General features: G+C 71.6%; 208 protein-coding genes, 4 tRNA genes, 1 other RNA gene and 1 pseudogene (2 of these 214 running past the window's edge). 88 read left to right on the top strand and 126 right to left on the bottom strand.

Annotated features, from left to right (window positions below):
• From FB382_RS06765 to FB382_RS06750, 4 genes are all read right to left on the bottom strand, one after another.
• Positions 1-1000, bottom strand: the 5' portion of a protein-coding gene (locus FB382_RS06765; RefSeq protein WP_182537848.1) for an ABC transporter permease. The gene continues 20 nt to the left of window position 1, outside the view; 1000 of the gene's 1020 nt are visible here — the first part of the coding sequence; it begins with the start codon at positions 998-1000; its stop codon lies off the left edge, out of view.
• 145 nt (positions 1001-1145) lie between these two features.
• Positions 1146-2924, bottom strand: a complete 1779-nt coding sequence (aspS, locus tag FB382_RS06760) for an aspartate--tRNA ligase (RefSeq protein WP_182537846.1) — start codon at positions 2922-2924, stop codon at positions 1146-1148.
• Complete coding sequence (hisS, locus tag FB382_RS06755) at positions 2921-4288, bottom strand: histidine--tRNA ligase (RefSeq protein WP_182537844.1); 1368 nt, start codon at positions 4286-4288, stop codon at positions 2921-2923. The genes aspS and hisS overlap by 4 nt, the downstream gene beginning before the upstream one ends.
• A 6-nt stretch (positions 4289-4294) precedes the next feature.
• The gene (locus FB382_RS06750) at positions 4295-5005 is read right to left on the bottom strand and encodes an MBL fold metallo-hydrolase (protein WP_182537842.1); all 711 of its coding nucleotides are present in this window, start codon (positions 5003-5005) and stop codon (positions 4295-4297) included.
• A gap of 158 nt (positions 5006-5163) precedes the next feature.
• Here FB382_RS06750 and FB382_RS06745 point away from each other — a divergent pair, with 158 nt between their 5' ends.
• Positions 5164-6393 carry a DUF349 domain-containing protein gene (locus FB382_RS06745; protein ID WP_182537840.1) on the top strand — a complete coding sequence of 410 codons (1230 nt, stop codon included), beginning with the start codon at positions 5164-5166 and terminating at the stop codon, positions 6391-6393.
• A gap of 249 nt (positions 6394-6642) precedes the next feature.
• Here FB382_RS06745 and FB382_RS06740 read toward each other — a convergent pair whose 3' ends face one another.
• The 21 genes from FB382_RS06740 to pgsA (FB382_RS06640) all read right to left on the bottom strand — a co-directional run bounded on the left by FB382_RS06740 (position 6643) and on the right by pgsA (FB382_RS06640) (position 25807).
• Positions 6643-8865: a RelA/SpoT family protein gene (locus FB382_RS06740; RefSeq protein ID WP_182541386.1), complete on the bottom strand. Its 2223-nt coding sequence runs from the start codon at positions 8863-8865 to the stop codon at positions 6643-6645.
• Between the two features lie 129 nt (positions 8866-8994).
• Positions 8995-9534 (bottom strand): adenine phosphoribosyltransferase, encoded by a 540-nt coding sequence (locus FB382_RS06735; protein WP_182541385.1) that lies wholly within the window; start codon positions 9532-9534, stop codon positions 8995-8997.
• Between the two features lie 8 nt (positions 9535-9542).
• A complete protein-coding gene (gene secF / locus FB382_RS06730; protein ID WP_182537837.1) occupies positions 9543-10790 on the bottom strand; it encodes a protein translocase subunit SecF in 1248 nt (415 codons plus the stop codon).
• A complete protein-coding gene (secD, locus tag FB382_RS06725) occupies positions 10790-12481 on the bottom strand; it encodes a protein translocase subunit SecD (RefSeq protein ID WP_182537835.1) in 1692 nt (563 codons plus the stop codon). The genes secF and secD overlap by 1 nt, the downstream gene beginning before the upstream one ends.
• A gap of 1 nt (position 12482) precedes the next feature.
• Complete coding sequence (yajC, locus tag FB382_RS06720) at positions 12483-12773, bottom strand: preprotein translocase subunit YajC (RefSeq protein ID WP_343055509.1); 291 nt, start codon at positions 12771-12773, stop codon at positions 12483-12485.
• A gap of 136 nt (positions 12774-12909) precedes the next feature.
• Positions 12910-13986 carry a Holliday junction branch migration DNA helicase RuvB gene (gene ruvB, locus FB382_RS06715; protein ID WP_182537833.1) on the bottom strand — a complete coding sequence of 359 codons (1077 nt, stop codon included), beginning with the start codon at positions 13984-13986 and terminating at the stop codon, positions 12910-12912.
• Positions 13987-13989: 3 nt separating this feature from the next.
• Positions 13990-14586 carry a Holliday junction branch migration protein RuvA gene (gene ruvA, locus FB382_RS06710; protein WP_182537831.1) on the bottom strand — a complete coding sequence of 199 codons (597 nt, stop codon included), beginning with the start codon at positions 14584-14586 and terminating at the stop codon, positions 13990-13992.
• The gene (gene ruvC, locus FB382_RS06705; RefSeq protein WP_220481581.1) at positions 14583-15098 is read right to left on the bottom strand and encodes a crossover junction endodeoxyribonuclease RuvC; all 516 of its coding nucleotides are present in this window, start codon (positions 15096-15098) and stop codon (positions 14583-14585) included. The genes ruvA and ruvC overlap by 4 nt, the downstream gene beginning before the upstream one ends.
• Before the next feature lie 97 nt (positions 15099-15195).
• Entirely contained in the window at positions 15196-15963 is a 768-nt protein-coding gene (locus FB382_RS06700; protein WP_182537829.1) for a YebC/PmpR family DNA-binding transcriptional regulator, read from the bottom strand.
• Positions 15964-15988: 25 nt separating this feature from the next.
• Positions 15989-16588, bottom strand: coding sequence for a pyridoxal 5'-phosphate synthase glutaminase subunit PdxT (pdxT, locus tag FB382_RS06695; RefSeq protein ID WP_182537827.1), 600 nt, complete (start codon positions 16586-16588; stop codon positions 15989-15991).
• Between the two features lie 32 nt (positions 16589-16620).
• Positions 16621-17994, bottom strand: a complete 1374-nt coding sequence (locus tag FB382_RS06690; RefSeq protein WP_182537825.1) for a signal peptidase I — start codon at positions 17992-17994, stop codon at positions 16621-16623.
• Positions 17991-18665: a SipW-dependent-type signal peptide-containing protein gene (locus FB382_RS06685; protein ID WP_182537824.1), complete on the bottom strand. Its 675-nt coding sequence runs from the start codon at positions 18663-18665 to the stop codon at positions 17991-17993. Before FB382_RS06685 ends, FB382_RS06690 begins: the two co-directional genes overlap by 4 nt.
• Complete coding sequence (locus tag FB382_RS06680; protein ID WP_182537822.1) at positions 18662-19168, bottom strand: hypothetical protein; 507 nt, start codon at positions 19166-19168, stop codon at positions 18662-18664. The genes FB382_RS06685 and FB382_RS06680 overlap by 4 nt, the downstream gene beginning before the upstream one ends.
• Positions 19165-19764, bottom strand: a complete 600-nt coding sequence (locus FB382_RS06675) for a signal peptidase I (RefSeq protein WP_182537820.1) — start codon at positions 19762-19764, stop codon at positions 19165-19167. The genes FB382_RS06680 and FB382_RS06675 overlap by 4 nt, the downstream gene beginning before the upstream one ends.
• A gap of 64 nt (positions 19765-19828) precedes the next feature.
• A complete protein-coding gene (locus tag FB382_RS06670; RefSeq protein ID WP_182537818.1) occupies positions 19829-20407 on the bottom strand; it encodes an alternate-type signal peptide domain-containing protein in 579 nt (192 codons plus the stop codon).
• A 160-nt stretch (positions 20408-20567) separates the two neighbouring features.
• A complete protein-coding gene (locus FB382_RS06665) occupies positions 20568-21356 on the bottom strand; it encodes a hypothetical protein (RefSeq protein WP_182537816.1) in 789 nt (262 codons plus the stop codon).
• Positions 21357-21379: 23 nt separating this feature from the next.
• Positions 21380-22741: a hypothetical protein gene (locus FB382_RS06660; RefSeq protein WP_182537814.1), complete on the bottom strand. Its 1362-nt coding sequence runs from the start codon at positions 22739-22741 to the stop codon at positions 21380-21382.
• Positions 22738-23388, bottom strand: a complete 651-nt coding sequence (locus FB382_RS06655; protein ID WP_182537812.1) for a hypothetical protein — start codon at positions 23386-23388, stop codon at positions 22738-22740. The genes FB382_RS06660 and FB382_RS06655 overlap by 4 nt, the downstream gene beginning before the upstream one ends.
• Before the next feature lie 32 nt (positions 23389-23420).
• Positions 23421-24062, bottom strand: a complete 642-nt coding sequence (locus tag FB382_RS06650) for a hypothetical protein (protein ID WP_182537810.1) — start codon at positions 24060-24062, stop codon at positions 23421-23423.
• A gap of 177 nt (positions 24063-24239) precedes the next feature.
• Positions 24240-25145, bottom strand: coding sequence for a pyridoxal 5'-phosphate synthase lyase subunit PdxS (gene pdxS / locus FB382_RS06645; protein WP_182537808.1), 906 nt, complete (start codon positions 25143-25145; stop codon positions 24240-24242).
• A 47-nt stretch (positions 25146-25192) separates the two neighbouring features.
• Positions 25193-25807, bottom strand: a complete 615-nt coding sequence (gene pgsA / locus FB382_RS06640; RefSeq protein WP_182537807.1) for a phosphatidylinositol phosphate synthase — start codon at positions 25805-25807, stop codon at positions 25193-25195.
• A gap of 97 nt (positions 25808-25904) precedes the next feature.
• Between pgsA (FB382_RS06640) and FB382_RS22500 the strand changes: the two genes are divergently transcribed.
• Positions 25905-26036, top strand: coding sequence for a hypothetical protein (locus FB382_RS22500; RefSeq protein ID WP_260430599.1), 132 nt, complete (start codon positions 25905-25907; stop codon positions 26034-26036).
• Positions 26033-27172, top strand: coding sequence for a Rossmann-fold NAD(P)-binding domain-containing protein (locus tag FB382_RS06635; protein WP_182537805.1), 1140 nt, complete (start codon positions 26033-26035; stop codon positions 27170-27172). Before FB382_RS22500 ends, FB382_RS06635 begins: the two co-directional genes overlap by 4 nt.
• Positions 27173-27176: 4 nt before the next feature.
• Here FB382_RS06635 and FB382_RS06630 read toward each other — a convergent pair whose 3' ends face one another.
• The 5 genes from FB382_RS06630 to thrS form a co-directional block, all read right to left on the bottom strand.
• Positions 27177-27797, bottom strand: a complete 621-nt coding sequence (locus tag FB382_RS06630) for an antibiotic biosynthesis monooxygenase (RefSeq protein ID WP_182537804.1) — start codon at positions 27795-27797, stop codon at positions 27177-27179.
• Between the two features lie 79 nt (positions 27798-27876).
• Positions 27877-28491, bottom strand: a complete 615-nt coding sequence (locus FB382_RS06625) for a hypothetical protein (RefSeq protein ID WP_182537802.1) — start codon at positions 28489-28491, stop codon at positions 27877-27879.
• Positions 28492-28591: 100 nt separating this feature from the next.
• Positions 28592-29359 carry an inositol monophosphatase family protein gene (locus FB382_RS06620; protein ID WP_343055508.1) on the bottom strand — a complete coding sequence of 256 codons (768 nt, stop codon included), beginning with the start codon at positions 29357-29359 and terminating at the stop codon, positions 28592-28594.
• Positions 29356-29898, bottom strand: a complete 543-nt coding sequence (locus FB382_RS06615; protein WP_246377111.1) for an HIT family protein — start codon at positions 29896-29898, stop codon at positions 29356-29358. The genes FB382_RS06620 and FB382_RS06615 overlap by 4 nt, the downstream gene beginning before the upstream one ends.
• Positions 29899-29901: 3 nt before the next feature.
• On the bottom strand, positions 29902-31896 hold the full coding sequence (gene thrS / locus FB382_RS06610; protein ID WP_182537800.1) for a threonine--tRNA ligase: 1995 nt from the start codon (positions 31894-31896) through the stop codon (positions 29902-29904).
• A gap of 221 nt (positions 31897-32117) precedes the next feature.
• On the opposite strand from thrS, the gene FB382_RS06605 reads away from it, so the two are divergent.
• Entirely contained in the window at positions 32118-39050 is a 6933-nt protein-coding gene (locus FB382_RS06605; RefSeq protein ID WP_182537797.1) for an OmpL47-type beta-barrel domain-containing protein, read from the top strand.
• A gap of 93 nt (positions 39051-39143) precedes the next feature.
• Here FB382_RS06605 and FB382_RS06600 read toward each other — a convergent pair.
• A tRNA-Val gene (locus tag FB382_RS06600) sits at positions 39144-39218 on the bottom strand.
• A 139-nt stretch (positions 39219-39357) separates the two neighbouring features.
• Between FB382_RS06600 and FB382_RS06595 the strand changes: the two genes are divergently transcribed.
• The gene (locus FB382_RS06595; RefSeq protein WP_246377110.1) at positions 39358-39807 is read left to right on the top strand and encodes an SsgA family sporulation/cell division regulator; all 450 of its coding nucleotides are present in this window, start codon (positions 39358-39360) and stop codon (positions 39805-39807) included.
• Here the strand turns inward: FB382_RS06595 and FB382_RS06590 are convergent.
• Positions 39793-40614, bottom strand: a complete 822-nt coding sequence (locus FB382_RS06590) for an aminotransferase class IV (protein ID WP_182537795.1) — start codon at positions 40612-40614, stop codon at positions 39793-39795. The genes FB382_RS06595 and FB382_RS06590 overlap by 15 nt on opposite strands.
• A 131-nt stretch (positions 40615-40745) precedes the next feature.
• Between FB382_RS06590 and FB382_RS06585 the strand changes: the two genes are divergently transcribed.
• From FB382_RS06585 to FB382_RS06575, 3 genes are all read left to right on the top strand, one after another.
• Positions 40746-40818: transfer RNA gene (locus FB382_RS06585), tRNA-Gly, on the top strand.
• 32 nt (positions 40819-40850) lie between these two features.
• Positions 40851-40921, top strand: a tRNA-Cys gene (locus FB382_RS06580).
• A 40-nt stretch (positions 40922-40961) separates the two neighbouring features.
• Positions 40962-41036: transfer RNA gene (locus tag FB382_RS06575), tRNA-Val, on the top strand.
• Between the two features lie 87 nt (positions 41037-41123).
• On the opposite strand, the gene FB382_RS22815 is transcribed toward FB382_RS06575, so the two are convergent.
• The 3 genes from FB382_RS22815 to FB382_RS06560 form a co-directional block, all read right to left on the bottom strand.
• Positions 41124-42296, bottom strand: coding sequence for a tyrosine-type recombinase/integrase (locus FB382_RS22815; RefSeq protein WP_182537794.1), 1173 nt, complete (start codon positions 42294-42296; stop codon positions 41124-41126).
• Positions 42280-42501 carry a helix-turn-helix domain-containing protein gene (locus FB382_RS06565; protein ID WP_182537792.1) on the bottom strand — a complete coding sequence of 74 codons (222 nt, stop codon included), beginning with the start codon at positions 42499-42501 and terminating at the stop codon, positions 42280-42282. The genes FB382_RS22815 and FB382_RS06565 overlap by 17 nt, the downstream gene beginning before the upstream one ends.
• A 63-nt stretch (positions 42502-42564) precedes the next feature.
• Positions 42565-44160, bottom strand: a complete 1596-nt coding sequence (locus tag FB382_RS06560; RefSeq protein ID WP_343055507.1) for a replication initiator — start codon at positions 44158-44160, stop codon at positions 42565-42567.
• 164 nt (positions 44161-44324) lie between these two features.
• On the opposite strand from FB382_RS06560, the gene FB382_RS06555 reads away from it, so the two are divergent.
• Positions 44325-44705: a hypothetical protein gene (locus FB382_RS06555; protein ID WP_182537788.1), complete on the top strand. Its 381-nt coding sequence runs from the start codon at positions 44325-44327 to the stop codon at positions 44703-44705.
• Between the two features lie 58 nt (positions 44706-44763).
• On the opposite strand, the gene FB382_RS06550 is transcribed toward FB382_RS06555, so the two are convergent.
• Together FB382_RS06550 and FB382_RS06545 are read right to left on the bottom strand one after the other, a co-directional pair.
• Entirely contained in the window at positions 44764-44937 is a 174-nt protein-coding gene (locus FB382_RS06550) for a hypothetical protein (RefSeq protein ID WP_182537785.1), read from the bottom strand.
• 97 nt (positions 44938-45034) lie between these two features.
• Entirely contained in the window at positions 45035-45277 is a 243-nt protein-coding gene (locus FB382_RS06545) for a hypothetical protein (protein WP_182537783.1), read from the bottom strand.
• Positions 45278-45517: 240 nt separating this feature from the next.
• Between FB382_RS06545 and FB382_RS06540 the strand changes: the two genes are divergently transcribed.
• The 7 genes from FB382_RS06540 (at position 45518) to FB382_RS06510 (ending at position 50269) form a co-directional block, all read left to right on the top strand.
• The gene (locus tag FB382_RS06540; RefSeq protein ID WP_182537781.1) at positions 45518-46168 is read left to right on the top strand and encodes a DUF4304 domain-containing protein; all 651 of its coding nucleotides are present in this window, start codon (positions 45518-45520) and stop codon (positions 46166-46168) included.
• A 144-nt stretch (positions 46169-46312) separates the two neighbouring features.
• The gene (locus tag FB382_RS06535; protein ID WP_246377107.1) at positions 46313-46678 is read left to right on the top strand and encodes a DUF1707 SHOCT-like domain-containing protein; all 366 of its coding nucleotides are present in this window, start codon (positions 46313-46315) and stop codon (positions 46676-46678) included.
• Positions 46679-46754: 76 nt separating this feature from the next.
• Positions 46755-46913, top strand: a complete 159-nt coding sequence (locus tag FB382_RS06530) for a hypothetical protein (RefSeq protein WP_182537777.1) — start codon at positions 46755-46757, stop codon at positions 46911-46913.
• Positions 46914-47002: 89 nt separating this feature from the next.
• Complete coding sequence (locus FB382_RS06525; protein WP_182537776.1) at positions 47003-47221, top strand: hypothetical protein; 219 nt, start codon at positions 47003-47005, stop codon at positions 47219-47221.
• A 136-nt stretch (positions 47222-47357) separates the two neighbouring features.
• Entirely contained in the window at positions 47358-47762 is a 405-nt protein-coding gene (locus tag FB382_RS06520) for a hypothetical protein (protein WP_182537774.1), read from the top strand.
• Between the two features lie 164 nt (positions 47763-47926).
• Positions 47927-48385, top strand: a complete 459-nt coding sequence (locus tag FB382_RS06515; RefSeq protein WP_182537772.1) for a hypothetical protein — start codon at positions 47927-47929, stop codon at positions 48383-48385.
• Between the two features lie 1620 nt (positions 48386-50005).
• Positions 50006-50269 carry a hypothetical protein gene (locus tag FB382_RS06510; RefSeq protein ID WP_182537771.1) on the top strand — a complete coding sequence of 88 codons (264 nt, stop codon included), beginning with the start codon at positions 50006-50008 and terminating at the stop codon, positions 50267-50269.
• Positions 50270-50432: 163 nt separating this feature from the next.
• On the opposite strand, the gene FB382_RS06505 is transcribed toward FB382_RS06510, so the two are convergent.
• The 4 genes from FB382_RS06505 to FB382_RS06490 form a co-directional block, all read right to left on the bottom strand.
• Positions 50433-53858 (bottom strand): ATP-binding protein, encoded by a 3426-nt coding sequence (locus FB382_RS06505; RefSeq protein WP_182537770.1) that lies wholly within the window; start codon positions 53856-53858, stop codon positions 50433-50435.
• Positions 53855-54604 carry a DUF4194 domain-containing protein gene (locus FB382_RS06500; protein ID WP_182537769.1) on the bottom strand — a complete coding sequence of 250 codons (750 nt, stop codon included), beginning with the start codon at positions 54602-54604 and terminating at the stop codon, positions 53855-53857. Before FB382_RS06500 ends, FB382_RS06505 begins: the two co-directional genes overlap by 4 nt.
• On the bottom strand, positions 54601-56106 hold the full coding sequence (locus FB382_RS06495; protein WP_182537768.1) for a DUF3375 domain-containing protein: 1506 nt from the start codon (positions 56104-56106) through the stop codon (positions 54601-54603). The genes FB382_RS06500 and FB382_RS06495 overlap by 4 nt, the downstream gene beginning before the upstream one ends.
• Positions 56107-56176: 70 nt before the next feature.
• Complete coding sequence (locus FB382_RS06490; protein WP_182537767.1) at positions 56177-56386, bottom strand: hypothetical protein; 210 nt, start codon at positions 56384-56386, stop codon at positions 56177-56179.
• Positions 56387-56769: 383 nt separating this feature from the next.
• On the opposite strand from FB382_RS06490, the gene FB382_RS06485 reads away from it, so the two are divergent.
• Positions 56770-57117 (top strand): STAS domain-containing protein, encoded by a 348-nt coding sequence (locus FB382_RS06485; protein WP_182537766.1) that lies wholly within the window; start codon positions 56770-56772, stop codon positions 57115-57117.
• Positions 57118-57188: 71 nt separating this feature from the next.
• Here the strand turns inward: FB382_RS06485 and FB382_RS22810 are convergent, their stop codons facing one another.
• From FB382_RS22810 to FB382_RS06470, 3 genes are all read right to left on the bottom strand, one after another.
• Positions 57189-59156, bottom strand: a complete 1968-nt coding sequence (locus FB382_RS22810) for an ATP-binding protein (protein WP_182537764.1) — start codon at positions 59154-59156, stop codon at positions 57189-57191.
• 112 nt (positions 59157-59268) lie between these two features.
• Positions 59269-60342, bottom strand: coding sequence for a potassium channel family protein (locus tag FB382_RS06475; protein WP_125035965.1), 1074 nt, complete (start codon positions 60340-60342; stop codon positions 59269-59271).
• A gap of 34 nt (positions 60343-60376) precedes the next feature.
• A complete protein-coding gene (locus FB382_RS06470; RefSeq protein ID WP_182537762.1) occupies positions 60377-61309 on the bottom strand; it encodes a YihY/virulence factor BrkB family protein in 933 nt (310 codons plus the stop codon).
• Between the two features lie 17 nt (positions 61310-61326).
• On the opposite strand from FB382_RS06470, the gene FB382_RS06465 reads away from it, so the two are divergent.
• Positions 61327-62958: an acyl-CoA dehydrogenase family protein gene (locus FB382_RS06465; protein WP_182537760.1), complete on the top strand. Its 1632-nt coding sequence runs from the start codon at positions 61327-61329 to the stop codon at positions 62956-62958.
• 9 nt (positions 62959-62967) lie between these two features.
• Here FB382_RS06465 and FB382_RS06460 read toward each other — a convergent pair whose 3' ends face one another.
• Entirely contained in the window at positions 62968-64326 is a 1359-nt protein-coding gene (locus FB382_RS06460) for a cation:dicarboxylate symporter family transporter (RefSeq protein ID WP_182537758.1), read from the bottom strand.
• Positions 64327-64421: 95 nt separating this feature from the next.
• On the opposite strand from FB382_RS06460, the gene FB382_RS06455 reads away from it, so the two are divergent.
• Together FB382_RS06455 and FB382_RS06450 are read left to right on the top strand one after the other, a co-directional pair.
• Complete coding sequence (locus FB382_RS06455) at positions 64422-66008, top strand: sensor histidine kinase (RefSeq protein ID WP_182537756.1); 1587 nt, start codon at positions 64422-64424, stop codon at positions 66006-66008.
• A complete protein-coding gene (locus FB382_RS06450; protein ID WP_182537755.1) occupies positions 66005-66682 on the top strand; it encodes a response regulator in 678 nt (225 codons plus the stop codon). The genes FB382_RS06455 and FB382_RS06450 overlap by 4 nt, the downstream gene beginning before the upstream one ends.
• 1 nt (position 66683) lies before the next feature.
• Here the strand turns inward: FB382_RS06450 and FB382_RS06445 are convergent, their stop codons facing one another.
• On the bottom strand, positions 66684-68126 hold the full coding sequence (locus FB382_RS06445; RefSeq protein WP_182537754.1) for a glycine hydroxymethyltransferase: 1443 nt from the start codon (positions 68124-68126) through the stop codon (positions 66684-66686).
• 350 nt (positions 68127-68476) lie between these two features.
• Between FB382_RS06445 and FB382_RS06440 the strand changes: the two genes are divergently transcribed.
• The 4 genes from FB382_RS06440 (at position 68477) to FB382_RS06425 (ending at position 71987) form a co-directional block, all read left to right on the top strand.
• Positions 68477-70204 (top strand): nitrite/sulfite reductase, encoded by a 1728-nt coding sequence (locus FB382_RS06440; protein WP_182537753.1) that lies wholly within the window; start codon positions 68477-68479, stop codon positions 70202-70204.
• Position 70205: 1 nt separating this feature from the next.
• Entirely contained in the window at positions 70206-70403 is a 198-nt protein-coding gene (locus FB382_RS06435; RefSeq protein ID WP_182537752.1) for a hypothetical protein, read from the top strand.
• Entirely contained in the window at positions 70400-71146 is a 747-nt protein-coding gene (locus tag FB382_RS06430; RefSeq protein WP_182537751.1) for a phosphoadenylyl-sulfate reductase, read from the top strand. Before FB382_RS06435 ends, FB382_RS06430 begins: the two co-directional genes overlap by 4 nt.
• Before the next feature lie 97 nt (positions 71147-71243).
• Positions 71244-71987, top strand: a complete 744-nt coding sequence (locus FB382_RS06425; RefSeq protein ID WP_125035713.1) for a sirohydrochlorin chelatase — start codon at positions 71244-71246, stop codon at positions 71985-71987.
• 155 nt (positions 71988-72142) lie between these two features.
• On the opposite strand, the gene FB382_RS06420 is transcribed toward FB382_RS06425, so the two are convergent.
• From FB382_RS06420 to FB382_RS06360, 13 genes are all read right to left on the bottom strand, one after another.
• Positions 72143-72526: a DUF3037 domain-containing protein gene (locus FB382_RS06420; protein ID WP_182537750.1), complete on the bottom strand. Its 384-nt coding sequence runs from the start codon at positions 72524-72526 to the stop codon at positions 72143-72145.
• On the bottom strand, positions 72523-73302 hold the full coding sequence (locus FB382_RS06415; RefSeq protein ID WP_182537749.1) for a HipA family kinase: 780 nt from the start codon (positions 73300-73302) through the stop codon (positions 72523-72525). Before FB382_RS06415 ends, FB382_RS06420 begins: the two co-directional genes overlap by 4 nt.
• Positions 73299-74159 carry a PPK2 family polyphosphate kinase gene (locus FB382_RS06410; RefSeq protein WP_425490053.1) on the bottom strand — a complete coding sequence of 287 codons (861 nt, stop codon included), beginning with the start codon at positions 74157-74159 and terminating at the stop codon, positions 73299-73301. The genes FB382_RS06415 and FB382_RS06410 overlap by 4 nt, the downstream gene beginning before the upstream one ends.
• A gap of 21 nt (positions 74160-74180) precedes the next feature.
• A complete protein-coding gene (locus FB382_RS06405) occupies positions 74181-74894 on the bottom strand; it encodes a GNAT family N-acetyltransferase (RefSeq protein WP_343055506.1) in 714 nt (237 codons plus the stop codon).
• A gap of 9 nt (positions 74895-74903) precedes the next feature.
• Entirely contained in the window at positions 74904-75503 is a 600-nt protein-coding gene (locus FB382_RS06400; protein WP_182537746.1) for a regulatory protein RecX, read from the bottom strand.
• Complete coding sequence (gene recA, locus FB382_RS06395; RefSeq protein WP_182537744.1) at positions 75493-76542, bottom strand: recombinase RecA; 1050 nt, start codon at positions 76540-76542, stop codon at positions 75493-75495. Before recA ends, FB382_RS06400 begins: the two co-directional genes overlap by 11 nt.
• Before the next feature lie 238 nt (positions 76543-76780).
• Positions 76781-77923 (bottom strand): sensor histidine kinase, encoded by a 1143-nt coding sequence (locus tag FB382_RS06390; protein WP_182537742.1) that lies wholly within the window; start codon positions 77921-77923, stop codon positions 76781-76783.
• The gene (locus FB382_RS06385; protein WP_182537739.1) at positions 77920-78600 is read right to left on the bottom strand and encodes a response regulator; all 681 of its coding nucleotides are present in this window, start codon (positions 78598-78600) and stop codon (positions 77920-77922) included. The genes FB382_RS06390 and FB382_RS06385 overlap by 4 nt, the downstream gene beginning before the upstream one ends.
• Positions 78578-79015, bottom strand: a complete 438-nt coding sequence (locus tag FB382_RS06380; protein ID WP_182537737.1) for a hypothetical protein — start codon at positions 79013-79015, stop codon at positions 78578-78580. Before FB382_RS06380 ends, FB382_RS06385 begins: the two co-directional genes overlap by 23 nt.
• Positions 79012-80163 (bottom strand): molybdopterin-dependent oxidoreductase, encoded by a 1152-nt coding sequence (locus tag FB382_RS06375; protein WP_182537735.1) that lies wholly within the window; start codon positions 80161-80163, stop codon positions 79012-79014. The genes FB382_RS06380 and FB382_RS06375 overlap by 4 nt, the downstream gene beginning before the upstream one ends.
• Positions 80160-80810, bottom strand: a complete 651-nt coding sequence (locus FB382_RS06370; RefSeq protein WP_220481283.1) for a class I SAM-dependent methyltransferase — start codon at positions 80808-80810, stop codon at positions 80160-80162. The genes FB382_RS06375 and FB382_RS06370 overlap by 4 nt, the downstream gene beginning before the upstream one ends.
• The gene (locus FB382_RS06365) at positions 80807-81463 is read right to left on the bottom strand and encodes a DUF2064 domain-containing protein (protein WP_220481282.1); all 657 of its coding nucleotides are present in this window, start codon (positions 81461-81463) and stop codon (positions 80807-80809) included. The genes FB382_RS06370 and FB382_RS06365 overlap by 4 nt, the downstream gene beginning before the upstream one ends.
• Positions 81460-82119: a glycosyltransferase family 2 protein gene (locus tag FB382_RS06360; RefSeq protein WP_182537733.1), complete on the bottom strand. Its 660-nt coding sequence runs from the start codon at positions 82117-82119 to the stop codon at positions 81460-81462. The genes FB382_RS06365 and FB382_RS06360 overlap by 4 nt, the downstream gene beginning before the upstream one ends.
• A 111-nt stretch (positions 82120-82230) precedes the next feature.
• On the opposite strand from FB382_RS06360, the gene FB382_RS06355 reads away from it, so the two are divergent.
• Positions 82231-83541 (top strand): hypothetical protein, encoded by a 1311-nt coding sequence (locus FB382_RS06355; protein ID WP_182537731.1) that lies wholly within the window; start codon positions 82231-82233, stop codon positions 83539-83541.
• On the opposite strand, the gene FB382_RS06350 is transcribed toward FB382_RS06355, so the two are convergent.
• From FB382_RS06350 to FB382_RS06330, 5 genes are read right to left on the bottom strand one after another with little or no spacing between them, the layout of a single operon-like run.
• A complete protein-coding gene (locus tag FB382_RS06350; protein WP_182537729.1) occupies positions 83542-84585 on the bottom strand; it encodes an NAD-dependent epimerase/dehydratase family protein in 1044 nt (347 codons plus the stop codon). It lies immediately after the preceding gene.
• Positions 84582-85376 (bottom strand): S-methyl-5'-thioadenosine phosphorylase, encoded by a 795-nt coding sequence (locus tag FB382_RS06345; RefSeq protein WP_182537727.1) that lies wholly within the window; start codon positions 85374-85376, stop codon positions 84582-84584. Before FB382_RS06345 ends, FB382_RS06350 begins: the two co-directional genes overlap by 4 nt.
• Positions 85373-86605, bottom strand: coding sequence for an MFS transporter (locus FB382_RS06340; RefSeq protein ID WP_343055505.1), 1233 nt, complete (start codon positions 86603-86605; stop codon positions 85373-85375). The genes FB382_RS06345 and FB382_RS06340 overlap by 4 nt, the downstream gene beginning before the upstream one ends.
• A gap of 8 nt (positions 86606-86613) precedes the next feature.
• Complete coding sequence (locus FB382_RS06335; RefSeq protein ID WP_182537725.1) at positions 86614-86808, bottom strand: DUF3046 domain-containing protein; 195 nt, start codon at positions 86806-86808, stop codon at positions 86614-86616.
• Positions 86805-87347: a DinB family protein gene (locus FB382_RS06330; protein WP_182537722.1), complete on the bottom strand. Its 543-nt coding sequence runs from the start codon at positions 87345-87347 to the stop codon at positions 86805-86807. The genes FB382_RS06335 and FB382_RS06330 overlap by 4 nt, the downstream gene beginning before the upstream one ends.
• A 27-nt stretch (positions 87348-87374) precedes the next feature.
• On the opposite strand from FB382_RS06330, the gene FB382_RS06325 reads away from it, so the two are divergent.
• The 4 genes from FB382_RS06325 to FB382_RS06310 all read left to right on the top strand — a co-directional run bounded on the left by FB382_RS06325 (position 87375) and on the right by FB382_RS06310 (position 91155).
• Complete coding sequence (locus FB382_RS06325; RefSeq protein WP_182537720.1) at positions 87375-87863, top strand: GNAT family N-acetyltransferase; 489 nt, start codon at positions 87375-87377, stop codon at positions 87861-87863.
• A gap of 99 nt (positions 87864-87962) precedes the next feature.
• Positions 87963-89534 carry an FAD/NAD(P)-binding protein gene (locus tag FB382_RS06320; RefSeq protein WP_182537718.1) on the top strand — a complete coding sequence of 524 codons (1572 nt, stop codon included), beginning with the start codon at positions 87963-87965 and terminating at the stop codon, positions 89532-89534.
• Positions 89535-89536: 2 nt separating this feature from the next.
• A complete protein-coding gene (locus FB382_RS06315; RefSeq protein ID WP_182537715.1) occupies positions 89537-89971 on the top strand; it encodes a hypothetical protein in 435 nt (144 codons plus the stop codon).
• A gap of 5 nt (positions 89972-89976) precedes the next feature.
• Entirely contained in the window at positions 89977-91155 is a 1179-nt protein-coding gene (locus tag FB382_RS06310; protein ID WP_246377656.1) for a double zinc ribbon and FHA domain-containing protein, read from the top strand.
• A gap of 40 nt (positions 91156-91195) precedes the next feature.
• Here FB382_RS06310 and FB382_RS06305 read toward each other — a convergent pair whose 3' ends face one another.
• On the bottom strand, positions 91196-92773 hold the full coding sequence (locus tag FB382_RS06305) for a serine/threonine protein kinase (RefSeq protein WP_182537711.1): 1578 nt from the start codon (positions 92771-92773) through the stop codon (positions 91196-91198).
• Between the two features lie 178 nt (positions 92774-92951).
• Here FB382_RS06305 and FB382_RS06300 point away from each other — a divergent pair, with 178 nt between their 5' ends.
• Entirely contained in the window at positions 92952-94295 is a 1344-nt protein-coding gene (locus tag FB382_RS06300) for a serine/threonine-protein kinase (RefSeq protein WP_182537709.1), read from the top strand.
• Here the strand turns inward: FB382_RS06300 and FB382_RS06295 are convergent.
• Positions 94274-96385: a cation:proton antiporter gene (locus FB382_RS06295; protein ID WP_182537707.1), complete on the bottom strand. Its 2112-nt coding sequence runs from the start codon at positions 96383-96385 to the stop codon at positions 94274-94276. The genes FB382_RS06300 and FB382_RS06295 overlap by 22 nt on opposite strands.
• A 150-nt stretch (positions 96386-96535) precedes the next feature.
• Between FB382_RS06295 and FB382_RS06290 the strand changes: the two genes are divergently transcribed.
• Complete coding sequence (locus FB382_RS06290) at positions 96536-97348, top strand: serine/threonine-protein kinase (protein WP_182537705.1); 813 nt, start codon at positions 96536-96538, stop codon at positions 97346-97348.
• A gap of 3 nt (positions 97349-97351) precedes the next feature.
• Here FB382_RS06290 and FB382_RS06285 read toward each other — a convergent pair whose 3' ends face one another.
• The 3 genes from FB382_RS06285 to FB382_RS06275 are packed head-to-tail and all read right to left on the bottom strand — an operon-like array spanning position 97352 to position 99914.
• A complete protein-coding gene (locus FB382_RS06285; RefSeq protein WP_182537703.1) occupies positions 97352-98164 on the bottom strand; it encodes an ABC transporter permease in 813 nt (270 codons plus the stop codon).
• Positions 98164-98970, bottom strand: coding sequence for an ABC transporter permease (locus FB382_RS06280; RefSeq protein WP_182537701.1), 807 nt, complete (start codon positions 98968-98970; stop codon positions 98164-98166). The genes FB382_RS06285 and FB382_RS06280 overlap by 1 nt, the downstream gene beginning before the upstream one ends.
• Complete coding sequence (locus FB382_RS06275) at positions 98970-99914, bottom strand: ABC transporter ATP-binding protein (protein WP_425490052.1); 945 nt, start codon at positions 99912-99914, stop codon at positions 98970-98972. The genes FB382_RS06280 and FB382_RS06275 overlap by 1 nt, the downstream gene beginning before the upstream one ends.
• 154 nt (positions 99915-100068) lie before the next feature.
• Between FB382_RS06275 and FB382_RS06270 the strand changes: the two genes are divergently transcribed.
• Genes FB382_RS06270 through FB382_RS06260 form a run of 3 tightly spaced genes read left to right on the top strand, consistent with a single transcriptional unit; the run spans position 100069 to position 103337 of the window.
• Positions 100069-100560, top strand: a complete 492-nt coding sequence (locus FB382_RS06270; RefSeq protein ID WP_182537699.1) for an RNA polymerase sigma factor — start codon at positions 100069-100071, stop codon at positions 100558-100560.
• Positions 100553-101668, top strand: coding sequence for a hypothetical protein (locus FB382_RS06265; RefSeq protein ID WP_182537697.1), 1116 nt, complete (start codon positions 100553-100555; stop codon positions 101666-101668). Before FB382_RS06270 ends, FB382_RS06265 begins: the two co-directional genes overlap by 8 nt.
• Positions 101669-101672: 4 nt before the next feature.
• Positions 101673-103337: a CapA family protein gene (locus tag FB382_RS06260; protein WP_182537695.1), complete on the top strand. Its 1665-nt coding sequence runs from the start codon at positions 101673-101675 to the stop codon at positions 103335-103337.
• Positions 103338-103344: 7 nt separating this feature from the next.
• Here FB382_RS06260 and FB382_RS06255 read toward each other — a convergent pair whose 3' ends face one another.
• Positions 103345-104685, bottom strand: a complete 1341-nt coding sequence (locus FB382_RS06255; RefSeq protein ID WP_182537693.1) for an HNH endonuclease — start codon at positions 104683-104685, stop codon at positions 103345-103347.
• 161 nt (positions 104686-104846) lie between these two features.
• Here FB382_RS06255 and FB382_RS06250 point away from each other — a divergent pair, with 161 nt between their 5' ends.
• On the top strand, positions 104847-105386 hold the full coding sequence (locus FB382_RS06250) for a P-loop nucleotide/nucleoside kinase family protein (RefSeq protein WP_182537691.1): 540 nt from the start codon (positions 104847-104849) through the stop codon (positions 105384-105386).
• Between the two features lie 39 nt (positions 105387-105425).
• Here FB382_RS06250 and FB382_RS06245 read toward each other — a convergent pair whose 3' ends face one another.
• A complete protein-coding gene (locus FB382_RS06245) occupies positions 105426-106892 on the bottom strand; it encodes a protein adenylyltransferase SelO family protein (protein ID WP_182537689.1) in 1467 nt (488 codons plus the stop codon).
• A gap of 38 nt (positions 106893-106930) precedes the next feature.
• Between FB382_RS06245 and FB382_RS06240 the strand changes: the two genes are divergently transcribed.
• The 4 genes from FB382_RS06240 (at position 106931) to FB382_RS06225 (ending at position 113156) form a co-directional block, all read left to right on the top strand.
• Entirely contained in the window at positions 106931-107263 is a 333-nt protein-coding gene (locus FB382_RS06240) for a hypothetical protein (RefSeq protein WP_182537687.1), read from the top strand.
• Positions 107264-107551: 288 nt separating this feature from the next.
• Positions 107552-107821, top strand: coding sequence for a hypothetical protein (locus FB382_RS06235; RefSeq protein ID WP_182537685.1), 270 nt, complete (start codon positions 107552-107554; stop codon positions 107819-107821).
• Between the two features lie 39 nt (positions 107822-107860).
• On the top strand, positions 107861-112372 hold the full coding sequence (locus FB382_RS06230; RefSeq protein ID WP_343055504.1) for an ATP-dependent helicase: 4512 nt from the start codon (positions 107861-107863) through the stop codon (positions 112370-112372).
• Entirely contained in the window at positions 112365-113156 is a 792-nt protein-coding gene (locus tag FB382_RS06225; RefSeq protein WP_182537681.1) for a DNA-formamidopyrimidine glycosylase family protein, read from the top strand. Before FB382_RS06230 ends, FB382_RS06225 begins: the two co-directional genes overlap by 8 nt.
• Here FB382_RS06225 and FB382_RS06220 read toward each other — a convergent pair.
• The 4 genes from FB382_RS06220 to FB382_RS06205 form a co-directional block, all read right to left on the bottom strand.
• Positions 113153-116998: a reprolysin-like metallopeptidase gene (locus FB382_RS06220; protein WP_182537679.1), complete on the bottom strand. Its 3846-nt coding sequence runs from the start codon at positions 116996-116998 to the stop codon at positions 113153-113155. The genes FB382_RS06225 and FB382_RS06220 overlap by 4 nt on opposite strands.
• A 143-nt stretch (positions 116999-117141) precedes the next feature.
• Positions 117142-117450: a helix-turn-helix domain-containing protein gene (locus FB382_RS06215; protein ID WP_182537677.1), complete on the bottom strand. Its 309-nt coding sequence runs from the start codon at positions 117448-117450 to the stop codon at positions 117142-117144.
• A gap of 54 nt (positions 117451-117504) precedes the next feature.
• Entirely contained in the window at positions 117505-117996 is a 492-nt protein-coding gene (locus FB382_RS06210; RefSeq protein WP_182537675.1) for a nicotinamide-nucleotide amidohydrolase family protein, read from the bottom strand.
• A gap of 20 nt (positions 117997-118016) precedes the next feature.
• A complete protein-coding gene (locus FB382_RS06205; RefSeq protein WP_182537673.1) occupies positions 118017-118328 on the bottom strand; it encodes a PepSY domain-containing protein in 312 nt (103 codons plus the stop codon).
• 121 nt (positions 118329-118449) lie between these two features.
• On the opposite strand from FB382_RS06205, the gene FB382_RS06200 reads away from it, so the two are divergent.
• The 3 genes from FB382_RS06200 to FB382_RS06190 are packed head-to-tail and all read left to right on the top strand — an operon-like array spanning position 118450 to position 122274.
• A complete protein-coding gene (locus FB382_RS06200; RefSeq protein WP_182537670.1) occupies positions 118450-119127 on the top strand; it encodes a response regulator transcription factor in 678 nt (225 codons plus the stop codon).
• A gap of 5 nt (positions 119128-119132) precedes the next feature.
• Entirely contained in the window at positions 119133-120491 is a 1359-nt protein-coding gene (locus tag FB382_RS06195; protein ID WP_182537668.1) for an ATP-binding protein, read from the top strand.
• Positions 120492-120501: 10 nt separating this feature from the next.
• Positions 120502-122274, top strand: coding sequence for a glycoside hydrolase family 15 protein (locus FB382_RS06190; protein ID WP_182537666.1), 1773 nt, complete (start codon positions 120502-120504; stop codon positions 122272-122274).
• Positions 122275-122342: 68 nt separating this feature from the next.
• On the opposite strand, the gene FB382_RS06185 is transcribed toward FB382_RS06190, so the two are convergent.
• The 5 genes from FB382_RS06185 to FB382_RS06165 form a co-directional block, all read right to left on the bottom strand.
• Complete coding sequence (locus tag FB382_RS06185) at positions 122343-130016, bottom strand: ExeM/NucH family extracellular endonuclease (RefSeq protein WP_182537664.1); 7674 nt, start codon at positions 130014-130016, stop codon at positions 122343-122345.
• 288 nt (positions 130017-130304) lie between these two features.
• Complete coding sequence (gene pgsA / locus FB382_RS06180) at positions 130305-130928, bottom strand: CDP-diacylglycerol--glycerol-3-phosphate 3-phosphatidyltransferase (protein ID WP_182537662.1); 624 nt, start codon at positions 130926-130928, stop codon at positions 130305-130307.
• Positions 130925-132352: a 30S ribosomal protein S12 methylthiotransferase RimO gene (gene rimO, locus FB382_RS06175; RefSeq protein WP_220481573.1), complete on the bottom strand. Its 1428-nt coding sequence runs from the start codon at positions 132350-132352 to the stop codon at positions 130925-130927. The genes pgsA (FB382_RS06180) and rimO overlap by 4 nt, the downstream gene beginning before the upstream one ends.
• Before the next feature lie 113 nt (positions 132353-132465).
• Positions 132466-134292, bottom strand: coding sequence for a helix-turn-helix domain-containing protein (locus tag FB382_RS22805; RefSeq protein ID WP_220481280.1), 1827 nt, complete (start codon positions 134290-134292; stop codon positions 132466-132468).
• A gap of 5 nt (positions 134293-134297) precedes the next feature.
• Positions 134298-136700, bottom strand: coding sequence for an FtsK/SpoIIIE family DNA translocase (locus FB382_RS06165; RefSeq protein WP_425490051.1), 2403 nt, complete (start codon positions 136698-136700; stop codon positions 134298-134300).
• A 477-nt stretch (positions 136701-137177) separates the two neighbouring features.
• Between FB382_RS06165 and FB382_RS06160 the strand changes: the two genes are divergently transcribed.
• Positions 137178-140033, top strand: a complete 2856-nt coding sequence (locus FB382_RS06160; protein ID WP_182537656.1) for a M4 family metallopeptidase — start codon at positions 137178-137180, stop codon at positions 140031-140033.
• A gap of 74 nt (positions 140034-140107) precedes the next feature.
• A complete protein-coding gene (locus FB382_RS06155) occupies positions 140108-140764 on the top strand; it encodes a lysoplasmalogenase family protein (protein ID WP_182537654.1) in 657 nt (218 codons plus the stop codon).
• Positions 140765-140871: 107 nt separating this feature from the next.
• Here FB382_RS06155 and FB382_RS06150 read toward each other — a convergent pair whose 3' ends face one another.
• Both FB382_RS06150 and dapA read right to left on the bottom strand, forming a co-directional pair.
• Entirely contained in the window at positions 140872-142557 is a 1686-nt protein-coding gene (locus FB382_RS06150) for a ribonuclease J (RefSeq protein ID WP_182537652.1), read from the bottom strand.
• A 9-nt stretch (positions 142558-142566) separates the two neighbouring features.
• Positions 142567-143466 carry a 4-hydroxy-tetrahydrodipicolinate synthase gene (dapA, locus tag FB382_RS06145; protein ID WP_182537650.1) on the bottom strand — a complete coding sequence of 300 codons (900 nt, stop codon included), beginning with the start codon at positions 143464-143466 and terminating at the stop codon, positions 142567-142569.
• Positions 143467-143627: 161 nt separating this feature from the next.
• On the opposite strand from dapA, the pseudogene FB382_RS06140 reads away from it, so the two are divergent.
• Positions 143628-144200: pseudogene (locus FB382_RS06140) on the top strand (SPFH domain-containing protein); the annotation flags it as partial.
• Positions 144201-144428: 228 nt separating this feature from the next.
• Here the strand turns inward: FB382_RS06140 and FB382_RS06135 are convergent.
• Positions 144429-145352, bottom strand: a complete 924-nt coding sequence (locus FB382_RS06135; RefSeq protein ID WP_182537648.1) for an LLM class F420-dependent oxidoreductase — start codon at positions 145350-145352, stop codon at positions 144429-144431.
• A gap of 196 nt (positions 145353-145548) precedes the next feature.
• Here FB382_RS06135 and FB382_RS06130 point away from each other — a divergent pair, with 196 nt between their 5' ends.
• Entirely contained in the window at positions 145549-146139 is a 591-nt protein-coding gene (locus FB382_RS06130) for a hypothetical protein (protein WP_182537646.1), read from the top strand.
• Here the strand turns inward: FB382_RS06130 and FB382_RS06125 are convergent.
• From FB382_RS06125 to gcvT, 6 genes are all read right to left on the bottom strand, one after another.
• Positions 146136-146594, bottom strand: a complete 459-nt coding sequence (locus tag FB382_RS06125) for a dihydrofolate reductase (protein WP_343055503.1) — start codon at positions 146592-146594, stop codon at positions 146136-146138. The two genes, FB382_RS06130 and FB382_RS06125, sit on opposite strands and share 4 nt — an antisense overlap.
• Positions 146595-146607: 13 nt before the next feature.
• Positions 146608-147402 carry a thymidylate synthase gene (locus FB382_RS06120; protein ID WP_182537643.1) on the bottom strand — a complete coding sequence of 265 codons (795 nt, stop codon included), beginning with the start codon at positions 147400-147402 and terminating at the stop codon, positions 146608-146610.
• A 27-nt stretch (positions 147403-147429) separates the two neighbouring features.
• On the bottom strand, positions 147430-148251 hold the full coding sequence (locus FB382_RS06115; protein WP_182537642.1) for a PhzF family phenazine biosynthesis protein: 822 nt from the start codon (positions 148249-148251) through the stop codon (positions 147430-147432).
• A gap of 17 nt (positions 148252-148268) precedes the next feature.
• Positions 148269-149789: a SigE family RNA polymerase sigma factor gene (locus FB382_RS06110; protein ID WP_182537641.1), complete on the bottom strand. Its 1521-nt coding sequence runs from the start codon at positions 149787-149789 to the stop codon at positions 148269-148271.
• Between the two features lie 76 nt (positions 149790-149865).
• On the bottom strand, positions 149866-150123 hold the full coding sequence (locus tag FB382_RS06105) for a hypothetical protein (RefSeq protein ID WP_182537640.1): 258 nt from the start codon (positions 150121-150123) through the stop codon (positions 149866-149868).
• 7 nt (positions 150124-150130) lie between these two features.
• Positions 150131-151255 (bottom strand): glycine cleavage system aminomethyltransferase GcvT, encoded by a 1125-nt coding sequence (gene gcvT / locus FB382_RS06100; RefSeq protein WP_182537639.1) that lies wholly within the window; start codon positions 151253-151255, stop codon positions 150131-150133.
• 56 nt (positions 151256-151311) lie between these two features.
• On the opposite strand from gcvT, the gene FB382_RS06095 reads away from it, so the two are divergent.
• Positions 151312-152814, top strand: coding sequence for a leucyl aminopeptidase (locus FB382_RS06095; RefSeq protein ID WP_182537638.1), 1503 nt, complete (start codon positions 151312-151314; stop codon positions 152812-152814).
• 131 nt (positions 152815-152945) lie between these two features.
• Here FB382_RS06095 and FB382_RS06090 read toward each other — a convergent pair whose 3' ends face one another.
• Complete coding sequence (locus tag FB382_RS06090) at positions 152946-153305, bottom strand: hypothetical protein (protein WP_246377105.1); 360 nt, start codon at positions 153303-153305, stop codon at positions 152946-152948.
• Between the two features lie 110 nt (positions 153306-153415).
• Between FB382_RS06090 and lpdA the strand changes: the two genes are divergently transcribed.
• Together lpdA and sucB are read left to right on the top strand one after the other, a co-directional pair.
• Complete coding sequence (lpdA, locus tag FB382_RS06085; RefSeq protein WP_343055502.1) at positions 153416-154807, top strand: dihydrolipoyl dehydrogenase; 1392 nt, start codon at positions 153416-153418, stop codon at positions 154805-154807.
• Between the two features lie 57 nt (positions 154808-154864).
• Complete coding sequence (gene sucB, locus FB382_RS06080; protein ID WP_182537636.1) at positions 154865-156676, top strand: 2-oxoglutarate dehydrogenase, E2 component, dihydrolipoamide succinyltransferase; 1812 nt, start codon at positions 154865-154867, stop codon at positions 156674-156676.
• A gap of 57 nt (positions 156677-156733) precedes the next feature.
• On the opposite strand, the gene FB382_RS06075 is transcribed toward sucB, so the two are convergent.
• Entirely contained in the window at positions 156734-159901 is a 3168-nt protein-coding gene (locus tag FB382_RS06075) for a response regulator (protein ID WP_182537633.1), read from the bottom strand.
• Positions 159902-160033: 132 nt separating this feature from the next.
• On the opposite strand from FB382_RS06075, the gene FB382_RS06070 reads away from it, so the two are divergent.
• Together FB382_RS06070 and FB382_RS06065 are read left to right on the top strand one after the other, a co-directional pair.
• On the top strand, positions 160034-160924 hold the full coding sequence (locus tag FB382_RS06070) for a TIGR01777 family oxidoreductase (RefSeq protein ID WP_182537631.1): 891 nt from the start codon (positions 160034-160036) through the stop codon (positions 160922-160924).
• Positions 160925-160987: 63 nt separating this feature from the next.
• Positions 160988-164512: an ATP-binding cassette domain-containing protein gene (locus tag FB382_RS06065; RefSeq protein ID WP_182537629.1), complete on the top strand. Its 3525-nt coding sequence runs from the start codon at positions 160988-160990 to the stop codon at positions 164510-164512.
• A 3-nt stretch (positions 164513-164515) separates the two neighbouring features.
• On the opposite strand, the gene FB382_RS06060 is transcribed toward FB382_RS06065, so the two are convergent.
• Positions 164516-164950, bottom strand: a complete 435-nt coding sequence (locus FB382_RS06060; RefSeq protein WP_182537627.1) for a hypothetical protein — start codon at positions 164948-164950, stop codon at positions 164516-164518.
• A gap of 66 nt (positions 164951-165016) precedes the next feature.
• On the opposite strand from FB382_RS06060, the gene FB382_RS06055 reads away from it, so the two are divergent.
• Both FB382_RS06055 and lipB read left to right on the top strand, forming a co-directional pair.
• Positions 165017-165913 (top strand): alpha/beta hydrolase, encoded by an 897-nt coding sequence (locus FB382_RS06055; protein ID WP_182537625.1) that lies wholly within the window; start codon positions 165017-165019, stop codon positions 165911-165913.
• Positions 165914-165938: 25 nt separating this feature from the next.
• Complete coding sequence (lipB, locus tag FB382_RS06050) at positions 165939-166673, top strand: lipoyl(octanoyl) transferase LipB (protein ID WP_182537623.1); 735 nt, start codon at positions 165939-165941, stop codon at positions 166671-166673.
• A gap of 7 nt (positions 166674-166680) precedes the next feature.
• Here lipB and FB382_RS06045 read toward each other — a convergent pair whose 3' ends face one another.
• Positions 166681-167124: a hypothetical protein gene (locus tag FB382_RS06045; RefSeq protein ID WP_182537621.1), complete on the bottom strand. Its 444-nt coding sequence runs from the start codon at positions 167122-167124 to the stop codon at positions 166681-166683.
• 73 nt (positions 167125-167197) lie between these two features.
• On the opposite strand from FB382_RS06045, the gene lipA reads away from it, so the two are divergent.
• Positions 167198-168130 carry a lipoyl synthase gene (gene lipA / locus FB382_RS06040; protein WP_343055501.1) on the top strand — a complete coding sequence of 311 codons (933 nt, stop codon included), beginning with the start codon at positions 167198-167200 and terminating at the stop codon, positions 168128-168130.
• A 65-nt stretch (positions 168131-168195) separates the two neighbouring features.
• The gene (locus tag FB382_RS06035) at positions 168196-168906 is read left to right on the top strand and encodes a DUF4191 domain-containing protein (protein ID WP_182537619.1); all 711 of its coding nucleotides are present in this window, start codon (positions 168196-168198) and stop codon (positions 168904-168906) included.
• A gap of 6 nt (positions 168907-168912) precedes the next feature.
• Here the strand turns inward: FB382_RS06035 and FB382_RS06030 are convergent, their stop codons facing one another.
• On the bottom strand, positions 168913-169341 hold the full coding sequence (locus FB382_RS06030) for an RDD family protein (RefSeq protein WP_182537617.1): 429 nt from the start codon (positions 169339-169341) through the stop codon (positions 168913-168915).
• Between the two features lie 191 nt (positions 169342-169532).
• Between FB382_RS06030 and glnA the strand changes: the two genes are divergently transcribed.
• Positions 169533-170957: a type I glutamate--ammonia ligase gene (gene glnA, locus FB382_RS06025; RefSeq protein ID WP_182537615.1), complete on the top strand. Its 1425-nt coding sequence runs from the start codon at positions 169533-169535 to the stop codon at positions 170955-170957.
• A 59-nt stretch (positions 170958-171016) separates the two neighbouring features.
• On the opposite strand, the gene FB382_RS06020 is transcribed toward glnA, so the two are convergent.
• Positions 171017-171679 (bottom strand): hypothetical protein, encoded by a 663-nt coding sequence (locus FB382_RS06020; protein WP_182537613.1) that lies wholly within the window; start codon positions 171677-171679, stop codon positions 171017-171019.
• A 30-nt stretch (positions 171680-171709) separates the two neighbouring features.
• Entirely contained in the window at positions 171710-172564 is an 855-nt protein-coding gene (locus FB382_RS06015; protein WP_246377103.1) for a class I SAM-dependent methyltransferase, read from the bottom strand.
• Positions 172565-172631: 67 nt separating this feature from the next.
• Here FB382_RS06015 and FB382_RS06010 point away from each other — a divergent pair, with 67 nt between their 5' ends.
• Positions 172632-173279 (top strand): PadR family transcriptional regulator, encoded by a 648-nt coding sequence (locus FB382_RS06010; RefSeq protein ID WP_182537609.1) that lies wholly within the window; start codon positions 172632-172634, stop codon positions 173277-173279.
• 87 nt (positions 173280-173366) lie between these two features.
• Positions 173367-174221, top strand: a complete 855-nt coding sequence (locus FB382_RS06005) for a universal stress protein (protein WP_182537607.1) — start codon at positions 173367-173369, stop codon at positions 174219-174221.
• Between the two features lie 92 nt (positions 174222-174313).
• On the opposite strand, the gene FB382_RS06000 is transcribed toward FB382_RS06005, so the two are convergent.
• Positions 174314-174949 carry an ATP/GTP-binding protein gene (locus FB382_RS06000; protein ID WP_182537605.1) on the bottom strand — a complete coding sequence of 212 codons (636 nt, stop codon included), beginning with the start codon at positions 174947-174949 and terminating at the stop codon, positions 174314-174316.
• 82 nt (positions 174950-175031) lie between these two features.
• Positions 175032-175271, bottom strand: a complete 240-nt coding sequence (locus FB382_RS05995) for an SHOCT domain-containing protein (RefSeq protein WP_182537603.1) — start codon at positions 175269-175271, stop codon at positions 175032-175034.
• A 213-nt stretch (positions 175272-175484) separates the two neighbouring features.
• Here FB382_RS05995 and FB382_RS05990 point away from each other — a divergent pair, with 213 nt between their 5' ends.
• Positions 175485-176237: a DUF1684 domain-containing protein gene (locus FB382_RS05990; RefSeq protein ID WP_182537601.1), complete on the top strand. Its 753-nt coding sequence runs from the start codon at positions 175485-175487 to the stop codon at positions 176235-176237.
• Between the two features lie 9 nt (positions 176238-176246).
• Positions 176247-176588, top strand: coding sequence for a DUF2200 family protein (locus tag FB382_RS05985; RefSeq protein WP_182537599.1), 342 nt, complete (start codon positions 176247-176249; stop codon positions 176586-176588).
• 4 nt (positions 176589-176592) lie between these two features.
• On the opposite strand, the gene FB382_RS05980 is transcribed toward FB382_RS05985, so the two are convergent.
• Positions 176593-177552, bottom strand: coding sequence for a WD40/YVTN/BNR-like repeat-containing protein (locus FB382_RS05980; protein WP_220481279.1), 960 nt, complete (start codon positions 177550-177552; stop codon positions 176593-176595).
• A 287-nt stretch (positions 177553-177839) separates the two neighbouring features.
• Between FB382_RS05980 and FB382_RS05975 the strand changes: the two genes are divergently transcribed.
• The 8 genes from FB382_RS05975 to FB382_RS05940 all read left to right on the top strand — a co-directional run bounded on the left by FB382_RS05975 (position 177840) and on the right by FB382_RS05940 (position 186856).
• Positions 177840-179267 carry a family 43 glycosylhydrolase gene (locus tag FB382_RS05975; protein ID WP_182537597.1) on the top strand — a complete coding sequence of 476 codons (1428 nt, stop codon included), beginning with the start codon at positions 177840-177842 and terminating at the stop codon, positions 179265-179267.
• Positions 179268-179301: 34 nt separating this feature from the next.
• A complete protein-coding gene (locus FB382_RS05970; protein WP_182537595.1) occupies positions 179302-180633 on the top strand; it encodes an ABC transporter substrate-binding protein in 1332 nt (443 codons plus the stop codon).
• 56 nt (positions 180634-180689) lie between these two features.
• Positions 180690-181571: a carbohydrate ABC transporter permease gene (locus FB382_RS05965; protein WP_182537593.1), complete on the top strand. Its 882-nt coding sequence runs from the start codon at positions 180690-180692 to the stop codon at positions 181569-181571.
• A complete protein-coding gene (locus FB382_RS05960; RefSeq protein ID WP_182537591.1) occupies positions 181568-182482 on the top strand; it encodes a carbohydrate ABC transporter permease in 915 nt (304 codons plus the stop codon). Before FB382_RS05965 ends, FB382_RS05960 begins: the two co-directional genes overlap by 4 nt.
• Before the next feature lie 44 nt (positions 182483-182526).
• Positions 182527-183543 (top strand): LacI family DNA-binding transcriptional regulator, encoded by a 1017-nt coding sequence (locus tag FB382_RS05955; protein ID WP_220481278.1) that lies wholly within the window; start codon positions 182527-182529, stop codon positions 183541-183543.
• A complete protein-coding gene (locus FB382_RS05950) occupies positions 183540-185003 on the top strand; it encodes a glycoside hydrolase family 32 protein (RefSeq protein ID WP_182537587.1) in 1464 nt (487 codons plus the stop codon). Before FB382_RS05955 ends, FB382_RS05950 begins: the two co-directional genes overlap by 4 nt.
• A gap of 103 nt (positions 185004-185106) precedes the next feature.
• Positions 185107-186162, top strand: coding sequence for a hypothetical protein (locus tag FB382_RS05945; RefSeq protein WP_182537585.1), 1056 nt, complete (start codon positions 185107-185109; stop codon positions 186160-186162).
• Between the two features lie 10 nt (positions 186163-186172).
• Positions 186173-186856: a DUF6629 family protein gene (locus tag FB382_RS05940; protein ID WP_182537583.1), complete on the top strand. Its 684-nt coding sequence runs from the start codon at positions 186173-186175 to the stop codon at positions 186854-186856.
• On the opposite strand, the gene FB382_RS05935 is transcribed toward FB382_RS05940, so the two are convergent.
• Both FB382_RS05935 and FB382_RS05930 read right to left on the bottom strand, forming a co-directional pair.
• Positions 186819-187301, bottom strand: coding sequence for an Hsp20/alpha crystallin family protein (locus FB382_RS05935; protein WP_220481277.1), 483 nt, complete (start codon positions 187299-187301; stop codon positions 186819-186821). The genes FB382_RS05940 and FB382_RS05935 overlap by 38 nt on opposite strands.
• A 151-nt stretch (positions 187302-187452) precedes the next feature.
• The gene (locus FB382_RS05930) at positions 187453-188154 is read right to left on the bottom strand and encodes a GAF and ANTAR domain-containing protein (protein ID WP_182537581.1); all 702 of its coding nucleotides are present in this window, start codon (positions 188152-188154) and stop codon (positions 187453-187455) included.
• Between the two features lie 240 nt (positions 188155-188394).
• Between FB382_RS05930 and FB382_RS05925 the strand changes: the two genes are divergently transcribed.
• Positions 188395-189033, top strand: a complete 639-nt coding sequence (locus FB382_RS05925) for a PAS domain S-box protein (protein ID WP_220481276.1) — start codon at positions 188395-188397, stop codon at positions 189031-189033.
• 52 nt (positions 189034-189085) lie between these two features.
• On the opposite strand, the gene FB382_RS05920 is transcribed toward FB382_RS05925, so the two are convergent.
• The gene (locus FB382_RS05920; RefSeq protein WP_182537577.1) at positions 189086-189382 is read right to left on the bottom strand and encodes a hypothetical protein; all 297 of its coding nucleotides are present in this window, start codon (positions 189380-189382) and stop codon (positions 189086-189088) included.
• Between the two features lie 289 nt (positions 189383-189671).
• Here FB382_RS05920 and FB382_RS05915 point away from each other — a divergent pair, with 289 nt between their 5' ends.
• Complete coding sequence (locus FB382_RS05915) at positions 189672-190202, top strand: SigE family RNA polymerase sigma factor (RefSeq protein WP_182537575.1); 531 nt, start codon at positions 189672-189674, stop codon at positions 190200-190202.
• 1 nt (position 190203) lies between these two features.
• Positions 190204-191679, top strand: coding sequence for a hypothetical protein (locus tag FB382_RS05910; RefSeq protein WP_182537573.1), 1476 nt, complete (start codon positions 190204-190206; stop codon positions 191677-191679).
• Between the two features lie 4 nt (positions 191680-191683).
• On the opposite strand, the gene ctlX is transcribed toward FB382_RS05910, so the two are convergent.
• Positions 191684-192709, bottom strand: coding sequence for a citrulline utilization hydrolase CtlX (ctlX, locus tag FB382_RS05905; protein ID WP_182537572.1), 1026 nt, complete (start codon positions 192707-192709; stop codon positions 191684-191686).
• A gap of 28 nt (positions 192710-192737) precedes the next feature.
• Here ctlX and FB382_RS05900 point away from each other — a divergent pair, with 28 nt between their 5' ends.
• Entirely contained in the window at positions 192738-193757 is a 1020-nt protein-coding gene (locus FB382_RS05900; RefSeq protein ID WP_182537569.1) for a 5'-3' exonuclease, read from the top strand.
• Here the strand turns inward: FB382_RS05900 and FB382_RS05895 are convergent.
• The 3 genes from FB382_RS05895 to FB382_RS05885 all read right to left on the bottom strand — a co-directional run bounded on the left by FB382_RS05895 (position 193754) and on the right by FB382_RS05885 (position 196250).
• Entirely contained in the window at positions 193754-194734 is a 981-nt protein-coding gene (locus tag FB382_RS05895; protein ID WP_182537567.1) for a patatin-like phospholipase family protein, read from the bottom strand. The two genes, FB382_RS05900 and FB382_RS05895, sit on opposite strands and share 4 nt — an antisense overlap.
• A gap of 60 nt (positions 194735-194794) precedes the next feature.
• A complete protein-coding gene (locus FB382_RS05890; RefSeq protein ID WP_182537565.1) occupies positions 194795-195559 on the bottom strand; it encodes a hypothetical protein in 765 nt (254 codons plus the stop codon).
• Between the two features lie 229 nt (positions 195560-195788).
• The gene (locus tag FB382_RS05885) at positions 195789-196250 is read right to left on the bottom strand and encodes a hypothetical protein (RefSeq protein ID WP_182537563.1); all 462 of its coding nucleotides are present in this window, start codon (positions 196248-196250) and stop codon (positions 195789-195791) included.
• Positions 196251-196329: 79 nt separating this feature from the next.
• Here FB382_RS05885 and FB382_RS05880 point away from each other — a divergent pair, with 79 nt between their 5' ends.
• The gene (locus tag FB382_RS05880; RefSeq protein WP_125035554.1) at positions 196330-197076 is read left to right on the top strand and encodes a response regulator transcription factor; all 747 of its coding nucleotides are present in this window, start codon (positions 196330-196332) and stop codon (positions 197074-197076) included.
• Positions 197077-197095: 19 nt separating this feature from the next.
• Here FB382_RS05880 and FB382_RS05875 read toward each other — a convergent pair whose 3' ends face one another.
• The 5 genes from FB382_RS05875 to FB382_RS05855 all read right to left on the bottom strand — a co-directional run bounded on the left by FB382_RS05875 (position 197096) and on the right by FB382_RS05855 (position 201031).
• Positions 197096-197479 (bottom strand): hypothetical protein, encoded by a 384-nt coding sequence (locus FB382_RS05875; protein ID WP_182537561.1) that lies wholly within the window; start codon positions 197477-197479, stop codon positions 197096-197098.
• Complete coding sequence (locus FB382_RS05870; protein ID WP_182537558.1) at positions 197476-198189, bottom strand: signal peptidase I; 714 nt, start codon at positions 198187-198189, stop codon at positions 197476-197478. Before FB382_RS05870 ends, FB382_RS05875 begins: the two co-directional genes overlap by 4 nt.
• A gap of 108 nt (positions 198190-198297) precedes the next feature.
• Positions 198298-198927 carry a TasA family protein gene (locus FB382_RS05865; RefSeq protein WP_182537556.1) on the bottom strand — a complete coding sequence of 210 codons (630 nt, stop codon included), beginning with the start codon at positions 198925-198927 and terminating at the stop codon, positions 198298-198300.
• 107 nt (positions 198928-199034) lie between these two features.
• The gene (locus FB382_RS05860; protein ID WP_220481274.1) at positions 199035-199943 is read right to left on the bottom strand and encodes a GNAT family N-acetyltransferase; all 909 of its coding nucleotides are present in this window, start codon (positions 199941-199943) and stop codon (positions 199035-199037) included.
• Positions 199940-201031 (bottom strand): beta-eliminating lyase-related protein, encoded by a 1092-nt coding sequence (locus FB382_RS05855; protein WP_182537554.1) that lies wholly within the window; start codon positions 201029-201031, stop codon positions 199940-199942. Before FB382_RS05855 ends, FB382_RS05860 begins: the two co-directional genes overlap by 4 nt.
• A 184-nt stretch (positions 201032-201215) precedes the next feature.
• On the opposite strand from FB382_RS05855, the gene FB382_RS05850 reads away from it, so the two are divergent.
• From FB382_RS05850 to FB382_RS22800, 3 genes are read left to right on the top strand one after another with little or no spacing between them, the layout of a single operon-like run.
• Positions 201216-201683 carry a DUF2231 domain-containing protein gene (locus tag FB382_RS05850; protein ID WP_182537552.1) on the top strand — a complete coding sequence of 156 codons (468 nt, stop codon included), beginning with the start codon at positions 201216-201218 and terminating at the stop codon, positions 201681-201683.
• Positions 201684-201687: 4 nt separating this feature from the next.
• The gene (locus tag FB382_RS05845; RefSeq protein ID WP_182537549.1) at positions 201688-202350 is read left to right on the top strand and encodes a response regulator transcription factor; all 663 of its coding nucleotides are present in this window, start codon (positions 201688-201690) and stop codon (positions 202348-202350) included.
• A complete protein-coding gene (locus tag FB382_RS22800) occupies positions 202347-203672 on the top strand; it encodes an ATP-binding protein (RefSeq protein WP_182537547.1) in 1326 nt (441 codons plus the stop codon). Before FB382_RS05845 ends, FB382_RS22800 begins: the two co-directional genes overlap by 4 nt.
• Before the next feature lie 16 nt (positions 203673-203688).
• Here the strand turns inward: FB382_RS22800 and FB382_RS05835 are convergent, their stop codons facing one another.
• From FB382_RS05835 to FB382_RS05800, 8 genes are all read right to left on the bottom strand, one after another.
• On the bottom strand, positions 203689-204618 hold the full coding sequence (locus tag FB382_RS05835) for an alkaline phosphatase family protein (protein ID WP_343055500.1): 930 nt from the start codon (positions 204616-204618) through the stop codon (positions 203689-203691).
• Positions 204619-204628: 10 nt separating this feature from the next.
• Positions 204629-205411: an isocitrate lyase/PEP mutase family protein gene (locus tag FB382_RS05830; protein ID WP_182537545.1), complete on the bottom strand. Its 783-nt coding sequence runs from the start codon at positions 205409-205411 to the stop codon at positions 204629-204631.
• A 10-nt stretch (positions 205412-205421) separates the two neighbouring features.
• Positions 205422-208397, bottom strand: a complete 2976-nt coding sequence (locus tag FB382_RS05825; protein WP_182537543.1) for a bifunctional [glutamine synthetase] adenylyltransferase/[glutamine synthetase]-adenylyl-L-tyrosine phosphorylase — start codon at positions 208395-208397, stop codon at positions 205422-205424.
• Positions 208394-209125 carry a glutamine amidotransferase-related protein gene (locus FB382_RS05820; protein WP_182537540.1) on the bottom strand — a complete coding sequence of 244 codons (732 nt, stop codon included), beginning with the start codon at positions 209123-209125 and terminating at the stop codon, positions 208394-208396. Before FB382_RS05820 ends, FB382_RS05825 begins: the two co-directional genes overlap by 4 nt.
• A 10-nt stretch (positions 209126-209135) precedes the next feature.
• Positions 209136-209546, bottom strand: coding sequence for a hypothetical protein (locus FB382_RS05815; RefSeq protein WP_182537538.1), 411 nt, complete (start codon positions 209544-209546; stop codon positions 209136-209138).
• Entirely contained in the window at positions 209543-210880 is a 1338-nt protein-coding gene (locus FB382_RS05810; RefSeq protein ID WP_125035540.1) for a glutamine synthetase family protein, read from the bottom strand. Before FB382_RS05810 ends, FB382_RS05815 begins: the two co-directional genes overlap by 4 nt.
• Positions 210881-210947: 67 nt before the next feature.
• Positions 210948-211607 (bottom strand): hypothetical protein, encoded by a 660-nt coding sequence (locus FB382_RS05805; RefSeq protein WP_182537536.1) that lies wholly within the window; start codon positions 211605-211607, stop codon positions 210948-210950.
• Between the two features lie 119 nt (positions 211608-211726).
• Positions 211727-212419, bottom strand: a complete 693-nt coding sequence (locus FB382_RS05800) for a helix-turn-helix transcriptional regulator (protein ID WP_182537534.1) — start codon at positions 212417-212419, stop codon at positions 211727-211729.
• 86 nt (positions 212420-212505) lie between these two features.
• On the opposite strand from FB382_RS05800, the gene FB382_RS05795 reads away from it, so the two are divergent.
• Entirely contained in the window at positions 212506-212973 is a 468-nt protein-coding gene (locus FB382_RS05795; RefSeq protein ID WP_220481273.1) for a hypothetical protein, read from the top strand.
• Between the two features lie 4 nt (positions 212974-212977).
• On the opposite strand, the gene FB382_RS05790 is transcribed toward FB382_RS05795, so the two are convergent.
• From FB382_RS05790 to FB382_RS05780, 3 genes are read right to left on the bottom strand one after another with little or no spacing between them, the layout of a single operon-like run.
• The gene (locus tag FB382_RS05790) at positions 212978-214987 is read right to left on the bottom strand and encodes an NAD(+) synthase (protein WP_182537532.1); all 2010 of its coding nucleotides are present in this window, start codon (positions 214985-214987) and stop codon (positions 212978-212980) included.
• Between the two features lie 48 nt (positions 214988-215035).
• Positions 215036-216265 carry a hypothetical protein gene (locus tag FB382_RS05785; protein WP_182537531.1) on the bottom strand — a complete coding sequence of 410 codons (1230 nt, stop codon included), beginning with the start codon at positions 216263-216265 and terminating at the stop codon, positions 215036-215038.
• Positions 216262-216753 carry a SigE family RNA polymerase sigma factor gene (locus tag FB382_RS05780; protein WP_343055499.1) on the bottom strand — a complete coding sequence of 164 codons (492 nt, stop codon included), beginning with the start codon at positions 216751-216753 and terminating at the stop codon, positions 216262-216264. The genes FB382_RS05785 and FB382_RS05780 overlap by 4 nt, the downstream gene beginning before the upstream one ends.
• A gap of 169 nt (positions 216754-216922) precedes the next feature.
• On the opposite strand from FB382_RS05780, the gene FB382_RS05775 reads away from it, so the two are divergent.
• From FB382_RS05775 to FB382_RS05765, 3 genes are read left to right on the top strand one after another with little or no spacing between them, the layout of a single operon-like run.
• A complete protein-coding gene (locus FB382_RS05775; RefSeq protein ID WP_182537529.1) occupies positions 216923-217408 on the top strand; it encodes a VOC family protein in 486 nt (161 codons plus the stop codon).
• A gap of 10 nt (positions 217409-217418) precedes the next feature.
• Positions 217419-217739 (top strand): antibiotic biosynthesis monooxygenase family protein, encoded by a 321-nt coding sequence (locus FB382_RS05770; protein WP_182537527.1) that lies wholly within the window; start codon positions 217419-217421, stop codon positions 217737-217739.
• The gene (locus FB382_RS05765; protein ID WP_182537525.1) at positions 217732-218649 is read left to right on the top strand and encodes a phosphotransferase; all 918 of its coding nucleotides are present in this window, start codon (positions 217732-217734) and stop codon (positions 218647-218649) included. The genes FB382_RS05770 and FB382_RS05765 overlap by 8 nt, the downstream gene beginning before the upstream one ends.
• A gap of 9 nt (positions 218650-218658) precedes the next feature.
• Here the strand turns inward: FB382_RS05765 and FB382_RS05760 are convergent, their stop codons facing one another.
• Positions 218659-219999: an HNH endonuclease signature motif containing protein gene (locus FB382_RS05760; RefSeq protein ID WP_182537524.1), complete on the bottom strand. Its 1341-nt coding sequence runs from the start codon at positions 219997-219999 to the stop codon at positions 218659-218661.
• A gap of 528 nt (positions 220000-220527) precedes the next feature.
• Positions 220528-220833 carry a hypothetical protein gene (locus tag FB382_RS05755; protein ID WP_182537523.1) on the bottom strand — a complete coding sequence of 102 codons (306 nt, stop codon included), beginning with the start codon at positions 220831-220833 and terminating at the stop codon, positions 220528-220530.
• Between the two features lie 120 nt (positions 220834-220953).
• Here FB382_RS05755 and panB point away from each other — a divergent pair, with 120 nt between their 5' ends.
• The 3 genes from panB (at position 220954) to FB382_RS05740 (ending at position 223991) form a co-directional block, all read left to right on the top strand.
• Positions 220954-221814, top strand: coding sequence for a 3-methyl-2-oxobutanoate hydroxymethyltransferase (gene panB / locus FB382_RS05750; RefSeq protein WP_246377099.1), 861 nt, complete (start codon positions 220954-220956; stop codon positions 221812-221814).
• 378 nt (positions 221815-222192) lie between these two features.
• Positions 222193-223404: a PQQ-dependent sugar dehydrogenase gene (locus FB382_RS05745; protein WP_182537522.1), complete on the top strand. Its 1212-nt coding sequence runs from the start codon at positions 222193-222195 to the stop codon at positions 223402-223404.
• 68 nt (positions 223405-223472) lie between these two features.
• On the top strand, positions 223473-223991 hold the full coding sequence (locus FB382_RS05740; protein WP_182537521.1) for an AMIN-like domain-containing (lipo)protein: 519 nt from the start codon (positions 223473-223475) through the stop codon (positions 223989-223991).
• Between the two features lies 1 nt (position 223992).
• Here the strand turns inward: FB382_RS05740 and FB382_RS05735 are convergent, their stop codons facing one another.
• Positions 223993-224274: a hypothetical protein gene (locus FB382_RS05735; RefSeq protein WP_220481272.1), complete on the bottom strand. Its 282-nt coding sequence runs from the start codon at positions 224272-224274 to the stop codon at positions 223993-223995.
• A 26-nt stretch (positions 224275-224300) separates the two neighbouring features.
• On the opposite strand from FB382_RS05735, the gene map reads away from it, so the two are divergent.
• The 5 genes from map to rnpB all read left to right on the top strand — a co-directional run bounded on the left by map (position 224301) and on the right by rnpB (position 229062).
• The gene (map, locus tag FB382_RS05730; RefSeq protein ID WP_182537520.1) at positions 224301-225149 is read left to right on the top strand and encodes a type I methionyl aminopeptidase; all 849 of its coding nucleotides are present in this window, start codon (positions 224301-224303) and stop codon (positions 225147-225149) included.
• 76 nt (positions 225150-225225) lie between these two features.
• Entirely contained in the window at positions 225226-226824 is a 1599-nt protein-coding gene (locus tag FB382_RS05725) for a circularly permuted type 2 ATP-grasp protein (RefSeq protein ID WP_182537519.1), read from the top strand.
• Positions 226818-227750, top strand: a complete 933-nt coding sequence (locus FB382_RS05720; RefSeq protein WP_182537518.1) for an alpha-E domain-containing protein — start codon at positions 226818-226820, stop codon at positions 227748-227750. The genes FB382_RS05725 and FB382_RS05720 overlap by 7 nt, the downstream gene beginning before the upstream one ends.
• Before the next feature lie 31 nt (positions 227751-227781).
• A complete protein-coding gene (locus tag FB382_RS05715; RefSeq protein WP_182537516.1) occupies positions 227782-228621 on the top strand; it encodes a transglutaminase family protein in 840 nt (279 codons plus the stop codon).
• A gap of 26 nt (positions 228622-228647) precedes the next feature.
• An RNA gene (rnpB, locus tag FB382_RS05710) (RNase P RNA component class A) lies at positions 228648-229062 on the top strand.
• A gap of 49 nt (positions 229063-229111) precedes the next feature.
• Here rnpB and FB382_RS05705 read toward each other — a convergent pair.
• Positions 229112-229120, bottom strand: partial view of a glycosyltransferase gene (locus FB382_RS05705; RefSeq protein ID WP_182537514.1) — the 3' portion only. It continues 1086 nt past the right edge of the window; only the last 9 of its 1095 coding nucleotides appear in the window; the start codon falls outside the window, past its right edge; it ends in the stop codon at positions 229112-229114.

Here is a 229120-nt window from a genome sequence, read left to right as displayed (position 1 = left end):
CGAGCGCATCGCGCACGGCATCACCCAAGAGGTTGAGAGCAAGGACCAGCGCGACGATGCCGATCATGGGCTCCCAGAGGTAGAGCGGGTAGCTCTCGAAGAACGGGGTCGCCTTGTTGATCGTCTGGCCCCACGAGATGCCGGACGTGACGCCGATGCCGAGGAAGGCGAAGCCGGCCTCGGCGGCCACGAAGGCGGGGAGCGCCAGCGACACGCTGACGACGATCGGGGCGGTGAGGTTGGGCAGCAGCTCCTTCATCAGGATCCGCGAGGTCGGCATGCCGATCACGCGTGCTGCCTGGACGAACTCCCGCTCACGCAGCGAGAGCACCTCGCCGCGGATCAGGCGCGCCACACCCATCCAGCCGAAGCCGGCCAGGACCACGATCAGCGCCCAGAACTGGATGCGCGGGTAGTTGTCGCTGGCGTTGAAGCGCTGGTTGATGATCGGGGCGATCACCAGGGCGGCGAGCAGGAACGGGATCGTCAGGAAGAAGTCGATGACGAACGAGATCGTCTTGTCGACGATGCCGCCCATGTAGCCGGCGACCAGGCCCATGAGGATGCCGAAGACCGAGCTGAACAGCGTCGCGGTCGCGGAGATCTCCAGCGAGGTGCGGGCGCCGTAGACCCAGTAGGCGAGGTTGTCGGTCGCGGACTGCGGCGCGATGCCGAACGGGTGGTCGGGGTCGAACCCGTGGAGCGGGGGCCCCTTGAGGGGCAGGCCGCCGCCGAGGGTGTCGAGGAACTGGCTGGGCAGCACCGTCTCCGTGGAGACGTTGAAGAGCGCGCAGATCGGGCCGGCGAAGACCGCCACGATCACGAAGAAGAAGGTGACCGCCGCGCAGACGACCGCGATCTTGTCGCGGACCAGTCGGCCCATGGCGATGCGCATCGGCGACTTGCCGGTGATGCCCTTCGCCTTCTTCTCAGGACCCTCGTTGGAGGGTTCGTCACTCAGGTGTCCCAGCGTCTCGGGCCCGGCTGTCTGTGCCGACATGCTCTCCCCATCATCGTCAGAGGCCGGGGATTTCCCGGCCTGCGCCGTGTGCGCCGAAGCGAGACTCTATGTGACGCGGACCGCACGAGCGATCACCTACGCGTAACGATCTGGTCTCGACCAACGGCGAACAATCTTTCGGTTTTCAGCCCTCGGTGGGCGTGTTCTTCAGGGGCCGGGCGTCGACGCCGGCCTCCTTGCGCTGCTCCGCCGTGATGGGGGCAGGAGCCGCCGTCAGCGGGTCGAACCCGCCGCCGGACTTGGGGAAGGCGATCACGTCGCGGATCGAGTCGGTGCCCGCGAGCAGCGCACAGATCCGGTCCATGCCCACGGCGATGCCGCCGTGCGGGGGTGCGCCGAACTTGAAGGCGTCGAGGAGGAAGCCGAACTTCTCCTCGGCCTGCTCCTCGGTGAGCCCCATGACCGCGAAGACGCGCTTCTGGACGTCCTCGCGGTGGATCCGGATCGAGCCACCCCCGAGCTCGTTGCCGTTGCAGACGATGTCGTAGGCGTAGGCCAGGGCGCTGCCGGGGTCGGTGTCGAAGGTGTCGGCGTACTCCGGCTTCGGGCCGGTGAACGCGTGGTGCACCGCCGTCCAGGCGCCTGCACCGACGGCGACGTCGCCGCTGGCGACGGCGTCGGAGCTCGGCTCGAACATGGGGGCGTCGACGACCCAGGTGAAGGCGAAGGCGCTCTCGTCGATCAGGCCGCAGCGACGGCCGATCTCGAGGCGCGCCGCGCCGAGCAGCGCCCGGCTCGACTTGGTGGGTCCGGCGGCGAAGAAGATGCAGTCACCGGGCTTCGCGCCGACGTGGGCGGCCAGGCCGGCCTTCTCCTCGTCGGTGATGTTCTTGGCGACCGGTCCCCCGAGCTCGCCGTCCTCCTGGACCAGGACGTAGGCCAGGCCCTTGGCGCCGCGCTGCTTGGCCCACTCCTGCCAGGCGTCGAGCTGCTTGCGAGGCTGGCTCGCGCCGCCGGGCATGACGACGGCGCCGACGTACTCGGACTGGAAGACGCGGAACGGCGTGTCCTTGAAGTACGCCGTGCACTCGACCAGCTCGTTGCCCATGCGGAGGTCGGGCTTGTCGGAGCCGTACTTCTCCATCGCGTCGGCGTAGGTCATCCGCGGGATCGGGCGCGGGATGTCGACGTCGATGAGCTTCCACATCGCGGCGAGGACGTCCTCCATCAGCTCGATGACGTCGTCCTGCTCGACGAAGCTCATCTCGATGTCGAGCTGGGTGAACTCCGGCTGCCGGTCGGCGCGGAAGTCCTCGTCGCGGTAGCAGCGCGCGATCTGGTAGTAGCGCTCCATGCCGGCGACCATCAGCAGCTGCTTGAACAGCTGGGGGCTCTGCGGCAGGGCGTACCAGCTGCCGGGCTGCAGTCGGGCCGGCACCAGGAAGTCACGGGCGCCCTCCGGCGTCGAGCGGGTCAGGGTCGGCGTCTCGATCTCGACGAACCGGTGGTTGTCCAGCACGTCCCGCGCGGCCTTGTTGACCTTGCTGCGCAGGCGCAGGGCGTGGTTGGGGCCGGTGCGGCGCAGGTCGAGGTAGCGGTGCTTGAGCCGGGCCTCCTCCCCCACGTCGATGTGGTCGTCGATGGGGAACGGCAGCGGAGCCGCGGCGCTGAGCACCTCGAGGTCGGTGGCGATGACCTCGATCTCGCCCGAGGGGAGGTTGGGGTTGGCGTTGCCCGCGGGGCGCTTGGAGACGGTGCCGGTGACCTGGATGCAGTATTCGCTGCGCAGGGAGTGGGCCACCTCCTCGTCGCGGACGACGACCTGCACCAGGCCACTGGCCTCGCGCAGGTCGAGGAACGCCACTCCACCGTGATCGCGGCGCCTGGCCACCCACCCGGCGAGGGTGACGGTCTGGTCGACGTGCTCGGCGCGGAGGGCGCCGGCGTCATGCGTGCGAATCACTTGGTAACTCCTCGGTGGTCGAGCTTGTCGAGACCGGTGACCTGCGGGCGCAGGTCCTCGGTGGGTGGGGTCCAGGCCGCCGGATCGGCGCTCACCTGCTCCCCCGTGCGGATGTCCTTCACCTCGTGGCCGCCCTCGGGACCGGTGAACCAGACGTAGGGGATGCCGCGCCGCTCGGCGTAGCGGATCTGCTTGCCGAACTTCTGCGGGCTGGCCGCGACCTCGCACGGGATGCCGCGGGCGCGGAGCGCGTCGGCGATCTGGTCGGAGGCGGACCGCGACTCCTCGTCGGCGAGAGCGACGAGGACGGCGCTGGGCACCGACCGGTCGGCCCCCAGGACGCCCTTGTTGAACAGCGGCACCAGCACCCGGCTGACGCCGAGGGAGATGCCGACGCCGGGGTAGGTCGTGCGGCCGTCGCTGGCCAGCGCGTCGTAGCGCCCGCCGGAGCAGATCGAGCCGAGCGACTCGCTGCCGACCAGCCGGGTCTCGAAGACCGTGCCGGTGTAGTAGTCGAGGCCGCGGGCGATGGAGAGGTCCGCGACCACCGTCACGGTGTCGCTGACCAGCGGCGCGCAGCCCCGGACGAGGGCGGCGAGCTCCTCGAGGCCCTCGTCGAGCAGCGGGTGACTGACGCCGAGGGCACGGACCTGCTCGACGAAGGAGTCGTCGGTGGCCTGGATCGTGGCGAGCCGCAGGCACAGGTCGGCCTGGGAGTCGTCGAGCCCGACCTCGTCGACGAGCAGCTTGCGGACCGCCTCGACCGGCAGCTTGTCGAGCTTGTCGACGACCCGCATGACCTCGTCGAGGTCGGTCGCGCCGAGGCCGGTGTAGAAGCCCTGGATCAGCTTGCGGTTGTTGACCTGCAGGCGGAAGGCCGGCAGGAAGTCGAAGGCCTTGAGGGCGTCGATCATGACGCGGGCGATCTCGACGTCGTGGTGGAACGGCAGCGCGTCGCGGCCCACGATGTCGATGTCGGCCTGGGTGAACTCGCGGTAGCGGCCGTCCTGGGGCCGCTCGCCACGCCACGCCTTCTGGATCTGGAAGCGGCGGAAGGGGAACTCCAGCTTGCCGGCGTTCTCGAGCACGTAGCGGGCGAAGGGCACGGTCAGGTCGAAGTGCAGTCCGAGCCCGGCGTCACTGGTGCTGTCGTCGGCCTGGAGGCGGCGCAGGACGTAGACCTCCTTGGAGGTGTCTCCCTTGCGGAGCAGCTGGTCGAGCGGCTCGACGGCGCGCGTCTCGATGCCGGCGAAGCCGTGCAGCTCGAAGGTGCGGCGCAGGGAGTCGATCACCTGCTGCTCGACGAAGCGCTGGGCGGGCAACAGCTCGGGGAACCCGCTGAGCGGGGTCGGCTTGGTGTTCATGGTGTGTCAGAGACCTCGGGTCACTCGACCCGCATCGCCCTCGCGCTGGAGGTCGAGCAGGAAGGGGTTGGTCGCGCGTTCGCGACCGATGGACGTCTGGTCGCCGTGGCCGGGGAGCACCACGATGTCGTCGGCGAGGGGCAGCACCTTGGTGGTGAGGCTGCGCAGCATCGTGGCGTGGTCACCGCCCGGCAGGTCCGTGCGGCCGATGGAGCCCTGGAAGAGCAGGTCCCCGGAGAACATCAGCTCGGAGATGTCCTGCTCGGCGTAGGGCGTGCGGAAGGTGACCGACCCCTCGGTATGGCCCGGGGTGTGGTCGACCACGAAGCGCAGCCCGGCGAGCTCGAGGTGCTGGTCGTCGGCGAGCTCCTGCACGTCGTCCGGCTCGGCCCACTGGTAGTTGCCGCCCAGCAGCATCTGGGACGTCTCGCGCGACATGCCGGCCATCGGGTCGGTCAGCAGGTGCCGGTCACTGGGGTGGATCCACGCGGTGGCGTCGTACGTGCCGGCGACGGGGGCCACGCACCACATGTGGTCGACGTGGCCGTGGGTCACCAGGACGGCGACCGGCTTGAGCCGGTGCTCACGGACGACCTCGGCGACACCGTCGGCGGAGTCCTTGCCGGGGTCGATGACCACGCACTCCGCACCCGGGCCGGTGGCGGCGACGTAACAGTTCGTCCCCCACGGCCCAGCGGGGAATCCTGCGATCAGCACCGCACCACACTATCCATGCGGGACGGCGTTCGTCGCACCGGTGCGGGCCCGCGGTGCCGGCCGCCGCGGCGGGTGTGCGGCGAGCGCTGGGCCGATCTCTGACTAGCATGGGGCCTGCGTCCGGACAGCGAGCGAACAAGATCGAGCGGAGTACACCTGTGACGAGCCACCAGTGGGGTCGAGTCGACGACGACGGGACCGTCTACGTGACGACCGCCGAGGGTGAGCGCTCCGTCGGCCAGTACCCCGAGGGCACGCCCGAGGAGGCCCTCGCCTTCTTCACCGAGCGGTACGCCGCCCTGGCCTTCGAGGTCGAGCTCCTGGAGCAGCGGATCAAGTCCGGCGTGCTCTCCCCGGAGGAGGCCGTGGAGTCGGTCAAGACCGTGCACACGCAGGTCAGCGACGCCAACGCCGTGGGCGACCTGGCCGCGCTCGACACCCGCCTCACCGCGCTCACCCCGGTCATCGAGGAGCAGCGCGAGGCCCGCAAGGTCGAGAAGGCGCAGCGCGCCGCCGAGTCGCGGGCCGAGAAGGAGAAGATCGTCGCCGAGGCCGAGAAGCTGGCCGAGAGCAACGACTGGCGCAACGGCGCCAACCGCCTCCGCGAGCTGCTCGACCAGTGGAAGGCGCTCCCCCGCATCGACCGGTCCTCCGACGACGCGCTGTGGCGGCGCTTCTCGACCGCCCGCACGGCGTACACCCGCCGCCGCAAGTCGCACTTCGCCGAGCAGCACGAGAAGCGCGACGGCGCCCGAGTCATCAAGGAGAAGCTGGCCACCGAGGCCGAGAGCCTCGCCGGGTCGACGGAGTGGGGCCCCACCGCCGGGCGCTACCGCGACCTGATGAAGCAGTGGAAGGCCGCCGGCCCCGCGCCGCGCGACGTCGACGACGCCCTGTGGAAGCGCTTTCGCGGCGCCCAGGACGCCTTCTTCGGCGCCCGCGACGCCGCCGCGGCCGAGCAGGACCAGGAGTTCGCCGCGAACGCCGAGGTCAAGGAGAAGCTCCTCGTCGAGGCCGAGGCCCTGGTGCCCGTCACCGACCTCGAGGCCGCCAAGCGGGCCTTCCGCGACATCGCCGACCGCTGGGACGCGGCCGGCAAGGTGCCGCGCGACCGCATGAAGGAGCTCGAGGGCCGCATCCGCAAGGTGGAGCAGGCGATCCGCGGCCTCGAGGACGAGCAGTGGCGCAAGTCGGACCCGGAGAAGTCCGCGCGCGCCGACGACATGGTCAGCAAGCTCGAGGCCGCCATCGCCCAGGTGCAGGCCGACCTCGACAAGGCCCGGGCCGCCGGCAACGACAAGAAGGTCAAGGACCTCGAGGAGAACATCGCCTCCCGCCAGGCGTTCCTCAAGATGGCCAAGCGCGCCTCGGACGAGTTCTCGAGCTGAGTCCGCGTTCCGCGGCCAACCCTGGGGGGTGCGCACCCCCGAACGGCCCCAGCGGTGAGCCATGAACCGAACCCAACCTGGAAACGGTTCACCACCCACCGCCCGGTCGACCCGGCGGTGAGCCATGAACCGAACCGGGCAGGGAAACGGTTCACAGCTCACCGCTCGCGCCGCGTAGGCGCCCGCGCATGCGGGCGGCGCGGGCGCCAGTCACCAGCGGACAGTTGCGCCGACTCAACCAGCGATGGGCTACTGCGTGACCCGGTAGGCGTCGAACACCCCGGGGACCGAGCGTACGGCCCGGAGCACGTTGTCGAGGTGCTTGGCCTCGGCCATCTCGAAGGTGAAGCGGCTCTTGGCGACCCGGTCGCGGGTGGTGGAGAGCGAGGCGCTGAGGATGTTCACGTGGGCGTCCGAGAGGACCATCGTGATGTCCGAGAGCAACCGGGCGCGGTCGAGCGCCTCGACCTGGATGTTGACCAGGAACGTCGACTGGCCGGTGGGTGCCCACTCGACCTCGAGCAGCCGCTCGGGCTGCTCCTTCAGCGCGGAGGCGTTGGTGCAGTCCTGGCGGTGCACCGAGACTCCCCCGCCCTTGGTGACGAAGCCGAGGATGGCGTCGGGCGGGACGGGGGTGCAGCACTTGGCGAGCTTGACCCACACGTCGGCGGCGCCCTTGACGATGACCCCGGAGTCGCCGCCGGCCTGCACGCGTGAACGGCTGCGGCGACCGGTGATCGTGACGCCCTCGGCGAGGTCCTCCGCGGCCCCGTCGTTGCCGCCGTGCAGGTCCACGACCCGGCGTACGACGGCCTGGGCGCTGACGTTGCCCTCGCCGACGGCGGCGTAGAGCGCGGAGACGTCGGCGAGCTTGAAGTGGACGGCGGCCAGGGTCAGCGACTCGTGGGACATCAGGCGCTTGAGGGGCAGCCCCTCCTTGCGCATGAGCTTGGCGATCTGCTCCTTGCCCTGGTCGATCGCCTCCTCGCGCCGCTCCTTGGTGAACCACTGGCGGATCTTGGAGCGGGCGCGCGGCGACTTCACGAAGGTCAGCCAGTCGCGCGACGGGCCGGCCGTCGCGGACTTGGAGGTGAAGACCTCGACCACGTCGCCGTTGTCCAGGGTCGACTCCAGCGGGACGAGGCGACCGTTGACCCGCGCGCCGATCGTGTGGTGGCCGACCTCGGTGTGGACGGCGTAGGCGAAGTCGACCGGGGTCGCTGCGGTCGGCAGCGCGATCACGTCACCGCGCGGGGTGAAGACGTAGACCTCGGCCCGGTTGATCTCGAAGCGGAGCGACTCCAGGAACTCGCCCGGATCCTCGACCTCGCTCTGCCAGTCCAGCAGCTGCCGGACCCAGGTCATGTCGCCGGAGTTCTCGAAGTCGGCCGCGCGGCGATCGGTGTCGACGCCGTTGCGGCCGTCCTCCTTGTACTTCCAGTGGGCGGCGACGCCGTACTCGGCGCGACGGTGCATCGCGAACGTGCGGATCTGCAGCTCGACCGGCTTGCCCTGCGGGCCGATGACCGTCGTGTGCAGCGACTGGTACATGTTGAACTTCGGCATCGCGACGTAGTCCTTGAAACGCCCGAGGACGGGGTTCCAGCGGGAGTGCAGGACGCCGAGGACGGAGTAGCAGTCGCGGTCCTCCTCGACGAGGACGCGGATCCCGACCAGGTCGTAGATGTCGGAGAACTCCCGGCCGCCGACGATCATCTTCTGGTAGATCGAGTAGTAGTGCTTCGGGCGGCCGGTGACGGTCGCCTTCACCTTCGCCTCGCGCAGGTCGGTCTGCACCTGGGCGATCACCTCGGCGAGGAACTGGTCGCGGGAGGGCGAGCGCTCGGCCACCATCCGCACGATCTCGTCGTAGATCTTGGGGTGCAGGGTCGCGAACGCGAGGTCCTCGAGCTCCCACTTGAGGGTGTTCATACCGAGCCGGTGGGCCAGCGGCGCGTAGATGTCGAGGGTCTCGCGGGACGTGCGCTCCTGGCTGGCCTGCGGGACGTAGCGCAGCGTGCGCATGTTGTGCAGGCGGTCGGCGAGCTTGATGACCAGCACCCGGATGTCGCGCGACATCGCGACGATCATCTTGCGGATGGTCTCCGCCTGCGCAGAGTCGCCGTACTTGACCTTGTCGAGCTTGGTCACGCCGTCGACGAGGTGGGCGACCTCGTCGCCGAAGTCGCGGCGCACCTCCTCCAGGGTGTACGGCGTGTCCTCGACCGTGTCGTGGAGCAGCGCGGCGACCAGCGTCGGCTCGGTCATGCCGATGTCGGCGAGGATCGTGGTGACCGCGAGCGGGTGGGTGATGTAGGGATCGCCGCTCTTGCGCATCTGCGAGCCGTGCATCTTCTCGGCGATGAGATAGGCGCGCTCGAGCAGCGCCAGGTCGGCCTTCGGGTGGTTGGCCTTCACGGCGCGGAACAGCGGCTCCAGCACCGGGTTGCCGGGCTGGTTGCGCGAGCCCATGCGGGCCAGCCGGGCGCGGACGCTACGGGTGGCCGGAGGAGGCTCGGGCGCGCGCTCCGGCTCCTGCTGTTGCTGCGGAGCGGTGCGTTCCTCGGTCACAGTTGCAGTCTAGGGGCCCGTGCCCGCGGCTCAGACCGTCATCAGGGTCGTGACCGACAGGTCACCGATGGTCTCGCGCCCGGGCAGGAAGCCCAGCTCCATGAGGACCGCGACCGCGTGGGCCGTGGCCCCGCACGCCTCGATCAGCTCGCGGGTCGCCCGGACCGTGCCGCCGGTGGCGAGCACGTCGTCGACCATCAGCACCCGGTCACCCGGCGCCACGGCATCGCGGTGCAGCTCGAGGGTCGCCTCGCCGTACTCCAGGGCGAACGAGACGGCGTGGGTCTCGCGGGGCAGCTTGCCGACCTTGCGGACCGGGACGAAGCCGATGCCGAGGGCCAGCGCCACGGGGGCGGCGAGGATGAACCCGCGCGCCTCCATGCCGGCCACCTTGTCCACGACGACGTTGCCGTCGGCGTCCCGACCGGCCGAGGCGAGCGCCTCGATCACGGTCCGGAACGCGTCGTGGTCGGCCAGGAGCGGCGTGATGTCCTTGAAGACGATCCCCGGCTCGGGGAAGTCGTGGACGTCGAGGACCAGCCGCTCGAGCGACGCGCGCGCCGCGGCCAGTCCGTCGCTCACTTCTTGCCCCGCTTGGACCTCGTCTGACGGCTCGGCTGCTGGCGACCCGAGGCACCGCTGTCGCCCACGGGCCGGTGGGTCTGCGGTGCGACCCGGCCGCGGCCGGCGGCCTCGGGCGTGCGCGGTGCGGGCGCTGTCGACTGCGGAGCGGACTCCTCGGACCGGACCGCGCCACGACGCTCCTCGGGCGTGCCGGGCTCGGCCTGGATCGGCATGTCCTCGGTGAAGGCGGGGACCGACGCGTAGCGGTCGGCCTCCTTGAGCTTGCGGGCCGCGTCGCGCTTCTCGGCCTGCATGACCTCGGACTCCCCCGCCTTCATCTGCACGAGCAGCGGGGTGGCGATGAAGATCGAGGAGTAGGCACCGGCGGCCATGCCGACGAACAGCGCGAGCGCGAGGTCCTTCAGCGAGCCCGACCCGAGCTGGACGGCGCCGACGTAGAGGATCGCGCCGACCGGGATCAGCGCCACGAACGAGGTGTTGATCGAGCGCACCAGGGTCTGGTTGACCGCGAGGTTGGCAGCGGCGGCGTACGTCGTACGGCGCTCCCGGAGGCTCTTGGTGTTCTCGCGGACCTTGTCGAAGACCACCACGGTGTCGTAGAGCGAGAAACCGAGGATGGTGAGCACACCTGTGACGGTGGCCGGGGTGACCTCGAACCCGGACAGGGCGTAGACGCCGACCGTGATCAGGACGTCGTGGGCCAGCGCGACGATCGCCGCGACCGACATCTTCCACTCACGGAAGTAGGCCCAGATGAAGAGCACCACGAGGACCAGGAAGACCACGAGGCCGATCACCGACCGCTTGGCGACCTCCTTGCCCCAGCTGGCGCCGATCTCGTCCTGCGACAGTGCGTCGGGCTTGGCGTCGACGGTGTCGAGGATCGTCTGGGAAACCGTGGCACTCTCCGCGTCGGTGAGCGGCTCGGTCTGCACGATGATCGTGTTGGTGCCGGAGGTGGTGACCACCGGGGACTTGGCGTTGTCGATGCCGGTGTCGGCGACGGCGGCACGGAGCTTGTCGGCGTTGTCCTGGGTGACCTGGCTGCTCTCCAGGTTGACCTTGTACTGGGCACCACCGACGAACTCGATGCCCATGTCGAGGCCCTTGAGGGACAGGCCTCCGATGGCGAGCAGGACGATGACCCCGGACAGGGCGTACCAGAGCCACTTGCGACCGATGAAGTCGATCGAGCGGCGGCCGGTGTACAGGTCGTTGCCGAGACGCGAGAACTTGCCCATCAGGCCCTCCCTCCCACGGTGATGCGGTCGATACCGAGGTTCTCTGCGTCCAGGCCGGAGAGCTTGTGTCCCTTGTTGAAGAAGGGGCGCCGGGCCAGGAGCGAGACCATCGGATGGGTGAACCAGAAGAAGATCGCCAGGTCGATGACCGTGGAGAGGCCCAGCGCGAACGCGAAGCCCTTCACGACGCCCGCGGCGAAGATGTACAGGACGACGGCGGCCAGCAGCGAGATGCTGTCGGCGGCCAGGCAGGTGTTCCGCGCACGGACCCAGCCGGCCTCGACCGCGACGCGCATCGACTTGCCGTCGCGCATCTCGTCACGGATCCGCTCGAAGAACACGATGAACGAGTCGGCCGTGATGCCGACCGCGACGATCAGGCCCGCGATGCCCGGGAGCGAGAGCGTGAAGCCAGCGCCCTTCGAGAGCAGCAGCACCATGGAGTACGTCGTGGCGCCGGCCACCAGCAGCGAGGCGATGACGACGAGCCCGAGGCCGCGGTAGTAGACGAGGCAGTAGAGCATCACCAGGATCAGGCCGGCGATGCCCGCCGTGATGCCGGCGGAGAGCTGGTCACCCGCGAGCGAGGGACCCACGGTCTCCACGGACGTGCCGTTCTTGTCGAAGGCGATCGGCAGCGCGCCGTACTTCAGCGACGTGGCGAGGCTCTGCGCGGTCGACTCGGTGAAGTTGCCCTCGATCTGGGCCTGGCCGTTGGTGATCAGGCCGTTCATCGTCGGGGCCGACAGGACCTGGCCGTCCAGCACGACCGCGAACTGGTCCTGGGTGCCGTAGAGCGCCTTGGAGATCTTGGTGAACTCGTCCGTGCCGGTGCCGTTGAAGGCGAGCGAGACGACCCAGTTGACCTGGTTGGAGGGGATCTGAGCGGACGCGCTCTTCAGGTCCGTGCCCTCGATCATGGCGGCCGAGAGGAGGTACTTGATCCCCTGGTCGTCACACGTGATCAGCGGCTTGGAGGAGTCGTCCTCGACGATCGGCGCGGAGCCGTCGGTCGGGCACTGGAACTTGTTGTAGGCAGCCACCGACGCGGCGTCGGGGTTGTCCTTCCACTTCAGCGGGTCGCCGACGAGGTCGCCACCGTCCGGCGCCGGCGTGGCCGACGGGGTGGAGGAAGCGCTGTCCGACGGGCTGGCCGAGGGGCTCGCGGACGACCCGGCCTTCTTCTTCCCGTCGAGCAGGAAGGGGGCGCGGTTCTTGCCGCTGGACTTGGGCTTCTGGGAGGCCTTCGCCGACGGGCTCGCGCTGGGCGTGGGCTGCGTGGTCACGCCGGCGCCGGGGTCGGTCGCGGGGGCGCCACCACAGGAGGCGTCACGCGTCGAGCAGGCGACGAGGCGGAAGCGCAGCTGCGCCTGACGCTTCACGGTCTCGACGAGGTCGCGGCGGCTCTCGCCGGGGATCTCGACGACGATGTACTGGTTGCCCTGCGTGGTCACCTCCGCCTCGGAGACACCGGAGCCGTTGACCCGCTGGTCGATGATGTTCGCGGCTTCCTTGAGGTTCTCCGGGGTGGGGTTGCCGGTCGCCGTCAGGGTGATCCGGGTGCCTCCCTGCAGGTCCAGGCCCAGGGCGGGCTTCCAGGCGCCACCAAGGGCCACCAGACCGTAGGAGATCGCCAGTCCGAGGAAGAACACCACGAGGGTGCGTCCCGGGCGAGCGGTCTTGCGTGCCATGTCAGTTCTCCTCCGGCTCGAGGTGCTCGAGCCCTGGGTTGGCGACCGATCCGATGGCGCCGCGGGCGACCTTGATGGTCACTCCCTCGGCGATCTCGACCCGGACGTGGTCCTCCTCCGTCTCGCGGAGGGTGCCGAAGATGCCCGAGGTCAGCATGACCTCGTCACCGGTCTTCAACGCTTGCTGCATCGTGGCGAGTTCCCGCTGACGCTTGCTCTGGGGCCGGATCAGCAGGAACCAGAACAGGAGGGCAATGCCCACCAGGGGCAGCAGGGAGACGATCTCCGGCACGAAACAACCTCTCGACCGTGCAGAAATGGGTGTGGGCAGCCGGGACGGGCCGACCGACGGGCAAGCATAGCCGCGACTGTGATCTGGGCCGCTATCGGTGCCTGCCCGTTGCAGAGTCGTTGTGAACGACCCCGGATCACTCCTCGAACAGGGCCTCCTCGACCGCCTGCGGGGCGGTCGAGGCGGGCGGCGTGAGGCCGAGGTGGAGCCACGCGGCGGCGGTGGCGACCCGCCCGCGGGGGGTGCGGGCGAGGAAGCCGTTGCGCACCAGGAAGGGCTCGGCGACCTCCTCGACGGTCTCGCGCTCCTCACCGACGGCGACCGCGAGGGTCGAGACACCGACCGGTCCCCCGCCGAAGCGACGGCAGAGCACGTCGATGACCGCCCGGTCGAGCCGGTCGAGGCCGAGCTCGTCGACCTCGTAGAGGTCGAGCGCCGACCGGGCGACGCCGAGGGTGACGACGCCGTCGGCGCGCACCTGAGCGTAGTCACGGACGCGACGGAGCAGGCGGTTGGCGATGCGGGGGGTGCCGCGGGACCGCGAGGCGATCTCGGCGGCACCGTCGGAGGTCAGCTCGACCCCGAGCAGTCCGGAGGAGCGGTGCACGATGAGGTCCAGCTCGTGGGGCTCGTAGAACTCCAGGTGGCCGGTGAAGCCGAACCGGTCGCGCAGCGGACCCGGCAGCAGCCCGGCCCGGGTGGTCGCCCCGACCAGGGTGAACGGCGGGATCTCCAGCGGGATGGCCGTGGCGCCGGGCCCCTTGCCGATGACCACGTCGACCCGGAAGTCCTCCATCGCCATGTAGAGCATCTCCTCGGCGGGCCGGGACATGCGGTGGATCTCGTCGACGAAGAGCACGTCGCCGTCGTTCATGCCGGAGAGGATCGCGGCGAGGTCGCCCGCGTGGGTGATCGCCGGGCCGCTGGTCAGGCGCAGCGGCGTGGCCATCTCGTGGGCGATGATCATCGCCAGCGTGGTCTTGCCGAGTCCGGGCGGACCGGAGAGCAGCACGTGGTCGGGGGCGCGGCCACGCTGGCGGGCCGCCTCGAGCACCAGGCCGAGCTGCTCGCGCACCCGCGACTGGCCCACGACCTCGTCGAGGGTGCGGGGGCGCAACGCCGCCTCGACCGCACGCTCGTCACCCTCGGCCTCGGCGGCGGTCAGCGACCGGAGGTGTTGCTCCTCGGCGGCGTCCAGGTCCTCGTCGTACATCGATCAGGCCCTGCTCAGCGACTGGAGGGCGGCGCGCAGGAGCGAGGGTACGTCGGGGCTGGGGCCGGCGAGGTCGGACACGGACTCGACCGCCTTCTCGGCGTCACGCGCGGGCCAGCCGAGCCCGACCAGGCCCTGGTGGACCTGGTCGCGCCAGGGCGCGGCGCCGGCGGGTGCGCCGATCGTGCGACCGCCGGTGGGGGCGCCGATCCGGTCCTTGAGCTCCAGGATGATGCGCTGGGCGCCCTTCTGGCCGATGCCGGGCACCCGGGTCAGGGTCTTGACGTCGTCCGAGGCGATGGCGCGGCGGAGGTCGTCGGGTGCGAGCACTGCCGTGATCGCCTGCGCCACCTTGGGCCCGACCCCCGAGGCGGTCTGCACGAGCTCGAAGATCTGCTTCTCGTCCTCGTCCGCGAAGCCGAAGAGGGTCAGGGAGTCCTCGCGGACCACCATGCTCGTCGGCAGCGTCGCCGCGTGCCCGGGCCGGAGGGTCGCGAGGGTGCCGGGGGTGCACATGAGCTCGAGGCCCACTCCCCCGACCTCGAGCACCGCGCTGTTGAGGGTGACCGCGGCGACCTGGCCGCGCACGAAGGCGATCATGACGTTCTCCTTCCGGCGGCGGCGAGCGCCGCGTCGATGCGGGCCTGCGCGCCACCGCGCCAGATGTGGGTGATGGCCAGCGCCAGCGCGTCGGCGGCGTCGGCGGGCTTGGGCGGGGCGTCGAGCCGCAGGATGCGGGCCACCATCGCCCCGACCTGTGCCTTGTCGGCGCGGCCGTTGCCGGAGACCGCGGCCTTCACCTCGCTCGGCGTGTGCAGGGCGACGGGCAGGCCACGCCGGGCCGCGCACACCAGCGCGATGCCGCTCGCCTGGGCGGTCCCCATGACCGTGCTCACGTCGGAGCGCGCGAAGACCCGCTCCACCGCGACCGCGTCGGGCTGGTGCTCGTCGAGCCAGGCGTCGATGCCCTTCTCGATCGTCACCAGCCGTTGCGCGACCGGCAACTGGGCCGAGGTGCGCACGACGTTGACGTCGATGAGCGTGAGCGGACGACCGACCATGCCCTCGACCACGCCCAGCCCGCAGCGGGTCAGGCCGGGGTCGATCCCCAGCACGCGCATCGGTCGCATCCTGCCGCCTTCCGTCCGAACATCTGTTCGGAGACCACGCTAACCGTGGCGGACGGCGTACGGCGGGGCGACACGCGGCTCAGGCGTCCTCCAACTGCTCCATGATCTCGTCGGAGACGTCGAAGTTGGCGTAGAGGTTCTGGACGTCGTCGAGGTCCTCGAGCACGTCGACGAGGCGGAACATCTTGGCCGCGGCGTCCTTGTCGAGCTGCACCTGCATGTCCGGGACGAACTGCGCGTCGGCGGAGTCGTAGTCGATGCCGGCCGCCTGGAGCGCCGTGCGGACGCCGACCAGGTCGGTGGCTTCGGAGACGACCTCGAACGCGTCGCCCAAGTCGTTGACCGCGTCGGCGCCGGCCTCGAGGGTGGCCTCGAGGAGGTCGTCCTCGGTGATCGTCTTGCCGTCCTGCTCGACCGGCACGACCACGACGCCCTTGCGGTTGAAGAGGAAGGACACCGAGCCCGGGTCGGCGAGCGAGCCGCCGTTGCGGGACATGGCGGTGCGGACCTCCATGGCGGCGCGGTTCTTGTTGTCGGTGAGGCACTCGATCAGCATCGCGACGCCGGCCGGGCCGTAGCCCTCGTACATGATCGTCTGGTAGTCCGCGCCGCCCGTCTCCGCACCGGAGCCGCGCTTGACCGCGCGGTCGATGTTGTCGTTGGGGACCGAGGACTTCTTGGCCTTCTGGATGGCGTCGTAGAGCGTGGGGTTGCCGGTGGGGTCACCGCCGCCCATGCGGGCCGCGACCTCGACGTTCTTGATCAGCTTGGCGAACATCTTGCCGCGCTTGGCGTCGACGATCGCCTTCTTGTGCTTCGTGGTCGCCCATTTGGAGTGGCCGGACATGCTTCCCTACCTCAGCTGCTTGCGCTTACGACTGCCGGACGAGATCGACGAAGTAGCGATGGACGCGATCGTCCGCGTCGACCTCGGGATGGAACGAGGTGGCCATCAGGTGGCCGGCTCGAACCGCGACGATCCTACCTGCGGCCTCCCCCGACTGGATCGTCGCGAGGGCTTCGACACCCGGGCCGAGCTGCTCGACCCACGGCGCGCGGATGAACACCGCGTGCACCGGCGCGTCGAAGCCGTCGAAGTCGAGGTCGCCCTCGAAGGAGTGCACCTGCCGCCCGAAGGCGTTGCGCCGGACGGTGATGTCGAGGCCGCCCAGCGTCTCTTGGTCGTGCGCGCCGTCCTCGATCCGGTCGGCCAGCATGATCATCCCGGCGCAGGTCCCGAACGTCGGCATCCCGCCCCTGATCCGCTCCTGGAGCGGCTCAAAGAGCTCGAACGTCCGGGCCAGCTTCGCCATCGTCGTCGACTCACCACCGGGGATGACCAGCCCGTCGCACTGGGCCAGCTCCGACGTGCGACGTACGCCGATCGCGGTGACGCCGATCTCCGTCAGCAACCGGAGGTGTTCGCGGACGTCGCCCTGGAGGGCGAAGACGCCGATGGTGGGTGAAGGCACGCCCGGATCGTAGTGACTGACCGAGCCCGGACTCAGATCAGGGTGAAGGTCTGGACGAGCGTGCCGACGTTGCCCCAACCGTCGGTGGCGCGCACGGTGAGCGTGTAGGTGCCCGTGCCCGGGTAGGCATTGTCCACGAGGTTGTTGCTGCCGTTGGTGTTCGTCCACGGAGACGAGTTGGTGGTCGGCTGCCAGGTCGCGCAGTCGGTGCCGTAGGACGACGTGGTGCCGTTCCAGCACTGGCTGCCCTTCTGCAGGATGAAGGAGACCTCACTGACGCTCGAGTCGTCGATGGCCGTGCCGCACACGATGTACTTGTTGCCACAGAGTGTCTGGGTCGTGTTGCGCTTGGTGGCGACGAGCTCGGTCACGGCTGTCGGGGCCGTGACGACCAAGGTCGGCGCGACCAGTTCCTGGCATGTGGGCGGGAAGCTGCTGTTCTTCGCCGTCATGAACTTCCACGTCGTGGGTGGTGAGAGCCACGAGGCGACGTTGACGGGGTGCGCGCGCGTGGTCACCGTGACGATGGTGTTCGTGGGGAAGCCCTGCGTGGACGGGTCGTAGATCACCTGGAGCTCCTTGTTCGTGCTCACGTCGGTCACGGCCGTCGTCGCGGTGATCGTGCTGACCGTCGTGTCGTAGCTGAGGAGCGGGGACGGGTTCGCCGGCCAGGTCAGGTCGACCTCTCGGGAGCTCGAGGATCCCCCGAGGGGGACACTGCAGTTCGTGTTGGGGGGCGCCGGGACGGTGTAGCTGGCGGCCGTCACCCCGGTGTAGCCCGCGTCGTCGTTGAAGTAGGCACCCGTGTCCTGGGCCGGCGTCGTCCCGTGGAGGACCGTCCCCACGAGCACCAGCGCCACGCCAGCACCCAGAGCGTTGCTCTTGCCGGAACCGGAGCCCGCTCCGGGGCGCCGTGACGGGGAGCGGAGCGCCAGCAGGACCAGGCCGCCCGCGAGGAGACCGCCGAGGAAGACGCCAGTGCGACCGGAGGTCCAGGCGACGACGTAGCCGGCGTACGGCACGTCGAACACCACCCGCTCGGCCTGCCCCACGTCGTAGACCTGTTGGTCCACCGACCCGTTGGCGTCGCCCTTGAGGGTCAACATGGCCCGTGACCCGTCGGGCTGGATCTCGACGATCCGGTGGGTGACCCGGGTGCCGTTCAGGGTCTTGACGCTGACGATCTGGCCCACCGCCAGGTCGCTCGCCGGGACCGTGTGCGACAGGGCCAGCGCTCCGGTGGCGATCGTGGGCTCCATCGACCCGGAGCGCACGATCAGCGGCTTGATGTGGAAGACCAGCCCGGCGACCAGGAAGAGCAGGCAGACCGTGCCCAGGACGGCGCCGACCGTCAGCGCCACCTCTTGCGAGGTGGCGCCGACCCGGCGCCAGTCCGGGCGCTTCACGGCAGGGTCACTCCGACCTGCGCGGCGGTGAAGCTGAACGACGCGGTGACGGTCTTGGTCTGGTAGGCGTTGGTCGTGGCGAGCGGCATCGAGGCCACCACACACAGCCACTCCGCAGCGCTGCCCGCCAGGGTTCGCGCGGTCGGCACGACCGTCTTGCTCGTGTCCAGCAGCGCTGAGGAGAAGGTCTGGGTGGGAGCCGGCGTACCGCCAGTGCAGCTTCCCGCACGGGTGCCCAACGGGGCCGACCCGCTGTTCACCGCGGGGGTCGTGGCGTCCTGCGCCCCGTCGTACACCGTGAACATCAGGACGTCCTGCAGGCTGCCCGCCGCGCCGGTCGCGACGCCGGTCACCTTGTAGGTCAGTGGCGTGACGCCGCTGTTGCTCACCTTGACCGCCCACGCGTAGCTCTCGCCGGGGATCAGGTTGGAGATCGTGAAGCCGACCGGGCTGTAGGTGCCACCGTTGCCGTCGGTGGTGGTGTTGGTCGCGGCGTCGAGCCTGAGGTCGATACTGCCGGACGTGAAGCTGCCGCCCTGGAGAGTGGCGCTGTCTGTCCAGTAGGCCGTGGTGCCGACCGCGCCGATCCCGGCGACGATGCCGAGACTGAGGAAAGCGCGGACGCGGACCGACGAGACCAAGGACCACACGCTTGTCGCGAACGTGTTCATGCCCGCGCCTCCTTCCAGGAAGACAGCTCGGTCAGGCGCACGGCGATGTCGAAGCGCAGTGAGCGATCCATCGATCTCGCCCCGGCGTCGGGCAGCAGACGGACACGAACCTTCACCGGCACGACCTCGCCACGGCGGGCGAGCATGTGGACCACGCCGGTCCGGCCTGCGGCGCGCACCGGCGTCCAGGTCCCGTTGGCGAGCACGCTCATGCGCAGCCGGCCGGCCTCGAGCCACGTCGTCGGGTCGCTGACGGTGAACGTCACCCGCAGGCGGGCGTCCTCGCCGCTCTGGTTGCGGGCGTAGAAAGTCCGGGTCTCGCCATCCCCCGGCACCCATCGACGCTTGGCGCCGAAGAGCGGACGTCCGAGGTCAGCCGACCACGCGTGGCCATCGCGGCTCAGCACGAGCTTGGGCCAGCTCTTGGCAGCCGTGGCCGGCGCCAGTGTCAGGCTGAGGGCGACCATCACCACGGCGATGAGTGCGGCCACCCGGGCGGTCATGTCCTCACATCCACCGGTTGGTCTGACTGCCTGGCGGCAACCGGCTGCTCGATGTGGAGCACGACCGGCTTGCGTCGTCGCTCCTTGAGCGCGCCGAGGAAGTTCACTCCGGCGTACCCGATCAGACCAAGCACCACCAGGATGCTCAATACCTCGCGCTGCTGCCCGGTGACGAACGAGGTGACGTATCCGAGGTACGGGATCGCGTACCAGCGCTCGCCTTTGACCTGGACGGGCAGCACCCAACCGGCGTCCATCGCATCGTTGGCGTCCCCCTGGGTGCGCCACCGGGACTGTCCCGTGGCGTCGATGCCTTGAGCAACGACGCGGTGGGTCACGACCGTCGGGTCTCCGGACTTGATCTGGTACGTGATCACATCACCCGGTCTGATCTGGTCCTGATCAACTGGGCGAACCACCACCAGGGTGCCGGGAGGCATCGTCGGAGTCATCGAAGACGTCTCAATGACGTAGGGCGTGGCGCCGGCCAGACGCGGCACGATCAGCGCCGCGGCCAGCACCGCGGCGACAAACAACATGACGAACCACGACCCGACCATTAGCGACCAGCGAGCGGCCGCGGAGACTCTGATCATGTACTGCTCACCCCTTCATCACCTACCCGGATGGTGGCGTCCCTCCCGCAAGCGCGGGGGACGATCAGTTGTTCGGGTCGTCCTGGGTGAGCTTGACCGTAAGCGTGTCCAGGGTGGACGTGATTCCCTGCGTGTTGTTGACGTTCACCGGCGTGGTGGCGTTCTCCGCGGTGCCGTAGGGAACGGTGACCACGTAAGTGACAGTGATGGTCTTGCCGTCGTCCGCAGAGGTGACTGCGCCGCCCAACGCAGGATCCGCCGGGACACCCGTCCCGATCTGGTACGTGGTGGCAACGGTGAGGTCGAGTCCGGGAGCGCCGGATACCGGGGTGTAGGTCACCGTGTTCGGCGCATCCACGGTCGCGGACAGATTGTCACCCGTCGCATCCAAGGTCATCGTGCACTGCTTCGTCAGTTCGTCGCCCGGCACGATGAGCGTGACGACGTCGCCCTCACTCGCAGCCCCGGTGTTGTACACCCAGTCGGGGTCGCACGTCCCGTCAGTCAGGCTCAGGGTTCCCGAGGCGAACGAGCCACCGTTGACGTCGCCCGTTGCCGTCCAGTACGCCAGCGACCCGGCGCCGCCCAGCAGCAGCGAACCTGCCGCAGCGGCCGCCAGTGCGCCCTTGGTTGCCTTGTTCATGGTGGTTGCCCCTCACCGGTGTCCCCGAGGAGCTCACCGAGTGGCGGCCCCTTATCGGCGACTCTCGGGTGCAGGCGAGGAGAAAGACATAGTTGTTACTCAGACGTGGATCTCCTGTGGAGAAGACTTGTCCACGCGTGGCCGGGGCGTGGGACGGGTGTTACTCGCGTGACGAGGGGCCGACGACCGTCGTCCACACCGCCGGGAGGAAGCTGAGGCCGACGAGGAGCCCCCAGAACCACGCCGGGATCTGCGGGTCCATGCTGACCGCGTAGCTCCCGTGCGGGTCCGCACGACGCACGTCGACACTGGCCACCTGCCCACTCCGCACCACCGCCGCGTCGGCGCCATCCCAGCTGCTCATCCGGATGGGAAAGACGCCGGTGCCGACGTACGACGCTCGCGCCCCTCCCCCGTCGATCGGCACGAACGCGAGCTGCTCTGCCTGGACGAGGGGCTGGTAGATCATCAGCGCCGCGGTCAGGGCCAGGGACGCACCGCCGACCACGACCGAGAGCCGCCACGACCGCCGGACGACTCGCACCAGAAGGGCGATCACGAGGGCACCGAGCAGCAGCACCGGAGCCGCCTGCACGATCCAGCCGATGCCGCGCCAGACATGGACCACCCGACCGACGACGTCGGACGGCTCCACGCGCCAGGGGTCCTTGCCGCTGATGGCGCCCTGCGTCGACAGCGTGCCGTCGCCGTGGACGGCCCGAACCAGGTGGCTGTAGGTCTGCTCGGGATGGCCGGGCGGGTGGAAGGTGATGAAGTCACCGGCTCGGAGGACACCTGCGTCGACGGGGCGCACCCACAGCAGCGACCCGACCGGCGCGCGGGTGCCCATCGACGGCGACTCGACCCGTTCGAGGTGGCCGCCGGTGACCCGCCATCCCACGACGAACGCGAGCCCGAGGACGAGAACCGCGAGGAGCAACCGGCTCACGACCCGACTCACTCGGCGCGAGGTCATGCCACGACCACCGCATCGGCACTGGTCCAGGCGAAGGCCAGGGACCAGGAGCTGCCGGTCGGCACGGACTCGACGGTCCAGCTGATCGGGACGTAGAGGCGCAGACCCGCGACGTCGGGGTCGTACGTCGAGCCACGGCTGACCGTCAGCGCCGACGACTGACTGCCCCCAGCGCCTGGTGCAGCGACGGGTCGGAACGAGTTGTCGGCGAAGGTCGCGAGCGCGAGACCCGACACCGGTGTCGACGCCGGCGAGGTGAACGACCAGGTGACGTCGAACATCGTGCAGGGCGAGGCGGTCGTGCCGGGGACGTTGCCACCGAACGTCGTGGTGCCGGTGTCGTCGAGCCTCCACTGTTCGGTGGCCGAGGAGGCGAACGTGTCGAAGGCCGTCTGGGATGAGGGGTTGGGCACCGCGTCCGGCGCTGGGCTCGCGTGGAAGACGACGAAGTTCGACAGCGATCCCGTGAAGTAGTTGCTCAGTCCGGTCCCGTAGGTGCGCGCCGACAGAGGGGACCATCCGAGGTGCCAGTAGCCGGTGGAACTGCCACCGCCCAGACCAGCCCCACCGACAGAGGCCACCGAGGCTCCGTCGACGTAGAGAGTCCACGTCGTGAGGGTGACGACCACCTGAGTGACCTCCACGCGGACGTACGCGAAGTGCCACGAGCCGTTGTTGTAGGAGCCCGGCGAGGTTCCCGTCGACGCCGTCGCGCTGTATCCGAACCCGATGTGGCCAGCCCCGTCCATGTACAGGAGGTGATCCGCGTTGGCCGTGCTCGTGTTGTCGGGTTTGTCGGTGAACCCGAACATGGCTCCCCCGGCCGTGCTGGTGGTCTTGAACCAGACTCCCCATCCGTAAGCAGCTCCGAGGCTGAACCCTGAGGGCGTCGTCTGCTGAACGACGGACGCGGCATACGCACTCGAGCCGTCCAGCGAGATCGCACTCGAGCCGGTCATCGGCCCGCCAGCCCGGAAGGCTGCTGCATAGCGGGGCAGCAGCGGGTTGGTGCCGGACTTGGCGTTACCAAGCTGAACAGGTGCGCACGACGCAGCTTTCACCGCAGCGGAGAGACGGCCAGTCCCCAGATCGCCCGAGTTGCTGATCGTGTCCGACCCCACGATCGAGCCCGAGCAGGCCTGGGTCCCGGCGACGCGAGGCCCCGCCGAGCAGGACGTCGACCCGTAGGTGTGGGTGAAGGCGAGCGAAGCCGCCCTCGTGGTGTTCGGGTCGTTGGCCAGGGTGGAGACGGTCCAGCCGGAGCGGGTCGTCCCGGTGGCGAGCCACGCGGCGAGCAGGGCGACCGCCACCGCGGCCACGAGCGCCCGCGACGGACTCAGGAGCCGGGCCCGACTCATTTCACCATCGTCCAGGTCATCGGCTGGGTGACGGTGACAGCCTGGTCGAGGACGTTGGCAGTCGCACTCAGGGCCACGGTGAGATGGCAGGTCGCCGAGCCGTTCGCCGCGATGGCGCCGGTGTGCGTCAACGTGGCGCCGATGCTGGCCGGGGCGACGGCGGACTGCACCAGGTCCGTCCACGCCGACCCCGAGCTGTACGACGTCCCCGGAGAGCAGCTGATCGCCACCGTGAGGTCGCCGTTGGTGCACACGTTGGCGACGGCCGGCGTCCCCGTGCCGGCGACCGGCAACTGGGTGCAGCTTCCGGGGGCAACGGAGAAGCTGGTCGCGGCAGCCGCGCCCACGTTGGTGAACGTGACGTCCATGGTCTGGCTCCCGCCCGGAGTCAGCGGCGTCGCCGTGCCGCCGTAGACGTTGATCGTGGTGCAGGTCGAGCTGTTGGTCGCGTTGGTGCTGGAGTAGCAGTCAACGCCGCCCGAGCTCTCCTTCAGGATCACCGCCGTCGCGGTGGCAGCAGTGTTCGCGTCGTTGCTGACGACCGCACTGGTCCACGACGACAGCGTGCCGTTCACCGACAGCGCGAGCGCCATCGCACTGACTGCGCAGACTGCCCAGACGCCGGGCAGGAAGCGTGGTCGGCCCATGTCATGCCCTCCCCCGAGGTGGCCAAGCCGGTTCAACTGGCGACGAGCGTCCAGGTGATCGGTTGCGAGGCGATCTGGTCCGAGTACTGCGCCGGCGCGTTGGTCGGCAATGTCACGAGGAACGTGCAGTTGATCGTCTCGGCGGGGTCGAGATTGGTCACGACTTTGTCGCCTGCCGTGTCAAAGGCGTCGAGAGTGCCGGTGTTGAAGACAGTGGTCGGCGTTGCCCCGCACGTGACCTTGACCGTCGCCGAACCGCACATGGAAGCGGAGACCGGGTCGCCGTTGGTGAGTGTCGCCGCGCACGAATCTGCCGACACGGTCAGGTCGCCGGCGGCGGTTCCCGTGTTCTTCATCGTCACGGTCTCGCTGTGCGTGTTCGTGCCATCGGGATCGAGGACGGTGTCGCCGTACTTGTTGATGCCCGAGCACGTCGCGACGTTGCCGGCGACCGTCGCCGAGTCGACGCACGACGTCGCTCCGCTGAGCTCCTCCAGCGCGACGGCGACGGTCGACTTGGTGTCATTGGTGTCGTTGTTGATGACGGCCTGCGTCCAGCTGGACAGCGTCCCGTTGACGCCCAGCACCATGACGACCGAGGCGAGCGCTCCGGCCCCCCAGGCCATGGGAACGAATCGGCTCTTGGGCGCGCCAGAAACTACCGAGTGCTTCATGCGTTGCTCCCTCACAACAGCCGGCTCCCCCGTGGCCCCGGCTGGAGGCAAGGGGATCGCAGACTTGAGGAAATCTTGCGAAAAGGAATGGCAAATGACCCGGACGGACCACCCTAAAGTAAAAACCGTGGCCCGATGAGGTCATCGGGCCACGGTCGAAAGGCTAACGGGGTGAGGTCACCAACCGCGCTCGGAGAGGCGGTGCGGCTGCGGCAGCTCCTCGACGTTGATACCGACCATGGCCTCCCCCAGACCGCGGGAGACCTTGGCGACCACGTCGGGGTCGTCGAAGAACGTCGTGGCCTTCACGATCGCCTCGGCACGCTGCTCGGGGTTGCCGGACTTGAAGATGCCCGAGCCCACGAAGACGCCCTCGGCGCCGAGCTGCATCATCATCGCCGCGTCCGCGGGGGTCGCGATGCCACCGGCCGTGAACAGCACCACGGGGAGCTTGCCGTTGGCGGCAACCTCCTTGACCAGCTCGTACGGCGCCTGCAGCTCCTTGGCCGCCACGTAGAGCTCATCGCCCTCGAGCGCCGCCAGCCGGCGGATCTCCGCGCGGATGGTCCGCATGTGGGTGACCGCGTTGGACACGTCGCCGGTGCCGGCCTCGCCCTTGGAGCGGATCATCGCCGCGCCCTCGGTGATCCGGCGCAGCGCCTCACCCAGGTTGGTCGCGCCGCACACGAACGGCACCGTGAAGGCCCACTTGTCGATGTGGTTGGCGTAGTCCGCCGGCGTCAGCACCTCGGACTCGTCGATGTAGTCGACACCCAGCGACTGCAGGACCTGGGCCTCGGCGAAGTGGCCGATCCGGGCCTTGGCCATGACGGGGATCGAGACGGCCTCGATGATCGAGTCGATCATGTCCGGGTCGCTCATCCGCGACACGCCACCCTGGGCACGGATGTCTGCGGGCACCCGCTCGAGCGCCATCACGGCAACGGCGCCGGCGTCCTCGGCGATCTTGGCCTGCTCGGCGGTGACCACGTCCATGATGACGCCGCCCTTGAGCATCTCTGCCATGCCGCGCTTCACGCGCGTGGTGCCGGTGTTTCCGTCTACGGGGGTGTTCTCGACCATGCCTCGATCCTAGTGCGACACGCCCGGGCGTCTCGCATCGGGAGCGGTCAGGACGCCGCCTCGGCCAGCGCCTGCTGACGCACCGCCCAGATCCGCTGGGCGACGGTGACGGTGCTCGCGACCGACAGGGCCCACAGGGCGACGTACAGCAGGATCGGGAGGTCGAACAGGCCGCTGAGGCCGGTCATCACCAGGATCGCGACGAGGCGGTCGGCGCGCTCGGCGATACCGACCTTGGCCTGGAAGCCGAGGCCCTCGGCGCGGGCCCGGGCGTACGACGTCACCGAGCCCATCACCGTGCAGACCAGCGCCAGCACGAGGTAGAGCGTGCTGTCGCCCGGCCCGGCGAAGTAGAGCGCGAGCGCGCCGAAGATGGCACCGTCGCCGACCCGGTCGAGCGTCGAGTCGAGGAACGCCCCGAACTTGCTCGACTTGCCGGTCAGCCGGGCCATGTAGCCATCGATCAGGTCGCTGAACACGAACGCGGTGATCACCAGGACGCCGGTCAGCAGCTTCCCCTGCGGGAAGAACACGAGGGCGCCGGCACAGACGCCGAGCGTCCCCACGAGCGTGACGGCATCGGCGCTGACGCCGAGCTTGATGAGCAGGTGGGCAACCGGGGAGATGACCTTCGTCCAGAAGGCGCGGAAACGTTCCATCATGGCGCGAGCAGGCTACCCGTAGCGGGTCCCGGGGTTGGTGATCAGGCGTAGTGTCACCAGTACGGAGCCATTCAGGCTTCCGATCAGAGGACCGCACATGAGCGACAAGTCGCCGCGGCAGGGCATGACCAAGAAGACCGGCAAGTCCATCAAGGAGAAACGCGCGGACAAGCGCGCCAAGGGCCACGAGGAGACGTTCTCCGAGAAGCTCGTCACCAAGAAGAAGTGACGCTCCTGTCGCTGGGGGTCATCGGCTCCTCGGCCAAGGAGAACGAACACCGGCTGCCGCTCCATCCTGACCACCTCGCGCTCCTCGACGCCGACCTGCGCGCACGGATCACGCTCGAGCACGGGTACGCCGCGCGCTTCGGCGTGCGCGACGAGGACCTGTCCGACGTGGTCGCCGGGTTCGCCTCCCGCGAGGAGCTGCTGGCCGGCTCCGACGTGGTGCTCCTGCCCAAGCCGCAGCACGCCGACGTCGCCGCCCTGGGCCCCGGCCAGGTGCTGTGGGGCTGGCCGCACTGCGTGCAGGACACCGAGCTCACGCAGCTCGCGATCGACCGGCGCCTGACGCTGATCGCCTTCGAGGCGATGAACCACTGGACCCGTGACGGCAACGTCGGTGTCCACGTGTTCCACAAGAACAACGAGCTCGCCGGCTACTGCTCGGTGCTCCACGCGATGGAGCTGGCCGGCATCACCGGCGACTACGGCCGACGGCTGAGCGCCGTCGTGATCGGCTTCGGAGCGACCGCCCGCGGGGCGGTCACCGCGCTCAAGGCACACGGAGTCCACGACGTCGCGGTGCTCACCAACCGCCAGGTCGCCGCGGTCGGCTCACCGATCCACTCGGTACGGATCCGGCAGTTCGACCACGACCCCGACTCCCCCCGCGTCAGCCACGTGATCACCGATCGCGGCCGCGAGCCGCTGGCGGCGTACCTCGCGGAGAACGACATCATCGTCAACTGCACCCTGCAGGACACCGCGGCCCCGCTCATCTACCTCGGCGAGGAGGACCTCGGGGCGTTCCGGCCCGGGAGCCTGATCGTCGACGTCTCCTGCGACCTGGCGATGGGCTTCACCTTCGCGCGCCCGACGACGTTCGACGAGCCGACCTTCGACGTCGGCAACGTGCACTACTACGCCGTCGACCACACCCCGTCGTACCTCTGGAGCTCGGCGACGTGGGAGAACAGCAACGCGCTCATCCCGTTCCTGCGCCCGGTGCTCGAGGGCGGGGCGTCGTGGGACGCCAACGAGACGCTCAGCCGGGCGATCGAGATCCGCGAGGGGCGCATCGTCAACCCCCGCATCCTCGACTTCCAAGGGCGTCTCGCGGCGCACCCCCACCTAGTCTCCTGACGGCTCACACCAGCTCGGGCAGCCTCAGGTGGGCCAGGACGACGTCGCACTCGGCCACGTCCAGTACGTCGACCCCGGCGTCCCGCAGCCCCGCGTCGCGGATCGCCCAGCTGCGCTCGCGGCTGGCCGCCAGCGACTCGGCGCTGTCGTAGACGGTGGTGTTGCAGGCGCGGCCGTTCTCCCGGTCGACCAGCAGACTCGCGCTGCAGAATCCGGCCAGTGACTCCATCTCGGGGATCATCGCGTCGCGATAGATCCCGATACCGCGATCGACGTCGCCGTGGTTGAGTCGCAGCCACGTCACCCGACAGCAGGCACCCGCGGTGACCATGTGCCGCCGGTGCATGACCGCGACGTCCCACTCGGCCAGCTCGGGCGTCGCGCCCAAGATCTCCGCGCCCCGGAGCCGGGCGTTGGCGAGCCGCGGCAGGCTGGCCCGCATGGCCTCCCGGGAGTCCCAGGAGCTGGTGACGATGCTCAGGCCGGTGTCGCGGTCCACGACCATCGACAGGCCGATGCAGCCGTCGAGCCGGGAGATGGTCGGCAGCACCTCGTCGCGGACGAAGTCGACGCCCTCGTCCTGCCGGTCGGCGTCGCCGTGGAACGTGATGGAACGTGCGTACATGGATCCTCCGGTGTCATGCAGGGGGTGGCGGGCCACGGCCGGCCCCCGCACGGGGAGGGGGGCCGGCCGGGTCGCCGGGTCAGACCAGCTCGGGCACCCTCAGGTGGGCAATGGCCAGCTCGAACTCGGCGATGTCGAGGAACTCGACACCCATCTCACGGGTGGCGGTCTCGCGCATCCTGGCCGCGTCCGCTCGGGTGGCGTCGAGCGCCGCTTGCGAGTCGAACACGGCGGTGCCGCACGTGCGGCTGCCGGCGCGATCGATGAGGAAGCTGGCGCTGCAGAAGCCGTCCATCCCCTCGAGCTGCGTCAGCACACGGGACTTCCAGAACTCGACGGTCCCGTCGAGGTCACTCGCCCGGGTCCAGGTGATCCGGCAGCAGGCGCCCGGCGAGGTCTGGTGGTCGCGGTGCATCACGGCCACCTCCCACTCCTCGACGGTGGGGGTGCCGCCGAGCACCTCGCCGCCACGGGCGCGGTACGACGCGAGCCGGTCGCCGCTCGCGTGCATGGAGGCCTCGTCGCGCCAGGAGCTGGTCGCGATGCACTGGCCGGAGGAGCGGTCGACGACCAGCGACATGCCGGCGCAGCCGTCCATGGCCGTGATCGCAGGCATGACCTCGTCGCGGATGTAGGTGATGCCGGCGTCGATGTTGCCGGGGTCGCCCTTGATCGTGGTGGAGCGCGCGTACATCAGTAGGCCTCCTTGGGGGCATCGGGGGCGGCACCCCGACGGCGCCGCCGCTCTCGACACGATGCTCCCGACCACCGCGATGGGCAATGGCCCGGACGGGTCAACGCGCTCCGAGGGCCTCGCAGACCTGGGCCACCGACGTGGGGGCCCCGGCGACCGACCAGACGACTCCGCCGGCCTCGACCTGGCGGGCCACTCCCCCGACGCCCCGGATGATCGCGGCCCCCGGGAGCCGGTCCCAGTCGGCGACGGTGTGCTGGAAGCTCACCCCCATCTGCCCCTGCGCGATCGCCATCGCGTCCATGGTCCCCGAGCCCAACATCCGCAGGGTGGCGACCCCGGCCACGGCCCGGGCGAAGGCCGCGGCGATCGCGGGGTCGTCGAAGGGCGGGTGCAGGTAGGTGGTCGCGCACGTCTCCCCCAGCGGTACGTCGACCAGCGCGGGCAGCTCGTCCCCGTTGCGCGTCGAGGGCAGCTCCGGGCCGCCGACGAAGAGGTCGTCGTCGTGCGGGTGGAAGACCGCGCCCAGCAGCACGTCGTCCTCGTCGACCAGGGCGAGGGCCGAGCACCACCAGGTGAGTCCGCGGTGGAAGTTGTAGGTGCCGTCGACCGGGTCGATGACCCAGGTGCGACCGCTGGTGCCGGCCCGGTCGGTGCCCTCCTCGCCCAGGATCGCGTCGTGCGGCCGCTCGGCGGTCAGGCGGTCGACGACGAGCCGCTCGGCGGCCTTGTCGGCCGCGGTCACGATGTCGGAGATCGACGTCTTGTGCTCGGCGGCCAGCCCCTCGGCCCGCATCCGCTGGGCGAGCCGGCCGGCCTCGCGGACCAGGTCGGCGGCCAGGGCCGCGTCGTCGAGGAGGTCGCTCACGCCGTCCAGGCCTTCGCCAGCAGCTCGCGGGTGTCGCCGAGCAGCTCGGGCAGGGTCTTGGTGCGCCCGATGATCGGCATGAAGTTCTGGTCGCCGGGCCAGCGCGGCACCACGTGCTGGTGCAGGTGGGCGGCGATGCCGGCCCCCGCGACGAACCCCTGGTTCATGCCGATGTTGAAGCCGCCGGCCCCGGACACCGACCGGAGCACCCGCATCGCGTGCCGGGTGAGGTCGGCGATCTCGGCCGCCTCCTCGTCGGTGGTCTCGGTGTAGTCCGCGATGTGGCGGTAGGGGCAGACCATCAGGTGGCCCGGTGCGTAGGGGTAGAGGTTGAGCACGACGTAGGCGAGCTCACCCCGGTGCACCAGCAGCCCGTCCTCGTCGGACAGCGTGGGCACCCGGCAGAACGGGCACTCATCCGACGACCCGTCGGCCGGCTTGTTCTCCCCCCGGATGTAGGCCATCCGGTGGGGAGTCCACAGACGGTCGAGGGCGTCGGGGTCACCCACGCCGTCCTGCCGGAGCCCTTCCTCGGGCAAGGCTCAGACCTGCTCGCGGGACTCGACCGCCGCGACCACGCGGGCGATCGCGTCCTCGATCGAGACGCCGTTCTCCTGCCGGCCGTCGCGGTAGCGGAACGACACCGCCCCGGCCGCGATGTCGTCGCCGCCGGCGATCATCATGAACGGCACCTTCTGCAGCTGCGCGTTGCGGATCTTCTTCTGCATCCGGTCGTCGGAGTCGTCGACCTCGACCCGGATCCCCGCCTTCTGCAGCTGCCTGGCAACGTCGTAGAGGTAGTCGACGTGCGCCTCGGCGACCGGGATCGCCTGCACCTGCACCGGGGCGAGCCACGGGGGGAACGCGCCGGCGTAGTGCTCGACCAGCACGCCGATGAACCGCTCGATCGAGCCGAACTTGGCGGAGTGGATCATCACCGGCTGCTGGCGCGAGCCGTCGGGAGCGACGTACTCGAGGTTGAACCGGTCAGCGGAGGGCTGGTTGAAGTCGTACTGGATCGTCGACATCTGCCAGGTGCGGCCGATGGCGTCGCGCGCCTGCACCGACACCTTGGGTCCGTAGTAGGCCGCGCCGCCGGGGTCGGGGACGAGCTCGAGGCCCGACTCGATGCAGACGTCCTCCAGGACCTTGGTCGCGATCTCCCAGTCCTCGTCCGAGCCGATGAACTTGTCGGGCTTGGAGTCGTCACGGGTCGACAGCTCGAGGTAGAAGTCGTCGAGGCCGAAGTCCCGGAACAGCCCGAGGCAGAAGTCGAGGAGGTGCTTGATCTCCGCCGGCGCCTGCTCCTTGGTGACGTAGGAGTGCGAGTCGTCCTGGGCGAAGCCACGCACGCGGGTCAGGCCGTGGATGACGCCGGACTTCTCATGGCGGTAGACCGAGCCGAACTCGAAGAGCCGCAGCGGCAGCTCGCGGTAGGAGCGCTGGCGCGACCGGAAGATCAGGTTGTGCATCGGGCAGTTCATCGCCTTGAGGCGGTAGTCCATGCCGTCGACGTCGAGCGGAGGGAACATGCCCTCGCCGTAGTAGGGCAGGTGGCCGGAGGTGTAGAACAGCCCCTCCTTGGCGATGTGCGGGGTGCCGACGTACTCGAAGCCCTCCTCGATGTGCCGGCGGCGGACGTAGTCCTCCATCTCCCGCTTGATCACGCCGCCCTTCGGGTGGAAGACCGGAAGGCCGGAGCCGATCTCGTCGGGGAAGCTGAAGAGGTCGAGGTCGCGGCCGAGCTTGCGGTGGTCGCGGCGCTCGGCCTCCTCGATGCGGAAGAGGTGCTCGTCGAGCGCCTCCTTGGACTCCCAGGCGGTGCCGTAGATGCGCTGGAGCTGCTTGTTCTTCTCGTCGCCACGCCAGTACGCCGCCGCCGAGCGCATCAGCTTGAACGCGGGGATGCGCTTGGTCGTGGGCAGGTGCGGGCCGCGGCACAGGTCGCTCCACGCGACCTCGCCCTTGCGGTTGATGTTGTCGTAGATCGTCAGCTCGCCGGCGCCGACCTCCACGCTGGCGCCCTCGGCCGCGTCGTCGGACTTGCCGGAGCCCTTGAGGCCGATCAGCTCGACCTTGTAGGGCTCGTCCTTGAGCTCGTTGAGCGCGTCGGCGTCGGTCGTGACGCGCCGGTCGAACTTCTGGCCCTCCTTGATGATCTTGCGCATCGCGCTCTCGATCTTCGTGAGGTCCTCGGGGACGAACGGGGTCTCGACGTCGAAGTCGTAGTAGAAGCCGTTCTCGACCGGCGGTCCGATGCCGAGGCGGGCCTCGGGCCACAGCTGCTGGACGGCCTGGGCCATCACGTGCGCGGTGGAGTGCCGCAGGATGTCGCGGCCGTCCTTGCTGTCGATCGCGACACCCTCGACCTCCGCGCCGTCGGCCAGCTCGTGGGCCAGGTCGCGCAGGGCGCCGTCCACGCGGGCGGCGATGATCGACGGGTCGTCGGCGAAGAGCTCCCACGCCTTCGTGCCCGTCGTCACGGTCTTCTCCTCACGCGCATCGGCGTGGACGAGGGCGACCTTGATGTCGGACACAGGAGTGCTCCTTGGATCGGTGGACACGGCTCGGTCGAGCCGGACCCCGCGATCGTATCCGTCGGCTTCGGGCCGTCGCTCCCCGGTTTCGGGTGGCTGCCCCTACCCAATCCCGGTGACCCCGTGCGGTTGCTGCCCGCGCGGCCCGGCCCCGCCCGGGGATGGTGGCCACCTCGCCTCCCTCGAGTGGGGGCGTCACGTGCGAGTGGCCGGGGGGACACATGTGTGAAGCAACGCTGGACAAGGGGTATCGACCGGGAGCGGGCCACCGCTGGTGGCTGAAGGTGCTGGCCAGCCTGGCGCTGGTCCTGGGGTCGATCGGCGTCATTCCGACCGCGACGGCCAACACCGTCCTCACGGCGGGGTTCACCGGTGGCGCCAACACCGTGAACCTCGGAGGAACGCTCTACGCCAAGCAGAACGCCGCCTTGACGTTGACCGTCACCACCGACAGCTCCAAGTGCGTCGAGGTCTACAACGGCTCGAACGCCCTGGTCGACTCCAAGACCGACAACAGTGGGTTGACCGGCTGGACGTTCTCCGGCGCCGCCTGGACCGCCGGAGCCGGCAACGGGCTCCAAGCATTCACGGTCAAGGCGTACAGCGCCAAGAACTGCAAGACCAACCCGAACGAGACGATGGCGGTGCAGACGGCCTCGTACGTTCTCGACAATGCCGCGCCGACCGCAACCGCGACGCTCAACCCCGCCCCCAACGGCGCGGGCTGGAACAAGGCCGACACCACCGTCACGTGGACCGCCTCCGACAACGGCGGCTCCGGCGTCGCCAACGTCTCGCCGACCACCAGCACAGTCTCCACCGAGGGCACGACGACCCGGACGACCACGGTCACCGACAACCTCGGCAACTCCGCCACGAGCGCCCCGGTGACGGTCAAGGTCGACAAGACGGCGCCGACCATCACCGGCAGCCGCAGCCCGGCGCCCAACGCCAACGGCTGGAACAACTCCGACGTCACCGTCTCCTTCAGCCCGTCCGACGCCACGTCCGGGGTCAAGGCGGCAACCTCACCGGTCGTCCTGTCCTCCAACGGCGCCGGCCAGTCGGTAACCGGCTCGGTCACCGACAACGCCGACAACACCGCCAGCACCACCGTGAGCGGGATCAACATCGACAAGGTCGCGCCGACGCTGATCGGGCACCCAACCACGAGCCCCAACGCCAACGGCTGGTACGCCGGGGACGTAGCCGTCGCCTGGACCGCCACCGACGCCCTGTCCGGTGTCACTACGAGCCCCGGGAACAGCACGATCTCCGGCGAGGGCACGGGCCTGACCGCCGCTCAGTCGGTCACGGACCGTGCCGGCAACACCAGCGGCTCCGTGCAGAGCACCCCGGCCGTCCGGATCGACCGGACCGCGCCGACCACCTCGCTCACCGCACCGCCGGCCTGGAGCCCGACCGACCTCACCCTGACGCTCGTCGCCAACGACGGCCTGTCCGGGGTCGACCGGACCCGCTTCGAGCTGGACGGCGGCCCCACGGCCACCGGCACCAGCGTCCCGGTCACCACCGAAGGCACCCACACGCTGAGCTTCTGGTCCGTCGACAAGGCGGGCAACACCGAGACCGCGCACCAGGTCACCTTCGGCATCGACAAGAGCGCGCCGACCATCGCGCACCTCCAGTCGCCGCCGGCCAACTCCGACGGCTGGAACAACACCTCGGTCACGGTCACCTTCAGCTGCGCCGACCAGGACAACCTGTCCGGCGTGGCGAGCTGCACCGGCCCGCAGACAGTCACCACCGAGGGACCCGCCCAGGCCGTGAACGGGACAGCCATCGACCGCGCCGGCAACAGCGCCACCGACCACGCCACGGTCAGCATCGACAAGACCCCGCCGACGATCACCGTCGACGCGCTGCCGGCGCCCAACGCCTCCGGCTGGTACCGCGCTCCCGTCACCGCGACCTTCACCGCCGCCGACACGCTCTCCGGGATCAAGTTGGCCGACAAGTCCCACGTGTTCGGCGAGGGTGGCGCCCAGCTGTTCGCCGCCGGCGCCACTGACGTGGCCGGCAACAGCTCCTCCGTGGTCACGCCGCTCGTCAGCGTCGACACGACGCCGCCGACCATCACCGGCACCGTGGTGGACACCCCCAACGCCGACGGCTGGTTCAGCGACGACGTGACGGTCCACTGGACCTGCCACGACAACCTCTCCGGGGTCGTGACCTGCCCCGGTGACACGGTCGTGCACGGCGAGGGCAGCGACCGCTCCGCCAGCGCCAGCATCACCGACCGCGCGGGCAACACCGTGACCGCGACCGTCGACGGCATCCGCATCGACCGCACCGCGCCGACCACGGATGCCGCCGGCGTACCGGCCGGCTGGGTCAACGCGCCCGTCACCGTGGGCCTGGGCGCCAGCGACAACCTCTCCGACGTGGCGAGCACCTGGTACGCCGTGGACGGCGGCACCGCGGCCAGCGGCACCAGCGTGACCGTCGGCGCGGAGGGCGTGCACCTGGTCCGGTACTGGTCGGTCGACCACGCCGGCAACACCGAGACGGCCCGGATGTTCACGGTCCGGCTCGACCTGACCTCGCCCAGCATCACGCCTGGCCAGTCCCCCGCGCCCAACGCCAACGGCTGGAACAACACCGACGTGGCGGTCAGCTTCGCCTGCGAGGACCAGACGAACCTGTCCGGCCTCGACGAGTGCACGGCACCCAGCGTCGTGAGCACTGAGGGCCTCGCCCAGCGGGTCGCCGGCAGCGCGAGCGACCACGCCGGCAACCGCGTGACCGGCAGCGCGGCCATCAACATCGACAAGACCCCGCCGGCGATCACCGGCGCCCCGGACCGGGCCGCCAACGCCGCGGGGTGGTACGCCGACGACGTCACCGTGTCGTTCAAGGCCACCGACGGGCTCTCCGGCATCGACCAGGTCACTCAGCCCCGCCGACTGAGCGAGGGCGCCGACCAACGTGTCGACGGCAGCGCCACCGACAACGCGGGCAACTCCGCGGCCACCTCCGTGACGGGCATCAACGTCGACGAGACGGCGCCCGACCTGAGCGCCGCTCCGACGACGCTGCCCAACGCCCACGGCTGGTACAACACGCCTGTCACCGAGGTGTGGGCCGCCTCCGACACGCTGTCCGGCCTTGCGGGCCCCGTCCCGCCGGCCGCCGTGCTGTCCAGCGACGGCGAGGGGCAGACCGTCTCGGCCAGCGTCACCGACAAGGCCGGCAACACGACGAGCGCGACCAGCGAGCCGGTGAAGATCGACCGCACCGCACCCTGGACCGACGCGTCCTCGCCCGGCGGCTGGACCAACCACGGCGTCACGGTGACCCTGACCCCGCACGACGGCCTCTCCGGCGTGGCCTCGACGAGCTACCGCGTCGACGGCGGAGCCGCCCACGTGGGCACGAGCGTCGTGCTCGAGGACGAGGGCACCCACACGGTGGCCTACGCCAGCACCGACGTCGCAGGCAACACCGAGGACGTCCAGAGCGTCACGGTGAAGATCGACAAGACCGCGCCCACGATCACCCACGCGCTCACACCGCCCGCCAACGGCAACGGCTGGAACAACACCGACGTCACCGTGACCTTCACCTGCGACGACCAGGTCGGGCTCTCCGGCGTGGCCTCCTGCAGCGACCCCAGCGACGTGACCGACGAGGGTGCGGGCCAGGAGGTCACCGGCACGGCCACCGACAACGCGGGCAACGGCGCCAGCGACACCGCACGGGTCAGCCTGGACCGCACGAAGCCGACGATCACCGGGCACCGCAGCCCGGTCGCCAACGCCTACGGCTGGAACAACACCGACGTGACCGTCCACTTCGACGCGCACGACCAGCTGTCCGGCCTCGACGGGGTCACTGCTGACCAGACCCTCAGCGAGGGCACCGACCAGTCCGTGACCGGGACCGCCCGGGACGCGGCCGGCAACGAGTCCAGCGACACCGTCTCGGGCGTCAACGTCGACGAGGCCGCGCCCACCCTGTCGGGCGAGCCGACGACGGCGCCCAACGCCCACGGCTGGTACGCCGGCGACGTCACCATCCACTGGACGGCCGACGACGACCGCTCCGGCATCCCGGTGCCGCCGGGCAACGACACCATCACCGGCGAGGGCGAGGCCCTGCGGGCCGGCGCCACGGTCACCGACCGTGCCGGCAACTCCACCAGCGCCCAGAGCCCGGCCGTCAAGATCGACCGCACGGCGCCCACCACGGGTGCGGACGCGCCGGCCGGCTGGAACAACTCCGCCGTCACGGTCAGCCTGAGTGCCGCCGACGGACTGTCCGGGGTCGAGGGCACCTACTACGCGGTCGACGGCGGCACCTCACACCAGGGCAGCTCGCTCACCCTGAGCACCGAGGGCGTCCACACGCTGACCTACTGGAGCGTCGACAACGCCGGCAACACCGAGCCGGCCCACACGGTGACGGTCAAGATCGACCTCACCGACCCGACCATCGGTCACGAGGTCCGCCCGGCACCCAACGCAGCCGGCTGGAACAACGGCCCCGTCAAGGTCCACTTCGGCTGCGACGACGCCCTGTCCGGGGTCGCCACCTGCTCGCCGGACGAGCCGGTCACCACCGACGGCAAGGACCAGCCCGTCCAGGGCGCTGCGACGGACAACGCCGGCAACCGGCGTACGGACTCCGCGCTGGTCAGCATCGACACCGTCGACCCGACGATCACCGGCGGCCCGGACCGGGCCCCGAACGCCAACGGCTGGTACGACGGCGACGTCACCGTCGGATTCACCTGCGACGACGCCTTGTCCGGCATCGCCGACTGCACCGCGCCGGTCGTGGTCGGCGAAGGCGCCGGCCAGCGGGTCCACGGCACGGCCACCGACGCCGCCGACAACGAGGACGACCTCGTGGTGGGTCCGCTCGAGGTGGACAAGACCGCACCGTCCCTGTCCGGGGCGGTGACCAGCCAGCCGAACGCCGACGGGTGGTACCGCGGCGACGTCACCGTCGCCTGGACCGCGTCCGACGCGCTCTCCGGCCTCGACGGCCCGGCACCGGCCGACAGCACGATCACGAGCGAGGGCCGGGATCTCGTGGCCGGCGCCACGGTCCGCGACCGGGCCGGCAACCAGACCTCCGCCACCAGCCACCCGGTGCGGATCGACCGCACCGCTCCGGTGACGACCGTCTCCGACGTCTCGGACTGGACCAACAGCGCGGTCACGGTGGACCTGTCCGCGGGCGACACCCTGTCCGGCGTCGAGGGCACCTATTACGTCGTCGACGGCGGGGACACCGTGGAGGGCGACCGGGTCGTGCTCGACTCCGAGGGCGTGCACACGGTCCAGGTCTGGAGCCTCGACCACGCCGGCAACGTGGAGCAGCGGCACACCGTCACGGTGAAGATCGACCGGACTCTTCCGGGCATCAGTCACAGCCTGTCGCCCCAGCCGAATGCCAGCGGCTGGAACAACTCCGACGTGACCGTCACGTTCACCTGCACCGATGCCGACTCGGGCATGGCCGGTTGCACCACCCCGGTCACCCGCGGGGAGGGCGCCGCTCAGCACGTTGTCGGCATCGCGACGGACCGCGCCGGCAACCGCGCGACCGACGAGGCGACCGTGAGCGTCGACGAGACCGCTCCCAAGGTCACCGGCGAGCTCTCCGCGCGACCCAACGCGCACGGCTGGTTCAACGCGGACGTCGTCGCTACCTTCTCCTGCGCCGACCAGGCCGGCCTGTCCGGCGTCGTCTCGTGCCCCGACGGGGTGACCTTCGGGGAGGGCCGCGGGCAGTCCGCCGGCGGTGCCGCCACCGACGGCGCCGACAACACCGGCGCGCCCTTCCGGATCACCGGCGTCGACGTCGACAAGACCCGGCCGGACCTCACCGGCCGCGCCACGACGCCGCCCAACGCCAACGGCTGGTACGCCGGGGACGTGACCGTCCGCTGGACCGCCACCGACGCCCTCTCGGGCGTGGACGGCTCGGGACCCGCCGACAGCACCGTCACCGGCGAGGGCGACGACCTGTCGACCTCGGCGTCGGTCAGCGACCTGGCGGGCAACAGCCGGTCCGTGACCGTCCGTGGGCTCAAGATCGACCGCACCGCCCCGAGCACCTCCGCCACGCCGCCGAACGGCTGGCAGAGCAGCGACGTCACACTGCGCCTGACCGCCAGTGACTCGCTGTCCGGCGTCGCCGTCACCCGCTACTCCGTCGACGGCGGCCCGACCCAGGACGGCACGGCGGTCTCCGTCAGCCGCGAGGGCACCCACCGGGTCGCCTTCTGGAGCGTGGACAACGCCGGCAACCGGGAAGAGACCGCCACGGTCACCGTGCTCGTCGACAAGACGCCGCCCGGGATCACCGGACGCGCGACCACCAGCCCGAACGCGGCCGGGTGGTACCGGACCCCGGTGACCGTGGCCTTCACCTGCAGCGACGGCACCAGCGGGATCGCCGCCTGCCAGCCCGATGTCACCACCTCCGCCCAGGGGAGCAACTCGGTGACCGGGTCGGCGGTCGACAACGCCGGCAACACCGCTCGCGCCACGGTCGGCCCGCTCAACGTCGACACCGTCGCCCCGACGGTGAGGCTCGGCGGGGTCAGCGACGGCATGACCTACACCCTGGGCGCTGTCCCTGCCGCGACCGTGAGCGGCAGCGACAGCACCAGCGGACTCGCCGCCCCGGCGACGATGACGACCACCGGCGGCACCAGCAGCGGCGTGGGCACGTTCACCGTGACGGGACGAGCCGTCGACCGGGCCGGCAACGAGGGCTCGGCGACCCTGACCTACCGGGTCATCTACGGCTACGGCACGCAGCTGTTCCTGCAGCCGGTCAACGACACCGCGCACCAGACGGGGCTCTCGACCAGCGTGTTCAACGCCGGCCAGGCCATCCCGATGAAGTTCCTGGTGCGCAACGCCGCGGGCCAGGTCGTCCGCACCGCCGCCGCCCCGCAGTGGCTGACGCCCGTCAAGGGCGGTCCCACCAGTGCCGCGGTCAACGAGGGGGCGTACACAACGACGGGCACCGTCGGGTCGACGTACACCTGGGACGGCAGCCAGTACCAGTACAACTGGAAGACCGAGAAGACCCAGGCCGGCAGCTACTGGCGGGTCGGCGTGGCGCTCGACGACGGGCAGACCTACTACGTGAACATCGGTCTGCGCTAGACGACCGACCGGGCCCGACCCCCGACCGGGCCCGGTCGGTGCCACCAAAAAAGACCCGCAGGCGAGGAGTTCTCCTCGAGCTGCGGGTCCTGATGGTGGGCGATACTGGGTTCGAACCAGTGACCTCTTCGGTGTGAACGAAGCGCGCTACCACTGCGCCAATCGCCCCTGCGGTGCGGTGCGAAACCTTAGCGTATGCCCGCGCCGCCATCACATTCCGGGATCGCCGTCACGAGTGGCGGGTTGGTGCGTCTCCTCGACAGACCGGTGCACGGGGGCCGGGAGGACCGAGGAACCGAGCACCCACATGACCCAGCAGCCCGTCCCACAGCAACCGATGTCCCAGGCGCTGTCGCAGGAGCTGACCCTGCACTGCCTCGACGGCCGCGGCCGCAGCCTCGAGCTCGCCGCATCGTTCGGCTACGACCCGCGCGACCCGTACGCCGTGTGGATCACGTTCCCCAACCCGGCCGGTGACGTGCGGTGGGCGATGAGCCGCTCCACCCTGCGCCGCGGCATGACCGACCCGGCCGGCCAGGGCGACCTCCAGGCGTGGCCAAGCATCGACGAGGACGGCCGCGCCGTGGTCGTGCTCGAGTTCCAATCCCCCGACGGCCGCCTGGTCGCCCAGGCGCACACCGACGCGGTGCACCAGTTCCTGACCCGCTCCCTGGCCCTGGTCCCGGCCGGGACCGAGAGCGAGCACCTCGACCTCGACGGGCTCGTGGCGGCACTGCTCGGCTCAGCTGCCCAGTAGCTCCGGCTCACGCTTGCGCCAGGTCGCGATCGCCTCGAGCGTGACCGGCCCGGGCGCGGGCAGCTCGATGCCGTCCCAGTGCGAGACGGCCTGCACGTCGCGGGTGGTCGAGACGAGGAAGACCTCGCTGGCCCGCTCGACGACCTCGATCGGCTCGTCGACCTCCCGACCCCCGTACCACTCGAGCAGCAGCGCCCGTGTCACGCCGGCCAGGCAGCCGCTCGCCAGCGTCGGCGTCCGCAGCTCGCCGTCGAGCACGTAGAAGACGTTGGTGCCGGTGCCCTCGCAGAGGTTGCCGGCGGTGTTGGCGAAGATCGCCTCGCTCGCGCCCCGCTCGTGGGCGGCGGCCAGCGCGACGACGTTCTCGGCGTACGACGTGGTCTTCAGACCGGCCAGTGCGCCCCGCTCGTTGCGCGGGTAGGGCACGGTCGCCACGCGCGTCGTCTCGGGCCACTCCCCCATCGCGTCCGCGACGACGATCAGGGTCGGGGGCGCGTCGCCACGACCGGAGCCCAGCGGCGCCGGCCCGCCCGTGTAGGTGATCCGGATCCGACCCAACCGCAGCTCCTGGCCCTCGAGCACGGCGGCCACCCCACGTCGTACGGCGTCGGTGTCGACCTCCGGCAGCGCGAGACCCGCGGCGGAGCGCGCGAGTCGCTCCAGGTGGAGCGTCAGGGCGAACGGCTGGCCGTCGACGACCTTGACCGCCTCGAAGACTCCGTCGCCCACGGTGAGCCCGTGATCGGTCACTCCGACGGCCGGGGCGGTCGGGTCGGACAGGACTTCACCGTTCATCCAGGCGCGCATGGCGACCACTCTAGGAGGGTGAACGAGCCGTGCACGGCGGGCGAACACGCCCGAGGGGGGCCGATTTTGCACGCCCGTGGGGTTCGGCTAATGTTCCTTTCGCACCGAGGCCCCCGGGCCGCGGATCGCAAGCGGACGTAGCTCAGTTGGTAGAGCGCAACCTTGCCAAGGTTGAGGTCGCGAGTTCGAGCCTCGTCGTCCGCTCGGAGAGGTCTCTCTCTTGGTTTGACCTCCACGGTGGAGTGGCCGAGAGGCGAGGCAACGGACTGCAAATCCGTCTACACGGGTTCAAATCCCGTCTCCACCTCGAACATCATCGATCCCCTTGTGGGATCGTTGTTGCTCTCGGGCGATTGGCGCAGTGGTAGCGCGCTTCCTTGACACGGAAGAGGTCACTGGTTCAAACCCAGTATCGCCCACCAGCATCACCGCAGGTCAGCGACACAGAAGCCCCTCAGCCGAACAGGCCGAGGGGCTTTCTTGTTGCCACTGAGTGACTAACTGAGTGACTAACTCTCGCGGTCGTCTTCGTCGGCGGCCTGGTCGGGCAGGTCAAACAGGGTGTCCATGACCTGGGTCCCGCCCGTCAGGATCGGTCGCAGCTGCTTGCGGTAGACCGTCTCGGTCACCTTCGTGCTGCCGTGCCCGACCAGCCTTGCGATCTCCTCGAGGGGCACGCCGGCATCGCTCATCAGGGAGACGAACGAGTGCCGGAGCTCGCGCGGGGTCCACTCCCCCGCCTCGAGGCCGGCCTTCGTGCAGACGTTGCGGAACATCCGCCGCACGTTGGCCGAGTCCAGGGCGGTCCCGCTGCTGGTGCAGAACACCAGGCCGCGTTCGTCGTACCGACCCAGCTGCTGGATCACGGCACGATGCCTCTCGAGCGCCTCGACGGCGTGGGCCGGCAGCGCGAGGGTTCGCCGCGACAGCCGCGTCTTGGTGTCGCCACCGGCCCGCACCGATCGCCAGACCCGCACGTGCGGTGGCACGGGAGGGTCGCTGTTCGGGTCGCCCGTGAGGTCGACGTGGTCCCAGGTCAGGGCCCGCAACTCCTCGTTGCGGACCCCGATCAGCATCCCGAGCGTGACGTAGGCACCGAGTGGGTCGGCGGCGGATGCGGTCAGGAGAGCGCGTGCCTGGTCGAGGGTCATGGACTTCGACGGGCGGCCTCCCTTGCCCGTCGGGGCTGTGCAGAGCAGGGCCACGTTCCTGCCGACCAGGTCGCGAGCCTCCGCCCAGCGGATCGCGCGCCGCAGGATCGAGAGCACCCGTTGGAGCGTCGAGGTGCTGAGCTGGTGCCGGCGGGCGCCGAGCATCCGGTCCACGTCGTGCGCTCGAAGCTCACGGAGCCGCTTCTTGCCGATGAGCGGGACGATGTGGGCCCGGGCGAGGTGCTGGTTCTGCTCCACCGTTCCCGGGGCGCGACCATGCAACCCGTGGGCCAGCCACGACTCGATCACCTCCCCGACCGTCACGCCGCCCTGGGTGACATCGAGGCCCAGGTCGACCTCTCGCAGCAGCTCCTTGAGCTTCCGGTTCGCCTCCGTCCGCGTGATCGCGCTGAACCGCCGCGTGCGCCTCTTACCCCGTGAGTCGTAGCCGACCGTCACGGTGACGATCCACCGTTGACGCGCTTCGTCCCAGTGGATGCCGCCGTCACCCCGGTTACGGCGCGCCGTCACGTCCGGCACTCCCCCGCAACAACCGGGCCACGTACTCGTCCAGCGACCGAGCCGGCACCCGCCGGCACTTGCCCACCTGCACCGACCGCAGCTGGTTGGACCGGATCAGCTGGTAGACCCGATCGCGGCTCAAGCTCAACAGCTCGGCCGCCTCCTCCACGCGATACAGGACCCGAGGACGGTCCAGCTCAATCTCTCGCTTCATCTCCACTCCCGAGAGCCGGGTCGAGGGCCGCGGCCTCCCGACGTTCGATGGTCAGGTCACCCGTCAGCTCGTCAAGGGCACTTCGTGTCCTTCGGACTCCGCTGCGCTCCGCCCTTGACGACCAGTCGGGTGACCGGGATTGGCTGGTTGTCGGGAGGCCGCGGAGGTGTGGCGGCCGGGCTGGCGCGTGCGCGAGATCGCCGCCGACATGACCGCCGACGCCGCCTGATCGAGATCGAGGTAGCCGCGCCCGACGTACACCCACGACGACACCAGCTCGAAACCGTCGGGCAAGTCGGCGGCGTCGTCGAGGACCTCGCGGATGTCCGCGTCCGGCTCGAGCCCCGGATCCCTCCGGAACGCCCGACGAGCCCGACGGATCTGGCTGAACGTGACCGAGTAGGAACGGGACTTCGTGATCGGGTGCCCCCGGTAGCCCAGGGTCGCGAAGTTGTCGCGCAACCGCGCATACGCCTCCCCCTCACCTGCCACCCGGTTCGCTGCCTCGATGATCCGGACAGCATGCGGCGAGGCACCGACACTCCGCGCATGGACGGCCGAGGTGACGCGCGCCGGGAGCCCGAAGTCCTCGGTGGCCTTGGTCAGATACTTCGCCAGGTACGCCGCCACCTGCTCGGGATGTACCACGCGGCCACCGCGCTCGGAGTCGCGGCCCGCGGTGTCGGTGATCGAGCGACAGTCCAGTTGACGGCCCCACGTCAGCCGGTACGCCGTCCCGTTGCGCAGCGGTCCGACATCGAGGCGCACCGACTCGGTCGTCCGCCGCACGGCGTCCTCGAGGTCCCGGGTGGACAGGTCCAGGTCGGACGGCTTCCCGTCGGGGCCGAGCGGACCATCGATCCGGATCGGCACGTGCACGTGGATCAGCCCGCGGGCCTGGAACTCGACCACCTTCGAGTAGGCGATCCGGCATCGCTGCCGAAACGCCTTCACGCTCAACCCGGTCACCGCAGCCAGCCGGCGCTGCAGCGCGATGGTGAACCGCCGCCACAGCTCGGGTGCATGCCACTGCCACAGCACGTGGCCGGTGTAGTCGTAGCACTCCCAGCACAGCGGATGCCCCAGCTGAGAGTCGTTCTCCCGATGCCTCTTGCCACACCACAGCGCTCGCCCATGCGGACACACCGGCTTATCCCGACGCGCTCGACACGGCCCCTTCCGGCGCAGCCCGTGCACGGGGCCGAACGAGGGCGCGGTCAGTGTCGCGAACGTGCAAGGTCGGTCGGCCACGGACGCCGGGACTCCCTTGCCTCCGGCCAGCCCGCAGACCAGGAGATGCCACGCGTCGCCCTTGTACTCGTGACTGCACGTCGGGCAGACCGAAGCCCGCCGGTTCCCGCACCGCACGTACGTGTGGCCGTCCAGCTCGTCGGCCGATGAGTAGCGCTCCACAACCTCGCCCGTGCCCTTGTCGACCAGCATCGTCGTCCCGCGCAGCCGAACCGGGCGCGCGCACCCACCGCTTCGACCGACCGCAGACTCGATCCCGGCCTCACCGACGAGCGCCCGCGGAAGTCCTCGCTCGCCTGGGCTTGATTGCCCGACATCCCGCACGGCACGCCGCCTTCCCCGCCAGAACACATCAGGTGTCCAGTTGAGCGGGCAGTCAGGGACGTTCCCACCACGTCGGCAGGACATCGCAGGACGTCTACCCGGACCCCATGGCCTCGGGTGTGCTCTCTCGGAAGGGCAGGGATCCGGCTGGCCAACTGCTTCCGGACATGCCGAGATGAGGTGCGCATTGGCGTTGAGCCCAGCGACGCAAACCTCGCCCGGACGACCCCGCGGGATAGCCTCCAGTCATGGTTGAGGTGAGAGGTTGGACCAGCCCCGATGCGTGGATCTTGGCTTCGATCACCACCTCGCGGCGAGGCTCCACACTGAGCCGCGTGATCGGTACTGCAGATGCGTTCAACCACGGCATCCCGAGCCGTGACCAACTCGCGTCCAGCTTTGGCGCACTCATCGATGCCGGACTCGTTGACGTCACCGACGGACGGTTCCGCTTGACCCGCAACGGCAAGCGCATTCGAAAGACTTGGCGCGGCGGTGCCTTCGAATGGGGCCAGGTGCTTCCGCGCCTGGAGCCCATACCTCGCAGCAGCCGGGAGTATCCGCTCACGAGCGAGGAGTGGCAGCGCGCCTATGACGAGTACTACCCGCCTGAGCGTCGGTCCCGATAATTCGCACGCTCATGCCACGATCCGCCCCGGAGCTGCCGATGATCGGATGTAGCGCCTGCTAGGGCTCGCGCCGGTTCCACTCCTCGTTGACCCGGCCCAGCAATGCGCGCACCTTCTCCACGTCAGCGCCGATTCGAATGTCGAACTCCCAATCCTCGATGGGACCTCCACCCGTCGACACTTCGTTCAGGCTGCGGCTGATCCACCGCAGTTCCTCAGTGGTGAAGTCCATGCAACGAGGCTAGAACAGTCAGGCGGCAACGCACGCTCATGCCGCGATCCGCGCGGTCATGCCGATGAGCGGTAGGCGCTGCCGGGCGAGCCGGAGGTCAATCGCCGACGACGATGTCGATCATGTAGGAGCCTGCGGCGTCCGCATGCATGTCATCCGGGACCTCGGACCAAGGGCCGATCAGCAGAGCCTTGGCTTCGTCGTACGCGCTGCCCTGATAGCCAGGCCGCGAGAAGTCGGCGATGCGACTCATGGACGGGTAGACGCTCTGTCCAACAACGAACCCCTCCATCCCAAGCAGGCGGCGACCTTGCGTCTGCGCCAGGTCGATGGCGGTCACGGCGTCCTCGTAACGGACCCAGACCTCGCCACCCGAGGTTGTGTACGTGTCCGAGAACCGTGCGAGCAACTCGCCCTCGAAGGGTGATGTGTCCCTTGGGTCGGTCATCGTCATAGTTTGGCTTGGACGTGCTCGGATGTCTCAGACCTATCGAATCTGCAACGCATTGTCATGCCGCGATTCGTGCGCTGTCATGCCGATGAGCGGTCGCTCGACGGCAGGGCATGGCATCCTGCCCGAGTGACTGCCCAAGAGGCCCTGAAGGCCGCACTTCGCGACCAGCTTGGGCCTGTTGCTCGCCTTCAGGGCTACAAGGGATCGGCTCCGAACTGGCGAAAATCTTCTGCCGCGGGTGACTGGGCCGTTGTCAACGTGCAGACCTCGTCCTTCAGCGGCGCCGACCACCTCCGGTGCGTCGTGAACCTGGCCTTCGCCCCCGAGCCGTGGTTGAGGTGGCAGGCGGAGAACCTCGGAGCAGGCATGCCCAAGTCGATGCCGGAGTCGCTCGGGCTGTACAGAGAACGGCTCCACCCAGAGGGAACGCCAGAAGGCACCGACGGCTGGTGGGACGTCACAGATCATGAGTCAGCCCGCCTGGCGGTCGCAGACATGATCGCTCAACTGGAGCGGACTGGCTGGCCCGTGCTGGAGAGCATGTTCTCTCGCGAGGCGATGATGACCCGCTTGCAGGGCGGGGACCTCGGCATGATGAAGCGATCCAACTTCGGCACCTTCTTCGCCCGCGCCGAGGCGCTCCTACTCATGGACGCTGGACCGTCCGACGCACTGGAATCGCAACTCAACTACGCCCTCGACAACGTCATGGTGACGCAGCGTGACAACGCCGAGCGGTTCGACACGTGGGTACGCGCAGAGGCAGCCAGAGCGTGATCTGAAACCGTCCGCTCATGCCGCGATCCGCGCGGTCATGCCGATGAGCGTGCGTCCCCACCGCCGGCATTCCATCGCCGATGCGTCAAATGGTCAGTTATCCTCAGCAAGCGGGGGCACGCCTCGCTGGAGAGGAGCCCCGCGATGGCCCGGGCGTCAGATGCTGCGCGAGACGCAGCGACTGAGCGTTTGAAGGAAGCCTACGTGCGCGGTTCGCTGACCATTGAGGAGTTCGAGGGCCGTGTCGCCGCAGCCCTGGTCGTGCCGACGAAGGAAGGTCTGGCGCGCCTGACCAGCGATGTGCCGGGCGACACCATTGCCCTTCCACCCGTTCAACCGCTGGAAGTCGGCCATCCGTTGCGAGGCCCTCGGAGGCGACTGTGGCTCGCGGCTCTCGCGGTCGGAGTCTTCACCGGCGCAAGCGCCACGGCACTCGTGATGCACGAGCAGAACAAGGTCCCGGACCACTGCATGGTGATGGAGCACGGCAAGTTCTACAGGGTCTGCTAGCACGCATTCCACTACCGCGATCCGCTCGCTCATCCCGATGTGGGGATGCCGTATCTAACGACCTAGCATTCGTGGCGTGACTGTCATCCCGCTCTTCGTTGTCTTCGCGCTGGCGTCCATCTGGGCAGCGTTCTGGCTCATTCGCTTGGCCGTGCGCTACGGGATGAACGATGCCCTCCGCATGAACCGCGACTGGTTCGTATCGCAGCGCGACCGTGACACGTCAGCGGGATAGCGCCTGCCTCGCCGGACACTTGTCCGGATCTACCGCTGAGTGAGTGCACCGGCCTGCCGAAAGGGTCCGGTGCCTGAGAGGATCACCTCGTGGCATCTTCCCAAGAGCGGTCGTCGGCGTATGGCGTGCTTTCCGATTGGGGGCTCTGGTTGGGGGTAGTGGACCTGCTCCTGTTGATATTCGCGTGGGCCACACACTCGTTGACCTTGCTGACGGTGGCGATCGCCCTCGGGCTGCTGACGCTGGTGGCGCAGATCTCGACCAAACTCGCCGCCGCCTTCCGCGGGCACCGCCAGGCCGGTCGTTGAACTGGTGTGTAAGGCATCATCATTCAGCTCAGCCAGGGGCATCAACGCGCGGATCCGCGCCTGATCGAACACACGCACATGCCGCTGAGTGCTCGGTCGTGCCGAAGCGGAACGTCGTAATGGTGGAATGAGTGTCATGCCAGACCAAGAGCAGCGGACGCCGTACTTCGGCGACTATCCACGTGGCTCCTACTGGTCGGCCGTTCCGCCTGACGTCCCGCAAGACAGCGACCGGGAGGAGGACTACGCGGTCGAGGGGTCGACGCTCCGCATCATGTGGGATGAAGGCGCTGGTCCTCTCTGGGCTTCGGACGGGCTGCTTCCGGACGACCCCGAGTGGCTACGGCGGGCACTGGGCCTGAGTGACTCCCTGGTTGCCGCCCTCCTTACCTGGCTGAGCGAGATGACCGCCCTGCACCCTGGGTTGCCGGTTGCGGAGTGGCAGGAGCGCGCGCGGCAACTGGATGAAGAAGGTCGAGACTTGGCCGTGCGATTGCAGGCGGAAGTTGGAACTCGGTTCAGCGTCCGATACCACGCCTGACGAACACGGGACCAAGTGAACGCCCGGACATGCCGCGATCCGCGTGGTCATGCCGAGATCCGGATGGCTGGCGTCACTCTCTCGTTGAACGTGGTCAGTCACGATTGGGAAACACTGTGAAGTGCGGCGCCTTCTGGAGACGGCGCCAGCCACATACTCTGCGTATGAGTCCAGGCCGAACCTTGCTGGTTATCGGGGCGATTCCGATCGTCGCCGTCGCCGCGTTCATCACCGTCGGCAGACCAGGTGTGGCGGTCGATGGGCCAGTGGTCGCCCGCGACTCGGGGTGGTTGGGGCAGGGCGGTGGCGAGGACGCCGGATTGGGCGGCACCTTGAGGTACGTCGACGGATGCCTCCTTCTGGACGCCAGCCCGGTGGTGTGGCCCGAAGGAACGACCTGGGCCGCAGATCAGAGATCCGTTCGCTTGCCGAACGATGAGTTGGTCGCGATCGGCGACCACGTGTTCGGCGGCGGCGGAGTGGGCGGCCAAGGGCATTACGACACCGACCATTGGCGAAGCACCCCGATGGGCAGGGCGACTGCGGGATGCCTGAAAGATGATGAAGGCGTCTTCGTGTTCAATGCTCACGAAGACCTCGAAGTCACTCACAAGGCACCCTGATCGAGCGTTTGTCGATGGAACTGGAGCATCAACACATGCCGCGGAGCGTGAGCCCCCCGGCCATCGAGAACTGCCGCTCATGGCGCGGAAGTTGCCGATGAGCGGTCGCCCGCTCAGAAGTAGTTCCCCGGCAGCGAACTCAGCCATAGGACAAGGGCGACGACCACTAGGACCAGCGCTAGGAGCGAAACGTGGGAGGACACTGCCGTCTACGGGGTGTACTTCTGGGATGGCAGGGGCTTGCGTTCCTGGTACCGACTTCATGAGTGCGACGTGCGCGAAGCCCTTAGTTGGGCCAGCGAGCGAGCAGATGATGAGCCCTACTCGGTTGCGCTTCTCATCTCAGACCCTACGGAGCGTCCACCCGACCAGGACGGACGAGTGTGGCTGCTTGGGGGCAATGTCCACGCGGGCCAGCCTCCACATCAGGACTGATGGCGGGTATCCGCTCGTGCCGCGATCAGTGCGGTCCTGCCGACGAGCGGGCGCGGGGAGCCTCCAGCAGGCAGAGTGCGTCCTTTGCCTATGTCGGTACCGCGGCGATTGTCCGAGGCCCTCGATGTTTGCTCGTTGCTCAGCGCTTGTTCGGGTGCGGATGAGGGCGGCTGGTTCGAGCGTTGCATTCGACCCCCTCGGTGTCTTTAGCAAATAGGTGGACCGCACATCAGTTCGTGACGTGGTAGTCCACTTGGGCGAGGCCGCCGTAGCAGCGAGCTTGTGAGCTCCGAGTCAGCATGCAGGTTGGGTACGACATTTGAATGACAATGCCACTTGAATCCAACGGAAATGTCTTCGTATCGATGGCCAGCGATGGGCGCGTTTCGGTTGGCAGACCAAAGGTGATCTGATCTGCGCAGGAGCCCTGCGCCTCAACGCGAACCGCCCGTGCGCCCGAGAACCTTTCCCCTTCGGGCGCCGCCAGCCCTTGCGGAAAAATGCGGATGCGGCGATGTCCACCTGACATGTAGGCGACGGTGTCGCTGCAGGGAGCGCTGGGCGCTGCCTCCGGTTCCGGGGAATGGTGACGGTCGGCCAGTCGGATAGCACTGATCGAGATTGCGCCGATAGCCAAGCCAAGCCCCAGGCACGCGACTGCAACTCGGGTACGAGAACGATTTCGGCGTGCAGCCTTCCCGAGTAGACGTGGCCGAACCCCATCCCGTTTCAGGTCCATGGTGCGAGTGTGGCACTCAACAGAGGGAGCCAGCTGCGCTATTGGTGAGAACTTTCTTCACTCCGTCAAGGCGCCGGCTCCGCCGGCGCGGCGCCTCCGTGCCGGGCGTGCGGCCTCCGGCCGTTCCGGGCGCGGGGCGCCGCCCACTGAGTGACTAACTGAGTGACTACGGACCCAGACAGCGCCGGATTGAGCACGCCGAAACACCCGGTTCTGAGCGTGAAACGCGATGTCTCACCACTACCCGGAGTCCTTGACACGGAAGAGGTCACTGGTTCAAACCCAGTATCGCCCACCAGAGTTTCAGCAGGTCAGAGACACAGAAGCCCCTCAGCCGACCAGGCCGAGGGGCTTTCTTGTTGTGCTGGGTGAGTGATCCGGACACGGGTCCGAGCGGATACTGGTCGCATGGCCACCATGTCCCCACGCCCGGCGGTGAACGGGCCGTGATCCAGCCGCTGCACGTCGTCGGGAGTCGACCGGCGGGCCCCACCGCCGGGAGCCTGCTGGGCCTCGTCGCGGGCAGCCTGGTCTTCGCGGCCTGGTTCAACGACCACCTGCTCGGGATCGCCGTGGCCGGGGTCTTCGTCGGCCTCATCGCCTGCGTCCTGGCGGGGGCACCCGGATGGGAGCGGTTCGGCGCGGCCCTCCTGGTGGGCACGGCGGTCGCCGCCTCGGGGTGGTGGGTCGTCTTCCACCTGGGTGGTTGACGGACGGGCTCACCCCAGCTGGCGGTGAGCCATGAACCGAACCACCGCCTCGAAAGGTTCGCTCCTCACCGCCCGGCCGACCCAGCGGTGAGCCATGAACCCTTTGAGTCGGGGAATCGGTTGACACCTCACCGCTCCACCCGACCAGGGGCCGACTCGCGGCTCAGGCCTCCACGGCGAGGATCGGCGTGATCCACGACTGGTGGGTGGCGGCGTTCTTGGTGATCGCCAGGAGCTCGTCGACGTGCGGCTCGAGGCCGGTGACCTTGTCCAGGGGCACGCCGATGATCAGCTGGAAGCCGAGGCCCTTCCAGGCCTCGACGGCCCGCCCGGCGAACTCCGAGTCGGCCTTCACGAAGCCCTCGTCGAGGAAGACGGGGGCAAAGCGGGGGCGTGACCGCATCTCGTCGCCGAGCCGGAACCGCAGCGCCGACCCCACGATGAACGCGACCAGCTCCTGGCTCTCGCCACCGCTCTTCTCCCCCAGCGTCCGATAGGTCGCCTTCATCTCGCCGGTGGTGTGGTCGTAGCGCTCGGCGCTGATCTCCACGTGGCGGCGTACGTCGAGGAGCCGGTCGCGGTCGGAGCCGCCGACCGGCTGCTCGCCGGACTGGGTGGGCTTGCGCAGCTGCTGCATGAAGCGGCTCAGGTCGGTGAAGCGCTTCTCGAGGTCGGCCTCGGCCAGGTCGGTCGTCGACTCGGCGGCGAGCGCGCGCAGGTCCTTCATGAAGACCTGCACGTGGGCCGGGCTGAGTCGGCGCAGCCGGATCCGCAGCCGGTGGCCGGACGCACCGAACTCCAGCCGCCGCAGGATCGCGTTGATCGGCTCCAGGCGGTCCTCGATCTCCTCGATCGAGGCGGCCATGGCGCCGACCAGCGGCACGAGGTCCTGGCCGCTCCACTCGGTGAGCCGGCGGCGCCACTCGGCGCGACGCTGGGCCAGCCCCTTGCCGCGGATCTCCTCGAGGATGCGGGCGAAGTCCGGGTAGGACTCGGCGGTGGCCACGAGGTTGGGCGAGTCCCAGTGGAAGGTGTAGACCCGGAAGATCGCGACCAGGTCCTCCTCGGCCCGCCGGATCTCGGTCTGGGCATCGGACACGGCCGCCTGCAGGCGCTCGGTCAACCGGTGGGCGTTGGCCTGGAAGCGGTCGGGGTCGTCGGGGTCGTCGGGCGTGACCGCGGCGGCCAGCTCGACGGCGAGCGAGGCGTCCTGCTCGGCCGTCAGGGTGACCGTCCCGGCGCGCTCGAGCGCCTCGATCCGGTCGTTGACGAGGTCCTCGGACTCGACCAGCTCGCCGTGGCGGCCGGTCAGCTCCTCGCGACGTCGGTCCAGCTCGAAGCGGGCCCGCTGGGCGCGGTCCAGCCGCTCCACGAGCGTGTCGATCTGACCCTGCAGCACCTGGAGGCGGTCGTCGGCGGCCAGGATCTCCTCGCGGCGACGCTCGAGCTCGGAGATGCGGCGGTCGCTGCCCTCGACGTCGAAGTCGTCGAAGCGCGCCGCGGCGACGGCGTCGTACGCCGCGCGGAGCCGCTCGTGGACGCTGCGGGTGCGGTCGATCTCGCGCACGTCGTCCTCGATCGCGCCGAGCCGCTGCTCCAGCGCCGCGATCTCCCGGTCGATGTCGGCGATCGCGTCCTCGTTGGAAAAACCGATGATGTCGCGGACGTCGTTGCGGCCGTGGGCGCCGCGGCGTCCGTTGCGGGTCTGGCCCGCCAGGGTCACCCGCAGCCCGTCGCCGTCGAGGCCCGAGGCCGTCTCCACGCAGAGCGCGTCACGCGCAGGATCCGCGACGTGGGCCTGGACCCAGCCCGAGAACGGCGAGTCCTTGTGGAGCAGCTTGCCGGAGACCCGTTCAGGGTCACCGGGGCCCCGGTCGGGCAGGTCGAGCGCCACGCCCTCGAAGGTGAGCCGACCGCGCAGCCGCAGCCCGTCGATGCCCCGGGAGAACTCCTCGAACCGGTCGAGCGGCACGAGCATCACCCGGGCCGAGCCACCCAGCACGGTCTCGACGGCCGTCCGCCAGCGCGCCTCCTCCGGCGCGACGTCGACCAGCTCGGCCACGAACGGCAGCTCCTCGACGTCCAGCCCGCTGGCGCGCGCCACCTCGGCGCGCAGCTCGTGCATGCGGGCGGGCATCCGGCCGGCGCGACCCTCGAGGGAGGCCCGCTCGCGGCGCAGCTCGCTCAGCCGCTGGCTGAGCGGGAACCCCTTGTCCCGGGCGGCGTCGCGTTCGTGGGTCAGGCGAGCCAGGTCGTCCGCGGCGGTGCTCAGCCAACGCCGGGCCCGCTCCTGCAGCGCGGAGAAGGCCACGACCGACATGAGGGCCTCGTCGACCTTGGCCGCGTCGTCGTCGGCGGCGTCGATCAGCGGCAGCAGTCGCTCCTGCAGCACCGCCCGACGGCCGAGCCGGTCCTCGCGGACCACGGCCTCCTGCTCCAGCGACAGCGCGAGCGACTGGAGCGTCCCGCCGCCGGCTGCGCGGTGCTCCTCCTTGGCCGCCTCCAGGTCACCTTGCAGCTCGGTCTCGGCCGAGACCGAGGCCGCCAGCTCCTCGGTGGTCCGCTCCCGGGCCGCGCGGTTGTCCGCCACGGCGGCCCCGAGCAGCCGGGCGTGGGTGCGCAGCAGCCACAGTCGCAGCGGGCTGTCACCCGGCAGCGTGACGCCGTAGGAGTCGAGCTCGGCGAGGCGGGCGCGGGCCGCGACCTGCCGCTGGTGGAGTTCGGAGATCGGGTCGAGCAGCTCGAGCTTCTGCTCCTCGGTGCGCATCGCGGTGTAGGCGGTGTCGAGGTCGTCGAAGTGCTCGATGGCACGGTCGGCGGCGGCGTACGTCGAGGGCTGCTCGAGGACCATGTCCTTGTAGAGCTCGTCGACGCTGCGGACGTGATTGCCGGCCTGGATCCGGGCCAGCAGGCGCAGCGCCTTGGCCCCGTCGCCGTTGGCGCCGATCCCGAGGCGGGCGTGGAGCACCGCCGAGAAGTCGGCGTAGGTCCGGTGGACGCGGATCCCCGGGAAGAGCTTCTTGAGCGTGTTGGCGTGGAAGCGCTCCGGGACGGCGACCTCGAGCGTCTCGAGCGCGAGGGAGCCCTCGTGGGTCGCGAGCTGCATCTGCACATCGCTGGAGCGGACGGCACGCCTCGGCACGTAGTAGGTGCGGAGCGCGGTGAACCGGCCGCCTCGATCGTTGACGAAGGTCATCGCCACGGCGCCCCACGTGTCGGTGCCCTTGCCGCGGAGCAGCTGCTCGACCGGCCGCCCGGTCTTCGGGTCGTCGACCACGTCGACCGCACCACGGAGGTAGGACAGCAGGGTGCGCTGGCCCGCACTGCGGGCGCGACCCCCCACGGCGTCGTTGGAGGCGCCGTTGAACTTCGTGTCCGACGGCATCATCAGCGCGGTGTAGGCGTCGAGGATGGTGGACTTCCCGACGCCCGAGGCGCCGGAGATCATGGTCGCCTCGCCCCGCAGCGGGATCGTGGTCAGCCCGACGAAGCCGCCCCAGTTGACCAGCTGCAGCAGCGTGGCGCGCCACTGGACGGTGTCATCCGTGGGGTGGTCGACCAGCCCCTGCTCGAACAGGCCCTCGCTCATGCGTCCGTCCCCCCGGTCTCGTCGTCGGCCACGTCGTCGGCGTAGCCGAAGAGCTCGCTCTCCTCGTCGAGCTCGCCGCGCCCGGCGCTGGCGTCGTTGGCCGCGCGCAGCGCCTCGAGCAGCTCGCGGAGCAGCTCGAGCGGCAGCAGCGGCTCGACGGCCTCACTGATCTCGTAGCGGTCGTCCCCGACGGAGCCGATCAGCAGCCCCGACTTCACGACGCCGGCGACCGCGTTGCGGGCCCGGCGCTCGTCGCCGGCCGCGTCGGTGGCATGGGCGGGGCGGAAGCTGGCGACGTACTCGACGATGTCCTCACGGTCGACGTAGGTCTTGCCGTCTCCCCCGGCGTGCCCGGCACGGAGCCGGTCGCGCAGGTGCACCAGCACCAGCGTCTCCTCACGCGACCAGGCCGCGTCGTAGAGCAGCGTCGGGAACTTGCTGCCGGTCTCCGAGACGGCCTGCCGCTTCCACGCGACCTCCCGGACGCGGTCGACGGCGAGGTCGAGGAACACGTCGTTGAGCCGCGAGCGCAGGACCCGCTCGTGCTCGACCAGGACCCGCCAGTCGCGGGGATGCGTGCGGCTGCTGATGAACCGCTGCCGGAGCAGCGTCACGAGGGCGTGCCGCTGGGCGTACTCCAGGCCGCCCTCGTCCCCCTCGAAGAGCGAGACGGACCGGTCGTCGAACTCGCCCTCCAGGTCGGTGTCGGCGTCGTGCCCGGTGTCGTGCTCGGTGTCGATGGTCATGCTCCGGTGTCGCTCTCGGGTCGGTCGCTCTCGGGTCGGTCGGGGTCGGGCAGTCGGGTGCGGGGCACGGCGAAGGCGCGGCGTGACCCGTCCGGGCGTACGGCGTCGTAGGCCTCGAGGTCCTCCTCGCTGCCCCAGTCGCGGCCCGCCGCGAGGTGGAGCAGGCCGAAGATCTCCACCGGACGCCGCAGCGAGGGCTCGAGCCCGCTGAACAGCTCACCGAGGGAACCAGCCGGGAGCAGGGAGGACAGGGTGGCGTCGAGGCGCTGCCGCAGCTCGGCGAGCTGGGGTCCCCCCTGGGCCATCAGGTCGGCCAGGGAGACCGGCGGGGCCTGGCTCGGGTCGGACTCCTCGATCGGCTCGGGCAGCACGTCGTCGGCCGGGTCGTAGAACCGCTCGCGCAGGTGCTCCACCGTGGCCCGTCGCGGGAGCAGTGGCACGTCGTGGGTCGCGCGCGGTCCGGTCGTGGCCAGCCAGCCCATCAGCTCGGACTCGAGCTGCCGCAGGGTCTGCTCGAGCTGGCGGTCGCGGACGGCGTCGTGGGAGACGATGTAGTCCTTCAAGGTGGCCGTGACCCGGGACCGCTGGGTGAGCACCCGGTCGAGGCCGTCGCGGACGAGGTGGACGGTGCCGCGCAGCTCGGCCCGGTCGGCGTCGCTGAGGATCCCGTCGGACAGCGGGTGGTCCAGCAGCGCCGTGAGATCCTCGCGCAGCTGCGCCACCAGGGCGTCGTCGCGCAGGAGCGCGAACGCGCCCTCGAAGGCCCGGCCCTCGTGCGTGGAGGTCATCAGGGAGTCCGCGCGGGCGAGGTAGTCGTCGATGACCTCGCCGGCGGGTCGGTCCTCGGCGCGGAAGGCCGCGAGGACCTCACCGCGGATGGCGGCGAACCGCTCCTCGACCCGGGCGAAGTCGCTGGGCAGCGCCGAGATCAGGCTCAGCAGCTCGGTGAAGCCCTCGGCCATGAAGTCCTCGGTCGCGCCGACCATCTCGGCGCCGTCGACCAGCCGGTCGCGCTCGGCCTGGAGCCGGGCGATCTCCTCGTTGAGGATCGTCACGCGGGCCGTGCGGTCGGGGTTGGCCTCGGAGTTGAACCGGCGAACGCTGCCGAGGATGGTCGCGATCCGGTGCTCACTCAGCGTGGCCCGGTCGCGAGCGAGGCTCTTGACCAGCTCGAGCGCCTGCTGGGCGTGGGAGGTCAGGGAGTAGACCTCGTTGTCGCGCTCGTCGAGCGAGCGCACCAGCCACTGGCCGCGCATCCACCGGCGGCAGACCTCGTGGCCGCTGCCGACGGGCACGTCGGACTCCCCCGTGCGCCGGACCTGGGCGAGGTGCTCCTCGACCTGCGCGTGCAACCGCGCCGTCGGGATGGGCTTGTTGTTGCGCCCGAACGCCGCCCGGAAGATGGCGATCACCACCGGTGCCTGACGCTGGTGCAGCAGCGTCAGCGTCGGCTGGGAGAACGCCCCACGCACCCGGGCGAGCTCACCCGCGACCTCGCTCATCGACACCTCTCCATGGCCTTGTCCGACCGCCCAGCATGTCAGAGCGGGCCGACGGAGCCACGCCCGGGCGTCAGTCAGGCACGGGCACCGCGGTGTCCGTCGCAGCCGCGCGGGCCGCGCGCTCCTGACGGTCCATCAGCAGCATCAGCTCGATCAGCCCGGCATGCCACCAGGCGTGGCCGTCGCGGCCGCTCTCGGCGACGATGGCGAAGCACCGGTCGCAGGTGAAGAAGCCGCCGCTCGTGGCGGGGTCATGCCCCTGGTTGGCCCCACAGCTCATCAATGTCCCCTTTGATGACCGCGTCCGAGACGGCCCCGCATGGCACGACCGCGATGGCACGAATCTACGTGACGTGACCCGAACGGACTAGGTGAACCACAGGAAAAACTGCAGGTGGGGACCAGAACACCCATCGTCCGGAAATAGCAGAACCGCCGGCGTCTCGGGTCACCGGCGGTTCTGATGACTACGTTAGCGGGCGGTCCTGCAAGCCAACCTCGGGATTCCCTCAAGAAACCCTCAAGGTTCCGAAAGTGAAGTTTCCAGCGGAAATGCGACGGTACGGCGGACCCCGGCGTACCGTCGAAGGATCCGGGCGCTTCTCGTGTCCCGCCACCAAGGCGCCTCCGCTCCCGGACCAATGCCCCAGAATCGCGGCGCCCGTGACCCTGACCGTTCGCTCCTCGATGAGTCCCCCCACCGTCCGCGTGCAGGTGCGCGGCGATCTCGACCTGTTCTCGGCCCGACGGGTGGGCATGCGCATCGACCGCGCCCGCCAGCAGGGGTGCCACCAGGTGCTGGTCGACGCAGGCGGGGTGACGTTCGTCAACGGGTCGGCGCTCGGGGTGTTCATCCGGACGCTCCGCGCGCTCACGGAGGAGTCCGGGTCGATGCACTTCACGTCGGTGAGCCCGAGCTTCGAGCGGCTCTGCACCCTCACCGGGATCGACACGGTGCTGGGCCTGGGCTCGCTCACCGTCCCCGAAACCCCCGTGGATCGGGGACGATGAGCAGTGCCTTTGCAGGCGCGACCATCGTGACGCCCCCGCCCGAGGCGGCGACACACCCGAACGGGTGACGATCAGTCGGGCCCGCTCAACGGCAGTGTGAACTCGAAGACAGTGCCCTGCCCACCCGGGTTGTCACGGGCGCCGATGCTCCCGCCGAGGCGGGTCACGATCCGGCGGCAGATCGCGAGTCCGAGCCCGGTGCCCTCGTAGGCGCCCGAGCTGGCGCGGTGGAACTCCGTGAAGACCTTCTCGTGCTCGCCGGGAGGCACCCCGATGCCGTTGTCGGCCACGGCGGTGACGACGCGTCCGTCCTCGACCCGGCCGAAGACCTCGATCTTGGGCTCGACCCCGGCGGCGACGTACTTGACCGCGTTGCCGATCAGGTTGTCGAGCAGCTGACGCACGAGGACCGGGTCGGCATGGACGGGCGGCAGGTCGCGCACGGTGACGAGCCCCTCGACCTCGCGCGAGGCGGCCACGTCGCGGACGATCGGCGCCAGCTCGACGCGTCCGAGCTCGAGGTCGGACGCGTCGCTCGTGGCGTAGGCCAGCAGGTCCCGGACCAGCTCCCCCATCCGGCCGGCCGAGGAGCGGACGCGGTCGACGAAGTCGCGCAGCAGCGACGGGTCGAACTCCCCCGCCTCCATCTCGTCCCCGATCAGCTCGGTCCAGCCGTCGATGGCGGCGAGCGGGTTGCGCAGGTCGTGGGCGACGACGCCCGCGAAGTTCGTGAGGTCCTCTCGGCGGCGGTAGTCGTCGGTGACGTCGTGGAAGAGCAGCATCGCCCGGGCGCGGTCCTGGTCCTCGTCCCGCGGCAGGGGGACGGCCGAGACGGTGAGGACGCGCCCCTGACCGTCGTCGTCGACCAGCACCTCGACGTTGCGCACGGTCTCGCCGCGCAAGGCACGCTGGGAAGGACGCTGCCCCTCCGGGATGGGTGAGCCGTCGGCGAAGGTCCCGGCCAGGTTCGGCAGGCCGGGCAGCGGACCGTCCGGGCCGTTGCCCATCGCCTCGCTGGCAGCGGGGTTGCGCATCAGGAAGGCACCGGTGTCGTCGATGACCGTGAGGCCCTCGGTCATCGAGGTGATGACCGAGTTGAGCAGCTCGGCCTGGTAGACCGCCTCCTCCTCGTTGCGGCGCACCTCGGCCTCGAGGCGGCGGCGCTCGTCGAGACCCGTGGAGAGGCTCAGCCCGGTGACCACGATGGTCACGATGTAGAACTGCGCGAGCAGCGCCCCGACCTGCGGATCCTCGACCGCGGCGAACGGCCCGATGTGGTTGAGCGTGAGCCGGATCGTGGCGATGCCGTTGAGGGTCGCGTACGCCGCCGAGACCACGGTCGTGTAGCGCATGCCGACCCAGACGACGCCGGCCACGAGGGGGAAGGCGAGGGGCAGGTCGTCGAAGGTGAACGCCAGCGCGTACATCGCGATCGTGAACGCCCCGGCCATGGCGAGCTCGGGGCGACCGGCGGGTCCGATCACCGGCTCGTCGGCCGGCACGGAACGCAGTCGGGCCACCAGGAGCCCGGCGGGCACGACCATCAGCACCCCGCACAGGTTGCGGCCGAGCCAGAGCACCGCGCCGATGCCGTCGAGGCCTCCGTGGAGCAGCGAGGTCCCGGCCGCCCCGAGGGCCGCACCGAGTCCGGTCGCGACCACGGCGGTGGCCAGGAACCGCACCAGCACCCCGGGCGAGTCGAGGGGGCGGTCTCCACCGGCCCCCCACAGCTCCGGGCAGTAGCGCCGGACCAGGGCCACGGCGGCGAGGGTCTGCGCCACGTTGGTCACGACGAGGAGCAGGCCGATGTCGTACGGCGCCCCGGTGACCACGTTGACGGCGTACGTCGCGACCGCGAGCAGGGCCGTGTCGACCGATCGGGGTCCGGCCCCGCGCAGCAGGAACCAGAGCACGGCAAGACCGCCGGCCGGCCAGATCAGCGCGAAGGTCGTCCCCTCGCCGATCGTCCACCGACCGACGAACCCCAGTGCGACGTAGCCCGCCACGAACCCCGCCACCACGGTCGGTGACGAGTTCACGACGCCGTGTCGCCGGCTCCCCGGCATGAGTTTCCCCTTACTGGGCCCCCACCCCGGACCGAGGCTAGTGGGAAATCCCCGGCCCGTCGGGGAAACGCGCGAGTGTCCCGGCTCAGTCGTCGGAGGCGAAGTCCTCGTCATGGGTGCCGGGACGCGGCGCCCAGGGCAGCTCCCGCGCCGGGCGGACGACGATCAGCCGGTCGCCGCGCGCCAGCTGGGTGACCACCGGGTCGAAGTAGCGGTAGACCTTCTCGTCGCGCACGACCGCGATGACCTGGTCGGGCAGCGCCTGCGGCTGCTGGCCGACCTCGTTGACCAGCAGGTCGCGCTCGGCGACCTCGAGGCCCTCGCCGTAGGTCAGCAGGTCCTCCATGACCGAGCCGAGCATCGGCGACATCGAGGACAGGCCGAGCAGCCGGCCGACCGCGTCGGAGGAGGTGATCACGGAGTTGGCGCCGGACTGCTTCATCAGCGGCGCGTTCTCCTGCTCACGGACCGCCGCGACGATCCACGCGTCGGGGTTGAGCTGGCGCACCGTCAAGGTGGCGAGCACGTTGGAGTCGTCGCGGTTGGTCGTGATGATGACCTGGTCGGCCTCGGCGACGCCGGCGCGGCGGAGCACCTCGCGTCGGGTGGCGTCGCCCGTGACGACGGCCAGGCCGTCGGAGTGGGCGTCCTCGAGCGCGATCTTGCTGGGGTCCACGACGACGATGCCGTCGCGGTCCTGGCCGTTGTTGACGAGGGTCTCGACGGCGCTGCGACCCTTCGTGCCGTAGCCGATGATGACGACGTGGTGACCCATGGTCTTCCTCCAGCGGGCGACCCGGAAGAGCTCGCGGCCCTGCGAGGCGAGCACCTCCAGGGTGGTTCCGATCAGCAGCACGAGGAAGCCGATGCGGGCGGGTGTGATGACGAAGGCGTTGACGAGGCGGGCGCGCTCGGAGACCGGCGCGATGTCGCCGTAGCCGGTCGTGCTGAGCGTGACCGTCGTGTAGTAGATCGCGTCGGCGAGGTCGACGACCCCGGTCGGGTCGTTGCCGTCGCGGTAGCCGCTGCGATCGGCGTACACGATCACGACGGTGCCGACGAGGATGATGACGGCCGCGAGGAGCCGGCGGGTCAGGGCGTACCACGGGGACCGCACGGGCTCGGGCAGGGAGACCTTGCCGCTGGCGCGCCCTGCCATCAGGTCGCTCGGGTCGTCAGGCACGGTCGAGAATCTAGTCGACCGGCCGGGTCATCCGGGCGGTGGTCGTGGTGGTCTGGGGGAAGACCGTGTCGAACGCCGCGTTGACCGCGGCACCGATGAGCACGGCGATGCTGACGAGGTAGAGCCAGATGAGCACCGCGATGGGCGCTGCCAGCGGACCGTAGATCGACTTCGAGTCGGCCGCGGTGACCGTAAGGATCGCGCGCAGGACGTAGGAGCCCAGCACCCACACGACCAGCGAGAACGTCGCACCGGGCAGGTTGAAGCTCCAGTTGGTCCGCACCGGGACCGACACGTGGTAGAGCGTGGCGAGGAAGCAGATGCAGATCACCACGACCACCGGCCAGTAGAAGTGCAGGACGAAGTCGAAGCTCGGCGGCAGCCAGTCGTCGACCAGTCCCGGACCCGCCACGACGAGCGGGATCGACAGCACGCCGGTGACCATGGCCAGCACGTAGAGGCCGAAGGACAGCGCGCGGGTCTTGACGATCCCGCGGTGCCCACCGAGGCCGTGCATGATCGTGATGGTGTCGACGAAGACGTTGAGGGCGCGCGAGCCGGACCACAGGGCGAGCACGAAGCCGAGCGAGATCACGTCGAACCGGCCGCCGCGCAGCACGTCGTCCAGGGTCGGGATGATGATCCGGTTGACCGCGGTCTCGGTCAGGGCCCGCCGCGAGAGGTCGATCAGGGCGGCCCGGACGTCGGTGACCTGGGCCGGCGAGAACTGGTCGGTCACGTAGCCGATCGCACCCGCGAGCGCGAAGATCAGCGGCGGCACGCTCAGGACCGCGAAGAACGCCGCCTCCGCGGCCAGTCCGGTCACCCGGTGCCGCAGGCAGGAGCTCACCGTCGTGACGACCAGGCGCCAGAGGGTGTCGAGCGCCCGATGGAGGCGATCGTCCGGGGCCGCCTCGGACGGCTGGTTCTCCGAGGGCGGCATGGCTCTACGGTATCCACATGGGCACTGACATCCGGGTAGCCACCAACCAGGCGCCGCCGCTGGTCGGTCACAACGTCGTCACCGCCGACCGGGCGCTCGTCGAGGCGATCACCCGCCACGGCTCCCCCGACGTCGTCGAGGACCTGGCCCCGCTGGGCGCCGAGGCGGGCTCGGCCGAGGCCCGCGAGCACGGCATCCTCGCCAACGAGAACCACCCCCAGCTCACGCCCTACGACCGCTACGGCAACCGGATCGACGAGGTCCGCTTCCACCCCTCCTGGCACTGGCTGATGGGGAAGGCGGTGAGCCACGGGCTCGCCGCGACGCCGTGGGAGCAGGACTCCCCGCACGCCCACGTGCGCCGAGCTGCCGGGTTCATGGCCTGGTCGCACACCGAGCCGGGCCACGGCTGCCCGATCTCGATGACCTACGCGTCCGTGCCGGCGCTGCGCGCCGACGACGCGATCGCCAAGGAGTGGACGCCGCTGCTGGCCTCCACCACCTACGACCCCGGCCTGCGCGCCCCCGCCACCAAGCGCGGCGCCCTCGCCGGCATGGGGATGACCGAGAAGCAGGGCGGCTCCGACGTGCGGGCCAACGTCACCGAGGCGCGGCCGACGTCGACCGACGGCGAGTACACCCTGCACGGGCACAAGTGGTTCACCTCGGCCCCGATGAACGACATGTTCCTCGTGCTGGCCCAGGCCGCCGACGGGGTCACCTGCTTCGTGGTGCCGCGGGTGCTGGCCGACGGCAGCCGCAACCGGCTGGACGTCGTACGCCTCAAGGACAAGCTGGGCAACCGCTCCAACGCCTCCTCGGAGCTGGAGTTCGACGGGACGATCGGGCAGCGCCTCGGCGACGAGGGCCGCGGCGTGCGGACCATCATCGAGATGGTCGCGGCCACGCGCCTCGACTGCGTGCTCGGCTCGACGTCGCTGATGCGCCGCGCGCTGTCCGAGGCGTCCTGGCACGCCGCGCACCGCTCGGCGTTCGGCTCCCTGCTCATCGACAAGCCGCTCATGCAGAACGTGCTGGCCGACCTCGCGGTCGAGACCGAGGCCGCCACGGCGCTGGCAATGCGGCTCGCGGCTGCCGTCGACAACGCCACCGACCCGCACGAGGCGGCGCTGCGCCGGATCGCGCTCCCGCTGGCGAAGTTCTGGGTCTGCAAGAGGACCCCGTTCATGGTGGCCGAGGCGCTGGAGTGCCTCGGCGGCAACGGCTACGTCGAGGAGTCGGTGATGCCGCTGCTCTATCGCGAGGCCCCGCTCAACTCCGTGTGGGAGGGCTCCGGCAACGTCAACGCGCTCGACGTCCTGCGCGCGCTCTCCCGCGAGCCCGAGGTGCTGGCGGCCTGGATCACCGAGGTCGGCCGGGCCCGGGGCGCCGACGCGCGACTGGACCGCGTCGTCGACGAGACGCTCGCGATGCTCGGCGACTCCGCCACGCTCGAGGTCAACGCCCGTCGGCTCGCCGGCCGGATGGCGGCCTGCCTGCAGGGCGCCCTGCTCGTGCAGTTCGCGCCGGCCGAGGTGGCCGACGCGTTCTGCGCCTCGCGGCTCGGCACGTCGTACGACGGGGTGTTCGGCGCGCTCGAGAGCGGGGACCTGCGGGCCATCGTGGACCGCGCGACCCCCGCCCTCTGAGCGGATCCGTCAGACCAGCGCGGGGTCCCGCTGCGGCTCGACCGCCGGCCGGGGCTCGTGGTCGTCGACCATCGTGGTCTCGTCGAAGGGCAGGTCCCCGGCCAGCACGCGGTCCAGGCGCGCCCGGTCGAGGCCACCGGTCCAGTGCGCCACCAGCACCGTGGCGACCGAGTTGCCGGCGAAGTTGGTCAGCGCCCGGGCCTCGGACATGAACCGGTCGATGCCCACGATCAGGCCGACGCCGTCGACCAGCTCGGGGCGGTGCGAGCTGAGCCCGCCGGCCAGGGTGGCCATGCCGGCACCCGTGACGCCGGCGGCGCCCTTGGACGCGATCATCATGAACAGCAGCAGGCTGATCTGCTCCCCGAGGCTCAGCGGGTCGCCGGTGGCGGCCGCGATGAACAGCGAGGCCATCGTCAGGTAGATCGCGGTGCCGTCGAGGTTGAAGGAGTAGCCGGTCGGGACGACGACGCCCACCGTCGGCTTGTCGACGCCGGCGTGCTCCATCTTGGCGATCAGCCGCGGCAGCGCCGACTCCGAGGAGGAGGTGGACAGGATCAGCAGGAACTCGCGGCCGAGGTAGCGGAAGAGGCTGAGGATGTTGACCCCCGTGGTCACCCTGAGGATCGTGCCGAGGACCACGAAGACGAACACGGCGCACGTGATGTAGAAGCCGAGCATCAGCACGGCGAGGCTCTTGAGGGCATCGACGCCGGTCTCGCCGACGACGGCCGCCATCGCGCCGAACGCACCCACCGGGGCGGCCCACATGATCATCGAGAGGACCCGGAACACCAGCTTCTGGAGGTGTCCGACGCCGCGCAGGATCGGCTCCCCCGTGGAGCCCATCGCCTGCACGGCGAAGCCGACGAGCAGTGCCACGAGCAGCGTCTGCAGCACCTCGCCCGACGTCAGCGACGACAGCATCGACGTCGGGATGATCCCGACGAGGAAGTCGACCGTGGAGCCGTGCGCACCGGCCGCCTGCTCGGCGCCGGCGTTGGCCACCTCGTCGGTCAGCTGCAGCCCGGAGCCCGGGTGCAGCACGTTGCCGACGACCAGGCCGATCGCGAGGGCGACGGTCGACATCACGAGGAAGTACCCGAGCGCCAGGCCGCCGACCTTGCCGACCCGCGCGGCGCTGCGGACCGAGCCGACGCCGAGCACGATCGTGCAGAAGATCACCGGCTGGATCATCATCTTGATCAGCGCGACGAACGCGGTGCCCAGCGGCTTGAGCTGGACGGCGAAGTCCGGGGCGACGAGGCCGACCAGGATGCCGAGGCCGACGGCGACGATGACGGCCACGTAGAGGTAGTGCGTCCGGCTGCGGGGTACCGCCCGGTTCGTGGTGGAGGGAGTGGTCATGCGCTCACTGTGTCGACGGCTGTGACGGGCGTCACCGTTGTGGTCGTTGAGTTCACGAGCCGCTGACCGGCCACGCGGTGCGGCACAATGCGCCCATGCAAGCGAGGGAACCGTCCGTCGCGCGCCAGATCCTGGTGCTGCAGGTGGCGGTCGTCCTCGTGCTCGTGGTCGCCTCGCTGGCGCTCGCGGCGTACGACGCCCGGCGCCACGCCCGGGCCACCGCAACCGAGCGGGCCGTGGCCGTGGCCACCACGCTGGCCGACTCCCCCGCGCTCGTCGCGGCCCTCGACGACGCCGACCCGAGCGTCGCGATCCAGCCGATGGCCGAGCGGGTCCGGCACGACGCGGCGGTCGACTTCGTCACCGTCATGAACCTCGACCTGATCCGCTACAGCCACCCCGACCCGTCCCAGATCGGCCGGCACTTCGTCGGCGACGTCGGCGGTGCGCCCGAGGGCCGCACCTTCACCCAGGAGTACGCCGGCACGCTCGGCCCGTCGATGCGCGCGGTCGTGCCGGTGCGGGACGGCTCGGGCGACGTCGTGGCCCTCGTGTCGGTCGGCATCACCATCGACCGGATCGACCGGGACCTCCGGGGCGACGTCCTGCTCATCGGGCTGGCCGCGCTGGCAGTGCTCGCCGTCGGCCTCGCCGGCACCTGGCTGGTCGGGCGGCGGTTGCGGCGCGCCACCCACGGGATGGGCGAGCGCGAGATCACCCGGATGTACGAGTACTACTCCGCCGTCCTGCACGCCGTCCGCGAGGGGCTGCTGCTCCTCGACGACCAGGGGCGCGTGCAGCTGGCCAACGACGAGGCGGCACGGCTCCTCCACCTGCCGCCCGACGTGATCGGCCGGTCCGTGCACGACCTCGGCCTGCCGCCGGGACTGGTCGCCGCGGCACTCGGTCGGACGGCGGAGAGCGACGACATCTACGTCGCGGGCGAGCACGTGCTCGTCGTCAGCTCGGCGCCCGCGACCTGGCAGGGCCGCGAGGTCGGCGCCGTGGTGACGCTGCGCGACCACACCGAGCTGCGGTCGGTGACCGGAGAGCTGGACGTGGTGCGCGGGCTCACCGACTCGCTGCGCTCGCAGAACCACGAGGCCGCCAACCGGCTGCACACCGTGGTCTCCCTGATCGAGATGGGCCGTCCCGAGGAGGCGGTGGCCTTCGCGACCGAGGAGCTCGAGGTGGCCCAGCTGCTCACCGACCGGATGGTCGGCGCCGTCGGCGACCCGGTCGTGGCGGCCCTGCTGCTCGGCAAGCGATCGGACGCCGCCGAGCGTGGCATCGACCTGGCCATCGACGGCGAGCTGCCCGCCGAGGCAGCCGTGCCGGCCCGCGACCTGGTGACCGTCCTGGGCAACCTCGTCGACAACGCCTTCGATGCCGTCGCGGGCGAGCCGGTCCGTCGCGTCGCCGTCCGGCTCGACGGGTCCGGGGACACGGTCCGGGTGGTCGTCGGCGACAGCGGCCCGGGGCTCACCGAGGCGGAGACAGCCCGCGTCCTCGAGCGCGGCTGGACCACCAAGGCGACTCGTGCCGTCGGAGGGCGGGGCATCGGCCTGGCCCTGGTCGGACAGGTCGCACGCCGGCACGGCGGCAGCATCGAGATCGGCACGTCGCCCCTGGGTGGCGCGGAGTTCCGGGTCACCCTGCGCGGCAACGGTGGTGAGGCATGACGATCCGGGTGCTCGTCGTGGAGGACGAGGAACTCGCGGCCGAGGCGCACGCGGCGTACACCGCCCGCGTCGAGGGCTTCGAGGTCGCCGGTGTCGCGCGCTCGGCCCAGGAGGCCGCTCGCCTGCTCAACTCCGACAGGCACGTCGACCTGCTCCTGCTCGACATGCACCTGCCCGACGGGCACGGGCTCGGCCTGCTCCAGAAGCTCCGCGCCGCCGGGCACCTGTGCGACGTGATCGCCGTGACCTCCGCCCGCGACGCCGACGTCGTGCGGCACGCGATGGCGCAGGGCGTCGTGCTCTACCTGCTGAAGCCGTTCACGTTCGCGACGTTCCGGGCCAAGCTCGAGCAGTACGCCGCCTACCGCGCGCAGCTCGCCGCGGCGCCCGCCGAGGTGGTGCAGGACGAGGTCGACCGGCTCTTCGGGTCGCTGCGCCACACCCCCGGCGGCGAGCTCCCCAAGGGCATGAGCGCCGAGACGATGCGCGACATCACCGAGGCCCTGCGGGCCGCCCCGCAGCCGTTGTCGGCGAGCGAGGCGGCCGAGGCCGTCGGGGCGTCCCGGGTGACCGCGCGGCGCTACCTCGAGCACCTCGCCGACACCGGGCGCGCCGAGCGCCGACCGCGCTACGGCGGCAGCGGCCGACCCGAGGTGGAGTACCGCTGGCGCTAGGTCAGCTGAGCTCGAGACCGGGGTAGAGCGGGTGCTTGTCGAGCATCTCGGCGCTGGCGTCGCGCACCTTGGCGGCGATGCCCTCGCCCAGCGTGTAGCTGGCCTTCGACGGAGCCCCGGCCTTGGTGGTCCCGGCCTCGGTGTTGCTGAGGACGTGCACGATCAGCTCCGCGACGTTGTCGAACTCGTCGTGGCCGAAGCCGCGCGTGGTCAGCGCGGGGGTGCCGAGCCGGACGCCCGAGGTGTACCAGGCACCGTTGGGGTCGTTGGGCACGCTGTTGCGGTTGGTCACCACGCCCGCGTCGAGCAGCGCCGACTCCGCCTGGCGGCCGGTCAGGCCGAACGACGAGACGTCCAGCAGCACGATGTGGTTGTCGGTGCCGCCGGTGACCAGGTTGGCGCCGCGGGTCAGGAAGCCCTCGGCCAGCGACTTGGCGTTGTCGGCGATCTTCTGGGCGTAGGTCTGGAACGCGGGCTGGCGCGCCTCGGCGAGCGCGACCGCCTTCGCGGCCATCACGTGCGACAGCGGGCCGCCGAGCACCATCGGGCAGCCACGGTCGACCGACGGGGCGTACTCCTCCTGGGCCAGGACGAGGCCACCGCGCGGGCCGCGCAGCGACTTGTGGGTGGTCGTGGTGGTGACGTGGGCGAACGGGACCGGGTCCTCGTCGCCGGTGAAGACCTTGCCCGCGACCAGGCCGGCGAAGTGCGCCATGTCGACCATCAGGGTCGCGCCGACCTCGTCGGCGATCTCGCGCATCTTGGCGAAGTTCACGCGGCGGGGGTAGGCCGAGTAGCCGGCGACCAGCACCAGCGGCTTGAACTCACGGGCCTTCGCGGCGACCTTGTCGTAGTCGAGCAGGCCGGTCTCCGGGTCGGTGCCGTACTGCTGCTGGTGGAACATCTTGCCGCTGATGTTGGGGCGGAAGCCGTGGGTGAGGTGACCGCCGGAGTCCAGGGACATGCCGAGCAGCCGCTGGTTGCCGAGCTCGTGGCGCAGCGTCTCCCAGTCCTCGTCGGTCAGCTCGTTGACGTTCTTCGCACCCAGCTTCTCGAGCGCGGGGCCCTCGATGCGGTGGGCGAGGATCGACCAGAACGCGACCAGGTTGGCGTCGATGCCGGAGTGCGGCTGGGCGTAGGCGTAGGGGGCGCCGAACAGCTCGCGGGCGTGCTCGGCGGCGAGCGCCTCGACGGTGTCGACGTTCTGGCAGCCGGCGTAGAAGCGGTGCCCGACGGTGCCCTCGGCGTACTTGTCGCTGAACCAGGTGCCCATCGTCATCAGGACCGCGGGCGAGGCGTAGTTCTCGCTCGCGATCAGCTTGAGCGAGGCCCGCTGGTCGGCCAGCTCCTGCCGGGTGGCCTCGGCGACGCGGGGTTCGACCGAGGCGATGACCTCGAGGGCCTGCTGGTAGGCGCTGCTCGTCAACTGGGAGAGATCGCTCATGGGCACAGCCTAGGGCTGCGGCCCGTGTGACGTGGACCGCACCCCGGGGCGTGGCAGGCGGGAGACGGCGTACCGCGTCTCGCATCGTGGTCACGATGTCCACATCATGGGATTTCACCTTGTGGGAAGGGCGTCCGACCCGTGAGACTCCTTGACATGATCAGCGCTGCAACGTCCGCCTTCCTCGTGGTACGCCGCCACGTGGACTTCGGGCGCACCCGCAGCATGATGTGTTGGCCTTCCTGACCAGCCGCCCACCGCGCAGCTGACCCGGCCGGGCCCGAGTCCCCGAGGACGTGGACTCCCCCCGACCGAGCGTCGCGCGCCACCCGTCAAGGAATGCCTTTCCCATGACTGACCTCCGTCACACCGCCAAGCGACCGGCCCACACCGAGATCCCGCGCCCCAAGCGCGGCGAGGGCCAGTGGGCGCTGGGCTACACCGAGCCGCTGAACAAGAACGAGCAGTCCAAGAAGGACGACGGCCCGCTCAACGTGCAGGCCCGGATCCTCAACATCTACTCCAAGCGCGGCTTCGCCTCCATCGACCCGGCCGACCTGCGCGGCCGCTTCCGCTGGATGGGCCTCTACACCCAGCGCGCCCCGGGCTTCGACGGCGGCAAGACCGCGATGCTCGAGGAGGAGGAGCTCGACGACGAGTTCTTCATGATGCGGGTCCGCAGCGACGGCGCCCTCCTCTCCCACGACGCGGTCCGCGCCCTGGGCACGATCGGCGTCGACTTCGCCCGCGACACCGCCGACGTCACCGACCGCGAGAACATCCAGTACCACTGGATCCGCATCGAGGACGTCCCCGCGATCTGGGAGCGGCTCGAGGCCGCCGGCCTGTCCACCCTCGAGGCGTGCGGCGACAGCCCGCGCCCCTTCCTCGGCTCGCCGGTCGCCGGCGTGGCCAAGGACGAGATCATCGACGGCACCGCGGCGCTGGAGGAGATCAAGCGCCGCTACATCGGCAACCCCGACTTCGCGAACTTCCCCCGCAAGTTCAAGACCGCGCTGACCGGGCACCCGTCGCACGACGTGGCGCCCGAGGTCAACGACATCGCCTTCGTCGGCACCGTCCACCCCGAGCACGGCCCCGGCTTCGACCTGTGGGTCGGCGGCGGCCTGTCGACCAACCCGATGCTCGCGCAGAAGATGGGGGTCTGGATCCCGCTGGACGAGGTGGCCGACGCCTGGGAGGGCGTCGCGTCGATCTTCCGCGACTACGGCTACCGCCGGCTGCGCTCGCGCGCCCGCCTGAAGTTCCTGGTCCAGGACTGGGGTGTCGAGAAGTTCCGCGAGGTCCTCGAGAACGAGTTCCTCGGCCGCAAGCTCGTCTCCTGCCCCTCGCCCCCCTCGCCGGTCGGGCACCGCGACCACATCGGCGTGCACGAGCAGAAGGACGGCAACCTCTACGTCGGCATCGCGCCGACGGCCGGCCGTGTCTCCGGCACGATGCTGGTCCAGCTCGCCGACCTGATCGAGCAGTACGGCGTCGCCGGCGCCCGGCTCACGCCGTACCAGAAGATCGTGCTGGTGGGGGTCTCCCCCGACGTCGTCGACGCGCTGGTCGAGGCGCTGGACGGCATCGGCCTGTCCGCCCGTCCGTCGGGCTGGCGCCGCAACACGATGGCCTGCACCGGCATCGAGTTCTGCAAGCTCGCGATCGTCGACACCAAGAACCGCGCCCGCGACCTGGTCGCCGAGCTCGAGAAGCGCTTCCCCGACCTCGACGTGCCGATCACCGTCAACGTCAACGGCTGCCCCAACGCCTGCGCCCGCACCCAGGTCGCGGACATCGGGCTCAAGGGCCAACTCGTGATGTCCGACGGCGAGCAGGTCGAGGGCTTCCAGGTGCACCTCGGCGGCGCCACCGGCCTCAACGCCAACTTCGGCCGCAAGCTGCGCGCCCACAAGGTCACCAGCAAGGGCCTCGACGACTACATCACCAACGTCGTGAACGCTTTCCTCGCCGACCGCGAGGACGGCGAGTCATTCGCGACCTGGGTGGCGCGCGCCGACGAGGACCTGCTGCGCGGCGAGCGCGTCGACCTGCCCGAAGTCGCGGCGGTCTGACATGTCGGAGCGCGCGATTCCCTTCCACTGCCCGTTCTGCGGCGACGAGGACCTGCGCCCGCACGAGGTCGTGTCCGACACCGGGGAGACCACCTCCCCGCACGGCACGTGGGAATGCCGGTCGTGCCTGCGCGCCTTCTCCCTGAAGATGCTCGGCCTGGTCCGACCCTCTTCCGCCACCCAGGGAGCCCCCGAATGACTGCTGCCACCACCCGCAAGGCCCGCGCCTTCCGCGGCACCCACACCGAGGGCCGCACGCCCGAGGAGCTGCGCGAGCTGGTGTCCCACGCGGGCGCCGAGCTCGAGCTGGCCCCGGCGGAGCACATCATCGAATGGGCCGTCGCGACCTTCGGCGACCGCTTCTGCGTGACGTCCTCGATGGGCGACGCGGTGCTGGCCCACCTCGCCGCCAAGGTCGCGCCCGGCGTCGACGTCGTCTTCCTCGACACCGGCTACCACTTCGTCGAGACCATCGGCACCCGCGACGCCGTCGAGGCCACGCTGGACGTCAACCTGATCACGATCACGCCGGTGCAGAGCGTGGCCGAGCAGGACGCGGCGTACGGCAAGGACCTCTACAAGACCGACCCCGACCTGTGCTGCAAGCTGCGCAAGGTCACGCCCCTCGCCGAGTCGCTCAACGAGTACGACGCGTGGGCGACCGGCCTGCGCCGCGCCGAGACCCACAACCGGGTCATCGCGCCGGTCATCGGCTGGGACGCCAAGAAGGGCAAGGTCAAGGTCTCGCCCCTGGCGCGCTGGTCCGACGAGCAGGTCGAGCAGTACATCGCCGACAACGGGATCCTGGTGAACCCGCTCGTCTACGACGGCTACCCCTCGATCGGCTGCTGGCCCTGCACGCGCCGCGTCGCGCCGGGCGAGGACCCGCGCAGCGGGCGCTGGGCCGGCACCAACAAGACCGAGTGCGGGATCCACTCATGACCCCGACTCCCACTATCTCCCCCGAGATCGACAGCGCTGTCGGTCGTCACCACATCACCACCCCGGCACCTGCCGGCAACACGAGGAGGCCGCACTGATGGCAGCTCCTGCACTGGTGGCCCTGGCTCACGGAAGTCGTGATCCCCGGTCCGCCGCGACGATCAAGGCCCTGGTCGACGAGGTCCGCGCACTGCGCCCGGACCTTCGCATCGAGCAGGCGTTCCTCGAGCTCTCCAAGCCGTCGTTCAACACGGTCGTGGACAGGCTCGTCAAGGCCGGGCACGACGAGATCGTCGTCGTCCCGCTGCTGCTCACCGAGGCCTACCACGCCAAGGTCGACGTGCCCTCGGCCGTCGCCGAGGCGTCGGCCCGCCACGAGGGGCTGCAGATCCGGGCCACCAGTATCCTCGGCCTCGAGGCGTGCTTCCTCGAGGTGCTCGACGTCCGGATGCGGGAGGCCCTCAAGGCCCACCGCGTGCGGGAGCTCGACGCCCTGGTCCTCGCGGCCGCCGGCTCCTCGGACCCGCTGGCCAACCAGGCCGTGGCCCGGCTCGCCCGCGTCTGGGGCCAGCGCCACAAGCTGCCCGTGACGGCTGCCTTCGCCTCCGCCGCCCCGCCGGCGACGGGCGAGGCGGTCCGCCAGTTCCGTGCCGAGGGCCGCCGCCACATCGCCGTCGCCTCGCTGTTCCTGGCCCCCGGCTTCCTCCCGGACCGGGCCGCCGAGCTCGCCGTCGAGGCCGGCGCCATCGCGGTGTCCGAGCCGCTCGGCGCCCACCCCGAGGTCGCCCGCACGATCCTGGCCCGCTACGCCGTCGGTGCCGTCGAGCTGGTCCCCGTCTGAGTCACGAGAAGGCACTCGGGGGCACTCTCAACGCGCCGAGCGGGCACTCGGAGGCACTCTCGCGCTGCTGAGAGTGCCTCCGAGTGCCGCCTCACACGTTTCAGACTGCCCCCGAGTGCCGCCTCGCGCGTTTCAGAATGCCTGCGAGTGCCCTCTCAGCCGACGAGTCGCGCCAACAGGTGGTCGAGGGTGCCGCCGGGGTCGAGGGTGAGCCCGCCGTGCACCGGCCCGGGCTGCAGCACGGTGCTCTTGGGTGCGCGGAGGAAGCCGAACCGCTGCCCGATCGGCTTGCCGGCCGCCACTCCCCCGCGCGCGTCGCCGGCGCAGACGCCGTCGACGAAGTCGAGCGCGGCGCAGACCTGGTCGAGGTCGATGCCCGGGTCCAGGGCAGCCAGTCGGTCGCGGTCGACGGCCCAGGCGACGGCGAGGAAGTCCGAGGCCTGGCAGTAGAGGACCACCCCGACGTTGAGGAACTCCTCGCGGTCGACCCGGGGCACGCAGCGGAGGACGACGTATTGGTAGGCGAGGTGGCCGCTCATGCGGACGCCTCGACCGGCAGCCAGGCGCGCGCAGCGAGGCGCGCGGTGAGGAACGCGACGTACGCCGCCCGCACGGCGTCGGGCGTCTCCGCACCGGGGACGGGCTCGAGCCAGGCATCGGGCACCTCGGCCAGGACCTCGGCGAACGTGTCCGGACCGAGCAGGGCGCGGATCGCGTCGTCGGCAGCGGGCAGCCCGTGGGCGTGGGTCCCAAGGACGTGGTCGGAGGGGTCCCAGGGCTGCGCAGCGAAGCGCTCGGCCGCCCCGTCCTTGAGCAGCGCACCACCGGGCCAGGCGTGGTGGAAGTAGAGCGAGGCGCCGTGGTCGATCACCCACAGGTCGCCGTGCCAGAACAGCAGGTTGGGGTTGCGCCAGGAGCGGTCGACGTTGGCGCAGAACGCGTCGAGCCACAGCACCCTGGCCGCGATGCCCGAGGCGGTGGGCAGGTCGCCGTCGAACCCGAAGGCTCCCGGCAGGAAGTCGACGCCGAGGTTGAGGCCGGGGCTCGCGTTGAGCAGGTCCTGGACCTCCTCGTCCGCCTCGTAGCGGGCGATCTCGGGATCCAGGGCGAGGGCGACCAAGCGCGGGGTGCGCAGGCCGATCCGCCGGGCGAGCTCGCCCACGACCACCTCGGCGACGAGGACGCGGACGCCCTGCCCGGCGCCGCGGAACTTGCACACGTAGGTGCCGAGGTCGTCGGCCTCGACGATCCCGGGCAGGCTGCCGCCCTCGCGCAGCGGGGTGACGTAGCGCGTGACGCCGACCGTCTCGATCATCGCGTGGGTGCCTCGGCGGTCAGTCGCTTGCGCTCGGCCTCGATGTCGAAGTCCGCCTCGGGCCACCGGGGACGCATCGCCTTGAGCGTGTCGTGCAGCAGGTTGCCGATGGTGAGGTTGCGATACCACTTCTTGTCGCTGGGGATCACGTGCCAGGGCGCGTGCTCGGTGTTGGTCCGCTCCAGGGCGATCTCGTAGGCCTCCCGGTAGGAGGCCCACTTCTTGCGCTCGTCGATGTCGCCGGGGTTGAACTTCCAGTACTTCGTCCTGTCGTCGAGCCGCGCCAGCAGGCGGGTCTTCTGCTCCTCGGCCGAGATGTGCAGCATGCACTTCACGATCGTCGTGCCGCCTTCGACCAGCTCGCGCTCGAAGTCGTTGATGGCGTCGTAGCGGCGCTCGATCTCCGCCGGAGGGGCGAACCCGCGCACTCGGGCGATCAGCACGTCCTCGTAGTGGGACCGGTCGAAGACGCCCACGATCCCCTGCTGGGGCAGGGCCCTGCGGATCCGCCAGAGGAAGTCGTGCTCCTTCTCCTCGTCGGTGGGCGCCTTGAAGGAGGTGATGCGCACGCCCTGCGGGTCCACGAGGCCGACGGTCTTGCGCAGCACCCCACCCTTGCCCGAGGTGTCCATCCCCTGGAGGACGAGCAGGATCCGGCGCTGCGACCCGCCCTTGCCCTCGGCGTACAGGCGCTCCTGCAGGGTCGACAGGTCGTCACCCAGCGCGAACAGCGCCGCCTTCCCCTTCTTCTTGCCCCCGTCGAAGCCCGGCGCCGTGTTGGTCTCGAGGGCGCTCAGGTCGACCGGGCCGGCCGGCAGTCGGTGCTGGTGGTCGGTCATGGGGACATCATGGCGCACGGCAGTTGCATCGACTCGACCTCAGCCGAGGACCCGCCGAACGTCGAGGGTGCAGCCGACGACGGTGTCGACGCTGCCGTCCTCCTGGGGCTCGTCGAACCAGAGCCCCTCGGTGAAGCCGGCCTTGGCCAGGATGCGCAACGAGGCGGCGTTGCGGTGGTCGGGGGCTGCGAAGAACTGCTCGGAGGTGGGGAAGCGCTTGTGGGCGCGGAGCATCCAGGCCCACAGGACACGTACGCCGAGCCCGCGGCCGGTCCACACCGGGTCGCCGATCGCGTAGTCGACGCCGATCGCCGCGGGGTCCGGGCCGAGCAGGGCGTAGTCGGGGTAGTCGCCGATCCGGTAGTCCTGCACGAAGCCCACGGAGCGGCCGTTGACCTCGACCACCCACATCCGCGTCGGGGTCATGCCGTCGATGCTGGGGCCGTACTTGGCCGCGACGGTCTCGGCGGTGGCCTCGCCGTCGGAGGCCCACCACTTGTGGACGTGCTGCTCCTGGCGCCACCGGGTGACGGCCGGCAGGTCGCCGCGGGTCATCGCACGCACGGTGACCACCCAGTCGTGGTCAACCGCGAAGTGCTTCACCTCGCCGGAGAGGTCCAGGGGCACCGGCTCCGCGTGCCGGCTGGCGGCCATCCGCCGGGCCGCGGCCGCCCACGACTCCCCCGCGTGCACGACGCCCGCGAGCTCACGACCACGGTCGTGCACCACGACGTGCTCAGGATGCTGGGCCACGCCCCGAGACTAGGGCAGGTCGGGGGCGTCGCGGTCCGAGGCGGCCAGCTCCTCCCGGACGACCGCGAACGACAGGCCCGAGGGGTAGCCCTTGCGGGCCAGCAGGCCGACGAGCCGCCGCGTGGCGACGGTGTCGTCGACACGGGACAGGGTGCGCAGCTTCTTGCGGACCAGGACCCGGGCCGCCGACTCCTCGTCGGCCGGGTCGATCTCGTCGAGCGCCTCCTTGGCGACCTCGTCGTCGATGCCCTTGCGGCGCAGCTCCTGGGCGAGGGCCCGGCGGGCCAGGCCCTTGCCAGGCTGGCGGCTGGCGATCCAGGACCGCGCGAAAGCGTCGTCGTCGACCAGGCCGACCTCCTCGAACCTGTCGAGGAGGCGGGTCGCGATCTCGTCGGGGACGCCCTTCTTGCCCAGCTTGTCGCTGAGCTCCTTGCGGCTGCGCGCCTGCCCGGTCAGCTGGTCGAGGAGGATCTTGCGGGCGACCGACTCGGGGTCGGCATCCGGGCCGAGCGCCTGCTCGTCCACCGGCGGCGGCGCGGCGGGTGGAGGCTCGCCCATCCAGGCACGAACCCCCACCTCGACGTCACCCGTCCAGGGATCAGAAGTCATTGACACCCAGCGGGTCGGCCATCGGGTCGGCCGGCTGGTCGACCGTCGGGCCGACTCCGAGCTTCTCGAGGATCTTCTTCTCCAGCTCGTCGGCCAGGTCGGGGTTGTCGCGCAGGAAGTTGCGCGCGTTCTCCTTGCCCTGGCCCAGCTGATCGCCCTCGTAGGTGTACCAGGCGCCGGCCTTGCGGACGAGGCCCGCCTCGACGCCGACGTCGATCAGGCCACCCTCGCGGCTGATGCCCTTGCCGTACATGATGTCGAACTCCGCCTGCTTGAACGGCGGGGCGACCTTGTTCTTGACGACCTTCACGCGGGTGCGGTTGCCGACCATGTCGGTGCCGTCCTTGAGCGTCTCGATGCGGCGCACGTCGAGGCGGACCGAGGCGTAGAACTTCAGCGCCTTGCCACCGGTGGTGGTCTCGGGCGAGCCGAACATGACGCCGATCTTCTCGCGCAGCTGGTTGATGAAGATCATGGTGGTGCCGGAGTTGTTGAGGGCACCGGTCATCTTGCGCAGTGCCTGGCTCATCAGGCGGGCCTGGAGGCCGACGTGGCTGTCGCCCATCTCGCCCTCGATCTCGGCCCGCGGCACGAGCGCGGCGACGGAGTCGATGACGATCAGGTCGAGCGCGCCGGAGCGGATCAGCATGTCGGCGATCTCCAGGGCCTGCTCACCGGAGTCGGGCTGGGAGACCAGGAGTGCGTCGGTGTCGACGCCGAGGTTCTTGGCGTAGTCGGGGTCAAGGGCGTGCTCGGCGTCGATGAACGCCACGATGCCGCCGGCGCGCTGGGCGTTGGCCACGGCGTGCAGCGCGACCGTCGTCTTTCCGGAGGACTCCGGGCCGTAGATCTCCACGACCCGCCCGCGCGGGAAGCCGCCGAGCCCGAGCGCGACGTCGAGGGCGATCGAGCCGCTGGGGATGATCTGCAGCGGCGCGCGGACCTCGTCGCCGAGGCGCATGACCGAGCCCTTGCCGAACTGCTTCTCGATGTTGGCGAGGGCCGCATCCAGGGCCTTCTCGCGGTCTGCACCAGCCATGGTGTTTCCCTTCTTCTGGGGCTTCGCGCCGCCGGGTCGTGGTCTTTTCGTCTGAGTAGTCATCGTCGTGAGAGACGCTAGAGGAGACCTCCGACAGAACCGGGACGGAGCCTGCTCCGCACCTGTTCGCTGGGGACAACGTCGACCTGCGCGCCACCTGTGGACACACCGTAGCCCGAACACGTGTTCGACTCACGCACGCCGTACGGCGTGTCGCCTGGACCCGTGGCGCCCGCGCTCAGGCGAGCGGCAGGTGCACCAGGAACCGGCAGCCGAACGCCGCCTCGGCGTCGGGGACGTTCTCGACCAGCACCCGGCCCCGGTGGGCCTCGACGATGCCCTTGACGATCGCCAGCCCCAGGCCGGCCCCGCGCCCCACCTCGGCCGGGCCGTGCTCGGGCGTCCGGGCACTGCTCCCCTGCCAGGCCAGGTCGAAGACCCGCTCCATGTCCTCGGGCGGGATGCCGCCGCAGCTGTCGGTGACGCTCAGCTCGATCCCGTCGGCCACCGAGCGGCCGTGGATCTCCACGACCCCGTCGGCCGGCGTGTGCCGGATCGCGTTCATGATCAGGTTGGAGACCACCCGTGAGAGGCCGGCCGGGTCGGCGCAGACCTCGATGCCCTCCTCGACGCTGCCGCCGAGGCGCACGCTGCGGGCCCGGGCGACGGGGTCGGCCCCCGCGATCGCCTCGCTGACCAGGTCGCCGACCATGACGGTCTCGGGCGCGAGCCGCATGACGCCGGCGTGGATCCGGGACAGCTCGAAGAGGTCGTCGACCATCCGCACCATCCGGTCGACCTCGGTGCGGATCTGGCGCCGGTAGCGCTCCGGGTCCGGCGCCATGCCGTCCTCGAGCGCCTCGGTCATCGCCCGCATGCCGGCCAGCGGGGTGCGCAGGTCGTGGGAGACCCAGGAGACGAGCTCGCGGCGCGACTCCTCGAGCCGCGCCTCGCGGACCCGCGACTCCTCGAGCCGCTGGCTGGTGCGCGCCAGCTCGTCGGACAGGGCCTGGAACTCCGTGGGACCGCGCCGCACGGCCGTGAACGAGCCGGGCGTCGCCAGCCGGCGTGCGTCCTCGCGCAGCGAGAGCGACCAGTGCACGACGGCCGCGCCGAGAGCCAGCGCCACCACGACCGACACCAGTCCGGACACGACCGCCACCAGGCTGACCACGCCCCAGTCGTGGTCGGAGATGAACATGAGGCGGGAGGCGGCAACCACGCCGACGAGCACCGAGAACGTGGCGACGACGGCCACCAGCGACAGCTGCCACCGGATCGAGCGCCGGCGCAGCAGCCAGGCGGCGAGGAGGCCGAGGGCACCGACCGCGACCGCGGACGCGGCGGCCACCCCGGCGATCTGGAGGTGGTCCGACGTCATGATGCCTCCCAGCGGTAGCCGACTCCCCAGACCGTGAGCAGGCGCTCGGGCCGGGTGGGGTCGCGTTCGATCTTCTCGCGCAGGCGGCGTACGTGGACGGTCACCGTCGAGCGGTCGCCGATCGACCAGCCCCACACCTGCTGGAGCAGGTCCTCGCGCGAGAACGCCGTGCCGGGGTGGGCGAGCAGGAAGCGCAACAGGTCGAACTCGCGGCCGGTCAGCGCGAGCACCGCGCCGTCGCGCGTCACCTCGTGACGCACGCTGTCGACGCGGAGGTCGCCGTCAGTGAGGACCTCGGGGACCTGCGGTCCCGGCTCGCCCGTACGACGAAGCACGGAGTCGACGCGCAGGGCCAGCTCGCGGGGGCTGAACGGCTTGGTGACGTAGTCGTCGGCACCGTGCTCGAGCCCGACCACCCGGTCGGTCTCGTCGCCGAGGGCGGTGAGCATGATGACCGGCACGTTGCTCGACTGGCGCAGCCGCCGGCACACCTCGAGGCCGTCGATGCCCGGCAGCATCAGGTCGAGCACGACCAGGTCGGCCGGGGTCTCCTGCATGGTCCGCAGCGCGGTCTCGCCGTCACCGGCCTCGAGGACCTGGTGCTCGTGGGCGCGCAGGTAGGAGACCACGACCTCGCGGACGGTGTGGTCGTCGTCAACGACCAGGACGCAGGCCACGGGCGCTCCTCTCCCCGCGTGAGGTCCGCCACCGGACCAGCCACGCGACCGTCACTGCCACCAACACTAGTGCGGCGAGCACGAGCCACCCGGTCGTGTAGTCGCGGTCCAGCAGGGTGGCGTTGTCGCTCCGCGCGCCGAAGCGGCCGAGCACCGGCACGGCGAGCAGGGTCGTCGCGCCCAGCACGACGAGCCCGACGACGGCGGGTGCCCGGACCTGTGCCGGGAGCAGCCGGGCCCCGAGGGCGACGACCACCAGCACGACCGGCGCCAGGAGGAAGTCGTGGACGACCACGCCGCCGGCCAGCCACGTCGCGGCCCCGACCAGCTGGTCGAGGTCCTGCCGGCTGAGCAGCAGCCACGCGCCGTACAGGCCGAGAAGGATGCCGAGCGCGCCGAGCAGCCGCCGGATCATGCGTCCACCTCCAGCCTCGTGACCCACTTGGTCTGCAGGACGCCGGGCCGGTCCGGGGCCATCAGCCGGGCCGGGTAGCCGTGGTCGACCGCCAGCGTCTCGCCGTCGAGGGCGAGCGCGAGCAGGGTGCGCGGGTCGTCGGCGAAGTTCGCCTGCAGCAGCGTCTCGCGGTAGTGGCCGGACTGCTGCAGCGACACGACGCGTACGTCGCTCCCCTCGGGCACCCCGGCCAGGTCGAGGAGCGACCGGACCGGCACGCCGGTCCACGAGCCGCTCGCGCTCCAGCCCTCGACGCACGCGATGGGCAGCTCGTGGGTGGCCTGCGGCATGGCGAGCAGCTGGTCGCGGGTGAAGGACAGCGTGGACGCGCCGCGGACGACCTCGAGGCGCCAGGCGGCGCTGGTCGCGGTGGCGGTCACGCCCGCGGCACGCGCCGACTTGTTGATCGGGATCCCGGCCGGGCCGTCGCCGGACCGGACCCCGAAGACCGAGACCCGGCGCAGCACCGGCACCGTGGAGCCGGCGGTCACCAGGACCGCGACCCCGGTCGCCAGCCAGGTCGTGCGGAGGAGGCCGCGGCGACTGAGCACGCCGGGCTCGGTGGCGGTGGGCCGGTCGTGGGTGGTGTCCTCGACGTCGGCGCCGAGGGCGTGGCGGATGACCGGCAGCTTCACCGCGACGTGCACGACCAGCGCGCCGATCGTGATCCAGGCGACGGCGTAGTGGGTGGCGCGGAACGAGAACGCCCAGGGGTACCACTGCGCGGAGTTGGCCAGGCCCGAGGCGAGCAGGAAGACGGCGCCCGCGACGAGCGCGCCGATGGAGGCCCGCTCGGTGGCGTCCACTGCCGCAGCCCGCAGGGCGCGCGGGGGACGCAGGAACAGCCGCGGGTAGACGGTCCAGAGCTTGACCAGGAGCAGCGGCACGGCCGCGGTGCCGCTGATGACGTGCACCCCCTGGGTGACGCGGTAGCCCCAGGCGGGGCTGGCTGGGAACGGGACCGGCTGGTCGGGCACCTGGGCGTAGTGGCTGACCAGCCCGGTCACGAACGCGAGGCCGAAGCAGATGCCCAGCCACAGGCCGACGCGGGCCGTGACGGCCGCGCTGCGCAGCCGACTGGGGAAGTCGCGGTCCGAGGGGATCCTCACGCCGCCTCCTCCAGGACGGCCGACCAGCGCTCGCCGTGGACGTGCGTGCCGACGACGGCGAGCCCGGCCTGGGCGGCGACCTCGTGGATGGCGTCGACGCCGACGACCGACCAGCGGAACGGCCGGCTGCGGGCGTCGCCGCACTCCAGCGCCGCCCACACGGACTCCACGCCCACGCCCGGTCCGGCGAGCTCGACGACGATCCGGCCGCGCGGGTCGAGCACCTCGCGGAGCCGGCGCAGCAGCGCCACCGGGTCTCCCCCGATGCCGACGTTGCCGTCGGCCAGCAGCGCGCTCTGCCAGCGGCCCTCCCCGGGCAGTCGGTCGAAGATGTCGCGGACCAGCGCCGCGACGCCGCGGCCGCGGGTCTGCCGGACGGCCTCCCCGACGACGTCGATGCCGAGCACGACGTGGCCGAGCTCGGCGAGCCGGGCCGTCAGCCGGCCGGGGCCGCAGCCGACGTCGAGGGTGGCGCCGATGCAGTGCCTCAGGAGCGAGTGGTCGACGTCGTCGGCGTCGCGGGTCCAGTCGGCAACCGGCAGCGGGAGCGGCTCGGCGCCGATGCCGACGACGGAGCACGGGTGGCCCTGGAGGGCCTGCGAGAACACCTCGGAGAAGGAGACCTCGGGAAGGCTGTCAATGCTCAACGCGCGCCCACCGCCGCCCAGGCACGGGAGAAGTGGCTGTGGGGGACGGTCGCGGCCACGTGGTGCGCGTCGGCGACGGTGTCGACGTCGCGCAGCATCGCGGTCGTGCCGACACGGGTGCCGGCGGCGAGCAGGGCCGCGCGGGTGTCGTCGTACGTCGTGGGCGTGGACATCGGCACCCCGGCCAGCGCGCCGGCGGCGCGGGGGTCGCGCAGCGCGAGCACCCACCAGCCGCCGTCCTCGGCGGGCCCGAGGACCGCGTCGTGGCCGTCGGTGCCGCTGGCCGCCTCGAGCAGCATCCCGGCGGTGACCTGCGGGGTGTCCATCCCGATCTGGACGACCGGGCCGGCGCCGACGTCGTGGTGGGCGTTGACGAGCCGTTCGGCGAAGACGTCCCCGCGTTGGACGTGCACCGTCCAGCCGCGGACCGCCTCGGCGATCTCGTCGCCGCGGACCGCGCCGGCGAGGTCGCCGTCGAGGGAGAGGTGGCAGCGCCCGGCCCCGGCGGCCGCGGTGCAGGCGAGCAGCGAGTCGAGGAGCGCGGAGGCGGCGACCTCGGCCGCGGCGGCCATGCCGATGGCCGCGCCGAGCCGGGTCTTCACCCGGCCGGCGACGGGCGCCTTGGCCACGACGAGCATCCGGGCGGCGCTCACGCGAGTACCTTCGCGAAGTCGCGGGCGGTGCGGAGCGTGCCTCGGACCGAGCCGGAGACCTTGGACCGGGTCCCCTCGGCGCGCGGGTGGTAGGAGACGTCGTGCTCCTCGAAGCGCCAGCCGGCACGGGTCGCCTTCTGGAGCAGCTCGACGGGGTAGCCGAAGCGGCGGTCGCGCACGTCGAGGGCGAGCAGATCGGACCGGCGCGCGACCCGCATCGGGGCGATGTCGTGGGCCGGCAGCTCGATCCGGCGGCGCAGCCAGGACACGATCAGCGCGTTGCCGGCGCGCGCGTGCCAGGGCCAGACACCGGCGCGGACGGGGCGGCGGCGACCGACGGCGAGGTCTGCGCGGCCGGAGCGGACTGCCTCCAGCAGGGGCAGGAGCTCGTCGGGGTCGAAGGAGCCGTCGCCGTCCATGAAGGCGACGTGGTCGCTGGTCGCCGCCTCGAGTCCGGCGTGGACCGCGGCGTCGTAACCGGGCACGGACTCGTGCACGACGGTCGCGCCGAGACCCCGCGCGACGGCCGCGGTGTCGTCCCGGGATCCGTTGTCGACGACGATCACGGCGAACTCCGCGGGCACTCGGGGCAGCAGCGCCGCCAGGGCGGGGGCCTCGTCCCTGCAGGGCAGGACGAGGTCGCAGTCGGTCTCCATGTGTGCACCGTAGGGGCGCGTCCGGGCCCGGGACGGGCCAAAGGCTTACGAAGGAATGACGGTGCGCGCGCTGACGCCGGTCCCGCCCAGCTGCCCCCTAGCCTTGCCGTCATGGCGACGGAGCGGTCCACGGGCGTCGGGCTGTCCGCGGCACTCGTGCTGGTCCTGGCGGCCACCGCCGTCCCGCCGCTGTTCGGCTGGGACGTGCACGCCCGGGACACCGGCGGCGCCGTGTTCCCGCCCTTGCACGGCTATCTCCAGGCGAAGGTCGGCATCGGCACGGTCCCGGCGCTCCTGCTGGCGTTCCTCGGCTGGCGGCACGCCCGAGCACTGGCCGACACCCTCCCGTGGCGTCGCCTGCTCCTCACGTCGTACACCGCCGCGCTGGCGTGGCTGCTGTCGCTGGCCTACGTCGACGGCTCCGCTGGGATCTCCCGGGTGCTGGGCAACCACTACGAGTACCTCCGGACGGCGCGGCAGGTCACGTCGGTGCACACGCTGCTGCAGGTCTACGTCGACCGCATCCCCGAGGGCTCGGCGGGCCAGTGGCCGGTGCACGTCGCCGGCCACCCACCGGGGACGCTGCTGTTCTTCGTGCTGCTCGACCGGATCGGGCTCGGCGGTGACTACGCGGCCGGCCTGGTCGTGACGGTGCTCGCGGCGACGACCGCCCTCGGCGTGATGGTCACGCTGCGGCTGCTCGGGGGCGAGGCAGTGGCCCGGCGGGCGGCCCCCTTCCTCGTGCTCGGCCCGGCCGCGGTCTTCATGGCCGTCTCCGCCGACGCCCTGATGGGCGCCGTCGTGGCCTGGGGGCTCGCCGCCCTGGCCGCCGGAGCGACCGCCCCTTCACGCGGCCGGATGGTCGGCTGGTCGGCCGTGGCCGGGCTGCTGCTGGGCTGCACGTGCCTGATGTCCTACGGGCTGCCGCTGGTCGGCCTGCTCGCACTGGCCATGCTCGTCATCGCCCGCTCGTGGCGGCCGCTGCCGGTCGCCGCCGTCCTCGCGCTCGCCGTGGTCCTCGCCTTCGCGGCCGGTGGCTTCCGGCTGTGGGAGGCCTACCCGGTGCTGGCCGACCGCTACTGGGCCGGCATCGCGGCGGTCCGTCCCGCGTCGTACTGGATGTGGGGCAACCTCGCCGCCCTCGTCATCTCGGCCGGCCCGGTGCTCGGCGCCGGGCTCGCGAACCTCCGCCGCACCACCGACCGGCTCGTCCTCTGGCTGTCCGGTTCAGCCGTCGCGGCCGTGCTGCTGGCCGACGCGTCGCGGATGAGCAAGGCCGAGGTCGAGCGGATCTGGCTGCCGTTCGTCCCGTGGCTGCTGCTGTCCACGGCGCTGCTGCCCGAGCGGTGGCGCCGGCCCGCGCTGGCCCTCCAGCTGGTGACGGCGCTGCTGGTGCAGCACCTGCTCTACACGAGCTGGTAGCTAGCGGCGGAGCGGCGCGGTCGCGAACGCCCGCAGCCCGTCCTCGGGCCGCACCCGCGCGCTGAACCCGAGCCCGGCCCGCGCCCGCTCGGGCGAGGCGACGATGTGCCGCACGTCGCCGAGCCGGTAGCCGCCGGTGACCTCGGGCGCGAGGTCCCGCCCGGTGCCGGCCGCGACCTGCTCGGCCACCTCGCGGATCGCGACGGGGTGCCCCGAGGCGACGTTGTACGCCGCGTAGTGACCGCCGCGCTCCCCCGCCACCGCCCGGATGGCGGCGACGTTGGCGCGCGCGACGTCGTCGACGTGCACGAAGTCGCGCATCTGGCCGCCGTCCTCGTAGACCTGCGGTGCCTGACCCCGCTCCAGTGAGCTGCGGAACATCGCCGCGACGCCGGAGTAGGGAGTGTCGCGGGGCATGCCCGGCCCGTAGACGTTGTGGTAGCGCAGCGCGATCGCGGCGGCGTCGGCCTGCCGCACCCACGCGGAGGTGTAGTGCTCCTGGGCGACCTTGCTGGCGGCGTAGGTGCTGCGCGGGTCCAGGCGGGCCGTCTCGTCGACGAGCTCCCAGCCGAGGGGGCCGGCGCAGACGGGGCAGTGGTTGTCGAAGTCGCCCGCGTCGAGCGCCTCCCGGGACCGCGGCGCCGGCACCTGGTCGCCGTGGTCGGGGCAGGCGTAGCGGCCCTCGCCGTAGACGACCATCGACGAGGCGACCACGAGCCGGTCGACCTCGGCGCCGTGCATCGCGGACAGCAGTGCGGCGGTGCCGAGGTCGTTGTGGGCGGCGTAGTCGGGCAGGTCGGAGACCTTCACGCCGGCCCCGACGAGCGCGGCCTGGTGGCACACCACGTCGACCCCGCGCAGCAGGTCGCCCCACTGCTCGGCGTCGCGGACGTCGACGCGGTGGGTGCCGGGGGGCGCGTCGGCGGAGCCGTGGGCCATCGGCAGCATCACGTCGACGGGGACGACCTCGTCGCCGGCCTCGGCCAGCTGCCGGGCGATGGCGCCGCCGATGAACCCGGCCGAGCCGGTGAGCAGGATCCTCACGGGATCACATAGGTCAGGTCGATGCCGTCGGCCCACGTGGAGCAGGTGCAGCCGTCGGGGTCGGGCAGGGCCGCGATGGTCGCCGCGAGCAGTCCGGTGAGTCGCTCGAGGTTGGCCTTGAACAGCGCGAAGACCTCCTCCTGCCCGACGCCGTCGCCGCTCTCGGCGCCGGCGTCCATGTCGGTCACCAGGGCGATCGGCGTGTAGCACTGCCGCATCTCGCGGGCCAGCGCCGCCTCCGGAGCACCGGTCATGTTGATCAGGGTCCACCCCTCGCCCGCGTAGGCCCGCGACTCGGCGCGGGTGGAGAAGCGCGGGCCCTCGATCACGACCATCGTGCCGCCGTGAGTGATGCCGGCCCCGGCCCCCGTCACGGCCGCGGCGAGGCGCGTGCAGTAGGGATCGCCGAACGGCACGTGCACCGCGCCACCCTCGACGTAGGACGGGACGCGACGATAGGTGCGGTCCACGAGCTGGTCCGGCACGACGATGTCGCCCGGCGCCACCTCGTCGCGCAGGCCACCGACCGCGCACGGGGCGAGCACCTGGCGCACGCCGAGCGAGCGCAGCGCCCACAGGTTGGCGCGGTAGGGGATCGAGTGCGGCGCATAGTCGTGGTGCGGCCCGTGCCGGGGGACGAACGCGACCCTGCGACCCGCCACCGTCCCGACCGCGATCGGCGCCGAGGGGGCGCCGTACGGCGTCTCGACCTCGTGGGTCTCCGCGCCGTCGAGGAAGGAGTAGAAGCCGGTGCCGCCGATCACGGCGACGTCGGCGATCGCAGGGCTCATGCGGGCGATCCTGCCAGCCGGGTCCTGAGCGCCGCCCCGAGCACGACGAGGACGAGGGCACCGGCCAGCAACGACAGGACGGCGTAGCCCCACTCCCCCACCACGAAGCCGGCGAGGCCGCCCGCGGCCGCCGCGGTCACGCCGGTGACGAGGTCCGAGACGCCCTGGACGTCGGTGCGGGCGTCGAGTGGCGCGTGGTCGGCGACCATCGTCGAGGCCGACACGGTGGCGAAGGACCAGCCGAGGCCGAGGAGGAAGAGGCCGACGAAGATCTGCCACGAGGAGCCGTCCGGGGAGTCCGCGCAGACGCCCAGCGAGAGCGCGAGCAGGACTCCACCGACGGCCAGCGTCTGCGGGCGCCCGAACCTGTCGGCGAGCCAGCCGACGACGGGCGAGAACGCGAACATGCCCAGCACGTGCACGCTGATCACGATGCCGATCACCCGGAGCTCGGCGCCGCCGTGCTCCATGTGGAGCGGGGTCATCACCATCACCGCGACCATGGCGGCGTGCGCACAGCCCATGGCCGCCATCGCCTGGCCGAGGACCGGCCGCTCCCGGACGGCCTGGACCGCGCGGCCCCAGCTGGTGCCCTGCGGCGGGGTGGCACCGACCCCGGCGGCCTCGCGGCTGAGCAGGAGCGGGTCGGGGCGGAGGAAGACGCCGACCACCAGGGCGGCCGCCAGCATCCCGATGCTGCCGAGCGCGAACGGCCCGGTCAGCTCGGGGATGTCGAGGCGGTCCGCGAGGGTGCCGGCCGGCCCGGTGAGGTTGGGGCCGGCGACCGCACCGATGGTGGTGGCCCACACGACCGTCGACAGGGACCGGGCCCGGTGGGCGGCCGGCGCGAGGTCGGTGGCGGCGTAGCGCGAGCCGCTGTTGGCGGCCGACGTCGCACCCAGGAACACTGCGCCGACCAGGAGCAGGGACATCGAGCCGAGCACGCCCGCCGCCACGGCGAGCAGGGCACCAGCGGCCCCGAGCAGGTAGCCGGCGACCAGGCCGACCCGCCGGCCGCGCCGCGACATCAGCCGGGCGAGCAGGAAGGCCCACCCGGCCGTGCCGAGCACCTGCGCGGTCTGGCTGAGTCCCGCGAGCTTCTCCGAACCGGACAGGTCGCGGGCCAGCAGCGAGGCGGTGGCGATGCCGATCGTGATGCCGACGGCGCCCCCGACCTGGGCGGCCATCAGCGTGCGGATCGTGCGGCGCTGGGCCTGCTCGAGATTCACCGCTGGGTTCAACGGTCGGACGCCGGGAGGTCCAGCGCGCGCCAGACGGCCGCCCAGACCTGCTTGGGCGGGACGCCCGCGTCCAGCGCCTCGGCGGCGGTGCGCCCGCCGAGGTCGGCCATCACGAACTGGCCCGCCCACGCCTTCGCGTACGCCGACCCCAGGGCCAGCTCCATCCGCTCCCAGAACTCCGTGTGCCTCATGTGTCCTTCCGCATTGCTCCACTCACGTCGTGCAGATGGTGCACCACGTCGTGCAGGTGGTAGCGACCGAGGCTCTCGACGGTGAACTCGCTGCCGTTGCTGCGGATGCCCGCGCGCCCCCACGCGTCGTCGGGCACGGCGGCGTACCGCTCGGCGACGGCGCTCGCCGCGACGGTCAGCTCGCGCCCGACGACGACCGGGTCCTGGAGGTCGTAACGCTGCTGGACGGCGGTCTCGTCCTGGTCCCAGTTGGCGAAGTGCGGGACGTCCTCCTCGAGCATCAGGCGGACCCGCTCGTCGAAGACCCGGTGCACGTCTCGGACGTGACAGGCGTACTCCGTCGGCGACCACACCTGCGGCGCCGGCCGCCTCGTCACGCCGGGGCCACCGTCCAGCACGCGGGCCCATGACGCGGCGTTGGCCAGCAACCGCCCCGCGAGGTCACGGGCCGGGACGTCTGCGGCCACGAAGCCGCACTCGGGGCAGGGCCGGTCGAGCACCCAGGTCCAGTCCTTGGTGTCGGGGGTGACAGGTTCCATGCGCCCATTCTGGCAAGGTCTGCCCCCATGGAGATCCGTCCGGCCACATCCGCCGACCTGCCCGCGATCGCGGCGATCTACGACGCGGAGGTGCTCGGCGGGATCGCGACCTTCGCGACCGTCCCGCCCGGGACCGACTACTGGGAGAGCCGGCTGCACTCCCCCGCCGCCGGCGACCACGTGTTCGTCGCCGAGTCCGACGGTGCCGTGGTCGGCTACGCCTACTCCGGCTCCTACCGTCCCCGCGACGCCTACGCCCGCACCCGCGAGACCTCGGTCTACCTCGCCGACGCAGCCCGGGGCCGCGGCACCGGCCGGGCGCTGTACGACGCCCTCCTGGCGACCCTGAGCGCCGACGGGATGCGGCTGGCGGTGGCCGTGGTGGCGCTCCCCAACGACCCCAGCGTCGCCCTGCACCGCGCCTGCGGCTTCAGCAGCGTCGGCGTGCTGCACGACGTGGGCCACAAGTTCGGCCGGTGGATCGACACCGAGCTGTTCGAGCTGCTGCTCACCTGATTGGGGTAACCGGGTTCGCTCACCGGTTGCCACCCCTTTGCTGCGTGTCACAGTGCCGTTCGGGGGGCCGAACGGGCGCGCGCGGCGAGGGAGGCGTGGATGTCGACTGACGAGACCGTGCGGGTCACCCCGCCCCCGACCGGGGGCGGCGACCTGACCCCGGCACTGCTCGCGAAGGACGTGTGGGACGACTCCGACCTGGCCGCGGTGGGCATTCCGGTCATCGACATCCCGTTCGTGACGGTGGGCGCCGGGATCGGCTCGTTCGTGACGGTCGACTACCTGCGCATCGCGGGCGTCCCGGCGTCCAGCATCAAGGTGCTCGGCAACAACGAGACCCCGTGGTCGACGTACGAGTACCTCACCCGCAACTCCCAGATCCCGCGCAACGAGCGGCTCCGCTCGGACTCCGCGTCCTGCCCGGACTGCATCTGGGGCTTCCCCAGCTACGCGATCCGCGAGGCCTGGTCCGCGAAGGGTCTGCGGGCCAAGCTGGCCCCGCTGTGGAACGTGCTGACCGAGCCGATCCTCTCCGACTACTGGACCCCGCGCGCCGGCCAGGTCTTCGAGTCCCTGGAGAAGGAGGCGGCGCGGATCGGCTACTACGAGTGCCTCGAGAAGGGCCTGGTCCGCGTGGTGCGCCGTCGCAATGGTGGCGGCTACTTCACCATCCTGACGCCGCCGGCGGGCACGTCGCCGACCAAGCGGGTCGCCTACCGCAGCCGCTTCGTGCACGTCGCGGTCGGCTACCCCGGCCTGAAGTTCCTCCAGGACCTCCAGGACTACCGCGACACCTACCAGGACTACGCGAGCGTCGTGAACGCCTACGAGCCGCACGAGGGCCTGTACGCCGAGCTGCTGCGCCGGCCGACCACGGTGGTGATCCGCGGCAGCGGCATCGTGGCCTCGCGGATCCTGCAGCGGCTGATCGACGACCGAGACCGGCACGGCAGCCAGACCACGATCGTGCACGTCTTCCGCACCTACGTGACCGGCTCGCACGGCCCGAGCATCTTCATGCGTCGACGCGGCGGCGACGGGTGGGCCTACCAGGGCTTCAACTACCCCAAGTCGGTGTGGGGAGGCCAGCTCAAGAGCCGGATGCGCCGGCTGGAGGGCGAGGACCGGGCCGCGCTCTACAAGACCATCGGCGGGACCAACACGCCGGTCCGCTCACTGTGGCAGGAGCAGCAGTCACGCGGCCGCAAGGAGGGCTGGTACCGCACCGTCACCGGCACCGTGCAGTCCGTCGTGCCGGCCGGCGACGGCACGGGCGGCGGCACCGTCACACGGATCATGACCGACCAGGGCGTGCTCGAGCTGCAGGCCGGCTACGTCATCGACTGCACGGGGCTCGAGGCCGACATCGGCGAGCACCGGCTGTTCGCCGACCTGCTCGAGCACACCGGCGCGGGCCGCAACCCGCTGGGTCGCCTCGACGTCGAACGCACCTTCGAGGTCCGCGGCACCGCCAACGGCGACGGTCGCCTGTACGCGTCGGGCACCGCCACCCTCGGTGGCTACTTCCCCGGCGTCGACACGTTCCTGGGGCTCCAGATCGCCGCGCAGGAGATCGCCGACGACCTGGCCCGCCAGGGCTTCGGGAAGCGGATCGGCCCGGTCCGCTCGGTGGTCCAGTGGCTGCGCTGGGCGCGCGGGAAGGCGGTCTGAGCATGCTGCCGACCCTCGTCGGGCGTCTCCAGACGCGCATCTTCCTGATCGCCGTCGTGGGCGGGCTGTGGGCGCTGGTCATCGCGCCGCTGCTGCCCGGCGGTGGCACGCTGACCGACCGCTACCGCGCGATGTACGCCGTGCTCGCGATCGTGCTGGTCCTCGGCCTGGTGTGGGAGGTCGTCTACCACCTGCTCCAGCAGTTCCGCTGGGAGAAGGACTGGCCGACGTTCTTCGCGCTCCTCGTGGGCGTGCCCGAGGGGCTGGCGGCGTACGCCGTGGCCCGCAGCGGTGTCCTGTCCTGGGCCGAGGACATCACGCCGGCGGCGTTCGTCGTCGGCTTCGGCACCACCTGGCTGGTGACCTGGCTCGTCGTGAGCGGGCCGATGCGCGTCCTGACCGTCCACTGGCGGTTCCGCGGAGGGAGACTGGTGTGACCGAGATGTCTGTCCCGACGGCGGGGTCAACGTCGTCGTGGACCTCGATGCGGGTGGTGCTGGCGCCCGGTGACCTCGTGGTCGCCCGGGAGGGCCTGGCCATCCTGGTGGCCGACCCGCGCACCCCCGGCCAGGAGTCGGTCGTCGACCGGCTGCAGGAGCTGTGCACCGAGGTGGGCAGGTCCGTGGCCCCCGGCGCGGCCCGGGACCTGGTCCGCGCGTGCGCGATGCTCCTGGCCAACAGTGCTCCGCCGGACGTGCCGGCGCTCGGTGTCGTGACCGTCGACCGGGACCACCTGGTCGTGACCCTGACCGACGGCATGCGGATGGCAGTGACCGGCCCCGACGGGACCAGCGACCTGGTCTCGAGCGACGACTCGCTGCTGCCGGTCAACCGGGTGCTGCGGCCCGGGGTCACGCGCGTGGTCGTCGGACCCGACCCGGGTCGCCTGGACCCCGACCGTCGCAGCAACCTCTCCGGCGGCGTCGTCCGCGCCGGTGGGGTCTTCCTCGAGCCGACCGCGCCCGTGGCGCAGGACGGGCACCTGCACGAGACGCTCGTGGACCTGGAGCCCGTGCCCCAGCCTGCGCCCCCAGCAGCAGAGCCCGAGCCCGAGCCCGTGCCCGAGCCACCGACGTTCACCACGTTCTCGCTCGAGCCGGAGCCCGAGCCCGAGCCTGCCGCGCCGATGCCGGACGTCGACGAGGACGGCCCGCTGGTGCGGGGCATCGTCTGCTCCCGCGGCCACTTCAACCCGCCGGACGCCCGCTTCTGCGAGCGCTGCGGGATCTCCACGGTCCAGCAGACCCACAACGTCATCACCGGTCACCGGCCCCCGCTGGGGGTGCTGGTCCTCGACGACGGCTCGGTGCACGCGCTGATCCGCGACTACGTGATCGGCCGCGACCCGGGTGCCGCGGACGACGTACGGGACGGGCGCGCCACGGCCCTCGTGCTGGAGGACCCCGACCTGTCCCTGTCCCGCGTGCACGCCCGCCTCGTCCTGGACGGCTGGGACGTGCGGGTGGAGGACGCCGGGTCGGTCAACGGGACGTACGTCGCCGATCCCGGCTCCGAGGAGTGGCGCCGGCTCGAGGCGGACGTGCCGACCACGATCCCGGCGGGCTCGCGGCTCCGGATGGGCGCACGCACGATGACGTTCGAGTCGCACCACAAGCTCTGAGCGATGCCCCGACGGCCCGAGCCGTCAGGGCGTCGCGAGGTCAGCGTCGGACGATGTACTCGCGGTAGCGGGCGTGGTCCGAGGGCGAGTCGTCGCAGTCGATCAGGCCCTCGTAGACGTCGGTGAGCCGCTGGGTGCCCTCCAGGCGCACGGGGAGCCCGTCGGCGTCCTTGCGGACGACCCGCAGGGGCGACCACACGATCGTCGTGGTGTCGCGCCCCTTGGTGCCCGGGACGTCCTGGCCCGTCTGGGTGTCCTGGCAGACCCCCTCGAAGACCGATTTGCCGCCCTTGGGAGGGATGACCACGAAGTGCTTGCCGTCGTAGGTGTAGCGGAACACCGAGCCGCTCGAGGAGTGGATGACGCCCGCGCACGACTGGTGCTTGCACTTCTTCAGGTCCAGGGTCCAGACCCGGTGCTCCTTCTTGGGCAGCTTCTGGTCGTAGGTGCTGGAGAGCAGCACCCGCGTGAAGTCGTACTTGCCGGAGGGCGTCAGCTCCTCCAGGGTCTTCGGCGTCGGCGACGGGTCGTCGACCGGCTGGGCCGACGGTGAGTCGCTGGCCGCCGGCGGCGTCGCCGTGTGGTCGGGTCCGCCCCCGGTCTTGGCCGCCACGGTGGCGACGGTGGCGACCACCACCGCGCCCACGACGCCGCCGATGAGGGCGAGCCGCTTGGTGCCGGACTTCGCGGCCTTGACCGCCTGCGAGGACACGATCGAGGCGGTGTCGACCAGGACGGTCGGCGCCGCGGTGGAGCCGAGGCCCGCCGCGGCCAGCGGCGTGACGCCGGCGACCAGGGCCGCGATCGAGGCCCGCTGGAGCCAGGCCGGACCGAAGCGGCGGCGAGCCGCCTCCTCCAGCTCCGCGAGGAACGCGCGAGCGTCCTGCGGCCTCTGGGCGGGGTCCTTGGCCATGCTGCGCCGGAGCAGGTCCTGCAGGTCGGCGCCGTGGCCGTCGAGCAGCGGCACCTCCTCCTCGACGTGCCGGCGCACCGTCGTGGCCAGGTCGGAGCCGGCGTACGGCGGGTGGCCGGCCAGCAAGGTGTAGAGGACCGCGGCCGTGGAGTAGACGTCACTGGCGCGGCTGAGGCTGCCGCCGACGCCAGCCTCGGGGCTCATGAAGGCCGGGGTGCCGACGAAGCCGGCCTCGCCCGTCGGGGCGGCCAGCCCGAAGTCGACGAGCTTCGAGGTGCCCTGAAGGTCGGCCAGGATGTTGCGTGGCGACACGTCGCGGTGCAGCAGCCCGCGGTCGTGGGCGAACGCCAGTCCGAGCACCGCCTCGCGGATCACGCCCACGGACTGCTCGGGGGTCAGGGTGCCGTGCTGCTCGAGGATGCGGTCGAGCGAGGCGCCGTCGACCCACTCCTCGGCGAGCCAGGCGCGGTCGTCCTCCTCGACGAAGTCGTAGACCTCGACGACGTGCGGGCTCTCGAGCCCCGCCAGGATCTCGGCCTCCGCGCGCAGTCGCTCGCGCATCTCGGGCGACCGGGAGATCGCCTCGGAGAGGACCTTGATCGCCGCGGGCCGGTCCAGGGCCACGTGCCGGGCCCGGTAGACCGTGCTGGTGCTTCCCTCGGCCACTCGCTGGAGGACCTCGTAAGGCCCGTACATCTCGCTCATCGCGTCCCCCCTGACGCCCCCGAATGATTGAGTGCGCGGCCGTTCGGGGACGGGCCGCCCGATCCGAAGGTAGGGCGCGCGGCGCCCGATCGGCGGTCGCGGACGAGCGTTCCCCCAATCGCGGTACGCCGTCCGGCGGAGGGCTTCGGCAACGCCGTGAGCGCCCTACGATCGCCGGATGGACGAGGGGGCCGTGCCTGCCGGGTACGAGCTCGTCCGCGTCCTCGGCGCCGGTGGTTTCGGCGAGGTGGTCCTGGCCCGGCACACCGCGCTCCACCGGATGGTGGCCGTCAAGCGCATCCACGCGGTCGCGCTCGCCGACGCCGACAGCGTGGCCCGCTTCCGTCGGGAGGCGAAGCTGCTCGCCTCGCTCGACTGCCCCTCGGTCGTGCGCGTCTACGACCTCACCGTGGGGACGCGACAGGCCCACCTCGTCATGGAGTACGTCCCCGGCGAGGCGCTCTCCGACATCGTCGCCCGCGGGCCGCTCCCGGGCCCCGAGGCCGTGCGGGTGCTGCGGGACGTCGCCGACGCGCTCACCACGGCCGCCGGGCACGGGATCGTGCACCGCGACGTCAAGCCGCACAACGTCTTCGTGCTCCCCGACGGGCATGCGAAGCTCGGGGACTTCGGGCTCGCCCGGGCCGTCTCGGACCCGTCGGTCTTCCGGACCGACGCCGCGTCGGCGATCGGCACCCCGGCGTACTTCCCGCCCGAGCTGGGGCTCGGCCAGGGCGAGCCGGACGCGCGCTCGGACGCCTACAGCTTCGCGATCGTGGCCTACGAGGCCCTCACGGGACGGCGACCGTACGACGCCCCCGACGCCCTGGCCCTGATCAGCGCGCACTGGCGGCTGGAGCCGCCCGACCCGCGCAGCCTCCTGCCCGGGCTGCCGGCCAAGGCGGCGAACGTGCTGCTCGCCGGCCTCGCCAAGGACCCCGCTGACCGGCCGCTCCCGGACGAGCTGGTCGCGCGGCTCGAGGCGATCCCGACCTCCGCGTGGCCGGCCGTCGAGCGCAGGCCAGCGCCACCTCGCGCAACCCAACGCAGCGCCCCGACCGTCCGGGTCGAGGCGCCCACGGCCCCCGCGCCACCGCCACCGCGGCGCTGGCCGCGGCGCCGCGTCCTCGTGGGCGCGGCCGGCCTCGCCGTGCTGCTGGGCGTCGGTGGCGTCGCCTGGGCGACCCACCGGCCCGCCCCTGCCGTCACGGTTGACTCGGTCCGGCTCACCAGCGACCCGGACCCCGCCTCGGTGGTGTGCCCCGACGGCACGGTGCGGCTGGACGCCGCGTTCGCGACCAACGGGGGCGCCGGGGCGTTCACCGTCCGCTGGACCGGGCCGGACGGGACGACGCTCTCCGAGCGGCGCGTCGCGGGCCGGTCGGGGCAGCACACCGTGCGGAGCACGCTCCGGCTCGACCTCAGCGGGCCGCGGCCGATCACCGGTGACGTGACCGTCGCGGTCGTCGGGAGCGACGTACGGGCGAGCCGGGCGGTGCGCTACCGCTGTCCCTCGCGCTGATCCTCCCGCGGGCGCTCGCAACGCCGGGTGAGCATCGCGTCCAGCCGCTCGTCGTTGTCGTGCGCGCTCCCCCGGACCTCCAGCACGGGCCCCGTCCCGGCCGCGGGGTGCGGTCCGTCGGCGACGCCGCGCACGAGCACGAGGGAGGCGCCGTCGAGGCCCGTCCGGTCGAGGAGGTCGTCCTCGGTGGTCTGGCTGGCGGCGATGCCGGCCTCCTCCAGCCGACGCTCGAGGGTGCTCGCCCGGCGCGTCTCGCGACGGCCGCCGCGGGTGACAAGCTGCAGGGGTACGCCGAGCCGCTCGGCCACCCGGGCCGCCTGCTCGACCGCCGCCGTCCCGTCCGCCGTGGTGCCGACCCGGGCGGCGACGCCGGTGATGGTGGACGCCTCGTCGGGGAGGTGCAGCGTCACCACGACCGCGTCGTCGTGCTCGGCCGCCGCCGCGGCCAGGGCCGACCCGGCCGCCGCCAGCACCACGTCGGCGCCGGTCGCCTCGGCGTGCACCCGCGCCTCGGCGACGGGGTCGTCGGCCAGCTCGGAGTGGACGTGCACGACGGCGCCGGCGGCCGTGGCCCGCCGGGCCAGGGACTGGGTCGCCTCGAGCGAGGTCGCGACTGCTGCCAGGTCGGCCAGGCGCCCCGAGCCCACCTCGACCCGGCGGAGCGGGCGGGCCTCGATCCGGCTGATGACCAGCTCGCTGTCCTCGCCGGTGCCGAGCAGCCGCACGCCCCAGTCGACGAGCTGCCCGTCGGGAGCGTCGGCGCCCTCCGCAAGCACGAGCACCCGGTGCTCGGCCGAGAGCCCCAACGCGGTCCGCTCGGCCTCGAGGATGTCGCGCTGGACGGCCCGGTCCGGGTAGATCAGCCGCAGCAGCGGCTCGGTCATCACCGTCGTCAGGATCGCCATCAGGACCATGACGGTGAACAGGCGCTCGTCGAGGACACCGACGGTCAGGCCGACGTTGAGCACGACCAGCTCGGTCAGGCCACGGGTGTTCATCAGCACGCCGATGGCGGCGGCGCGCCGCGACCGGATGCCCAGCCCCCGGGCGGCCGCGGCCGCGCCGAGGAACTTGCCGAAGCAGGCCACGGCCATGACCGCGAGCAGCTCGACCACCCCGGACCGGCCCAGGGCCGTCACGTCGACGTTGAGACCCGTCACCACGAAGAAGACGGGGAGCAGCAGCAGCACCGTCACCTGCTCGACCCGCTCGAGGATCTCCTGCGAGAGCCGCTCGGCGCCGCGCCGTGGCATGGCCGCCCCGAAGAGGAAGGCGCCGAAGATCGCGTGGATCCCGATCTTGTCGGTGAGGAAGCTCGAGACGAGCACCCCGACCAGGACGACGGCGAAGATGTCCGGCGTCAGTCCGCCGGCGGCGTCACGTCGGTCGACCAGGACGCGCAGCCGGGGACGAACGACCAGGAACATCACGACCACGAACCCGACGGACTCGGCGACCATCCGCACCAGGTCGGCGCCGCCCGAGGAGCGCACGATCGCGAGCACCACCGCGAGCATGATCCAGGCGAGCACGTCGTCGACGGCCGCGCAGGCCAGCGCGAGCGCGCCGGTGGGCGTGCGCTGCATGCGCCTCTCCTGCAGGATCCGGGCCAGGACCGGGAAGGCGGTCACGGACATGGCGGCGCCGAGGAACAGCGCGAACGGCACCAGGTCGACGTGGTCGCCCGCCACCGTGTCGTGGCGGCCGTGCAGCCACAGCGCGAGGAGGGTGCCGAGGCCGAAGGGCAGCGCCACCGAGCAGGCCGAGATCGTGCCGGCCGTCGCGCCCTTGCCCCGGATCAGCCCGAGGTCCAGCTCGAGCCCCACGACGAACATGTAGATCGTCAGGCCCAGCGCCGCCACCACGGCGAGGTAGGGCCGGACGTCGGGCGGGAAGAGGTCGTCGGTCGGGTTGCCGGGCAGCGCGCCCAGCAGGGAGGGCCCCAGGGCGAGGGCGGCCAGGATCTCGGCGACGACCGTCGGCTGGCGGAGGCGGCGTACGAGCGGGCCCAGCAGGCGCGCGACGAGCACGATCACGGCGATGTCGAGGAAGACCAGGGCGATGGTCTCCTGCGTGTCGTGAGCAGCCATCAGCGCTCCCCCCATCTCTAGGCACACCCCTGGCCGCCGAGATCTCGAAAGTACCTCCGCGACCCGGGTGCAGGGATCACCTGAATCGGTGTCGTCGGCGTCCGCCGAGCGGTGCGATGCTTCCCGCAGGAAAGTTCGGAGGACGCACTGATGGACGGGGTTGCCGACTACTCGTTCGTGGAGTTCCTGGGCACCGCCGGACACGGCAGCCGCTACCTCGCGAGGACTCCCGCGCGACTCGGGATCACCGCACCCATGGTCGCGGTGAAGGTCTTCTCCGGGGCCACCGACGAGGACGCTCTGCGACGCGCGACGCGCGAGCTCCGGGCCTTCGCCGCGGTCAGCTCGCCCTTCCTCGTGACCCTGCTGGACGCCGGCCGCGACGGCCCGACCTTCTTCTACGCCATGGAGCACTGCGCGGGCGGCTCGCTGGAGTCGCCGACCCACCGGCTCACCCGGGGCGAGCGGCTGCTGGCCGTCGCCCGGGCGGCGCGCGGCGCCCACGCCCTGCACCTCGCGGGCCTGGTGCACCGGGGCATCAACCCGGGCAACATCCTGCTCGCCGACGACGGGGCGCGGCTCGCCGACCTGGGGCTCGCCCAGGCCCTGGACCCGTCCGCGTCGGTCACCGGTCTGGGACCCGCGACGTCGGTGGAGTACCTCGACCCGGGCGTGCTGGCCGGCGAGGTCGCCACCCCGGCCTCGGACATCTGGTCGCTCGGCGTGACCCTGCACCGGGCGCTCACCGGCACCGGCGTGCACGGCGAGCTGCCCGTCCACGACCCGCTCCTCGCCGTACGACGGGTGCTCGGTCAGCCCCCGAAGCTCTCCGAGTCGCTCACCGACGACGAGGCCAACCTCGTGCGCCGCTGCCTCGCGCCGGAGCCGGAGCGCCGGCCCGGGAGCGCGCTGGAGCTCGCCGAGGAGATCGAGCTGATCCAGGGGTTCGCCCAGGTCAGATGAGCGTCAGGTCAGCAGCAGCTTGTCCAGGCGTCGGCGCACGACCATCAGGCCGACCAGGCCCATGACGACGAGGTAGACGACCGAGGCGGCCGAGCCCCACGACAGGGCGCCGGTGGTCAGCTCGCGGCAGAGCACCACGCCGCGATAGAGCGGGGTGAGCTCGACGATCCAGCGCACCGCGCCGGGGAAGGCGGTGACCGGGAAGAAGGTCGCCGAGAACAGGAACATCGGCAACGTCGCCAGGGTCACGAACTCGAAGTCCTGCCAGCTCCGCATGAACGTCGTCAGCGCCATGCAGACCCCGCCGAACGCGAGGCCGATCAGCAGCGCGGCCGGCACGACCAGCACCGCCCACCAGGAGCTGACCAGCCCCATCGCCAGCATCACGACCAGGAAGCCCGCGGAGTAGACGCCGCCCCGGAGCAGCGACCAGCTCAGCTCGCCGCGCGCGATGTCCATGGTGGTCAGCGGCGTGGCCAGCATCTGGTCGAAGAGCTTGTTGTACTTGAGCTTGAAGAAGAAGTTGAACGTCGAGTCGAGCAGCGAGCCGTTCATCGCCGAGGCCGCGAGCATGCCCGGCGCGACGAACTCGGCGTAGGGGATCGTCTGGCCGTTGAACTCGAAGCCGCTGATCAGCTGGCCGACGCCGACGCCGATCGAGAAGAGGTAGAAGACCGGCTCGAGGAAGCCGGAGACGAAGATGTACCAGGCGCGGCGGTAGGCCAGGTAGTTGCGGTAGAGCAGCAGCCCGGTGGCCTCGCCGGCCGAGACCGGGGAGGCGGCGGCGCGACCGACGCTCGTCGTCAGCATGGCCATCAGATGATCATCCGCTTCTGGAGTCGGTGGACGGCGGCGAACCAACCGGCCAGGGCCAGCACCGTCAGGTAGACGAGGTGGACGAGCACCATCGACCCGTCGACCTGGCCGAGGGTGAGCATCCGGGTGAGGTCGACGCCGTGCCACAGCGGCGTGACCTTGGCGACCGCCTCGAGGAAGGGGCTGAGGTTGGCGATCGGGAAGAAGGCGCCCGAGAAGAGGAAGAGCGGGATCATCCCGAGCCGGAAGACCAGCGAGAACGCCGACTCGTCCTTCAGGCCCGCGGTGAAGGCGTAGATCGGGGTCGCGAAGGCCATCCCGATGAGGAGCTGGACGAAGAACGCCGCGATCACCCCGGGGACCGAGGCGAACACGCCGAACGGCGCCATCACCGCGAAGAACACCGCGCAGGTCGTCGCCACCCGGAACGCCACGAAGCCGAGGTGGGCCAGGATCACCTCGGGCACGCCCAGCGGGGTGGCGATCATGCCGTAGTAGGACTTGTGCCACTTGATCATGCCCATGACGGGGTAGGTCACCTCGCCGAACACGGTCGTCATCGCCTGGGCCGCGACCATGCCGGGAGCCACGAACGCGAGGTAGGACGTCGCGCCCTCGAGCTTGGCGGGGTCGCCCTTGATGAACCCGCCGAGCAGCACGCCCATCGCGACGACGTACAGCAACGGCGTCACGAAGGACGAGATCGCGCTGCCCTTCCAGGTGCGCTTGTAGGCGATCGCCCAGTAGTCGAAGAGGCGGGATGCGCCCGCGAAGACGTTGGCCTGGGGCTGGACCTCGACGCCCATCAGTCCACCAACGTGCGGCCGGTGAGGCGCAGGAAGACGTCCTCGAGGGTGGAGCGCCGCACCAGGACGGCCACCGGCTCGAGGCCGCGCTCGTGGACCTTGGCGATGACCTCCTCGCCGTCGTTGCTGTAGACGAGCAGACGGTCGGGCAGCACCTCGACGCGGTCGCCGAGGTCGGCGACCTTCTCGGCGAGCTGCTCGTGGCTGTCGCCCTCGGCCGCGACCCCGAACCGGAGCTCGGCGACCTCCCGGGTGGAGTGCTCGCGGATGAGCGAGAGCGGTGAGCCCTCGGCCACGATCAGGCCCTTGTCCATGACCACCAGCCGGTCGCAGAGCTGCTCGGCCTCGTCCATGTAGTGGGTCGTGAGGACGAGCGTCACGCCCTGCTGCTTGAGCCGGAACAGCCGGTCCCACACGACGTGGCGGGCCTGCGGGTCGAGGCCTGTGGTCGGCTCGTCGAGCAGCAGCAGGTCAGGCTTGTTGATCAGGCTGCGGGCGATGGTGAGGCGCCGCTTCATGCCGCCCGAGAGGTCCTCGACCATCGCGTCGGCCTTCTCGGTCAGCTGCACGAACTCCAGCAGCTCCTCGACGCGCGAGCGGACCTCCTTGCGCGGCAGGCCGAAGTAGCGGCCGTAGACGAAGAGGTTGTCGCGCACCGTGAGCTCGGTGTCGAGGGTGTCCTCCTGCGGGCAGACGCCGAGGCGGCTGCGGACGGCCGGGCCGTCGGTGTCAGGGTCGAGGCCGATCACCCGCAACTCTCCCCCGCTGACGGGCGAGACCGCCGCGATCATCCGCATCGTCGAGGACTTGCCGGCACCGTTGGGACCGAGGAAGCCGAATGCCTCGCCGCGTCGGACGTCGACATCGATGCCCTTGACGGCCTCGAAGTCTCCGAAGCTCTTGCGGAGCCCTTGGGCATGGATCATGGAATCGGTGTCAGCCACGTCACGAGACCCTAATTGTTCGCGCCGACAGTCCCCACCGAAAAAACGCAGAAAGGCACAGCAATTGCGGGCCGGAGTCGGGAACCGGACGCATCGCTCGGGGCTCGTGTCTTCAGTGCTCGATTCTTCAGGACCTGGTGGCAAGGAGGGACGCATGGACGAGACAGCCGAGCTGGCGGAGCTGTACGACGCGTCGTACCGCCGCCTCGTCGTGCAGCTCTACGCGGTGTGCGGCGACCTGGCCGACGCCGAGGACGCGGTGCAGGAGGCCTTCGTGACCGCGATCCGCAAGGGCCGGGGTCTCCGGGGGGTCGCCAACCCCGAGGCCTGGGTCCGCACCGCCGCGCTGAACCGGCTGCGGCACTCCTGGCGCCACTCCTCGGTCGTGCGCCGCTACCAGCCACGCGTGCCGGGTCCGCAGGCGCCGGTCGAGGCCGGCCCCGACCGGGTCGCGATCGTGACCGCGCTGGCGCAGGTCGAGCGCGACCAGCGCGAGGTGGTGGTGCTGCACTACCTCGCCGACCTCGGCATCGCCGAGATCGCCGCCGAGCTCGGGGTGCCCGAGGGCACCGTGAAGTCCCGGCTGGCCCGGGCGCGGACCCGGCTGGCGCCCCTCCTCGACGAGAAGGAGGACCGTCATGCCTGACCTGGACCTGCTCCGCGGCCTGGGCGACGAGCTCGTCCCGCCCGACTTCGACGCCCTCGTCACGACCGCCCGCCGACGGACGCGTCGTACGGCGACCACGACGGTCGTCTCCGCCGCTGCGGCGCTCGCGCTCGTCGCCGGCGCGACCTTCCTGGCCCTCTCCGATGACGATGGCACTCCGACGCCGATCGGTCCGCCGAAGGTCGTCACGCACCCGCTGACCTACGCGGAGGGCGCGACCATCCACTACGGCGACCAGGACGTCACCGCCGCGGGTGCCGTGGTCGAGCTCGACGTGACCGACGACGGCGTCCTGGCCAGGCTCGACGACGGCGGGATCTGGTTCACCGACGGGACCGACCTCGAGCAGGTCGGGACGCTCGGGCAGCCGACTCCGGCGTTCACGGAGATGCCGCAGGGCCCGCCGAACGTCCCTCCGGGCTTCGTCGTCTCCCCCAACACGGGCTCGCAGGCCGCGTGGTTCGAGTTCCCGGAGCCGGGGAAGCCGGAGCTGGTCGTCTTCGACACCCACACCCGGGAAGAGTCGCTGCGGACGCCGGTCGACCTGGGCGGGGCCGGGTACGCAGTGCTCGCCGCCGTCACCGACACCTCGGCGTACTGGTACACCAGCCACGAGCCCGACAGCCTCGGCGTCTACGACGTGCTGATCCCCGACGCGCGGATCGACCTGGCCACGGGGGTGCAGGGGCCCGACACGACGCACCAGTTCGCTGCCGAGACGCAGGTGCAGAACACGCCCCGCACGATCATGGTGAGCCACGCCCAGGGCAACGAGCCGGTGCGGTACACCGTCAGCGACGGCATCTTCTGGCAGTTCGGCGTGGGCAAGCACAAGGTCGAGCCCGCGGGCGCCCAGCCGCTCGATGCCCGCGACGGCGGGACCAGCGCGCCCTTCACCTTCACGTCTCCCCCGGGCCAGCCCGAGTCCGGCATCGACTGGCTGACCCAGTGGCTCGACGACGACACCGTCGTGATCGTGGCGAACGCCCACGGACAGGACGACCTGATCGAGTGCCACGTCTCCACCCGGGCCTGCGACCTGGCCCTCGAGGTGCCCGAGGCGGCGGTCATGCCGGAGATCGGCTGAGGCCGTGCCCGGCCGGAGCGCGACCGCTGCGCTCGCCCTGGTGGTCGTCCTGTCCTGCCTGGCCGCGACGGGCTGCCGGGACGGGCACGCCGGTACGCCGCGGGCGGACGCTGCCGTGGCCAGCACGACGCCGCCGGTGGCGCCCGCCCCGAGACCTCCGCGCGTGGTGACACTGGGCTTCGCGGGCGACGTCCACTTCCAGCTCAACCTCACGTCGTTGCTGGACGACGACACCCTGGGCCCCATCACGCGGGCCCTGCAGGAACCCGACCTGACCATGGTCAACCTCGAGACCGCCATCACCGCCGACGGTGTCCGGGACCCCAAGGAGCTCGAGGTGCCCGACCAGCGCTACTGGTACCGCGCGCCGCCGCAGGCCCTCGACCTGCTCGACCGGAGCGGCGTCGACGTGGTCACGATGGCCAACAACCACGGCGCGGACTACGGCCCGGAGGGACTCGCCGACACGCTGCGCGCCGCACGGCACAGCCCGGTGCGGGTCGTGGGGATCGGCCGCGACCGCGCCGCGGCCTTCACGCCGTACCGCGTCTCGGTGCACCACACCCGTCTCGCCGTCTTCGCCGCCGACGCGACGCCGCGCGAGGGGGCGAGCGCCGTGTGGGAGGCCGGCGCCCGTACCCCCGGGATCGCCGCCGTCCGCGACCGTGCGTCCTTCGGCCGGCTCCTGCGCGGGCTGCGCGCGGCCGACCCCGACGAGGTGGCGGTCGTCTACCTGCACTGGGGCATCCAGGAGCGGTCCTGTCCGAGCCCCGTCCAGCGACGGATGGCGCACGCCCTCGCGGCTGCGGGCGCCGACGTCGTCGTGGGCACGCACACCCACGTCCAGCAGGGCGCGGGGTGGCTCGGCGACACCTACGTCGCCTACGGCCTGGGCAACTTCGTCTGGTACGTCAACCACCACCCCGACACCGGCGTGCTCCGCGTGCGGCTGGAGGACGGGCACGCCGTGTTGGACGACTGGGTGCCGGCGGAGATCCAGATGTTCGGGCGGCCCCTCCCCCGGCACGGCCGCGAGCGCGCTGCGGCGGTCGCCCGGTGGCGTGCGCTCCGGGCGTGCGCCGGCCTGGCGGCGCGGCCCGACGACCTGCCGGCCTTCCGCGGGTCGGTGCACCGGGTCGACTCCGTGGTCGGCGCCCGCTGCCCCGTGGGGCGGGAGCACCTGCGGGCCCTGCGGCTGTCCTACGTGGGCTTCGACCGGCGTCGCCACCGCGGCGAGCTGGTCGTCGCGGCCCGCTACGCCCGCGACCTGGTCGCCGCCTTCGGCGTCCTGTACGACGCGCGGTGGCCGATCCGGCAGATGCGGCCGGTCGGCGACTTCGGCAGCGACGACGACCGGTCGATGGCCGCCGACAACACCTCCGGCCACAACTGCCGCCGCGTCGCCCGCAGCCACGCCTGGTCGGCCCACGCCTACGGGGCCGCGGTCGACATCAACCCCGTGGAGAACCCTTATCTGCTCGACGGATCGGTCCGGCCGCCCGCCGGGCGCCCCTTCGCCCACCTCGACCGGTCCCGCGGGTCACCCGTCCCGCGCGGCACCATCCGCGACGATGACGTCGTGGTCGAGGCGTTCGCCGCGATCGGCTGGGAGTGGGGCGGCGCCTGGGCGGAGCCGGACTACCAGCACTTCGCGGCGCCGCGTCGGTGAGGTGTTGCTAGGCGGCGAGCTCGAGGTCGACGTCGATGGGGCTGGTGTAGAGCTCGACGACGATCGGTCGTGCGGTGTCCGTGGTGCTGGGTTCGACGGGCAGCCCGGGGGCGCGCGAGTGGTGTCGATGTCCGGTGGGGGTGGTGATCTCGACGGTGTGCTGGTCGGGCCAGGTGCTGGTGGTGCGATGTCGCCAACCGGGTTGTTCCTTGGCGTAGTTGCAGGCCTCGCAGAGTCCCTGGCCGCCGTCGAGGGTGGTGGTGCCGCCGTCGGCCCTGGGGGTGACGTGGTCGCCGTGGCGCGAGGGTGCGTCGCACCACGGGGTGCGGCAGGTGTCGCCGTCGCGGGCGTGGAGGAGGCGGCGCAGGTTGCCGGTGAAGACGATGTCGGTGGAGTCCATCGCGACCAGGGTGTTGGTCCAGGGGTCGGCGTAGATCCGGCGGAGCAGGACGTCCTCCTCGGCCTCGGCGATGAGGTCCGCGGCGGTGCCGGGGGTGATCGGGCCGTAGCCGACGAGGTGGGGCGGGGTGGTCCGGTCGCGGCCGAGGAGCATCTCGGCGCTCATCACGAGCTGGACCCCGACCCGGCGGGTGCCGGCCAGCGCGGGCGCGTCGAGGCGGTTGCAGAGCTCGTCGGCCATGATCTGGTCGTGGCGGCGGTCGTCGCCCGCGGCGCGGAGCACCCCAGCTCTCTGCCGGAGCTCGGTCATCGCGCAGTGCGCGTCGGCGGCCGGCAGGTCGGCGGAGATCCGGGACATCCCGTCGCCTAGGGGCCGCAGGGTGACCCGGCGTCGGGTGCGGGCCCGGTGGGCGCGCTCCTCCGCGCCGGCGACGTCGAGCTCGTAGGCGATCCGACGGGCCGCGACCAGCACGTCGTGATTGCCCATCCCGACGAGCTGCGGGCCGAGCGTGGCGTCCAGACAGGACCGGTCGTCGGGGGTGAGGTCGGCAGACTCGCGGACGACGATCTGGGCGCGCTGCTCGTTGATGTCGCCGCGGGCCAGCGCTGCGTAGGTGTGGGGCATGTCCTGCAGGGCGAGGGCCAGCGCGAGGTGCTCGCGGCCGGCGTGCGGGGACTCCCGGCGGGCCATCGCGACCTCGTGTCCGACCGCCCGTGCCAGCCGCTCGGCCGGCACTCCCACGGACCGCTCCGCAGTGACGCGCCGGCGGTGCAGCTCGGCGGCCAGCCGGGCCTTCGCGGCGGCCGAGGCAGACGTCAGCCGCTCCTGCGCGGCGAGCTCGTCGACGATCTGGGCGTCGGTCAGCTCAGTCGGCTCGATGTCCCCGAGCAGGCCCACCCACATCGCGGCGTGGTCGATCACCACCTCTGGGTCAGACGATTCGAACATGTCTTCGATTATACGCAACGTTGCCGACGTTTGGGAAGGCCCGGCTCCCGCCTGGTTCGTCTCCCGTCCAACCGATCGGGCCGTGTCCGAGCACCCCCCACCCGCTCAGCGCGACGAGCGGATGTCAGCGATGATGACGCGACCGCTCAGATGGGGAAGCGATGACGACACGACCGACTCTGTTCCTGACCGTAGGACTGCCAGGCACAGGGAAGACCACCGAAGCACGGCGCCTCGAAGTCGAGGAGAAGGCTCTTCGCCTCACGAAGGACGAGTGGGTCAAGGCCCTTTACGGGCTCGCGAACCCGCCGTCGGCCTCGGACGTGATCGAAGGCCGGCTCATCGAGATCGGGCTGCGCGCCCTCGAACTCGGCATCAACGTCGTCATTGACTTCGGCCTCTGGGGGCGAGACGAGCGCTCCGCGCTCCGCCAGGCAGGTGCCGGCCTCGGCGCAGCGGTGGAGATGCGCTACCTCGAACTCCCACCGGCCGAGCAGCGGAGACGACTTGACCGGCGCCAAGCCGAAGAGCCGCACACGACGTGGAACATGTCGGACGAGGAACTCGCCGAGTGGGCTGACATCATCAGCATCCCGACGCAAGGGGAACTCGACGGCAGCGAACCTGTCGATTGTCCCCCAGCAGGATTTGCGACGTGGGAGGAGTGGCGCAGGCATCGCTGGCCCCCGTCGGTCCCCTGACACCAAGAAGGACCCGCGGCAGGTGCGCCGACTCGACGCTCAGGTCCCGCAGAACGTCCGGTACGTCGCCCCGAAGTCGCCCGGCGCCGGCGCGGCGTACCGCTCGAGCCCGGGACGCTCGTCGTACGGCGCGGTGACGGCGCCGAGGAGCGCGGTGAGGGGGGCGAGGTCGCCGGCGGTGGCGGCGTCGAGGGCCTCCTCGACGAGGTGGTTGCGCGGGACGTAGACGGGGTTGACCGCGTCCATCGCCGTGGCCGACGGCGAGAGCGCCAGCCAGCGCGCGACCCACGCGTCGAACCCCGCGAGGTCGAGGAAGAGGGCGCGGGCGGGCTCGACGTCACCCCGGGCCGCAACGCCGAGCGCGCGGTAGCAGGACGTGTGGTCGACGTGACCGGCCTTCATCAGCCCCAGCAGCTCCTCGACGAGCGGCGACACGACGGAGTCGTCGAGACCGGCCGGCAGCCCGAGCTTCTCCCGCATCCCGGCGGACCAGGCGGCGGAGTAGTGGACGCGGAACTCCCCCAGCGCGGCGACCGCGATCTCGACCGCCTGCTCCTGGTCATCGTGCAGGAGCGGCAGCAGTGCCTCGGCGAGCCGGGCGAGGTTCCACTCGGCAATCAGCGGCTGGTTGGCGTAGGCGTAGCGGCCCTGCTCGTCGATCGAGCTGAACACGGTCGCCGGGTCGAACGCGTCGAGGAACGCGCACGGCCCGTAGTCGATCGTCTCCCCCGAGATCGTCATGTTGTCGGTGTTCATCACACCGTGGATGAAGCCGACGAGCATCCACCGCGCGACGAGCGACGCCTGGGCCGCTACCACGGCCTCGAAGAGCGCGAGGTACGGCGCCTCCGCGACCGCGGCACCCGGGTGGTGGCGGGCGATCGCGTGGTCGGCGAGCCGGCGCAGCAGGTCGCGGTCACCGGTGGCGGCGGCGTACTGGAAGCTGCCGACCCGCAGGTGGCTACTCGCGACCCGCGCCAGCACGGCACCGGGCAGGATGCTCTCGCGACGCACCGGACGTCCGGTCGCGACGACGGCCAGCGACCGGGTGGTCGGGATCCCCAGCGCGTGCATCGCCTCGCTGACGACGTGCTCGCGGAGCATCGGACCGACTGCGGCGAGCCCGTCGCCGCCGCGGGCGAAGGGGGTGCGGCCGGAGCCCTTGAGGTGCAAGTCGCGCAGCCGGCCGTCCGTATCGGTGAGCTCGCCGAGCAGCAGCGCACGCCCGTCGCCGAGCCGCGGCGAGAACCCGCCGAACTGGTGCCCGGAGTAGGCCTGCGCCACCGGCGAGGCACCCTCCGGCACCGCGTTGCCGACCAGCAGCCGCACACCCTCGGGCGTGCGCAGCCCCTCGGGGTCGAGGCCGAGCTCGACGGCGAGCGGCTCGTTGAGGACCAGCAGGCGCGGGTCCGGCGCGTCCTCGGCCTGCCAGCGCACGGCCATCTCCGGCAGCTCCCCGGCGAAGCGGGAGCCCAGGGTCACGGTCAGGGCGGGTACGACGCTCACACTTCCGAGCGTAGGCGGGAGGCGACTACGGTGCGAAGGTGCACCGCTGGGTCTGGTGGCTCGGAGTCCTCCTGGGCGGCCTGCTCGTCGTCGCAGGCGTCGCGGAGACCGTCCGCCTGCTCGTCACCGGGGACGGCGGCCTCTGGTTCTGGTTCCCCACCCTCGTCGGTGGCGGCGCCCTCGTCATCACCGGGACCGTCCTCCTGCCGCACTCCCCCGCCCGCGGACGCCTCCTGACCACGATCGGCGCGCTCGCAGCGGTCCTGCCGACCATGTGGACGGTGCTGGTCCCCGTCCTGCTCGTGGTGCTGATGGTGGCCACGGCCCGGGAGGCCGCCGCGCTCGAGGCGGGCCGCGGGAGGACCGGTTAGCGCACGAGGGGGCCGACGTGGCGGTGCTCCCAGCGGCTAGCCTCAGCGCCGTCGGCACGTCGATCGGGAGGCGCGATGATGAAGCGTTGTTGGTTGAAGGTGGCTGCTGCGGTCTGCATCGCGGCGGCGGGGCTGTCCGGGTGCGGCGAAGACACGTCCCAGGCGGTCCCGGCTGCACCGACGTCATCGGGTCGACCTGCCGCTCAGCCGAGCACGGACACCTCCGACGGACCCTCGAGGTCGAAGCTCGACGCGTACGTCGCGGCGGCCCAGCGCTCGATGCAGTCGATGCTGCCCGCCAACGCCAGCAAGATCTACGCGTCGATCCGGGTCAAGCCGGTCTATCCGGACGGGATCGAGTTCGTGTACGTCTACCGGGAGCCGGTCGACGCGTCGAGGGTGGCGCACTACCTCGACACGCAGGTCCCGCTGTTGAAGGCGACGTTCCGGACGCAGATCGCGCCGGAGATGAAGCGCAACGGGTGGACCACCCCGTCGGCGACGTGGACCTACGACAACCCCGACGGGACCGTGGTCTGGACGCACCGCGTGCCCTAGCCCGGACCCCTTGTCGGTGCCGTGCGCAAGGATGAGCAGGTGGCCAGTCCCCTCGACCGTTTCAGCGAGGCGACCCGCACCTGGTTCGGTGCGGCGTTCGCCGAGCCGACGCCTGCCCAGGTGGGGGCGTGGGACGCGATCGGGGCCGGGCGGCACGCGTTGGTGGTGGCGCCCACCGGCTCCGGCAAGACGCTCAGCGCGTTCCTGTGGTCCCTCGACCGGTTGCTGACGACGCCCACGCCGGAGGACCGGACCCAGCGATGCCGCGTCCTCTACATCTCCCCGCTCAAGGCGCTGGGTGTCGACGTCGAGCGCAACCTGCGCGCCCCGCTGACCGGCATCCGCCACACCGCGGACCGACTGGGCTCGCCGGTCCCGGAGGTCACCGTCGGCGTCCGGTCGGGCGACACGTCCGCCGCCGACCGACGCAGGCTGGTGACCAGCCCGCCGGACATCATGATCACCACGCCCGAGTCGCTGTTCCTGATGCTCACCAGCCAGGCCCGCGAGTCGCTGCGCGGCGTCGAGACGGTGATCCTCGACGAGGTCCACGCCGTCGCCGGCACCAAGCGCGGCGCCCACCTCGCGGTCACCCTCGAGCGCCTCGACGCGCTGCTGGAGCGGCCCGCGCAGCGCATCGGGCTCTCCGCGACGGTCCGACCTCTGGAGGAGGTGGCCAGGTTCCTCGGCGGCAGCGCCCCGGTCGACATCGTCTCGCCGCCCTCGGCCAAGCAGTGGGACCTCAAGGTCGTGGTCCCGGTCGAGGACATGACCGCCCCCGATCAGTACGACGAGGAGTCCGGCGACCCGCAGCGCTCCACCTCGATCTGGCCGCACGTCGAGGAGCACGTCGTCGACCTCGTCGAGCAGCACCGCTCCACGATCGTCTTCGCCAACTCGCGGCGGCTCGCCGAGCGGTTGACGGCGCGGCTCAACGAGATCGCGACGCAGCGGGCCGGGGTCGACCTCGAGCGCGACGCGAGCCCGGCCCAGCTGATGGCGCAGTCCGGCGCGAGCGCCGGCGCGGAGACCGTGATCGCCAAGGCCCACCACGGCTCGGTCTCCAAGGAGCAGCGCGCCCTCATCGAGGACGACCTCAAGCGCTGCCGGCTCCCCTGCGTGGTCGCCACCAGCAGCCTCGAGCTCGGCATCGACATGGGTGCGGTCGACCTCGTCGTCCAGATCGAGTCCCCGCCCAGCGTGGCCAGCGCCCTCCAGCGGGTGGGTCGCGCCGGCCACCAGGTCGGCGAGGTCTCGCGCGGCGTGCTGTTCCCCAAGCACCGCGGCGACCTCGCCCAGACCGCCGTCGCGGTCGAGCGCATGCGCACCGGCGCGATCGAGTCGCTCCGCGTCCCGGCCAACCCGCTCGACGTCCTGGCCCAGCAGGTCGTGGCGATGACCGCGCTCGACGCCTGGGGTGTCGACGACCTGTTCGCCCTCGTGAAGCGGGCGGCGCCGTTCACCCAGCTGCCGCGCTCGGCGTACGACGCCACGCTCGACCTGCTCAGCGGTCGCTACCCCTCCGACGAGTTCGCCGAGCTGCGCCCCCGCATCGTGTGGGACCGCGTCGGCGGCACGCTCACCGGCCGGCCGGGCGCACAGCGGCTGGCGGTCACCAGCGGCGGCACGATCCCCGACCGCGGGCTGTTCGGCGTCTTCCTCGTGGGGGGCGAGGGGCCCGGTCGACGGGTCGGCGAGCTCGACGAGGAGATGGTCTACGAGTCCCGCGTCGGCGACATCTTCGCGCTCGGCGCGACAAGCTGGCGGATCGAGGACATCACCCACGACCGGGTGCTGGTGACGCCGGCCCCCGGCATCCCCGGCCGGCTCCCGTTCTGGAAGGGCGACAGCCTCGGTCGGCCCGCCGAGCTGGGTGCGGCGATCGGCGAGTTCACCCGCGAGCTCGGTGCCCTGCCGCCGGACAAGGCCAGGCAGCGGGCCCGCGACAACGGTCTCGACGAGTGGGCCGCCGGCAACCTCGTCACCTACCTCACCGAGCAGCTCGAGGCGACCAACGTGCTGCCCAGCGACCGTACGCTGCTGGTCGAGCGGTTCCGCGACGAGCTCGGCGACTGGCGGCTGGTCGTCCACTCCCCCTATGGCACCCCCGTCCACGCCCCGTGGGCACTGGCGATCAACGCGCGGCTGCGCGAGCGCTACGGCGTCGACGGCCAGGCCGTGGCCTCCGACGACGGCATCGTGATCCGGATCCCCGACACCGACGCCGAGCCGCCGGGCGGCGACGTCATCGTCTTCGAGCCGGGCGAGATCGACGACCTGGTCACCCAGGAGGTGGGCGGCTCGGCGCTGTTCGCCGCGCGGTTCCGGGAGTGCGCGGCCCGCGCCCTGCTGCTCCCCCGCCGCGACCCCGGTCGTCGCAGCCCGCTGTGGCAGCAGCGCCAGCGCTCGGCCGCGCTGCTCGAGGTCGCCGTCAAGTACCCCTCCTTCCCCATCGTGCTCGAGGCCGTCCGCGAGTGCCTCCAGGACGTCTACGACCTCCCCGCCCTCGTCGGGCTGATGGGGCAGGTCGACCGCCGTGAGGTGCAGGTCGTCGACGTGGCCACGCAGACGCCGTCGCCGTTCGCCCGCAGCCTGCTCTTCGGCTACGTCGCCCAGTTCGTCTACGAGGGCGACTCCCCCATCGCCGAGCGCCGGGCCGCCGCCCTCTCCCTCGACCAGGGGCTTCTCGCCGAGCTGCTCGGCCGGGCCGAGCTCCGCGAGCTGCTCGACCCCGAGGTGCTCGCCGAGGTCGAGGCCGAGCTCCAGCGGCTGGCCCCCGACCGCCGCGCCCGCGACGCCGAGGGCGTCGCCGACATGCTGCGCCTGCTCGGTCCGCTGACCACCGACGAGGTCGCGCTGCGCAGCGAGGAGGGTGCTCCGGTCGGCTCCTGGCTCGCGACGCTCGCCGACAGCCGCCGGATCGTCGAGGTCCGGGTCGCCGGCGAGGAGCGCTGGGCCGGCATCGAGGACATCGGCCGGCTCCGCGACGGTCTCGGCGTGCCCGTCCCGCCCGGCACCCCCGACGCGTTCACCGACCCGGTCGAGGACCCGCTCGGCGACGTCGTCGCGCGCCACGCCCGCACCCACGGACCCTTCACCACCGAGGACGTCGCGGCGCGGCTGGGGCTCGGGCCCGCCGTCGTACGCCACACGCTGCAGCGGCTCGCCGCCCACGGCCGGGTCCTCGACGGCGAGTTCCGGCCGTCGGGGGCGGGCTCGGAGTGGTGCGACGCCGAGGTGCTGCGCAAGCTCCGTCGCCGCTCGCTGGCCCGGCTCCGCAAGGAGGTCGAGCCGGTCGAGCCCGAGTCGCTGGGCCGCTTCCTGAGTGCGTGGCAGCACGTAGGCGGCCGCCTGCGGGGCGTCGACGGCGTCCTGTCGGTCATCGACCAGCTGGCCGGCTGTCCCGTGCCGGCCTCGGCGCTGGAGCCGCTGGTCCTCTCCTCCCGGGTCCGCGACTACGAGCCGTCCTACCTCGACGAGCTCACCGCCTCGGGCGAGGTGATCTGGGCCGGGCACGGCAGCCTCCCCGGGACCGACGGCTGGGTGAGCCTGCACCTCGCCGACCAGGCGGCGCTGACCCTCCCCGAGCCCGCGCCCTTCGAGCACTCCGAGCTCCATCAGTCGGTTCTCGACGCCCTGGCTCCCGGCGGTGCCTGGTTCTTCCGGCAGCTCTCCGACGCGGTCGGCTCGACCGACGACAAGGCGCTCGCGGCCACCCTGTGGGAGCTGGTGTGGTCGGGCCGGATCAGCAACGACACCCTCACGCCGCTGCGCGCGTTGACCCGCGGCGGCACCCCCAGCCACCGCAGCCGCCGGCCACCGCCGCGCGTGCGGATGGCCTCGACGACCGGCGGGCGCCGAATGCCGGCCCGCACCGGTCCCCCCGAGACGGCCGGGCGCTGGGCGCTGCTCCCCGAGATCGACACCGACCCGACCCGCCGCGCGCACGCGACCGCCGAGCGCCTGCTCGACCGCCACGGGGTCGTGATCCGCGGCGCCGTCGTCAGCGAGCGGGTGCCGGGCGGCTTCGCGGCCGTCTACAAGGTGCTCAGCGCGTTCGAGGACTCCGGGCGCTGCCGCCGCGGCTACTTCGTCAGCGGCCTCGGCGCCGCGCAGTTCGGCACCTCCGGGGCGATCGACCGGCTGCGGACCTTCAGCGAGGTGCCCCCCGACGCCAAGCCCACCGCTGTCGCGCTCGCGGCCACCGACCCGGCCAACCCCTACGGCGCGGCGCTGCCCTGGCCCGGGAGCGAGGCCACCCACCGGCCGGGCCGCAAGGCCGGTGCCCTCGTCGTGCTGGTCGACGGCGCGCTCACGCTGTACGTCGAGCGCGGCGGCCGCACCCTCCTCACCTGGACCGACGACCCCGACCTGCTCGCCCCGGCGGCCGAGTCGCTGGCCGACGCCGCGCGACGCGGGAGCCTGGGCCGGATGACGGTCGAGAAGGTCGACGGCGAGCAGCTGCTCGGCTCCGGCACCACCCCGCTGCGCCTTGCGCTCCAGTCCGCCGGGTTCGTCTCCACCCCGAAGGGCCTGCGGATCCGTGCCTGAGGGCGACACCGTCTTCCGCGCGGCCCGGCTGCTCGACCGGTCGCTGTCCGGCCAGGTGCTGACCGCGACCGACTTCCGGGTCCCGCAGCTCGCGACGTCCGACCTCGCCGGAGGCACCGTCACGGCGACGGTCTCCCGCGGCAAGCACCTGCTGACCCGCATCGAGCGCGACGACGAGGCCTGGACGCTGCACACCCACCTGAAGATGGAAGGCGCCTGGCGGGTGCACCGGCCCGGCGAGCGCTGGAGGCGACCGGTCCACCAGGCCCGGGTCGTGCTGACCACCGCCAGGGCCGTCGCGGTCGGCTTCCAGCTCGGCATCGTCGAGCTGCTCCCCCGCGACCAGGAGGAGTCCGTCGTCGGCCACCTCGGGCCCGACCTGCTCGGTCCCGACTGGGACGAGGCCGAGGCACTGCGCCGTCTGCTCGCAGACCCGGCGCGACCCGTCGGCGAGGCGCTGCTCGACCAGACGGCGCTGGCAGGGATCGGCAACATGTACCAGGCGGAGCTCTGCTTCACCAGCGGCGTGCACCCGCGCACCCCGATCGGGCAGGTCCCGGACCTGACCCGCCTGGTGCGGCGGGCCAAACAGATGCTGGAGGTCAACAAGGAGCGCGCGACCCAGTCGACGACCGGCAACCTGCGCGAGCCGCTCTGGGTCTATCGCCGCGACGACCGGCCGTGCCGCCGGTGCGGCACGACCGTCCTCGTCGCGATGGTGGGGCCGGCCGGCCGCGAGCGGGCGTCCTACTGGTGCCCGTCCTGCCAGCCGGCTCCGTCCTAGGGCCGCTCGAGCAGGCCGAGCCCCTCGATCCGCACCGGCTTGTCGTCGAGGGAGACGATCCGCACCTGTCCGCTGGTGGCGTGACCGAGCGTGGCGACGTCCATCAGCACCTTGCCGCGTGCCTGTGCCGCGGCCAGGTCCAGCACGGCGAGCCGCTGGCCCTTGAAGAGCACCGCGACCCGCCCGTAGCCCGGCCCGGTCCCGACGACGAGGGCGATCCGCCTGACGTTCGCGCCGTGCCGGGTCAGCGCCTGACCGGCTGCGGACGTGGTCAGGTAGCCGCCCCGATAGGCCGCCCTCGTGTGCTTGCGCGTCCAGCCGTCGGTCGCCCGGTTGACCTGCCCGACGGAGTACGGCGCCACGAAGACCCGCCGGGCCGGCGTGGCGTCGACGTTGCCGGCCTCGTCGCGCGCCGCCACCTGGAAGACATGGGTCCCGGTGGTCAGGCTGCGCAGCGTCGTCCCCGACCCGGCGCAGTCGACGTCGTCACCGTCGAGCGAGCACTCGAACGTGCCGGCCTCGTCGGAGGCGTAGCCGATCGCCGTCTGGTAGCCCAGCACGAACGGCCCCGGGCCCGACGTGATCGTCGTCGACGGTGCCTGGTGGTCCGACGGATCGTTCGAGGTGACGGTCACCAAGGTGTTGTCGGCCGCGTTGTCCCGCAGGAAACGGCCGCCGACGACGGTGCCGACGGTGTAGCTCGTCGACGGGCCGGTCCGGGTGAGCGTCGCCGTGCAGGCGGCCGTGCCCGACCCGCCGGCACCGCCGCCGGTGACGGGCGCGACGCAGAGCGTCTTGCCGGTGGTGCGGTCCTTGAACGTCACGGAGGCGAGTGTGATGTCACCGAGCGAGCCGTCCGCCGGCTGGCCGATGGTGGCGCTCAACGGGACCTGGACGGTCGTGTCGCCCACGGCGGTGTTGGCCTCCGTCGGTCCGGTGTACGACGCCGTCGCGCCCTCGGCAGTCACGGTGACCGTGAACGCGTCGGTGGCCACCGCGGCGTCCGGTGCGCTGCCCTCCTTGACGGTCAGCGTCGCCGTGTAGGTGCCCGGGGCGACGTCGGCGACGCCGCCGATCGCGAAGCTCGCGGTGCCCGGGCGCTGACCAGGCCCACTTGTCGGCGTGGCCGTGACCGTCAGGCCCGGCACGCCGCTGAGCGTCGCGGCCAGTTGGTCGCCGTCGACGTTGTTGCTCAAGGCGGAGGTGGTCGGCGTCGTGGCCGGCCCGTCGCCGTACTGCATCGACTGGTCGGGGATCGAGGAGCCGAGCGCGAACGGCGAGGTGATGGTGAAGTCCGCGTCGTTGACGTCGAAGAAGTAGTTGTCGACCGCCTCGATCTTGATCCGCGCCCGGTTGGTGCTGACCATCGGCAAAGTCACCGACTGGCTGCCGTCGTTGGGCGTGCTGGCCGCCAGCTCGTAGGGGAAGGTCTGGCCGCCGTCGGCGGACAGCAGGATCCGGACGTTGGGCGCCAGGGCGGCGGCAGCAGTGCCCGCGACGTCCCAGGTGACGTTCTCGTTGGTGCCGCCCGTCGTCGGCGCGGACGGCGTGGCCCGCGACGTCACGAGGAACGGACCGGCCGAGCTGTCGACGACCAGCGCGACGTCGTCGTGCTGGACGCCGCCGCCGGTCGGGAAGCCGTCGCGCGCGGTGAGCCGGAAGTGCAGGGTGCCGCCGGCCAGGCCGCCGTAGTCGGCGGTCGGCAGGAACTCCGAGTAGCAGTCGACGACCGCGACCGGCACCTTCGCCTTCGGGTCGACCGGGGCCGCCGGGCAGGTCCCCGTCTTGGCGTTGGTGTTGCCGGCGAGGACCTGCGCCATGTCGGGGAAGGTCCGCGAGCCCGACGTGGTGGCGAGGTTCTCCCCCGGCGCCGGCGAGGTCAGGGCCTGCGCGGTCGAGACGTCGGCGCGGAGCCCGAACACCCGGAACAGCGGGCCGTCGGCCTTGGTGTTGTCCACGAGCCCGGTGCCGCCGGTGGGCGACAGGCTGCCGGTGTCGTTCTGCTCCCACAGGTAGGTCAGCGTGGTGCCGGGGTCGGAGTCGGTCGCGGAGCCGGACAGGGTGAACGGCGTCTGCGCCGGGATCGTCCTGTCGGCGGGCGCGACGACGGCCGGGGCGTGGTTGCCGGTGGCGCTCTGGTCGCCCTGGTTGGTGTCGGGACCACCGTTGACCTGCACGCCGACGAACCCGGTGACGCCACCGGTCGTGGTGCCGACGCCCATCCGGGACAGGTCCGTGAGCCGGCAGCCCACCCCGTTGTTGAAGGTCGCCGAGAAGCCCTTGTCGCTGAGCTGGGGGCTGCCGGAGTCGTAGCCGGTCAGCGTCGGCCGGCACCCGGTCAGGGTGTTGATCGTGGCGGACACCTGCAGCGCGGTGTAGCCGACGCCGCCGCGGGTGATCGTCACCGGGTCGTGCCCGGGGTAGGTCAGCTGGAAGGAGTCGCCGTCGGTGTCGAAGCCGGCGAGCGTGACCGTCTGCACCTCGTTCTCGCTGCCCGGCGCCGCGTCGGTCGTCGCGGAGATCTCGTCGATGCTGCGCTGGGAGAAGTAGGGGTCGGAGTGCGGCTGCAGGTCGTCCTGGTCGCAGATGCCGGCGTAGGCCATCACCGAGGAGCCCGAGCCGGGCTCGACCGAGGTGCCGCCGTTGCGGTTGGTCAGGGAGCAGTTGTTCTCGGTGCCGTTGAACGTGTGGTTGCCACCCATCTGGTGGCCCATCTCGTGGGCCACGTAGTCGATCGCGTAGAAGTCGCCCTTGGGGAACGGCAGGCCCGTGCACCCCTCCGCCTTGTTGGCGCCGCCCACCACGCCGAGGCCGGCGACGCCGCCGCCGTTCACGCCCAGGCCGATGTGGCCGACGTCGAAGGTGTCCGCGCCGACCAGCTGGCCGAGCACGAACTCGTTGCGGGTCAGCAGCGGGCCCGTGCACCCGTCGGGCGTGTCCCCGGCGGTGCCGTCGGCGTAGAAGAAGTCCGGCGAGAAGCAGGCGTTGGCGCCGCACGGCCCGTTGGGCTCGGTCGCCTTCGCCTTCGTGTCCAGGTTGAGCTTGTCGGTGGCGTCGATCAGCACGAAGCGGATGGCGAGGTCGTCGTTGTAGACCTGGTCGACCCGGTTGATGAGCGTGACCTTCTCGGCCAGCACGTTGGCGCTGCCGAAGTAGGCGGCGTACGTCGGGTCCGTGAGCAGGGCGAGCCGGAAGGTCTTGCGTGTCACGGCACCGTTGGGGCCGGCCAGGGACGGAGCGCCAGCAGCTGCCTGCTGCGCGGTCGCGGCGAGCTCGCGCTCGACGAACCGCTCGGGCGCCGGCACGGCCGAGCCGACGTAGCTGAGGTGCGTGGTCGTGCCGCGCACGTTGGTGGCGGGGTCGACGTACCAGGACGCGCGGCCGTCGACGCTGCGCACCGAGGCGTGGAAGCCCATCGGCGTGACGTCGAGACGGATCGTGCGGAGCGGGTCGGTGATGCCGCGGCCCGCGTAGGTGCGCAGCTCGGGGTGGCGGGCGGCGAGACCGGCCTGCATGACCGAGACGCGCTGCACGGCGAACTTCTCGAGGTGCCCGGCCGGGTCGGGCACCGAGAAGGTCAGCGGCTCCGCCCCACGGCGTACGGCGCCCTCGCCCGGCGCGGCGGCCAGCGCGGACCGCACGCCGGCCAGGTCGACCCGGTAGGCCTCGTAGTGGCGGGGCGCGACCCGCGTGCGGTCCCCCTTGGTCAGGGCCTGGTGCGGCAGCGGGATGAAGAGCGACCCGGCGTCGCGGGTGGCCGCCGGGGCCGGGGCTCCGAGCGCCACGGGCAGGAAGGCCACTGCCAGGGCCAGGACGAGCAACCGGGCAGCACGAGCGACCATGGAACAACCCCCACGAACCGGCGCACAGCGGCGCGTCACACGCGACGGCGGTCGCCGTCGCCAGCCCAACGAAGGCAGTAGATCGCGGTTACGTGAGTGGTGTCACGCGATGGGAGTGACTGGACCAGCGCCCGGACCAGCGGTCAGGCGGCGGAGGCCACGACCTCGCCGGGGCGGCTGCGCACGGTGACGGAGATCGGCGTCGCGGCGACCGCGGCCTCCTCCACGGCAACGGCGTCGGAGACCTCGCGCAACACGTCGCTCAGCGGGACGTCGAGCGCCGAGCACAGCGAGGCGAGCAGCTCGGAGGAGGCTTCCTTCTGGCCGCGCTCGATCTCGGAGATGTAGCCCAGGCTCACGCGTGCCCCCGCGGAGACCTCACGCAGCGTCATCCCGCGCTCCATGCGACGGTCCCGGAGGACGTCGCCGAGCAGCCGACGGAACAGCACCATGCGCGTCTCCCTTCACCTGTCCACACCGTCCGAGCACGACGTGCTGGCCCAACGCTACCCGAGAGTGGTTTCTTCCCTCACGAGGACAGACCGGAGAAGTTCGACACAACGCAGACAGGTCGCGTCCTGGACGGCCCATCGGTCCCCCGTCAGCTCGAGCTCGAGGACCTCCGACCCGGCCGGCCCGGCGAGGGCAACGTACACCGTGCCGGCGGGCTTGCCCTCCTGCAGGTCGGGGCCGGCGACCCCCGTCGTGGCCAGCGCGTACGTCGCTCCCGCGACCCGGCGCATCCCCTCGGCCATCGCCCGGGCGCACTCCGCGGACACGACGCCGTGCTCGGCGACCAGCGTCTCGGGGACGCCGAGCATCGAGACCTTGAGCGCGGTCGCGTAGGTGACCGCTCCCCCGACGTAGGTCGCCGACGCGCCCGGCACCCCGGTGAGCAGCGCGGCCAGCCGGCCTCCGGTCAGGGACTCGGCGGTGGCGACGGTCGCGCCCCGCTCGGCGAGGAGGCGGTGCACGTCGGCGACGGGATCCGGGGTCACCCCCGGATCCTAGAGGTGCCTCAGCCCTCGGAGTCGCCCTCGATGAGGACGACGCCGTAGTGCTCGTCGAGGCGGACGTCGACGGTGTGCCCGTCGGTCCTGGTCACCTCGACCTCGTAGGTCGCGCCGTTCTCGGTGTCGCTCTCGACGCTGTTGACGGTCCCGCCGCCGGTCGCCTCGAGGGCGGCCTTCTTCGCGGCGTCGGCCTGGGCCTGGGTGTACTGGTGGCTCGCGGCCCCGTCGTCGCCGTTGCCGGCCACGGCGACCCCGCCGGCCGCCACGGCACCGGCCACGGCCAGGCCGGCGGCGCCGATGATCACGGACTTCCTCATGGGGTCTCCTCTCGTTGGTTTCGCCCACCCTCCCGCGGCGCCGCTGAAGCCACCCTGAACGGGCAACCGGGTTCAGCGGGGATTCAGCCGGTCTTCAGCGCGACCGTGCCACGCTGGGCGCATGCGGATCCTGGTCGTCGAGGACGACAAGCAGCTCGCCGCCGCGCTGCGCCGCGGCCTCGAGGGCGAGGGGTACGCCGTGGACGTGGCCCTGGACGGGTCCGAGGGCGAGTGGCTGGCGCAGGAGAACGAGTACGACGCCCTGGTCCTCGACGTGATGCTGCCGGGGCTCGCCGGCGACGAGCTGTGCTCGCGCCGCCGGGAGGCCGGCGACTGGACGCCGATCCTGATGCTGACCGCCCGCTCCGGTCCCGAGCAGGAGGCCCGGGCCCTGGACTCGGGCGCCGACGACTTCCTGGCCAAGCCGTTCTCCTTCATGGTGCTGGTCGCCCGGCTGCGGGCGCTGGCCCGGCGCGGCCGCCATGAGCGGCCGGCCGTCCTGGAGGCCGGCGACCTGCGGCTCGACCCGGCCACCCACCAGGCCTGGCGCGGCGACACCCGGGTCGACCTCACGCCTCGCCAGTTCTCGATGCTGGAGTTCCTGATGCGCCGGGTCGGCGACGTGGTGTCCAAGCAGGTGATCCTCGAGCACGTCTGGGACTTCTCCTTCGACGGCGACCCCAACATCGTCGAGGTCTACGTCCGCCAGCTCCGGCAGCGCATCGACGAGCCCTTCGGCCGGAGCAGCCTCCAGACCGTGCGGCTCGTCGGCTACCGGCTCGACCCCGAGAGCGGGTGACCGCGATGCGCCCCCTCACCCTCCGCACCCGCACCACCCTGCTGGCCACCCTCATCACGGGCCTGACCCTCGTGCTCGGCTCGATCGCCCTCGTCGTCACCCTCGACGCCCACCTCCGCTCCGGCGCCGACGACCTGGCGCAGTCCCGGGTCCGCGACCTGCTCGCCCTCGCCGCGTCGGGCAACCTGCCGCACACGCTGACCAACCTCGACGACAACGGCGTCGCCCAGGTCGTCACCGCCGACGGGTCCCGCGTCCTGGCCGCCTCGCCCAACGTCCGGAGCCAGGGCCGGATCGCGGACTTCGACCCCGGCAGCAGGCTGGTCGTCGAGACCGTCCGCGCGCCCGACGACGCCGAGACGGAGACCTATCGGCTGTGGGCCGCCACCGGGGACTCCCCCGACGGCCCGGTCGTCGTCTACGTCGGCACCGCCCTGGAGTCGGTCCACGAGGCAACCCACACCCTGCGGCGCTCCCTGTACGTCGGCGTCCCGCTGGCCGTGCTGCTGCTCGGGCTCGGCACCTGGCTGGTCCTCGGTGGCGCGCTGCGGCGGATCGACCGGATCCGGGCCCAGGTCGACACGATCACCGAGGACCGGCTCGACACCCGGGTCCCCGGGTCGGGCGTCGACGACGAGGTCGGCCGGCTCGCCGACACCATGAACGGCATGCTCGGCCGGCTCGAGTCCTCGGCCCGGCGGCAGCGCGACTTCGTCGCCGACGTGTCCCACGACCTGCAGAGCCCGCTGGCCGCCCAGCGCGCCCAGCTCGAGGTCGCCCTCACCGTGTCGCAGGACGGCCTGGCCCGTGACGTGCTCGCGACCACCGAGGAGATGGAGCGGCTCGTCGCAGACCTGCTGGTCCTCGCCGCGGCCGACTCCGGACCGTCCGCAGCCGCGCCGACCCTGCTCGACCTCGAGGACGTGGTGCTGGAGGAGGCCGCCCGCGCCCGGACCACCGGCCGGGTCACCATCGACACCAGCCGGGTGTCGGCCGCCCCCGCCCTCGGCCACGACACCGAGGTGCGCCGGATCGTGCGCAACCTGCTCGACAACGCCCTGGCCCACGCGAGGAGCCGGGTCGAGCTGCGCGTCACCTCCGTCGACAGCGCTGCCGATGGCTGGGCCCGGCTCGACGTCCTCGACGACGGCCCCGGCGTCCCGCCCGAGGATCGGGAGCGGATCTTCGACCGGTTCCACCGCGGCGACGCGTCCCGCTCGCGGCACACCACCGGCAGCGGCCTGGGCCTCGCCATCGCTCGCACCCTCGCCGAGCGCGCGGGCGGGTCGCTCGAGGTCGACACGGACGACGGCGCGACCGGCGCGCACTTCGTCCTGCTGCTCCCGGCTGGGCCCGTCGCCTAACCTCACCGGCATGGCCCTGCCCATCGAGGACTACGCGCTCATCGGCGATCGACGTACCGCCGCCCTGGTGGGCCGCAACGGCTCCATCGACTGGCTCTGCCTGCCCCGCTTCGACTCCGACGCCTGCCTGGCAGCGTTGCTCGGCACCGAGGACCACGGCCACTGGCAGCTCTGCCCGGTCGAGGAGTTCACCTCCGAGCGCCGCTACGTGGACGGCTCGAGCGTCTTGGAGACGACGTTCACGACCGCCGACGGCGTGATCACCCTGACCGACCTGATGCCGCGCGGCGACGGCCGCGCCGACGTCGTACGCCGCCTGACCGGTGTCCGCGGCACGGTCCGGATCCGGCACGAGTGGATGGTCCGTCTCGACTACGGCAAGGTCCGGCCGTGGGTGCGGCGCCGGGAGATCGGCGGCGAGCACGTCATCACCGCCGTCGGCGGCCCCGACCAGCTGATCCTGCGCGGCCCCCGGCTGCCCGTGGCCACCGATCACCGGCACAACGACGAGTTCGAGGTCTGCGAGGGCGATGAGCTGGTCTTCTCCACGACCTGGCTCCCCTCGCACGTCGAGCTCGACGACCTCGGCGACCTCCAGGACCGGATCCGGACCACCATCGATCAGGACGAGGAATGGGCGAGCCGGTGCCCCGCAGACGTGCCGCACGCCGACGTCGTACGCCGCTCGCTGCTCACCCTGCGGTTGCTCACCCACGAGCAGACCGGTGGCATCGTGGCCGCGCCGACCACCTCGCTGCCCGAGGACTTCGGCGGCGAGCGCAACTGGGACTACCGCTACTGCTGGCTGCGCGACGCCGCGCTCACCCTCAGCTCGCTGATCCGGGCCGGCTACACCGAGGAGGCCGACCTCTGGCGCGGCTGGCTGCTGCGCGCGGTCGCCGGCGACCCCCAGGACATGCAGATCATGTACGCCGTCGACGGCGCACGTCGGTTGCCCGAGCACACCCTGGACCACCTGCCCGGCTATGCCGGCTCGACGCCCGTGCGGATCGGCAACGGGGCGGTCGACCAGCACCAGGCCGACGTGCTGGGCGAGGTGATGATCGCCCTCGAGCACACCCGCACCGCCGAACGCGGCCCCGACGACAACGCGTGGGCGCTGCAGCGGGCGCTCGTCGACCAGCTCGCGCGGACCTGGGACCGCCCCGACAACGGACTGTGGGAGATCCGGGGCGTGCCGCAGCGGTTCACCCACTCGCGGGTGATGGTGTGGGCCGCCTTCGACCGGGCGGTGCGCGCCGTCGAGGAGCACGACCTGCCCGGCCCGGTCGAGGAGTGGCGCGCCGTCCGCGACCGGGTCCGCGAGGAGGTCCTGGACAAGGGCTTCGACCGCGACCGCAACACCTTCACCCAGCACTACGCCACCACCGAGGTCGACGCGTCCCTGCTGGTGCTGCCCCTGGTCGGGTTCCTCGACGGCGACGACCCCCGGGTCCTGGGCACGATCGCCGCCGTCGAGGCGGACCTGCTGCGCGACGGCCTGGTTTTGCGCTACCGCACCGGGTCCGGCGTCGACGGGCTCAGCGGCGACGAGCACCCGTTCCTGGCGTGCTCGTTCTGGCTGGTCTCGGCCTACGCCGCCGCCGGACGCACCGACGACGCCCACGCGCTGTTCGACCGGCTGGTCGGCCTGGTCAACGACGTGGGCCTCCTGTCGGAGGAGTACGACGTCGGCGAGGGCCGGATGGCGGGCAACTTCCCGCAGGCGTTCAGCCACCTCGCCCTCGTCCAGGCCGCGTTCGACCTGTCGGCCACGAAATGATGCCCACGAAATGACACCGACCCGCCCGTGAGCACGGGCGGGTCGGTGTTGCGTGGATCAGCGGGGCATCAGCCCTTCACGACCTCGATCACGTCGGTGGCGCGGGACTTCTCCACCGTGTCCGAGCCGTTGTAGGTGAGCACCACCGTCTTCTTGCCCGGCTTGTCGAACTTCGGCAGCTTCACCGAGCCCTGGCCGTTCTCGACCTGCACCTTGAGGACGTCGCCGCCCGGCAGCTCGACGCGGACCGTGCCGTTGGCGGGCGTCCCGTCGACCACGAGGCCGATCTGCAGGGTCACCCTGGTCTTGCCGGCCTTGGCGCGGCTCGGGGAGTGGCTGACGGTCAGCTTGGAGCTCTGCTTGACCACCTTCACCGAGGTCGTGCCCTGCGAGCCCGAGACGTTCGCGTCACCGCTGTAGCGGATCGTGATCGTCTGCTCGCCCACCTGGGCGAACGGACCCACCTGGAGCGTGGCCGAGCCACCGGACAGCGTGGCGGTGCCGACGACCTGGCCGTTGACGAGCGCCTCGACCGTGCCGGTGGGAACGACCCCGTCGACCGACGAGACCGTGACGGCGACCGTAGCCGTGCCCTTCTTCACCTTGACCGTGCCGGGGTTGGCAGTGGCCACCGTGGTCGTCGAGGACGCCTTGTTCACCGTCACCGTCACCGTGCCCGTGCTTGCCTTGTTGGCGGCGTCACCGGCGTAGGCGAGGGTCAGCGTGTGGCTGCCCACGGCGAGCGACTTGGCCGGGATCAGCACGGTGGCCGTGCCGTCGGTCGCCACGCTGGCGGTGCCGATGGTCGTCGACCCCTCGCGCAGCTCCACGTTGCCGGTGGTGTCCTTGGTGGACTTCACCGTCACGAAGACCGTGCCGCCGTTGCCCCAGGTGATGGGGTTGGCCGAGCCCGTGACCGTGGTGTCGACCGGCGTCGGCGTACCGCCACCGCCACCACCACCGGTGGGCGCGGTCACGGAGAGCGCCACCGTGGTGCTCGCAGCGGCGTTGTCCGCGTCGCCGGAGTAGGTGAGCGTCACCGTCTTGTCACCCGTGGTGGCGAACGGACCGACCGTGCAGGTCGCCGTGCCGTCGGTCACCGGGACGTCGGCCGGAGAGCCGTCGTCGCAGGTGACGGTGCCCCCGAGCTGGTCGGCCGCCGAGGTGAGCGTGACCGTGATGGTCGACGTGTCGGCGCCCCGGACCAGCGAGGTCGGGCTGGCCGTCGCACTCATCGTCGGCGTCGCCTTGGTCACCGTGACCGTCGTGGTGGTGCTGCCCGGAGCCGTGACCTGGTCACCGGCGTAGCTGACCGTGACGGTCCGGTCCCCGGCCGTGCCCCACGGGCCCACGACACAGGTGGCGTCACCGCTGTCGTTGAGCGTGCCCGTGGTGTCGTCCATGCCCGGAGCCGAGCAGGTCACCGAGCCCGAGGGAGTCACCCCGGTCGCCGCCACGTGAGCGGTCACCGTGCTGGTCCCACCAGGAGCCACCGACACCGGCGTTGCCTCCGCCGTCACCGTCGACTCGACCTTGGTGACCGTGACGGTCACCGTGGAGCTGGACGGCGCGTGGCTCGCGCTGCCGCTGTAGCGCAGCGTCAGGGTGTGCACCCCCACGGGGAGGCTGCTCGACGTGAAGGTCGCGGCGCCGTCGGAGACGTCCACCGTGTCGAGCACGGTCGAGCCCTCCTTCACCGTGACCGTCCCGGTCGCTGCCGACGGGCTCACGCTGATGTCCAGCGTCGCCGGCTGACCGTAGGACACCGTCTCGTCCTCGGCCGAGACCGTCGTGGCCGTCCGTCCCTCGTCGGCAGCGACGGGGAGCAGCACGTCCGTGCCGGTCGTGTCGCCGACGACGTGGAGCTGTCCGCCCGGGATGCCGGTCGGCAGGACGAAGGACACCGATGCGGTGCCCCAGTGGTCGTCCGGGTTCGTGCCGTTGCCGTGCGTCACCGGCACGTCGGAGGCCACGACCTGGTCGCCCACGAGGACCTTGACGGTGTCGTCCTTGACCGCGCCCGGGGAGTTCAGGTCGAGCGAGGCGAGGTCGAACGAGACCGTGGCGCCCGGCGCGTACGACGTCGGCGCCTCCGCCGGGAAGGTGACCCGGACTCCGCGCTGGGACGAGTCGACCCGGAGCGGCTCGGTGGCGTACTGCTTCATGTAGTCGACCTGGCCCTGCAGGTCGGTCTGCTCGGTGTCGAGCTTGTCCTTGCCGTTGTTGAGCTCCCAGAAGTTGTCACCGCCGGTGGCGAGGAACGAGTTCACCGTCACCGAGTAGGTGGCGTCGAGGTCGATCGGCTCGCCGTCGAGCCACATCCCCGTCACCGTGCCGAGCATGGCGCCGGTCGGCTTCGCCGGGTCCTGCTTCTCGGAGTAGGTGTAGGTGAAGCCCTTGCTGATGCCGAGCTTGAGGAAGGGACGTGCCGGGATGTTCCCGAAGGCGTCGCGCTGCCACTGCTCCTCGAGGACCTTCTTGATCTGCGCGCCGGTGAGCTTCATGTTGACGAGCTCGTTGGCGAACGGCTGGACATCAGCGGCCTCACGGTAGGTGAGGTCGTAGACGTCGCCGTTCGGCGTGCCCAGCGCGTCCGCGCGCAGGCCACCCGGGTTCATGAACGCGATCTGCGCCCCACCCTGCTGTGCTCCGCGCGTCGCCCAGCGCTGGATCTCGGCGACCTGGTTGCCCAGGACCGACTCGCCACCGCGGTTGTCGGTGCCGTCACTCAGCTTCGACCGGTACATCGGAGCGGTCATCGTGCCGAGGACCCGGGCACCGGCGGCCGCGGAGTCGGCAATGGCCTGGTCGACGATCGGCCGGACATCGGCGTCCGGGCCGTAGCTGAACAGCGCGCCGTTCGGCCCCTTCACGCCCACGTTGTTGGCGATCAGGTCGACCGGCTTGTTGTCGGCGTCGAAGCTGTAGACCAGCTGGTCCATCGCCGTGCCGTACGACGCGCCCTGCATCACCGGACGCGTGGTCAGCGGGTTGCTGTCCGTGGCGCCCTTGGCGAAGGAGCAGGAGTACTCGAGGTGGGTGTGGCCCGACAGGACCGCGTCCACCTCGTCGTCGAGGCCGTTGAGGATCGTCGAGAACGCGGTCCCGGCAGTCTTCATGGTGCTGCAGTCGGTCGTCGCCGCACCCTCGTGGGTGAGCAGGACGACCAGGTTGGCACCGTGCGCCTTGAGGTCGGCCGCGTAGCCGTTGACCGCAGCGATCGTGTCGGCGTTGTCGAGCACGGTGACGCCCTCGAGGTTCGCCGGGCTCTGCAGCGACGGCAGGTCGGAGGTGACCGTGCCGACGAAGCCGATCTTGATCGGCGTGCCGGAGAGCGGGTTCGGGACCGTGATCATCTTGGTCGGAGCGGTGATCGGGTCACCGGCCGTGTGGCCGTCGCCCGAGTCCTTCCAGACCACGTTGGCCGCGAGGTAGTCGCCCCACGTCAACGGGTTGTCCGCGCCGTAGGGGTTCGTCTCGCTCTTCGGCTGCTCGATGCGGTTGAGCAGGTCGCCCACACCGCGGTCGAACTCGTGGTTGCCCACCGAGGAGACCTGCAGGTTCATCGCGTTGAGCGCGTCGAGGGTCGGCTTGTCCTCCTGGGTGAAGGACTCGAAGATCGACGCACCGACGTTGTCGCCGGCCGAGGCGAGGACGGTCTCGTCCGCGCCGTAGATGCCGCGGAGCGACTTGACCGCGCCGGCGAGCGGCGCAGCGCCACCGTCGGCCGAGTCCGCGATCAGGCGGCCGTGGAAGTCGTTGATCCCGAGGATCTGGACGTCGGTGACCTTCCGGTCCGCACCCGCGCTGGGCAGCGTGAGGTCGATGACCTCCGGGTTGTGGTCCGAGCCCCGCCACGGAACGCTGCCGTCGAAGAAGTCGGTCGCGTTGGTGTTGAACCGGCCGTAGTCGTAGACGTCGGACTCGTTTGCGTTGATCTCCCAGATGTCGGTGCGCGGGTGCGTCTCCCGGGCTCCGGCGCTGGCCAGGATGTGGTCGAGCGAGCCGGCGCCGCCGTAGCCGATGCCGTTCACCTTCGTCGTGAAGACGTAGCTGGTGTCGTTCGGGTCGTCCGAGTGGATCTCCTTGAAGTCCAGCGGGTCCTCGGTGTCGTTCGCGTCGGTGATCGCGTGGATCGGGTCCTCACCCGAGTAGGCGTTGAAGTCACCGAGCATGAACACCTTGTCGGTGTGCCACTTCGCAGCGAAGGCGTTCGCGAAGCGCATGACCTCCTTCGCCTGCGCGATTCGGGAGGCGTTGAACGCGCCGTGCAGCGGGTCGTTCTTGTCGCCACCCCTGGCCGGGCCGGCCGGAGCGGCCGCGTCGCCCTTCGACTTGAAGTGGTTGACGATGAGCGCGAAGCCCTCGTCGTTCTTCGCGCCGAGCGGCTTGAAGTACTGCGCGAGCGGCTCACGGGCGTTGTCGAACGGGGACCCGTCGGCGAACACGTGGTTGCCCCACGGGTCCGGGACACCGTTGACGGTGTAGCCCGGCAGGTCGAGGTCGCCCTGCCCGACCGGGATCACCGTGGTCTTCTTGTAGATGAAGGCCGAGCGGATGACGTCCATGCCCGAGGCGTAGGAGCACGTGCCGCGGAGGTTCGCCGGCCCGGGCACCGGAGTGCCGTTGGGCTGGACCGTGGCGCACAGGCCCGGGACCGAGGTCGAGTCGGTGGTCTCCTCCGGCGAGGCGGCGAAGGCCCACTGCTGGTTGGCCGGCAGGCCGGCGTTGAGGTGGTCCACCAGGTAGGAGACCGTGGCGTCGCGCCACTGCATCGCCGTGCCCTGGCCCTGGTCCTTGGTGTTGTGGACGTCGGGGTTCAGCGGGGAGTTGGTGACACCCATCTTGAGCTTGTTCGGGTTGCCGATCTCCTCGAGCGCGACCACGTCGGCGCCGAGCAGGTTGATCGCGGTGACGATCTTCTGCGTCTGGCGGTCCAGGTCTTCCTGGCGGCCGGCGCCACGCGGAGCGTTGGCGAGGGCCGGGCCGTACGCCGTCACGGCGCCGGTCACCGGGTCCCAGGCGGTGGACATGCCGGTCGGGTTGGTGCACTGCTTGGCCTGGATGCCGGTGCCGTTGCGGTCGAGGTTGTACTCACAGCCCGGACCGGACGAGGCGTACCAGGGGTTCGCCGCGGCGTACTGGTCCATGGGCACCGAGAAGAAGTTCTCGACGTTGTACGTCGCGAACCGGATGTTGCTGCCGGCCGGCACGGGGCGCGGGGCGGCGTTGTCGGCGCGGGTGTCCTCGAAGGTGACGACGTCCTCGCCCCGGTCGACCTGGCAACCCGAGTGCGGCGCGGCGGCCGAGCAACCGGACGCGACCACCGAACGCGGCGGGTTGAGGTACCACTTCTTGTTGCGGAAATCGAGGACCGCACCCTTCGAGAACGTGACCTGCGCACCGACGCGAGCCGAGTGGGTCTTGTCGATGAACGGGTAGGGGATGTCGGAGTTCTTCGACTTGTTCGGCGTCGAGATGTTGGAGGAGCCGAGGTAGGTCGTGCCGCCCGTGAGGAAGTAGCCACGGTTCTTCACGTCGGCCTGCGCGGCCTGGATGCAGGGCGAGTCGCCGTCACGGCAGATCTGGCCCGGCTGCTGGAGCGGCGCCTCGGAGACGCCGTCGAGCGCCGTCGCGACCGGACCCGTCGGGGCGCCGGCGGCGAGACCGAGCTCGCCCTGGCTCTCGAGGTTGTAGGTGTCGGTCAGCACGACGTCGGTGGGCTGGAAGAGCTCGCCCTCGTGGGCCTCGCGGGCCGCGTACGTCGTCGGGGCGGAACCCTGCATGACGACCGCCGTCGGGCTGGCGCCCAGGTTGGTGATGTTGGTGGCCGTGGCCGTCACCTGGGTGAGCGTCTCACCGCTGCCGAACTCGTTCGCCTTGCCGGTGACCCGGACGGAGTCCCCGATCGCGACGGTGATGCCGGTGAAGCTGCTCACGCTGACGAAGACGGCGTCGGAGGCGCCCGGAGTGGTGTCCGAGGACATGCCCGGCGTCTGGATGTAGAACCCGCACTGGCCGCAGGTCGCCGCGCCGGCCGTGCTGAAGCCCCGGTTGTAGACGGCGGTCACCACGCCGGTGGTGGTGACGGTGCAGTTGATGTAGGGCGAGAAGACCGCATTGGTGCCCTGGACCTGGGCGATCGTCGGGTTCGCGGGCAGGCTGGAGTCACAGGTGGTGGGCAGGACGACCTTGCCGGTGTTGCCGACGACGCCGTCGGAGTTGGTCGGCGTCGGGTCGCCGAGGACCCAGTCGAGGTTGCTGTCGTTGCTGTCGTTGTCGACGGGCTGACGGATCGCGGCGGTCTCACTGCTGGTGGCCGCGGTCTGCGCGGAGCCTTCGAAGGTGTTGGCCGGCCCGTAGCCGACCGCGTCGACGACGTGCTGGGCACTCGCCGCGGCGTTGATGTCGCCCGCGGGAAGGTCCGGCGGGGTGGTCCGGTCGACCAGCGCGACGAACCCGTCGCGGTAGTCGAAGCCGTTGTAGTCGATGTCGACGGTGGCATCGGCATCCGGAAGGGGGACACCGCCGCCGTTCGGGTCGCTCTGACCCAGGATCAGGTAGTAGCCACCGGCCGGGATCGTCTCCGAACCCGTGATGGTCAGCGGGTAGGTCGGGACGGGCCCCGCGCTACGACGGAAGCCGCCGTACGCGATCGCCCAGCCGCTGAGGTTCACCGGGTTGGCGGTCGGGTTGTAGAGCTCGATGTAGTCGTTGGAGAACGGCGCGTCGGTGTAGCCGCCGTCGCCCCACACCTCGCTGACGAGGACGTGGTTTGCGTGGTTGAGGGCGACGACGGTGAGGTCGAAGGTCCGCGACGCCGTCTCCGAGCCTGCGGTCACAGTGGCGGTCAGGTGGTAGGTGCCGCCCTCGGTCGGGGTGCCGGACATCGCGCCGGTCTGGTCGATCGCGAGGCCGCCCGTGCTCGGGTCGCCCGTGAGCGAGTACGCCTTGGTCCCCGTGCCACCAGACGCCTGGGCCTGGATGCTCACGGACTTGCCGCCGAGCGTCTTCACGTTGGAGATGGCGGCCAGGGCGAGCGGGGACGGTCCGCCGCTCTCGATGGTGTCGTGATTCTTGGGGGTCGGCGCCAGAGCGCTGAAGTCGGCGAGGTTGCTGTCCGTGTCGGCATGTGAGGCCTTGCGCTGGACAGAAAGAGTCGCGCTCGGCGCCGAGCCAACGAGAGCCGTCTCGTAGTCCTTGGCACCGACACCGACGAGATCGACCAGGCCCGCTGTGCCAACCAAGTTTCCGGTCGTCGTGGTGTAAGCGGACGAGGCAGTGGAGCCGCTCCAGAGCGAGACCGAGAACGCGCCCGCGCCCATGGAGAAGTTCACCGACTGGTCGGGAGTCGGGAGTGCTGCACCGTTCGCACCTGCCGTCGACGCCTGGACCAACCAGTAGCCGCCTGCCGGCACGGTGCCACTCAGTGCGAACGGGCTTCCGGCATAGGACGAGCTGCCCACGGCGCTGGCGTTGGCAGCGTGCAAGTACATGCCGGAGAGGGAGATGGGGCTCGAGGTGGGGTTGAACAGCTCGACGAAGTCTGCGTTGTAGGGCGCTCCCGTGTTGCCACCTCCACCGAACACCTCATTGATGACGAGCCCGGTTCCCGCGGTGTTCGCCTGCGCGGGCGCGGCCAGGCCGGCGAGCGGGGAGACGACGACGGCCAGCAGGAGCGTGAGCATCCCCCCACGGCGTACGGACGGTTGGGTGGCGCGAAGCCGGTGGAGCAGGGACACTCGAGTGACCTTTCGAGAGCGCGCGCAGGCGCGCAGGCATGAGCCCCGTCCGGCCCGAGCGGACAGCAGCGAGGGGGTGTGGTGCGAGGGGGTTGGTGCGAGGGGAATCCCGAGAGCAGCACCTGAGCCCGGGAGTCGGCACACTGTAATCAGCGCCACACTCTCCACCGAGGGGCTCCGCCGAATTCCTGATGACAACTTCTGACATTTCTGGGGTCGGCGAAATGTCAGAAGTTGCAGACTCCGCAGGTCAGAGGGAGTTCCGGGCCGAACGCCCTGCGCGTCGGCTCAGCTGGCGCGGATCGCGTGGCGCTGGCGCCACACGTCTCGGAAGAACTCGTAGCCCGACCAGACGGTCAGTCCCACGGCCACGGCCAGGCACACCTGGGCGGCGTAGAAGACGAACTCCGCTGGGGGCTGGAGCCCGGTCGGCAGGTCGCCGTCACGCAGCGGCAGCGTCAGGGTCGCGAGGGCGATGGCCTGCACCGTCGTCTTGAGCTTGCCGAGGTCCTTGGCCGCGATCACGACCCGCTTGAGGATCGAGAGGCGCAGCAGCGTCACGCTCCACTCGCGCAGCAGGACCACGATCGTGACCCACCACCAGATGTCGCCCACGACGGACAGCCCGATGAAGGCCATGCCGGTGATCGCCTTGTCGGCGATGGGGTCGGCGATCTTGCCGAAGTCGGTGACGAGGTTGCGGGCGCGGGCGATGTCGCCGTCGATCTTGTCGGTGATCATCGCGATCCCGAACAGCAGCCAGGCCACGAGCCGCCACGTGATCGAGTCGCCGCCGTCGATGAGCAGCGCCCAGCCGAAGAACGGCACCATCACGATCCGCAGCGTCGTCAGGACGTTGGGGATGTTGAAGTTGGAGACCTTCTGCTCGGACACCTCGGGGGTCTCGGTCATCGCACGTCTCCGATCAGGTCGACGCCGTCCGTGCCGACGACGGTGGCGCTCAGGAAGTCTCCCACCGCGACGCCGTCCGGGGCGCCCTCGAGGGTGGTGGTGCCGTCGACCTCGGGGCCCTGGTGGGCCGCCCGGCCCTCCACGACGCCGTCCTCGATCGACTCCACGAGCACGACGACCTCCTCGCCGATCCGCTCCTCGGCCCGCTGGGTGTTGAGCTCCTCGACCAGTGCGGTCACGTGCTCGGTGCGGGCCCGCACCTCGTCCTCGTCCAGCTTGCCGTCGTACGACGCCGCCTCGGTGCCGTCCTCGTCGGAGTAGCCGAAGACGCCGGTGACGTCCATCCGCGCCTCGACGAGGAAGTCGCACAGCGTCTCGAGGTCGTCCTCGGTCTCGCCCGGGAAGCCGACGATCACGTTGGACCGGACACCGGCGGTCGGCGCGAAGGAGCGCACCTTCTCCAGCAGCCCGAGGAAGCTCTCGGGGTCGCCGAAGCGGCGCATCCGGCGGAGCACGGAGGCGGAGGCGTGCTGGAAGCTCAGGTCGAAGTACGGCGCCACGCCGGGGGTCGTCGCGATCCGCTCGATCAGGCCGGGCCGGGTCTCGGCGGGCTGGAGGTAGGAGACGCGGACCCGCTCGACGCCGTCGATGGCGGTCAGCTCGGGCAGCAGCGTCTCGAGGAGCCGGATGTCACCGAGGTCCTTGCCGTAGGACGTGGAGTTCTCGCTGACGAGGAACAGCTCGCGGGCGCCGTGCTCGGCCAGCCAGGCGGCTTCCTGGATCACGTCGCTGGGCCGGCGGCTGACGAACGAGCCGCGGAAGCTCGGGATCGCGCAGAAGGAGCAGCGGCGGTCACAGCCGCTGGCCAGCTTGAGCGGGGCCATCGGGCCGTCGTCGAGGCGGCGGCGTACGGCGCGGGGGCCGGTCGCCGGGGCGCCGGCGCCGATCTCGGCCAGGCCGTGGCCGGGCACCGGAGCGGTCGAGGCCGCGCGGTCGACCGGACTGATCGGCAGCAGCAGACGGCGGTCCTGCGGGGTGTGTGGGTGGTGGGTCTCCCCCGCCACGATCGACCGCAGCCGGGCGGCGATGTCGGGGTAGTCGTCGAACCCGAGCACCGCGTCGGCCTCGGGCAGCGACTCGGCCAGGTCCTTGCCGTAGCGCTCGGCCAGGCAGCCGACAGCCACGACGGCCTGGGTGTGGCCGTTGCCGGCCTTGGTCTGGGCCTTGAGGTCGGCCGCCTGGAGCAGCGTGTCGACCGAGTCCTTCTTGGCCGCCTCGACGAAGCCGCAGGTGTTGACCACCACGGTGTCGGCGTCGGCGGGGTCCTCCACGAGCTGGAAGCCACCGGCCTCCAGGCGCCCGGCCAGCTCCTCGGAGTCGACCTCGTTGCGCGCGCACCCGAGGGTGACGAGGGCCACGGACAGGAGCGGCTGCGGGGCGGTCACGGACTCGTCGGGGGAAGTCGTCGTCATGATCCGACGAGTATCCCAGCCGGGGCCGCCCCAGCCCCAATCAGTGACGGACCCAACGCCGCCCCTCAGCGCACGGTGAAGGTGTCCTGTGCCGGCTCACCGGTGGCGCCGAGCGCGCCGTGGTCCTCGCCGTCGACGCTCACCTGCAGCGACCCGTCGGACGACTGCACCCGCACCGGCGGGGCGACGTCCTTGAGGGTGCGGCTCTCGCCGAAGGACAGCGGGCCCCGGAAGGCGATCTCGCCGGCACCGTCGCGGACGATCACCTGGGCGCCGCCACCGGCGGCGGTGATCACGACCGGGACGGGGTCGCCGAGCTGCTGGAAGCTGTGGCTGCCGCCGGAGCCGTTGAGGACCGGCGTCGTGTGCAGGTCCACGGGGCTGTCCATCACCAGGCGGGCGATCGACCAGGCCAGCACCAGCGTCATCACCGCGGCGATGAGCACCGACCAGTTGGGGCCGCCGCGGGTGCCGCGGATCGAGCCGTGGGACCCCGTGGCCAGCTCGGCCTCGAAGACCCGGCGCGGGTTGATGGGGGCGTCGGCGTAGCGCTCGTCGTACGACGCCAGCAGCGGCGCCACGTCGATGCCGAGCACCCGCGCGAGGGTGCGCAGGTGGCCGCGGGCGTAGAAGTCGCCACCGCAGGGGGCGAAGTCGTCGACCTCGATCGACTCGATCACGTGCGGGCGGATGCGGGTGCGGTCGGCCAGCTGGTCGACCGTGAGGGCCAGGCGGGTGCGGGCCGCGGCCAGCTCCGGACCCACGACCGGGTCGTCGGCGGGCTGGGCCTCGAACTCGTCGATCAGCAGGGGTGCGACGGGGGCGCCCGCGCGGGCGATCGGGCGGACCCGGTCGCCCCAGACCTGGGTGTCCTCGACGAGGTTGATGCTGCCCGGGCGACGCAGCTCGCGGGCCTCGGGCAGCTCGCGCGTCGTGCCGTCCTCGCTGCTGTCGCGGCGCAGGGCAGTGGCGCCCATCGTCAGGTCGCTGCGGACCTCGATGCGCGCCGCCGTGACGGGCTCGCGCAGGGGGCTCGGCGTGGCGCTGGCGGCGACCGCCGGCAGGGTCTCGGTGGGCATGGCCTCGGTGGGCTCACCGTCCTCGACCGGCATGCGGTTGCGCTGGAGGCGGGCGGCCACGGCGCCGATGCCGCGGGCCAGGGCCGGGCGCGGGTCGTGCCAGCGCGTGGCCGGCGACTCGTCGGTCTCGTCGACCTCGTCGACCTCGTCGACCAGGTCCTCGACCGGCTCATCGACGGAGACTTCGACCGGCTCGTCGACGGGGCGCTCGGCGGTCACCTCGACGACCAGCTGGTCGTCGCCGGCGAGCCGGACCAGCGCGGCGGTCAGGTCCTCGCCGGCACCGCTCACGCGGGTGGTGAGGGCCAGGGGCACGGCGAAGGGTGCGCCGTAGAGGCGGGTGGCCAGCGTCGACTGACGGCGACCGGAGGGGTCCAGCTCCGCCAGCACCCGCTCGGTGTTGCGGGCGACGAGGACCAGCCGGCCGTCGCGCAGGAAGCCGCGGCGCGGGGTGTGCTCGACGTGGGACAGCGCGCCCCACGGCATGCCGCGCCAGGTGCGACCGAGGCGGATGCGCACGCCCTGGGTGTCGGCCACCAGCAGCGGCGTGCGGGCGTCGACGAACGCGACCAGGTGGGCCACGCCGAGCACGCCCATGAGGACCGCGAGGGTCCAGTCGACGACCGCACCGGTGGCGGCGGCACGTGCGAGGTAGGCGATGGCGACGGCCGAGGCCACGCCACCCACGAGGGCGGCGAGCCCGGCGTTGCGGCGCACCTCGACGGGGTCGGGCGCCAGGCCGAGGGGCTCGGGCGCCGACTGCTCGTCGTACTGGTCGTGGTCGTGGTCGTCGTGGACCTGGGCTGCGCTCACGTTGTTCACATCTCCCCCTGCAGGGTGGCGATCACGCCGTCGATCTCGTCGGGCTTCACGAGCACGTCGCGGGCCTTGGATCCCTCGCTGGGACCCACCACGCCACGGCTCTCCATGATGTCCATCAGGCGTCCTGCCTTGGCGAAGCCGACGCGGAGCTTGCGCTGGAGCATCGAGGTCGACCCGAACTGGGTCGAGACGACGAGCTCGATGGCCTGGATGACCAGGTCCATGTCGTCGCCGATGTCGTCGTCGAGCTCGCGCTTGCTGGCGGCGGGCGCGGTGACGTCCTCGCGGTAGGACGGCTCGAGCTGGCTCTTGCAGTGCTTGACGACCTGGGCGATCTCGGCCTCGGTGACCCAGGAGCCCTGGACACGGACGGCCTTCGAGGAGCCCATCGGGAGGAAGAGCCCGTCACCCTGGCCGACCAGCTTCTCGGCGCCCGGCTGGTCGAGGATGACCCGGCTGTCGGCCAGCGACGAGGTCGCGAAGGCCAGGCGGGAGGGCACGTTGGCCTTGATCAGGCCGGTGACCACGTCGACGCTCGGTCGCTGGGTCGCGAGCACCAGGTGGATGCCGGCCGCACGGGCCAGCTGGGTGATCCGGACGACCGCGTCCTCCACGTCGCGCGGGGCGACCATCATCAGGTCGGCGAGCTCGTCGACGATGACCAGGAGGTAGGGGTACGGCGTGACCTCGCGCTCGGAGCCCGGGGGCACCTGGACCTTGCCCGCCCGGACGGCCTTGTTGAAGTCGTCGATGTGGCGGAACCCGAAGTTGGCCAGGTCGTCGTAGCGCATGTCCATCTCGCGCACGACCCAGGCCAGCGCCTCGGCGGCCTTCTTGGGGTTGGTGATGATCGGCGTGATCAGGTGCGGGACGCCCTCGTAGGCGTTCAGTTCGACCCGCTTGGGGTCGACCATGATCATCCGGACCTCGTCGGGCGTGGAGCGCATCAGGATCGAGGTGATCATCGAGTTGATGAACGACGACTTTCCGGATCCGGTGGCGCCGGCGACGAGCAGGTGCGGCATCTTCGCGAGGTTGGCGACGACGAAACCGCCCTCGACGTCCTTGCCGAGGCCGGCCACCATCGGGTGGTGGTCCGAGCGGGCGGTGTTGGACCGGAGCACGTCGCCGAGGGAGACGATCTCCTTGTCGAGGTTGGGGATCTCGATGCCGATCGCGGACTTGCCGGGGATCGGGCTGAGGATGCGCACGTCGGCAGAGGCCACGGCGTAGGCGATGTTCTTGGAGAGGGCGGTGACCTTCTCGACCTTGACCGCAGGGCCGAGCTCGACCTCGTAGCGGGTGACCGTCGGGCCCCGGGTGTAGCCGGTGACCTGGGCATCGATGCCGAACTCGTCGAGCACGCTCGTGAGCCGGTTGACGACCTCGTCGCTGGCCTTGGAGCGGGCCTTGTGCACCGAGCCGGGCTTGAGCACCTCGTTGGCGGGCAGCGAGTAGGTGACGTCGCCGGACAGGGCGAGCTGCTCGACGCGCGCGGGCAGCGGCGAGTGCGGCGGCGGCTCGAGCTCGGTCTTGCCGGCCGACGGGGCGGCCGCGGCGGCGTCGAGGATGTCCAGGCCGACGGCGTCGGTCTCCTGGGTCTCCTCCATGCCCTCCATCGCGACGTCGAGGGCGTCCTTCTTGCGACGCTTCCGGATCTCGCGGTCGGTGAGCACCGGTGAGTCGTAGGCCGGGTCGCCCTCGGGGTCGTAGTCCTCGACCCTGCCGCGGCGGCTGCGGATCGGCTGGGTCTCGTCGAGACCGTCGGTGCCGTCCTCGGCGTGGTGCTCGCGGCCGAGCATCCGGTCGCGGAGCTCGGCGAGGCGCATCGGCACCTGGTAGAGCGGCGTCGCGGTGATGATGAGGACGCCGAAGAAGGAGAGCAGCGCGAGCAGCGGCACCACGACGTACGGCGTGCGCAGCAGGTCGAGCAGCAGCGAGGAGACGACGAACCCGACCGCTCCCCCGGCGCCCTGGAGCTTGCTGGCGTCACCCATGACCGGCTGCGGGTTGCCGTTGGCGATGTGGACGATGCCGAGGATGCCGAAGGCGAAGGCGGCCCAGCCCACGACCTGGCGACCGGCCGGGCCGTTGTGGATCGGGTCGCGCATGTTGCGCCACCCGACGTAGACGAGCGCCAGCGGGACGAACCAGCCGACCTTGCCGACCGTCCCGGCGACCACGGTCCGGGTGAAGCCCATGGCGGGCGCGTCGATCTGGAACCAGACGGCGGCACCCACGACGACCGAGAGGCCGAAGAGGAACAGGCCGACCCCGTCGCGGCGGTGCTCGGGCTCGAGGTCGCGTGCGGTCCGGCCGATGCCGCGTGCGGCGGCACCCAGGGCGTGCGCGACGCCGAGCCAGACGGCAGCGATGCCGCGGAAGACGGCGGTGAACATGCGGGAGACCGGCCCGGGACCGTTGCGGACGGCGCGGGGCGCCGGACGCTTCGAGCGCGCGCTGGGAGCCGGCTTGCGCTTGCTGGTGCTGCGCGCCGTGCTCGTGCTCTTCGTCGGGGTGTTGCCGGTACTCCGGGATCGGGTGCTCGAGGTCCCTCGTGCGGGGCTCTTCGACCCGGTCGAGGACGTGCTCTTGCTCCGCGACCCCGGCGGGGAAGACGTACGGGTCGCCATGGTCAGCACGGTAATCGATGGTCCCACCCGTCACAGGGATCACAGGAGCGTGTCGGCCGGCTGTCCTCATGGGCAGTTCTTTCGGCCACCGGTTCCGAAAAGATTCGCGGGTCTGCTGGCACGGGCAGGCAGGTCTCCATAGGGTGCCCCGTGGGTGTCGTAGTTCACACGCGGCACCAGGGGACCACTTCGGAGGGAAAACCACACGTGAAACTCACTCGGCTAGGGATCAGCCTTGCCCTCGTGGGCGCCGGCTTCGCCGCCGTGCCCGGGATGCAGGCCGTTGCGGCAGGCACCAACGCCGCGGCTGCGGGCGACTCGCTCGTCCAGCAGCTGCGCGGCGAGGCCACCGGGTCCGTCGTACTCACCCAGGAGCGCGCCACCGGCAAGGTCGGCTTCGTCCGGTCCGCCGCGGGCGGCGACCTGATGCCGTCGCTCGAGGGTGACTCGCTGCGCGGTGCCGTGGACAAGGCCAACGCCTACCTCGGCAAGTACGCCGGCGTCTTCGGCGCCACCAAGGACCAGCTGCGCCAGACCGACGCGGCGGCGGGCCGCTACGGCTGGACCGTCACCTACAAGCAGTACTACCGCGGTCTGCCGGTCTTCGGCTCCACCATCAAGGCCAACCTCGACAAGGCCGGCGACCTGACCTCGGTCAACGGCTACGCCGCCCCGGGTCTCGACCTGTCGGTCACGCCCCGGGTGAGCAAGTCGATCGCCTCCTCGCACGCCATCGGCACCGTGCACGCCAACCCGCCGGGCTCGGCCGAGGCCCCGGCCGACGTCACCGGCCTGGAGGCCTCCTCCGCCGAGCTCGTGATCTACCGGACCGGCGCGATCCGCGGCCAGCAGGGCACCAACATCCTCGCCTGGATGGTCGGCGTCACCAACGCCCACGGCGTCAACGACCGCGTCTTCGTCGACGCGGCGACCGGCAAGGTCGTCAACCGCTACTCGCTGACCGAGGCGTTCGAGACCAACCGCGAGCTCTACGACGCCACGCAGGACCAGGCCCACCTGGAGTGGAAGGACGGGGACGCCTTCCCGGGCACGCTGACGAAGTACCAGCAGGACCTCATGTACGACGCCGGCAACTCCTACTGGCTCTACGCCAACACCTTCGGCCGGGACTCCTTCGACGGCCAGGGCACCAAGATGGTCACGGTCGAGAACTACTCCGACCCCAACGACCCCAACTACTGCCCCAACGCCAACTGGAACGGCCAGCGCATCAACATGTGCCCCGGCTCCGAGGCCGACGACGTGGTGTCGCACGAGTGGGGCCACGCCTACACCGAGTACACCTCGGGCCTGATCTACCAGTGGCAGCCCGGTGCGCTCAACGAGTCCTACTCCGACGTGTGGGGCGAGACGATCGACCTGATCAACGGCCGCCACGACGAGGGCGAGACCAACGGTCCGCGCACCGACGGCCTGTGCTCGCAGTTCACGCGCGGCCCGGTCGGTGTGCTGATCAACTCCCCGGCCTCCATCGCCAAGGACTGTGACGCGGCTCCCGCCTCCTACGGTCCGGTGGTCACCAAGACGGGCGTCACCGGCAACGTCGTCCAGGGTGTCGACACCGCCGCCGACGGCAGCACCACGACCGACGGCTGCTCGCCGTTCGACAACGCGGCCGCCGTCTCGGGCAAGATCGCGATCGTCGACCGTGGCACCTGCACCTTCGACACCAAGACCGCCAACGCCCAGGCCGCCGGCGCCACCGCGCTGATCATCGGCAACCGCGACGAGGCACCGTTCTCGGCGTCCGGCGACGGGACCGGCATCACGATCCCGACCGTGATGATCGGGCTCACCGACCGCGAGACCATCAAGACGGCTCTCGGCGGCGGAAGCACCGTCAACGTCACGATCCGCGACATCAGCAGCGACCCGGTGGACAACTCCTACCGGTGGCTGATCGGCGAGCAGGCCCCGGCCTTCGGCGGTGCGCTGCGCGACATGTGGCAGCCCACCTGCTACGGCGACCCGGGCAAGGTCTCCGACGCCGAGTACAAGTGCGCGACCGACGACAACGGCGGCGTGCACGGCAACTCGGGTGTCCCCAACCACGGCTACGCCCTGCTGGTCGACGGTGGCACCTACAACGGCGTCACCGTCCCCGGTATCGGCCTGGACAAGGCCGCCAACATCTGGTGGCAGACCCAGCTGGACTACCTGACCCCGATGTCGGACTTCACCGACATGGCGGACAGCCTCGACGCGGCCTGCACCGCGCTCGTGGGCCAGCCGATCCAGAAACTGTCGGTCCAGCGCCTGACTCCGGGTGGCCCGGCGGCGCCCATCACCGCCGCCGACTGCCAGGCCGTCTCCGCGATGGAGCAGGCCGTGCAGTTCCGCACCCCGCCGACGCAGTGCAACTTCCAGCCGCTGCTCGCCAAGGGCGCCCCGGCCGCCTGCGGCAAGGCGTTCACCACCTCCAAGGTGTGGGGCGACGACTTCGAGAAGGGCCTGGGCAACTGGACCAAGGGCGGCTCGACGGTCTACCCCGATGGTCACGGCTACCCGTGGCGGACCACCGGCTCGGCACCCGGCTCGCACGCGAGCAAGGTGGCGGCCGGCCGGGACCCGCAGGGCGGCAGCTGCTCGGGTGACGCCGACGACGTCTCCAGTGTCGACACGATCGCCAGCCCGGCGGTCTCGCTGCCCAACGGCGCCTCGCGGCACCTGGTGTTCCAGCACTACGTGTCCACCGAGGCCGGGTTCGACGGCGGCAACGTGAAGATCAAGGTCAACGGCGGCGCCTGGAAGCTCATCCCGGCCGGCGCCTACACGTTCAACGGCCCGAACTCCACGCTCGCCACCAACGACGAGGGCAGCACCGACCCGCTCGCCGGCCAGGACGCCTGGACCGGCACGGACGGCGGCCAGGTCCACGGCTCGTGGGGCACCACGGTCGTCGACCTCAAGGCGGCCGGCGCCAAGGCGGGCGACACCGTGAAGTTCCGCTTCGACATGGGCCGTGACGGCTGTGGAGGCGTCGAGGGCTGGTACCTCGACAACGTCAAGGTCGTGGTCTGCAAGAAGAAGTCCAACGCCAGCGGTCGCCACGCGGCCGTCGGCACCCGCCGTCACTGACGGCACCGCACCACCCGTCTCACCAGGAGGCCCCGTCGGACACGTCCGGCGGGGCCTCCTGCCATGCTCGGCTCGTGCCCGCCCAACTCGATGCTGCACAGCTCATCTGGATCCTGCCCGCAGCCTTCGCGCTGACCGACTGGGCCGCGGTGGCCCGCGGCGATCGACGTACGGAGGCGTGGGCGAAGCCCGCGACGCTCGCGTCGCTGATCGTGACGGCGGTCGTGCTGGGTGCCGCCTCGGACAGCGCCGGGGTGTGGCTGCTGGTCGCGCTGGCCTTCGGGCTGCTCGGCGACGTCGCCCTGCTCTCGGACTCGCTCCCCCGCTTCAAGGCCGGCGTCGCGGCGTTCCTGGTCGGGCACCTGGCCTTCCTGGTCTGCTTCGCCGACCTCGGCCTGCCGCGCCCGACCTGGTCCTGGGCGGTCTTCGCCGTCCTCGCCGCCAGCGTCGCCGTGACCCGGGACGTCGTGCCGCGGTGCCACCACCTCGGCGGGGCGTCCCTGTCGGTGCCCGTCGCCGTCTACACCGCCGTGATCGGGGCGATGCTGGTCTGCGCGTGGTTCACCGGGGAGTGGCTCGTCGCCCTGGGCGCCACCGTCTTCGTCAGCAGCGACGCCACCCTCTCGGTGGACCGGTTCGTCCGGCCCATCCCCCACGCCAAGCTCGCCCTGATGGTCACCTACCACCTCGGCCAGGCGCTGATCGTGGCCGGCGTGCTGGCCGCCACCTGACCCGCGAGAGGGCACTTCGTGCCACTCCCAGACGCACGAGAGGGCGATCCTGCCGGCAGGATCGCCCTCTCGGTGGCTTGAGAGTGCCTGGAAGTGCCCTCTCGGCCTCAGGCCTCGATGACCACCGGGATGATCATCGGGCGGCGGCGGTGGGTGTTGCTGACCCAGCGGCCGACGACGCGGCGGACGGTCTGCTGGAGCTGGTAGGAGTCGGTGTTGCCCTCGGAGATGGCCCGGTCGAGCGCGTCGATGATCGGCTGCTTGATCGCGTCGAAGGTCGAGTCGTCCTCGGCGAAGCCGCGGGCGTGGATCTCAGGCCCTCCGGACACCTTGCCGCTGACGGAGTCGACGACGACGATCACCGAGATGAAGCCCTCCTCGCCGAGGATCCGGCGGTCCTTGAGGTCGGACTCGGTGATGTCGCCGACCGAGGAGCCGTCGACGAAGACGTAGCCGCAGTCGACCTTGCCGGCGATCGCGGCGACACCGTCGACGAGGTCGACCACCACGCCGTCCTCGGCGATGACGACGTTGGGCACGCCGGTGGCGCGGGCCAGGTCGGCGTTGGCGCGCATGTGCCGGATCTCGCCGTGGACGGGCAGGACGTTCTTCGGCTTGACGATGTTGTAGCAGTAGAGGAGCTCACCGGCGCTGGCGTGGCCGGAGACGTGCACGAGCGCGTTGCCCTTGTGCACGACGTTGGCGCCCCAGCGGGCCAGGCCGTTGATGACCCGGTAGACGGCGTTCTCGTTGCCCGGGATCAGGCTGGAGGCGAGCAGGACGGTGTCGCCCTCCTCGATGTGCACGAAGTTGTGGTTGCGCTGCGCGATCCGCGACAGGGCGCTCATCGGCTCGCCCTGCGAGCCGGTGGAGACCAGCACCTGGCGCTCCGGCGGCAGGTCGGCCAGGTCCTTGGTGTCGACGAGCACGCCCGGCGGCACCTTGAGGTAGCCCAGGTCCTTGGCGATCGCCATGTTCCGCACCATCGAGCGGCCGACGTAGGCGACCTGCCGCTCGTGGGCGTACGCCGCGTCGAGCACCTGCTGCACGCGGTGCACGTGCGAGGCGAAGCACGCCACGATGATCCGCTGCTGCGACTCGTGGAAGACCCGGTCGATGACCGGGGTGATCGACTTCTCCGCGGGCGTGAAACCGGGGGTCTCGGCGTTGGTGGAGTCGGTCAGGAAGAGGTCGACGCCCTCCTCGCCGAGCCGCGCGAAGGCGCGCAGGTCGGTGATCCGGCCGTCCAGCGGGAGCTGGTCCATCTTGAAGTCGCCGGTGTGCAGGACCAGGCCCGCACCGGTGCGGATGGCGACGGCGAGCGCGTCCGGGATGGAGTGGTTGACCGCGACGAACTCGAGGTCGAACGGGCCGAAGGAGACCCGGTCGCCCTCGCGGACCTTGTGGTGCACGGTCTCCTTGAGCCGGTGCTCGCGCAGCTTGCTGCCGAGCAGGGCCAGCGTGAGCTCGGAGCCGACGAGCGGGATGTCGCCGCGCTCGCGGAGGAGGTACGGCGTGGCGCCGATGTGGTCCTCGTGGCCGTGGGTCAGGACGAGCGCCTCGACGTCGTCGAGGCGGTCCCGGATCGAGGACCAGTCGGGGAGGATCAGGTCCACGCCGGGGTGGTGGTCCTCGGGGAAGAGCACGCCGCAGTCGACGATCAGCAGCCGCCCGTCGTACTCGAAGACGGTCATGTTGCGGCCGACCTCGCCGAGCCCGCCGAGCGCGGTGATCCGCAAACCCCCCTTCGCCAGATCGGCCGGTGCGGAGAGTTCGGGATGAGGATGGGACAAAGTCGTTCCTTACGGGATGAGACCGGAGGCGACGAGGCCGGCACGCAGCGCGGCCACCTCGTCGTCGTCCAGCGGCACCAAGGGCGCGCGGACGTTCCGGTTGTCGAGTACGCCGAGGAGCTGGAGTGCTGCCTTGGCGGTGGTGGCTCCGTAGTTGGGGACGCCCATGACGGCGTCCGTCGCGGGGAGCAGCCGCGTGAAGATGGTGAGGGCCTGCGCGTGGTCGCCGGCCCGGAAGGCCTCGATCATCGCGCGGATCTGGTCGCCGGCCGCGTGGCCGACGACGGAGACGACGCCGGCGGCGCCGTGCGCCAGCCAGCCGAGGGTGGAGACGTCGTCGCCGGAGTAGAGGGCGTAGCCCATCTGCATGATCTTGACGCCGCGGGCGTAGTCGCCGACCGCGTCCTTGACCGCGACGACCTGCTCGAGCTCGAAGGCCTTCTCGTAGACCTCGAGCGAGATCTCGGTGCCGGTGCGGCCCGGCACGTCGTACAGCATGACGGGTACGTCGCTCGCCTCGACGACCGTGCGGAAGTGGTGCAGCACGCCGGCCTGGCCGGGCTTGTTGTAGTAGGGCGTGACGAGCAGCAGCCCGTCGGCGCCGATCTTCTCGGCCTGCTGCGCCAGCTCCACCGAGTGGGCGGTCGCGTTGGTGCCGATGCCGGCGACGATCGTGGCGCGGTCGCCGACCGCGTCCTTGACGGCGGCCAGGATCTGGCCGTCCTCCGCGACGGTGGTGGTCGGCGACTCGCCCGTGGTGCCGGAGACGACGACGCCGTCGTGGCCGTGGTCGACCAGGTGGGTCGCGATCCGCGCGGTGCCCTCGAGGTCGACGGATCCGTCGGCGTGGAACGCGGTGGCCATGGCGGTGAGCACGCGGCCGAACGGAGCGGCGGGCTGGGTCGTCATGCCCGAAGGTTATCGCTTCCCCGCCGCTCCCCCGACGCGCGGGACGGTGCGGGACGTTCGGCGAGGTGGCCGGGCCGCACGCCTCTCCCCGGGCCGCCCTCCGCGGCAGAGGGTGGGAGCAGGCGGGACCCGTCCGTGGCCCGCCGGGAGGGAAGCCCGCCATGAACACCTGGAGCGTCGTCGGACTGGTGGTCGCGGTCGTCGCCGCGATCGGTCTCGCCCTGTCGATCAGGGTGGTCACGCAATACCAGAAGGGGGTGCTCTTCCGGCTCGGACGCGTCATCGGGGTCCGGGAGCCGGGGCTGCACTTCATCATCCCGGTCATCGACCAGCTGCGCCGCGTCTCCCTGCGGATCGTGACGATGCCGATCCAGTCCCAGGGGATCATCACGCGGGACAACGTGAGCATCGACGTGGCTGCGGTGGCGTACTACCGGATCGTCGACGCCACCAAGGCGATCGTCGCCATCGAGAACGTCGCGGCCGCGATCAACCAGATCGCCCAGACCACGCTGCGCAACGTCGTCGGCCAGAGCTCGCTGGACCAGACGCTGTCGGAGACCGACTCCATCAACGCCAGCATCCGGGAGATCCTCGACGTGACGACCGCCGACTGGGGCGTCGTGGTCACGCTCGTCGAGCTCAAGGACATCCAGCTCCCGGAGAGCATGAAGCGCGCGATGGCCCGCCAGGCCGAGGCCGAGCGGGAGAAGCGCGCCAAGATCATCGCCGCCGAGGGTGAGGCGGCGGCTGCTGCCGCGCTGGGCGACGCGTCCGACACGATGATGGCCCACCCGCTCGCCCTCCAGCTGCGCAACCTGCAGAGCCTGGTCGAGATCGGCGTCGACAAGAACACGACCGTGGTCTTCCCGGCACCCCTGATGAGCACCATCGCCGACCTCGGTGCGTTCCTGCGGCGCGAGGCCGCCGCCGCGGAGCCGGTCCCCCGGCCGCGGCGTGCGTCAGACGTGCGGCGCGACCTCGGTGGCGATGAGCCGCAGGTGGTCCAGGTCCCCCAGGTCGAGCACCTGGAGGTAGGCGCGCTCGGCACCGAGGGCGGCGTAGCGGCGGAGCTTGTCGACGACCTCGTCCGGTGAGCCGGCGAGGCCGTTGGTGCGCAGCTCCTCGGGCTCCCGCCCGATCGCCTTCGCCCGACGCTCGACCTCGGCCTCGTCGGCACCGACGCAGACCACGAGGGCGTTGGACCAGGTCATCGTCGCCGGGTCGCGGTCCTGCGCCTCGCAGGCGGCGCGCACCCGGGCGAACTGCGCCGCGGTCGTCTCCTCATCGACGAAGGGCAGGTTGAACTCGTCGGCGTAGCGGGCGGCGAGCTCCGGGGTCCGCTTCTTGCCCAGCCCGCCGATCAGCACCGGCGGCCGGGCCTGGGTCGGCTTCGGCAGGGCCGGGGAGTCGATGACCTCGTAGTGGGTGCCGCGGTGGGTGAACCGCTCCCCCACCGCCGTGCCCCACAGCCCGGTGATGATCGCGAGCTGCTCCTCGAACCGGTCGAAGCGCTCGCCGGTGGAGGGGAAGGGGATGCCGTAGGCCGTGTGCTCCTGGGCGAACCAGCCCGCACCGATCCCGAGCTCGACGCGACCGCCGCTCATCTGGTCGACGTTGGCCACCTGGATGGCGAGGGGGCCGGGGTGCCGGAACGTCGCGCTCGTCATCATCGTGCCGAGCCGGATCGTGCTGGTGTCCCGCGCCAGGCCGGCCAGCGTCGTCCAGGCGTCGCTCGGCCCGGGCAGCCCCTCGGTGCCCATGCCGAGGTAGTGGTCGGACCGGAAGAAGGCCCCGAACCCGAGCTCCTCGGCGGTCCGGGCGACCGCGAGGAGGTCGTCGTACGTCGCTCCCTGCTGGGGTTCGGTGAAGATGCGCAGCTCCATGCGCCCCACCCTGACAGGCGGCGCCAAGTCCGGGATGCCGGGGCAGGGAGCCGAGGTCGGAATCACCGGTTAACCGGTGGTTCCGTCCGAAGGAGTGCGCAGGATCATCACCCAGCGCCGCGAAATGATGATCGTGCGCACACAAGCGACCGGCAGCGACCGGCAGCGACTCAACCGGCCCGATAGGGTCCCGCCCATGATGGCCATGGCCCAGGCGGGCTTCGTGTTCCTGTCGATGACGAAGACGGGCTCGACGACCATCCAGCGCGAGTTCGAGCGGCACGCCCAGCTCGTCGCCTCCAAGCCGCCGCCGATGAAGCACATGACGGCACGCTTCTTCGAGGCCTCCATCGCGCCGGTGCTGACGCACTACGGCTTCGCGCGCGAGTCCTACGAAACGGTCGCAATGGTCCGCGAGCCGGTCGACTGGGCCGCCTCGTGGTGGCGCTACCGGGCCCGGCCGGGCACCGAGGGCCGCAGGACCTACACGGGCGACATGGGCTTCGACGAGTTCGCCGACCGGATCTGCACCGGCGAGGTCTACCTCGGCAGCTCGGCGAAGTTCGTCAGCAGCCTGGAGGGCGAGGTCCTCGTCGACCGGATCTACCGCTACGAGCACCTCGACCGGGCCGCCGCCTGGATGGCCGACAAGCTGGGCGTGAAGGTGCCCGAGCTGGCGTCGGCCAACGTCTCGCCCGAGCGTGCGGCCGCGATCGACCCGGCGACCCGGGCCAAGCTCGAGGCGCACTACGCGGCCGACCTCGAGGTCTACCGCTCGGCGCTCTAGGCGCGTTCCAGCCACGCGACTGCGTAGCCGGCGTGCTCCTCGCGCGCGGTCTCGATCCAGTCGTCGGCGTCGTACGCCGGGTAGAAGGTGTCGCCGTCCGGCGACCGGTGCACCCACGTCAGCACCTGGTGGGTGGCGAGCGGCATCGCCTGCTCGTAGACCGTCGCTCCCCCGGCGACCATCACGTCACCGGGCAGGTCGGCGGCCAGCGCCAGCGCGGCCTCGAGCGAGTCGGCGACGAGGACGCCCTCGGCCGACCACGAGGGTGAGCGGGTGAGCACGATCGTCGTACGTCCCGGGAGCGGGCGGCCGATCGAGTCGTAGGTCGCCCGGCCCATCACCAGCGTGTGGCCCAGCGTCGTCCGCTTGAAGTGCGCGAAGTCCTCGGGGATCCGCCAGGGGATGTCGCCGTCGGCGCCGATCACGCCGTTGTCGGCCACAGCGGCGACCAGCACGACGCGCTTGTCCTCAGACGGCAATGGGTGCCTTGATGCCGGGGTGCGGGTCGTATCCCTCGAGGGTGATGTGCTCGAGCTCGAAGGCGTCGAGCTCGGTGACCGACGGGTCGAGCGTGAGCGTCGGGAGAGGCCGCGGCGAGCGGGTCAGCTGAAGCCGCGCTTGGTCGAGGTGGTTGGAGTAGAGGTGCGCGTCGCCGAGGGTGTGCACGAAGTCGCCGACCTCGAGGCCGGCCACCTGCGCGACCATGTGGGTCAGCAGGGCGTACGACGCGATGTTGAACGGCACGCCGAGGAACACGTCGGCCGAGCGCTGGTAGAGCTGGCAGCTCAGCCGCCCCTGCGCGACGTAGAACTGGAACATCGTGTGGCACGGCGCCAGCGCCATCTGCGGGATGTCGGCGACGTTCCACGCCGAGACGATGTGGCGGCGCGAGTCGGGGTTGGTGCGGATCTGCTCGACGACCTCGGCGATCTGGTCGACGTGCCGCCCGTCGGGGGTGGGCCAGGAGCGCCACTGGTAGCCGTAGACGGGCCCGAGGTCGCCGTTGTCGTCGGCCCACTCGTCCCAGATCGAGACGCCGCGGTCCTGCAGCCACTTCACGTTGGTGTCGCCGCGCAGGAACCACAGCAGCTCGGCGAAGACCGAGCGGGTGTGGATCTTCTTGGTCGTCACGAGGGGGAACCCCTCGGCGAGGTCGAAGCGCATCTGGTGCCCGAAGACCGAGCGGGTGCCGGTGCCGGTCCGGTCGCCCTTCTCCGCGCCATCGTCGAGGATCCGCTGGAGGAGGTCGAGGTACTGCTGCACGCCGCCGAGACTACCGCCGCGCGGCGGTCAGGGCGTGACGGTTCCGGCGATGGTCGTGCGTGTCTCGCCGCCGACCCAGACCGTGCCGTCCTCGAGCGAGACGTGGACCCGGCCCGCGCGCTGCAGGGCGGTGCCCTGGCTGGCGACGTACGCCGTGGGCAGGCGGGTGCCCGCCAGCCACTGGCCGATCCCGGCGTTGAGCGAGCCGGTGACCGGGTCCTCCGGCATGCCGTAGCCGGGGCAGAACGCGCGCACCTCGACGGCGACCGGCCCGGCGGCGTACTCCCCCACCACGCCTACCTTGAGGTCGCCGAAGGCCGCCCAGTCCGGGTCGAGCGCGAGGACGGCGTCGGCGTCGGCGAGCCGGACGCCGACCCAGCCGGGGCCGTTGTCGATCCACTCCGACTCCAGGACCTCGTCGTCGGTGATGCGCAGCGCCCGGCAGATGGCGGCCACGTCGTCCTCGGAGACCGGCCCGGTCCGGGTCAGCGGCGGTGCGGCGAACGCGAGCCGGTCGCCATCGCGGCGCACCCGGACGAGCCCGGCGCCGCACTCCTGGACGACGTGCTCGCTGGAGGCCGGCACTCCCCCGGCCTCCAGCCAGGCGTGGCAGGAGCCGAGCGTCGGGTGGCCTGCGAAGGGCAGCTCGCCGCCGGGCGTCCAGATGCGGACCCGATAGTCCGCGTCCGGCGAGGTGGGCGCCAGGAGGAACGTCGTCTCCGAGAGGTTCGTCCAGCGGGCGAAGGCCGCCATCTCGTCATCGCTGACGGCATCGGCGTCGTGGACGACCGCGAGGGCGTTGCCGCGCAGCGGCTCGCTGGAGAACACGTCGACCTGGCTGAAGCGCATGTCCCGGACCCTAGCGATCAGTGGGCCAGGACGGGCAGCGCCCCGGTGTGCGGGAACTTCGTGACGGTGAAGCAGGTGCGCTCGCCGAGGTGGCAGGTGCGCAGCTCGTAGGGGCCGGAGAACGACTGCCGGACGAACTCCCCCGCCTCCGGCTGGTCCGCGGCGTGCGCGACCACGTAGGTCACCTCGTCGTCGGGGCCGAGCGTGGCCGCGACGGCCAGGTCGCCCGGGTCGAGGCCGGTGAAGATCTGGTCGCCGCTGCGGGTGTCGTAGATGAGCGGTGTGCCGAGCTGGTTGTCGGCGGTGGGCCGGTGGGTGAGGAGGTACTCCCCCGCCGGCGACAGCTGGGCGTCCGTGCCCGCGACCTCGAAGGAGACGCCGTACGACGTCTGCTCGACGTGGATGCCGGCGCCCGGCGCGGTGGCGCGGGTGCCGTGCGAGACGGCGAGCAGCGACGGGATGCCGAGCCCCGCCTGCTCGCCGTCGGGCACCTGCCACGACCACTCGCCGTCGGCGGCCGCGTAGTAGAGGCGGGCGCCGTCGAAGCCCACCGGGTGCGGCCCGTCGTCGAGTCGGTCGGCCAGCGGACCGTGCGCCGCGACGTCGATGTGCCCAAGCTCCTGCCCGGCCGCGAGGTCCCACACGATCAGGCGCGTGACGCCCGGGCTGCCCGGGTCCACCCAGGCCGCCCACCCGTGGGCGTCGGAGGCGACCAGGGGCGCGAGCGGCGCCTTGTCGCCGATCCTGGTCACGGCGCCGTCATCGGCGACCCACGACACGGCGCCGCTCGGGTCGCCGATCACCGCACCCTCGCCGACCTCGACCAGGCTGCTGACCCGCGGCAGCTCCACCTCGACCCGCGGCAGGTGCAGCACCCCGTTAGCCCACCAGGCGACCTCGGCGAGGTTCTGCGCGCGGGTGACGTGCGGCCGGTCCGCAGCGGGTGCGAGCGGCGGGCGGGTACCGGCCCAGGCACCGAGGCCGACCAGCACGAGCACCGCGGCCGTCGCGCCGGCGATCTGCTTGAGCTGGCGGCGCCGGAGGTCCCGGGCCGTGATGACGACGGCGTCGATCGGCGGAGCGAGCACGTCGATCGCCGCCGCCGCGTCCCGGACTTCCGCGGGACCGGGCCGGCCCGCGGCGGGCGACGTACCGGGCGAGGCAACGAGGAGGCGGTCGAGCTGGTCCGGGTCCAGCCCGGCGACCGCCTCGAGCACGAGGGCGGCCCGGACCGGTGGGGTCAGCCGGTCGAGGGCCGGGACGAGGTCGAGCACCGGCTGCGGCTGCCCGAGCCCCGGGTGCGGCCAGACGGTGCGCCGCCTGGCGGCGCGGGCGACGGCCTCGAGCAGCGCCTCGTGGACCCGGGCATCGATGTCGCCGGCGTGCCGCTCGCGCTCCCAGCCGCGGTGGCAGCGGGCGAGCGCGTCGCGGACGACGTCCTCGGCCTCGCGCCGCGGGCAGCCCAGCAGCACCGCGGTGCGGACCAGCGCTGGCCAGCGCGCGGCCAGGTAGGCCGCGAAGTCGCTGTCCTGCTGCATGCACCCATCCTCACGTGGCGGCCGCGTCCCGGGGAGTGTTCGGAGACGAGGACGCCGCGGATGGGTGCAGCGCGGGTCAGGGGTGCAGCGACATCGGCCCGTAGACCTGCCGGTCGTGCTCGAAGAGCGTCACCGCGTCGACGCCCTCGGCCGCCAGGTCGGACCAGATCTCCCCGACCCACGACTCGGCGTCGGCCTGGCTGGCGAAGCGCTCGCCCGCGAGGTCGGCGGAGACCTTCACCTCGACGCCGGCCTTGTTCTCCAGGCGCCACCACCAGGGGCGCTCGGCGGGCGTCGGCGGTCGGAACGTCGGCGGCTGCTCGGGCAGGTTCACGGGTGCATCAGGCCTCTCGGACGGACGGATCCACGAAGGGTGGCTTGACCAGCTGGAAGATCTCGCGGCGGCCGCGGACGTCGACGCCCAGCTCGGCCTCGGGGTTGACGAAGGTCGGGACCAGCGCCAGGCCGATGCCCTTGCGCAGGGTCGGCGAGAAGGTGCCCGAGGTGATCTCGCACAGCGGCACGTCGGGGGTCAGCGAGACCCGCATGCCGGGGCGCGGGATGCCGCGGCCGACGGCGACCAGGCCGCGGAGCAGGCGCTTGGGCCCCTCCTCCTTCTCGGCGAGCAGCACGTCGCGGCCCCAGAAGGCCTCCTTCTGCCAGCCGACCGCCCAGCCCAGGCGGCCCTGGTTGGGGGTGACGTCGAGGGAGATGTCCTGGCCGTGGAGCGGGTAGCCCATCTCGGTGCGCAGCGTGTCGCGCGAGCCCAGGCCGCACGCGAGGATCCCGAACTCCTCGCCGGCGGCCATCAGCGCGTCCCAGAGCTCGGCGGCGACGTCGTTGGCCGCGATCAGCTCGTAGCCGCGCTCGCCGGTGTAGCCCGTCCGGCAGACGACGACGCCGCTCCCAGCGAACTCCGCCTCGACGAAGGACATGTAGTCGTGGCCGACCGGCAGGCCGACCTTCGCGAGCACCTCGTCGGACTTCGTGCCCTGGACCGCGAGCACGGCGTAGTCGCGGTGGTGGTCGACGACCTTCACGCCCTCGGGGGCCGTCGCCTGCAGGCGGCGTACGACCTCGGCGGTGTTGGCCGCATTCGGGACGAGGAGGACGTGGTCGTCGTCGTGGAAGTAGGCGATCAGGTCGTCGACGATGCCGCCGGTCTCGTCGTCGCAGCACAGGGTGTACTGCGCCTTGCCGGGCGCGATGCGGCCGAGGTCGTTGGTCAGCGTCGCGTTGACGTACGCCGCGGCGCCGGGGCCGACGACCATCGCCTTGCCGAGGTGGCTGACGTCGAAGATGCCGACCGACTCGCGGACGGCGGTGTGCTCCTTGACGGTGCCCGAGGGGTACTCCAGCGGCATCGACCAGCCGCCGAACTCCGCGAACTTGGCCCCCAGGGCCTCGTGACGGTCATGGATCGGGGACCTGAGCAACGCGGGCCCGTCGGTCGTCGTGTCGGACATGGCGCGAACCTACCGCAGCGGGCACCCCCGGCCGGGAGGCTGGCTACCATGCCCCGGTGACCTCGTACACGCTTCGAAGCGCCAGCCCTGCCAAGACCCGCACCGACGCCGTCGTCGTCGGTGTGCTGCAGACGCCGAAGGGCGCCTCGATCGCCCCCGGCGGGGAGGACGTGGCCAAGGCCTACGGGCGCAAGCTGAGCCCGCTGCTGTCGACGCTGGGCGTCACCGGCAAGGCCGGCGAGGTCGTCAAGGTGCCCACGCACGGCACCCTCACGTCCTCGCTGCTGGTCCTGGTGGGCCTGGGCAAGACGGCCACGACGAGCGACGTACGCCGCGCCGCCGGCACCGCCGCGCGCGCCGTCACCAACGCCGCCTCGGTCTCGCTGGCGCTGCCCGCCGACACGCCCGAGATGGTCCGCGCCGTGATCGAGGGCTACCAGCTCGGCGCCTACACCTACACGGCGTACAAGCACGACTCCAAGACCGACGCGACCGACCCGGGCGACGTCGTCGTGCTTGCCGCCGACGCCCGCAAGAAGGAGTACGTCGCGGCGTTCACCGACGCGCAGGTCCTCGTCAAGGCCGTCACCGGGACCCGCGACTGGGTCAACTGCCCTCCGGGCGACCTGACGCCGCCGAAGTTCGCCGACGCGGTGTCCGCCTCCGCCAAGGAGCTGACCAAGGGCCGCGGCGCGCCGAAGGTGACGGTGAAGGTCCTCGACGAGAAGGAGCTCGCCGAGCTCGGCTGCGGCGGCATCCTCGGCGTCGGCGCCGGCTCGGACGCGCCCCCGCGCCTTGTCGAGATCACCTACGCCCCCAAGGGCGCGACCAAGCACCTCGCCCTCGTCGGCAAGGGCATCACCTTCGACTCCGGCGGCCTGACCATCAAGCCGGCCCAGGGCATGCAGGAGATGAAGAGCGACATGGGCGGTGCGGCCGCCGTCGTCCAGGCGACGTTCGCGATCGCCGAGCTCGGCCTGCCGATCAAGGTCACCTGCTACGCCCCGATGGCCGAGAACATGGTGTCCGGCTCCGCGACGCGTCCCGGTGACGTGCTGCGCATGTACGGCGGCAAGACCGTCGAGGTCCTCAACACCGACGCCGAAGGCCGGCTGATCCTGGCCGACGCGCTCGTCCGCGCCACCGAGGCGAAGCCCGACGTCATCCTCGACGTCGCCACCCTGACCGGCCACATGGTCATCGCCCTCGGCGACCGGGTCGCGGGCGTGATGGGCTCGCAGGAGATCGTCGACGGCGTCCTCGCCGCCGCTGCCTCATCCGGCGAGGACCACTGGCCGATGCCGATCCCCGAGCAGATGAGCGAGCGGATCACCAGCAGCAAGGTCGCCGACCTCGCCCAGCACGACTGGATCCGCTGGGGCGGCGGCCTCTTCGCCGGTGCCTTCCTGCGCGAGTTCACCGCCGGCCTGCCCTGGGCGCACCTCGACATCGCCGGCCCGGCCTTCAACTCCGGCAGCCCGTGGGGCCACGTCACCTCCGGCGGCACCGGCTTCGCCGTGGCCACCCTCGTCGACTACGCACGGTCGCTGGCCGAATAGCGCCCGCCCGGCCGCGACGACGCTTCACCATGTGAAGTGGGTGAAGCTGCACTTCTCATGGTGAATTCACCGTGAGAAGTGACGGCTCGACCACTTCACATGGTGAAGCGTCGTCGGTGGGGCCAGCCGCCCTACAGCCCCTGCTGCTTGCGCCGCCGGTTGTAGTCGCGCATCCGCTGCGGCACGCCGACGACGGCGGCGTCGTACGACGGCACCTGGTGCCCGTTGCAGAACTTGTGCGCCCACTGCACCGACGGGACGCGACGGCGGGTCCACTCCCCGTCGTGGGCGACCAGCAGCAGCGTCACGTCGCTGACGGCGGTGCGGGGCTCGACGAACCCCTCGACGCCACGGCGTTCGGTGACCCACTGGTGGAGGTGCTGCTCGTCGGCGTTGGTCGAGGCACGCACGCGTGTCGATCCGGTGCGGGCGGCATCACGGGCCGGGCGACGCATGCGCGTGCCACGACGGAATCGGTCCAACCAAGCCATGCGTACAGGCTACTGACCAGTCGCATCGGGCCGGTGTGGACAGGCTCGGGAGAAGTGCAAAGATGGGGCCGACATCCAGCCCCTCCGGGCGACCTCACGGAAGGACCAGCGTGGCCGACGCCGACTTCGACGTACTCATCCTCGGTGCGGGCAGTGGCGGCTACGCCTGTGCCCTGCGGGCCGCCCAGCTCGGGCTGAAGGTCGGCCTGGTCGAGAAGGGCAACCTCGGCGGCACCTGCCTCCACGTGGGCTGCATCCCGACGAAGGCCCTGCTGCACGCGGCCGAGGTCGCCGACTCCGCGCGTGAGTCGGAGCAGTTCGGCGTCAACGCGACGTTCGAGGGCATCGACATGGCCGGGGTCAACTCCTACAAGGACGGTGTCGTCTCCCGTCTCTTCAAGGGCCTCACCGGACTCATCAAGGGCCGCGGCATCACCGTCATCGAGGGCGAGGGCCGCCTGACCGGACCCAGGCAGGTCACGGTCGGCGACACCGCCTACACCGGTGCCCACGTCGTGCTGGCCTCCGGCTCCTACTCCAAGTCGCTGCCCGGCCTGGACGTCGACGGCGAGCGGGTCATCACCTCCGAGCACGCCCTGCGCCTCGAGTCGGTCCCGAAGTCCGTGATCGTGCTCGGCGGCGGCGTCATCGGCTGCGAGTTCGCCAGCGTCTGGAAGAGCTTCGGCGCCGAGGTCACCATCATCGAGGCGCTCCCCCGGCTCGTCGCCGTCGAGGACGAGGCGTCCTCCAAGGCGCTCGAGCGGGCGTTCCGCAAGCGCAAGATCAACTTCAAGGTCGGCACACGCTTCCACAGCGTGAAGTCCACGAACGACAGCGTCGCCGTCACGGTCGAGGGGGCCAACGGTGAGCAGAGCGTCATCGAGGCCGACCTGCTGCTCGTCGCGGTCGGCCGCGGCCCGTCGACCGTCGGCCTGGGCTACGAGGAGCAGGGCATCGCGATGGAGCGCGGCTTCGTGCTCGCCGACGAGCGCTGCCGCACCAACGTCGAGGGCGTGTACGCCGTCGGCGACATCGTCCCGGGCCTGCAGCTCGCCCACCGCGGCTTCCAGCAGGGCATCTTCGTCGCCGAGGAGATCGCGGGCCTGGCCCCGCAGCCGATCGACGAGGCCGGCATCCCGCGCGTCACCTACAGCCACCCCGAGATCGCGTCGGTCGGGCTCGACGAGGCGAAGGCCACCGAGAAGTACGGCGCCGACGGCATCGAGTCGATCACCTACGACCTCGGCGGCAACGGCAAGAGCCAGATCCTCAAGACCTCGGGCTTCGTGAAGCTGATCCGCCAGAAGGACGGCCCGGTCATCGGCGTCCACCTGGTCGGCGACCGCGTCGGCGAGCTCATCGGTGAGGCGCAGCTGATCTACAACTGGGAGGGTCACGCCGAGGACGTGGCGCCCCTGATCCACGCCCACCCCACCCAGAACGAAGCGCTCGGCGAGGCCCACCTGGCCCTGGCCGGCAAGGCGCTGCACGCCCACTCCTGATCCCAGACTCATCACCCAGCTTTCTCCACCAGACACAGACGCGAGCGAAGGAACTCCATGGCCACCGAAGTCAACCTCCCAGCACTGGGCGAGTCCGTCACCGAAGGCACCGTCACCCGCTGGCTGAAGTCGATCGGCGACAGCGTGGCCGTCGACGAGCCGCTGCTCGAGGTCTCGACCGACAAGGTCGACACCGAGATCCCCTCGCCGGTCGCGGGCACGCTGCTCGAGATCAAGGCCAACGAGGACGACACCGTCGAGGTGGGCGCGGTGCTCGCACTCATCGGTGACGAGGGTGAGTCCGGCGGGTCGTCGGAGTCCGCGGAGGCGCCGGCGGAGGAGGCGCCCGCCGAGGAGGAGACCCCCGAGCCCGCCGCCGAGGAGCAGGCCGAGGAGCCCGAGGAGGAGCAGGCCCCGGAGCCCGCCGCCGAGGAGAAGCCGGCCGCCGAGAGCAAGCCGTCCGGCGGGGGTGGCGGCGGCACGTCCGTCACGCTGCCCGCGCTCGGCGAGTCCGTCACCGAGGGCACCGTCACCCGCTGGCTGAAGGCGGTCGGCGACGAGGTCGCGGTCGACGAGCCGCTGCTCGAGGTCTCCACCGACAAGGTCGACACGGAGATCCCCTCGCCGGTCGCCGGCACCCTGCTCGAGATCAAGGTCGAGGAGGACGAGACCGTCGAGGTCGGTGCCGAGCTCGCCGTGATCGGTGACGGCAGCGCCGCCCCGGCCGAGGAGAAGGCTGAGGAGAAGGCACCCGAGAAGGAGCCCGAGCCCGCCAAGGACGAGCCCAAGGACGAGCCCAAGGCCGAGCCGAAGGCTGAGGAGAAGGCACCCGAGAAGGAGCCCGAGCCCGCCAAGGAAGAGCCCAAGGCCGAGCCGAAGGCCGAGGAGAAGGCACCCGAGAAGGAGCCCGAGCCCGCCGCCGAGTCGACCCGGGGCGGCGACGCCGCGGGCTACGTCACGCCGCTGGTCCGCAAGATGGCCGGCCAGCACGGCGTCGACCTGTCGACGGTGACCGGCACCGGCGTGGGTGGCCGGATCCGCAAGCAGGACGTCCTCGACGCCGCGGCCGCCAAGCAGCAGCCCGCCGCCCCGGCCGCCGCCCCCGCCGCCCCCGCCGCGGCCGCCTCGTCGGCACCCGTGTCGACGACCCCGTCGCCGCTGCGGGGCACGACCGAGAAGATGTCGCGGCTGCGCAAGATCATCGCCACCCGGATGGTCGACTCGCTGCAGACCTCGGCCCAGCTGACCCAGGTGATGGAGGTCGACGTCACCAACATCGCGCGGCTGCGCGAGAGCGTGAAGGCCGACTTCCTGGCCCGCGAGGGCGTGAAGCTGACCTACCTGCCGTTCTTCGCCAAGGCGGCGATCGACGCGCTCAAGGTGCACCCGAAGCTCAACGCCGCGATCGACACCGAGGCCGGCGAGGTGACCTACTACGACCGCGAGAACGTCGCGTTCGCGGTGGACACCGAGAAGGGCCTGCTCACCCCGGTCGTCAAGGACGCGGGCGACCTCTCGATCGCCGGCCTGGCCAAGAAGATCGCCGACGTCGCCGAGCGGACCCGCTCCAACAAGATCGGCCCCGACGAGCTGTCCGGCGGCACCTTCACGATCACCAACCTCGGCAGCTTCGGGGCGCTCTTCGACACCCCGATCATCAACAAGCCGCAGGTCGCGATCCTCGGTCCGGGCGCCGTCATCAAGCGCCCGGTCGTCATCGACGACCCGAACCTCGGCGAGACGATCGCCGTGCGCCAGATGGTCTACCTGTCGCTCTCCTACGACCACCAGCTGGTCGACGGGGCCGACGCCGGCCGCTTCCTCAAGGACGTCAAGCAGCGCCTCGAGGCGGGCCAGTTCGAGGTCTGACCTCGCCGAGTCGGCGCAACCGCCGGGGATTCCCCGGCAGTTGCGCCGATTCGTCATTTACGGCAGGTCGCGGACGGCCTCGGTGAGCTCGGCGATGCCGACGACCACCGCGTCGGACACCTCGGCGGCCTGGGCGGCGGCGGGCACCGACCCGCCGCGGGCGTGCTCCTCCAGCGTCGCGCACCGTTCGGCCAGGTCGAGCAGTCCGAGGTTGGCCGCGCTCCCCCGCAGCCCGTGGGCGACCCGCACGACCTCCTCGGCGTCGCCCGCCCGCACGGCTGCGGCGAGCGCCCGGGCCGCCTGGGTGGCCGAGTCGCCGAAGCGGTCCACCATGCGGCGCACGAGCGAGGCGTCGATGCCGTCGCGCTCGACGAGCTCGTGCAGGCGACGGGCGGCCGTGGAGCCGCGGCGTACGTCGGTGGGGTGCACCCAGCGCGCCAGGGTGGCCTCGATGACGTCGGGCACGACGGGCTTGGTCAGGAAGTCGTCCATGCCGGCGTCGAGGCAACGCTCGCGCTCCTCGCCGGTCGCGGCCGCGGTCATCGCGATGATCGGGATGCGCGCGCCGTCACCGCTCATCGCCCGGACCGCGCGGGTGGCGTCGAAGCCGTCCATCACCGGCATCTGGCAGTCCATCAGGATCGCGTCGAAGCCGTCGGGGTCGTCGGCGAGCGCGGAGACGCCGGCGGCGCCGTTGTCGGCCAGCACGACGTCGTAGCCGAGCGCGCCGAGCACGCCCTCGGCCACCATCTGGTTGACCGGGTTGTCCTCCACGACCAGCAGCCGACCGCGCGCGGCGCCCGACACCGGGCGGGTCACGACCGGCGTCACGGCCTGCCCCGGATCCAGCCGGCCGCCGAGCGTGGCGAGCAGGTCGAGGAGCCGCGACGGCAGCACGGGCTTGCCCAGGAAGCTGTCGATGCCCGCGCTCGCGAGCCACTCCGGGCCGGGCTCCAGCGACGAGGACAGCAGCGCGAGTCGCAGCCCGCGGTGCCGCTCCTCCGACCGGATGATCCGTGCGAGCTGCTCACCGTCGGCGCCCGGCATCATGTAGTCGAGCAGGGCGACGTCGTACGGCGCGGCCCCGCGGGCGGAGGCGTCGAGCTCGACGAGGGCCTCGTACGACGACTCGACCGCGGTCACCTCGACCTGCCAGGCCTCGAGCTGCTCGCAGAGGATGAAGCGGTTGGTGGCGTTGTCGTCGACGACGAGCACCCGCAGCCCAGCCACGGCCTCCCGCAGGGCCTGCTCGGTGGGCGGCTGCTGCAGGGTGGCCGGCCCGAACGCCGCCGTGAACCAGAAGGTGCTGCCCGCACCCGCAGCGCTCTCGACACCGATCTCCCCGGCCATGGCTGCCACGATCCGCTGGCTGATGGCCAGGCCGAGCCCGGTGCCGCCGTAGCGGCGGGTGGTGGAGCTGTCGGCCTGTGAGAACGCCGTGAACAGGCGCCGCTGCACCTCCGGCTCGATCCCGATGCCGGTGTCGGAGACCTCGACGCGCACCGTCGACCCGTCGCCATCCCCACGGGCCCGCACCACGACCTCGCCCGCGTGGGTGAACTTCACGGCGTTGGCGACGAGGTTGGTGATCACCTGCCCGAAGCGGACGGGATCGCCGCGGACCATCGAGGGCATCTGGCCGGCGCTGGAGACCACGAGCTCCAGCCCCTTGCGGCTGGCCCGGTCCGAGACCAGGCCGACGCTCTGCTCGAGGATGGCGCGCGGGTCGAAGTCGACCTCCTCGAGGTCGAGCCGCCCGGCCTCGATCTTGGACAGGTCGAGGATGTCGTTGACGAGCGCGAGCAGGGTGCGGCCGGCCTGGTCGACGCCCTGGGCGAGCCGGCGCTGGTGGGCGGTCAGCTCGGTCCGGCTGAGCAGCTCGCTGAGGCCGATCACGCCGTTGAGCGGCGTCCGGATCTCGTGGCTCATCGTCGCCAGGAAGTCCGACTTCGCGCGGGAGGCGGCCAGCGCCTCGTCGCGTGCCGTGGCCAGCTCCTTGCCGCCCTCCTCACGCTCGGAGACGTGGGCCAGCAGGGTCAGCATCTGTCGGAAGATCGACAGCTCGGACGGGCGCGGCGGGGTCGCGGCACGGGTGCTGGAGGTGATCACGCAGGCCAGGCGCTCGCCCACGAGCGCCGGCCCGGCCACGAGGTGGGTGCCGTCGGAGCCGACCTGCTGCACCACGCGGCGCTCGTCGGCGGCGCGGACGGCGAGGGCCCGCGCCTCCGCCAACTGCTCCTCGGTGGTGCCGGCCCAGCCCGCCTCGACGTGCACCAGGCTGCCGGGCGTCCCCGGGTCCGGGACGGACACGAGCACGGCGGGCCACTGGGTGAAGGGGCGCACCACGGTGTCCGCGGCGAGCAGCGCCTCCTCGAGGGTGGAGGCCTCGTTCGCGGCCCCCGCCATCGCGCCGAGGAACGCCAGCCCCAGCTCGGCCTCCTTGCTGTCGGTCACGTCCTGCACGGTGCCGCCGGTGCGGATGATGGCTCCGGTCTCGTCCCGGACCACGACGCCCCGGGTGCGGACCCAGCGCGCCGGCTCCCCGAGCGGCCGGTCCAGCCGGGAGTCCATCTCGATGGTCTCCACGGGCTGGCTCCCGTTCTGGAGCTCGGCGTACGTCTGGTGGGCCGCGGCCCGGTCGTCGGGGTGGAGCAGCTCGAAGAACGACTCGGGGGACGGCACGAACGTCTGCGGGTCGAGCCCGAAGACGCGGTAGAGCTCGTCGGACCACCGCAGGACGCCCTCACCGACGTCGCGCTCCCAGCTGCCGATCCGGGCGATGGCCTGGGCCTCGGCGAGCTGGACCTCGCGGCGCTCGAGCTCCTCGAAGATCCGGCGCTGGGCCGAGTGGTCGCGCACCCGGTGCAGCCACGCCTGGTGCTCCCCGCGGTGGTCGACGAGCGGCGTGTGGCTGACCAGCGCCCAGAACTCCGAGCCGTCCCGGCGGCGCAAGAGGCACTCCAGGTCGGCGCCCGGCTCCCGGGAGACCTCCAGCCGGGCGAGGTGCTCGCGCAGCTGCTCGCCGCCCTCGGCGTCGAGGGCGTCGAAGGCCGAGAAACCGAGGACCTCGTCGTCGGCCAGGCCCAGCATCCGCGCCAGCTGGTCGTTGGCGTACGTCGTGGCGCCGTCGGGGCCGATGACCCAGAGGCCGTCGGGCACCGCACGGAGCACCCAGTCCTCGAGCTTCCCCGTGGCCGCGTCGTCGTCCCGGTCGCGCAGCTCCATGCCCAGATGGTCCCGCATTCCGGACCACGGCGTCTCAGGACCCTCCGAATCACTGGACCCCTCGGACCCGGGACATGGTGGGCGGGACATGGTTGGCCGGACATGGTTGGCCGGACATGGTTGGGTGGCGTCATGCACGTCGTCGTCGCGGGAGCCTCGGGCTTCCTGGGCACCCACCTGACCCGCGAGCTCACCACCCGGGGACACCAGGTCACCCGACTCGTCCGGGGCACCTCACCCGGCCGCGGCGAGTCCTCCTGGGACCCCTACTCCGGCACCCTCGACCACGACGTCGTCGCGTCCGCCGACGTCGTGGTCAACCTCGCCGGCACCCCGACGGCGGGCAACCCGCACTCCAAGACCTGGGCCCGCGAGCTGCGCGAGAGCCGGGTGACCACGACCCGCGTGCTCGCCGAGTCGATCGCGAGCAGCGGCACCCACCCGGCGTACCTCGCGGGCAACGGCATCAGCTGGTACGGCGACCACGGCGACGAGGTCCTGACCGAGGAGTCCGACAGCCGGGGACAGGCCCTGCTCACCCAGGTGACCCGCGACTGGCAGGCGGCCACCGAGCCGGCGTCCGTCGCCGGGGCCCGTGTCTGCGTGCTGCGCACCGCGCCGGTGATGGACCACCGCAGCGCCCCGCTCAAGCAGCTCGCGACCGTCTTCCGGCTCGGTCTCGGGGCCCGGCTGGGCGACGGCCGCCAGCACATGGCGATGGTCTCGCTCCGCGACTGGGTGGGTGGCGTGGTCCACCTCGCCGAGCACGAGGACGCGCACGGCCCCTTCAACCTGTGCTGCCCGCGCACCCCCACCAACGCGGAGTTCACCAAGACGCTGGCCCGGCTGCTGCACCGGCCCGCGTTCGCGTTCGCCCCGGCCGCGGTGCTCCGGGTCGGCGCCGGGGAGATGGCCCCGGAGCTGCTCGGCTCGCTCAACGTCCGGCCCGCCGCCCTGCAGTCCGCGGGCTACTCCTTCCGCGACCGCGACGTCACCGAGGTGCTGGCCACCGGGCTGGGCTGACCCCTGCCAAGAGCGCAAAAACGGGACGACGGACGTCGGTCCCGGGACGTAGCGTCGTCCTCGATGACGCTCACCGAGATCCCCACCCCTCACCCGGTTGCGACGACCCCGCAGCCGGGTCCCGAGCGCACCGTCGACTGGCGCCGGCTGCGCGGCCCGATCGCCGCCTGGGCGCTCGCGGCCTGTGCCCTCGCGGCCGTCGGCACCGCCCTCGGCTCGCTGGTCGCCGGTCGGCTCGCCGAGCACGCCACGACCGACCTGCTCTGGACCCTGGCCGCGTGTGTCGTCGGCGCGGCCGTGCTCGACACCGCCGCCCGCACCCTCTGGGCCGGGGTTGTCGACCGCGCCGAGGGGCGGCTGCGCGCCGACCTGCTGGACGCGGCGCTCCACCAGCCGCTGGCGGCCCTCACCGAGCAGGCCGTCGGTGAGGTCCTCGACCGGGTCGACGACGACACCCACGAGGTCGGCGTGCTGCTGCGGCAGAGCGCGTGGCAGGCGATCCGCACCTCGCTCGCCTCGGTGCCCCTGTGGATCGTGGCCGGCACGACCTGGTGGCCGGCGTTCTTCCTCTTCCCCGTCGCGGGCCTGGCCGCGGTCGCCGTCGTGCGGCCGCTGCTCGCTCCACTCGCGGCCCGCAAGGTCGAGGAGGAGGCCGCCTGGACCGACCACGCGGCCGCGATGGAGGAGGGCGTGGCGGGTCGCGACGACCTGCGCGCCAGCCTCGGCCAGGCCTACCTGCTGCGTCGCTGCACCGAGCTCGCCGCGACCGTCCACCACCGCTTCGCCGTCGTGCTCGGCTACGAGAGCCGGATCGGGCGACGCACCGGCACCCTGCTCCACGGGGTCCTCGCGGCCACCGCCGTCGTCGGCGTGGCGCTGGTCGTCGACGGCCGGCTCGACACGGCCGCGCTCGTGACGCTCTACCTCGTCACCACGATGTTCGTCGGCCAGGTCGACCAGCTCGCCCGGCACCTGCCCGACCTCCAGGCGGGCTTCGGTGCGGTGCTCCGCCTGCGGGGCCTGCTCGGCTCCGAGCCCGAGCCGGTCGGCGGCGACGCGCTGCCCGCGGGCGCCCTCGACGTGCAGTTCCGCGACCTCCACTTCGCCTACGCCGAGGGCCCCTTCGCCCTCCAGCACGTCGACCTCCGGGTGCCCGCCGGCACCACCTGCGCGCTGGTCGGCCGCACCGGCTCGGGCAAGTCCACCCTCGCCTCGCTGCTGTCCCGCGCCGTCGAGCCCGAGCCCGGGTCGGTCCTCCTCGGCGGGGTCGACCTGCTCGGCGTCGACCTGCAGCAGCTCCGGTCCGCGGTCGGCGTGGTCACCCAGCGCACCGAGATCCTGGCCGGCACCCTCGCCGAGAACATCACTCTCTTCCAGCCCGTGCCGCGGGCCGAGGTCGAGGCCGCGATCGTCGAGCTCGGTCTCGAGGACTGGGTCGCCGGCCTCCCCGACGGCCTCGAGACGCTCCTCGGCCCCGGCGGCACCAGCCTGTCGTCGGGCGAGGAGCAGCTGGTCGCCTTCGCCCGGCTGCTGGTCCGGCACGTGCGCGTCGTGGTCCTCGACGAGGCAACCGCCCGCATGGACCCCGTCACCGAGGCCCACGTCGTGCGTGCCGCCGACCGGTTGCTCGCCGGCCGCACCGGCCTGCTCGTGGCCCACCGGCTCTCGACGACCGAGCGTGCCGAGCAGGTGGCCGTGCTCGAGGGCGGCCGGGTCGTGCAGCAGGGCCCGCGGGCGCGGCTGGCGCAGGCCGACGGTCCCTTCCGCGACCTGCTGGCGGCCTCGCGGGACGCCGAGCAGCACGAGCACGACCACGAGCACGACCACGGGGCCGCCCACCCCGGCACCGCGGTCGGCACCGCCCGGCGCACCGGCGAGCCGCCGGCCCCGCCCACGCTGCGACCGATCCCCGGCCTGGCCCGGGCCACGACGTCGGCGCTCCTGATCGAGCCGCGCTGGGGCCTGCTCTCGGTCGGGCTGTTCCTGGTCTCGGCGCTCACCGGTGCCTTCGGTGCGGTCACCGGATTCCTCTGGGGCCACCTCGTGGCCGGCCTCCAGCGCGGTGAGGACCCGTGGGTCCTGGTCACCGCGCTCGTGGTCTCCCTGCTCGTCGGGCCGCTCCTGATGGCCGAGGCCTTCCGGCGCTACCCGCGCTGGTGGATCTCGGTGATGCTGCGGGCCCGCACGGCCGTCCTCGTCGGGCAGACGATGCAGCGCCGCCTCGACCGCACCCCGCCGGGCGAGGTCGTGGCCCGCACCATGGACGCCGACCGGCTGGCCCGCTACGCCGACCGCTGGGTCGACTTCGTCAACGGCCTGATCATCGCCGGCGTCACCGCGGTGGCCGCCCAGAGCTTCCTGGCCGGCGGCGTGCTGCTCATGGTGATGCTGGCCAGCTCACTGGCTTCGTCGTTCGGCCGCCGGATCGCCGGTCGCTCCGCCGCTGCCTCCTCGGCCGCGCGCGCCCGCTTCGGCCGCTCCCTGGTCTCCACGCTCGACTCCGTCCGCACGGTCAAGCTGGCGGCGGCGACCCCGAGCGTCCACGCCCACCTCCGCGAGGTCGACGGCGGCCGCGTCGACGCGGCGGTCCGCGAGCACCGCGTCCAGGCCTTGCTCGACGGTGTCCCGATCGTCATGGTCCAGTGCGGTGTCGTGACCGCGTGGGCGGTCCTGGTCGGCGGCGGCTGGGGGCTGGCCACGGCCCTGCTCGTGGCCGGCGCGGTCAACGGCTTCGACTGGTTCGGTCGCGTGGCCGGCTCGGTCATCACCGAGGCGCCCGGCACCCGCGCATGGATGCGCGCCACCAGCCGGCTGGCCGGGGGTGGTGACCTGATGGAGCTGCCGCCGGGCGTCGACCTCGTCACCGGCGCCGCACCCGCGCCGACCCCGGTGCCCCGTGAGGAGCTGCGCACGCTCGAGCTGGTCGGCCTGACCGCCGTCCACGACGACGGCACCGTCGGCGTCAGCGACGTCGACCTCACCCTCCACCGCGGCGAGCTGGTGCTGCTGCTCGGCCAGGTCGGCTCGGGCAAGTCCAGCCTGCTGTCGGCGCTGAGCGGGCTGGTCTCCAGCACCGGCGAGATCCGCTGGAACGACCGTCCGGTCGAGGACCCCCAGACCTTCCTGCGCCCGGGCCGCGTCGCCCACGTCGCGCAGGTGCCGCGGGTGCTGTCCGGCACGTTCGGCGAGAACGTCAGCCTCGACCACGCCACCCGCCTGGTCGACCCGTCCCTCGAGGCGGCCCGCCTCGGCCGCGACGTCGAGGAGGCCGGCGGCCCCCACGCGGTCGTCGGCCACCGCGGCGTGCGGCTCTCGGGCGGCCAGGTCCAGCGCCTCGCGCTGGCCCGTGCCCTCGCCTGCGACGCCGAGCTGCTCGTCGCCGACGACGTCTCGTCGGCGCTGGACGCCGCCACGGAGATCGAGCTGTGGCGGGGGCTCCGCGAGCGGGGCGCCACCGTGGTCGGTGCCACGTCCAAGCGGGCCGCGCTGGCGCAGGCCGACCGGGTCGTCGTGCTGGTGGAGGGCCGGGTCGCGGCCGTCGGCCCCTGGGCCGAGCTCTCGGCGCGGTGGGGGCGGCTCGCGGGCTGACCCTCAGCCTGCGTCCCGCGCCTCCTCGACCCGCCACTCCCCGGCCACCCGCACGAGCACCAGCACCCGCCGCGACACCTCGTCGCGCGGGAGCGGCACCCGCCGTCCTGCCACGACCGCCTGCGCGCCCACGAGCCGGTCGGTCACCCGCAGCACCAGCCGGTGGGACGTCGCGGACAGCTCACGAGCCGCCAGCACCTGCATCGACATCCCCTCGACGCGCACGCCGCGGGCACGCCACTCCCGCAGCATTGCGACGTCGGCGGCGCCCGACGCCGACCCGGCGGCGTACAGGCTGCGCAGCGCGGGTACGTCGGCGTGTGCCCAGGCCGCGGCCCGCGCGGCGTCCCACGCGTGGAGGACCTCGAGCGGGTCGGGCGGGGCGGGGGCCACCGGGGGTGCCAGGGCCGTGAGCAGGGCGAGCGACGGGAGGATCACCCCCACCTCCTACCCACTGCGGCGCGGCCACCCGCCGGTTGTCCACAGGGCTGGGAGACTGGCGGCATGTCTCGGTCGATCAGCCGCCGTTCGCTCATCCTGGGCGGCACCGCCGTGGTCGGGGTCGCCGCGGTGGCCGGCGCCGGCGTCGGGATCGAGCGGCGCGTGCTGCCCGGCCGACCCTGGCTCCAGCAGCACCTGGGGCTCAACGGCGACCCCGGCACCGTCCCCGACATCGAGCCGGGGCCGGTCGTCAGCGGCTCGTTCACCTCGCGGCACCGCCTCGGCGCCGAGACGGGCTGGTCGCTCGTGATGCCGCCCGTCAGCACCGGCATCCTCCCGCTGGTCGTCGCCCTGCACGGCCTCGGCGAGGACCACGCGACCCTGACCGGCCCGTCGTTCGGGCTGGGCCGCTACCTCGCCCAGTACGTCGCCCAGGGGGGCGAGCCGTTCGCGATCGCGACGGTCGACGGCGGCACGTCGTACTGGCACCCGCGCCCCTCCGGCGAGGACGCCTCGGCAATGGTCACCGACGAGCTGCTCCCGCGGCTCGCCGGCCACGGCGTCGCCACCCACCGCTACGGCCTGATCGGCTGGTCCATGGGCGGGTACGGCGCCCTCCGCCTCGCCGGCCTGCTCGGCAACGAGGTCGTCCCGGCGGTGGTCGCGTCGAGCCCGGCCCTGTGGACGGACGCGGATGACGCGTCCGACTCGGGCTTCTCCAGCCCCGAGGAGTACGAGCAGAACACCGTCTTCGGGCACCAGTCCGACCTGGCCGGCATCGCCGTGCGCATCGACGTCGGCACCGGCGACCCGTTCTTCCCCGCCGTCGTGGACTACGTCGCGGGCTTCCCGGACGGCACCGTGGTCGCCATCAACGAGCCGGGCGGGCACGACACCGGCTACTGGCGCCGGATGCTGCCCGAGCAGCTGGCCTTCCTCGGGGCGAGCCTCGGGGCGTGAGTGGCGCCGGAGTAGGGTCGAATCCGTGAGCGACCTGACCTTCCGGACCGTCGGCCTCGGCCCCGACGCGGTGGACTACCTCGCCGCCTGGGACCTCCAGCGCGACGTGCACGCGGCGGTCGTCGCGGGTGACCTGCCCGCCACGGTCCTGCTGCTGGAGCACCCGCCGGTCTTCACCGCCGGCAAGCGCACCGACCCGCACGAGCGGCCGGCCGACCCGGGTGGCGCCCAGGTCATCGACGTCGACCGCGGCGGCAAGATCACCTTCCACGGCCCCGGCCAGCTGGTGGGCTACCCCATCGTCACGCTCCCCGACCACGTGAAGGTCGTCGACTACGTCCGCCGCGTCGAGGAGGCCCTGATCCACGTCTGCGCCGACCTCGGCGTCACCACCGCCCGGGTGCCCGGGCGGTCCGGTGTCTGGCTGCAGGCCGACGACCGGGGCCCCGAGCGCAAGATCGCCGCGCTCGGCATCCGCGTCAGCCGCGGCGTGACCATGCACGGCTTCGCGCTCAACTGCGACGTCGACCTCGGCTGGTACGACCGTTTCGTCCCCTGCGGCATCGCCGACGCCGGCGTCACCTCGCTCAGCCAGGAGCTCGGCCGCGACGTGACCGTCGACGAGGTGCTGCCGACCGTGCAGCGCCACCTGCGCGACTACCTCGCGTGGGCGCCGTACGACGCCACGCCGGACTACGAGCCGAGGCCCGAGCCCGGCCGCGCGCCACGCATCGAGCTGCTGACGCCGACGCGCTCCTAGTCGTCTCCTAGGAGATCGTCATCGCGGTGGTGTCGGGGGCGCCGCCGCCGGCGGTCTTGAGGTGCACGTCGAACGGCGTGGACAGCACCAGGATCTTGACCTTCGCGCTCTCGCCCGGCCCCAGGGTGAAGCTGGAGACCTTGACCCGCGCGGCCTCGGCGGGGTCGATGACGACCTGGTAGGCGTCCGGCAGCCGGCCGGTGTTGGTCAGCGTCTCGGTGAGCACCTGCCCGGGCTGGCCCTTGGTCGGCCCGACCAGCGAGGAGTCGAACGGGTTGTCCGCGCTGCCCTGGCTCGGGACGGCCTGCGAGGTCGGTGCACCCGAGGAGGAGTCGGCCGACGAGGGCGTCGAGGAGTCGTCGCCGCAGGCGCTCAGCAGCGAGCCCAGCAGGACGATCGAGGAGGCGGCGAGCGCACGGCGTGCGCGTGCGGTGGTGGCTGCTCTGGTCATGGTGCCCCGACCGTATCCCGCACGCGGTTGACCGAATTGGGTGCCCCACTCCCCCGGCGTAGAGTTGCGCGACGTGACGCAACCCGAAGGCCGCAAGCTCCTCCGCCTCGAGGTCCGCAATGCCGAGACCCCGATCGAGCGGAAGCCGGAGTGGATCAAGACCCGGGCCAAGATGGGCCCCGAGTACAAGCACCTCCAGAGCCTGGTGAAGTCCGAGGGCCTCCACACCGTGTGCCAAGAAGCCGGCTGTCCCAACATCTTCGAGTGCTGGGAGGACCGCGAGGCGACCTTCCTCATCGGCGGCGACCAGTGCACGCGGCGCTGCGACTTCTGCCAGATCGACACCGGCAAGCCGCAGCCCCTCGACCGCGACGAGCCCCGCCGCGTGGCCGAGTCGGTGCAGAAGATGGACCTGCGCTACGCGACCATCACCGGCGTCGCCCGCGACGACCTCGAGGACGGCGGTGCCTGGCTGTACGCCGAGACCGTCAAGCAGATCCACGAGCTCAACCCCGACACCGGCGTCGAGAACCTCATCCCCGACTTCAACGGCAAGCCCGACCTCCTCCGCGAGGTCTTCGAGTCGCGGCCCGAGGTGCTAGCCCACAACGTCGAGACGGTGCCGCGCATCTTCAAGCGGATCCGTCCCGCGTTCCGCTACGAGCGCTCCCTCGACGTGATCACCCAGGCCCGCGACTTCGGTCTCGTGACCAAGTCCAACCTCATCCTCGGCATGGGCGAGACCCGCGAGGAGGTCAGCCAGGCGCTGCGCGACCTGCACGAGGCCGGCTGCGAGCTGATCACCATCACCCAGTACCTCCGCCCCTCCGCCCGGCACCACCCCGTCGAGCGCTGGGTCAAGCCGGAGGAGTTCGTCGAGCTCAAGGACGAGGCCGACCAGATCGGGTTCTCCGGCGTCATGTCGGGCCCGCTGGTGCGCTCGTCGTACCGCGCCGGGCGCCTCTACCAGCAGGCGATGGCCGCTCGCGAGGGCGCGAGCGCCTGATCCGGCAGTAGCCTTCCCCTATCCGGCACCACCAGCCCGCACCACCGCAGGAGACCGCACACACCATGGCCAAGGCCCCCACCGATCCCGAGAAGATGAGCCGCCGTCGGCAGTTCGTCGAGACCTACCGGATGGCGAAGAAGACCGACCCCCGGCTCGGTCTGCTGCTGGTCGTCGCGTTCCTCGTCGCCGCGGCTGTCGGCTTCGCCGTGTTCTGGTTCCTGCCCGGTGGCGGGGTCATCGGCCTGGTCATCGCGATCGTCGGCGCGATCCTCTTCGGCTCGCTCGCCGCGCTCATCGTCTTCGGCCGGCGCGCCCAGAAGGCCGCCTACGGCCAGATGGAGGGACAGCCCGGCGCCGCCGCGGCCGCCCTGCGGATGCTCAAGCGCGGCTGGCGCACCGACCCGGCCGTCGCCTTCACCAAGCAGCAGGACGTAGTGCACCGCGTGGTCGGCCCTCCGGGCATCGTCCTGATCGGCGAGGGCAACCCCAACCGGGTCCGCCAGCTGCTGGCCGGCGAGCGCCGCAAGCACGAGCGCGTCGTCTCCGACGCCCCCGTCCACGAGATCGTGTGCGGCAACGGCGAGGGCGAGGTGCCGCTGCCCAAGCTGGCGCGCCACGTCCAGAAGCTCGGCCGCTCGGTCAAGCCCGCCGAGATGACCGACATCCTCAACCGCCTCAAGGCGCTCGACGCCAACCGGTCGGCCATCCCGATGCCCAAGGGCCCGGTGCCGACCAGCATGAAGGGCATGCGCGGCAACATGCGGGGTCGCTGACCCGCATCAGTCCCGAGGCGTGCCCTGCCCGCCCCGCGCTGTCTGCAGGGTGACGGTGGCGGTGCGCGCCATCAGGTCGTGCAGCCCCCGCCCGTCGGGGCGGAACACGAGCGGCGGGATCACCGCGATCACGAGGATGCTGCGCGCGAGCGACGGCAGGAGCGGCACCGGGCGGCCGGAGCCGTCGAACCGTACGACGCGCAGCCGGGTCGCGAGCTGGCCGAACGAGCCGCCGGCGAGGGTCACGAGCAGCGCGGTCTCGAGGACGAAAACCAGCAGCGTGAGCATGCCCGGCAGCGGGTCGGGGTGCTGGGACTGGTCGGCGAAGAAGCGGCCCGGTCCCAGGATCAGCACGACCACGAGGCTCGAGGCGAACCAGTCGACGACCAGGGCCAGGATCCGGCGTGCCCAGGACGCGGTCTCGAGGGAGTTCACGGGGTCAGGCTAGAGGGGCGGTCCCGGCGGTCCGGGGTCCGGCCACCTGTTACATGGCCGAAACAAACCAGATACGGTCAAGAAACTGCCCGACCCTAGGTTCGGGCAGTGCCCGGCGCAGCGCCGCTCCGGGCCGACTACTCGCTTGCTTTGTGTCGGCTGCCCACCGAGGTCGCAGCCAAGGAGGACGAATGTTCCAGAACAGCGACGAGCTGCTCAAGTACGTCAAGGATGAAGGCGTCGAGATGGTCGACGTCCGCTTCTGCGACCTTCCCGGCGTCATGCAGCACTTCACGGTCCCGGTGTCGTCGTTCGACCAGTCCGTCTTCGACGACGGCCTCAACTTCGACGGCTCCTCCATCCGCGGCTTCCAGGCCATCCACGAGTCCGACATGTCGCTGTTCCCGGACCCGACGACGGCGTACCTGGACCCCTTCCGCGCGGCCAAGACCCTGGTCGTCAACTTCTTCATCCACGACCCGCTCACCGGTGAGGCCTACTCCCGCGACCCGCGCAACATCGCGCGCAAGGCGATGGCCTACCTGGCGAGCACGGGCGTCGGCGACAAGGCCTACTTCGCCCCCGAGGCCGAGTTCTACGTCTTCGACAACGTGCGCTTCGAGACCAAGCAGAACGCCGGCTACTACGAGATCAACTCCGTCGCCGGCGCCTGGAACACCGGCGACTCGTTCGAGAACGACAACCGCGGCTACAAGGTGAAGTACAAGGGCGGCTACTTCCCGGTCGCCCCGACCGACCACTTCGGCGAGCTCCGCGACGAGATGGTCATCGAGCTGGAGAAGTCCGGCCTGCAGGTCGAGCGCGCCCACCACGAGGTCGGCACCGCCGGCCAGGCCGAGATCAACTACAAGTTCGACGAGCTGCTCAAGGCCGCCGACGACGTGATGAAGTTCAAGTACATCATCAAGAACGTCGCCTGGCGCAACGGCAAGTCGGCCACCTTCATGCCCAAGCCGATCTTCGGTGACAACGGCTCGGGCATGCACGTCCACCAGTCCATCTGGGACCAGGGCGAGCCCCTGTTCTTCGATGAGACCGGCTACGGCGGCCTCTCGGACATGGCCCGCTACTACATCGGCGGCATCCTCAAGCACGCCCCGTCGCTGCTGGCCTTCACCAACCCGACGGTGAACTCCTACCACCGCCTGGTGCCCGGCTTCGAGGCCCCGATCTCGCTGGTCTACAGCCAGCGCAACCGCTCGGCCTGCGTCCGGATCCCGATCACGGGCTCCAACCCGAAGGCCAAGCGCATCGAGTTCCGCTGCCCCGACCCGTCGGCCAACCCCTACCTCGCCTTCTCGGCGCTGCTGCTGGCCGGCCTCGACGGCATCAAGAACAAGATCGAGCCCGCCGCCCCGATCGACAAGGACATCTACGAGCTCCCGCCGGACGAGATGGCCGACATCGACCAGGTCCCCACGTCGCTCAACGCCGTGCTCGACTCCCTCGAGTCCGACCACGAGTTCCTGACCCAGGGCAACGTGTTCACGCCGGACCTGATCGAGACCTGGATCGACTACAAGCGCAGCAACGAGATCCTGCCCGTGCAGATGCGCCCGCACCCGCACGAGTTCGAGCTCTACTACGACATCTGAGCCACCCGCTCGTCGTACACCCGAAGGCCCCCGGAGCGATCCGGGGGCCTTCGGCGTTCTCACGCGGACCGCGCCGCGACGTACTCGGCGATGTGCCGGTGCCAGAGCCTGATCGACGTGGCGTCCGGTCGTGCGTCGCCCCCGTCGAGCATGCGCGGGAGGTCCTTCGGGTAGTGCTTCGTCACCCAGGCCACGAACGGCTCCCACATCTGGCCGGCGAAGCCGTTGCTGTCGTAGGCGACGTCCATCTCCGACTCGACGACCTTGCCGTCCCGCACGAGGACGAGGAACTGGTTGTCCGTGTAGGGCCCGCGCCCGAGCTGCTCCGACCCGAGCGCGTGGACGTCGAAGCCGCAGCTCACCAGGGTCCCGTCAACCTCCTCACCCGCCACCGAGCAGGCGCCGGGCAGGATCCGGAACTCGATCGCCTCGTCCGCCCGGTTGTAGTCGCGCAGAGCGAGCCAGAAGCCCGAGGCGTCGTCTGCCAGGAGGGACCTCAGCCGCGTGCGGTCGAAGCTCGCGTAGGCGTCGACATAGTCAGCAGCAGCCCGCTCCGCCGTCAGTGGTCCTGCCGATGGGGACTGGGCGGTCCCGGAGGAGTCGGAGCCCGGCCCCAGGGCCCAGACCACGGCGACCACGGCAGCCACCGCGACCACGCCCGCAGCCCACGCGAGACGGCGGGGGCGCTGCGTCTTCGGACGCTCCGTGCGTAGATCAGTCATGTACGCCAGTTGAGTCGTTCCCGGTATCAGTCAGGTACCAGTCGCGCGTCGGGCGGTCACCAGCCACGCTCCCGACGCGAGCCGCACACCGTCGGCGTCCTGGTGCGCGGCCATGACGTCGTGGAGGTTCGCCTCCGCACGACGCCTGCCGTCCGCGTCGAGCTTGGCGAACAGCCAGACCATCTGCCCGACGATGAACGTCGTGGCCCGGTCCGCATCGGGTCCGAACCACAGGGGCTCGTCGTGCGCGGTGAACGTGACGCCCTCCCAACCGGCGCCCTCGATCACCCCGCGCACCCGGTCGGGATCACTCTGAGCGAACGGCCCGGGTGCGTCCGCCGGCGGCGAGGCCAGCGGGAGCACCTGCCCGATGGCCCCCATGAACTCACGCAGCCACTCGTTGTCCTCGATCCCGCGCCACACGAGGAGCGCCAGCCGGCCACCCGGCCGGGTCGCCCTCGCCAGGTTCGCGAACGCCCTCGCCGGGTCGGAGAAGAACATCGTGCCCGTCCGGCTCGCGACCACGTCGTACGCCGCCTCGCCGAAGTCGTGCACCTGCGCGTCGGCCTGGAGGAACTCGACCGGCAGGTCGCCCGCCCTGGCTCGCGCCACCTCCAGCTGGGCGCTGGAGAGGTCGACCCCCACCGCGGTCGCGCCCGGCGTACGACCCACCACGTCGAGCGCCAGCTGGCCCGACCCACAACCCACGTCGAGCACCCGCTCCCCCGGCCGGGCGTCGACGGCGGCCAGGAGCGCCGGCTGGTAGCGCGCCACCGACGCCTCGTAGGTCTCGGCGTGCTCGGCCCAGTAGGCCCCGTGCTCGCCGTCCCAGTCGCGCAGCTGGCCGGCGTTGCGCGGGTCGACCTCCACCGCTGTCTCGTTCATCGCCGCCAACCTCCTCGCCCAGGTCCCGAGAAGAGTCTCTGCTAGATTTAGTCCCAAAGGGAGGATCATGTCAAGACGTTCCCGACTCACCACCACGACCTACGGCGTCCTCGGCCTGCTCGCGGTGCGCCCCCACTCGACCTACGAGCTCGCCAAGGCCATGGACCGCAGCGTCGGCAGGGTCTGGCCGCGCGCGCAGAGCAAGCTCTTCGAGGAGCCGAAGAAGCTCGTCGAGCACGGGTACGCCACCGCCCGGGACGACGCGGTCGGACGACGCCCGCGCACGCTCTACACGATCACCCCGGACGGACGCCGCGCCCTCGCGGACTGGCTCGCCGAACCCGGCCAGGGACCGGCGCTGGAGTTCGAGGGGCTGGTCAAGCTGATCTTCGCCGACCACGGCAGCCGCGACGGCGCCCTGGCCTCGTTGGCCCGCGCCCGCCGGTGGGCGGTCGAGCAGAACGCCGGCAGCATCGAGGCCGGGGAGAAGTTCGCGGCCGCGGAGGACGGCCTGTACGCCGAGCGTCGAGCGACCGCGCTGCTGCTCGGAGCCTTCCTCACCGACTTCTACAAGCTCGTCGCCGACTGGGCCGACTGGGCGACCGGCGAGGTGGAGGGCTGGCCCGAGGACATCTCCTCCCACCGGATCTCGGCCGACCGCACCCGCGAGGTGCTCGAGCAGGCGCGCTGGTCGGAGGAGGAGCACTCGGGCTGAGGCCCTGGCGGCCCCTAGGGCCGATCGGCCCTCGACCATGCCCAATCGGCCCCTGTGCCGCCGAGGTCGCGGGGCGATCGTGGGCACATGAGCACCGACAAGCACCCCGTCGTCATCGCCTACGACGGGTCACCGGACGCCGACCTGGCCCTCGAGTGGGGCCTCCGCACCGCGGAGCTGACCCACCAGGACGTGCGGGTGGTGGTGGTCTCACTGGCCGCCGACACCCAGCCGGTCCAGCTGCGCGACTTCGAGGAGCACCGCGTCCACAGCGCGGTGGCGGCCGCGCGCGACGCCGTCAAGACGGCCACGGACATCGAGGCCGAGGTGGTCGTCGAGCACGGCTGGCCGGTGCCGACGTTGCTGCAGGCCGCCGCGGACGCGGGCCTCCTGGTCGCCGGCAGTCGGGGCTACAACATGTTCGAGGCGCGCTGGCTCGGCTCGGTCAGCCAGCATCTCGCCGGCCATGCCCGGTGCCCGGTCGCCGTGGTCCGGCGGGCCCACAACCCGAGGTCGCACCGGATCGTGGTCGGCGTCGACGGCTCGTCCGCCAGCGAGAGCGCGCTGCGCTACGCGGCCGACCGGGCCGCGCTCACCGGCGAGTCGGTGCTCGCCGTCCACGCCTACCAGCTGCCGATGTTCTCCGGCACTCCGACCGGCCTGGCGGTCCTGCCCATCGACGTGGACACCGAGATCGTCGACGACGCCGAGCGGCTCGCCGCCGAGCTGGTCGCGGGCATCGCCGAGGACTACCCCGACGTCGATCTGCGCAGCACCGCCGTGATCGGCCGGGCCGGTCGGGTGCTGGCGCGGCTCTCCGACGACGCCTCGCTGGTGGTGGTCGGCTCGCGGGGCCGGACGCCGTGGCAGGAGATGCTGCTCGGCTCGGTCTCCCAGGAGGTCCTCCACCGCGCCGAGTGCCCCGTCATCGTGGTGCGCTGACGCCGTTCCGTGTGTGCGTCTCCCGATCCCGGATCCTGACTGGATCGCCACGGCGGCAGCAACGGGATCCCGCAGTGCCCGATGCTGACCGGTCAGCCGGCCGGGACCACGTGAAGGCGACAGCAACCGGGCAGCTCCGAGCGGATGACGTCGAGCGCGGCGTTGGCCTTGACCAGGAAGTCATCCGAGGCCGGGATGGTGGTCACCCGCGGGTGACCTGCCCAGACCTCGGTGATGCGCGCGTCGATGAGGGCCGCGGCTCGGGCGGTCTCCGTGCGGATCGGGTTGGCGTGGTTGTAGCCCACTCCTTCCGACGGAGTCTGCAGGTGGATCACTGCGGCGTACCGCTGCTGCTCCGCCTTGAGACTGCTGTGCACCGCCGCCCACAGGTCCCCGGGATCACCGGGCCAGTACGCCAGCCCGTCCACGGTGCCACGGTCACACAGCATGATCGCCGCGCCCTCGATCTCGCCGAGCGTTTCGAGCTCACGCTGGACGTGGAAGAGGGCTCGTTGGGCGGCTCGGCGCTCCTCGAACCCGTCGCGGCGTGGGAACCCGCCGCCGAAGAGGATGCTGGCTGCCTCCGGCAGGACCCGTACGTGACGGCAGGCGGTGGCGCGGACCAGTTCAAGCACCGCGGTCTTCCCGGCTCCGGGGCCACCAGTGAGCACGACGCGGCGGGTCTGGTGAGTCCGGTCGCAGAGGCAAGCGAACGCGGTCGACGTCATCGCGGGACCTCGGTGAGGCAGGTGAACCCCGCAGGGGCGATCTCCGCGTCCTGGTCGTGGCGACAGCCCACGCGGCGTGCGGTCATGCGCCCGCCTGGCCCATGGCCTCGAGGCGTGCGCGGTACTCCTCGACGTCGATCTCGCCGCGCGCCAGTCTCCGTTCCAGGATCTGTCGCGGCTCCGGCTCTGACGGGCCGGCGCCCTGGCCCCGGCCGGAACGAACCACCACCAGGCCCAGAAGCGCCACGAGGACCCAGACGCCGACCATCCCGACGCTCATCGCGAGCCAGCCGGCCCAGTTCCCGTCGTGGTCCCACCACATGGCGTCGTCCTCTCGGATCAGGGGCTTCTCCCCTGAGCCTCACGCGCGGACACGACGGGTCACAGGGCTGTTCGCACCCGCATCCAGGACCGAAGGGCCCTCGACGGCGACGGCTGGCCCATGGGCTCCGGCATCGCCTGCGCCCGACGCCTGTCGGCCGCCACCATGCGCCCGGTCTCGTACCGAACACAGAACCCGTGACGGGGTGGCACCATGCTCCCCGTGACCGACTTCGAGGACGCCTGGCAGGCCTGGCGCGACACCCGTGAGACCCGGCTGCGCGGGCCGCGTGGCTGGCTCGCCATCACCGCGATCCACTGGCTCACCGACACCCCGGAGCGGTACGCCGACGTGCCGGGCGCCTGGTCCGGCACCGCCACCGCGGCGACCGTGACCCTCGACGCCGGCGAGGCACTCACCGTCGCCGGACGGCTGCTGGCGACGGGCACCCACGACCTCGGGCCGGTCGACGAGGAGGGCGTGCGGGTCGAGTTCGGCGTCGCGGTCGCCGACGTCGCCGACCGCGACGGGCGGACGATCGTGCGCCCGCGTCACCCTGACTCCCCCACCCTGCAGACCTACCGCGGCACGCCCTGCTACGCACCCGACCCGGCGTGGGCGCTGCCCGGCCACTTCACGGCGTACGACGTCCCGCGCGGCGAGGCCATCGGCGAGGTGACGTTCACCCACGACGGGGCCGAGCACCGCCTGGTCGCGTGGGACGACGACGAGGGCGGGCTCTGGATCCTGTTCCGCGACGCGACCAGCGGCGTGACGACGTACCCCGCCAACCGCCAGCTGGTCGTCGACCCGCCCGCGCCCGACGGCACCGTCACCCTCGACCTCAACCGGGCCTACAACATGCCCTGCGCCTACACCGACTTCGCGACCTGCCCGCTGCCGCCGCCGGAGAACACGCTGCCCTTCCCGGTCGAGGCGGGCGAGCGGATCCCGGCGTTCTCCTAGGCTGACGTCGTGCACCGGATCTTCACCACGAGCGTCGCCTCGGTCTATCCGCACTACCTGGCCAAGGTGGAGCGCAAGGGCCGCACGCGCGAGGAGCTCGACGCGACGATCTGCTGGCTGACCGGGTACGACGCCGGGCAGCTCGCCGACCACCTCGACACCGGGACGACCTTCGCGGACTTCTTCGCCGGTGCCACCCTCAACCCCGGCGCGAGCCTGATCACCGGCAGCGTCTGCGGCGTGAAGGTGCAGGAGGTGGAGGACCCGCTCATGCGACAGATCCGCTACCTCGACAAGCTGGTCGACGAGCTCGCGAAGGGCAAGGCGCTGGAGAAGGTCCTCCGCAGCTGAAGGGTCACCCTTCCAGCCGCGCGACCCGCCCGCCGGCGCCGGCGGCCCAGCACGAGCCGTCGGCCGTGCAGTCGAGCGTGTGGTAGCCGAGGTCACTCACGCGCGTCCACGTCCGGCCGCCGTCGCGGCTGAGGCTGGTCCCGCTCACGTCGCCGGACTGCCCGGTGGCGAGCAGCGCGTGGTCGCTCCCCGGGAGGTACGCAGCGTCCTCGGCCAGGTGGGTCAGGTCGCCGCCGCTGGTCCACGTGGTGCCGTCGTCTGTCGTCGCCACGGCTCCTTCGGCCGGCTCGGCGAAGTCGCCCCCGACCGCGACGCCCTCACGCGGCGTACGGAAGGCCAGCGCGAACACCCCGGCCGCCTCGCCCGCCGGGATAGTCGAGTCGGTGGCGGTCCAGGTGAGGCCGTGGTCGTCGGAGCGGAACACGCGGGCGGCCGACCCGCCGGACCCGAAGTACGCCGTCCGGCCGACCGTCACCAGACAGTCGCCGCTCGCGGCGAAACCCGCCTCGCCCGCGGCCTCGGGCATCCCGTCGCTGGGCAGCACGTGCCACGTCCGGCCGGCGTCCTCGGTCGCGAGGATCCGGAACTTCCCGTCGACCGGGTCGCTCAACGCCAGCCCGCGCTGCCCGCCGGGGTAGAACGCCAGGCAGTCGTAGAACGCGTCCGGGTCGTCGTTGACGAACGCCGCCGTCCAGGTCGCCCCGCCGTCGGTGGTGCGGTAGATCCGCGACGCGTCGCCCGGCCCGATCGCCAGCACCACCGCCTCGTCGTCGCCACGCGCCTCGACGTCGCGGAACATCAGCCCGTCGCTGCCCGGCGGGCTCACGTCCTGCCACGACCGGCCACCGTCGGTGGTGCGGTAGACCGTCCCCGACCCGCCCTCGGTCGCGCTGCCGCCGGTCACCCAGGCCGTACGCCGGTCGACGGCGTCGAGTCCCCGGAATCCCTGTCCGGCGTCGACCACCACCTCCCGCCACCCGACTCCGTCACCGGCTCCGCCATCGTGACGATGAGCTCCCACGGCGCCAGCCGCTCCTCCGAACAGGACGCTCCCGCAGAGCGCGGTGGACAGGACGATGTACCCGAGACGTCGCATCCCCGCACCCTCGCGCGAGACCAGCAGCCCTGTCCAGCGATGCACCCGGATCGAAGACCTGTCCGGGGCCCCGGCAACATTTTCTGATCAAACGCTTGACCAGCGTGACCCCCGTCACTATGGTTTCTGATCAAACGTTCTAGCAAGGAGCTCCCGTGACGGACCAGGTCTTCTTCCGCCCCGACCACGCCTGGGTCGGCGACGTGATCCCGGTCGAGCACGAGGGAGACCTGTGGCTCTACTACCTGCTCGAGCTGCGTGAGTCGCCGAAGCCGGGCACCCCCTGGGCCCTCGTCCGCACCGACGACCTCGTGACCTTCACGGACGCGGGCGTCGCGCTCCCCCACGGCGGGCACGACGACGCCGACTTCAACGCCTACACGGGCAGCGTCGTCACCGACGAAGACGGGCGGCACCACCTCTTCTACACCGGGCAGAACCCGCGCCGCGTGGCCGACAACGGGCTGCCTCTGCAGCTGGTCATGCACGCGACCAGTGACGACGGGATGCAGAGCTGGGTCAAGCACCCCGGCCATACGTTCGGGGCGCCGGCCGGCTACGAGCCGACCGACTGGCGCGACCCGTTCGTGGTGCGCGACGACGAGGCCGGGACCTGGCGGATGCTGCTGGCAGCACGCCACGACAACGGGCCCGAGAGGCGCCGCGGGGTGATCGCCCAGCTGGTCTCGGATGACCTGGTCACCTGGACGCCGACGGTGCCCTTCTGGGACCCGCGCCGCTACATCACCCACGAGTGCCCGGAGGTGTTCCGGATCGGAGACTGGTGGTATCTCGTCTACTCCGAGTTCTCCGACGCGTTCGTGACCCGCTACCGGATGGCCCGATCCCTGGACGGCCCGTGGCTGGCGCCCGATCTCGACTCCATCGACGGTCGCGCCTTCTACGCGGCGAAGTCCGCCCCCTTCGGGGACCGTCGCATCTTCGCCGGCTGGATCGCGACCCGCGAGGGTGAGACCGACGACGGGGCCTGGCAGTGGGCGGGCACGCTCTCGCTCCTCGAGGCGCAGCAGAATTCCGACGGCACGCTCGCCTTCCACGTCCCGCACGAGGTCGTCGCCTCCTTCACCGAGGAGGTCGACGTCGACCTCGGACCCACGGGCCTCTCGGCCGAGGACGGCTACGCCTGCCTCGTCAGCGGAGACCCGCTCCCCGTTGACTGCTACGTGCGGGCCGAGCTCGAGATCGACCCGGGCACCACGGAGTGCGGGCTGCTCCTGCGGTCCAGTGCCGACGGGGACCACTCCTACGTGGTCCGGCTCGAGCCCAAGCGGGGCCGACTGGTCCTGGACCGCTGGCCGCGGCCGACCACCGGCGAGGCCCAGTGGCAGGTCTCGGGCGACGTACCCCACGTCGTCGAGCTCGAGAGGCCGGCCAACCTCACCGGCACCTCCCACACCCTCGAGCTGATCCTCGAGGGCGACCTGGCCGTGGTGGTCCTCGACAGCCAGGTCTGTCTGAGCACTCGCCTCTACGACCAGACCCATGACCGTCTCGGGATCTTCGCCGGTGACGGCACCGCGAAGCTTCGGGAACTCACCGTGCGCCGACGTCCCGCCGGATGACCGGCCAGGCGCGAATCCATCCAAGGAGAAGCAGATGAAGAAGCTCTACCGCTCGCTGGCCGCGCTGTCGGCGCTCGCCCTGCTGACAGCCGGGTGCGGCGGCTCGGGTGGCGCGGATCCCGGCAACGTCGACCCCCAGGGCAAGATCGAGCCCCGCGCCATCTCGTGGCTGCTGTCGCGACCGGCGGACGGCGCGGTGATCACGACCATGGAGAAGCTGGCCGACGAGTACGCCGCGGACCACCCCGGCTTCAAGCTCAACCTCATCACGACGCCCGACCGTCCCTCCTACATCCAGAAGTACGAGACGCTGGCGGCCGCGAACAAGCTGCCCGAGCTCTTCGACACCGACGCCACCCCGTTCGCGCAGAAGCTCGCCGAGCAGGGCCGGATGATGGACGCCGAGAAGCTGCTCAAGGACCTGGGCCTGTACGACGACTACCGGCCGTCCGCCCTCGCCTACCAGCGGTTCGACGACGGGTCGCTCTACATGATCCCGTTCGAGTACGGCGCCGAGGTGTTCTGGTACAACAAGGCGCTCTTCGCCAAGGCCGGCATCGACGTGCCCACCTCGCTCGACGACTTCCCGGCCATGTGCAAGGCCCTGCGCTCCGCGGGCGTCACCCCGATCGCCATCGACGGCGCCGACCAGTGGCCGCTCGAGCGGTGGATCGCCTACCAGCCCTTCCGCACCGACGGCCCGGAGTACGTGAAGGCGCTCAAGTCGGCCGACGCGAAGTTCAGCGACCCGGCGGGCCAGAAGGCCGCCCAGTGGCTGAGCGACCTCGGCTCCTCCCAGTGCTTCGAGGAGGGCTTCTCCTCCGTGGGCTACACCGACGCGGAGAACCTCTTCACCACCGGCAAGGCCGCCGTCTACAACATGGGCACCTGGGAGCTCGGGGCGCTGGCCACCGACGCGCTCGACCCGAGCATCCGCGACGACGTCGACTTCTTCACCCTGCCGACCGTCGACGGCTCGGCGACACAGCCCAACGAGTACGTCGCCCCGTCGGGCATCGGCATGGCGGTCAACGCCAAGACCTACGACCCGCTCGTGCGTGACTTCCTGCAGTTCGCGCTGACCCGCTACCCGGACGAGTACGCCGCCAGCGGGGCGCTCGGGCCGACGTCGACCGAGCCGAAGATCCCGGCCAACGCGACCCCTCTCTACGAGAAGGCCGTGAGCACCGCCAACGACGCCGGTGAGGAGACGATCATGCCGTGGGACACCCAGCTCGACCCCACGACCAACACCATGCTCCAGCAGGAGCTCACGCTGCTGGTCCAGGGCAACATCTCGGCAGACGAGTTCGTCTCCAAGATGGACGCCACCCTGGAACAGAACGCCCCCAAGTACTTCAAGTGACCGTAGGTGGGGGCCGGCGCACCGACGTCGGCCCCCACCACACGGAAAGGCCGGTCATGCTCCCGTATCGCTCGAAACTGTCCGTGGCGCTCTTCCTGGCACCGCCACTCCTGCTCTACGGGGCCGCGGTCCTGCTGCCCATCGGGCAGTCCCTCGTCCTGAGCCTGTTCTCGTGGGACGGCATCACGGAGATGCAGTTCGTGGGCCTCGACAACTACCGGTTCATGCTGACCGGTGACCCGGTCTTCTGGCGGACCTTCCTCAACCAGCTCGGCTACGTCGCGATCTGCCTGGTCCTCCAGCTCGGCGGCGGGCTCGTCGTGGCCAGCCTGCTGGCGTCCCTCACCCGGGGGCGCGAGGTCATCAAGGTCCTCTACCTGCTGCCGGCCGTCATCTCGACCGTCGCGATCGCGTTCCTCTTCAACCGGGTCTACGCCGTGCACCCGCAGGGCCTCGTCAACGGCCTGCTCGGCGCCGTCGGGCTCGACGGCTGGGAGCGGCCGTGGCTCTCCGACGTCAACACCGTGCTCGCTGCGGTGTCGACGCCCGAGGGGTGGCGCTTCATCGGCATCTACATGGTGATCATCTACGCCGCGCTGATCGCGGTCCCCCAGGAGCTCGCCGAGGCCGCGAGCCTGGACGGGGCCAACGCCTGGCACATCTTCCGCCACATCCGGTTCCCCCACATCCGACCCGTGTGGCTGACCACGACGATCATGGCCACGACGTACGCGCTCCGCGGCTTCGACATCCCCTACCTGCTCACCAACGGTGGCCCCGGTCAGTCCTCGGAGCTGGTCACGACGTACATGTACAAGACGGCGTTCACCAGCACGAACTACGGCTACGCCAGCACCCTGGCCGTCTTCATCGTGGTCGAGTGCCTGGTCGCGGTCGGCCTCCTGGTCGCCATGCTCCGGAGGAGGGCAGACGCATGACCCTCAACGTGCTCACCCCTTCCCGGACCGCGCCGTCGCATGACGACAGTCCCTGGGGACCACCTCCGTCCCGGCAGCGGCCGCGGCGTGACATCTACCGGCTCCTGAACCGTCTGCTGGTCGGGCTCCTCGTGCTGGTCCAGGTCTATCCGCTGCTCTGGCTGCTGATGACCAGCGTCCGCGACGAGCGGGACTTCGCCACCGGGAACCCCTTCGGACTCCCCCACTCCTTCACGCTCGACAACTTCTCGCGGGCGTTCGGCGTCGGCAACCTGTGGCGCTACATCCTCAACAGCATCATCGTGACGGCCGGGGCCGACCTGCTGATCGTGGTCTGCGGGATGATGGGCGCCTACGCGCTGACCGTCCTCGGTTTCCGTCTCAGCGGCGTGGTGCGGGGCATGTTCCTCCTCGGGGTCATCGTCCCGGTGCAGGTCGCGCTGGTCCCCCTCTTCATCGACTACTCCAAGATCGGCCTGCTCGACACCTACCAGTCGATGGTGATCCCGCTGGCGGGCTTCTCGCTCCCCATGTCGATCTACCTGTTCTCCTCGTTCTTCGGCTACATTCCGCGCGAGACGTACGAGGCAGCATCGCTCGACGGGGCCGGGCCCTACCGCGTCTTCGCCCGGATCACGCTGCCGCTGTCGGTCAACACCGTCGTCACGGTCGTCATGGTCAACAGCATCTTCATCTGGAACGACTTCATCTTCGCCAACACGTTCGTACTCTCGGAGAACCTGAAGACGATCCCCCTGGGACTCCAGAACTACATCGGCGCGATGGGCAAGACGGACTGGACCGCCACGTTCGCCGCGGTGTGCGTGACGGTCACGCCGCTGCTGCTCGTCTTCCTGGTGCTGAACAAGGCGATGATCTACGGCCTCGAGAGCGGAGCGAACAAGGGATGAAGCCACCACGGCCCGACGGCACGCGAGCGGTCACGATGCGTCAGGTGGCCGAGGCCGCGAAGGTGTCGATCTCCACGGTGTCGCTCGTCATCAACAACAAGGTCGGCGCCCGGATCGGCGACGACGCCCGGCGCCGGGTGCAGCAGGCCATCGAGGAGCTGGGCTACCGCCCCAATGCGTTGGCCAAGGACCTGGTGAGTGGTCGGTCCCGGTTCATCGGGCTCGTCGCCGATGCGATCGCCACGACCCCGTTCGCCGGCCAGATCATCCACGGCGCCCAGGACGAGGCCTGGCGGCACGGCTTCGTGCTCCTCGTGGCCAACACCGAGGGCAACGAGGACGCCGAGCGCGAGGCGCTCGCCATGATGCTGGAGCACAAGGTGCGCGGCATCCTCTACTCGACCTGGTACCACCGGCAGGTCGACCTGCCCACGGGGCTCACCGAGGCCGACTGCGTGCTGGTCAACTGCTTCAGCACCGCCGACGTGCCCGCGGTGGTCCCCGACGAGGAGACCGGCGGCCACGACGCCACCACGATGCTGATCGAGCAGGGCCACAGGCGCATCGGCTTCCTCAACACGACGACACCGTCCCCGGCGCACGACGGGCGGCTCGCGGGCTACCGGCGCGCGCTGGCCGAGGCGGCGATCGACTTCGACCCGGACCTCGTGATCGACGTACAACCCGATCAGGAAGGCGGCTACGCCGCGGTTCCCGCGTTGTTGCGCCTGGGAGTCAGCGGAGTCTTCTGCCACAATGACCGGGTCGCGATGGGCCTCTACGACGGGGTGCGCGAGGCCGGCGTCGCGGTCCCGGCCGACCTCGCCGTCGTCGGGTTCGACAACCAGGAGGTCATCGCGGCCCACCTCCGGCCTCCCCTGTCCACGGTGGCGCTCCCGCACTACGAGCTGGGACAGGCCGGGGTGCGCGTGCTCCTGGGGCTCGACGAAGTCGGCGACGACGGGCGTCTCACCGTGGCCTGCCCGCCTGTCCCGCGCGGATCGGTGGCCGGACTGCGTCCTGGCGTGATCGCCGAGCCTTCTCCCGGCGCAGCGCGTTGAGCTCGCCGGACCCGCACTTCCCGGCCATCCACCTCCGTCCCCCTCGGCACTGGGTCAACGATCCCAACGGCCTGACGCACCACGACGGCCACTTCCACGTCTTCTTCCAGTTCAACCCCGAGAGCGCGCGCCACGAGAACATGCACTGGGGGCACTGGCGCAGCCGCGACCTGCGCGCGTGGGAGCTGCTCCCGGTCGCCCTGTCCCCCGAACCCGGCGGCGACGACGCCGACGGGGTGTGGTCCGGCAACGCGGTGAGCGTCGACGGCCGCCTGGTCGCGTTCTACTCGGCCAGGCGTGACGACCGGTGGTGGCAACCGGTCACCTCGGCCAGCTCGAACGACGGAGTGCACTTCGAGAAGTCCGAGCGTCTCCTGGTGTCCAAGCCACCACCGGGCACGGTGATGTTCCGGGACCCCTACGTGTGGCGGGACACCTGCGGTTGGCGCATGCTCGTCGGCGCCGCACTCGACGACGGACGTGCCGCGGCTCTCCAGTACACCTCCCCCGACCTGGTCTCCTGGGACTACGTCGGTCCCTTCCTGTCCAGGCGCCCCGAGCCCCTCCCCACCGGGGACGACACCGCGCAGGGCTGGGAGTGCGTGCAGTACGCCGAGCTGGTCCCGGGCCGCGGCGTCCTGGTCGTGAGCGGTTGGAACCCTGCCACCGGTGCGGCCAGCGCCGCGGCGTACGTCGGGGAGGACCGCGGCGCCGAGTTCCACCCGGCGGAGCTGCTCGCGTTCGACCACGGTCCCGACGTCTACGCGCCGGCACTGCTGCAGGCCCCCGACGGTCGCTGGCTCGCGTGGTCCTGGGTGTGGGAGGCCAGGGACGAGGCTCGCGTGGGTGCGCCCGGCACGTGGATCGACGAGGTCGGCTGGGCCGGGATGCTCTCACTCCCCCGTGAGCTCTCACTCACCGACCACGGACTGCATCAGGCGCCGGCCCGCGAGGTCGGCGAGCTGCGCGGCCGCCTCCTCGTCCGGGCCACGACCCTGGCCACCAGCGACGAGCCGTCCGACCTCGGCACGGTCGGGACCGTGTTCGACGCCGTCGCCGTGCTCAGCCGCAGCGGTGACGGCCTGGCCGCGTCCGGGATGCGCCTCGTCACCTCGGACGACGGCCGGGAACGCCTCGACATCGGCCTGGACCCCACCACGGGTGACGTCGTCGTCGACCGTTCGCGGGCGTCTCTCGACCCCCGTGCGAAGCGGGGGTCGTGGAGGCTGCCCACGGCCGTGGCCCCGGGAGGCACCGTGGAGCTCCGCGCCGTGGTCGACGGTTCCGTGGTCGAGGTGTTCACGGAGACCGGGATGGCCCTGACCGCGCGCTTCTACCCCTGCGGCCGCGACGGGTGGAGGCTGCGGACCAACACGGCAGGTGAGGGAGCCGCACGCCTCGTCCTCGATGTCTGGGAGCTGGCACCGCTCGACCTGGACACCGGCGCAGACCGCTCGTGACTGCGGCAGAGGCTTTCGTCGCCCACCGCACGGACGATCGCCTCTGCTGGCACGCGCCCGCACGCCGCAGGCTCGAGGGGTCGGACCATCCCAGGAGTGAGACATGGACGTGCCAGCCGCTCGCCGCACGAGGACCCTGCTGCTCGGCATGGCGGCGGCGACCGCGGCCGCCGTGCTCCCGTGGCTCCCGGCCGCGGCCGACCCGCCCCACATCGACTCGGCCACCCTGCCCCGCGGGGACAACCCCGCGGTCGCCCTCCTGGTCCGCGACACCATCCGGGACGGGGCCCTGCGGGTGCCGGCGACCACGCGCGGCCGGCACGACGCCCTCTGGGAGGTCGCGGGCGGCTATCTCGTCCGGGACGTCAACGTGGGGCCTCGGCACCTGACCCGCGTGGTCTACATCGCCCCGACCGGCAAGCGGCGCGTCGTCGCCCGGTCCCCCGAGCTGCTGACCGTTGCCGTCTCCGGCAGCGGGCGGCGGGTAGCGATCCAGCGCACGGTCGGGTCGGACAGCCTCCGCTCGGTCATCACGGTGTCCCGGCCCCGGACGGGGAAGGTGCTCGCGCACCGCGAGCTGCGGCACGCCAACCTGGTCGCCCTCACCGACCACCGGGCCCTGGTGGGCATCCGGGCACGTTGGCACCACCCGGCCACCGTCTGGTGGAACTACCCGGCCGACACCCTGAGGCGGGTCTACCACCAGGCCGCCGTGGGCGCCGACCTCCGGCACGACAAGGTCGTCTTCGACCGGAACCCCGTCGGCGAGTTCTGCAACCGGGTCGCGCTCCTGTCCCACCCCGCGCACACGCTGTGGCACAGCTGCCGGATCTACCCGCACCAGTGGTCACCCGACGGTCGGCACGCACTGGCGACGCACACCTACTTCGACGCCGCCGGCACCGACCGCTGGTGGGTCATCCAGGGCCGCACCGCCGCCCGCCAGGCCCGGATCACCGGGCGACTCGACTGGGACGCGGTCTGGGAGGACGACGGACACTTCCTCACCCTGGCCCAGAGCGACGCGGGCCGGGCCGCCGTCATCCGCTGCGACCTCGCCGGCACGTGCGAGCGGGCGAGCAGGCTTTGGGACGTCCCGGTGCCCGCGGACCCGTCGGTGTACTACGCCGCACCACCGGTGGTCCTGGCCGGACGCTGAGGCACGAGCCATGTGCTTCTCCCCCGACGTCGACGTCCTCGCCGGGCTGGTGATCGGGGCGGTTGGGATCGACGCGGTCCGACACGTCGGGACAGCCGCCGAACGTCCGCTGGCCGCGCTGCCGCTCGTCTTCGCCGTGCACCAGCTGGTCGAGGCGGGCGTGTGGTGGGGGTTGGAGGGGAAGGACGCGGCGGCGGTCGGGCACGCGGCGGAATGGGTCTACCTGGCGATCGCGTTCGGGGTCCTCCCGATCCTGGTGCCGGTGGCCGTGGGCGCGCTGGAACCCGTCGCACATCGACGCCGGACGGGCGCGTTCGTCGCCCTGGGCACGTTCGTCGCCGTCATGCTCATGTACGCCGTCGTGCGCGGCCCGATCGAGGCGACGATCCGTGGCCACTACATCGCCTACGACGTCGACCTCTGGCACGGAGGGGCGCTCACGGTCCTCTACGTGCTGGCGACCTGCGGCGCCCTGCTCGTCTCCGACCACGTCCATGTCCGGGCGTGGGGGGTGGTCAACCTGGCCGCGGTGCTCGTCCTCGCGTGGGTCAACCAGGCCGGTCTCATCTCCCTGTGGTGCGTCTGGGCAGCGATCACGAGCGTCGCCATCGCCGCACACCTGCGCTACGCCCCACCTCGGTCGGGGGGCGGTCGCGTCAGCTCCGGTCGATCGGAATCCTCGCCGCGGGCTTGATCGGGGTCTTGGGCGCGGGAACCCTCACCTCGAGGATGCCGTCGTGGTACGTCGCCCTGACGTCGGACTCGGTCGTCCCCTCGGGCAGCCGGAGGCTGCGCTCGAGGATCCCGTAGTGGAACTCCGAGCGGTAGCTGTCGGGACGCTCCTCCTTCGTGCGCTCCTCGCGCACCGCCCGCAAGTGCAGGATGCCGTCGGCCACGCTGATCTCCACGTCGTGGTCGGGGTCGATCCCGGGAAGCTCCGCGCGGATCACGCACGTGTCGTCCTCGAGGTACTCCTCGACCCGCATGAGGTGGGAGCCACCCTCGACCGTGCGGTCCACGAAGCCCTGACCCCCGAAGAAGTCCTGGAACATGTCCCGGAACATCTGGTCGACCCGCTGCTCGCTCCACACCATGTCCAGCGGCCAGGTCATCCGGGGCTCGCGCTTGATCAGGCTCATGACTCTTCCTTTCGACAGTGGCGGGACGACAGCGGGCCCGCCGAGACCCTGGGGGCTCGCACCCCCTCGTTCTCAGGCCTACGCCCGCCCCCCGGACCGCAGCAAGGGTCGATGGTCCCGACCGGCTCCCCGAATCCGGGCCGGGGCGCCCTCAGACCCGGAGCCCCGCGTGGACGATCGCCTCGGCGACGACCCGGACGCTGGCGTTGTGGTCACGGGCATGCCGCCGGATCAGGGCGAAGGCTGTGTCGACGCCGGTGCCGTGGGCGTGTGCGGTGATGCCCTTGGCCTGCTCGATGACCACGCGCTGGTCCAGGGCTCGCTGCAGCTGCTCGGTGAGCTGACGCTGCTGGTCGAGCTTGGAGGCGTTCACGAGGTACGCCGTGGCCATGTCGGCGAAGACGCGGGCGGTGAGGAGCTCCTCGGCCGACCACTCGCGGGGCTCGTGCGAGTACAGGTCGAGCGCACCGACCGTGGCGTCGACCAGGGTCAGGGGGATGCCGGCGACGCTGGACACCCCGTGCCGACGGGCCACCGCGACGTATTCCGGCCACCGCTCGCCGAGGTCGGTGAGGTCGGCGATCGCCACGACCTCGCCGGTCCGGATCGCGTCGAGGCACGGCCCGGTCCGGTGGTCGTGCTGGGCCTGCTCGAGATCGATGGCGGCCGGGTTGACGGCGTTGGCGAAGTGCAGCTGGCCGTCCTGCACCAGGCTGACTCCGCTGCCGGCCAGGCCGAGCACGGCAGTGACGTGCCCGGTCAGCTCGCCCAGGACCACCTCGACGTCGTAGGGCGCGATGAGGGCGTGGGCGAAGTCCGACAATGCCTGCAGGAACATCCTCCGGTCGGGCATGACCCCCTCCACGCCCAGGCCGTCGCGACACGACGACGAGGACTCATCGCGACTCTACTGGGCGGCCCGGTCGGGGCTCGAGTGCTAGCGTTGAAGCGATCCGCACTTCGACCGCCCCGGACCCCGGCGGTGGGGCCACTCCAGACCTCGGTGGCACGATGTTCTTGGCGTGCCCTCTGGAGGTCTCATGCTCTCCCTGCCGCTCGACCTGCTCCCATGACGTCCGTGCACCAGGCACCCGTGCCCGCACCGCGACCACCTGACCGGCAACGGCCTCGGATCCCCGAGGCGGATCTCACGCTCGGGCTGTTGATCAAGGCGGTCGAGGAGTACGCGATCTTCTCCCTGGACGCGACGGGTGCGGTGCAGACATGGAACGTCGGCGCACACCGCATCAAGGGCTACACCGAGCAGCAGATCCTCGGCCGACACTTCTCGGTCTTCTACCTGCCCGAGGACCAGCAGGCCGGCCTTCCCGAGGCCACGCTTGCCCACGCCATCCAGCACGGCGACTGGTGCGGCGAGGGATGGCGAGTCCGCCGGGACGGCACGACGTTCTGGGCCGACGTCGTCATCACTGCCGTCTTCGGGCCTGACGGCGAACTCACGGGATTCGTCAAGCTCACGCGTGACGCGACCGAGCGCAGGAGCGCCGAGGCCAACCAGCACAGGCTCGAGCTGCTCCGGGAACGTGAACGGATCGCCCTGGAGCTGACGGACGCGACCACGCGCAGCATCTTCGCTGCGACACTGACCCTCGCCCGCGCGCTCGCGACGTCGAACGACCCGCGGGTGACCGAGTTCGTCGAGGAGGCCATCAGCGCGCTGGATCGAACGGTCACGCAGATTCGCTCGACGGTCACGAGCCTGCGGTCCTGACGCCCGGGCGACCCGCTCCGGAGTGCCCACGCGAACGGGGGGCGCGCAGGGCTCAGGGGTGGCGTCGCCTCATCACCAGCACCACGAGGGCCGTGGTGAGCACGCTGGACAGGAGCACCTCGTCACGCGACAGCCCGTCGACGTTCGGCTGGAGCTCCTCCTCGGTGGCCCAGCCGAAGAGCACCTCGCTGGTGACCAGGCCGACGGCGAAGCAGGCGACGGTCGTGATCGCGGCCGCCAGCAACCGGTGCTCCACGGACCGGGTCACCACCAGTCCGGCGAACGCGCCGAAGCCGAGCGACATGGCGGCGAGCACCGCGAGTCCTTCGAACCCCAGGTCCCACTCCATGGCAGCGCTCCCTCCCTGCTTCGACCTTCCGCGCAGCGATCCGGGCGCGGCAGGGCTCATCGGGCCCCGAGGCCGGGACCAACGTCCCGCTGCGAGTTCGCCACCCCGTCGTCTGGTTCGCCGGGAGCGTGGTCGGCCGGCTTCGAGTGGCGCAGGAATCTGCAGCGCTTCAGCCTCTGTGGCGCCACGCGCTGTCGTGTGGTGGGCTGGTCGTGCCCGTCATCCGCCCGCCCACGGCGCAACCTTTCTCCCCCGGGTGTCGTCAAGAGGGGTACGAAGGGGGTGCCAGATGGCGTTCACGACCACGAAGCAGACGCAGGACGCGTCGGCGTTCGAGGAGCTCGCCACGTCCGCGTGGCCGAGGCTGTACCGCTCGGCGTACCTGCTCGCCGGGAACCATGCGGACGCCGAGGACCTCGCGCAGCAGGCGCTGCTGCAGGCCTACCGGTCCTGGACCAAGGTGAGCGGGGCCGACCAGCCGATCGCCTACCTGCGGCGCACGCTCACCAACATCTACGTCTCCCAGCAACGCCCGCTGGCTCGCAAGCTGGAGCTCCTCACCGACGCTCCCCCGGAGCCACGCACGGCGCCGGGCGCCGCCGGTCCCGAGGACCACCTGGAGCTCTGGCCGCACGTCGCCTCGCTGCCGCCCCGACAGCGGGCCGTGATCGTGCTGCGCTACTACGAACAACTCAGTGAACGAGAGATCGCCGACGCACTCGGGTGCTCGACCGGCAACGTCAAGTCCACGGCCCACCGCGCGCTCAAGTCACTGCGAGCCGCCGTCGGCCACGACCTGTACGACGGAGAGGAGGCCTGAGATGACCACGGAACTCGAGAAGGTGCTGGTCCGCGAGCTGCACGAGGTCGCCGACGGCCTCCATGTGCCGCCGATGCCGTCCCTGCCCCGGGAGGAGGCGCGACCGGGCCGCGTGCGGCACTGGCAGCCCCTGCTGGTCGCTGCGGTCGTCGTGCTGATCGTGGGCGCGGTGGCGCTGTTCCTCGACCAGGGCGGTGACGGCCGGCCGCAGCCGGCTCCGCAGCCCACCCCCACCGCACCCAGCGTCACCCCGACGCCGGACACGAAGATCGCGGCCACGCCGCCGGCCGTGCCCTACGTCGTCGACCGCAAGCTCTACGTCGACGGCACGCAGGTGCCCGGCGAGTTCTGGTCGGTCGAGTCGCGCGGCGGGGCCTGGCTGGCCTGGCAGCCCGACGGCACGTGGTGGTTCGGCGCCCCGGGCGTGGACGCCGGGCCGATCGATGCCGTGATCGACGAGGCACCGGTGCTCTCGCCCCACGGGAAGTACGTCGCGTTCGTCGACATCAGCAGCGGCAAGCCCGTCCTGACCGGGTTCGACACCTCCCCCTCGGGCGAGGGCCTCGGCGCCGCGCCGGTCGACCTGCCCCGCCGGGAGGACGGCGTCTCCGTAAAGGTCCGCGCCGTCACCGACGACGGCGACGTCATCGTCCAGGGCACCCGCACCAGCCTGATGTGGCGCGCCGGGACCGGCGACCAGCAGACGGTCGTCGACCTCAACGAGACGGCGCCCGACCAGGTGGTGCTGCAGGGCACGGGCGCCGGGCTGGTCGTCGTCGACGGGGCCGACGGCGCGACCGACGCCACCAGCACCGAGCCGTACCTCGCGACCATCTCCGCCGACGGCGTGCTGACCCGCACGGACACCCTGCCGACGTACGACGACCTCGAGGTCAGCCCCGGCGGCACCTGGCTCGTCCGCGCGCCGGCCGGCACCATCGGGGGGGACGTCACCCTCACGACCTCCCTGGACGCGCAGGAGGTGGGCAGCACCGACGAGATGGTGCTGGCCGCACCCGACCACTGGGGCTTCGCCGTCAACACCTGGGCGTGGGAGGACGACGAGACCCTCGTTGCGGTCCTGCTGCCGCTCCGGGGACAGGCCGACGCCCGGCTCGTCCGCTGCAGCGTCACGCTCGGGGGCTGCCGCGCGTTCGCCGGCCCCGCGGCCGACGGGGCGACCGGCACCGTCACCGCCGAGCAGGCGCTGGACGCCGTGATCGAGGCCGTGGTCGCCGGCGACCGCGCCCTGCTCACCGACCAGGCCGTGATCCGCGACGGCGAGTGGCAGCAGCTGCTCGACTTCGCCGCGGGCCAGGGCGGCTCGGGCGGCAGCTGCCGGGACAACGGCGGCGGCACCCAGGACTGCGAGATCTCCTTCGCTGCCAACCCGAGCGCCACCTACTACGCCATCCTCGAGCCCGCCCAGTACGCCTACGGGTGGCGGGTCGGCTACGTGAGCATCGCCGGGGCCTGAGGCCTCAGACGCCGGCGTCGACGTACCGGCCGTCAGCGGTGACCGGGTGGTCCTCGTTGATGGCCCGGACGGCGGTCGTCGGCGGGACCTCGGTGGGGCGCAGGTCGAGGTGGACGCCGGCGATCATGCAGCGCACCGACCCGCCGGCCAGCTCGATCGTCGGGATGTCGATCGCGACGATCTCGCAGGACTCCTCGATCACCGCGACCTGCTCGGGCGTGAGGCTGCGGCGGGCCCGCGCGGACATCGCCATGATGTAGCGGCGCCGGCCGTCCGGGGTGCGGCCGCAGAGCTCGACCGCGTTGCCGGCGAACTCGCGGATCTGCGCCTCGGTGAGCTCCACGACCTTGCGGCCGTTGACGGTGAGGCGCTCGCGGACCTGCTCACGGCGTACGACGTCGGGGATCATCTCCAGCGCGATCATCGCGACGTCCGTGCCGATGCAGGCGATCACGTTGGTGTGGTAGACCGGCACGCCGCTGGAGTCGACGGCGTCGAAGGCCATCGGCTCGTAGCCGAAGTCGGTGCAGAAGCGCTCCAGGACGTGGGAGTCGGCGCGGTGGCTGACCGCCATGTAGGCGACCCGGGACACGTGGTCGAGGACCATCGCGCCGGTGCCCTCGAGGAAGATGCCGTCGGGCTCGAGGCCGGAGTAGTCCACGATCGTCTGGACGCGGTAGGACGACTTGAGCATCTCCAGCACGTCGGCCCGGCGCTCGTGCCGCCGGTTGGAGGCATACATCGGGTAGACCGCGACCGTGCCGCCGGCGTGCGTCGAGAGCCAGTTGTTCGGGAAGACGCTGTCGGGGCGGGTGTGGTCGTGGTCCTCGAAGACGTGCACGCGCACCCCGGCCTCGCGGAGCGCGTCGGCGACGGCGTCCATCTCGGCCAGCGCCTGGGCGGAGGTGATGTCGGCGGACTGCCCGGCCGGGATGTCGGCCTGGAAGGCGTTGTCGGCCGCGGTCGCCGGGTTGGGCACGAACTTCTCGGCGCGGATGAGGATCACAGCGGAGGGGGCTTGGGCACTCACGCTGGGAGGGTAGAGCATGGGGCCTCCCATGCAGACCTCCGGAACCCCCTTCACCGACCGCCGCCTGCTGCTCGCCGTCGACGCCCCCTCGCTCCTCCACCGCAGCCACCACGCCCGCTCCGACACGGGCCTGCTGGACCGTGGCGGCCGGCCCGCGTGGGCGCTGCACGGGATGCTGCGCCAGATCCTCGAGGCGATCGACATGTTCGCCCCGGACGCCGTGATCTTCGGCCTCGACGACCGCAGCCACTCCATCCGCGCGGCGACCTACCCGGACTACAAGGCGGGGCGTGCGGAGAAGGACGCGACCCTGGTCGACCAGCTCGACCGGGCCGGCGCGATGCTCGACGCCCTGGGCTTCAACACCGTGACCCCGCCGGGGCTGGAGGCCGACGACGTCAACGCCTCGGCGGCGACCTGGGCCGAGCGCGAGGGCTGGAGCTGCGTCCTGATCACCTCCGACCGGGACGCCTTCGCCCACATCAGCGACCACACCCGGGTGCTGCGCCTGATCAACGGCGGGATCGCGGCGTCGCCGCTGCTCAGCCCCGCACGCCTGGAGTCGATGTACGGCATCGCCCCCGAGCACTACCTCGAGTACGCCGCCCTCCGCGGCGACGCGAGCGACAACCTGCCCGGCGTCGCGGGCATCGGCGAGAAGACCGCTCCGGTGCTGCTCACCCAGATGGGGTCGATGCAGTCGGTGTGGGCCGACATCGACCACGCCGACGGCCTCAACCTCGTCGCGACCCTCGACTCCTACTGCGAGGAGGAGGGGCTCCGCAAGATCGGGGCGGGGCTGCTCAAGCGCCTCACGGCACCCGGCGCCCGGGAGCGGTTCGAGTTCAACCTGGCGATCATGTCCGGCAGGACCGACCTCGACCTCGGGCTGACCCCCGACGTGCCCGGCTCCCCCGGCCTGCTCCCCCTCGACGTGGAGCGCGTGCTGCGCGTCGTCGGCCACCTCAACGTCACCGCGACCACCGACCTGGCGCTGCGTGTGCTCACCGAGCCGCCCGCGTCCGCCCAGGGGGCCGACCGCGGCTAGTGGCCCCGCCGGAGCCCGGCGGTGATCAGCAGCTCCCGGATCTCGGGCCTGGCGGCGTACGAGCCGGCACCCAGGAACGCCTGCTGGACGATCTCGTCGACCCGCTCCCGCGCCATGAAGTCGTTGCCCATGGCGGCCAGCTCGGCCGCGCCGGGACGGAACGTGATCACGGGCGTGCCGCTGTCCCGGAGCGCGCGGGCCTCGCGCCTGGCCAGTCGTGCGGCGTGGCCGCGGGACAGGGCGTAGAGGTCGGTGGGGATCTGCACCGGCCCCGACATGGGCGACACCACGATCACCAGGTCGAGGTCCTGTCCCCGCAGGAGCGCGGCGTTCGTGGGTGAGTGCGCGCCGCCGTCCACGTACACGTGGTCATCGATCGTGACGGGCATGAAGTAGCCGGGCACCGCGCACGACGCGGCGATGGCCAGGTGCAGGGGGGCCTCCGGCCCACCCGGCCGGCCGAAGACGACGCGCCGGCCGTCGCGGCGGCGCACGGCGCAGATCCAGAGGTCGCGGTCGGGCCAGGACCGGCCCTCCACCTCGCGCAGCATGCCCAGCTGCTCGGCGATGTCGACGCGGCCCGGGGCGAGGAGGGCGAGCGCGGCGGCCATCGGCCGGAAGGTCCACGGCCGGATCACCGCCCGCTGCACCATCTCCCACCCGGGCGGGTCCGGGAGCCGGCGCAGCAGCGGCAGCAGCCGGAACGGCTCGAACACGGGGATCTCGTTGCCCAGCAGGCTGCGCAGCATCATGCCCTCGGCCTCGAGCGGCGCCTGGACGATCCAGGCTGCGAGCTCCGGCGCCGGGACACCGACGCGCAGCAGGGTCCCGGTGATCGCGCCGGCCGAGGTGCCCACGACGACCTCGGCGTCCCGGGGGTCCCAGCCGAGGTCGTGCTCGAGGGCGGCGAGCACGCCGGCGTGGTAGGCCTGCCCCACCACCCCGCCGGCTCCCAGGACGAGCCCCACCCTGCTCATGGCCCCGACACTGGCCCTGTCGCAGCCCCCGCCGCAAGGCCCACCCGCGCTAGGCAGCGCCTACGGGTGGGTGACCGCCACGGCCTCGAACTTCTCGCTGCCGCCGGCGAGGTCCTGCTCGGTGACGATGCCGACGCCCTGGGCGTAGTACTTCACCGACACGACCGACTTCTCCAGCCGCGACCACTCGAAGCTGCGCACGACCGAGGTGTAGCGGTGGCCGGCGACCCGCACCGTCGCGTCGTTCTGGACGATCCAGGCCTGGTCCTCGGCGTGCCCGCGGAGGAACTCCTGGCGGTAGGCGTCGGTCGGGCGGGGGTGCGCCGGCATGATGATCCCGGCCCGCGCGCCGTCGCGCCCGGCCCGCCACGACCCCTCGCGGGAGTCGACGTTGCCGTGCTCGTCGTACGTCGCGGTGTTCTCGCCGAAGTACCAGACGTTGCCGTCCTGGTCCGCGGCGTACCAGTCACGCGTCCGCTCGGCGACCGAGCCGTCGGCACGGAAGACGACGTCGTGGATGACCCGCGTCTTCACGCCCTGGATCATCTTGGTGTCGTGGGTGACCGTGAGCCGCTCGGTCAGCCGCTCCCCCTCGTCGACGCCGCGGTAGCGGACCACGGTGCCGGGCTTCAGCGGGAAGTAGGGGTTGGGCTTCGACGTCGCGAACGCGCCCGGGTCGACGGCGGCGGGAGCCGCGTGGTGAGTGACGTTGTGCGGTGCGGCCGCGGTCACGGGCGCTGCTCCGGACGCGGCAACGCCGGTCGTGACGGCGGCTGCGGAGGCCGCGCTCGCCAGGCACAGGGAGGCGATGGTCAGGGTCTTCACGGGAGGTCCTTCCTCGAGGGGTCACCCGAGGATGCCGCGTGCCCGCTGAAGGCAGCCTGAACCGCCGCTGAAGGGGGGTTGAATCGGGACTTCCCGTCACTCGAGTCGGTATTTCTCGTCACGTGAGTCGGGACTTCAGGTCAGCCGGGCGCGAGGGCATTGGCGGAAAGCCCCGATTCGAGTGGTCACAACTCCCGATTCGAGTGACTGGAAGTCCCGATTCGACCTGTCAGAGGGAGCCGGAGTTGGTGGAGCCCTTCGTGCACGACACGACCTTCGACCACAGTGGTCCGGTCCAGTTGCTGTAGACCGAGCGGATCGAGACGGTGTACTTCGTCGACGCCTTGTCGTTCGTCTGCGACACCGAGACGGTGCGGGTGTGCGCCGTGGAGGTCGAGGAGTTGCTCGGGCCGTCCTCGCTGGTCACCGTCACGGCGTACGACGATCCCGCGGGGCCGGTGTCGGTGAAGCCGCTGACCGTCACCGAGACGCCCTCGGTGCCGCCGCTGCTGGTGCACTGGTAGGTGCCGGTGACGCTCGTCGGGGCCACCAGGACGGCGGTGCCGACGGACTGTGCTGGCGCCGAGCTGGACGCGCTGAAACGGGCGAGGGCCAGGCCCGGCGTCAGGACCACGAGGGCAGCGACCAGCAGCACCGTGGCCGCGCGGCGGCTGAGGTCGAGGCTGGTCATGCCCCCAGTCTTTCGAAACGGATTCAAGCGGGACCCGAAGCAACCTCAAGAAAGCGGCAAGTTCTGGCACCATGTGCACATGTCAACGAGCTCGGGAGAAGACCGGAAGGCCCTCGTCGTCGAGGACGACGAGGACATCCGCTCCCTCATCGAGTTCACGCTCTCGACGCAGGGCTTCTCCGTCATGACCGTCGACTCCGGTCTGGCCGGCGTCGACGCGGTGCGCGACCACGACCCGGACCTGGTCACCCTGGACCTCGGCCTGCCCGGCATCGACGGCATCGAGGCCTGCCGTCGCATCCGCGAGATCTCCGACGCCTACGTCGTGATGATCACCGCGCGCGACGACGAGGTGGAGAAGCTGATCGGGCTGGAGACCGGCGCCGACGACTTCCTGTCCAAGCCGTTCAGCCCCCGCGAGCTCAAGGCCCGCGTCAACGCGATGTTCCGCCGGCCGCGCCGCGGCCCGCAGACGGTCGCCGTCCCGGTCAACAACCACGTCGCGGCCGAGCCCGAGCACGAAGTGCTGCGCCACGGCACCCTCACCGTCGACGTCGACGGCCGCCGGGCCTTCCAGGACGACAGCGAGCTGACGCTGACCCGCACCGAGTTCGACCTGCTGACCGAGCTGATGCGCACCCCTGCCCGGGTCTGGACCCGCGAGGCGCTGCTGCGCTCTGTCTGGGACACCGAGTGGGCCACCGACACCCACCTCGTCGAGGTGCACATCGGCAACCTGCGTCGCAAGCTGGGCGAGGGCCCCGGCGCGGCCAAGCTCATCCGCACCGTGCGGGGCGTGGGCTACCGCATGGAGGCACCCAGCTGACGCTGGGGACGAGACGGCGTCAGACCGCGGCGGCGAGGTAGCCGCCGAGCGCGAGGTGCGCCCGGGAGGCCACGACCGCGAGCCGGCGAGCCGACATCCGGGCCGAGGCCAGGTCCTCGCGGCGGACGCTCGCCTCGATGTCGCCGGCGATCTCGGCCAGCTCGCAGGTGCCGACCGTGGTCGAGGAGACCCGAAGGCTGAGCACCGCGTCGAGGGCGACCTCGAGGTCGGCGCATCCCAGGGCCTCGGCGATCCGGCCGACGCGCTGGGGAAGCATGGACTGGTAGCGGGTCGCGAAGACCGTCGGGTACGTCGTGTCGTCCACCTCGCTGGCGAGGCGGGCCAGCGCGCTGGCGTCGAAGGCCGGGGGCGTCGGGTGCGCTGGGTGCAGGGTCTCGCTCATGCGGCGACGACCTCCTCGTGCTCGTGGCTGGGCTGCGCGTGGTCGTCGTCCGAGTCGGTGCCGTCGGCGTCCCCGGCGGCGTCCCCGGCGGTGTCCCCCCTGGTGTCACTGGGGTCGTTGCCCCCTTCCGCGCCCTCCTCCTCCTTGCCCCAGATCAGCGTGAGGCCGAGGAGGATCAGTCCGCCGAAGGCGAACCAGAACACGCCGTGCCGGACAGCCGGCGTGCGGAGGACGCGGATCGCGGTGCCGAGCTTGGGGACGACTGCCCGTGCCTCCCACACGGTGTCGTCGCTCAGCGTCGCGGTCCAGGGGTCGACGTTCGGGTTGTTGTCACCCTTGGTCACGATCGTGGTCGAGCCGTCCTTGCCCCGGACGATCTTGGTCACCCGGTGGGTCTCCACCCGGTGGTCCTCGATCGGGATCTGGTAGCTGATCACGTCGCCGACCTTCAGCTCGCTGGTCGGCTTGGGCACCGTCACGACCACGTCACCCGGCATGATCCCCGGCTCCATCGAGCCGGTGAGCATCGTCGCGGTGCGGTAGCCGAAGAGGTGCGGGCCGAGCGCGATGGCGAAGAACGCCAGCACGCAGACGAGCAGGACGCCGTTGGCCACCCAGTGCCCGATCCGGCGACCCCAGGAGGGACGCGCGGCCGACGGAGCGGGAGCCTCGACGCGGTGGCGTCCGGCGCTGGCAACGGTGTGGCTCATGGTCTGCTCCTGTTCTGGGTCGGACGGGGAGTTGGCGGGGTGTGCGGCGGGGAGACAACGAGCCCGTGGGGTCGCCTGCTCGGTCAGGCGACCCCACGGGGGTCTGGGTCACCGGTAGGTGGCGGTGGCCTTCTGCGTGGCGTCGAAGGTGAACGTCACGGCGTTGGTGAGGCCTTGGAACGTGTTGTCGGCAGCGGTCGGCAGCACCATCGACAGGCGCAGGTTGACCGCGCCGGCGCTGCCGGCGTTGGCGTTGAGGGCCGTGGTGGCCGCGGCCAGGTCGAGGTTGGTGCCGATGACGGCGCGGGAGGCCAGGACGGAGGTGGTCGTGCCGGAGCAGGAGAGCGAGTTGTCCGACGCGCCCTTGGTCCAGGCGACCGAGCAGCTGTCGATCGCGAGCTGCAGGCCGTTGGTGGCGTCGCTCGTGAGCAGGTTCGGGGTGCTGGTGCTGGTGGTCATCTTGACCGAGCCGAAGGACTCGGTGCCCGCGGAGCGGGTCAGCGTGACGGCCCGCTGGATCGTGTCACCCGGGAGGACCTGGGTGGCGGCCACGGTGGTGGCCACCGCGCCCTGGTTCAGACCCAGCTGGACGACACCGGAGGTGACGTTGGCGCTGGCCGAGGTGCTCGAGGTGAACGAGCCGAAGGTGCCGAGGCCGGCGACGGAGGCGGCTCCACCGACGAGGACGACGGACGCCAGGACCTTGGCGGTGGTGGTGCTCAGGAGGGAGGTAGCCATTGCTGTTCCTTTGATCAGGACCAGCTGTCCGGCTGGTCATTTCCTTGATGACCAGAACTCTGCAGGGCTCCCTTCAAGGGACCGGCCGGGATTCCCTCGGGGTTTGCTCAAGATGCCGACAAGTCTCCAGAGGTTGGGGATCCGAACCTCAAGGTGAGCGTCCGCGGCCCCGGCTCGAAGCCCAGCGCGCGGTAGACGCGCCCGGGCACCGGGTGGTCGTCGTCGCCCCGAGGACAGACGAGGCCGAGGCTCGCCCCGGCGTCCCGCGCGGCGTGCAGGGCCGCCAGGCTGACGGCTCCGGCCAGGCCACGTCCTCGGTGGTCGGGTGCGCAGCCGACGGGCTCGACGAGCGCCACGCCCGTGCCCGGGTCCAGCCAGACCAGGCAGGACGCCACCATCTCGCCCTCGGCGGTGACCGCCACCCAGTCCAGCTCGTGGCGGTAGGGCGGCGTCGCCATCAACCCGGCGTACGCCGCAGCCGACACCCGGCTCGTCCCGCCCGGAGCCGCCCAGGCGGCCCGGTGGCACGCGGCCCGCTCCTCGTGCTCCGAGGGCTCCACGTGGCGCAGCGTGTAGCCGGGCACGGGCGGCACGTCGCGCAACGCCGTGAGGTCGAGGTGGTGGTGGGTGAACCAGGGCTGGTCCTCCACCTCGAAGCCGGCCCGCGACAGGCCCGCGAGCACCCCGGTCTCCGTCTCCAGCGTCATCGTGCGCAACGGACCCGCCGGTGCCCGGTCCAGGAACCAGCCGGCCGCGTCGTCGACGACATCCGGGTGCGCGGGGTCGACGCACAGCTCCAGCCAGTCGTCGGCCTCCGCCCACGCCCAGCCCACGAGCTCGCCCGCCACCCGGAACAGCGCGACCGGGCCGTGTCCGAGGTCGAGGCCATAGCGGGCGGACCAGGCCAGCTGGCCCGGGTGGTGACGTGCGGACCGGGTCCACAGGCGGGAGGCGAGCTCCTGCATCTGCGGCAGCGCCTCGTCCACGGAGGCCACCGCGGTGCCGACGGTGCTCACGCCCCGGCGAGCTCGGCGAACCAGGCCGCGACCTTGGCCGGGTCGTGGCCCAGCGCCGAGTCGTAGGCGGTGAACTCCGTCATGCACACGCCGGGCACGTCGGTCTCCCACCACGAGCCGCTCGGCTGGACCTTCTCGCGCTCCATCAGGGCGGCGAACCGCTCCTGGAGCCCCGGCAGCGGCGACTCGGCGTGGACGAAGAAGGTGTTGGTGTGCGGCGGAGACGGGTTGACCCGCAGTCCGGCGGCCACCAGCTCCTTGGCGAACGCCCGCGCCCACGCGACGTACTCCCCCATCCGCGGGAGCCGGTCTCGCAGCCCGACCAGCGCGCCCACGGCGTACGGCGAGAGCCGGTAGAGCTGGCCGCCCATCCGCTGCCGCCACACGCGCAGCTCGTCCATGGCGTCCTGCTCGCCGACCACCGCGGCACCGGACGCGGCGCCCATGCCCTTGTAGAACGAGACGTACATCGAGTCGAACAGCGCCGCGATCTCCGCGAGCGGCCGGTCGTAGAAGGGCTGCGACTCCCAGATCCGGGCCCCGTCGACGTGCAGCGGCACCCCGAGCTCGCGGGCGGCGGCGGACAGCTCGGTGAGCTGCTCCCACGTGGGCAGCAGGCACCCGGCGTCGCGCAGCGGCAGCTCGACGAGGGCGGCGCCGAGACCCGGCGTCATCGCCCGGAGCGCCTCGGCGGTCGCGACCTCGCGGCCGGAGGTGAGCGGCTCGAAGCGAAGGTCGTGCAGGAGTCGCGGCCCGTCCGCCTCGTGCTTGAGGAGGTGCGAGAGGTCCTGGATGCCCACGCGACGAGTGCCGCGACGTTCGCACCACACCCGCAGCATCGACTGCTGGGCCATCGTCCCGCTGACGAAGAAGACGGCCGCGGGCTTGCCCATGAGCTCGGCGAGCTCGGTCTCGAGCCGGGTGACGGCCCCGCCGTCGGCGTACATGTCCCAGTCGTCGATGCCGAGCTCCTCGCACGCCCGGGCGAGGCCGGCGAAGACCTCGGCCGGGGCGGTCTTCGGGTGCCACGGCACCAGGGTGGTGCAGGCGCGGACGGCGGCCTTGAGCCGGTCATCGAGTTCGGTCACGCGGCCGAGCCTCTCCTGCCGGGCGGCGGGGCGCAACGCCATTTGCGTCGGAGGCGGATGTACCCGGCGGATGAACCCGGCGGAGGGCCCGGCCGTGACCACCAGTGGGCTCCCGTGCCCGCCAGTCAGGTTCCGTGCAGGTTCCATGCACGAAACTCGCCCAGTCCACACCCAGAGGAGTCCCATGTTCGACCTCATCAACGGCCTGCCCCTCCACCCCCTCGTCGTCCACGCCGTCGTGGTGCTCGTGCCGCTGGCAGCGCTGGGCACCATCGCGCTGGCCCTGCGACCGACCTGGCGCCACCACTACGGCTGGCTCGTCGTCGGCGCCGCCGCGCTCGGCACGATCCTGGACCCGATCGCCACCTCGAGCGGCGAGGCCCTCGAGAAGCACGTCGGCGACCCCGGTGAGCACGCCGCCCTGGGCGACCAGCTCATCTGGTTCCTGGTCCCGCTGCTCGTGCTGTCGCTGGCGCTCGTGCTCCTGGACCGCAGGCGGCCCGACGCCACCACCGCCCTGCGGGCCGTCGCGGTCCTCGGTGTTGTTGCCGCCCTGGCGACGACCGTGCAGGTCTACCGGATCGGCGACTCCGGCGCCCGCGCCGCCTGGGGCGACCAGGTGTCCGCCACCACCACTTCAGGGGGAGACTGACCACATGGCGACCATCGGACTCTGCGAGGACGACCCGGCGATCCGCCGCGTGGTCGGCCAGGCGCTGGGCCTCGCCGGGCACAGCGTCGTCGCGGCCCACACCGGCGGCGAGGCGCTGCGCCAGTTCGGTCCGGAGGTGGACCTCGACGTGGTCATCCTCGACATCGGACTTCCCGACGCCGACGGCCGCGACGTCTGTCAGGCGTTGCGCTCGGCCGGCCAGGCGGCCCCCGTGCTGTTCCTCACCGCCCTCGGCACGGTCCACGACCGGCTCGCCGGCTTCTCGGCCGGCGCGGACGACTACTTGCCCAAGCCCTTCGACGTGAAGGAGCTGATCGCTCGCGTGGAGGCCCTGGCCCGCCGTGGGCGCACCCCGGTCGCCGCCTCCGGCGACCTGCTGCTCGACCCGACCCGTCACTCGTTGCGCTGCCGTGACTCCGAGGTGGCCCTGACCCCCACGGAGTTCCGGATGCTGGCAGCGATCACGTCGCGTCCCGGCGAGGTCGTACGCCGCCGGGCCGTCGTGGCCGCCGCCTGGCCCGACGGCGCCATCGTCAGCGAGAACACCGTCGACTCCTACATCCGCAGGGTCCGCCGCAAGCTCGAGGAGCTCGACTCCCCGGTCAGCCTGCAGACCGTGCGCGGGGTCGGGTTCGTCCTGAGGTGATCACGAGCCGCTGGCGCCACGCGTCCTTCCGCACCCAGATCGTGTTCTCCACGATGGCGCTGATCGCGCTCGGCATGGTCGCGGTGACGTTCGGCATCCAGCTGCTGCTCCACCAGACCACCGAGAACACCATCAACACCCTGCTCGAGGAGCGCAACGACGCCGTCGTCGCCGCGGTCGACTCGGCCTCCGGGTCCACCCTCACGGTGCCCGCCGAGGTCCTCGAGCCCGGCGTCGCCGTGTACGACGCCCACGGCCACCGCGTCGCCGGCGACCTCGCCACGGTCTCCACCGAGCACCTGCTGCCGCTGACCACCGTCACGACGACCACCTACACCCGGATCGGCGAGCGCGCCCGCCTGCGCGCCCAGCCGTTCACGACCGGCTCCGGCGTCTCCGGTGTCGTGATCGTGAGCGAGCCGCTGGCGCCCTACGAGCGCGCGGGCCGGTTCGTCATGTTCGCCTGCATCGCGATCGGCCTGATCGTGCTCATCGCCAGCGGCCTGATCGCGCGCTGGGTCACCAACCGGGCGCTGGCGCCGGTGGTCCAGATGGCCGACCGGGCCACCGACTGGAGCGAGCACGACCTCGGTCGGCGGTTCGAGCTCGGCCCGTCGACCAACGAGATCGCGGCCCTGGGCAACACTCTGGACGGTCTGCTCGAACGCGTCGCGATGACGATCCGGGCCGAGCAACGGCTGACCTCGGAGCTCGCCCACGAGCTGCGGACCCCCCTCGCGGCGATCCAGGGCTCGGCCGACCTCGCCCTGATGCGTGGCGAGGTCAGCGACGACGTCCGGGAGGACCTCGAGCAGATCGCGCTCGCCTCACGGGCCATGGCCGTCACCATCACGACCCTCCTCGACCTGGCCCGCGAGCCCGAGGCGGTCCAGAGCACCGCGACCTGCCTGCTCGGCGACGTGGTCGACGCGGTCGTCCCGCTCGTGCCCGGCGAGCTCGCGCTGGCCCGCACCGCAGGCCCCGACGGGGTCCGGGTCGCGGCCCCGCGCGACCTCGTGGTCCGGGCCCTCTCCCCGGTCGTCGAGAACGCCGTCCGGCACGCCCGCTCGGCCGTGTCCCTCGACGTCGCGGTGCACCCGGCCGGCGTCGAGGTCCGGGTCGGCGACGACGGCCCCGGCGTCGACCCGACCGTGCGCGAGGCCGTCTTCGACGCCGGCGCCGCGGGCCCGGGCGGAGGCACCGGCCTGGGGCTGGGCATCGCCCGTCGGGTGGCGCGCTCTGTCGGGGGCGACGTACTCCTCGCCGAGGGGGCCTCCCCCGCCGGCGGGGCGCTGTTCGTGCTGCGGCTCCCCCGCCTCTGACCCCGACCGCCCGGGGTCAGCGCACCGGCAGCCCGAACGACTCCGCCATCGACGCCGCACCCTTGGCACGGTGCAGGTAGGGCAGCTGCGCGACGTCGTCGTACAGGCGCGTCAGCGAGTAGTGGTTGAGGCGGCGCTTGATCACGTGGTGGTCCTGGCTGGGGTGGATGACGACGGTGAGCACCCGGTTGCCGTGGTTGCGGTCGTCCTCGTCGGCGGTCAGCACGACCGCGAGGTGGCCCGACGTCCAGTCGGGACCGTCGAAGACCTGGGTCATCAGCGCCTTGAACCAGGCGTCGGCCTTCTTCAGCGTGCCGTCGTGGGCGTCGTGCGCGAGGTCGGGGACCACCATGCCCACCCGCGGCAGGTCGCCGGCCGTGACATCGCCGGCGAACCGGCTCATCCGCAGGTCGTGCTTGCGGCACTGGGCGCGCTCGTCGACGAAGTAGGTCCACGGGTTGTGCCGCACGGCGTAGTTCCCGCTGCTGGTCAGCGCGCACCGGCTCGGCATGCCCTGGGCGTACGTCGCCGCCGTGCGGTCGTTCGCGATGGCCTGCCCGAACACCGAGCGGCCACCCAGCTGGTGCGCCGCAGGGTCGGCGTCGTCGTCGATGCCGTAGGTCTTGCCGCCGGCGATCGCGATGTAGTTGGGCAGCGAGGGGTGCGTGATCGCGTAGTAGCCGGTGGCGTAGCCGTAGCGCTTGGCCAACCGGAACGTGTAGGGCATGCCGGCCTTCATCTGCGCCAGCGAGTGGTTCTCCTCCACGACCACGAGCAGCTTGGTCACCTTGGGGGTCGTCGCGGCGGCCACGGCCGCAGCCGCGTGGCTCGCCTCTCCGGCGGGCGATGGGCCCGCGTCGGGTCCCGGGGAGGCGCTGGAGCACGCTCCCGTGAGGACGAGGGCGAGGGTGGTGACGGTCAGGGCGGCGCGGCTGAGAACCTTCACCCCCAGGAGGCTAGTTCAGCATCCGCATCGTCCGGGGGACGCCCCCACCGCGCTGGACCTCCTCGACCAGCTCCTGCAGGGCGGTCAGCGCGACGTTCTGGGACATCGGGCCGAACGACACACGGCTCACGCCGAGCTCCTCCAGGCGAGCCAGCGACGGGTTGCCGGGGATGGCGATCATGCTCAGGCGCTGTGGACCGAAGGCGCCGACCAGGGTCTCGACCTGCTCCTCGTTCAACCGGGCGGGCACGAAGACGAGTGGGGCGCCGGCGTCGAGGTAGGCCTTGCCTCGTTCGACCGCGTCCTGGAGGCTCTCGGCCGGGTCTCGGTCACGGGCCTTCGCGAAGGCGTCGGTGCGGGCGTTGAGCACGAAGTCGACGCCCTCCTCGGCCGCCACCTTCATCATCTTCTCCACGTTGCCGGCCGCCTCGGCCAGCGGGCGCAGCTGGTCCTCGATGTTGGCCCCGACGACGCCGACGCCGATCGCGCGGCGGATCGTCTCCGCGGGGTCGCCGTAGCCGCCCTCGAGGTCGGCGGTGACCGGCAACGAGGTCGAGGCCACGATCCGCCCGACCATGTCGAGCATCGTGTCCAGCGGGATGTTCTCGCCGTCGGGGTAGCCGTAGGTCGCGGCGATCGAGTGGCTCGCGGTCGCGAGGGCCGTGGTGCCCTCGACGGCGGCGACGACGGTGGCGCTGATGACGTCCCAGACGTTGACGAGGCTCAGCAGCTTGGGGTCACGGTGGAGGCGCAGCAGCTCCGCGCCGCGCTCGATGGTTCCTCGGTCGGCCATGACGAGGAATCTAGCCCCAGAAGATCCGGTCCACGACGGCGTGGGCGCGGCGGGTGATCCGGAGGTAGTCGTTGACCATCTCGTCCGAGGCGCCGGGCGCGTAGCCGAGCATGGCCGCGACCGCCGCCTTCTCGCGGGCGTCGCGGGGCAGGTGGTCGCCGGGCTTGCCGCGGACCAGGGTCACGGCGTTGCGGATCCGCGAGACCGTGCGCCAGCCGTGCTCGAGCTCCTCGGCGTCCTCGACCGAGATCAGCTCCGCCTCGACCGCCGCGGACAGCGCCTCGAGCGTGCGGGAGGTGCGCAGGGCGGGCACCCGGCCGGCGTGCCGCATCTGCAGCAGCTGCACGGTCCACTCGATGTCGGCGAGCCCGCCGCGGCCGAGCTTGAGGTGGGTGGTGGGGTCGGCGCCCCGCGGCAACCGCTCCTGGTCGACGCGGGCCTTGATCCGGCGTACCTCGACCACGTCGTCGTCGGTGATCCCCTCGGCCGGGAAGCGCAGGGGGTCGATCATCGCCTCGAAGCGCTCGCGCAGGTCGCGGTCGCCGACCACCGCGTCGGCGCGCAGCAGCGCCTGGGCCTCCCAGACCTTCGACCACTTGGCGTAGTAGGCCGCGTAGGACTCCAGCGTGCGCACCAGCGCGCCCTGCTTGCCCTCGGGCCGCAGGTCGGCGTCGACGAGCAGCGCAGGGTCGTCGCCGGGCAGCGAGAGCAGGCGGCGGATCTCGTTGGCCACTGCCTGGGCGTACGACGCCGCAGCCTGCGGGTCGGCGCCCGGCTCGGGGTCGTGCACGAACAGCACGTCGGCGTCCGAGCCGTAGGACAGCTCGAAGCCGCCGTAGCGACCCATCGCGATCACCGCGATCCGGGTCGGCGGCGCGTCCAGCGACCGCGCCTCGCAGACCGCCCGCATCGTGACCACGAGCGTGGCCTCGAGCGTCGCGTCGGTGAGGCGGGACAGGCCGGCCCCCACGTCGGCCACGTCGATCAGCCCCAACATGTCGCCGGCCGCGATCCGGAACAGCTCGCGGCGCCGGATCGCGCGGATCGCGCGGACCGCCTTCTCGGGGTCCTGCTGCCGGCTGCTGGAGGCGACCATCTCCTCGGTGAGCGCCTCGGCGGGCAGCGGGTCGAGGTCCTCCCCCAGCATCCGCACGCCCTGCGGCTCGCGCTCGAGCAGCCGGGTGGCGTAGCGCGAGGTGGCCAGCAGCTTCGCGAGCCGCTCGGCCACCTGGCCCTCGTCGCGCAGCGTCTTGAGGTACCAGGGCGTGTCGCCGAGCGACTCGCTGATCCGGCGGAAGCCGAAGAGCCCGGCGTCCGGGTCGGGCGCGTCGGCCATCCACCCCAGCATCGCGGGCAGCAGCGCCCGCTGGATCCGGGCCGCCCGCGTCACGCCGCTGGTCAGCGCCTCGAGGTGGCGCAGCGCGGCCTTCGGGTCGGCGTACCCGAGCGCGGCCAGGCGGGAGGCCGCGGCCTCGGGCGAGAGCCGGGCCTCCGGGCCGGGGATCTTCGCCACCGCGGCCAGCAGCGGGCGGTAGAAGAGCTTCTCGTGCAGGCGACGCACCTCGCGGCGGTGGTGCTGCCAGGTCTTGTCGAGGTTGGCGGCCGGCTCCTTGTGGAAGCCCATGCTCCGGCCGAGCCGCCGCAGCGCCCCCTCGTCGGTCGGCACCACGTGCGTACGACGCAGCTGCGAGAGCTGGATCCGGTGCTCGAGCATCCGCAGGAAGGAGTAGGCCTCGTGCAGCGCCTCGCCGTCCTCGCGGCCGACGTAACCGCCCCGGGTCAGCTCGGCCAGCGCGCTCAGGGTCGCCTGGGCCCGGAGCTTCTCGTCGGCGCGGCCGTGCACGAGCTGGAGCAGCTGGACGGCGAACTCGACGTCGCGCAGCCCGCCGGAGCCCAGCTTGAGCTGCCGGTCCGCCTCGCGCGGCGGGATGTGGTCGACGACGCGGCGACGCATCGCCTGGGTGTCCTCGACGAAGCCCTGGCGCTCGGCGGCGCTCCAGACCAGCGGCGCGACCATGGCGACGTACTCACGGCCGAGCGCGAGGTCGCCGGCGACCGGCCGGGCCTTGAGCAGGGCCTGGAACTCCCACGTCTTGGCCCAGCGCTCGTAGTAGCCGCGGTGGCTGGCGATCGTGCGGACCAGCGGCCCGGACTTGCCCTCGGGCCGCAGCGCGGCGTCGACCGGCCAGATGGTGCCCTCGCCGGTGTGGTCGCCGCAGACCTGGATGAGGTTGCTCGCGAGCTGCGTGGCTGCCCGGGCGGCCACGCTCTCGTCGGCGCCGTCGACGGGCTCGTAGGCGAAGATCACGTCGACGTCGGAGACGTAGTTGAGCTCGTGGCCGCCGCACTTGCCCATCGCGACGACCGCCAGCCTCGTGGACGCCGCGTCGGCCCCGACCCGCTGCCGCGCGATCGCCAAGGCCGCCTCGAGGGTGCCGGCGGCCAGGTCGGACAGCTCGGCGGCCGCGTCGTCGAGACCGAGGTGGTGGGCCAGGTCGCGGGAGGCCAGCCGCAGCAGGATCCGGCGGTACTCGACGCGCAGCGCGTCCAGCGCCGCGGCGTCGGGGACGGTCGCGGTCGGCCGCGGGTCGTGCGGGTCGGCGCCGACCGCGCGCAGCAGCCCCTCCCTCACGGCGTACGCCGCCGGGCGGGTCGACCCGAGCAACGGATCGGTCAGCTCGTGCCAGTGACCCGGGTGCCGGACGAGGTGGTCGCCGAGCGCCTCGCTGGCGCCGAGCACGCAGAGCAGCCGCATGGCCGTGCCCTCGTCGTCGACCAGCGCCGCCAGCAGCTCGTCCCGGTCCTCGGCCGCCTCGGCGACCCGGACCAGCGCGGCCAGCGCCTGGTCGGGGTCGGCGGTCCGGGACAGCAGCGCCAACAGCGGGTCACCGGCCGGCCCCAGCGCGGCGAGGGCGTCGAGCGCCCCGTCGGCGTCGAGGAAGCCCAGGCGCAGGAGCGTGCCCTTGCCGGTGGTGGCCCGGCTCATCGAGGGGCCGCGGCCAACCGCGCGAAGCCGTCGGCCAGCGGGCGCCAGGCGTCGTCGAGCTCGGCCCGGGCCGCGTCGATGTCGCGCAGCAGCGCCTCCTGGTCGATGCCCCGCGCCTCGTGGGAGCCCCTGTCGGAGTCGGCCCACGGCTTCAGGACCGAGACGTCGACCTCCGGGTGCAGCTGCACGCCCCACACCGTGGCGGCGTAGCGGACGGCCTGCACCTCGCCCCGGCCGGTCGCGGCCAGCAGCGTGGCACCGTCGGGCAGCGCCGTGACCACGTCGTCGTTCCACTGGACCCCGCGACGCGGTGTCGCGACGGGGCCGAGCAGCGGGTCGGACGCGGCCGCGTCGGTCCACGCGACGCCGAGCAGGCCGACCTGCTGGCCCAGCGGGTTGGGCCCGACCGTGCCGCCGAGGGCGACGGCGATCAGCTGGTGGCCCAGGCAGATGCCCAGGGTGGGCAGGTCGGAGGCGACGGCTGCGCGCACGCGCTCCTTCACCACCGGCAGCCACGCGTGCCGGTCGTCGTCGTTGGCCCCCATCGGTCCGCCGAGGACGAGGAAGGCGTCGTAGCCCTCCAGCGCCGGGACCTCGTCGCCGGCGTAGGGGCGGACCACGTCGAGCTCGCAGCCGGCGGCGGCGAGCCAGTCGCCGACGAGGGCGGGCGGGCACTGGTCCTCGTGCTCGATGACCAGGATCCGCGGGGAGATCTTCGGGGAGCTCACGAGCGCCAACCTAGCCGGAGGTGCGGCCCGTGTCGGGGTCGCGTCCGGGCAGGGCGCCGACCAGGACCAGCAGCACCCCGACCACGATCAGGACCCAGCCGACCCCGACCCGGGTGAGCAGCAGCCCGTCGAGGATCGCGGCCGTGCCGCTGGCCGTCACCCACATCTTCACGCGGCGGTCCGCGAGGGCGAGCAGGGCCAGCGTGCGGACCGACAGGCCGAGCAGGACCAGGGCGGGGACGAGCACCACGAGCAGCACCACACCGGTCGAGGCGTCGTCACCGGTGTGGATCAGCAGCGCCACGGCGAGGATCACCATCACGGTGGCCGAGGCCAGCACGGCGTACAGCATCATCCGGAGCTGCCGGGCCCGCCCCCGGTCGTAGGGCGGCGGGAGATCGCGGTCCGACCGGGTCGTCACAGGACGGGCAGCATCCGGTCCCGCTCGAAGGCGGAGACTTGGCCGCGGTACTCCTCCCACTCCGCACGCTTGTTGCGGAGGAAGAAGTCGAAGACGTGCTCGCCCAGGGTCTCGGCCAGCAGCTCGGACTCCTCGGCGATCCCGATGGCGTCGTGCAGGGACCGCGGCAGCGGCGAGATGCCGAGGCTCTTGCGCTCCTTCTCCGACAGCGACCACACGTCGTCCTCGGCCTCGCGCGGGAGGTCGTAGCCCTCCTCGATGCCCTTCATGCCGGCGGCCAGCACCACGGCGTACGCGAGGTAGGGGTTGCAGGCCGCGTCGATGGTGCGCAGCTCGACGCGGGTCGACTGGCCCTTGTTGGGCTTGTACATCGGCACCCGGATCATCGCCGAGCGGTTGTTGTGGCCCCAGCAGATGTAGGACGGCGCCTCGCCGCCGAACATCATCCGCTTGTAGGAGTTGACCCACTGGTTGGTCACGACGCTGATCTCGGGCGCGTGCCGCAGGATGCCGGCGATGAACTGACGGCCCGTCTTGGAGAGCTGGTACTCGGCGCCGGCCTCGAAGAAGGCGTTCTGGTCGCCCTCGAAGAGCGAGACGTGCGTGTGCATGCCCGAGCCCGGGTGGGTCGTGTAGGGCTTGGGCATGAACGTCGCCCAGATCCCCTGGCTCAGCGCCACCTCACGGATGACGGTGCGGAAGGTCATGATGTTGTCGGCCGTCGACAGCGCGTCGGCGTAGCGCAGGTCGATCTCCTGCTGGCCCGGGCCGCCCTCGTGGTGGCTGAACTCCACCGAGATGCCCATCGACTCCAGCATCGTGATCGCCTCGCGCCGGAAGTCGGCGCCCATCGACTGCGCCGTGTGGTCGAAGTAGCCCGACCGGTCCACCGGCACCGGCTCGTCGCCGGCGGTCGGGGTGTTCTTGAAGAGGTAGAACTCGATCTCGGGGTGCGTGTAGAAGGTGAAGCCCTTCTCGGCCGCCTTGCTGAGCGTGCGCTTGAGGACGTAGCGGGGATCGGCGTACGACGGCGAGCCGTCGGGCATCACGATGTCGCAGAACATCCGCGCGGTCGAGGGGCCCTCACCGCGCCACGGCAGGATCTGGAAGGTCGACGGGTCGGGCTTGGCCAGCATGTCGGCCTCGTAGACGCGCGCGAAGCCCTCGATGGCCGAGCCGTCGAAGCCGATGCCCTCGGCGAAGGCCCCCTCGAGCTCGGCCGGGGCCACCGCCACGGACTTGAGGAAGCCCAGGACGTCGGTGAACCACAACCTGACGAACCGGACGTCCCGCTCCTCGAGAGCGCGGAGTACGAAGTCTTCCTGCTTGCCCATGGCCGCAGCCTAGCGGCGGCCGGCCCGCACTCGCGGGCACGGCCGCCGGGGCGGGACCAGGTCTGGATCAGGGCTTCTTGCAGGGCATGTAGTCCTGCGAGCCGAGGATCCCCTTGTAGGTCTTCAGGATCGGCCGCCACCACTCCTGGGTGACCTTGGTCCAGGCGAGCGTGCCGGGGGTCTTGCCCTGGTAGCCGTCGACCATGACCTTGCGGACCTCGAGCGGGATCGTCACCTCGGTGGCGTCGGTGCCCGCCCAGCAGCCCGACGCCTTGGTCTTGGAGCGCACGTCGTCGCGGGTCACGGTCGAGCCCGCCTTCTCGTGGTCGTAGCGGGTCACGATGTTGGCGACGAAGCCCGTGCTGTCGCCGTCCGACCCCTCCCAGGGAGCCCGGATCCAGAAGCTCATGCCGCGGGTGTGCTTGGTCGCGAACGTCCAGGAGACCGTGCCGTCCTTGACCGTCTTCTTCTTGCCCGACCAGGCCTTCTGCTGGCCGGCCTGGTACTGCAGCGGCTGGATCTGGCAGCCGTCGCAGTCGTGGACCGAGAAGGTCAGCGTGGTCGTCTGGGCGGCCGCGGCGGTGCTCGTCACGGACGTCAGCGGCGTCACGGGCGCGACCTCGGCGCGGGCCGCGTCGGCGGCGTAGCCGGTCAGGCTGGCGGCGACGCCCGCCACCGTGGTGGCGAGGACGGCGGTACGACGGGTGCGGGGCCGGGTGCTGGTCATGGTGTTCTCCTCGGGCGGTCGGCCCGGCGCTCCCGATGAGCGCCGTTGCCGGTGTCGCTGGGAATGACGCACGACCGGCCGGCTTTGTTGCGGGCCGTCCGGACTTTTCTTGGCGGGCCTCACGCCTCCGCGCGCGGCCGGACCTTCACGCAGCACCAGGGGTCGCCGGGATCGAGGGCGGCCTCCAGCCCGTGACAGCCGAGGCGCTCGACCACGCCCTCGACGAAGGCCTGGTTCATCCCGCACACCACCTCGGTGTGCTCGGCGGCGATCCGGTCGAAGGGGCAGTTGGCGAGGACGAGCTCGTCGCTCACCCGCGGCTCGTAGCCGTGCCGCGCGAGCACCTCCCCGACCCGGGCCAGCTCCGAGGAGCGGCGGTCGTGGTGCGGCGCCTCGGCCGCGATCCGGCTGCCCGCCTCCAGCGCGGCGGCACGGACGGCATCGGCGATCGGCGTACCTGCCAGGGAGCGGCCGACGGCGTCGGCGAGCACCGCCCCGGCGAGGTCGTAGCGCCGGTGCGGGAGGCTGACCTCCACCTCGTCCTCGGCCCGGCGGTAGAGCTTCGAGGGCCGGCCCGCGCCGGGCCCACTGCGGCCGGTGAGCCGTCGGAACTCCGTGACGAGCAGTCCCTCCTCGACGAGGCGGTCGAGGTGGTGCTTGGCCGTGTGCCGGGGCACGTCGACGCCGTCGGCGGCCTGGTCACGGCTGACCGCGTCGGGCTGCTCGGTGACGAAGCGGTAGAGCGCCCGGCGCACCGGGTCGGCCAGCGACCCGAGCTTGGTCACGCGGCGGGAAAAGCTCTCCTCGGGCATGGGGCACTTTCTAACAGACATGTCTATGGACGAAACAGTGGGACGACTCTACCGTAGGTATATCTATCTCTTAGAAAGGAGTCACCATGACGATCATGCACACGGCCCGGGACCGGACCCACGACGTCGCCCAGGAGATCTCGCGGGAGTTCCACGACCTCGCCACGATCGGGCGGATCGAACCCGCACGTCAGGCCTTCGTCATGCTGTGGGCGCTGTTCACGGTGGCGCCGATCGTCGTCGGGATCGACAAGTACTTCGACGGCCTGGCCAACTGGAAGGACTACCTCGCCCCCTGGATCAACGACATCGTCCCGGGCTCGGCCCACCAGATGATGCTCGGCGTCGGGGTCGTCGAGATCCTCGCCGGCCTGCTCGTCCTCACGATGCCGCGGATCGGCGCCTACGTGCTGGCGGCGTGGTTCGCCGGACTGGTGGTCAACCTGGTCAGCCAGGGCGAGTACTACGACATCGCGCTGCGCGACTTCGGCCTGATGGTGGCCGCGCTCGCCCTCGCCCGTCTCGCCACGACCTTCCACAAGCCGACCGACTGAATACCTAGGACCCGCCGGGCCCGCCGGCTGGGACGTTGGCCTCGATCTCGGCGAGCCACGCGGCGGGCGCGGCGTCCGACGGCATCCGCCAGTCACCGCGCGGCGACATCGTGCCGCCCGCGGTGACCTTGGGGCCGTTGGGCAGCGCCGACCGCTTGAACTGGCTGGCGAAGAAGCGCTTCGTGAACACCACGAGCCAGCGCCGGATCGTGGCGAGGTCGTAGACCTCGTGCCACGCGTGCCAGGCCAGGAAGGCGATCTTGCTCGGCCGGTAGCCACGGCGGAGCACGTGGAAGAGCGTGAAGTCCTGCAGGGCGTAGGGCCCCACGGTGTCCTCGGTGGCCTGCGGCTTCTTGCCGGCCTCGGTCGGGATCAGCTCGGGGGTGATCTCCTGCTGGAGGATCTCCTCGAGCAGCCCGGCGGTGTCGTCGTCGAACTGGCCGCTCTCCCCCACCCAGCGGATGAGGTGCTGGATCAGGGTCTTCGGCACGCCGGCGTTGACGTTGTAGTGGGACATCTGGTCGCCGACGCCGTACGTGCACCAGCCCAGCGCGAGCTCCGAGAGGTCGCCGGTGCCGACGACGATGCCGCCGCGGTGGTTGGCGAGCCGGAAGAGGTAGTCGTAGCGCAGCCCCGCCTGGACGTTCTCGAACGTGACGTCGTACGCCGGCTCGCCGTCGGCGAACGGGTGGCCGAGGTCCTCCAGCATCTGGCGTGCCGCCGGCCGGATGTCGAGCTCCTCGAAGCTGACGCCCAGCGACTTGGCGAGCCGGGTGGCGTAGGACTTCGTCGTCTCGCCGGTCGCGAAGCCGGGCATCGTGTAGGCGAGGATGTCCGACCGCGGCCGGCCGAGCCGGTCCATCGCCTTGGCCGCGACGATCAGGGCGTGGGTGGAGTCGAGGCCGCCGCTGACGCCGATCACGGCGTTGGGCTGGCCGATGGCGTGCAGCCGCTGCTCGAGGCCGGAGACCTGGATGTTGTAGGCCTCGTAGCAGTCCAGGGCCAGCCGGTCGAGGTCGTCGGGAACGAACGGGAAGCGGTCGACCTTGCGGCGCAGCCCGATGTCGCCGGTGGGCGCGGCCAGCTCGAAGTCGACGGTCCGGAACTCGCGGATGCGTGCGTCGTGGGTGCGCCGGTTGTCGTCGAAGGTCCCCTGGCGGATCCGGTCCTGCCGGATCCGGTCGAGGTCCACGTCGGCGACCGACCGGCGCGGGCCCTCGGGGAACCGCTCGGACTCCTCGAGCAGGTCGCCGCACTCGTAGACCATCGTCTGGCCGTCCCACGACAGGTCGGTCGTGGACTCGCCCTGGCCCGCGGCCGCGAAGAGGTACGCCGCGGAGCACCGTGCGCTCGCGCTGCGGACCAGCAGCCGCCGGTCCTCCGCGCGGGCCACCGTGATCGGGCTGCCGGACAGGTTGGCGAGCACGGTCGCACCGGCCAGGGCCGCCTCGCTGCTCGGCGGGATCGGCACCCACATGTCCTCGCAGACCTCGACGTGCAGCCGCAGGCCCGGCAGGTCGGTGGCGGCGAAGATCAGGTCGGGGCCGTAGGGGGCGTCGACGCCGGCGACCCGGATGGTGCTGCCGCGGCGATCGTCGCCGGGCGCGAAGTGCCGGCGCTCGTAGAACTCGCGATAGGTCGGCAGGTAGGACTTGGGGCTGACGCCGAGCACGCGGCCGCGGTGGATCACGACCGCGCAGTTGGTCACGCGGGTGCCGTGCAGCAGCGGGGCGCCGACCACGATCACCGACATCAGGTCCTCGGACTCGGCGACGATCTCCGCGATCGCCTCCTGCACCGCCTCGAGCAGGGTGTCCTGCAGCAACAGGTCGTCCACGGCGTACCCGCACAGCGAGAGCTCGGGGAAGACCGCCACCGCGACCCCGTCGTCGTGACAGGCCCGCGCCTGCTCCAGCACCGTGCGGGCGTTGGCCGCCGGGTCGGCGATCGTGACCGGCACCGTGCAGGCGGCGACGCGGGCGAACCCGTGGGCGTAGGCGGAGTAGAAGTCCACGCTTGGAGTCTAGGGTGCCGCTCCTGTCGCCGAGCCCGTCGAGACCCGTCACAGCAGGTCGCGCGCCACCCCCACCGGCTGTGAACGCGACGTCCCGGATGCGACCAGGGACAGCTCCCCCGTCTCGACGTCCCACGCGACCAGCTGCCACGGCTCACCGAAGGTCGGAGCGTGCTGGAGCAGCACGGTGCTTCCGTCCAGCCAGGCGAGTGGCCGCACGCCGTCCACGCCCAGGCCCGCGATCCCGACGCCCGGCTCGTAGGTGGTGCCCGCGATCGGGAGGTAGGCCGAGGCGACGTACGACGGCCGGTCGAGGACGACCAGCCCCGCATGGTCGGTGGGCCGGTCGTCGCGCGGGATGCCCGAGACGGTGCCGACGACCCGGTCGGCGGAGGCGACCGGCAGCGAGAGGCGCTCGAGCGCGTCCGCGTCGAGGCTGCGCGTCGCGGCACCGTCCGCCACCTCACGGATCACGTTCCCGTCGCGGCCGATCCCGAAGACGACCTCGGTGCCGCCGGGGTCCATGGCCACGCCGCTGACCATGGCGGTGTCGAACGTGGTGGCCGTGGGCTTCGCGTTGCCGTCGACGGCCACGGTGGCCACGCCGGCCGCCGGGCTGCGGACCAGGAGTCGGGTGTCGCCGACCCACACGAGTGAGCTGCCGAGGCCGGTCCACATCGATGCAGGACCGGGCGGCAGCCCCAGCTCGCGCCAGGTGCCGTCGCGCACGTCGGTCACGAACACCCCGGCGGGTCCCGCGTTGGCCAGCATGGTGCCGTCTTCGCTCAGGCTGGTGACGTAGGACGAGCCCGAGGGGGCGTCGAAGGCGGCCCAGGTGCCGTCGGCCCCCAGCAGGTGGAGCTGCCGGTCGCCGTCGGACAGCACCGCGCGAGCCGGTCCGTCGAGCGGCAGGTCGGCCGCGTCGGACGGCGGGTCGAGGTCTGCCGGCAGGGAGGTGGACCGCCGCGGCAGCTGCGAGGCGTCTCGCGGGTCCCAGGTGTCCTGGACGGCCGAGTCGGGCATGGCCGGGACAGTCGTCGGCGGCGCGATCGGCGGCGCGCTCCGGTCCGCGCCCGGGAGGCTGGTGGCCAGCGCCACCGCGACGACGGCCACGGCTGCGACCGCACCTGCGACCAGGCCACGACGGCGGTTGCGCACGACCCGGGCGCGGGCCAGGGCGGAGACGGCAGCGTGGTGCGGGCTGTCGACGGGGGCGATGGCGTCGGTGGCACGGTCCAGGACGGCGTACAGGTTCTGGTCCTGCTGCGGTTCGGTCATCGGGTCCTCCCGATCAGGTCAAGGAGCTCGGGGGCTCCCTCGCGCAGGCGGGCCAGCGCGGCGGCGTTGGTGCTCTTGACGGTGCCGACGCTGATCCCGAGGACATCGGCGGTCTCCCGCTCGGTGAGGTCGTCGAAGTGCCGCAGCACCACGACCGCCCGCTGGCGGGTCGTCAGGCGGTCCAGCGCCCGGCCGACCACGAGGGCGGTGTCCGGATCCGTCGAGACCTGCGCCGCCTCCGCCCGGGCGGCGCCGGGCTGCTCGCGGTGGTGGCGCCGCCACCAGGAGACGTTGTCACGCGCGATGATCGTGCGGGCGTACGCCGCCGGATGCCCGGTGCGGAGCCGGGGCCAGCGCAGCGCCACCTTGATCAGGGCGTCCTGCACCAGGTCCTGGGCGCGGTGCAGGTCGCCGCTCAGCAGGTAGGCCGAGCGCAGCAGCGGTCGCTGGTGCGCCGCCACCCACTCGATGAACTCCGAGTCGTCCACGTCAGCCTCTCGTCGGTTGCGTCCATCCCTGCAACGCGCGGCCACCCTCACATGGTTGTGCCGATCTCGTGCGAATCCCGCGCGGACCGATGAGCGCGCTCCGTCGACGGGGTCTGTACCCGTGAGAGCCGAGGGACCAGACTCGGACCCGCCGGAGAAGGAGCCCGTCATGCCGATCACGACCTCGATCACCCCCTGCCTGTGGTTCGACGACAACCTGGAGGAGGCGATGGACTTCTACACCAAGATCTTCCCCAACTCCTCGATCGGCAACGTCCAGCGCTACGGCGAGGCCGGGCCGGGCGAGCCCGGCACCGTGATGGCCGGCGACTGGGTGCTGGACGGGCTGACGTTCCGCGGCATCAACGGCGGGCCGATGTTCGCCTTCACCGAGGCGATCTCCCTCAGCGTCACCTGCGACGACCAGGACGAGGTCGACTACTACTGGGAGAACCTCGTCGCCGGCGGCGAGGAGTCGATGTGCGGCTGGCTCAAGGACAAGTTCGGGCTGTCCTGGCAGATCGTCCCGACCCGGCTGTTCGAGCTGATCTCCGACCCCGACCCGGTCAAGGGGCAGGCCGCGATGCAGGCGATGCTCGGCCAGCGCAAGATCGTGATCGCCGAGCTCGAGGCGGCGCACGCCAGCGCCTCCTAGGGTTCGGTGCATGCCGATCGCGCCCACCCCGGACCCGCCGTACACCGCCGTGGTCTTCACGTCGCTGCGCACCGAGGGCGACCACGGCTACGCGCACATGGCCGACCGGATGGACGCGCTCGCGGCCCGGCAGCCGGGCTACCTCGGCATCGAGTCCGCGCGTGAGCCCGACGGCTTCGGCATCACCGTGTCCTACTGGGCCTCCGAGGACGACGCCCGCGCGTGGAAGCAGGTGGCCGAGCACCTCGTCGCGCAGGAGCGCGGACAGCACGTCTGGTACGCCGCCTACCGCGTCCGGATCGCCACCGTCACCCGGGACTACGGTGCGTGAGCCGCCGGCCGGCGTCGCCGAGGCCGACGTCCTCGCGGCCGTCCGGGCGACCTGGTCGTCGGAGGTGGACGCCGTCGCGCACCTGGCCGTCGGCTTCGGCGCGCACCACTGGGTCGCCTCAGCGGGCGGCCGACCCCAGCTCTTCGTGACCCTCGACGCGCTCGGCGCGCGGCACTCCTTCGCATCGCTCTCGGGCGCCTACGCCGGGGCGGCGGCCCTGGCCTCGTCCGGGTTGTCGTTCGTCGTGCCGACGCTGTCGGTGGTGCCGTTCGGCGACGGCGCCCTGAGCGCGACGCCGTGGGTCGAGGGCGAGGTGGCCGGAAGGGGGCCGCTGGCCTCGGCCTCGGATGCACGCCAGTCGGTCGCCCAGCTCGCCGCCCTGCACGCCGCCGATCCCCCGGCCGGCATCCCCGCGTGGGCGCCGCTCGTCCCCGTCGACTTCGCGAAGACGCTTCTGACCCGGCTCGATCGCCCGTGGGACACCGGCCCCTTCGGCGAACGGGCCCGTTCGGCCCTGTGTTCTCACGCGGACGATGTCGCGCGCTGGGTGTCGACGTACCACCGCCTCGCCGACGAGGCCCGCACCCTCCCCTGGGTCCCGACCCACGGCGAGCCGCACACGCGCAACATGCGCCGGACCGGCGACGGGCTGGTGCTCGTCGACTGGGAGTCGCTCAAGCTAGCGCCGCGCGAGCGCGACCTGCGGACCCTCGTCGACAGCGGCCACGCCGACCTCGCGCGCGCCCACCCCCCGATGCTCGAGATGTTCGACCTGGAGTGGCGGCTCGATGAGGTCGCGCAGTACGCCGCGTGGTTCGAGGCGCCGCACGCCGGCACGGCCAGCGACGAGGTCGCGGTCAACGGGCTGATCGAGGAGCTCAAACGGCCAGAGTGGCAGCACCAGGTGTGAACGAGCCCCTCACTCGCGACGAGGTCTGTTCCTGATCCACTCGACTGCCGGTCGGCCGCGTCTGGGCGGCGGGAGGAACTCGGGTTTGCCGTCGTGGGGGTTGAGCCGGACCTGCCAGGGGGTGTGGTGGATGACCCGGTGGTGGTGGCCGCACAACAACACGAGATTGGCCAGACAGGTCGGGCCGTGGTCGGCCCAGTGCACGATGTGGTGGGCGTGACACATCACCGGCGGACGGGTGCAGCCCGGGAACGCGCAGTGCCGGTCCCGGCAGACCAGGGCCTTCCAGATCGCCGGGGTGACCAGCCGGCAGGTCCGGCCCACGTCGAGGACCTCGCCCTTGCCGCCCAGCGCGATCGGGATGATGTCGGCGTCGCAGGCCAGCCGCCGGACGACCGAGGGGGCGAGCTCGAGACCGTCCTCGGTGGTCGCGGCTCCGCTCGTGCCGAGGGTGGCCCAGTCGATCCGGCCGCGGAGCACCTCCAGGCGGGTGGTGACCGCGACCCGGGGCCGGGCGCCGTGGCACTCCGGCGGCAGGTCGGTGTCCAGGGCGTGCTGGGCGGTCTGGACGAGGGCGTCCCACATCCGGGCGCCGTGGTCGCGGGGATCCCGGCCCTCTTCACAGGTCTCGGGGTCCATCCCTGTGCCCATGGCCGGGGCCGGGGTGGTCAACGGCAGCAGCGCCGCCCGCATCACCGCCGCATCCTCCACGGTCCCGCGGCCCTTGAGCCGGACCCCACCCGCGCCGTCCTCGGTGATCGCCAGGAACCGACCCAGGTGCGCGGCCCGGTCGTCGCGGTCCAGCGCCCGCTCGGCCTCACGCTCGGCCTTCTCGGGGTCGGCGACCTCGACCAGGTGCCGCGCCGCCCTCGCCAGGTCGGTCGCGTTCAGCCGCCCCGCCTCCTCCAGCAGGACCGCCTCACCCCGGGCCCGGACCGCCTCGGCCGTCGGGAGCTTGTCCACCGCGTCGAGCACCACCCCGACCTGCTCCGGGGACACCGCGCCCTGGACCAGTGCCGCCCGGGTCGCGGGCCGCTCGGCCAGCGCGACCGCGTGCCGCAGCATCCGGTGACCCTCACGTCGGGACAGCCCCGCCAGCTGGGTGAACCAGTCGGCCGTCGAGCCCCAGCCCAGCTCGGTCTTCGCCACCTCCCGGGCGTCGATCTCGGCCAGCACCGCCAGCTCCACCGCCGCCAGCTGGGAGCGCACCGCCTCCAGCTCCTCCAGCGTCCCGACCAGCTCGTGCGACCCCCGCGCCGCCCACAACACCTCACCCAACGAAGCCAGCAGCCCGCCCGCGTCCGCGACCACACCCGCGGGTGTCGTCAGCGAAGTCGTCGGCTGCTCCATGACCCGACTCAACCAGAGCCCACCGACAGTCAGACCTCGCTGACCAGCGGATGTTCCACCATGTGAGACACTAATCGAAGATTTGTTCCCACGCTGGAGCGGTCCGCGCCCGGCCTTCAAGCGGTGAGCAGTCAACCGTTTCTGGCGCGGGTCCCGGCCAGCGGTGAGGCGTCAACCATCCACCGTTGAGCTTCGGTTGCTGACCCACCGCTCCGGCCGCCACCGGCGAGGATTCGGTTCACAGCTCACCGCTGCGGGCGCCCGCGCATGCGGGCGGTGCGGGCGGAGCCCGTGCCGACAGCGCGCCGCCGAGCCGACCGTCCGGGTCCCGGGGTCAAGGACGGCGAAGCCGCCGCGCAGCGGCCGGAGCGAAGCGGAGGTCCTGGACGCCGGGAGACGGTCGGCTACGCGCGCGGGCGCGCCCAACCACTGGACAGGGGAACCGTGCGACACGGGGCCGCCTCCCAGCCCACCGGGTTTCGAGGCTCAGGCCTGGCGGCCTTCGCACCTCAACCAGCGGCCGGGGGCCTACTGGACCGTGTTCCCCGCTATGTGGCTCCACATCAGCACCAGGAAGACCATGATCGCGAGCTCGGCGACGCACCCGGTCACCAGCCCGACGCCGAACCACCGCCCGCGCCGCGACATCCACGCCGCCGCACCCACCATCACCGCGACGACGAGCAGCACCCAGTAGACCCAGAGACCCGCCCCGGCGAGGAACGCCGCGACGCCGGCGAGGTTCACGAGCAACCCGAGGACGAACCCGACGAACCAGGCCACGGCACCGCGCACTGGCGCCGAAGCGGGGGTCGACGAGACGGGGGCGGCCACGCCGTCACCCTGCCCGTGACCATCGCCACAACCACGCGCCACCCCGCATCGGACTAGCCTGAAGTCGGTCCGTGGACTCCGTCAGGGAGCCGCGAGATGACGATGAGAGGGAGCTCGTTCATGAGCACTGAAGAGACCGCGCCCTACGGCACGGGACCGACCGCCGCCCCCACCGGCCCAGCTCCGGTGAAGCGGGTGCGCACCCACCACCTCCGCGAGATGAAGGCGCGGGGCGAGAAGTTCACGATGCTGACGGCCTACGAGCAGTACGCCGCGCAGACCTTCGACGAGGCCGGGATCGACGTACTCCTCGTCGGCGACAGCGCATCCAACAACGTCTACGGCAACGAGACCTCGCTGCCGGTGACCGTCGACGAGCTGATCCCGCTGGTGCGGGCCGTGACCCGCTCGGCCCGGCGGGCGCTCGTGGTCGCCGACCTTCCGTTCGGCTCCTACCAGGCCTCGCCCGAGCAGGCCTACCTGACCGCGGTGCGGTTCATGAAGGAGGCCAACGCCCACGCGGTGAAGCTCGAGGGCGGGCTGGCGATGGTGCCGCAGGTCCGCAAGATGACCGAGGGCGGCATCCCGGTGATGGCGCACATCGGCTTCACGCCGCAGTCCGAGCACAACCTCGGCGGCTACCGGGTCCAGGGCCGCGGCGACGCCGCCGCCCGCGTCATCGAGGAGGCCCAGGCCCTCGAGGCCGCCGGCGCGTTCGCGGTCGTCATGGAGATGGTGCCCGGCGAGGTGGCCGGCGAGGTCACCAAGTCGGTCGGCATCCCGACCATCGGCATCGGCGCCGGCGTCGACTGCGACGGCCAGGTGCTGGTCTGGCAGGACGCGTTCGGCCTGCGCACGGGGCGGATGGCCAAGTTCGTCAAGCAGTACGCCGATCTCCACGGCGTGCTCCGCCGGGCCGCCGAGGACTACGCGGCGGACGTGAAGGCCGGCACCTTCCCCGGGCCCGAGCACACCTTCTGAACGACCCCGGACATGGGAGAGCCCGCTCGGCCTGTCCCCCCAGTCGCCGAGCGGGCGATGTTCCCAGTCGTGGTGCGGAGCGCGCGGCAGGGGCCGCCTTCTCCCAGAGTGAGGGGCTCGAAGCCCCCCATCTCCCGACCAGTTCACCGGTTCGTGTGTCCCCTGCGACCCGGTGATGAGGAAGACGCTAGGACGCCGATTCCCACGCCGGGGACACAACCGGGAAACGCCTAGTCCACCGCTCGGTAACAGATCGGCAAAACGGTCGACACGAGTCACAACAGCCCCAGAGATCACCGCTCCCCTTTCGGGTCGGGGGAAACAGGGACCGAGATCGACCCTCCCGCGAGCCCGCGGCAGCGTCGTACGGTGACAGGCATGCGGATCCTTCTCGGTGCCCTCGCCCTCGCCCTGCTGGTCCCCGCGGCCCCGGCCGCCGCCAACCGTGGCCCGGGCGGGCTCCAGCCGCCGGTGCCGGCGTCGGTGCTCGACCAGATGGCGCTCACCCAGTTCAAGCACGACCGGGCCGCGGCCCGCAGCGTCCCGACCCTGCACGTCCGCAAGCAGGTGACCGGGCTCGACCACCCGTGGGACGTGCAGTCCATCGGGCACGGGCGGCTGCTGTTCACCCAGCGCGACCGGGCCACCCTGTCGGTCTGGCAGGACGGCAAGACCCGGACCGTGAAGTTCCCCAGCGACCAGGTCTGGGTCTCCGGCGAGACCGGCCTGATGAGCCTGGCCATCGATCCCGACTTCGACAGGAACGGCCGCTTCTACCTGTGCCAGGGCGGCTTCCGCAGCGGCGGCGGCCACGACGTCCGCGTCATCGCCTGGCGCCTCAACGACGCCGCGACGCGGGCCACGAAGATCAAGAAGCTCATCGGCGGCTTCCCGACGAGCTCGGGCCGCCACGGCGGTTGCCGGGTGATGATCACCCGCAACGGGTCGCTGCTCGTCGGCACCGGCGACGCCGCGATCGGCACCAACCCCGAGGACAAGCACTCCCTCGGCGGCAAGACCCTGCGGCTGGACCGCAAGACCGGCGACCCGTGGCCGACCAACCCGTTCATCCACGCCGCCAACAAGCGCCAGCGCTACATCCAGACCTACGGCCACCGCAACGTCCAGGGCCTGGCCGAGCGCCGCGACGGCTCGCTGTGGAACGTCGAGCAGGGCACCTACCGCGACGACGAGGTCAACAAGCTCGTCAACGGCGGCGACTACGGCTACAACCCCGTCCCCGGCTACAACGAGGACGTCCCGATGACCGACCAGTCGCTGCCCGGGAAGCAGATCGAGGCCAGGTGGAGCTCGGGTGACCCGACCCTGGCCACGAGCGGCGGCTCGTTCGTCTACGGCAAGAAGTGGGGCGTCCTCAACGGCACGCTCGCCGTGGCGGTGCTCAAGTCGACCCGCGTCGTGTTCATGACCTTCGACGCCAGCGGCAAGCTCGTGCGCACCCGCACCCCCGACGCGCTGCGCCACCACGGCCGGCTCCGCTCGCTCACCGAGGCGCCCAACGGCGACCTGCTCATCACCACCGACAACGGCGACGGGAACGACGCGATCCTGCGGGTCACTCCCAGCTGAGGCTCCGCGTCAACCGGCCGGGTCCCTGGCGCGTCCCACTAGCAGGAACGCAACCCCTGGAGACCCCCATGACAGTACGACGCATCCTCGCCACCCTGCTCCCCGCGCTGGCCCTGGTCGCCGGCAGCATGCCGGCCCCCGCGTCGGCGCTGCCCGACTGGGTCGACCACTCCACGACCTGGACCAACCCCGATGCGAAGTCGCCCCGGGTCGTCGACCTCCGCTACGCCCACCACGACGCCTTCGACCGGGTCGTCATCGAGATCGACGGCGCCATCCCCGGCGGGCACGCCCGCTACGGCAAGACCTTCCACTACGACGGCTCCGGCGCTCCGGTCCCGATCAAGGGCCGCTCGGGGATCCACCTGGTCCTGACGCCCGCGCAGGCCCACGACAACGACGGCAACGACGTCTACGACGGCCCCGCCATCGCCCGGCCGCACTTCGAGACCCTCAAGGCCCTGGCGTTCACCGGCGACTTCGAGGGCTACGTCAGCTTCGGCTTCGCCCTGACCCACCGGGCGCCCTACCGCGTCTTCAAGCTGCACGACCCCCAGCGACTGGTGATCGACTTCCAGCACCCGTGAGTCAGGCGGTCCACCCGAGCCAGGCGCCGCCGGCGGTCAGCAGCCCGAACCACAGCACCACCGCGAACACCGGCACCCACGGCACCCACCTCGGGTGGGCCGTCCACCAGACGGCGCAGACGAGCAGCAGCACCAGCCAGGCCGCGAGCAGGAGCACGACGGCCCACCACGGCGCGACGAGCCCGCTGGCGGCGTACAGGAAGAACGCGCAGGCCATCCCGGCCATCCCGACGAACGGCCAGGGCGACGTGGCGTTGCGGTTGCGCCGGCTGGGCTTGCTCATACCTGCGGAAACTACACTCGTCCGACGTGACTCCCGTGGCCCCCGCAACGATCTCCCCGCGCCGACCCGTGCCGGCGCACATCCCCCGACCCGAGTACGTCGACCGGCCAAAGCCCGCTCCGTTCACCGGCACCGAGGTCAAGGACGCCGAGACCATCGAGAAGATGCGGGCGGCCGGCCGGCTGGCAGCCCAGGCCCGTGAGCTGGTGGGTGCGGCCGTGGCGCCGGGCGTGACGACCGACGAGCTGGACCGGATCGGCCACGAGTTCCTCTGCGACCACGGCGCCTACCCGTCGACGCTGGGCTACCGGGGCTTCCCCAAGTCGCTGTGCTCGAGCGTCAACGAGGTCATCTGCCACGGCATCCCCGACAGCCGGCGGGTCGAGGACGGCGACATCGTCAACATCGACATCACCGCCTACCTCGACGGCGTGCACGGCGACACCAACGCCACGTTCCTCGCCGGCGACGTCGACGAGGAGTCGCGGCTGCTGGTCGAGCGCACCCGCGAGGCTCTGGAGCGCGGCATCAAGGCGGTGAAGCCCGGCCGCCGGATCAACGTGATCGGCCGCGTCATCGAGTCCTACGCCGCCCGCTTCGGCTACGGCGTGGTCCGCGACTTCACCGGTCACGGCATCGGCACCCACTTCCACAGCGGCCTGATCGTGCCCCACTACGACGAGGCGGCCTACGACACCCTGATCGAGGTCGGCATGACCTTCACGATCGAGCCGATGCTCAACCTCGGCACCCACGAGTGGGTCATGTGGGACGACGACTGGACGGTCGTGACCCGCGACCAGCGCCGCTCGGCGCAGTTCGAGCACACGCTGCTCGTCACCGCCGACGGCGCGGAGGTCCTCACCAACCCCTGAGGCCACCCGAGGTCACTCGAGGCACCCAGCCCTCGCGCGACACACGCCTGCAACGCGTTCTTTGTAGGGTCGGGCCATGAACGCGATGTTCGAGGGTTACGGGGCCCCGGGCCCGGCGTACGACGAGATGTTCGACGGCGACGCGCTCAGGTCGCCGTACCTCCGGCTGCGCCACTCGCTGCAGCCGATGACCACCCCCGACCTGGTGGGACGGGTCGAGGCGCTGCAGGCCAGCTACCTCGACCAGGGCGTCACCTTCGACATCGGCGGCGAGGAGCGGGCCTTCCCGCTCGACATCCTGCCGCGCGTCATCGAGATGGACACGTGGTCGACCATCGAGCGGGGCGTGCAGCAGCGGGTCCGGACGCTCGAGGCCTTCCTCGCCGACGTGTACGACGCCGGGCAGGTCTTCAGCGACGGCGTCATCCCCCGCGAGGTGATCGCGACGTCGTCGCACTACCACCGCGAGGCCGCCAACGTCCGGCCGCCCAACGGGGTGCGGGTGCACGTCTCGGGCATCGACCTGATCCGCGACAACCAGGGGGAGTTCCGGGTGCTCGAGGACAACGTGCGGGTGCCCTCCGGGGTCTCCTACGTGATGACCAACCGGCGCGCGATCTCCGCGGCGCTGCCCGAGACGATCGCCGAGCACCGGATCCGGCCGGTCGCGGGCTACCCGCAGCGGCTGCTGGCCGCGCTGCGCGCCGCGGCCCCGGCCGGCGTCACCGACCCGACCGTCGTCGTGCTCACGCCGGGCGTCTACAACGGCGCCTACTTCGAGCACGCCCTGCTCGCGCGCACGATGGGCGTCGAGCTCGTCGAGGGCCGCGACCTGGAGTGTCGCCGCGGCCGCGTGATGATGCGGACCACCGGCGGCCTCGAGCCCGTGCACGTGATCTACCGCCGCATCGACGACGAGTTCCTCGACCCGGTGCACTTCCGGGCCGACTCGGTGCTCGGCTGCCCCGGCATGCTCGACGCCGCCCGGGCCGGCAACGTGACGCTGGCCAACGCCGTCGGCAACGGCGTCGCCGACGACAAGCTCGTCTACACCTACCTGCCCGACCTGATCCGCTACTACCTCAACGAGGAGCCCGTCCTCAAGAACGTCGACACCTGGCGGCTCGGCGACGACGAGGCCCGCGAGGAGGTGCTCGACCGGCTCGACGAGCTGGTCCTCAAGCCGGTCGACGGCTCCGGCGGCAAGGGCATCGTGATCGGCCCCCGCGCCACGAAGCCGGAGCTCGACGAGCTGCGGGTCAAGGTCCTCGACGACCCGCGGTCCTGGATCGCCCAGCCGGTGGTGCAGCTGTCCACCGTGCCGACGTTCGTCGACGGCCGGCTCGGGCCGCGCCACGTCGACCTGCGGCCGTTCGCCGTCAATGACGGCAACCGGGTGTGGGTGCTGCCCGGAGGCCTGACCCGGGTCGCGCTCGCCGAGGGCGAGCTGATCGTCAACTCCTCCCGCGGCGGCGGCTCCAAGGACACCTGGGTGCTGGCGGGGCCGACCCAGGAGATGCTCACCGTCAACGGCTCCGGTCCGGCGGCCGAGGCCGAGCCACCGCCGCCACCCGTCCCGCCCGAGCTGGTCCCGGCACCTGCCGGCCCGGCGCTGAGCGACCGCACCGGACAGCTCGAGCAGCAGCAACAGCAGCAGCAGGGGGCGTCGTGCTGAGCCGGATCGCGGAGTCGATGTTCTGGATCGGCCGCTACGTCGAGCGCGCGGAGGACACCGCCCGCATCCTCGACGTGCAGACGCAGCTGGTCCTGGAGGACGCCACGATCGAGGAGGAGAGCACCTGCCGGGCGCTGCTGTCGATCATGGGCGTCGAGGGCGAGCCGGAGCAGACGCCCGACCTCGGGCTGGTGCTCGACATGCTGGCCTACGACCCGTCGTCGCCGGTCTCGATGGCCGCGGCGCTCGGGGCCGCCCGCGAGAGCGCCCGTCGGGCCCGCGAGACGCTGTCGGTGCCGATGTGGGAGGCCATCAACACGACGTACCGCGCCATCCCCTCGGGGCACTTCCACACGATGCGGGCGCCGGCGATCTTCCAGTGGGTCCGCGAGCGGGCCGCGCTGATCAACGGCACCGCCGACGCCACGATGACCCGCGACGAGGGCTGGCACTTCCTGGTGCTTGGTCGCTGCGTGGAGCGCACCGACATGACCTCGCGGCTGGTCGCGACCGCCGCGATGTCGGCCAACACCGGCGCCCCGTGGACCAGCACGCTGCGAGCGTGCGGCGCCTACGAGGCCTTCCTGCGCACCTACCGCGGGCTCGAGACCGAGCGCGGGGCGGCGGAGTTCCTGCTTCTCGACCGGCTCTTCCCGCGCTCGGTGGTCTTCGCGCTGAGCCGGGCCGAGCAGTGCCTGGACAACCTGGAGTCCGCCGGCCAACGGGCCGGTTTCCAGAACGAGGCGCAGCGGCTGCTCGGCCGGATGCGTGCCGAGCTGGAGTACCGCTCGCTGTCCGACGTGATGGCCGACCTGCCCAACGAGATGGAACGCCTGCAGCGCACCTGCGCCCTGGCGACCGAAGCCGTCACGCGCCGCTACTTCGCCGGCGCCGAGGCCCTGACCTGGCAGGGGGTGCTGGCATGAGTGAGCGCAGCGAACGGGAAGGGGGCAAGCCATGCAGCTGAGGGTCGTGCACCAGACGCGCTACGAGTACGACGGCAAGGCGGTCGCGTCGTACAACCAGGCGCGGATGACTCCGCAGACCACGCCCGAGCAGATCGCCGTGCACACGCGCCTGGAGGTGACGCCGAAGCCGTGGACCTACGAGTACCGCGACTACTTCGGCACCGCCGTGACGGCCTTCGAGGTGCTCGACCCGCACGAGGCGATGACGGTCACCGCGACGTGCACCGTGCAGACCAACCGGCCCCCGACGCCCAAGCCGTCGATCAGCTGGGAGGGGCTCACCGGACCGGAGGTGTCGGACCGCTGGACGGAGTACCTCACCCTCCCCGAGACCGTCGCTCCCCCGGCCGACCTGGCCGAGCGGGTGGACGCCATCCGGGCCGCGTCCGAGCTGCCCGGCCTGGCCGCTCGCCGGCTGTGCGCGCTTGTCAACGACGAGGTCGAGTACATCCCCGGCGCCACCGACGTGCACACCCGTGCCGCGGAGGCGTGGGAGCAGCGCGCCGGCGTCTGCCAGGACATGGTCCACCTCGTCATCGGCGGGCTCCGCCAGATGCGGATCCCGGCCCGCTACGTCTCCGGCTACTTCCACCCGCACCCCCAGCCGACCATCGGCGAGACCGTCCACGGGGAGTCCCACGCCTGGGTGGAGTGGTGGGACAACGGCTGGCACCCCTTCGACCCGACCAACGACCACGAGCCCTGCGACCGGTACGTCGTCCTCGCCACTGGCCGCGACTACCAGGACGTCAAGCCGCTCAGCGGCATCTACTCCGGCTCCAGCACCTCCACCATGTCGGTGGAGGTCGAGGTGACGCGGCTCGGCTGATCCGCGGGTACGCTGCTCCCTGCGGATGGGCTGGCCGGGCGACCGCGGCCCCGACCTTCGGGTCGGGGGCGAGGAAGGTCCGGGCTCCACAGGGCAAGGTGGTGGGTAACACCCACCCGAGGTGACTCGCGGGAAAGTGCCACAGAGAACAGACCGCCGCCCGGCTCTCGTTTCGGCGAGGCCGGGAGGTAAGGGTGAAACGGTGGCGTAAGAGACCACCAGCGCCCCGGGTGACCGGGGCGGCTCGGCAAACCCCACCTGGAGCAAGATCAAGAAGTCCGGTGCTTGCACCGGACGCGCGCACGACCGAGGGCTGCTCGCCCGAGTGCGCGGGTAGATCGCTGGAGGCGGCCGGCAACGGTCGTCGTAGATGGATGGTCGCCCCCCGGTGACCCGTGAGGGTCCCGGGGACAGAACCCGGCCTACAGGCCAGCCCGTCCGCACCGGGGTGGCTCACCACGGTCATGTGGCTCGTGCCCGGCCGTGAGACTCAGGCGGG

It is taken from the genome of Nocardioides ginsengisegetis (assembly GCF_014138045.1).
Lineage (GTDB): Bacteria > Actinomycetota > Actinomycetes > Propionibacteriales > Nocardioidaceae > Nocardioides > Nocardioides ginsengisegetis.
The sequence above is the reverse complement of the archived record's forward strand: the minus strand, read 5'-3'. Positions and strand labels throughout refer to the sequence as shown.

Bases quoted from the DNA above. Each gene is read 5' to 3' on its own strand.
- hisS (WP_182537844.1), bottom strand. From the start codon at position 4,288: ATGAACACCAAGCCGACCCCGCTCAGCGGGTTCCCCGAGCTGTTGCCC.
- FB382_RS06740 (WP_182541386.1), bottom strand. From the start codon at position 8,865: ATGGGCTCGCGCAACCAGCCCGGCAACCCGGTGCTGGAGCCGCTGTTC.
- secF (WP_182537837.1), bottom strand. From the start codon at position 10,790: ATGGGCAAGTTCTCGCGTCTCGGCAACGACCTGTACACCGGCCGCCGC.
- secD (WP_182537835.1), bottom strand. From the start codon at position 12,481: ATGGCACGCAAGACCGCTCGCCCGGGACGCACCCTCGTGGTGTTCTTC.
- ruvB (WP_182537833.1), bottom strand. From the start codon at position 13,986: ATGTACGACGAGGACCTGGACGCCGCCGAGGAGCAACACCTCCGGTCG.
- ruvA (WP_182537831.1), bottom strand. From the start codon at position 14,586: ATGATCGCCTTCGTGCGCGGCCAGGTCGCCGCGGTCACCCTCAACAGC.
- FB382_RS06700 (WP_182537829.1), bottom strand. From the start codon at position 15,963: ATGTCCGGCCACTCCAAATGGGCGACCACGAAGCACAAGAAGGCGATC.
- FB382_RS06685 (WP_182537824.1), bottom strand. From the start codon at position 18,665: ATGAACACGTTCGCGACAAGCGTGTGGTCCTTGGTCTCGTCGGTCCGC.
- FB382_RS06680 (WP_182537822.1), bottom strand. From the start codon at position 19,168: ATGACCGCCCGGGTGGCCGCACTCATCGCCGTGGTGATGGTCGCCCTC.
- FB382_RS06675 (WP_182537820.1), bottom strand. From the start codon at position 19,764: ATGATCAGAGTCTCCGCGGCCGCTCGCTGGTCGCTAATGGTCGGGTCG.
- FB382_RS06670 (WP_182537818.1), bottom strand. From the start codon at position 20,407: ATGAACAAGGCAACCAAGGGCGCACTGGCGGCCGCTGCGGCAGGTTCG.
- FB382_RS06660 (WP_182537814.1), bottom strand. From the start codon at position 22,741: ATGAGTCGGGCCCGGCTCCTGAGTCCGTCGCGGGCGCTCGTGGCCGCG.
- FB382_RS06655 (WP_182537812.1), bottom strand. From the start codon at position 23,388: ATGGGCCGACCACGCTTCCTGCCCGGCGTCTGGGCAGTCTGCGCAGTC.
- FB382_RS06650 (WP_182537810.1), bottom strand. From the start codon at position 24,062: ATGAAGCACTCGGTAGTTTCTGGCGCGCCCAAGAGCCGATTCGTTCCC.
- pdxS (WP_182537808.1), bottom strand. From the start codon at position 25,145: ATGGTCGAGAACACCCCCGTAGACGGAAACACCGGCACCACGCGCGTG.
- pgsA (WP_182537807.1), bottom strand. From the start codon at position 25,807: ATGATGGAACGTTTCCGCGCCTTCTGGACGAAGGTCATCTCCCCGGTT.
- FB382_RS22500 (WP_260430599.1), top strand. From the start codon at position 25,905: ATGAGCGACAAGTCGCCGCGGCAGGGCATGACCAAGAAGACCGGCAAG.
- FB382_RS06630 (WP_182537804.1), bottom strand. From the start codon at position 27,797: ATGTACGCACGTTCCATCACGTTCCACGGCGACGCCGACCGGCAGGAC.
- FB382_RS06625 (WP_182537802.1), bottom strand. From the start codon at position 28,491: ATGTACGCGCGCTCCACCACGATCAAGGGCGACCCCGGCAACATCGAC.
- FB382_RS06605 (WP_182537797.1), top strand. From the start codon at position 32,118: ATGTGTGAAGCAACGCTGGACAAGGGGTATCGACCGGGAGCGGGCCAC.
- FB382_RS06595 (WP_246377110.1), top strand. From the start codon at position 39,358: ATGACCCAGCAGCCCGTCCCACAGCAACCGATGTCCCAGGCGCTGTCG.
- FB382_RS06590 (WP_182537795.1), bottom strand. From the start codon at position 40,614: ATGCGCGCCTGGATGAACGGTGAAGTCCTGTCCGACCCGACCGCCCCG.
- FB382_RS06565 (WP_182537792.1), bottom strand. From the start codon at position 42,501: ATGAAGCGAGAGATTGAGCTGGACCGTCCTCGGGTCCTGTATCGCGTG.
- FB382_RS06560 (WP_343055507.1), bottom strand. From the start codon at position 44,160: ATGTCCTGCCGACGTGGTGGGAACGTCCCTGACTGCCCGCTCAACTGG.
- FB382_RS06555 (WP_182537788.1), top strand. From the start codon at position 44,325: ATGGTTGAGGTGAGAGGTTGGACCAGCCCCGATGCGTGGATCTTGGCT.
- FB382_RS06550 (WP_182537785.1), bottom strand. From the start codon at position 44,937: ATGGACTTCACCACTGAGGAACTGCGGTGGATCAGCCGCAGCCTGAAC.
- FB382_RS06535 (WP_246377107.1), top strand. From the start codon at position 46,313: ATGGCCCGGGCGTCAGATGCTGCGCGAGACGCAGCGACTGAGCGTTTG.
- FB382_RS06520 (WP_182537774.1), top strand. From the start codon at position 47,358: ATGCCAGACCAAGAGCAGCGGACGCCGTACTTCGGCGACTATCCACGT.
- FB382_RS06515 (WP_182537772.1), top strand. From the start codon at position 47,927: ATGAGTCCAGGCCGAACCTTGCTGGTTATCGGGGCGATTCCGATCGTC.
- FB382_RS06505 (WP_182537770.1), bottom strand. From the start codon at position 53,858: ATGAGCGAGGGCCTGTTCGAGCAGGGGCTGGTCGACCACCCCACGGAT.
- FB382_RS06500 (WP_182537769.1), bottom strand. From the start codon at position 54,604: ATGACCATCGACACCGAGCACGACACCGGGCACGACGCCGACACCGAC.
- FB382_RS06495 (WP_182537768.1), bottom strand. From the start codon at position 56,106: ATGAGCGAGGTCGCGGGTGAGCTCGCCCGGGTGCGTGGGGCGTTCTCC.
- FB382_RS06490 (WP_182537767.1), bottom strand. From the start codon at position 56,386: ATGAGCTGTGGGGCCAACCAGGGGCATGACCCCGCCACGAGCGGCGGC.
- FB382_RS06475 (WP_125035965.1), bottom strand. From the start codon at position 60,342: ATGGCAGGGCGCGCCAGCGGCAAGGTCTCCCTGCCCGAGCCCGTGCGG.
- FB382_RS06470 (WP_182537762.1), bottom strand. From the start codon at position 61,309: ATGCCGCCCTCGGAGAACCAGCCGTCCGAGGCGGCCCCGGACGATCGC.
- FB382_RS06465 (WP_182537760.1), top strand. From the start codon at position 61,327: ATGGGCACTGACATCCGGGTAGCCACCAACCAGGCGCCGCCGCTGGTC.
- FB382_RS06460 (WP_182537758.1), bottom strand. From the start codon at position 64,326: ATGACCACTCCCTCCACCACGAACCGGGCGGTACCCCGCAGCCGGACG.
- FB382_RS06455 (WP_182537756.1), top strand. From the start codon at position 64,422: ATGCAAGCGAGGGAACCGTCCGTCGCGCGCCAGATCCTGGTGCTGCAG.
- FB382_RS06450 (WP_182537755.1), top strand. From the start codon at position 66,005: ATGACGATCCGGGTGCTCGTCGTGGAGGACGAGGAACTCGCGGCCGAG.
- FB382_RS06445 (WP_182537754.1), bottom strand. From the start codon at position 68,126: ATGAGCGATCTCTCCCAGTTGACGAGCAGCGCCTACCAGCAGGCCCTC.
- FB382_RS06440 (WP_182537753.1), top strand. From the start codon at position 68,477: ATGACTGACCTCCGTCACACCGCCAAGCGACCGGCCCACACCGAGATC.
- FB382_RS06435 (WP_182537752.1), top strand. From the start codon at position 70,206: ATGTCGGAGCGCGCGATTCCCTTCCACTGCCCGTTCTGCGGCGACGAG.
- FB382_RS06430 (WP_182537751.1), top strand. From the start codon at position 70,400: ATGACTGCTGCCACCACCCGCAAGGCCCGCGCCTTCCGCGGCACCCAC.
- FB382_RS06425 (WP_125035713.1), top strand. From the start codon at position 71,244: ATGGCAGCTCCTGCACTGGTGGCCCTGGCTCACGGAAGTCGTGATCCC.
- FB382_RS06420 (WP_182537750.1), bottom strand. From the start codon at position 72,526: ATGAGCGGCCACCTCGCCTACCAATACGTCGTCCTCCGCTGCGTGCCC.
- FB382_RS06415 (WP_182537749.1), bottom strand. From the start codon at position 73,302: ATGATCGAGACGGTCGGCGTCACGCGCTACGTCACCCCGCTGCGCGAG.
- FB382_RS06400 (WP_182537746.1), bottom strand. From the start codon at position 75,503: ATGACTTCTGATCCCTGGACGGGTGACGTCGAGGTGGGGGTTCGTGCC.
- recA (WP_182537744.1), bottom strand. From the start codon at position 76,542: ATGGCTGGTGCAGACCGCGAGAAGGCCCTGGATGCGGCCCTCGCCAAC.
- FB382_RS06390 (WP_182537742.1), bottom strand. From the start codon at position 77,923: ATGACGTCGGACCACCTCCAGATCGCCGGGGTGGCCGCCGCGTCCGCG.
- FB382_RS06380 (WP_182537737.1), bottom strand. From the start codon at position 79,015: ATGATCCGGCGGCTGCTCGGCGCGCTCGGCATCCTTCTCGGCCTGTAC.
- FB382_RS06360 (WP_182537733.1), bottom strand. From the start codon at position 82,119: ATGGAGACCGACTGCGACCTCGTCCTGCCCTGCAGGGACGAGGCCCCC.
- FB382_RS06355 (WP_182537731.1), top strand. From the start codon at position 82,231: ATGGCGACGGAGCGGTCCACGGGCGTCGGGCTGTCCGCGGCACTCGTG.
- FB382_RS06345 (WP_182537727.1), bottom strand. From the start codon at position 85,376: ATGAGCCCTGCGATCGCCGACGTCGCCGTGATCGGCGGCACCGGCTTC.
- FB382_RS06335 (WP_182537725.1), bottom strand. From the start codon at position 86,808: ATGAGGCACACGGAGTTCTGGGAGCGGATGGAGCTGGCCCTGGGGTCG.
- FB382_RS06330 (WP_182537722.1), bottom strand. From the start codon at position 87,347: ATGGAACCTGTCACCCCCGACACCAAGGACTGGACCTGGGTGCTCGAC.
- FB382_RS06325 (WP_182537720.1), top strand. From the start codon at position 87,375: ATGGAGATCCGTCCGGCCACATCCGCCGACCTGCCCGCGATCGCGGCG.
- FB382_RS06320 (WP_182537718.1), top strand. From the start codon at position 87,963: ATGTCGACTGACGAGACCGTGCGGGTCACCCCGCCCCCGACCGGGGGC.
- FB382_RS06315 (WP_182537715.1), top strand. From the start codon at position 89,537: ATGCTGCCGACCCTCGTCGGGCGTCTCCAGACGCGCATCTTCCTGATC.
- FB382_RS06310 (WP_246377656.1), top strand. From the start codon at position 89,977: ATGTCTGTCCCGACGGCGGGGTCAACGTCGTCGTGGACCTCGATGCGG.
- FB382_RS06305 (WP_182537711.1), bottom strand. From the start codon at position 92,773: ATGAGCGAGATGTACGGGCCTTACGAGGTCCTCCAGCGAGTGGCCGAG.
- FB382_RS06300 (WP_182537709.1), top strand. From the start codon at position 92,952: ATGGACGAGGGGGCCGTGCCTGCCGGGTACGAGCTCGTCCGCGTCCTC.
- FB382_RS06295 (WP_182537707.1), bottom strand. From the start codon at position 96,385: ATGGCTGCTCACGACACGCAGGAGACCATCGCCCTGGTCTTCCTCGAC.
- FB382_RS06290 (WP_182537705.1), top strand. From the start codon at position 96,536: ATGGACGGGGTTGCCGACTACTCGTTCGTGGAGTTCCTGGGCACCGCC.
- FB382_RS06285 (WP_182537703.1), bottom strand. From the start codon at position 98,164: ATGGCCATGCTGACGACGAGCGTCGGTCGCGCCGCCGCCTCCCCGGTC.
- FB382_RS06280 (WP_182537701.1), bottom strand. From the start codon at position 98,970: ATGGGCGTCGAGGTCCAGCCCCAGGCCAACGTCTTCGCGGGCGCATCC.
- FB382_RS06270 (WP_182537699.1), top strand. From the start codon at position 100,069: ATGGACGAGACAGCCGAGCTGGCGGAGCTGTACGACGCGTCGTACCGC.
- FB382_RS06265 (WP_182537697.1), top strand. From the start codon at position 100,553: ATGCCTGACCTGGACCTGCTCCGCGGCCTGGGCGACGAGCTCGTCCCG.
- FB382_RS06255 (WP_182537693.1), bottom strand. From the start codon at position 104,685: ATGTTCGAATCGTCTGACCCAGAGGTGGTGATCGACCACGCCGCGATG.
- FB382_RS06250 (WP_182537691.1), top strand. From the start codon at position 104,847: ATGACGACACGACCGACTCTGTTCCTGACCGTAGGACTGCCAGGCACA.
- FB382_RS06235 (WP_182537685.1), top strand. From the start codon at position 107,552: ATGCTGCCCGCCAACGCCAGCAAGATCTACGCGTCGATCCGGGTCAAG.
- FB382_RS06220 (WP_182537679.1), bottom strand. From the start codon at position 116,998: ATGGTCGCTCGTGCTGCCCGGTTGCTCGTCCTGGCCCTGGCAGTGGCC.
- FB382_RS06215 (WP_182537677.1), bottom strand. From the start codon at position 117,450: ATGGTGCTGTTCCGTCGGCTGCTCGGCGACGTCCTCCGGGACCGTCGC.
- FB382_RS06205 (WP_182537673.1), bottom strand. From the start codon at position 118,328: ATGAGGAAGTCCGTGATCATCGGCGCCGCCGGCCTGGCCGTGGCCGGT.
- FB382_RS06200 (WP_182537670.1), top strand. From the start codon at position 118,450: ATGCGGATCCTGGTCGTCGAGGACGACAAGCAGCTCGCCGCCGCGCTG.
- FB382_RS06195 (WP_182537668.1), top strand. From the start codon at position 119,133: ATGCGCCCCCTCACCCTCCGCACCCGCACCACCCTGCTGGCCACCCTC.
- FB382_RS06190 (WP_182537666.1), top strand. From the start codon at position 120,502: ATGGCCCTGCCCATCGAGGACTACGCGCTCATCGGCGATCGACGTACC.
- pgsA (WP_182537662.1), bottom strand. From the start codon at position 130,928: ATGACCGAGACCCCCGAGGTGTCCGAGCAGAAGGTCTCCAACTTCAAC.
- FB382_RS06165 (WP_425490051.1), bottom strand. From the start codon at position 136,700: ATGTTCACCGCCGTCTTCCGCGGCATCGCTGCCGTCTGGCTCGGCGTC.
- dapA (WP_182537650.1), bottom strand. From the start codon at position 143,466: ATGACGACCCAGCCCGCCGCTCCGTTCGGCCGCGTGCTCACCGCCATG.
- FB382_RS06135 (WP_182537648.1), bottom strand. From the start codon at position 145,352: ATGGAGCTGCGCATCTTCACCGAACCCCAGCAGGGAGCGACGTACGAC.
- FB382_RS06130 (WP_182537646.1), top strand. From the start codon at position 145,549: ATGATGGCCATGGCCCAGGCGGGCTTCGTGTTCCTGTCGATGACGAAG.
- FB382_RS06115 (WP_182537642.1), bottom strand. From the start codon at position 148,251: ATGCGCTTCAGCCAGGTCGACGTGTTCTCCAGCGAGCCGCTGCGCGGC.
- FB382_RS06110 (WP_182537641.1), bottom strand. From the start codon at position 149,789: ATGCAGCAGGACAGCGACTTCGCGGCCTACCTGGCCGCGCGCTGGCCA.
- gcvT (WP_182537639.1), bottom strand. From the start codon at position 151,255: ATGTCCGACACGACGACCGACGGGCCCGCGTTGCTCAGGTCCCCGATC.
- FB382_RS06090 (WP_246377105.1), bottom strand. From the start codon at position 153,305: ATGGCTTGGTTGGACCGATTCCGTCGTGGCACGCGCATGCGTCGCCCG.
- sucB (WP_182537636.1), top strand. From the start codon at position 154,865: ATGGCCACCGAAGTCAACCTCCCAGCACTGGGCGAGTCCGTCACCGAA.
- FB382_RS06075 (WP_182537633.1), bottom strand. From the start codon at position 159,901: ATGGAGCTGCGCGACCGGGACGACGACGCGGCCACGGGGAAGCTCGAG.
- FB382_RS06070 (WP_182537631.1), top strand. From the start codon at position 160,034: ATGCACGTCGTCGTCGCGGGAGCCTCGGGCTTCCTGGGCACCCACCTG.
- FB382_RS06065 (WP_182537629.1), top strand. From the start codon at position 160,988: ATGACGCTCACCGAGATCCCCACCCCTCACCCGGTTGCGACGACCCCG.
- FB382_RS06055 (WP_182537625.1), top strand. From the start codon at position 165,017: ATGTCTCGGTCGATCAGCCGCCGTTCGCTCATCCTGGGCGGCACCGCC.
- FB382_RS06045 (WP_182537621.1), bottom strand. From the start codon at position 167,124: ATGACCAGAGCAGCCACCACCGCACGCGCACGCCGTGCGCTCGCCGCC.
- FB382_RS06035 (WP_182537619.1), top strand. From the start codon at position 168,196: ATGGCCAAGGCCCCCACCGATCCCGAGAAGATGAGCCGCCGTCGGCAG.
- glnA (WP_182537615.1), top strand. From the start codon at position 169,533: ATGTTCCAGAACAGCGACGAGCTGCTCAAGTACGTCAAGGATGAAGGC.
- FB382_RS06020 (WP_182537613.1), bottom strand. From the start codon at position 171,679: ATGACTGATCTACGCACGGAGCGTCCGAAGACGCAGCGCCCCCGCCGT.
- FB382_RS06015 (WP_246377103.1), bottom strand. From the start codon at position 172,564: ATGAACGAGACAGCGGTGGAGGTCGACCCGCGCAACGCCGGCCAGCTG.
- FB382_RS06010 (WP_182537609.1), top strand. From the start codon at position 172,632: ATGTCAAGACGTTCCCGACTCACCACCACGACCTACGGCGTCCTCGGC.
- FB382_RS06005 (WP_182537607.1), top strand. From the start codon at position 173,367: ATGAGCACCGACAAGCACCCCGTCGTCATCGCCTACGACGGGTCACCG.
- FB382_RS06000 (WP_182537605.1), bottom strand. From the start codon at position 174,949: ATGACGTCGACCGCGTTCGCTTGCCTCTGCGACCGGACTCACCAGACC.
- FB382_RS05995 (WP_182537603.1), bottom strand. From the start codon at position 175,271: ATGTGGTGGGACCACGACGGGAACTGGGCCGGCTGGCTCGCGATGAGC.
- FB382_RS05990 (WP_182537601.1), top strand. From the start codon at position 175,485: ATGCTCCCCGTGACCGACTTCGAGGACGCCTGGCAGGCCTGGCGCGAC.
- FB382_RS05970 (WP_182537595.1), top strand. From the start codon at position 179,302: ATGAAGAAGCTCTACCGCTCGCTGGCCGCGCTGTCGGCGCTCGCCCTG.
- FB382_RS05965 (WP_182537593.1), top strand. From the start codon at position 180,690: ATGCTCCCGTATCGCTCGAAACTGTCCGTGGCGCTCTTCCTGGCACCG.
- FB382_RS05960 (WP_182537591.1), top strand. From the start codon at position 181,568: ATGACCCTCAACGTGCTCACCCCTTCCCGGACCGCGCCGTCGCATGAC.
- FB382_RS05945 (WP_182537585.1), top strand. From the start codon at position 185,107: ATGGACGTGCCAGCCGCTCGCCGCACGAGGACCCTGCTGCTCGGCATG.
- FB382_RS05940 (WP_182537583.1), top strand. From the start codon at position 186,173: ATGTGCTTCTCCCCCGACGTCGACGTCCTCGCCGGGCTGGTGATCGGG.
- FB382_RS05935 (WP_220481277.1), bottom strand. From the start codon at position 187,301: ATGAGCCTGATCAAGCGCGAGCCCCGGATGACCTGGCCGCTGGACATG.
- FB382_RS05930 (WP_182537581.1), bottom strand. From the start codon at position 188,154: ATGCCCGACCGGAGGATGTTCCTGCAGGCATTGTCGGACTTCGCCCAC.
- FB382_RS05920 (WP_182537577.1), bottom strand. From the start codon at position 189,382: ATGGAGTGGGACCTGGGGTTCGAAGGACTCGCGGTGCTCGCCGCCATG.
- FB382_RS05915 (WP_182537575.1), top strand. From the start codon at position 189,672: ATGGCGTTCACGACCACGAAGCAGACGCAGGACGCGTCGGCGTTCGAG.
- FB382_RS05910 (WP_182537573.1), top strand. From the start codon at position 190,204: ATGACCACGGAACTCGAGAAGGTGCTGGTCCGCGAGCTGCACGAGGTC.
- FB382_RS05900 (WP_182537569.1), top strand. From the start codon at position 192,738: ATGCAGACCTCCGGAACCCCCTTCACCGACCGCCGCCTGCTGCTCGCC.
- FB382_RS05895 (WP_182537567.1), bottom strand. From the start codon at position 194,734: ATGAGCAGGGTGGGGCTCGTCCTGGGAGCCGGCGGGGTGGTGGGGCAG.
- FB382_RS05885 (WP_182537563.1), bottom strand. From the start codon at position 196,250: ATGACCAGCCTCGACCTCAGCCGCCGCGCGGCCACGGTGCTGCTGGTC.
- FB382_RS05880 (WP_125035554.1), top strand. From the start codon at position 196,330: ATGTCAACGAGCTCGGGAGAAGACCGGAAGGCCCTCGTCGTCGAGGAC.
- FB382_RS05875 (WP_182537561.1), bottom strand. From the start codon at position 197,479: ATGAGCGAGACCCTGCACCCAGCGCACCCGACGCCCCCGGCCTTCGAC.
- FB382_RS05870 (WP_182537558.1), bottom strand. From the start codon at position 198,189: ATGAGCCACACCGTTGCCAGCGCCGGACGCCACCGCGTCGAGGCTCCC.
- FB382_RS05865 (WP_182537556.1), bottom strand. From the start codon at position 198,927: ATGGCTACCTCCCTCCTGAGCACCACCACCGCCAAGGTCCTGGCGTCC.
- FB382_RS05850 (WP_182537552.1), top strand. From the start codon at position 201,216: ATGTTCGACCTCATCAACGGCCTGCCCCTCCACCCCCTCGTCGTCCAC.
- FB382_RS05845 (WP_182537549.1), top strand. From the start codon at position 201,688: ATGGCGACCATCGGACTCTGCGAGGACGACCCGGCGATCCGCCGCGTG.
- FB382_RS05830 (WP_182537545.1), bottom strand. From the start codon at position 205,411: ATGGCCGACCGAGGAACCATCGAGCGCGGCGCGGAGCTGCTGCGCCTC.
- FB382_RS05825 (WP_182537543.1), bottom strand. From the start codon at position 208,397: ATGAGCCGGGCCACCACCGGCAAGGGCACGCTCCTGCGCCTGGGCTTC.
- FB382_RS05810 (WP_125035540.1), bottom strand. From the start codon at position 210,880: ATGGGCAAGCAGGAAGACTTCGTACTCCGCGCTCTCGAGGAGCGGGAC.
- FB382_RS05805 (WP_182537536.1), bottom strand. From the start codon at position 211,607: ATGACCAGCACCCGGCCCCGCACCCGTCGTACCGCCGTCCTCGCCACC.
- FB382_RS05800 (WP_182537534.1), bottom strand. From the start codon at position 212,419: ATGCCCGAGGAGAGCTTTTCCCGCCGCGTGACCAAGCTCGGGTCGCTG.
- FB382_RS05795 (WP_220481273.1), top strand. From the start codon at position 212,506: ATGACGATCATGCACACGGCCCGGGACCGGACCCACGACGTCGCCCAG.
- FB382_RS05785 (WP_182537531.1), bottom strand. From the start codon at position 216,265: ATGACCGAACCGCAGCAGGACCAGAACCTGTACGCCGTCCTGGACCGT.
- FB382_RS05775 (WP_182537529.1), top strand. From the start codon at position 216,923: ATGCCGATCACGACCTCGATCACCCCCTGCCTGTGGTTCGACGACAAC.
- FB382_RS05770 (WP_182537527.1), top strand. From the start codon at position 217,419: ATGCCGATCGCGCCCACCCCGGACCCGCCGTACACCGCCGTGGTCTTC.
- FB382_RS05760 (WP_182537524.1), bottom strand. From the start codon at position 219,999: ATGGAGCAGCCGACGACTTCGCTGACGACACCCGCGGGTGTGGTCGCG.
- panB (WP_246377099.1), top strand. From the start codon at position 220,954: ATGAGCACTGAAGAGACCGCGCCCTACGGCACGGGACCGACCGCCGCC.
- FB382_RS05745 (WP_182537522.1), top strand. From the start codon at position 222,193: ATGCGGATCCTTCTCGGTGCCCTCGCCCTCGCCCTGCTGGTCCCCGCG.
- FB382_RS05740 (WP_182537521.1), top strand. From the start codon at position 223,473: ATGACAGTACGACGCATCCTCGCCACCCTGCTCCCCGCGCTGGCCCTG.
- FB382_RS05735 (WP_220481272.1), bottom strand. From the start codon at position 224,274: ATGAGCAAGCCCAGCCGGCGCAACCGCAACGCCACGTCGCCCTGGCCG.
- FB382_RS05725 (WP_182537519.1), top strand. From the start codon at position 225,226: ATGAACGCGATGTTCGAGGGTTACGGGGCCCCGGGCCCGGCGTACGAC.
- FB382_RS05715 (WP_182537516.1), top strand. From the start codon at position 227,782: ATGCAGCTGAGGGTCGTGCACCAGACGCGCTACGAGTACGACGGCAAG.